We start from the raw sequence: 230686 nt of genomic DNA on the forward strand, positions 1-230686 counted from the left end.
TGCCAGTTCTGACCGCCGTGGGCAATCGGAATGATACCTGCTGCCTTGAGCTTGTCTGCAGCCTCGAAGAACTCATCTAGTGTCGTTGGCACCTTGGCGCCCGCTTTCTGGAAGGCCTCAGGGTTTATCCAGAGCCAGTTGATGCGATGAACACCGGCGGGAACGGCGACGTAATCACCATCATGCTGCATGGTTTCAGCGATGCGCTTGGGCATGATGCTGTCCCATTTTCCGGCCTTGGCGATGTCGTTCAGGTTGGTAAGAAAGCCCATGTCAGCCCACTCCTGAATGTCGGGGCCTTTGAGCTGTGCTGCAGAAGGAGGATTGCCAGAAACCGCACGGGTTTTCAGAACGGTCATCGCGGCCTCACCGGCACCGCCGGCAACCGCGAAATCCTTCCAGGTATCGCCCTGCTTTTGCATCATTTGCTTGAGGGTATCGACAGCCCGAGCTTCACCACCTGAAGTCCACCAATGCAGGACTTCCACTTCGCCCGCCTGGGCGGTTAGGGGTAATTGGCTCAAGCAGGACAAAGAAACCGCGAGGGCGAGACGATTGAGTGCTTTCATGATCAGTGACCTTGTTGTTTTTATAAATCTGATCGGAGTCTAGCCAGCCCTTGGCCAGCGTGGGTAACGAAGGGAATCATTAATGTCACAATGCCGTTACATTAGGCGGCTTTTGTAGATATCGATCACAATTTGACGCCACTCGTTTCAGGACGCCTCTAGCGCGGCAACGTCAGCGTGACCCGCAGGCCCCCTTCCCGACGATTGCGCAAGACCACCTCCCCCCCATGGGCATGGGCTAAATTACGCGCAATCCCGAGCCCCAATCCGTATCCCTGCTGTTGACCTGTCAAGCGGACATGCGGTTCGAAAACCTGCTCTAAATCCTTTTCTGGCACCCCTGGGCCTTCATCATCGACATGCAGCATAAATACCTTGCCATCATCCTCCACCGTCAAATGCGCCCGATTACCGTACTTCAGCGCGTTGTCGAGTACATTGCCGATACAGCGCTTCAAGGCCAGCGGCTTGCCGGAATATAGAGCCACCGCTTTACCTTGCAACGTCGCTCGAGGCTGCTCACCGACCTGGTAAGGCTCGACGATATTGCTCAGCAGGAGATTGAGGTTTACCGACTCGATATTTTCATGAATATCGGTGTCCTTGACGCATTGCAGTGCTCCCTTGACTAGCAGATCCAGTTCGTCGAGGTCTCGATTGAAGCGCGCCTGCAATGCCTCATCCTCCAGTAACTCGGCGCGGAGCCGCAGCCGGGTGATAGGGGTCCGCAGATCATGGGAAATCGCACTGAAAAGCTGGCCCCGCTCGGCCAGGTATCGACTGATACGATCACGCATGGTGTTGAAGGCGCGTGTGACTTCCTGAATTTCACTCGCCCCGACTTCAGGAAGGGGTTGAACCTGTGCCTCCAGCGAAAGCTCACGTGCCTCTTGCGACAAACGTTTAAGCGGCCGGCTCTGCCAGTGGATGAGCAGGCCGATGAACAAGAGTAGAAAAGCGCTGCTGAACAGGATGAACCAAGCCTGCTGCAGAGGCAGGAAGGGCTCATCCAGGGTGAGATAAGGGGCTGGCATCAGTGTCCCGATGTAGACCCACTCCTCCGGACCTATTCGTATCTGGGTGACCAGAATGGGCGGATCTAGTGGTTCAAAGCTGAGAACGTAGTGCGCCCAGGAGCGCGGCAACTCATCCAGGGAAAGATTGCCATTGAACAGGCGCAGGTGCTTGGGGCTGACAAACTCCACATACATCGGCATCCCATTGCCGAGACGCTCCCGCAAGACTGACTCCACAGCATGAAGTACCGCCTGCTTGCCAGGCGAATCGGGCAGCGGCTCCATGATCAAGGGCTTTTCATTAAGCGATACGAAAAACCGTGTACCGCCCATATTACGCAACTGCTCCAGCACTACCGGACGATACGCCGGTGGTAGCAGACTGAAATAACGCACGCTGGCCGCAATGGAGTAACCAAGGCTGCGCGAAGCGTTCAGCAGACCTTCCATTCGGCTGGCACGCAAGTGCGATATCCAGAAGAGGCTGGAAACGCCCTGGGCCAGCAGAACCGCCAGCAGCGTAAGCAACAGCATTCTTCCCAACAATGAGTGCGGTACCAGCCGCTGGAGTGCCTTAAAAAACATCAGCGGTCGGGCCATGCACCTGCGCCGCCAGAAGGTAGCCACTGCCGCGTACCGTGCGAATCAGTCGAGGCGATTTCCCGGTGTCACGCAGCCGTTGACGCAAGCGGCTGACGGCCATGTCCACGATGCGGTCAAGCGGCATGACTTCACGCCCCCGCGTCGCGTTGGCAATCGTGTCACGGTCAAGTATTTGCTGGGGATGATCTAGAAACAGTTTGAGCAGAGTGAAATCAGCGCCGGACAGAATGACCTCTTCTCCGTCCTGGTGGAACAGCCTGTGCGTGACAGTATCAAGACGCCATTCATCAAACACCAATGTGTGTCCCGACTTGGCGTCACCAAAACCTGCGCGCCGGAGAAGCGCTTTGATCCGCGCCTGTAATTCCCGCGGACTGAATGGTTTTCCAATGTAATCGTCAGCGCCCAATTCAAGGCCAATCACACGATCTGCCTCATCGGAGCTGGCGGTCAGCATGATGATAGGTACTTGAGAGATGGAACCACTCAGCGCCCTGACCCAACGGCAAAGACTGAAGCCGTCCTCACCCGGCAGCATGACATCCAGTATCAGAAGATCAGCCGGCTCGGCTTTAAGCGCAGTACGAAATCCGTAGCCGTCTGCCACAGCCCGAACGCTAAATCCGGCACGGCTCAGATAAGCCTCAAGAAGCTCACGAATGTCCTGATCGTCATCGACCAGCAGGATGGATTTACCCATCGGCGTCATAGCGTTGTCCCTTGTCTTTTTTATTATTGCCCTGGTGTCGAAGCATGCACGACACCAGGGGGAACGCCAAGAGGTGAAACGCGGTATTACTGACCGTTCAGGCTTTGCTGCAAGGCAACCCCTGCGCCAAACAGGCCAGGGTATTCGGCGGTGACCAGCCAGGCAGGAATATCCTGCAGGTAGGCACTGCTCGTCTTACCCTTGTCCGCAAACGCCTTGGCAAAGGCGCCGTTCTGGAAGCGCTCGACAAATCGCGGCAGAATTCCACCGGCGATATAAACGCCACCCAACGCACCTAAGGTCAGCGCAGCATTACCTGCCACACGGCCCAGCCATACGAAGAACTGCTCCAGCACCTCGTCGGCATAGGCGTCACCGGACAGCGCCATTTCACAGATCTCGGCAGCGGTCACGCATTTCTCTTCGCGGCCATCCAGCTCACAGCTGGCCTTGTAGAGATTCACCAGGCCATTGCCGGAAATAATACGCTCCGCCGACACGTGGTTACCAAACTGGCGCTTCAGGATCTTCCAGATTTCGAACTCACGTGGCGTGCCGATCGGCAAGTCAACGTGACCGCCTTCGCTGGAAAGTACCATCCAGCGGTCATCCCCGATCGGCAGCAGACCGGCCACACCCAGGCCAGTCCCCGGCCCAATGATCAGACGTGCCCGATTGGCATGCGCCGCTCCCTCACGGACCTGAACGCAATGCGCTTTGTCCAGCTTGGCTACAGCCCAGGCCATTGAACTGAAGTCATTGATCAGAAGCAGGTGAGTCAGACCAAGCTCAGCGCAGAAACGCTCGCGGCTGATAACCCAGTGATTATTGGTAAAACGGAAGTCACCCTCGCCTACCGGCCCCGCGCAGGCGAGACATACGGAGTGGATATCGTCAAGAGCGACACCGGTACGCTTGAGGTATTCACGCACAGCATCTTCGGGACGCTCGAAATCGGCACACGCCATCACCTCGATCGCATCAAGCTGCTGGTCACGCCACAATGCGAAACGGGCATTCGTGCCCCCGATATCCCCTACCAAAGCCAAATTCATTTCAGCGCCTCCAGGCTGGATGTAAATGCACTCGCACCCTTTTCGGCGGTGCTCATTGCTTGCCGCATGAACGCAAAGAGTTCACGTCCCGTTCCAATTCCCATGCCTTGCGGGGGCGCCACCTGCTCCCGAGCATTCCACTCGGCAGGATCAACCACCACGATCAACTCTCCGGTTTGTCCATTGACACGCACCAGATCACCGTCACGTACTTTCGACAACGGACCGCCATCGGTTGCCTCAGGGCATACATGGATAGCCGCTGGCACCTTGCCGGATGCTCCAGACATACGTCCATCAGTCACCAGAGCGACCTTAAAGCCTCGATCCTGCAACACGCCCAGGTAAGGCGTCAGCTTATGTAACTCCGGCATACCAAGGGCCTTGGGTCCTTGAAAGCGGACCACCGCTACAAAATCGCGGTCCAGCTCACCCGCCTTGAAGGCATTAGCAAGCTCGGCTTGATCAGCAAATACTCTAGCAGGCGCTTCTACGATCTGGTGATCAGGCGCTACGGCAGATACCTTCATGACCCCACGGCCAAGGTTGCCATCCATCACACGCAAACCACCTTCAGGGCGGAACGGGCGCTCGACCGGACGCAGGATTTCTTCATCCAAGCTCGCCACAGGTCCTTCACGCCATGTCAATGTGCCATTCTCCAAGAATGGCTCCTGCAAGTAACGACGTAATCCATGACCCATGACGGTGTTCACATCTTCATGCAGCAAACCGGCATCCAAAAGGGTGCGAATCAGGAAATTGGTGCCACCAGCCGCATGAAAATGGTTCACATCCGCCTTGCCGTTGGGGTAAACCTGCGCCAGCGTTGGAACGACAGCCGACAGATCCGCCATATCCTGCCAGGTTAGTTCGATACCAGCCGCCTGTGCGATGGCGGGAATATGCAGGGTATGGTTGGTAGAACCACCGGTTGCATGCAAGGCCACGACCGAGTTGATAATGGCTTTTTCGTCAACGATCTCACCCAGCGGGATGAAATTACCGCTTTGCTGCGTGATACGTGTCACCTGACGCGCCGCTTCACGGGTCAGCTCGTCACGCAGAGGCGTATACGGATTCACGAAGGACGAGCCCGGCAGGTGCAGTCCCATCACTTCCATAACGACCTGATTGGTATTGGCTGTACCGTAGAAGGTGCAGGTGCCGGGACTATGGTAGGACTTCATTTCGGACTCAAGCAGCTCCTCGCGGGTTGCCTTACCCTCCGCAAAAAGCTGACGCACTCGCGCCTTTTCCTTGTTGGAAATGCCCGAAGGCATTGGACCACCTGGCACAAAAACGAATGGCAGATGACCAAAACGTAGAGAGCCAATCATCAGGCCAGGAATGATCTTGTCGCAGATGCCCAAGCACAATGCGGCATCGAACATATTGTGGGACAGTGCCACAGCGGTGGACATTGCGATGACTTCACGGCTCAGCAAGCTGAGTTCCATACCCGCTTCGCCCTGGGTTACGCCGTCACACATGGCTGGCACTCCACCGGCGAACTGACCAACGGAGCCTATTTCGCGCAGGGCATCTTTGATGATCTGGGGGAAATGTTCGTAAGGCTGGTGCGCAGACAACATGTCGTTGTAAGACGAAACGATAGCGACGTTAACCTCATCCATAAGGCGCAGACGTTGCTTGTCCGCAGGACCGCACCCGGCTACGCCGTGGGCAAAGTTGGCGCATTGCAGCTTGGCACGCTGAGGGCCTTCGCTCGCAGCTGCCCGGATCATTTCAAGGTAGCGCGTACGCGTAGGGCGGCTACGCTCAATGAGACGCTGTGTAACTTCAAGGACGCGAGGATGCATGGTTCCGATTCTCCAGGCAGGCGAAAAATTTGTTGTTTTTAAAACAAATTTGATCTGAGTGGCTATTATTCCTCTCAAAATACGCGATAGTGTAATTGTTTTTACAACAAATCCTGCCAGAACGAGGTTTCAAATATGAGCATTCGTATTGCTATCAATGGTTTCGGGCGTATCGGCCGTAATGTTCTTCGTGCGCTTTACTCCGGAAATTATCGTCAGCATATGCAGGTTGTCGCCATCAATGACTTGGGTGACGCGTCCATTAATGCCCATCTCCTGGAATTCGACAGCGTGCATGATCGTTTCAATGCTGAGATTTCCGTTGATGAGAACAGCCTGACCGTGAATGGCGACCGTATTGCGGTATCCGCCATCCGAAATCCGGCAGAGCTTCCCTGGAAAGACCTGAATGTTGACGTGGTGTTCGAATGCACCGGTCTGTTCACCAGCCGCAGCAAGGCGGCGGCTCACCTGGACGCAGGTGCTTCCAAGGTCATTATCTCCGCACCTGGTAAGGAGGTTGACGCCACAATTGTTTATGGTGTGAATGACAATATCCTGCGTCAGTCCCACCAGATCATTTCCAATGCGTCCTGCACAACCAACTGTCTGGCCCCGGTCGCTCAGGTCCTGAACCGTGAGTTGGGTATCGAGCATGGTCTGATGACCACAATCCATGCCTATACCAATGACCAGAACCTGTCGGATGTCTATCATTCCGACCCCTTCCGTGCCCGCTCGGCTACTCAGTCGATGATTCCAACCAAGACCGGTGCGGCTGAAGCCGTGGGTCTGGTGCTGCCAGAGCTGGTCGGTAAGTTCAGCGGCATGGCTGTACGTGTGCCGACTATCAACGTGTCGCTGGTCGACCTGACAATTCAGGTTTCCAAGACAGCAGATGCCAAGACAATCAATGCCTTCATGAAAGCGGCCAGCGAAGCCTCGCCGGTATTGGGTTATAACGACCGTCCACTGGTGTCGATCGACTTCAACCATAACCCGCTGTCCTCAATCTTCGATGCCAACCACACCAAGGTCACCGGCAATTTGGTGAAGGTCATGGCTTGGTACGACAACGAGTGGGGATTCTCCAACCGTATGCTCGATACCTGTCAGGCACTGGTAAACGCTCCGGCGTAACACAGAACCTGACACAGACGAATCGGCCGGATCATCTCCGGCCGATTTTCATTATAGCGGCTATTGCCTCATTGCTCTTCCCGATCCTCTCCCATCGGATCGATGGCCTCTTCCAGACGCAGATCGTTAAAGTCGATCTTGAGTCCGGTCTCCATGACATCCAGCTCCGCCAGTAATGTCCGAAAACTGGTCTCCTCTGCCGGCTTGGCTGTTGTTTCGGCAGGCTCCGGTGACATGACTGACACATCTTCTGCTGCCAGCGCGTGATCGTCGAGAACAGGTTCTGGATCGAACTCCATCTCCCGAATAGCGGCCAGCGTTGGCAACTCATCCAGGCTTTTCAGGTTGAAATAATCCAGAAACGCTCTGGTAGTGGCAAACATGGCCGGGCGGCCCGGCACATCACGATAGCCAACCACGCGAATCCATTCGCGCTCAAGCAATGTCTTGACGATCTGGCTGTTGACTGCAACACCACGCACCTCTTCGATTTCACCACGGGTGATTGGCTGCCGGTAGGCAATCAGCGCCAAGGTTTCCAGAAGCGCTCGCGAATAACGTGGCGGACGCTCATCCCAAAGACGACCGACCCAGGTTGAATACCGCTCCTTGACCTGCAAGCGATAACCGCTGGCCACTTCCTTGAGCTCAAAACCACGCTTCTTGCACGAGCCGGCCAGCACAGCGAGTCCATCGCGTAACTGCTTGGGCTCGGGCCGCTCATAGTCATCGAAGAGTTCCGCGAGGCGTTCCAGCGTCAGCGGTTTACCCGCAGCCAGCAGTATTGCTTCGAGCAAAGGCGCAAGTTCTTTAGGGTCAGAAACATTCATGGAGCGCATCTTAAATAGGTTGTTGCCAGAGCAGAAGCCACCCTGAAGAATTTCCGATGATCTTATCCTGATGTCCATATTTGTGTGGCACTTGTCATTGCAGACAGACACAGCGCGCAGCACACTTGATTGATCAGTCCTGAGTATGAACCATGAGTGCCGTCCGCATTGTTGCCAGCCTTCTCTATCCAGACGTAATGAGCCTAGATGTAACCGGGCCATTGCAGGTTTTTGCGTCTGCCAATGTTGAACGGCAGCGACAAGGGCTGCCTCCGGCTTATCAGATAAGTCTTCTGGCTAATCAGCCCGGCCCAATCATGACCTCATCTGGCATTCAGATCGTGGCGGATCAATCCTGGCGTGACATGCCTGCGGAGCAGCTCGATACCCTACTGATTCCTGGCGGTATTGGCGTCGAGCAGCAATGTCGACATACCGAACTGCTGGACTGGCTGCAACAGAGCCAGCCTCGCCTGCGTCGCCTGGGGTCCGTTTGCTCCGGCGCCCTAATCCTGGCTGAGGCAGGACTGCTGAAGGGCCGACGCGCCACGACACACTGGGCTGACCTGGAAGCGTTGCAGCGTTACACCGCTATACAAGTCGAGGGAGACCGCTTACATACCTACGATCCTGGCGGGCAGGACGGTTATGCCGATGTCTTTACTTCCGCCGGTGTTACGGCAGGCATTGACCTTGCGCTGGCCCTGATTGAAGCGGACTTGGATCGACCTACAGCATTAAGCGTAGCGCGCAGACTCGTCATGTTTTTACGTCGTCCCGGTGGTCAGGCACAGTTCAGCGCCTGTCTTTCGCCGGAGCCCAGCCGAACTCCTCGTTTGGCCGCATTGTTGGACTGGATACCCGCGCACTTGGGGGAAGATCTTTCCATCGAGCGTCTGGCAGAGCAGGTCAACATGACGCCTCGCACCTTGTCGCGTGCATTTGGCAGGGAGTTGGGCATCACTCCGGGACGCTATGTAGAACAGGTTCGCCTGGAGACCGCCAGAGCACTTCTACATGATGCACAAGCCTCAATCAGCACCGTTGCTCGCCTCTGTGGCTTCGGCCACCCGGAAAGCCTTCGCCGGACGTTTCAGAAACATTTGTCAGTCAGCCCGCAGGCGTATAGCGCCCGATTCGGTGACCCCATACGAGGACTTGATCATGCTTGAGCTACGCCCTAACTGTGAATGCTGTGATCAAGACCTACCACCTGACACAAGCGACGCATTCATTTGCTCTTTCGAGTGCACATTCTGCAAGACATGCGCCTTGAGTCACCTGCATGGCTGCTGCCCCAACTGTGGAGGTGAGCTGGTCAGAAGACCGGTTAGACCGGCACAAAAACTAGAGCGCTTTCCTGCCAGCCTGAACAGAAAGATACAGCCCTGCCGATAACCATGCAGGCTTTCTGATGGACACGCTCTTAAGATCCATACCTAGTACATCAACGCTATCGCCGCCTCAAGCGGAGCGGATTTGAGCGGCAAGGTAGCGCAGAACGCAGCATTCAGGATTCGCCAGCGCTTGGTTGAATTTGCGGCTCGCACTATGGTGCCCGCGAAGAAAATGTTGCCTTCACTAACGGCTATGTAGCATATGGGAACAGCAGCCGGCCTTCGAAAAGTTGATCCGCAGGGGCTATATCGGTCAGATATCTCTCGAAATTCCTACAATAACGGATACCCCCCTGATTTCCGCATCAAGCCGGTGGAAGATCGAGCCCGAGGGCAACCGTATCTCACTCCTACGCCGTAGGCGAGCCGCCCTTCATACGAGGCATTGCTGTCTGGTACAAATTAAAGGACGCCGTTGCCAGCCTAGCGGATTACCGGATTCACCCAAATGTTGATGCCCTCCCCACTCGAGTATGTACTGTAGGACATGAAACTGACGAAACGCCTGGAGCAGGCCGAGGCCTGCACCACGGCAAACCCCGCCACTGAGCAGGTAAGTGCATGAAAGAAAAGACGGGCTGGTTAGCCGAGCTGGCCACTTTTGAATCCCAGGGCATTCCGTGCGTGTTGGTCACCGTTGTTGAAGAGAAAGGCTCAACGCCGCGTACTACAGGGACAAAAATGATAGTCACTGCCGATAGTTTACGTCTGACGATTGGCAGCGGTCACCTCAAGTACAAGGCCATCGAGATTGCGCGGCAGATGCTCAAGGAAGGAATACGCGAGCCGCGCATCGAACGGTTTACGCTGGGTGAAAGTCAGGAACCATGCGGCACGGAAGCCACAGAATTGCTGTTTGACCCCATGGGCCAGCACACGGTGCACGTCGCCGTGTTTGGTAATGGACATGTGGCGCGTGCCCTAGGGTTTGTCTGAAAAGTCGGCACGCATGCATCGTTCGATACAGGCCAGCGTTACCATGGCCTTGAAGCTGCTAGCCAGCTTGTCAAAGCGAGTACAGAGCCGACGCTTTTCCTTTAACCAACTGAACAGCCGCTCGATCACGTTACGCTGTTGATACTTAGGCCTATCAAACAGGCGAGGCAGACCTGGCAGGGACTTGCGGTGCATCGTGCGCTGGGCAATCACCGGCTGCATACCGAAGCGGTCGCAATAGCGGCGCACCCCTTCACTATCGTAGCCCTTGTCCGCGATCACTGTCCGGCAACGCTTGCGTGGTCTGCCCTGAGAGCCAGGAAGACGCACCTGATCCAGTAACGGAATAAAGTTGCGCGAATCGGCCTGCTGACCAGGCGAGAGGGTAAAGCTCAGCGGATAACCATTGGTATCGCAAAGCAGGTGAATCTTGGTACCTAACCCACCCCGGCTGCGTCCCAAGCAATGATCTACAGGTTCGTCCGGGCCCCTTTTTTTCCGCCTCCTGCCGCGGCACGGGTAGTTCGAATGGTCGTAGAGTCCACCATCCAGGTATCCAGATCGATAAAGCCATCTTGGCGAAGCTGCAGATGCAGACGAGTCAATACGTGCTCAAACGTTCCGTCGTCCCGCCATTGGCGAAAACGCTGATAGACCGTTTTCCAAGGGCCATAGCGTTCGGGTAGATCACGCCGTTTAGCGCCGGAGCAAAGGATCCAGAAGATACCATTGAGCATCTGTCGATCATCCCGGCGAGGACGGCCCATGGTCTGGGGAGGAGAAACGATGTCTTCAATCAATGCCCAGCGCTGACTCGAAAGCTCGTAGCGACCTGTCATGTCTGCCTCCGCTTGCCACAACGGCATTAGGCTAACAAACGCGACTTTTCAGACAAACCCTAGTACCACTACTAGCCAGCCTGCCATGCGAGATACGCTGGATCGACTCACGTGTTCGGGAGTTTCCAGACACTCTTCCTAGGGGAGTTACCAAAATCGTCACGGACGAACCTCTGGATGAAGTAGACGCCATGCCAGGCGGCACCTACTTTATCGTCATGACGCATAATCATCCGTTAGACCTTGAGCTGACCGAGCGCATCCTGACCCGTAACGATTTTGGCTATTACGGACTGATAGGCTCTAAAACCAAGTGGGTGAAGTTTCAGCATCACCTTGCAGCCAAGGGTTTTACAACCGAACAGATCGGTCGCGTACGTTGCCCTCTGGGAATCCCGCAGATTAAAGGTAAACTTCCTGCGGAAATTGCGATCTCTGTAGCGGGAGAAGTTATCGCGACCTATAGCGCACAGGCTACGCTACAAGAAGCCTCTCCACTGCGTCTCGTTCAGCCGACACATAACCATTCCTAATAATGTCGCGCGGGTTTGAATTGTCGACCTTGCAGTGGTTGATCGTGCGCGACAGGTTGCATGCTTGACCTGTCTACCGTTAACACACTGGATGATTAAGAAGGGATATGACTACTCAAGCCTACCGTGCCGCTCTGCTCCACTGCGTTGCCGATCCGAATGATGTCGGCATTGAGGCTGCCTGTGAGTTCGTTGAAGACGGATTGCTGGTCGTAACTGATGGTCGCATCGATGCAATGGGAAACGCAGCCACGCTGTTGCCCGTACTGCCCGAAGGAACCGAGGTCATTGAGCACCCGGATGCGCTGATTACACCAGGCTTTATCGACACGCACATCCATTACCCACAGACAGGAATCATCGCGTCCTATGGCGAGCAGTTGCTGGACTGGTTAAACAACTACACCTTCCCGGCCGAGGGAGCGTTTGCTGACTCAGCCAAAGCGGCGGAAGTCGCCGATATTTTCCTCAAGGAGCTGTTACGTAACGGCACCACAACTGCTCTGGTGTTTGGCACTGTACACAAGCAGTCTGTAGAGGCATTCTTCGAAGCGGCTGAAAAGCTCAATTTGCGCATGATCGCCGGCAAGGTCCTGATGGATCGAAATGCTCCCGACTTTCTGGTAGATACGCCAGAGTCCGGCTATGCAGACAGCAAGGAGCTGATCGAGCGCTGGCATGGCAAAGGCCGCCTGCACTATGCCGTGACACCGCGCTTTGCACCAACGAGCACGCCAGAGCAGCTAACGCTTGCAGGCCAGTTGCTTGGGGAATATCCGGATATCTACCTGCACACGCACCTTTCCGAAAACATCAAGGAGATCGAATGGGTAAAGTCGCTTTTCCCCGAGCGCAGCGGTTATCTTGATGTCTACGATCATTATCAGCTGCTAGGTAAACGATCGGTGTTTGCACACGGTGTACACCTTTGCGATGAAGAATGTGCCCGCTTGAGTGAGACTGGATCAGCCGTAGCCTTCTGCCCTACTTCGAATCTGTTCCTGGGTAGCGGCCTTTTCAAACTGCCACAACTTGAGCAGTATAAGGTGAACGTTGGCCTGGGCACGGACGTTGGTGCCGGCACAAGTTTCTCGATGCTGCAGACGGTCAACGAGGCGTACAAGGTTATGCAGTTGCAAGGCAAAAAACTGCACCCGTTCAAGGCCTTTTACCTTGCTACGCTAGGCGGAGCTCGTGCATTACGCCTGGAGGATAGGATTGGTAGCTTCGCTCAGGGTAACGACGCAGACTTCGTGGTGCTCGACTACCACGCAACACCTCTGCTGAGTTATCGCCTGAAGCAGGCCAAGTCGCTGGAAGAAAAACTGTTTGCCTTGATGATGCTGGGTGATGATCGAACCGTTAAGGAAACCTACGCCATGGGCGTGAAGGTTCATCAGCGCTAAGGCGCCAATGAAAAGGCCGGCTAGAAAGCAGGCCTTTTGTTAAGGGCAAATAGTTATTCACCTACGATCAGCAGCGGGTTGAATCCGCTTCGATCAAATTGCCCTTCTTCTGCAAGCTTCATATCCAGCATCAGGCTAGCCAGATCATCCGCCATTGGTTCCGCTCCCAAATTGAACTCTTTGGTTACAATCTTGAGATAGCTGTTGCAGTCGCTACATGTTTCCGCCTGCGCAGCCACCGGCACTTTGCCTTGCTCATCTTCGAGGCTCAGGTACTTCACCGTACGGCCTTCCCCGCACACGCTGCACTTGCTGCGCTCCAGATGCCATTCAGTCGAACACAGACCACAGTGCAAGTAGCGTACGCCACTGCGGTCTCGATCAGCATGAATGATACTGGCAACAGGAGCCGACCCGCAGCATGGACAAATCGTTCGTGCATTACCGGATGGCCTTCTGGGTGGCGAAGATAGACACTGCGTAAGACGAACCCAGGCGATCTGCAATGCTGCCGAGATAAAAGGAAGCAAGGCACGATGCTCTACAGGGCCTGGACGGCCATCCAGAATATCGTCCGCTAGTGCTTCCCTTGTCTCATGGTCCAGATGACGCAGTGCAGTCAAAAGCTCACGCTGCTTATCGGCCACGTGGAGCTCAAGCGTATCAAGCAATGCGTTCAGCTCAGCCTGCCAATCAATGTCACGACGCAGAGCATTGATTCCAAGCGGCGGCATACCATGCTCCAGCGCCAGCGTGAAAGCGCTTGGATCAGGTAGCCAACTGGCTTCATGCTCGTTCAAGACAATGTCCTGCGCCTTGACGAGCTGCGACATGAACAGCAAGAACCCGCTGAGCGGCTCGACTTTCTCAGAAAGCTCCTTGAGCCGTCGCGCCCGCATGGCAAATACCTGCTTTTTAGGCAGTACAACGGGAGCCGGATCCATGATCCCCGTCGGCGAGGTCCCATATTGGTGAGTGGCAGTGGCTGTCACGGCGTCCCCTTCGTTGGCATATGATGCTCATTGACCGCACCCGAACGCGAGCCGGTTCTTTCCTTTTCTTTGCGCTCCTGCTCCACAATATCATCGTACCAGAGGCGATGATGATGCTTGGCCCAGGCACGGCTAACCCGTCCCTGCGTCATCGCTCGGAAGGAGCCTTTCACCCAGATCGCCGAGTAGACGTGAATGATCAGCGTGATGATCGCAACAAAGGCGACATAGGCGTGTACCAGACTGGAGAGTCGCAACCATTCACGCGGAAAATATTCCGCGAAATAAGGCCGCCAGATAACGATACCCGAGATCAACAGCAACGGCACACTCATGACCATTAGCCAGTACACCAGCTTCTGACCGGGATTGTTGATGCCGATCGGTGGCGCCAGTTCGTCCCGGTTACTGAGTACATCACCAATGTGCTTCATCCACTCGATATCATGACGCTTGAACAAGTTGACCTTGAAAAAGCGTATGGCCATGACCACGAAACAGAGTGCCATGATCACCCCGATAAAGGGGTGAACCATGCGCGTCATTGTCGGACCGCCAAACAGGGCGGTCAGGTCAAAAAAGAAGGGGTGAAAGAACGCCAGACCGCTGAGCACCAGACATACGAATGTAATCGCGATGACCCAATGGTTCAGACGGCTAAACGTGCTGTACCGCAGAATGCCTTTCTCGCTGCTTGAAGGGGTCATTTGCGATCCTCCTCTAGGGCCTCGTGACGAATCTCCTCATCCGGCGTGTCTTCCGGCTCCTCCTTGGGGCCCTTCATCACGTAGTGCGCAAAGCCTGCCAGGGCAGTCAAACCAATCATCGCGGACATGATGGGCTTGGTAATGCCCTTCCACAGCCCTACCAGCGGACTGATCTGCGGATCGCTCGGCAGATTACTATAGAGCTCTGGTTTGTCGGCATGCTGCAACACATACATGACATGGGTACCGCCCACACCCGGTGGATCGTACAGACCAGCATTGGCGTAACCACGATCATTGAGCTGGCCTACCCGCATCAAGGCATGCTCGGTCATGTCCTCCTTGGTACCAAACATGATCGCGCCAGTTGGGCAGGTTTTAACGCAGGCAGGCTCTAGGCCGTGATAGACACGGTCCGAGCACAATGTGCATTTATAGGCCTTTTGATCCTTCTTGGAGATACGCGGAATATTGAATGGGCAGCCTGATACGCAGTAACCACAACCGATGCAATGCTCGGAGTTGAAGTCCACGATGCCGTTGGCGTATTGCACAATCGCCCCGGGTGCCGGACAGGCCTTCATGCAACCAGGCTCTGCACAGTGCATGCAGTTGTCCTTACGGATCAACCACTCCAGATTGCCCTGCTCGTTCACATACTCATTGAATCGCATGACCTGGAAGGTAGTAGGGCTAAGGTCTGCCGGATTATTGTAGCTACCATCGCAATGACCGATCTCATCACGCAGATCGTTCCACTCCGAACACGCTACCTGACAAGCCTTACACCCGATGCACCGGGAAACGTCGATCAGCTTGGCGACCTTCTCCACCCCACCGTCACGTGTGTGCGGCGAGGCTTCGGTGGTCGCGGACCGGGCGACGATGTTTTGAAAGTTGACTTGATCGCCTCTCATGATTATCGCGTCCTCATACCTTCTCGACGTTCACTAGGAACGACTTGAACTCAGGCGTCTGCGTGTTGGCATCGCCCACCACTGGAGTCAGGGTATTGGTCAGGAAACCTTTCCTGGCCACGCCTTTGAAGCCCCAGTGAATAGGAATACCGATCTGGTGCACCGTGCGTCCCTCCACTTGAAGCTTATGGATACGCTTGGTAACCACCGCAATGGCACGGATGAAGCCACGTTTTGACGTAACCTTTACCGTATCACCAGCCTTGATACCGAGTTCACCTGCCAGATCTTCGCCAATCTCCACAAACTTCTCCGGCTGCGCGATGGCATTGAGTCGTGCATGAGTCGTCCAGAAGTGGAAATGCTCAGTAATCCGGTAAGTTGTCGCGGCGTAAGGGAAGTCCTTGCTGGTGCCCAATTGCTCACGATCTTTTACAAAGATACGGGCAGCAGGGTTGTTCTTGGCTGCAGGGTTATCAGGATGCATCGGGTTGTAATCGAGCGGCGACTCGAAAGGCTCATAATGCTCAGGGAACGGCCCCTCCGCCATCATGCTGCCACCAAAGAAATGCGCAACGCCTTCCTGGTTGAGAATGAACGGACTGGCACCAGCCTCCGGCGGCGATGTCCACGGGAAGTCCGGAATATCCGGTCCTGCCCATCGCTCACCATTCCACCAGATCAATCGCTTTTCAGGTGCCCAAGAGGTCCCATCAGGACGCGCGCTTGCACGGTTATACAAAATGCGTCGATTGAGAGGCCACGACCAGGCCCATCCCAACGTAATACCGACATTGTAAGGATCAGCGTTATCGCGTCTATCCATCATATTGCCGGCACGAGTCCAGCAGCCAGAGTAAATCCAGCAGCCACAGGCTGTACGACCATCATCCGTCAGATAACCAAAGTCATCCAGCAGATCGCCCTTCTTATGGGTAATAGTCTTGCCATCAGCGCTCGGCAGATCAGCCAACGCGCGACCGTTGTACTCCTGAGCAATATCCTCTGGATTAGGCTCCTCGGGATTGCTATAGGGCCAGGTCAGATTAAGGATTGGATCAGGAAACGCTCCACCTTCGTCACGGTACATCTGCTGCAGGCGATGGAAAATACCTGCCATGATGGCCACATCCGGACGTGATTCACCAGGTGGTGGTGCCGCACGCCAGTGCCACTGCAACCAACGACAGCTGTTGACGATGGAGCCATTTTCTTCGGCGAAACAGGTCGTGGGTAGACGGAAGACTTCAGTCTGAATCTTTGACGAGTCTACATCATTGTACTCGCCATGGTTTTTCCAGAACTCGGTCGTCTCGATATCCAGAGGATCCATGACTACTAGGAACTTGAGCTTGGAGAGTGCTTCCACGTTCTTGTTCTTGTTCGGGAACGAAGCCAGGAAGTTGAAGCCTTGCGCCAGGTAGCCTGTTATCTCGCCATTGTGCATACGCTCAAGGGTATGCATAACGTCATACAACGGTTCTGTGAGCTTGGGCAGCCAGTCATAACACCAGTTGTTTTCTGCCGTGGCTGCATCGCCATACCATGACTTCATAAGGCTGACATGGAAGCGCTTGAAGTATTTCCAATAAGACACCTGCCCTGGACGTAACGGCTGCTTGGCACGCCGCTCGATATAACCGTCAAAATCCTGCTCTTCATGAGAAGGCAGACGGATATAGCCAGGAAGCTGGTTTGAGAGCAGACCCAAATCGGTCAGGCCCTGAATGTTGGAGTGCCCACGCAAGGCATTAACCCCACCACCCAGCATGCCGATGTTACCCAGGAGTAACTGCACCATACTGCCGGCACGAATCATCTGCGCGCCAACAGAATGCTGTGTCCAACCCAGCGCGTAGAGAATGGTCATGGTTTTGTCTTCGGCAGCCGTCTCGGCAATCATGTCCCAGACTTTCTGGACTTGATCACGTGGCATACCGCAGACGCTTTCAACCTTCTCGATGGTGTAGCGGCTGTAGTGCTTACGCATCAGCTGATAAACGCAGCGGGGATGCTGTAGGGTTGGGTCTTCCTTCACCATACCCTTTTCATCGAACTCGTAACTCCAGCTCGACTTGTCATAAGCACGGATATCGTCCTGCTTATAGCCGGAGAACAAGCCATCATGAAAGTCGAAATCCTCTTTTACGATGATTGCGACGTCTGTATAGGCCTTGACGTACTCATGGTTGATCTTGTCAGTGGTCAACAAATAGTTGATCAGACCACCCAACCACACGATGTCAGTGCCTGTCCGAATGGAGGCATGGTAATCCGCCACGGCGCCCGTACGGGTGAAGCGCGGATCGATTGAAATGAGTTTGGCGTTGTTCTTTTCCTTTGCCTCGATTACCCAGCGAAAGCCTACAGGATGCGCCTCAGCCGAGTTGCCGCCCATGGAAAGGATCAGATTGGCATTGCGGATATCAGTCCAAGAATTCGTCATCGCACCGCGACCGTAAGTTGGGGCAAGACCTGCCACCGTCGGTCCGTGTCAAACGCGTGCTTGGTTATCCATTACAACAACACCAAGACTCCGTGCGATTTTCTGCGTAAGGTAAGCCGTCTCATTCGAGGTAGCAGACGCTGCGAGAAAGCCTGTTGTAGTCCAGTGGTTGACCAGATGACCATGCTGATCACGGGTCACAAAATTCTTGTCCCGGTCATCCTTCAAATGACGCGCAATGCGGTCCAACGCCTCATTCCAGCTGATGCGTTTCCATTCGTTGGAACCCGGTTCGCGAACGGAGGGATGAGAAAGGCGAGATTCACTCTTGACGAAGTCGAGTGCGCCAGCACCACGAGGACACAGGGAGCCGCGACTGACCGGATGATCCGGATCGCCCTCAATGTGGTAAATATCCTCAACGGTATTGATGCTGTTATCGCCTCGGCTATAAATCAGCATGCCGCATCCTACGGAACAGTAGGTGCAGGTGTTTCGAGTTACCTTGGCTGCAGCAAGTTTGAAATAACGGATGGACGCCATAGCAGGTTCAGGCGCAAAGCCCAACATTGCCATACTCGACGTTGCCACCCCGGTCGCGCTTAATTTTAAGAAGTTTCTTCGCGATACACGGATCGACATGGGGGTTACTCCAGGCACAACTTTCACGGATCAACCCTTCGGCCCCAAGATATTCGCAATTGTTCCCCAAAAAGTTCCAATACCTTACGAAAGGTTACAAAGGATAAATATATAAATAGGCATGTCTTGGCTCTCTACTGTACGCGTTGCGCTGCTAAAAGGACTGTCTGCTGCCCGGTACACGTTGTGTTCCATTGCTGTTTACCTATGCCGACAATGCGCCAGATCGGTATCCACACAGTACAACGCCGGAGCGATATCGGCACTTGGAGAGCCGTGCGCAGTGTGCAGTACATGGGCTGTTAATCGCCCCATGACCAGCCTCTTGAAATGGCATTGAATCAGGCAATGCGTGATGAGCCAGAGCAAACTAGGAAGCCAGCCGTTTGTCCCGCTCAGACAAGCCTTTTCTGATCGTAGTCACGTCTGCGGGTGATACGCCTGGTCCTGACCCTATTAGGACCTTCCTTACCAACGAAGAGCAAGGCATCAGTTGTCACCAAGGAGTCTTGCATTACTCTATGCGAGCACTCTTGGATATCGAAGACTTTCCAATTGTTGACCAAAGCGGCACAGCCAATCGACAACCCGCGACTGGCCGTCATCAGGTCCACATACCGCTTGGTTATACTGATAGCTTTAGCCAGTGATCGCGACATGCAAAAACTCAGATGGATGCTGTTTGGCTCAGGGCTAACCCTGGTAGTGCTGGGCCTCTTCCTGTGGTTTGACAATGAGCAGATGTCTCCATTGATACAATCCACTAACACGCCCTCACCTATCAAAAATCCAGGCAGCCTTTACGCCACTGTACAATCGCAACAGAGGTTACCTACCGCTACAGGTGAGTTCGCTCAGGTAGAAGGCATCATTCACGAACGCTGTACGGTCTGTCATTCCAGTCAACCCACCAGCCCCTTGTTTAGTGAGGCATCGGCTGCGGTTCTATTGGATACGCCTGATCAGATCCGGCAAATGGCCCCGCGAATCAAGCAGCAAGCCATAGATTCCAATGCCATGCCTTTAGGCAATGTCACGCAGATGACCCAGTCCGAGCGAGACCTCATAGGACGCTGGATTTCAACGCTTAATGGCGGCCGCTGAAGCTATCAGACATTTTCCAGCCCTCGACGCAACTGCTTCTTAAGCAAACGGGCACTGTCCAGGCAAACAAGCAGTACGGCAATCCAGATCGGTCCGTATGTCCAGAGTTGGGAAGAGACAAATGCTTCGTCCAGCAGCAGGATCGCGACAAACACAAGCAGGGCCGGCTCGATGTAGCTTAGGATACCAAACAGTCCCATTGGCAACAGTCGGCTTGCAGCCATCATGGCGCCAAAGGCCACCGCGCTTAACAAGCCAAGCCCCGGTAGAAGGATCCACAAGCTCGGCGCCACCTGCAGAGCCGAGGCAGGACTAAAGAAATAGAGCAGCACGATAGCCAAAGGCGCCATGCACAGCATTTCTAGAATAAAGCCGGACAGCGCATCAATTTTCATCCAGCGCCGCAACATGAAATAAGGTGGATAACCCAGAGCCGACACCAGCGTAACCCAGGAAAACGCCCCGGTAGCCCACCACTCATGAATGACGCCGATCAAGGCGAAGACTACAGCGACCCGATATAACGGTCTCATCTCTTCGCCGTAAAACATGCGGCCGACTATGACCATCACCAGAGGCAACAGGAAATAGCCCAGTGTTATATCCAGGGTATGCCCTGTCATCGTTGCCCAGACAAATACCCCCCATTGCGACCCAACCAGTAAGGTGCTGCCTATTAGAGCCAAAATCAGCCGAGGCTCACGAAGCAATCGAGCAAGCGCCTGTCGCAGCATGGCGCCCTGTCGTGTCAGTACCAGAAGCAGCAATACCATGGGAATCGACCAGAGAATGCGTTGCGTCAGCACCTGAACACCGTCCAATGGCTCCAGATAATTGAAGTACACCGGCATCACAGCGAACAGTACAGAAGAAAGCACCGACAGCGCCATACCCCGGCCAGATAGAGTCATGCGAATGCCCTGCGTCCCAAACGATTAATCATCAAAGAGGCCACGATAACCCCACCACCCAATAGCAACCGAACAAGATCCACATCTCGATTCCAGATAAGGATATTCACGATTAGACCGGCAGGTACATGCAGTTCGTTCAAAATTGCCAGTGTTCCGCCGTTGACCCGGGTTGAGCCGATCGTCCACCAGTACATGCCCAGCGCCGTGGCAAACAGTCCCATCCAGATCAGTACGCCCCACTGTACGGCTGTTTGGGGCATACGCTCCAGGTTGCCAAACAATAGAAATGACGGCAGCGCAATCAGTAAGGCGCCTAGGAAAAAGTATCCAAAACGGTGATACAGCGGGATATCCGAGGGATGACGCTGTACCAGGTACTTACACAATACCTGTCCTGCCGCGAAGGTCAGATTGGCCAGCTGCAACAACAGAAATCCTGACAGATACTCACCTTCGAACCGCTCCAAGCGAATCACGACGGCCCCTAGAACCGCCACCACAGCGGCGACCAATGACCACGGATTGAAGCGGCGACACACCACATCATCCAAAAGCGTCACATAAATAGGCGTCAGTACGGTAAAAAGGAGTACTTCCGGTACCGTCAGAACTGCAAAGCTTCGGTATAGGCACAGGTATGTAATGCCGAATTGAAAGGCACCCGCCACCATCAAGCCTGCAATGAAGCGCGGCGCAACACCTCGCCACTGAGTAAACGGCAGAAACACAGCGGCGGCCAGCAATACTCTGATCAATACAGCAAAATCACTGTCGACCTTACCGGCCAGGTATTCCCCTATCAAGCTGAAGGAAAACGCCCAAAGTACAGTGACAGACAACAGATACGGCATAACGACCACTCAGCAAAAGGTGCGCGACAGTACCGCGCTTTTTAGCATCAGAAAAGTCTTCACCTCTTGATACCGAATCCACGAGACCCCAGGAATAACCAATGCCCAGACGAAAAAAAGCCTCCCGAAGGAGGCTCAATCCAAAGGTAAACGCCTGAACTTAGAGTGCTTCGGCCAATTGAGCCTTCGCCAGTTCCAGTCCCTTGGCCATTGCTTCTGGCCCCATCGCAACGCCCTCTACATGGATAAACGTCACATCAGTAATGCCAATGAAGCCCAGCACCTGCCGCAGGTAAGGCTCCTGATGATCAAAGGTATTTGCAGGACTTCCGGTGTAAACACCACCGCGCGCCGTCAGAATATATGCGCGCTTGCCTTCAAGAAGCCCTTGGGGCCCCTGCTCAGTGTACTTGAACGTCACACCTGCACGTAGTACATGATCCAGCCAGGCCTTCAGGGTACTAGGGATAGCAAAGTTGTACATGGGTGCGGCCAGTACGAGAACATCGGCTGCCAACAGCTCTTGGGTCAGCTCGTTCGAACGTGCAAGAGCTGCTTTTTGTGCCTCGGAATGTGTCTCGGCTGGGGTCATCCAACCTGCCAGAAGGTTTTCATCCAGGTGAGGAATAACATCAACGGCAACATCCCGTACCGAGATTTTGCCTTCTGGATGTTTATGCTGCCACGCTTCGATGAACTCAGCGGTAATCTGACGAGAAATCGAACCTTCTTTACGAGCACTGCTTTCAATCACGAGAACCTGAGACATTATGCTGGCGTCCTTTGTAATGGGAGAATGAGCACAGCTTAATAACAATTAAGTTGATATAAAAACGGAATTTATAGCTAATACCAATCAACTTTATTGATATAACAATGACTTATCATGGCGTTTACGCTGCCCGATTCGCTAAGGAATAGGTATGAAGGCTCCTCGAGTTACGCTAGACCAATGGCGCACCTTACAGTCAGTGGTTGACCACGGCGGTTTCGCACAAGCTGCCGAGGTGCTACATCGCTCTCAGTCATCCATCAGTTATACCGTTGCGCGCATGCAGGAGCAGCTGGGCGTTCCGCTGCTACGTATCGAGGGGCGCAAGGCGGTACTGACAGAAGCCGGAGACGTCTTGCTAAGGCGCTCACGCCAACTGGTTAAACAGGCCAGCCAGCTGGAAGAGCTTGCCCACCATATGGAGCAAGGCTGGGAAGCAGAGGTACGCCTGGTAGTCGATGCAGCCTACCCTACTTCCCGTTTGGTCAGCGCACTGACCGAATTCATGCCACAAAGCCGTGGATGCCGGGTTCGCCTGAGGGAAGAGGTACTGTCTGGTGTAGAAGAAGCCTTACTTGAAGGCATGGCCGATCTTGCTATCAGCGGTCTGAATATTGCGGCTCACCTAGGCGCAGGCTTGGGTACAGTCGAATTCGTCGCAGTCGCCCATCCAGATCATCATCTGCATCGACTGCAGCGTGAGCTGACGTTTCAGGACCTTGAGGCTCAGATGCAGATTGTCATACGAGATTCCGGTCGCACCCAACCACGAGACGCTGGCTGGCTGGGCGCGGAACAGCGCTGGACCGTTGGGAGCCTTGCTACAGCCGCCACCTTTGTCCGCAATGGGCTGGGGTTCGCCTGGCTACCTCGTCATTCTATCGAGCGCGAAATCAATGAAGGTACGCTAAAACCTCTTTCGCTGAGCCAAGGAGGTAACCGCTTCCATCCTTTTTATATGTATCAGAGTCGAGAGCGCCCGCTCGGTCCTGCCTCTCAGATACTGGTTGAATTGATCAAGAAACAAGGTACAGGGCATGGCCAGTCTTGATAAGTGCCATGCAAACCGCGCTACGCTCATACATAACCAACCCTAACCCCAAAAGGAGCGCTTATGCTCAAAGCTTTCTTTACTGCCGCCACGCTTGTGCTGGCTTCTTCTGCCTGGGCTGCCGAAAATCCTCATGTCGTGCTGACCACCAACCAGGGCGAAATTGAACTGGAACTGGATGCACAAAAAGCGCCTGTCAGCGTACAGAATTTTCTTTCTTACGTAGATTCAGGTTTTTACAAAGGCACCATCTTCCATCGCGTCATTCCAGGCTTCATGATCCAGGGCGGCGGATTTACCCAGGACATGCAGCAAAAAGACACACAAGCCCCTATTCACAATGAAGCGGACAATGGGCTTAAAAACACACGCGGTACCGTATCCATGGCACGCACCGCAGCGGTCAATTCGGCAACCAGCCAGTTTTTCATCAACGTCTCAGACAATGCCTTTCTTGATCATGGCCAGCGGGATTTTGGTTATGCCGTCTTCGCAAAAGTTACTCGCGGCATGGACGTAGTAGATAAGATCGCCGGTGTCTCGACTGTTAGCAAAGGCATGTTCCAGAACGTTCCACGCGAACCGATTTTGATCCTCGCGGCCAAAAAATCATAAGCCTGCTTCCGATTAAAGTGTGACTGCTTATTCTGCTGACAGGCAGTCACACGCCTCTGAGGATCAGGCTTAAGACAGCGCGGCTTCCTGCCGCATACACTGAACGGCAACGAGAGCGCATATGGTTTTTCGCCTGTTTGAAACTATTATTGATCCCTTCAAGCCTGCCTCCGACGAAACACCTCCCAGCAACGTGATGCGGTTCTACATCCACTACCTTAAACAGGCCTGGCCTGCTTTTCTCTTTCTATTGGTAGTGGGCCTGGTAGGTTCCCTTATCGAGGTCGCACTCTTCAGCTTCCTGGGTCGAATCGTCGACTTGGCACAGAGTTCTGCTAACAGCACGGTTTTCTTTCAGGAGCATGGCCATGAACTAGTCTGGATGGCAGTCGTTACACTCTTGTTGCGTCCACTTTTTATCAGCCTGCATGACCTGCTGGTCCATCAAACCATTACTCCTAGCCTGACTACACTGATTCGTTGGCAAAATCATCGCTATGTCTTGAAGCAGAGCCTCAGCTTCTTCCATAACGATTTTGCAGGTCGTATTGCCAACCGTATTATGCAAACCGGAGCATCGCTACGGGACTCCGCTGTCCAGGTAGTGGATGCCATCTGGCATGTACTTATCTATGCCGGCAGCGCCCTGGTTCTTTTTGCCCAGGCTGACGTCTGGCTTATGGTTCCCCTGATTATTTGGATCATCGCGTACATCCTTACCCTCTGGTACTTCGTACCCAAGACCAAGGAGCGATCCGTCATCTCGTCCGAAGCACGCTCAAAACTGTCCGGACGGATTGTTGATGGCTACACAAACATCATGACGCTCAAACTCTTTGCTCATACTCGGCAAGAGGAAGACTACGCTCATGAAGCCATGGCAGAACAAACAGAACAAGCTCGCTATGCGTCACGTCTGATTACCGCTATGGGTGTCACTATTTCCCTGTTGAACGGCTTCCTGATCGCCGGAACGACGGGACTTGCCCTGTGGCTTTGGCATAAAGGTCTTATCTCAATCGGAGCGATCGCTCTTTCTACAGGACTTGTCATCCGTATCAACAACATGTCCGGCTGGATCATGTGGGTAGTCAATGGCATCTTCGAAAACATTGGTATGGTTCAGGATGGCCTGGAAACTATTTCCCGCCCCCGCACCGTCATTGATCAAAGCAGTGCCAAACCACTTGAGATTGAGCGAGGCGGAATCCGCTTTCAAGAGATTGCCTTTCACTATGGCAAAACCCGTGGCGTTATCGAAAACCTTAATCTGGACGTAAAGCCCGGAGAGAAAATAGGCCTTGTCGGACCCTCTGGCGCAGGGAAATCCACGCTGGTTAACGTCCTGCTTCGCCTGTATGACTTGGAAAAAGGGCAAATCTTGATTGATGGCCAGGATATTGCTCACGTCACTCAGGAAAGCCTTCGCAGCAACATAGGTGTTGTAACTCAAGACACATCACTACTGCATCGCTCGATTCGCGAGAACCTGACGTATGGCCGACCCAATGCAACAGACGAAGAAATTCAAGCAGCCGTACATAAGGCTAGAGCAGATGAATTCATTCCATTACTGACTGATGCGCAAGGACGAACCGGGCTCGATGCGCAAGTAGGCGAGCGCGGGGTCAAGTTGTCCGGCGGGCAACGCCAGCGTATTGCGATTGCACGCACCCTACTCAAGGACGCGCCTATTCTTCTGCTGGATGAGGCAACATCAGCACTGGACTCAGAGGTCGAGGCTGCCATTCAGGAAAGTCTCGAAACGCTTATGAAAGGCAAGACTGTGATAGCCATCGCTCACCGTCTCTCTACCATCGCACGTATGGACCGACTTGTTGTGATGGATAAAGGCCAGATCGTTGAAATTGGCTCCCATGAAGAATTGATTGCTCAAGGAGGGTTATATGCCCGTCTATGGCATCACCAGACGGGCGGATTCGTAGGAGAAAGCTGAGGCTATTTCAAAAGAGCTGTTTGGCAATATTGGTCAAGCAGCTTTTTTTGGTTTTCAATATCCAAGCCAGGATAGAAACCCTGAATCTTCTGAAAACCACCAAACCACCATTGCTTTTCAGTCACACACTCATAAACAGGGCATTGCTCGCTACGGGCGGCACAGTCCTGGTAGTACGTAAGCATTTGGCTTTTGTCAGCGCTGCCTTGAAAACTTCCCTTGCGGTCCCTCAAGGAAAAGAAGTCAATAAAGGCTGGACCGCTGTAATGTCTGACCTGCACTTCAAGCGCGGATGGGTAAAAAATCACCAGCAATACGTTAAAAAGCAGCCACATGATCAGCGCTGTAACGGGTACAGGCAGTCGTGCGCGATAACGCCCTCCCGCCTTTATGAAAGCAGCAGTGACTGCAGTTGTAAGTGCCAAGGCGAACAATAACGATGTCAGGCCATTGACAACATACCCACGTGTACCCGCCTCCAGTCCATTGGGTAGCGACATTGAGTCATAACCAATATGTATCAGCTCCCATCCGAGCTGATTACCAAGTACAGCGAGCATTACCAGCACTGCAGCAATTCCAATAAGCACCCAAAAAGTGAGCTTGGTTGGCGACTCCGTTGATACGTTCTTTGCCACGGGATCCCTCATACATGATTAAAGCCGCGAGCCTGCCTTGCTTGCTATCACAGCGCAACGACTTTCAGCGAGCACCGAATGCCCATAATTGTTAATCAAAAAAAATGCTTGATTAGAAACCGCTTTTGCTTCAACCAAGAGCATCTTCACAGGTTGCTTCTCCCTCTATTCACGCCTCTACAGCCCGCTCGTATTCGTCTAACATGAACCATGTGATCTTCAGGTACACCTTACCGATAAGCGCAGTCAGTCGGCGAAGTGGGATATAAAACATGAGAAGTCGAAAAAATTATGACGAAACTGTTAAACTCCGCGCCTATCAGAACCGCATGTCGCGGTAGTTCGAGCTGATCACGTGGAAATTTTTAAAGAATTCACCTTCGAAGCAGCCCATTTCCTACCTAATGTTCCAGAAGGACATAAGTGTGGGCGCCTACATGGGCACTCCTTCAAAGTAGCCATCTATCTTGAAGGGCCGGTTGATCCCCACACAGGCTGGCTACGGGATTTTGCTGATATCAAAGCGATCTTCAAGCCCATCTATGAGAGACTCGATCACTACTATCTGAACGATATTCAGGGTTTAGAGAACCCGACCAGTGAAAATCTGGCAATCTGGATTTGGCGTGAACTGAAACCACAGTTACCCGAACTCTCTCGGGTCCGTGTTCACGAGACCTGCACAAGCGGCTGCGAATACCGCGGCGACTGAATATTACCCATTTATTACACAAAGGGTCAGTTGTCTGGCTGCTTTCTGACATAATTGCTGCCTTTCAACTGTCGATGAAACGATATGTTCGATCTTTTCAGCGGGCTAGATGTCTGGGTAGGCATTAGTCTGGTTCTTGCCTTGGCTTTCGTGCTGACATTTGAATTCATTAACGGTTTTCATGACACCGCAAATGCTGTCGCAACCGTCATTTACACCAAGGCAATGCCGCCTCATTTAGCGGTTATGTTCTCAGGTATATTCAATTTCTTAGGCGTTCTGTTTGGTGGTGTTGGTGTTGCCTATGCCATTGTTCACCTCTTGCCAGTCGATCTACTCATTAATGTGAATACAGGCCATGGCCTCGCCATGGTCTTTTCGCTTTTGGCTGCTGCCATTACCTGGAACCTAGGCACTTGGTATTTCGGTATACCAGCCTCTAGCTCTCACACTCTGATTGGCTCAATTTTGGGTGTTGGCCTTACTAACTCCCTTATCACAGGTATCCCCTTAAGCGAGGGCGTTAACTGGCAGAAAGTAATTGATATCGGCCTTTCGCTTATTGCCTCTCCAATAGCGGGTTTTGTACTGGCAGGCGCTATTCTTATAGGTCTAAAGCGCTGGCGCCCCCGTTCCAAAATGCATAAGACACCTGAGCAACGCCGCGAAATAGACTCAAAAAAGCATCCACCTTTCTGGAACCGTTTGATGCTAGTCATCTCGGCCATGGGTATGAGCTTCGTGCACGGCTCCAATGACGGCCAAAAAGGGATTGGCCTCATCATGCTGGTACTCATAGGCATCGTGCCAGGTAAGTTCGTCTTGGATCTGACTAGCACCACCTATCAGATTGAACGCACCCGTGATGCGGCTATTCACTTGGGTCAGTTCTACGAGCGTCAATCGAGTGTTCTGAAGGAGTACTTGGATTACACAACTGGCAATCGGGATCTTCCTGAAGAGTTCAGCTGTGAAACTAGGCTTACAATCCCTACACTTAATGCGTTGTTAAGCAATCTGAATGGTGTGACCGACTATCGCGCCATGACCGTGGATCAGCGGACCCAAGTACGCCGCTATTTGCTTTGCCTGGACGATTCCGCAAAGAAAATTAGCAAGCTTCCCGTTCTGGAAGGCCGCGATGTTGAAGACCTGAACAGGCTGCGTAAAGACCTTACCAGCACAACAGAATATGCTCCGTACTGGGTGATCATCGCAGTAGCATTGGCTCTAGGGATCGGAACCATGGTCGGTTGGAAGCGAGTGGTACTGACAGTAGGTGAAAAGATAGGCCGGCAAGGAATGACTTATGCACAAGGTGTCAGCGCGCAGTTTACTGCCGTAATCGCCATCGGCGCCGCGAACATTTATAGTCTGCCCGTATCCACTACACACGTTCTATCTTCTGGTGTAGCAGGCACAATGATCGCCAACCGCAGCGGTCTGCAGGGCGGTACGGTACGTAATATTCTATTAGCTTGGGTACTAACTCTACCCGCCTCGATGCTGCTTTCAGCTGCCCTTTTCTGGTTGTCCAACCAGTTTATTGGGTAAGATCTTAGCTTGGTAGCTAACTAGCTATGATTGCTAGTTAGCTACTCGCCTCAGGCGACTACTCGTCGAATTCTTGTAGAAGCTCTAAACATCTCTTGCTTTAGCGAGTCTGTATAGGTATAGCCCCTTTAAGGGATATCAATACGCTTGAGCAGTATGGTGACGCCATGAGCCCAGCAGCCTATATAGTATTATTGATTATCGGATGGCTCGCATTAGCCGGTACGATGTTATGGGCAATGCTTAGAATAAGCCGATCTCCACGGCATCATAGACATTCGCACTCTGAAACAGACAAGCCGGTTACAGTAAACCCCACTGGCTCGGAACCTCCGCAGCATCTTTTAAACCTATCTCATAAGGCTCGCTCCTTCCACGCCTGAGCGGCTAATAAAAACCGACCTATTAAGGTCGGTTTTATTTATCTCTTCGCTATATCGAGCTGATCAACAAGGGCACTACTTCCGTACTGCTTTCGAACTCTCGTTCAATCATCTTTTTCAAAGTCAATAACGAATCCTGAGAAGCTGGCTTTTCAAAAAGTTTTACGTGAGAAGTGATAAGGCCATTTAGCCAAGCGGCTAATTGCTCAGCAATTGTCTCCTTAGCATCACCTTTGACTTGAAAGGCAAAGCCAGGAACTTCCCCAATAACAAAACCAGAACCAATAGCAGCAAACATAAATCCACCTCACTCAATGCTTGTATCTAGTTGAGTGAGCAAGCGAGAGGGAGTTCGTGACTGTTTATCGGGAAAGAGCTTTTTCCTGAAAAGAAGAGGCCTAGCCTCAGTAAGCAGACAGGCGCAAGCAAATAAGCAGCTCTTGTAGGCCACGCAGGAAAAGCAGCCTATCTCTTTTATTTCTGCTGCAAAAGCAAAACCCCCGGGCGGTTAGGCCTGGGGGTTCTGGGTATAGGTGCTTGACGATGACCTACTCTCACATGGGGAAACCCCACACTACCATCGGCGATGCATCGTTTCACTTCTGAGTTCGGAAAGGGATCAGGTGGTTCCAACGCTCTATGGTCGTCAAGCAATTCGGGTGGGGAACCGGTGTCTAGTCGTTTCCCCGAATGGATATGTGATTGGTATTTTGCGGTTCAACCAAGCTTTCGGCTGGTCTTTACCAAACAACAGATTGTTTGGGTGTTATATGGTCAAGCCTCACGGGCAATTAGTATCGGTTAGCTCAACGCCTCACAGCGCTTACACACCCGACCTATCAACGTTGTAGTCTTCAACGGCCCTTCAGGAAGCTCAAGGCTCCAGTGAGATCTCATCTTGAGGCAAGTTTCCCGCTTAGATGCTTTCAGCGGTTATCTTTTCCGAACATAGCTACCCGGCAATGCCACTGGCGTGACAACCGGAACACCAGAGGTTCGTCCACTCCGGTCCTCTCGTACTAGGAGCAGCCCCTCTCAAATCTCAAACGTCCACGGCAGATAGGGACCGAACTGTCTCACGACGTTCTAAACCCAGCTCGCGTACCACTTTAAATGGCGAACAGCCATACCCTTGGGACCGGCTTCAGCCCCAGGATGTGATGAGCCGACATCGAGGTGCCAAACACCGCCGTCGATATGAACTCTTGGGCGGTATCAGCCTGTTATCCCCGGAGTACCTTTTATCCGTTGAGCGATGGCCCTTCCATACAGAACCACCGGATCACTAAGACCTACTTTCGTACCTGCTCGACGTGTCTGTCTCGCAGTCAAGCGCGCTTTTGCCTTTATACTCTGCGACCGATTTCCGACCGGTCTGAGCGCACCTTCGTACTCCTCCGTTACTCTTTAGGAGGAGACCGCCCCAGTCAAACTGCCCACCATACACTGTCCTCGATCCGGATAACGGACCAGAGTTAGAACCTCAAGCATGCCAGGGTGGTATTTCAAGGATGGCTCCACGAGAACTGGCGTCCTCGCTTCAAAGCCTCCCACCTATCCTACACAAGCAGGCTCAAAGTCCAGTGCAAAGCTACAGTAAAGGTTCACGGGGTCTTTCCGTCTAGCCGCGGATACACTGCATCTTCACAGCGATTTCAATTTCACTGAGTCTCGGGTGGAGACAGCGCCGCCATCGTTACGCCATTCGTGCAGGTCGGAACTTACCCGACAAGGAATTTCGCTACCTTAGGACCGTTATAGTTACGGCCGCCGTTTACCGGGGCTTCGATCAAGAGCTTCGCTTGCGCTAACCCCATCAATTAACCTTCCGGCACCGGGCAGGCGTCACACCCTATACGTCCACTTTCGTGTTTGCAGAGTGCTGTGTTTTTAATAAACAGTCGCAGCGGCCTGGTATCTTCGACCGGCATGGGCTTACGGAGCAAGTCCTTCACCCTCACCGGCGCACCTTCTCCCGAAGTTACGGTGCCATTTTGCCTAGTTCCTTCACCCGAGTTCTCTCAAGCGCCTTGGTATTCTCTACCCGACCACCTGTGTCGGTTTGGGGTACGATTTCTAATTACCTGAAGCTTAGAGGCTTTTCCTGGAAGCATGGCATCAACCACTTCCTCTTCATAAGAAGAGTCGTCATCAGCTCTCGGCCTTAACTGTCCGGATTTACCTAAACAGTCAGCCTACCGCCTTAAACTTGGACAACCAACGCCAAGCTGGCCTAGCCTTCTCCGTCCCCCCATCGCAGTAATTAGAAGTACAGGAATATTAACCTGTTTCCCATCGACTACGCCTTTCAGCCTCGCCTTAGGGGTCGACTCACCCTGCGTCGATTAACGTTGCGCAGGAACCCTTGGTCTTTCGGCGTGCGAGTTTTTCACTCGCATTGTCGTTACTCATGTCAGCATTCGCACTTCTGATACCTCCAGCAAGCTTCTCAACTCACCTTCACAGGCTTACAGAACGCTCCTCTACCGCTCATCTTGCGATGAACCCGTAGCTTCGGTGTGTAGTTTGAGCCCCGTTACATCTTCCGCGCAGGCCGACTCGACTAGTGAGCTATTACGCTTTCTTTAAAGGGTGGCTGCTTCTAAGCCAACCTCCTAGCTGTCTAAGCCTTCCCACATCGTTTACCACTTAACTACAACTTTGGGACCTTAGCTGACGGTCTGGGTTGTTTCCCTTTTCACGACGGACGTTAGCACCCGCCGTGTGTCTCCCATGCTTGCACTTCTGGGTATTCGGAGTTTGCATCGGTTTGGTAAGTCGGGATGACCCCCTAGCCGAAACAGTGCTCTACCCCCCAGAGTGATACATGAGGCGCTACCTAAATAGCTTTCGAGGAGAACCAGCTATCTCCGAGCTTGATTAGCCTTTCACTCCGATCCACAAGTCATCCCCTGCCTTTTCAACGGAAGTGGGTTCGGTCCTCCAGTCAGTGTTACCTAACCTTCAACCTGCTCATGGATAGATCGCCCGGTTTCGGGTCTATACCCAGCGACTAAAACGCCCTATTAAGACTCGCTTTCGCTACGCCTTCCCTATACGGTTAAGCTTGCCACTGAATATAAGTCGCTGACCCATTATACAAAAGGTACGCAGTCACCCAACAAAGTAGGCTCCCACTGCTTGTACGCATACGGTTTCAGGTTCTATTTCACTCCCCTCTCCGGGGTTCTTTTCGCCTTTCCCTCACGGTACTGGTTCACTATCGGTCAGTCAGTAGTATTTAGCCTTGGAGGATGGTCCCCCCATATTCAGACAACGTTTCACGTGCGCCGTCCTACTCGATTTCACTCAAAAGATCCTTTCACCTACGGGGCTATCACCCACTATGGCCGCACTTTCCAGAGCGTTCGGTTAAAATCAATTGAGCTTAAGGGCTAGTCCCCGTTCGCTCGCCACTACTTAGGGAATCTCGGTTGATTTCTTTTCCTCAGGGTACTTAGATGTTTCAGTTCCCCTGGTTCGCCTCTCACACCTATGGATTCAGTGTGAGATACCTGACTTATGTCAGGTGGGTTCCCCCATTCAGAGATCTCCGGATCACAGTCTATTTGCCGACTCCCCGAAGCTTATCGCAGGCTATCACGTCTTTCATCGCCTCTGACTGCCAAGGCATCCACCGTATGCGCTTATTCACTTGACCATATAACCCCAAAGAATCTGAAGTTATGTCTGGTTTGGAACACGACATTCGCCGAAAACTTGCGCTTGAACTCGCAAATTTACCTTGACCACATAGTCTGCAGTGAAACAGCCTATGTGTTCGTACTTCTATCACATACCCAAATTTTTAAAGAACAGTCTGAAAACAAAGTTCAGAAGTCAATGCTCCGACCCAACCCTTAGGGGGGGGGGTAAGCACTCAGTTCTGAGCTTTAACGCGGTGTTAGATGGTGGAGCCAAGGAGGATCGAACTCCTGACCTCCTGCGTGCAAAGCAGGCGCTCTCCCAGCTGAGCTATGGCCCCATCGATTGGTGGGTCTGGGCAGATTCGAACTGCCGACCTCACCCTTATCAGGGGTGCGCTCTAACCAACTGAGCTACAGACCCAATCGTCTAACGCTTGAGTCTTGACTCATCTCGCGTCTTTATTTCAGTGAATCAAGCAATTCGTGTGGGAGCTTATGCCAAAGCTGGGATCTATCGATTAAGGAGGTGATCCAGCCGCAGGTTCCCCTACGGCTACCTTGTTACGACTTCACCCCAGTCATGAATCACACCGTGGTAACCGTCCTCCCGAAGGTTAGACTAGCTACTTCTGGTGCAACCCACTCCCATGGTGTGACGGGCGGTGTGTACAAGGCCCGGGAACGTATTCACCGTGACGTTCTGATTCACGATTACTAGCGATTCCGACTTCACGCAGTCGAGTTGCAGACTGCGATCCGGACTACGATCGGTTTTATGGGATTAGCTCCACCTCGCGGTTTGGCAACCCTTTGTACCGACCATTGTAGCACGTGTGTAGCCCAGGCCGTAAGGGCCATGATGACTTGACGTCATCCCCACCTTCCTCCGGTTTGTCACCGGCAGTCTCCTTAGAGTGCCCACCATGATGTGCTGGTAACTAAGGACAAGGGTTGCGCTCGTTACGGGACTTAACCCAACATCTCACGACACGAGCTGACGACAGCCATGCAGCACCTGTGTCAGAGTTCCCGAAGGCACCAATCCATCTCTGGAAAGTTCTCTGCATGTCAAGGCCTGGTAAGGTTCTTCGCGTTGCTTCGAATTAAACCACATGCTCCACCGCTTGTGCGGGCCCCCGTCAATTCATTTGAGTTTTAACCTTGCGGCCGTACTCCCCAGGCGGTCAACTTATTGCGTTAGCTGCGCCACTAAAGTCTCAAGGACCCCAACGGCTAGTTGACATCGTTTACGGCGTGGACTACCAGGGTATCTAATCCTGTTTGCTCCCCACGCTTTCGCACCTCAGTGTCAGTATCAGTCCAGGTGGTCGCCTTCGCCACTGGTGTTCCTTCCTATATCTACGCATTTCACCGCTACACAGGAAATTCCACCACCCTCTACCGTACTCTAGCCAGGCAGTTTTGGATGCAGTTCCCAGGTTGAGCCCGGGGATTTCACATTCAACTTACCAAGCCACCTACGCGCGCTTTACGCCCAGTAATTCCGATTAACGCTTGCACCCTCTGTATTACCGCGGCTGCTGGCACAGAGTTAGCCGGTGCTTATTCTGCTGGTAACGTCAAAATTGCAACGTATTAGGTTACAACCCTTCCTCCCAGCTTAAAGTGCTTTACGACCCGAGGGCCTTCTTCACACACGCGGCATGGCTGGATCAGGCTTTCGCCCATTGTCCAATATTCCCCACTGCTGCCTCCCGTAGGAGTCTGGACCGTGTCTCAGTTCCAGTGTGACTGATCATCCTCTCAGACCAGTTACGGATCGTCGCCTTGGTGAGCCGTTACCCCACCAACTAGCTAATCCGACCTAGGCTCATCTGATAGCGTGAGGTCCGAAGATCCCCCACTTTCTCCCGTAGGACGTATGCGGTATTAGCGTTCCTTTCGAAACGTTGTCCCCCACTACCAGGCAGATTCCTAGGCATTACTCACCCGTCCGCCGCTGAATCAGAGAGCAAGCTCTCCTCATCCGCTCGACTTGCATGTGTTAGGCCTGCCGCCAGCGTTCAATCTGAGCCATGATCAAACTCTTCAGTTCAAACATATCCGGGTTTTGAGAAAACCCTAAACTTGGCTCAGCAATCGCAAATAAACTCTCGAATTCACGAGTGTTACTTGTCTTGCTGATAATCTTGTCGATCCATCAGTCTTACAGCACAAGCACCCACACGAATTGCTTGATTCAACTTGTTAAAGAGCGGTTGGTTAAGACCTTGTCTCAACCGAGGCGCGCATTCTACGCTAACCTCTTGTCCTGTCAAGCATTTTGTTCAACCGGTCTAACCTGCTGAACCGCTTGCCGGACCTGCCGGATCAGGAAACCTGTTCTGGCAGCGGGAGGCGTATTCTACACAAGCCCAGGGGCTTGTCAACTACCGCTTCCCTCTTCCCGCTTCTGCCAGACCGGAGGCCTGACCTTAACTAAACAGCTAAGCCATTGATATACAAGGCTTTTTGCTGTTCCGTTGCAGCGGAAGTGGGCGCATTATAGGCCCCTCCGCTCACAGGTCAAGCTTTATTTGAGAACGAACCCCGGATCAGCTATCTATTTATCAGCATTCTTTGAGGCCTAGCGCAGAAAGCCCCCCTAAAGCGCATCATTAAAGGCACTACATCTATGCATTTTACTAAATTGGAACAGCGCATTTGTATTACACGCCTGCAGCATAGGCGACCCATAGGTACTCGCCAAAGCAAGACCTTATATAGAAATTACTAAGCTACTAGTATCAGCAGCTCTTTGAATGAATACCAGACATTGATATAGCCTCAAAAACATCAACCTAATAGCTCTCAAGCCAAAGGAACCAACCCAATAACAGCTCATTTACTTTTAAACAACATTAATGCATCCGTTACCGTCACCCCGACATCGGCTCACACCGGACCGACTAAGAGTCACAGACTGCCAAAGCATGCCCTTAGGAGCGAACCTAGGCGTCATGGTGATAAGGAGCATTGAAACACTGTCAAGCTTATGGAGTACTGCCGAATCAGGATAGACAAAGCAAAACCAATAAAACCAGTGATCTTGCTAGGACCGCCTTGAGATGACGTCACAATTGGCTGAGCTAGTAACCGTCTATCGATCCGGCGGAGCATTTATTTAGATGCAAGGGGAAAAGATCACCGGATGGCAACTGACGAGAGACTCCGGAAGAAAGCCTTTAAGGATATTAGGGTTTGTCTGAAAAGTCGGCACGCATGCATCGTTCGATACAGGCCAGCGTTACCATGGCCTTGAAGCTGTTAGCCAGCTTATCAAAGCGAGTACAGAGCCGACGCCTCTCCTTTAACCAACCGAATAGCCGTTCGATCACGTTACGCTGTTGATACTTGGGTCTATCAAACAGGCGAGGCAGACCTGGCCGAGGTTTGCGGTGCGTCGTGCGCTGGGCAATCACCGGCTGCATACCGAAGCGGTCGCAATAGCGGCGCACCCCTTCACTATCGTAGCCCTTGTCCGCGATCACTGTCCGGCAACGCTTGCGTGGTCTGCCCTGAGAGCCAGGAAGACGCACCTGATCCAGTAACGGAATAAAGTTGCGCGAATCGGCCTGCTGACCAGGCGAGAGGGTAAAGCTCAGCGGATAACCATTGGCATCGCAAAGCAGGTGAATCCTGGTACCTAACCCACCCCGGCTGCGTCCCAGGCAATGATCTACAGGTTCGTCCGGGCCCCTTTTTTTCCGCCTCCTGCCGCGGCACGGGTAGCTCGAATGGTCGTAGAGTCCACTATCCAGGTATCCAGATCGATAAAGCCATCCTGGCGAAGCCGCAGATGCAGACGAGTCAATACGCGCTCAAACGTTCTGTCGTCCCGCCATTGGCGAAAACGCTGATAGACCGTTTTCCAAGGGCCGTAGCGTTCGGGTAGATCATGCCATTTGGCGCCGGAGCAAAGGATCCAGAAGATACCATTGAGCCTCTGTCGATCATCCCGGCGAGGACGGCCCATGGTCTGGGGAGGAGAAACGATGTCTTCAATCAATGCCCAGCGCTGACTCGAAAGCTCGTAGCGACCTGTCATGTCTGCCTCCGCTTGCCACAACGGCATTAGGCTAACAAACGCGAGTTTTCAGACAAACCCAAGAGACGCAGCAGGCTACTAATGAAATGGCATTGAAAGGAAATGCTTGGTTTTCATTGGTAAAGGCAACACTGCTGGCGACATATTACAAGCGCGTAAGAGTGGTGAGCTGCTCGGCCAGGAACGCCGTCGCCGCTGGAGCACCGACCAGAAGCTGGCCATTGTTCGCGAGAGCCTTGAGCCCGGACAAAGTGTTTCCGTGGTTACCCGGCGCAACGGCATCAATGCCAACCAGCTGTTCCTGTGGCGCAAGCTGTACCAGGACAGAAGCCTGTCGGCAGTCAGTGCCGGCGAAGCTGTGGTACCGGCATCCGAGCTGAGTGATGCGCTCAAGCAAATCTGCGAATTGCAGCGAATGCTGGGCAAGAAGACGATGGAAGCCAAAGTTCTCAAAGAGGTCGTGGAGATCGCTCGGTCGCGAAAATGGATTGCGCACTCACCCTTGTTGCCGGGAGACGACCAGTGAAACTGGTAAGCGAATGTCTCGGTGTGTCGCGCTCGCAATTAACGGTTCGCATCAAGCAATCAATATCGCCCAAAGTGCGGCGACGCCGGCTCGTGAATGACAAGGAACTGGTCGCTGAGATTAAGCGGCAAGTTAGCGAGCTGCCCAGCTATGGCTACCGTCGCGTCTGGGGTTTGTTGCGCCGCGAGCGTGAAACTCGCTCGCTAGCCCCGATCAATGTGAAGCGGGTTTATCGAGTGATGCGCGACCACAACCTGCTGTTGGGGAGACGAATCAAACAACAGGGCGTACTGCGCCGGCATAAAGGCCGCATTGCCGTCGCTACCAGCGATACACGGTGGTGTTCGGACGGCTTCGAGTTCCGCTGCAACGATGGTGCAAAGTTGAGCGTGACCTTTGCCCCGGACCGCTGTGATCGCGAAGCCATTGGTTGGGTCGCCAGCCCGACAGGCTACAGCGGCGATGACATCCGAGACTTGATGCTAGAAAGCGTGAAGAAGCGATTTGGCGATCAACTACCAAGCACGCCGGTGCAATGGTTGAGCGATAACGGCTCGGCCTATATCGCCGAGCAGACACGGCAGTTTGCCCGCCAGATCGGCTTGCAGCCGGTGAGCACGCCGGTGCGCAGCCCGCAGAGCAATGGCATGGCGGAGAGCTTCGTGAAGACGATCAAGCGTGATTACGTGGCGCACATGCCCAAACCTGACCGAGAAACGGCGCTGCGCAATCTGACGATTGCCTTCGAGCACTACAACGAGCAGCATCCGCACAGCGCTTTGAAACATCGGTCACCGAGAGAATTCAGGCGTTTGGCAGCAGCATCAGTTTAACGGGGAGTTGGTGTCTGATTTGGTAGGGGCAAGTCCATGCAGCGTCTTCATGACGCTCAAAAGCAAAACGGGTCGACAATCATAGATTGTTGACCCGTTTTTAGATATTTGGTCGGGACGGAGTGATTCGAACACTCGACCCCTTGCACCCCATGCAAGTGCGCTACCAGGCTGCGCTACGCCCCGACTGTATCCCTTGCGAGATGGCGAGCATCTTAAGCTAAGGTTTTGATAAATGGAAGGTTTTTTTAAATTATTTTTGAAGAACTCCCAAAACGTCCTCTAATTCGCTAATCATTTGCTTTATTAGCTGGCGATACTGGGTAGTATCATCCTTAGCATCATCACTCGACAACCTTAGACGAGCCCCGCCTATGGTAAAACCTTGGTCATAAAGCAGAGCCCTGATCTGACGGATCATAATGACATCTTGTCGCTGGTAATAACGACGATTACCTCGCCTTTTTACCGGGTTAAGCTGAGGAAACTCCTGCTCCCAATATCTAAGGACATGGGGCTTTACCAAACAGAGATCACTTACCTCACCAATAGTGAAGTATCGCTTACCCGGTATAGCAGGTAACTCATTATTATGGCTTGGTTCCAGCATACGCTTCTACCCTGGCCTTAAGTTTTTGCCCAGGACGGAAAGTCACCACACGGCGTGCCGTGATTGGTATCTCTTCACCTGTTTTAGGATTGCGTCCGGGGCGCTGACGCTTGTCTCGCAAATCAAAGTTACCAAAACCTGATAGCTTAACCTGCTCGTTCTGCTCTAAAGCATTTCGAATTTCTTCGAAAAACAACTCCACTAGCTCTTTGGCCTCACGCTTATTCAGACCAAGCTCCTCATAGAGACGTTCAGCTAACTCAGCTTTCGTCAGAGCCCCCATACGCTATTTCCTTAATGTGGCGTTGAACCTTTCTTCTAGGGAAACGAGGATTTTCTGTGTCGTTTCGTTGATTTCTTCATCAGTAAGAGTGCGTGATGGATGCTGCCAGGTCAAGCCAACTGCAAGACTTTTTCTAAGCGGATCAATGCCCTTGCCCTGATATACGTCAAACAGTCTTAAATCAACCAGATACTCACCAGCCTTGTCCCGTACAACCGACAAAACATCCGCCGAAGATACCTCTATATTCACTAGGACTGCCAAGTCTCTACGTACTTCTGGATAACGTGACAGCTCTTGGAAACGTGGTAGGTATCTCTGTTCCGCCTCACCTAGCAACACTTCAAATACATAAACAGGTTGATCTAAATCCAAAGCTTTTAATAACTCGGGATGTAACGCTCCCACATAACCCACCAGCCGGCCGTCACGCTCAATGCGTGCAGTCTGCCCAGGATGCAGCGCAGGATGCTCTGCGGCGACAAAGGTAAAATCACCTACATTTTCACCGCAACCTAACAGCGATTCAACATCGCCTTTGATATCGAAAAAATCTACACGCTCAGAACCAGCGTTCCAGCTTTCTGGAGAGCGTGGCCCCGAAATCAGACCAGCCAAGACACGCTCTTGCGCCAAATCATCTAGTGAACCGACAAAACGAAGCCCTGACTCAAACAAGCGCACCCGACTCTGCTGGCGATTAAGATTGTGCTGCAGCACCTTGACCAAGCCCGGCCAAAGCGAAGCGCGCATAGCAGCCATATCTTGAGAAATCGGATTAGCCAACAATACCGGATCAAGCGTTGGCGAGAATAGCTTGAATGTCTTTTCGTCTATGAAACTATAAGTAATAGCTTCCTGATAACCCCGAGCAACCAACTGGTGTCGAAATTGCGAAAGGCCAGTACGCGCCTCGGCATATCCTTTTGGAGCCAAGCGTGCTTGTGGAAAACGAGTCGGAAGGCGGTTATATCCGTAAAGGCGCGCCAATTCTTCTATCAAATCGACTTCGATTGCTATGTCGAAACGATGGCTAGGAACGCCAATTTTCCAGTGGTTTTCATCTGTAGACTCAACGGTCAATGCAAGACCTTTCAGCAGGCGCTCAACTTCATCACTCTCAAGACGCAGACCTAGCACTTGCTCGATGCGCTCACTACGCAAAGTAATAGGGGTCTTAACAGGCAAATGTTCAGCACTTGCTATCTCTATCACCGGACCTGGTTCGCCGCCGACAATATCTACCAGTAGGGCTGTAGCGCGCTCCATTGCACGACGAGGCAGATCAAAGTCTACTCCGCGCTCAAAGCGGTGCGAAGAGTCAGTGTGAAGACCATAGGAGCGTGCCTTACCAGCAACAGCAATAGGATCGAAGAAGGCGCTTTCCAGGAACAGATCCGCGGTAATGGCACTTACACCACTGTATTCCCCCCCCATGATCCCAGCTATAGCTAGCGCGCGCTCATGGTCGGCGATAACTAACGTATCCGGGCGAAGAGTAATCTCTTGGCCGTCTAACAGAACCAGCTTCTCGTCGGGCTGCGCTAAGCGAACACGAATGCCGCCCTTGATCTCGTTGAGATCAAAAGCATGCATAGGCTGCCCAAGCTCAAGCATAACGTAATTAGTTACATCGACTGCAGCATCAATGCTACGAATCCCGGATCGCCGCAGGCGCTCTACCATCCATTGTGGCGTAGGGCGAGAGAGGTCAACATTTTTTAGCACACGCCCTACATAACGAGGGCAAGCAGAAGGCTCAACAACCTCAATTGGGCGCACATCCTCTATACTTACTTGTGCAGGAGGAACATCAAGCGCATGCACCGGGACGCCATAGAGCGCACCAACTTCACGAGCGAGGCCGGCGATTGATAAACAATCGCCGCGATTAGGCGTTAGATCAACGTCTATAGAAACGTCGTCCAACCCCAAGTAATCACGGAAATCCTTGCCTACCGGTGCATCTGACGGCAGCTCCATCAGACCTGCATTATCTTCTGATACGCTCAACTCACTAGCAGAACACAGCATGCCTTGAGACTCAACGCCGCGCAGCTTGGCTTTCTTTATAGTGAAATCACCCGGCAGCTTGGCGCCAATCATAGCGAAGGGAATCTTTAGACCAGCACGCACATTTGGCGCACCGCATACGACCTGAAACTCTTCCTGGCCATTACTAACACGGCATACATTCAGCTTATCAGCGTCAGGATGCCGCTCAGTAGCGAGCACCTCTCCTACTACCACACCGCTGAACTGCCCGGCCACCGGCTCGACGTCGTCCACTTCAAGACCTGCCATGGATAACTGAGCGATTAAATCGTCCCGAGAAGCCGGTGGACTTACCCAAGATCTCAACCACTGTTCACTGAATTTCATTGTGCCCCCTATTAAAGCTAGCGGAATTGCGCCAGGAAGCGCAGGTCGTTATCGAAGAACAGCCGTAAGTCATTTACGCCGTAACGCAGCATGGCTAGGCGCTCAACGCCCATACCAAACGCGAAGCCCTGATATTTCTCAGGATCGATACCCGCCATTTGCAACACGTTAGGGTGCACCATTCCGCAACCTAAGACTTCAAGCCAGCTAGGGGTCAACTGGCCGTCTTTATTGACATGTCGACGGATGTCGACTTCTGCAGAAGGCTCAGTGAATGGGAAATAAGAGGGTCTGAAGCGGACCTCTAGGTCTTCTTCAAAAAACTCGCGCAGAAAACCCACTATCGTGCTCTTGAGGTCGGCAAAGCTGACCTTCTCATCAATCACAAGCCCTTCTACCTGATGAAACATCGGCGAGTGCGTCTGATCGGAATCGCAGCGATAAACTCGGCCTGGGCAGATGATACGAATCGGAGGCTGCTGCTGCTCCATGACACGAATCTGCACGGGTGAGGTATGCGTACGCAGTAGACGTGTAGCATTAAAATAAAACGTATCGTGCATAGCACGAGCCGGGTGGTGACCTGGAATATTAAGCGCCTCGAAGTTATGGTAGTCGTCTTCGATTTCAGGGCCTTCAGCCACGTTGTAACCAATACCTGTAAAAAGTCGCTCGATACGTTCCAAAGTACGGGTAATAGGGTGCAAACCACCCGTTTTTTGCCCTCTGCCAGGCAACGTTACGTCAACCCGCTCCGCTGCTAATTTTTCAGCCAAAGCGGATTCTTCTAAAAACTGTTTGCGGGCGTTAAGCGCATCTTGCACACGCTCTTTAGCCGCATTGATCAGCGCACCGACTTTCGGCCGCTCTTCTGCAGGCAGATTGCCCAGCGTCTTCATGACCTGGGTAAGCTCACCTTTTTTCCCTAGGTAGCCAACCCGTAGCTGTTCAAGAACAGTCGTGTCTTCAGTTTGCTGCACGGCCTCCAACGCTTGGCTGACCAGTGCCTCCAGGTTTTCCATTCACTGACTCCAGATACAAAATAGGGGAAGAGCTTTAGGCCCTTCCCCTACTGGTGACGTTACTGTCGGGCCAAGGCCCTGATTGACGCAGGGCTTAAGCCAAAGAAGCTTTAGCTTTCTCGACAATCGCAGCGAACGCTACTTTTTCATTTACCGCCAGATCGGCCAGAACCTTACGGTCGATCTCGATGGCCGCTTTCTTCAAGCCAGCGATGAAACGGCTGTAAGACAGACCGTTCATACGAGCACCAGCATTAATACGAGCGATCCATAGGGCGCGGAACTGACGCTTGCGCTGACGGCGGTCACGATAGGCGTATTGGCCTGCCTTGATCACAGCCTGCTTAGCAACACGGAACACGCGAGAGCGAGCACCGTAGTAACCTTTAGCCAGCTTCAGAATTTTTTTATGACGACGACGGGCAATTACGCCACGCTTAACACGAGCCATGAGTTATACCTTTACCTTGTGACCGATTAACGAACGCGCAGCATGCGCTCAACTTTTTGAACGTCAGACGGGTGCATCAGAGATGTACCACGCAGCTGGCGCTTACGCTTGGTGGTCATTTTGGTCAAGATGTGACTCTTGAACGCGTGCTTGTGCTTGTAGCCGGAAGCGGTCTTTTTAAAACGCTTCGCTGCACCACTTTTGGTTTTCATCTTTGGCATGTTCATATACTCCGCATTGGGTGATTACGCATAACCGCAAGGCCTGCCAGTGCCCTGGTGGTTACTTTTTCTTTTTAGGGGCGATGACCATAATTAGCTGGCGTCCTTCCATCTTAGGATGCTGTTCTACGGCACCGTATTCAGCAAGGTCAGCCTCGACCCGCTTTAACAGCTCCATACCCAGCTCCTGGTGAGCCATCTCACGACCACGGAATCGCAAGGATACCTTGGCCTTGTCCCCCTCATTAAGGAAACGTACCAGGTTGCGTAGTTTTACCTGGTAATCCCCTTCTTCCGTCCCTGGACGAAACTTGATTTCTTTTACCTGAACCTGTTTTTGGTTCTTTTTCGCTGCTGCGGTCTGCTTCTTCTTCTCGAAAAGATGCTTGCCATAATCCATGATGCGGCACACAGGAGGTACTGCATCGGCGGAAATTTCCACCAAGTCCAGCTTGGCTTCATCAGCAGCGCGTAGCGCTTCATCAATCGAGACGACGCCAATCTGTTGGCCGTCAGCACCAATCAACCGGACTTCACGAGCCGAGATATTCTCGTTGATCGGAGCCTTGGGTTGAGTTCGCTTATCCTGTCTCATTTCACGCTTAATAGTCATTACTCCAATTCTTGTCGACCGCGACGAGCAACTGCTTGAGCTAGAAGCTCCTTGAAGTCCGCAATAGGCATTGAGCCCAGATCAGCACCTTCACGCGTGCGTACAGCCACGGCTCTTGATTCAACTTCCCGATCACCTATAACAAGAAGATAGGGAACCTTGAGCAAAGTATGCTCCCGAATTTTAAAGCCGATTTTCTCGTTTCTCAAGTCAGCTTTAGCTCGGAAACCGCTTTGATCAAGAATTTGCACCACTTCGTTAGCGAAATCGGCCTGTTTGTCAGTGATATTCATGACCACTGCCTGAGTTGGAGCAAGCCACGCCGGGAAAGATCCCTCGTAATGCTCAATCAAAATACCGATGAATCGCTCAAAAGAACCAAGGATAGCACGATGCAGCATTACTGGGTGCTTACGGCTATTATCTTCACTGACGTATTCAGCACCAAGACGAGACGGCAAATTAAAATCAAGCTGTAGCGTACCGCATTGCCATACTCGACCCAGACAGTCCTTCAAAGAAAATTCAATTTTTGGACCGTAGAATGCACCTTCTCCCGGCTGCAAGTCATAGGCCAGCCCTGCATGATCAAGCGCCGCAGCTAATGCTGATTCTGCCTGATCCCACAAGTCATCTGATCCAACACGCTTTTCAGGACGGGTAGAAAGCTTCAGTTGTATATCAGTGAATCCGAAATCAGCGTAAACCGCCAAAGTAAGCTTAATGAAAGCAGCCGCCTCTTCCTGCATTTGGTCTTCTGTGCAGAAAATGTGAGCGTCATCTTGAGTGAACCCTCTGACACGCATAATGCCATGTAAAGAGCCTGATGGCTCATTACGGTGACAAGCGCCGAACTCTGCCAGACGAAGAGGCAGTTCCTTGTAACTCTTTAGCCCCTGATTAAACACCTGCACATGGCAAGGACAGTTCATTGGCTTGATAGCATAGTCACGACTTTCCGATTCAGTCGTAAACATATTGTCGGCATAGTTAGCCCAGTGGCCGGACTTTTCCCAAAGGGAACGATCCACAACTTGTGGCGTACGGATTTCGGAGTAGCCGTTTTCATGCTGAATACGGCGCATGTACTGCTCAAGCGCCTGATAAACAGTCCAGCCGCTTGGATGCCAGAACACCATTCCTGGCGCCTCTTCCTGAGTATGGAAGAGATCCAGCCGCTTGCCCAGCTTGCGGTGGTCACGTTTTTCAGCTTCTTCAATGCGCTGAATATAAGCTGCCAGCTGCTTTTTATCGGCCCAAGCCGTACCATAGACACGCTGCAGCTGTTCGTTTTTGGAGTCGCCACGCCAGTAGGCACCAGACAGCTTCGTTAGCTTAAATGCCTTCAAAAAGCGGGTATTGGGCACATGCGGACCACGACACATGTCCACATACTCCTCATGATGATACAACCCCATTGCCTTTTCATCAGGCATATCTTCAATCAAGCGGAGCTTGTAATCTTCCCCTCTCGCTTTAAACGTCTCGATAACCTGCTCTCGCGGAGTCATACGCTTGATGACGTCGTAGTCCTTATCGATCAACTCACGCATCCGCGTCTCGATAGCAGCCAGATCATCCAGCGTAAAAGGACGCTCATACGAGATGTCGTAATAGAATCCCTCATTAATAACAGGACCAATTACCATTTTCGCTGTCGGGAACAGCTGCTTTACAGCATGACCAACCAGATGAGCACAAGAGTGACGGATGATCTCCAAACCCTCTTCATCTTTAGGTGTAATAATTTGCAGGGACGCGTCATGATCAATAACGTCGCAAGCATCCACCAGACGTCCATCTACTTTGCCTGCCAGAGTAGCTTTCGCTAATCCAGCGCCTATAGACTGAGCGACCTCTGTGACTGTAACAGGATGATCGAATAAACGTTGGCTACCGTCGGGAAGAGTAATAGTGGGCATGGCGCCTCCTTTAACAGTGGTGACCCATACCAAGGGCCACATGGTTCGGATGAGCCAGTAAGCTACAGCATCGAATTATATATCCTACCGAACGATGGCAGGCCTATGCACTTTTCAATTAATCGATGAAGGATCACTGGAGCAACAAAGAATATATATGCTTTCAGAAAATGATTAGCTATACAACCAAGCATTAGGCCACACCTAAAAATATTAGCCCTCCACACCAAGCTAGTCAGACTAGCTACCTAGTGGTTTTCATGCAGCACAACTTGAAAGCAAGCCATCACCTGGGCACTTGATCAAAGATCACTTTTGGCATGCCGTAGCTGTAAAAACTATTGGATTGAAACTGAAGAATAGCCAACACAGGCCGATAACTCGCATAACCAAAGCGGGATCGACTTGCCGTGATCATTCCAGACATACCGATTGTAAGAATAAGCCTGAAAGACTACGCGTTGTTAGCAAGGGCGCTAGATTCAACGGTGTTTTCAATTACATTGAAAACAGACGAAGGAAAGCCCATTGCCTGGCGCTTTTCAAAGGGTTACTTCACGAATAAAAGAATGTTTGAGCAGATAGTAGGCCGATTGCCACTATAAAGCAGCCAGACCTTGCCTAAAAAAATAAGGGCCTGACCAATCAAGTCAAGCCCTTATTACAACTGGTGCCCGGAGCCGGAATCGAACCGGCACGGAGTTTCCTCCGAGGGATTTTAAGTCCCTTGCGTCTACCGATTTCGCCATCCGGGCGGTAGCGCTCTACACTGAGCATTTAGCTAGGGATAGATAGCAAACAACCCAACTTAGCCAGCACAGCGAACAACAAAGTAAAAATAAAAAGCCCTACAGACCGCTAGATCTGCAGGGCTACATAGTGGAGGCCGAGGTCGGAATCGAACCGGCGTACACGGATTTGCAATCCGCTGCATGACCACTCTGCCACCCGGCCTCATAAGCCAACCCCAATTAAAGCGGAGCTGACTGACAAACTGGAGCGGGAAACGAGACTCGAACTCGCGACCCCGACCTTGGCAAGGTCGTGCTCTACCAACTGAGCTATTCCCGCGTCTTGGTGACGGGCGCCATTCTATACAATCCAACGACGCTGTCAACTCATTGATTCAAAAAAGTTATTTTTTCTTCGTTATGCTCAGATGCGGCCAAGCCGCAAGCAGATAACTGCACATAGACCAAAGCGTAAGCGCAGCCGCAATGATCAGAAGAACATACCCTGTCAAAACCCAGAACGTCAGTTGAGGAGGATTAGCCAACAGCACAATCAAAGACACCATCTGCGCCGCTGTTTTCCATTTGCCAAGACTAGATACAGCTACTTGAGCTCGCGCCCCTAATTCTGCCATCCACTCACGAAGGGCTGACACTACAATTTCTCGACCAATAATAATGGTAGCAGGCAACGTTAACCAAATAGTGGCATGTTCCTGCACCAGAAGCACCAAGGCCACCGCAACCATGAGCTTGTCAGCAACCGGGTCCAGGAAAGCTCCGAATGGAGTACTCTGTTTCCATCGACGAGCCAAGTAGCCATCCAGCCAATCAGTAAAACTAGCCAAGGCAAACACTGAACTCGCCGCCCAATAGCTCCAAGAAACCGGCATGTAAAACAGAGCAATAAAGAAAGGAATGAGCAGAACGCGCAGAACAGTAAGCAGGTTAGGAATGTTCATTGGCACAGGAAATATATGAATGTCTGGACATTCTACTCACTGTGCAGTGCAGCATAAATCTGCTCAGCTAGTTTTTTGCTAATTCCTGGCGCCTTGGCTATCTCATCGACACTTGCACGATTAAGCTCTTGCAGGCCTCCGAAGTACTTAAGCAGCTCTCTACGCCGCTTCGGCCCTACTCCTGCAACATCTTCAAGTGTAGATGTCCTACGCGCCTTCCCTCTTCTTGCTCGATGCCCCGTAATAGCAAAGCGATGCGCCTCGTCACGAATCTGCTGTATCAGGTGCAATGCAGGAGAGTGACCCGGCAAGCTGAACTCATTAGAGGGATCATTCAGATAGAGTGTCTCCAAACCTGGCTTGCGAGTTACACCCTTGGCCACACCCAACAAGACGAGATCCGGAACCGCCAGCTCTTGAAGCACATCACGAGCCATTGCCAACTGTCCCTTACCGCCATCCACCAGTAAGATATCAGGCATTTTACCCTCCCCATCCTTGAGCTTACTGAAACGACGGGTCAACGCCTGATGCATGGCAGCATAATCATCACCTGCCGTGACACCCTCAATATTGTATCGGCGATAATCGGATTTAATAGGCCCCTCAGGACCAAACACCACGCAGGAAGCAACTGTAGCCTCCCCACTTGAGTGGCTAATATCAAAGCACTCCAACCTTTGTGGCGCCTCAGCCAACCCCAACACATCCGTAAGCGCCTCAAAACGAGCAGCCATATGCTGGCGATTAGCAAGCCGAGTATTAAGCGCCTGCTCAGCATTTGTCACAGCCAATTGCTGCCAGCGGGCACGAGTGCCTCGAACACGATGCGAGATCTCAAGACCTCGAGAATGCAATTCGTTAAAGGCACTTATGAGGGTTGGGAAGTCCTCATGAACGGTATTTACGATGACTTCATCGGGCAAATCCCGCTCTATATGAGCAAGATAATACTGTTCCAAAAATGCAAGAAGAACGTCATGGGGCTCCTCCTCAATCGCAACCTGCGGGAAAAAGTTTTTGCTACCAAGAACACGGCCGCCACGCACAGTGATTAGATGAACGCATGCACCACCCGGATTCACCATCGCAGCGATAACATCTACATCCCCGCTCCCACCCTCTATATGCTGCTGATCCTGCACTCGTCGCACTAAGGCAATTTGATCACGCAGCTCGGCGGCCCGTTCAAAATCCAAAGCCATGGCAGCCTTTTCCATAACTGCACTTAGCTCTTCAGCCAAGGCATTGCTGCGCCCCTCCAGGAACATAGCCGAATGACGAACATCTTCAGCATATTCCTCTCGGGAAACCATATTGGTGCACGGACCCTTGCAGCGCTTGATTTGATATTGAAGACAGGGGCGAGTACGGTTTTTGAAAAAACCGTCCTCACACTGGCGCACCATAAACGCCTTTTGCAGGAGATTCAGACTTTCACGGATAGCACCCGCGCTCGGATACGGACCGAAATAGCGGCCCCGTTCCTTTTTAGCGCCTCTGTGGATAGCAAGCCGAGGAAATTCATCCTCAGTTGACAGAAATACATAAGGATAGGATTTGTCATCCCGAAGGAGAATATTGTAAGGGGGGCGTAACTGCTTGATAAGGTTCTGCTCAAGCAGAAGCGCCTCTGTCTCATTCCCAGTAATAGTTATCTCAATCTGGGAAATTTTTGCTACTAACGCCGCTGTTTTGGGAGCCAAGCCAGTTTTGCGGAAGTAACTGGAAAGGCGCTTTTTGAGATTCTTTGCTTTTCCGACATAAAGCACCTTGGAGCTTTCGTCGAACATTCGATAAACACCTGGCCGAGAACTGCAGCCAGAAAGAAAAGCAGAAGGATCAAACGTTTCGGTCATTTCAACTCGTAGCGTCTACCATCCCGTGACGAACTGCCAATAAAGCCAGCTCCACATCACTGGTAATGGAGAGTTTCTCGTAAATACGATAACGATAGGTGTTAACGGTCTTGGGCGACAGGCAAAGCTTATCGGAGATCACCTGAACCTTATGGCAATTAGCAATCATCAATGCGATCTGGATTTCGCGCTCTGAAAGAAGATCAAACGGCGAGCCATTGCTTTGAGGTTGAAAAGACTTTAGCGCTAACTGCTGAGCAATCTGAGCACTTATGTACCGCTGACCGCCAAATGCATGACGTATAGCAGTAATCATCTCCTGGATATCCGCACCTTTTGTAAGATAACCAGAAGCCCCAGCCTGCAACAGACGAGTCGGAAAGGGATCTTCCTCACATGCCGTTACTGCAATGACCTTTACCTCGGGATGACTACGAAGAAGCTTTCGAGTAGCTTCCAAGCCGCCGATGCCTGGCATCTTGACGTCCATGAGGACCACATCAGGCTTTAACTCTCTGACAAGCTTTAATCCATTCTCGCCAGAATCTGCCTGACCAATGACCTGAATGCCATCGACATCCGCCAACATACGGATAATACCGGCCCTTACCAGATCATGGTCGTCGACCACCAGCACTTTAATCACCGTGCACCTCATAACGCTGATGCATAAGCCAATTACAAGCCTAAGACTCGTCTCAAGCTAATAAATGCGAAAGAATGTGTAACGACTATACACAAGTCAGAGATAAACGCACGATGACTTGGAGCAAGAAGATGGCGGAGGCGGTGAGATTCGAACTCACGGAAGAGTCTCCCCTTCGACGGTTTTCAAGACCGTTGCCTTAAACCACTCGGCCACACCTCCGCAGGTGCGGGCCGCAATATTACCCGAACGAAACACGCTGTCAAACACTTAAATCTATTTTTTTTCAAAGAGTTGTTATTATCTTATGGTATGAATAGGTTTCGACCACATTAGGAGTGTCGTTATGAACGAGCGTCAATATGCCTTCAACCCTGCGGTTGCCGAACGGCGCGACATTAGTCGCACGCTGCGCAACACCTATGCTCTGTTGGGAATGACGCTGGCCTTCAGTGGCTTGGTAGCTTACGTCTCGCAGCAGATGCGTGTTGCATATCCCAACATATTTGTAGTTCTGATCGGCTTTTATGGTCTGTTCTTTCTCACTGTGAAATTGCGTAACAGTGGCTGGGGGCTGGTCAGCACGTTTGCGCTTACCGGCTTCATGGGCTACACCCTAGGCCCGATACTGAATATGTATCTGGGCCTGCCTAATGGCGGAAGCATCATTTCTTCTGCCTTAGGCATGACTGCCCTGGTCTTCTTTGGCCTGTCGGCATATGCACTGATTACCCGCAAAGACATGAGCTTTTTGTCGGGCTTTCTAATGGCCGGATTCTGGATATTGCTAGGCGCAATAGCGCTGTCGTTCTTTGTGAATATCAGCGGCTTGCAGCTTGCGATTAGTGCGGGCTTTGTACTGTTTGCCTCGGCAGCAATTCTGTTCCAAACCAGCGCCATCATCCATGGCGGGGAAGATAATTACATCATGGCTACCATCAGCCTATACGTCTCGATATACAATCTGTTTGTCAGCCTGCTTCAATTGCTAGGCTTTGCCAGCAGCAATGATTAACGAGACGTGCACTGGAGAGGCCCGCTTCGGCGGGCCTTTTTTATTTATGAAATTTGCTATCGTTGTATTTTCCGCACCTCACTCGCCCTCCTCCCGAAGAGCCCTTCGGTTTGCTGAGGCCGTGTTGTCCGCGCACCATGAAATCACTCGTCTTTTTTTCTATCAGGATGGAGTACACAATGCCTCTTCATCCATCGTAACGCCTCAAGATGAGCAAGACTGGGCGGGCCAATGGGGCTTATTCATTCAGCAAAATAAGCTGGATTCAGTCGTCTGCATTTCTGCCGCTTTACGGCGCGGCATTCTGAGCTCGGAAGAGGCTCATCGCCATGGGCGCCAGAGTGCCAACCTTTACGAGCCCTGGCAGCTTTCTGGTCTAGGGCAGCTTCATGAGGCTGCACAGGAAGCCGATCGCCTCATTTGCTTTGGAGACATTTAATGGCAAAGTCGCTGCTCATTATTAGTCGGCAAGCGCCATGGTCGGGCATGGCAGCCCGAGAAGCCCTAGACATTGCCCTAGCAGGCGGCGCTTTCGATTTACCCATTGCCATGCTCTTTATGGATGACGGTGTTTTCCAATTACAACCCTCTCAGGCCGCTTCACATCTTGAGCAAAAAGATCTGACCGCTAATCTACAAGCTCTTCCCTTGTTCGGCGTAGACAAACTGTATGCATTGGAAAGCAGCTTACTGGAGCGCAACGTAATGCAATCAACGCTTGAACTGGAAGTTGAGATCCTATCTACCGAAGAGGCTCGGCTGCTTTTAAATCAGCACGACATGGTGATTACACTGTGAAGACGCTTCACCTTATCTTGGCTTCGCCTTTCCAGAGCAGGATGCTAGACAGCGCCCTACCGCTACTTGCGGAGCAGGATGCACTTTTATTAATGGGCGACGCTACATACCTGCTACAAGAAAGCTCGCGAACAGCGGCTCTGCTTGAAACGCTTCAAACCGGCGTCAAAGGCTTTGCTCTTCAAGAAGATGTCGAGGCCCGTGGACTCAGAGAAACATCTCGTTTTGAAATGATTGACTATGATCGTTTTGTGGCTCTTTGTGTAGCTTATGACAAGGTACATAGCTGGCCATGACTGCACTCAATGTTGACAAGGAAGGCTATTTACTGGATCTAGGAGACTGGTCCGTTGAAATAGCTGAGGAGCTGGCTCTTCGAGAGGGTCTCCCTCTTACGCCTGAACACTGGGAAATCCTTCATGCTCTTAGAGATTTCTATGCTGAGTTCCAGCTTTCCCCAGCTAATCGTCCGCTGATTAAATATATTGCGCAAACCTTAGGTCCCGAGAAGGGTAACAGCCTTCATTTGAATCTCCTTTTCAAAGGAAGCCCCGCCAAGCTAGCAGCCAAGCTGGCAGGACTTCCAAAACCGACTAATTGCTTATGATAACGACGCCTGAAGAACATCCCTTTGCTCAATTCATACGCATACTCGGCAAAGGTAAACGCGGTTCACGCAGCCTAACTCGCGAAGAAGCCCAGTGCGCCATGGGGATGATCCTTGAGGGAAATGTCGAGGATGTTCAACTCGGCGCTTTTCTTATGCTGCTTCGACACAAGGAAGAAAGCGCAGAAGAGCTTGCCGGCTTTACCGATGCTATTCGAGCACATCTCAACGCCCCGACCATTCCAGTAGATCTGGACTGGCCTAGCTATGCAGGTAAAAAACGCCACTTACCATGGTTTCTGCTTGCCACCAAATGCCTGTCATCCCATGGTGTGCGGATTCTGATTCACGGCGGCGGCGCTCATACAGCAGGACGACTATATACGGAGCAGGTTCTAGAAACGCTGGGTATTCATCTTTGTAACGATTGGCACCAGACACAGGAAGCTTTAAATAAAGACCACCTGGCGTTTATGCCACTGGAAAACTGGATGCCTGCCTTGCAGCATATGATCAACTTACGCAACACGTTGGGATTGCGTTCGCCTATTCATTCGCTGGTCAGACTGTTAAATCCGCTCAACGCAACTTGCATCCTGCAAAGTATCTTTCACCCAGGCTACCAACCCATTCACCGTGAAGCCAGCCGCCTATTAGGCGACAAGGCTATCGTGATTAAAGGCGAAGGCGGTGAAATTGAAGTCAACCCAGACAATGATTTTCATCTCTATGGCACAGAGTACGGCACTGAATGGAATGAAGCCTGGCCTGCACTTTCAGAAAGAAGACACGTCAAACCTGAGCGGCTGGATGCCAATCATCTATTGGATGTATGGACCGGCAAAGCAAACGATGCCTACGGCGAACTGGCCGTTCTTTCTACGATAGCCTTGGGTTTGAGAGCGCTTGGCCACAGCCGGGAAGCCGCTCTAGCCAAGGCAAAAGATTACTGGAGCCAACGTCATTAATAGACGGCTCCACAATATGGAGAGGAGCCGATGGGCCTATTGATAGAAGGCAAATGGCAGGACCGCTGGTACGACACCGGCGAAGATGGAAGCTTCAAGCGGGAAAGCGCCCAGTTCAGACACTGGGTAACGCCCACTGGTGAGCCTGGCCCTACAGGCGAGGCAGGCTTCGAGGCAGAGCCTAACCGCTACCGCTTGTATATTTCTCTAGCCTGCCCCTGGGCTCATCGCACCCTTATTTTCCGAAAGCTTAAAGGCCTTGAGAGTATTATCGACGTATCCGTTGTTAGTTGGCTTATGAAGGACAAAGGATGGACTTTTAATCAAACGCTCGGCTCAACGGGTGACACACTTGATGAAGCCAAGCGGTTTCTTTATGAGCGCTACCTAGAGGCTACACCTCATTACACAGGTCGCGTTACAGTACCAATGCTTTGGGATAACAAGCATAAGTGCATCGTTAACAATGAGTCTGCCGATATCATCCGCATGATGAATCATGCATTTGACGGACTGACAGACAACAGCATCGATTTTTATCCAGAACCATTACAGCAAGACATCGACTCACTTAACGAGCTTATCTATGCCAAGGTGAATAACGGTGTTTATAAGGCTGGATTTGCAACAGAGCAGTACGCTTACGAACTCGCCTTTGAAGAGCTGTTTACTACTCTTGATCAACTAGAAAATCGCCTGAGCAGGCATCGCTATCTGACAGGAAAATACCTGACAGAAGCAGATTGGCGACTTTTTACAACATTAATACGGTTCGACTCAGTCTATTACGGACACTTCAAATGCAATCTACGCCGCATTACAGACTACCCTAACCTTCAGGGATGGCTGAAGGAGCTCTATCAGTGGCCAGGCATTGCAGGGACTGTCAACTTTGAGCATATCAAGCATCACTATTATGGCAGTCACGAAACGATTAACCCTAACGGGATCATTCCCAAAGGGCCAGCACTCGACTTAACGTCGCCTCACGATCGAGAGCAGTTGCCCGCTGTAGGTTTATGGCAGCGTGACCGTTAAGGATGCGATTGGCCTTCGAACCAGGCCAGCTTTTCACGCAAGGTTACGACCTCACCTACGATTATTAGCGTAGGCGCATGAACCTCATGGCGCGCTACGAGAACAGGTAAATCTGCCAGCGTTCCCGTAAATACACGCTGACTTGAGGTGGTGCCTTGCTGAACCAAGGCGGCCGGCGTACAAGCGTCACGCCCGTGCTTAATAAGCTGCTCGCAAATGATTGGTAGCCCAACCAACCCCATATAAAAAACCAACGTTTGCCCCGGAGAGGTCAAATCACTCCATGGCAAATCACACGTGTCATTTTTTAAATGGCCTGTGATAAAGCGTACAGATTGGGCATAGTCTCTATGCGTCAGCGGTATGCCGGCATAGGCCGCACAGCCACTGGCAGCTGTAATACCCGGCACTACCTGGAATCCGATCCCATGGGCAGCCAGACGCTCAATTTCTTCGCCCCCGCGCCCAAAGATAAACGGATCGCCGCCTTTAAGTCTTAGGACACGCTTACCTTGACCGGCCAGATCAATTAAAAGCTGATTGATTTCTTCTTGCGGAACCGCGTGCTCAGCCCTTTTTTTACCTACATAGATTCTATCAGCGTCTCTACGACACATATCCAGGATAGCGGGAGCAACCAAGCGATCGTATAAGACTACATCGGCCTGCTGCATGAGGCGTAAAGCCCTGAATGTCAGCAAGTCAGGATCACCCGGTCCCGCGCCCACCAGATAGACTTCGCCCTTAACGCTTGAGGATGCGTTACAAAGTTTCTCTTCAAGCAAACGCTCAGCTACTTGAGGCTGGCCAGCGAGTACCTTTTCGCCAATTTCGCTTTGGAATACCTCTTCCCAGAAAACGCGCCTCGCCTGGACATCACCAAAACGGCGCTTAACCTTAGAACGAAATTTCTTAGCCAGGCCGGCTAGCTCACCATATGCAGCAGGTATCCAACTCTCTAGTTTGGCTCGTACAAGCCGAGCCAAGACGGGCGCATCTCCCCCGCTCGAAACCGCGACAATCAAAGGTGAGCGGTCAATAATTGCAGGAAAGATAACAGTGCACAGTGAAGGAGAGTCCACCACATTAACTGGCACACCTATCGCCTTGGCTTGGGCCGAAACCTGGATGTTAAGGTCTTCATTATCGGTTGCAGCAATAACCAGGACGGCCCCACCCATATCATCTGCCTGGTAGGGCCGCTCGATCAACGAATCGCCACCATTTCCAATCAATTCTCGCATGGCCGGATGAATGCGTGGCGCAACAACCTTGAGCATTGCCCCAGCATCCTTAAGTAAACGCGCCTTGCGTAAAGCGACCTCACCTCCACCAACAATCAGTACAGGGCGGCCGCTCAGATTGTGAAACAGTGGCAAGAACTCCATCAGCCAATAACCTCAACGCCACCCATGTACGGCTTGAGGACTTCCGGTACGCGAATGGTTCCATCGGCTTGTTGATAATTTTCCAGCACAGCCACTAACGTGCGGCCCACTGCTAAGCCCGAGCCGTTTAATGTATGTACGAGCTCTGGCTTGCCCGTTTCCGGGTTACGCCACCGAGCCTGCATACGGCGCGCCTGGAAATCACCGCAGTTAGAGCAGGAAGAAATCTCGCGATATTTATCCTGACTCGGAATCCATACTTCAAGGTCATACGTTTTGGTGGCACTGAAGCCCATATCGCCAGTGCAGAGAGCAAGCACACGATAGGGCAACTCTAGAAGTTGCAGAACACGCTCAGCATGACCTGTCAGAGCCTCTAACGCCTCGAAAGATTTTGCAGGCTCAACGATATGTACCATTTCAACCTTATCGAACTGGTGCTGACGGATCATGCCCCGCGTATCGCGTCCGGAAGCACCCGCCTCGCTACGGAAGCATGGGGTATGGGCTACCAACTGAATAGGCAGTGCCTTGGTGTCCAAAATCCTGCCTGCTGCGATATTGGTCAATGTGACCTCCGCAGTCGGGATCAGATAAAGCGGACTTTCACCGTCACGCGGAACCTTGAACAGATCTTCCTCAAACTTAGGAAGCTGCCCTGTGCCTTGTAAGGTTTCGGCCTGGACAAGATAAGGTGTGTAAGCCTCCTCGTAACCATGCTCGCCCGTATGCAGATTGATCATAAACTGCGCCAATGCACGGTGTAGACGGGCTATAGGGCCTCGCATCAAGGCAAAGCGAGCACCCGAGAAGCGAGAGGCCGTATCAAAATCCAACCAACCATGAGCTTCACCCAGGGTTACATGATCCTTAACCTCAAAGTCAAAACGCTTAGGAGTGCCCCAACGGCGAACCTCTACGTTCTCCTCCTCGCTGGTGCCTACTGGAACGGACTCATGTGGCAAGTTAGGCAGCCCTAGCAGCAGAGCATCCAATTCAGACTGAATCACGTCCAGCTCACGCTTGGCGGTCTCCAGTTCGCCTCCCATACGGTCCACATCAGCCAGAAGCGGCGCGATGTCTTCACCGCGCGCCTTGGCTTGACCAATGGCCTTTGATCGACTGTTACGTTCAGCCTGAAGCTCCTCGGTACGTGTTTGCACAGACTTGCGAGTTGATTCCAAGGATTCGATGCGCTGTACATCAAGCGTGAAACCACGCGCGGCAAGGCGTTCTGCCACTTCCTGAGGCTGTGTACGTACCAGTTTTGCATCAAGCATGTTTTTTCTCGTATCAGAGTTTTGTCAATGACAGGCCTGCCCACGTAGCAAGCAAACCACCTACGACGCTGGCCGTGGCATATCCAATGGCAAGCAAAGCCTGGCCACCTTCCAGCAAGCGTAATGTATCAAGGGAAAAGGAAGAAAAAGTTGTTAAGCCACCTAGAAAGCCAACGATAAGCCCTGCTCTTAGCTCCGCAGGCACATCAGGTCGAATAAGGAAAAGACCGTATAAAACACCGATAAGCAAGCAGCCCACATAGTTGACGATCAATGTGCCCATGTAGAAATGCTTAGGCCAGCTCGCCGTTATCCAGGATGTCGTGATAAATCGCAACAGAGTGCCTAGTACACCACCCGCTGCGATAGCCAGGATCATGGGTGTCATGGCGCTTTCCGCCGCTGGCGCAGACTGGCCCTATCCAAGTCAGCCAAATGACTGAGCTTGTCACGAATTTTGAGCTCTAAACCGCGTGGTACAGGCTCGTAGTAATGAACCGGCGCCTTATCCTCGGGAAAATAATCTTCACCTGCCGCATATGCATCAGGTTCATCATGTGCATAGCGATACTCCTCACCATACCCCAACGACTTCATTAGCTTGGTTGGCGCATTGCGAAGATGTACAGGAACTTCATGAGAGCCATTCTGCCTGACATCTGCCATTGCCATGTTGAAAGCTTTGTATACCGCATTGCTTTTAGGCGCACAGGCCAAGTAAACAAGGGCCTGCGCAATAGCAAGCTCACCCTCCGGGCTGCCCAACCGCTCTTGGACATCCCAGGCAGAAAGACAGATTGATAATGCACGCGGATCGGCATTACCGATATCTTCACTGGCCATCCGCACAACACGACGAGCAATGTAGAGCGGATCGCAGCCTCCATCGATCATACGGGCGTACCAATACAAGGTTGCGTCGGGATTAGAACCCCGAACAGACTTATGCAACGCAGAAATTTGATCGTAAAACGCTTCACCGCCTTTATCGAAACGGCGGCGCCCATCACCAAGCAAGCTTTGTAAAAGATCCGGGCTTATGTCTGAGCCGTCTTCAGCCAAATCGGCCGCATTTTCAAGTAGATTGAGTAATCTGCGGCCATCTCCATCGGCAGCGGCCAATAAAATCTTCCGACTTTCCTCTGGAAGGCTTAACCGGCGCTTACCAAGGCCCTTGTCTTCAAACAACGCTCGATTGGTAAGCTGAGTTAAGGCCTCTTCATCCAGGCTTTTGAGAACATAAACACGTGCTCTCGAAAGAAGCGCATTATTAAGTTCAAAAGAAGGGTTTTCAGTCGTCGCTCCAATAAACAAAAGGGTGCCGTCTTCCACATAGGGAAGAAACGCATCTTGCTGGGATTTATTGAAGCGGTGAACTTCATCAACGAACAATATGGTTCGACGCCCATACTGAGCAGCCTGCTGCCGGGCTATCTCAACAGCCTGACGGATCTCCTTTACACCGGAAAGAACCGCCGAGATCGTCTCGAAATGAGCATCGCTGACTTCAGCCAGCAAACGCGCCAATGTCGTCTTGCCGACGCCTGGTGGGCCCCAGAAAACCATTGAATGCAGCGCGCCCTGCTCCAGTGCTTCTCGCAGAGGTTTTCCTCGGGCAAGCAAATGCTGCTGGCCAACGTATTCGTCCAGGGTGGTGGCACGCATACGAGCAGCCAGCGGCTGAGCCACTGGCGTTGCGCGGAATAGATCCATGGGGCAGGATCACTCCTGAATGACGTCGGCACCTTTAGGAATTTCAAACACGAATTCCGAGGCGTTTACCGGCTCATTCATTTTTACGTTGAAGAACAGGATATTGGTGCGTTGACCGACGCTATCGATCAGCTGCATATCGTTGATTACGTTACCGCGAAATGAGAGGCGCAAGCTGTCAAACAGCGTATCGCTGGTTTTAGGCTTGAGCACAAAATCAGTCACGTTACCGCTTTGCTTGTAGGTAATTGTAAAACTGTCCTCAATCTTCGACACATCACCGGACAATAGCAACGCAGGCGTCTGGGTTAGGCGCTGATCCAGCTTCTGAATAGTCACCTGCTCAAGGTCTGGATCGTATAGCCATACCTTTTGCCCATCAGACACCAGCAACTGCTCCATGGGAGAATCTGTATGCCAACGAAAAAGACCTGGCCGCTTGAGACTCAAATTACCCGCAGTCTCCTGAAGACGGGTCCCGGAGCCATCTAGAGTCAGCTGGGAAAAGCGAGCCGTCATGGTCTGCGCTTTCTCCAGATACTGGGACAGACGGTCCGCTGCATCCGATGCAGCCTGAGCCGAGACGCTTAGAAAAGTTGTAATTGCCAGGGCAAACAAGCGAGTCAATCGCATGGAATTCCTCTTAAACATTGGTTAATCACGCACAGGAGAAGGTGCAATCACCTCTCTTGAACCGTTCGTATTCATAGGCGTGACAACTCCAGCCATCTCCATGGCCTCGATCATTCGCGCAGCACGGTTATAACCGATCTTGAGCTTGCGCTGAACCGCAGAAATCGAGGCCCTGCGGCTTTCGGTTACAAAGCGGACAGCCTCATCGTAAAGGGGATCGTCTTCATTTCCTTCACTGCCATCACCACCGCTACCACCCTCAAAGGAGCTACCGCCCTCATCTGCCCCCGCAAGGATGTCTTCAATGTAGTCAGGCGCGCCGCGTTGTTTCCAGGCTTCAACCAGGCGATGCACCTCGTCATCTGAGACGAAAGCGCCATGGACACGAATAGGAAGACCCGTGCCTGGTGGGAGATAGAGCATGTCACCATGCCCCAGCAGCTGTTCTGCACCACCTTGATCAAGAATGGTTCGAGAGTCGATCTTGCTCGATACTTGGAAAGCCATACGCGTCGGGATGTTGGCCTTGATCAGGCCGGTAATCACATCTACCGAAGGGCGCTGCGTGGCCAGGATCAGGTGAATACCTGCAGCACGCGCCTTTTGAGCAATACGCGCAATCAGTTCTTCCACTTTTTTGCCAACAATCATCATCATGTCGGCGAATTCATCGACAACTACAACGATCGTAGGCAGCGCTTTTAGAAGCGGCGCTTCGTCATCCATGCTTTCGCGTCGATAAAGAGGATCTGTCAGAGGTGTCCCTGCCTCCTCCGCGTCCTTGATCTTGCGGTTGAAGCCAGCAAGGTTTCTGACCCCCATAGCAGCCATGAGCTTATAGCGCCGCTCCATTTCGGCTACGCTCCAGCGCAGCGCATTGGCAGCCTCTTTCATGTCCGTCACGACAGGGCAAAGAAGGTGTGGAATGCCCTCGTAGATAGACAATTCCAACATCTTGGGGTCGATCATGATCAACCGCGCCTCTTCGGGCGTCGACTTGAACAGAATCGACAGAAGCATAGCGTTTACGCCAACGGACTTACCCGAACCTGTGGTACCTGCTACAAGCAAGTGCGGCATTTTGGCCAAATCCGCGATAACAGGCCTACCGCCAATGTCATGGCCTAGGGCGAGCGTCACGGGCGACTTAGAGGCCTCATATTCAGGAGACTCCAGTACTTCAGAAAAACGCACCATCTGTCGGTCTTCATTTGGAATCTCGATACCGACAGTAGTTTTGCCCGGAATGACCTCAACAACCCGAACACTGAAAACAGCCAGTGAGCGCGCCAGATCTTTCGCCAAGTTAGAAATACGGCTGACTTTCACTCCAGCAGCAGGTTGTATCTCGAAACGAGTAATGACTGGTCCCGGGTGAACCGACTCGACTGTGACCTCGACACCAAACTCCTTGAGTTTTATCTCAAGCAGACGTGACATCGTCTCAAGCGACTCTGGAGAAAAACTCTGCTGTTTTTTCTCTGCCGGATCCAGCAAGGATATCGGTGGTATCGTACCTTCAACGGCTGAATCAACAACGTGCGCGGCAGGCGGAGCGGATCGTTTTGCCTCGATCGGCTTAGGGATCGGAGCAGGCGCTGGCATATTGATCTGAGGTGCTGGCTTGGCAACTTGAGGCTTTTCCACTACAGGCCGCTCATTAACTGGCATAGCGGGAACGGACTTGCGCTCAGGCACCAGAGATTCATCATCAAGCTCAACGGTTTCAACGACACGCTCACGAGTCTTTTTAGCTTCTCGCTTGATAGGCGCCTGAGGTTCTTCCTCCTCAACCTCAAGCTCTTCATCGTCGTAATACTCTTCATCCTGCAGTTGTGAAGCAAGACGCTTCCGCTCACTGCGGCTACCCATCCAGCGGCTGGCGCCTCCCTGAACAAGCTCGAATAAATCAAGCGTAATCTTTCCTGTCAGGTCCATGACCTTAAACCAGGAGAGATCGGTAAAAACGGTGAGGCCCAACAGGAATACTGCTAAAAATAGCAATGTACTGCCCTGCACATTTAGAGCATTAAGGGCAAGTTGCCCCAGGCTTTCTCCAAGCGCACCGCCTGCCGAAGCCGGCAAATGGGCGTCAGCGTGAAAGTGAATGTAAGCCAGTGCAGAGCCTGCCAGAATAAGGAAAACCAGTCCGGTCAGACGCCATGAAAACAGCCACCCGCTCCATTCCCATGGCATATAGCGATGCCTGAACACCTGCCAGGTCTTGATGCCTAACAGCAACGGAAAAATGAAAGCGAAGTATCCCAACGCCATAAAGAGGACATCAGCCAGCCATGCGCCAGCACGCCCTGCAGCGTTGTGGATCTGATCTATACGACTGGTGTGCGTCCAGCCTGGATCAGAGGGGTCATAGGTCAATAAAGCCATCAGTGTATACAGACACAAGGCGGCTAATGCGATAAGCAACACCTCCTTCAAACGATAATGAAGGTGTTCGCGCCACTGTGTCACATGGCTGGCAGAAGTAGATTGTTTCAAACGCGACTTTTCCTGCACCGACAACGTGAAGATGAAAAGAAACAAGGCAGCATTCTACGACCCTACGCAGCTCGTTCCATACGAAAAACCGAGTCGCAACAACAATGACCTATTTTTACCACGACTTTAGCCGTGAACCATGCATTGGAACATTCTTTTGCTGTTGTGACAAAGAGTTATGCAGCATTCCTCAACAAAGTTTAAATCAAAAGGGAAAACTGGCGCTTGCCAGTAATCGGAGTTAGCCTGGAGACTACTTTGTTAACCCCCTCCCCTTCCATGCTGACTTGGTTGAAACGCGACTTTATACAATTTCCGCCGCTCAGTAGTGCGCTGAGCGAACCTAATGGGCTGCTTGCGATAGGCGGTGACCTTTCACCCGAACGCTTGATTGCCGCCTATCGTCACGGTTGCTTTCCATGGTTCCAGGCTGACCAACCCATTCTTTGGTGGTCGCCCGACCCCAGAACGGTATTGATACCTGAAGAGATCCATATCTCTCGCAGCCTTGCAAAGCTGATTCGTCAGCAACGCTTTACGGTGACCTTTGACAAAGATTTTGCGCAGGTCATCAAGGGGTGCTCTGAACCACGAGATTATACCCACGAAACATGGATCACCTCGGAAATGCAGCAGGCCTATGTAGAGCTTTACAAACGAGGCATTGCTCATTCAGTCGAAGTTTGGGAAGAGGACTCGCTCGTCGGCGGCCTGTATGGCTTGGCAATCGGTAAACTATTCTTTGGAGAGTCCATGTTTAGCCGCACCGCCAATGCGTCCAAGGTTGGTTTCGCTACATTGGCTCAGCAACTGGCGGAATGGGACTTCGCGCTGATTGATTGCCAGATGCCCACGCGACATCTTGAAAGCTTTGGCGCGACGAGCATTTCTCGTACGCAATTTTCGAACTATTTGGCACGATACCTGGACGAAACATCTAAAGCAGACTGGTCTTCGCAACCGGCATGACAGGATTGATTACCTTCCTCATGTTTTCCTAGAGGTAGATTATGAGCGAGCTGGCCCGATTGAAGTTTTACGCCACTCAGCCGCACACTTGCAGTTACCTGCCTGACCAGCAGGCAACCACGCTCTTTCTCGACCCCGCCCAACCCATGAGCGGCCAGCTGTATGCCGAACTCTCTGAATTAGGTTTCAGGCGCAGCGGAGATCATCTATATCGACCTCACTGCCAGCAATGCAAGGCGTGCGTTCCGGCACGTATTCGCGCTGCCGATTTTGTTCCCGATAGACGTCAGAAGCGTATTCTCAAGCGAAATGCAGATATCACCATTGAAAAGCGTAGGCCTCGCTTTACAGAAGAGCATTATCGACTGTATGCACGCTACATTACGGAACGGCATGCAGACGGAGACATGTACCCTCCAAGCCGAGAACAGTTTACGACCTTTCTTATCCGGGAGCTGCCTTACGCCTTTTTTTACGAAATGCGCTTGGGCGAACGCTTGGTTGGCGTTGCAGTAACCGATGTGTTACCCAACGGCCTGTCTGCCGTGTATACCTTCTATGATCCAGACGAGGAACGTAGAAGTCTTGGTACGTTTGGCATTCTCTGGCAGATCGCGGAAACGGCACGCCTGAATCTTGAAGCGGTTTATCTCGGTTATTGGATCAAAGGCTGTCGAAAGATGTCCTATAAGACTCAATATCGGCCAATCGAACTCTTTGTCAATCAACGCTGGGTTCGAGTGTCCTGACATCAGACATGGCATCGATTGAGTTTTTCGGGCACAATGCATGCCGATTTTCCGCCTGGATGGTCCAGGCATTTTTATGTTACCGAGGGGCTTCATAACCTATGTCGAAAGAAGACAGCTTCGAAATGGAAGGTACTGTCGTCGACACCCTGCCTAACACCATGTTCCGCGTGGAGTTGGAAAATGGGCACGTCGTTACGGCGCATATTTCTGGAAAGATGCGCAAGAACTACATTCGTATCCTAACCGGAGACAAGGTGCGCGTGGAACTGACGCCCTACGATCTGAGTAAAGGTCGAATCACGTATCGCGCTCGTTGATACCTCCACAAAAAAGCCCGGCATATGCCGGGCTTTTTTGTGGGCGCAACCTCTTTATGCAGGCTCCGCCGTAGTTTCGTACTCAAAGGCTAACTCATCACCCTTGAGATCGATGTGAACCACCCCCCCATGTTCAGCCAACTCACCAAACAAGATCTCTTCAGCCAGCGGCCGCTTGATCTTATCCTGAATGAGACGCCCCATGGGCCGAGCTCCCATCTGAGGATCATAACCATTGGTAGCCAGCCAGCCGCGGGCAGCATCCGAGACCTCAAGCTGAACGCGTTTATCTTCCAGCTGAGCTTGCAACTCAGTGAGGAATTTATCCACGATGCTCTTGATGGTTTCGTGGCTAAGGCGACCAAACTGGATAATGGTATCCAGGCGATTACGGAACTCAGGTGTAAAGCTCTTCTTGATAACTTCCATTGCGTCGGTTGAGTGATCCTGCAACGTGAAGCCGATCGAGGCACGAGAAGCGGTTTCAGCACCTGCGTTGGTCGTGAGAATCACAATAACGTTACGGAAATCAGCCTTACGGCCGTTGTTATCCGTCAACGTACCATGATCCATGACCTGCAGAAGCAGATTAAAGACCTCAGGATGCGCCTTTTCGATCTCATCAAGCAGAAGTACACAATGCGGCGTCTTGGTAATAGCTTCAGTCAGCAGACCACCTTGGTCAAAGCCAACGTAGCCAGGAGGCGCACCGATCAAACGCGAAACGGTATGACGCTCCATATACTCCGACATATCGAAGCGGATCAATTCGATCCCTAACGCTTTAGCTAGCTGTCTTGCCACCTCTGTCTTACCAACACCGGTAGGACCGGCAAACAGGAAGGAGCCGACCGGCTTGTCGGGCGATTTAAGACCAGCTCGCGAGAGCTTGATAGCAGTCGACAGCGAGTCGATTGCCATGTCCTGACCAAATACCGTCAATTTCAGATCGCGCTCCAGATTACGCAGAAGCTCCTTGTCCGACGTATTGACCGTCTTTGGAGGAATTCGAGCAATCTTGGCAACGATGTCCTCAACCTGTGCGACTTCGATACGCTGCACACGCTTCGATTCAGGCTGTAATCGCTGGAAAGCACCCGCCTCATCAATGACGTCGATAGCCTTGTCCGGCATATGTCGATCATTAATATAACGCGCAGCCAAATCGGCGGCGGCACGCAGTGCCTCATCACTGTACTCAATACCATGATGTTGCTCAAAGCGAGCTTTCAGGCCTCGCAAGATACCAAAGGTATCTTCAACGGAAGGCTCAACCACATCAACTTTCTGGAACCGGCGCGCCAAGGCACGATCTTTCTCGAAAATACCGCGGAATTCCTGGAAGGTTGTTGAGCCGATGCAGCGGATTTCACCCGATGACAACAATGGCTTGAGCAGGTTGGAAGCATCCATTACACCACCAGATGCGGCACCCGCACCGATGATTGTGTGGATCTCGTCAATAAACAACACAGCATGGGGGCGCTTACGCAACTCGTGTAGCAACCCCTTGAAGCGCTTCTCAAAATCGCCGCGGTACTTGGTACCAGCCAGCAGCGCACCCAAGTCAAGTGAATAAACGACACTATCAGCCAGCAGATCCGGCACCTGCCCATCAACGATGCGCTTAGCCAAACCTTCAGCAATCGCCGTTTTGCCTACCCCGGCCTCACCCACCAACAAAGGGTTGTTCTTGCGGCGGCGAGCCAGAATCTGGGCGACACGCTCTACTTCGTTCTCACGACCGACAAGAGGATCGATACGACCCTGACGAGCCAACTCGTTCAGATTACTTGCATAAGCCTCCAGAGGATGGTTGCTGGCGGTTGTTTCTCCGCCCTCCTCGTCAGGCTGATCCTGCTCTTGGTCTCTCTCATTGGTGCCAGGCACCTTGGAGATCCCATGAGCGATAAAATTGACAACATCAATACGCGCTACGCTCTGTTGCTTGAGCAAAAAGACCGCCTGGCTTTCCTGCTCTGAAAAAATCGCAACAAGGACGTTCGCTCCGGTTACCTCTCGCTTGCCGGAACTTTGCACATGGAAAACAGCACGCTGCAGGACACGCTGGAAACCAAGCGTAGGCTGGGTTTCACGATCTTCATCTTGCTGCGGGATGAGCGGAGTCGTCGAGTCGATAAACTCGTGCAGATCCCGCCGCAACTTATCCATGTTCGCACCACATGCACGAAGCACTGTTGCAGCCGCTTCGTTATCCAGCAACGCGAGGAGGAGGTGTTCGACAGTCATGAATTCATGACGCTTCGTTCTTGCCTCCTTGAAGGCAAGATTGAGGGTGACTTCGAGCTCACGATTCAACATAGCTTCACCTCATAGCCAGGCACAGATCAACTTTCTATTTCAATCTCACAAAGGAGCGGATGCTGGCTCTCCCTAGCATATTGATTCACTTGCATGGCCTTGGTTTCAGCAATGTCGCGAGTAAAGACTCCACACACGGCCTTACCTTGGGTGTGAACGACCAACATTATCTGTGTGGCCTTTTCACGATTCATGCTAAAGAACTTCTCAAGCACCTCAACAACAAACTCCATCGGGGTGTAGTCGTCGTTGAACATAAGTACCTTATACAACGACGGAGCCTTCAATGCAGGTTTTGCTTCCTGGACAGCCAGGCCTGCACCGTCATCCTCGTGATGTGAAGGGCCTTGTTCTGATGTTAGTCGAATATGGCTGATTGGATGCATGCTCAAGAAATTTTTTCTAGTGAATGGATTAGAAGGTCCGCAAAGACCTTGATCTACTTCTCAGGCGAATATCGCATCGCCTTGACTAACCCTAAAAGGGTGTTAAAACCTTTGGATACCCATAAGGGTACCAGGGGTTCCGTGTTTTAGTGCGTTCAAGACTATCTGAACGGGACTGTAGTGGGATAATACTCCACCTGTGGAGTCCTTTGCAGAGGGATGCCAGCATGCTCAGCGGCAAAGTCAAGTGGTTCAACAATGCCAAGGGATACGGCTTCATAGTAGCGGAAGGAAGCGACGAAGACCTATTCGCTCATTATTCAGCAATCCAGATGGACGGCTATCGAACACTGAAAGCTGGCCAGGCCGTGAATTTTGAAATCATTCAAGGCCCCAAGGGTTTGCATGCCGTTAACATCCGCGCTGCGGAAGTAGCTGCACCAGCAAGAACTGAACGAATCAGCGAGCCTGCCAATGCAAGGATGACCTCCGAGGTGTGACGCCAGGATTCGCAGTTATGCCTGAGCGGCTTTATTGCTCAGGCATAGAATCTTGCTTACCTTGCCGATCACTATGACCTAAATCCTTATTCGGATTAATAAGGTCGCGAACACGTTGTTTCAAGACCTTGGCCTCAGGAAAACCTCCATCTCGTTTTCTTTCCCATATGAGAGCCCCATCACAAGTAATCTGAAAAGTACCACCTGTCGACGGCTCAAGGCTGACCCGGCCCAGTTCAGTGGTAAAGGTACTTAACAGCTCCTGCGCCATCCAGGCCGCCCTCAGTAGCCACTGGCATTGTGTGCAATAGGTAATAACCACCTCTGGCTTTTGCTCAGTCATCCCATTCTCCTCTTTTGAGCTGCTTATAATAAGCTTCCCGTCTCTCGCCTGCCTGTGGCTTGCTCATGCGATACCTATTTCTTTGCTTACTACTGTTACTGCCAAGCCTTTCATGGAGTGACCAAGCTCACCCTAAAATAGGGCTGGTATTGTCTGGAGGCGCAGCGCGTGGTCTGGCTCATATTGGTGTATTGAAAGCTTTGGAAGAACAAGGCATTCATGTCGATGCTATCGCTGGAACCAGCATGGGCGCAGTCATTGGCGGTTTGTATGCAGCTGGCTATAAAGTTGATGAAATCGAGCGCACTGCCAAAGAAATGGACTGGCAGCAGGTACTTTCGGATCAACCTCCCCGTAAGGACGTTCCGTTTCGACGAAAGCAGGATGACAGAGACTTTCTCATCAAGCAGCAACTCAGCTTTCGAGACGATGGAACGCTGGGCCTTCCGATTGGTGTCATTCAAGGCCAGAACCTTTCCATGCTACTGGAAAGCCTGCTGGTCCACACGAGCGAAACGCGAAACTTCGATAAATTGGCTATTCCCTTTCGTGCCGTTGCCACTGATATCGTGACAGGCGAAAAAGTTGTGTTCAGCAAGGGACATTTGCCCCGGGCTATTCGAGCCAGCATGTCAATTCCAGCCGTATTTGCACCGGTTGATGTAGACGGACGCTTGCTAGTCGATGGTGGCATGGTTGATAACATCCCTATCGATGTCGCTCGCAGCATGGGCGTTGATAGGGTTATTGCTGTTGATATCGGCACTCCACTGCTGAAACGCAAGGAGCTCACTACCGTTGTAGACGTGCTCAACCAGTCCACTACCCTGATGACACGCAACAACTCCGAAGCTCAGCTGGCAACACTCACATCCAAAGATATTTTGGTTGAACCACCGCTGGCTGCGTACACCAGCGCTGACTTTGGTAGCGTCAATGAATTAATTGACGCTGGCTATCGCGCCACTCAGGCATTGTCTTCTCGCCTGGCCAGTCTGAGGCGCCCGCCGGTGGACGATACGGACATTGCATTGTCCATTGCACGCCAGCCGGGGCAGCGAAACCCGATCATTACAGAGGTACGGATCGAAAACGACTCCAAGGTAAGCGACAGTGTTATCCGGCATTACATACGTCAGTCATTAGGCGAACCGCTTGATCTAGAAAAGCTAAAAGACGATATGGGCACCATTTATGGGCTCGACTACTTTGATCAGGTGGAATACCGCATCGTCCGACAAAAGAAAAAAGGCGAAGACGATAATGCCCTTGTAATTCATGCACTCGGAAAACGCAGCGGCACTGATTTTCTGCGGCTAGGCTTGAGTCTTTCAGACGACATGGAGGGCGACAGCGCTTTCAATATAGGCGCCAGCTATCGGATAAACGGCATCAATAAATTAGGCGCCGAATGGCTGACCCGCCTTCAGGTTGGCGACAAACAAGAACTTTACACAGAGTTCTATCAGCCGCTGGATGTAGGCTCACGATATTTCTTTGCGCCCTATCTGAGTGCGGACGCACAAAACATCGAAGCCGTCCAGGATAATGATCCTATAGCTGAATATCGTCGTGAGCGGTATGGGTACGGGTTTAATGTGGGGAGACAGATCAACAACAATGGCGAGATCCGCTTTGGCATCGGTCAGCGCTGGGGTAAAACGAAGGTCCATATCGGCAATTCGAATCTCCCGACCGATACCTTTAGCGAAGGCTTCTATGAGCTGAAATACTCATTCGATACCATGGATAATGTGGACTTTCCCAATGAGGGAGAAGATATTTCTGTAACCCTTCGCCAATTTGATACCAGCCTTGGCTCGGATGAGCGTTACCAGCAGATGGAGTTCAAATTAGACAAGGCGTTGACGTTTGGCCAGTACACTGTAGTTCTAGGTGGTTATTACGGCCGAACGTTCAACGATATTGACACGGTAACCAGCAGCTATCTCTTGGGCGGCGCAAGGCAACTTTCCGGTTATCGACAGGATGCCCTGTCTGGCCAGAATTACACGTTGGGGCGGCTGATCTATTATCGTCGGATGACAGAGCGCTCACTCCTACCGCTCGACTTCCCTGTTTATCTCGGAGGAAGTCTTGAGCAAGGGCGTATCTGGAACAATGGAAATAACTATGACAGCGGCTCAATCACCGCAGGTAGTATTTTCCTGGGATTCGATACTCCACTGGGGCCGCTTAACTTTAGCTATGGATTAAATGATGACGGCCAACGAGCGGTTTACCTGAATCTCGGAAATAACTTCTAAGGCTCAAATTAGACGTTTACAGCGCGCATCAAGCAATGCGCGCCAGTAGTACCTCTGCCTCATGGCGCTGTGCATCGTTTCCTTCATTGAGGATCCGCTGAAGAATAGCGCTGGCTGCCCGCATATCGCCTTGGGCCATGCAGGATTTCGCCTGTTGCAACAGAGGGCTAGCTGGATAATCGCTCAGCTCATTGTCTGCCACCGAGGCGCTCGGCACATGGCTGGCGAAATGCTCGTCCAGCGTCATGTCCAGCTCATCCACTGATGGCAACTCTCCTAACGTATAAGGAAAATCATCGTCCAGCGCCTCAGCAGGCTTAGCTTTTTCATGTCCTTGCTCAGCGTCTAGCAGCTCTGTAAGGGCAATAGCGTCATCAAAACTGAGGTCCTGTAAATCCAGATCGAAATTTTCGATATCGGCTTGAGTGGGCTTCATTTCGTCAGCTTTCAAGTCAAGCTGAGGTTTCCACTGCTCTTCCAGATCGTCGGGCAGATCAAGAGAAACCTCCAGAGGTTCCTCTTCAGCTTTGACGCTCTGCTCCTCAGCCGATTCCTCGATCATGCCTGGAAGGAGTGCCTTTAGCTGATCGATTGCCTGCGTATCGCCACCCAATTCACGAACGGCCGCCTCTTGAACGGCAAACAGCTTTCTCTCACCTAAAGCAGCCAGCACCTGGAGCAGCATCATGCGCAGATCCAGGCGGCCAGGCTGCTCGGCGATGCCTTCCTCAAGCACCTCACGAGCCTGGTTATAACGTCCATAAGCCAGGTAAATTTCGGCACGTCCCAGAAATTCATCGTCAGCCTTGGGCGTGGCATGCTGGGGTGAAACAGGTATCTGAGGCTCAGCATCATGCGGTTCCACACGGCTAGCTATAACCGCTGGCTCGACAAGCGGCACAAGAGCATGACCGTCATGATCGGGCTCGTCCCCTTCAGGTACACCAGTCACTACAGCAACTGCCGATTCCTCCCGTGTACGTCGACGACGTAACGCAATGACGGCCGCTGCCAGCAAGGCGGCTACAGGAACCAGCCATAAATAATAGGATGACCAATCCCTTTCCTGCTCTGCGCCGGCTTGCACCGGTGACGGTGCGACAAGAGGGCTTAGGGTCTGCGAAGCGCTCTGTTCAGGCAGCGTAGTTGGAGCAGACGGAGCAATGGTGGGTGCCTGTGAAGGATCTTCAGACGGCGCCCGGGCTACCTCTATATTACTGTCGGAAAGAGTTGACGGGGGCGGCGCCAAAGACGGATCCGCTGGCGAGGGTATATCGCTTGTTTTTTCAGAGGTACGCAGCTGAGCAACCTCCTGCTGCAACGCTGCGATCTGGTTATCCTTATCCCTTACGGTTTCATCCAGACGAGCCTGGAGTTGCTCCAATTGAGTTTGCAGCTGAGCCATACGAAGCAGAAGCTGATCCTGCTGAGCAACCGCCGTAGGTACTGTCTGCTCCACTCCAGCCTGTACCGGGGCAATATTCGTGGGCGACTCTGACGGTAAGGACTGTTCACGAGGAGGATTTTGCACCGGAGCAGCAATCGATGCGCCGTTTTGTTCAGCCCCTGCTACAGGAGTAGAAAAGTCGGCAGGAAGACGTAACGTTTGCCCTACCCTGAGCCGGTGCATGTCGCCCGCGGCAAATGCATTGGTATTCAGCGAATACAAGTCCTCCATCACTTGCTGAACAGAACCTTTACCCGCCTGGCGAACCAGCTTCTGTGCAATCTGCCAGAGCGTATCGTTTGCGCGTGTCGTGTAGGTAGCAGCACCTGCCTGAAGGCCTGGTCTGGGTGTAGGCGCAGGAGGCGTAGACGGCCGCGAAGCACGGGGTGCAGCAGGACGTGATGCCTCTACCTGCGTATAGCTGTTGCTCCGGCTCACCGCAGGGCTTGCAGGCACCTGATAGCCGGGCGGATCTATCAGCACAGTGAACTCACGCAACTGACGCCCGCCGGGCAGCTCAAGACCAACCAGAAAACTCAAATAAGGCTCGCTAACCGGACGGGTCGATGTGACGCGAATATAACTCCTGCCGCCCGGCTCAATCACTGGCGTGAAGTGCATGTCGCTCATGAACTGAGTACGATCGAGGCCAGAACGTGCAAACTCGTCATTAGACGCAAGGCCGATGTGAAAATCGCTGGCCTCAAGCTCACCGACATCCACCAGCTCGATGCGCGCGCTAAGAGGCTGATAGAGGGAAGACTGAAGCGTGATGTTGCCCAGCCCGACCGCAAAGACAGAGTTGCTGCCAACGCCCAGCACCAGGCCGGATACTATTACGAGAGTTCGAAAACGATTAACGTTTTTCGTGGCCATTCAGCGCCCTAACTGCAAATAAAAAAATTACCGCCCTGACAACGGCAACGGCTGCGCTCGTAGAAAGTTTAGAAAATCGACTAGCGAGCGCTATTAAAAAAGTAGCACTGAAAGTATAGAGGAACAAACCGATACGACGCGGCCCTCAGCGGAGCCGCGAAGATTCCGATTACTGGCCTCGTTTTTCGAGGTTGGCCAGTACTTTCTGATGGACTTGCTGGCAAATATCAATCGCGGAGTCATCAATACCCGCCAGCAACTCTTCACGCAGCTCATCCGCAATGGCTTGAATCTTTTCAATAAGCGGGCCAGCGGCAGCTGTCAGCATGATGCGCTTGGCTCGACGATCTTCACTCACCGCTACCCGGCGCACCAGTTTCTGAGCTTCAAGTCCGTCCAAAAGACGAGCCAATGTTGGCCCCTCTACACTGACACTTTGGGCCAGCTCTCGTTGAGTAGGATGCTGATCCTTCATGCGTGCAAGGGTCAGCAAGACCTGCCAGCGCGCCTGGGATAAACCCAAATGGCTCAGACGGCGATCAAGCTCTGCTCGCCAGGCACGCGAAACATGGAAAAGCTGGCGACCAAAGAGATGGGGATCGTTTTGCGGCATGGACCAATGACCTTATCGTTTTGACGGTTATTATTGTTTAGCTATTAAACAGCCTACAATCTAGTTTTGGTAGTGAGTTTATCCCCGCAATCAGTACATTTGGCAGCTTATCTCTCTTCACTCTGCAAGCTCTGCAGCCAGTGCAGCCCTTATGCAATACAAAACGCCGACAGGCACTTGGTCAGCGAATCGATCCGCCAGCGCTGCTGCTGGAGGCAAGTCGCCCTCTTCCTCCAGAAACGCATCCTGGATTTCGCCTACAAGATCATCGGGCAGCTCAAGCGCCTGCTCCAGTGAAAGCTGCTGTCGTGCAATGGCCTCCGCCAGAATGCTGTAAACATTTTTCTCAGAGCAGGAAAGCTGCCGTGAGATTTGCGGAGGCGTCATACCCGCACGGACTAGGGTAATGACCTCATGACGAACATCGGCAACAGGCTCCAGTGCTGCTGGGGCGTCTGCCAGCACATCAAGAAAAGCCTGGCCATACCGTTCAAGCTTACGCGCGCCCACACCACTGATACGCCCCATATCGTGCAAGGTCCGTGGCTGTCCCCGCAACATTTCCAACAAGGTTGCATCCGGGAAAATGACATAAGGAGGCACTCCGTGCTCTTCTGCCAGTTTCCGACGCAGCGTACGCAGGGCCTCCCACTGCTGACGCTCTTCAGAGCGTACCAATTGGCTGGCTGCGCTGGGGCCGGAATTGTTACCGCGTGTACGCTGCGGCTTGGGATCGCGGCGTAACTCGAGCGTCGTTTCCCCACGCAGAAGCGGACGGCATGCCTCCGTCAGACGGAGACCACCAAAGCCGTCTACATCCACGTCAGCGAAACCACGCGCTACCAGCTGACGAAAGAGGGTTCGCCATTCATCTTCAGCCAGCGATTTACCAAGGCCGAAAACAGCCAGACGCTCATGCCCCAGACTTTTGATCTTGTCATTTTCCCGCCCCAGCAGGATATCGACCAGATGGCCTACGCCATACCGTTGACCGCTTCTATAGATGGCTGACAATGCCTGCCGAGCCGGCTGGGTGGCATCCCAGGTTTCGACACCGTCTACGCAGTTATCACAATGTCCACAGGGCTCAGGCAATGTTTCATCGAAATAGGCCAGCAGTACCTGCCGGCGGCAGCGTGTCTCTTCGCACAATGCCAGCATGGCTTCGAGTTTGTTGCGCTCTACGCGCTTATGACGCTCATCCCCTTCGGAGCTTTGCATCATCTGGCGAAGCAGCAGGATATCCTGCAATCCATAAGCCATCCAGGCATCAGAGGGCAAACCATCCCGCCCTGCTCGTCCAGTCTCTTGGTAATACGCCTCCAGACTCTTGGGCAGGTCCAGGTGCGCGACAAAGCGAACGTTCGGCTTGTCGATGCCCATGCCAAAGGCAATAGTCGCGACCATGATGAGCCCTTCCTCGTTGAGGAAACGTTTCTGGTTAAACGCACGCAGTTCGTTGGAAAGCCCTGCATGGTAAGGCAAGGCGGGAAAACCCTGCGCGGAAAGGTACTCGGCTACCTCCTCGACCTTTTTACGCGACATGCAGTAAACAATGCCCGCATCACCCCGATGCTGCGTCAGAAACGATAACAGCTGCTTGCGAGGCTGCTCCTTGGGAACAATACGGTAGAAAATGTTGGGTCGGTCGAAACTGGATAGAAACTGCTCGGCATTCTGCAGATGCAGTCGCTGAATCATTTCATCCCGGGTCCGCATGTCTGCCGTAGCGGTCAAGGCAATGCGTGGCACATCGGGAAACTGCTCTGCCAATTGGCCAAGCTGCAGATACTCTGGCCTAAAATCGTGCCCCCACTGAGAAACGCAGTGCGCCTCGTCGATGGCGAACAGTGCAATGTTGCCGAGTCGCTGCAGGAAATTCAGCATGCGCGGCTGCACCAGACGCTCCGGCGCCAGGTACAAGAGCTTGATCTCGCCGCGCTCAAGCCGTGCAGCAATATCGCGCTGTGCCTCGGGCGAAAGCGTCGAATTGAGCGCAACCGCCGGCACGCCTAGTTCATCCAGCGTCGCAACCTGATCATCCATCAAGGCGATCAGTGGCGAGACAACAACGGTCAGCCCCTCACGCAACAAGGCGGGTACCTGATAACACAGGGATTTGCCGCCACCTGTAGGCATGAGCACTAGCGCATCTCCGCCGTTGGCAACGCGCTCGATGATCCGGGCCTGATCGCCACGGAACGCGTCATAACCAAAGACGTCTTTAAGAATACGCAAAGCTTGATCGAACATGCTGCCTCCATTTGATGGCGCGCATTATACGGGCACTGACAAGAAACGCCCGGTTATCCGTCACTCAATGCCCAAGGCTGTAACAAAGCCCTGATAGAAGGGCCAGATTGGCTAGATTAATGACGTGCCTTTTGCCGCGGCGCACCGGCTCGTCTACAATCGGCTTCGTTGAGGCAGTTGCAGAACGTGACAACATGCACGTCGTCCGTGTGGCTTTCCCGAGTTCAGCCTATGAACAATATGGAACCCAATAGGCGATTTGCGGGAACATCATCGTAACGCGACTGCCTTTATCGTATATCCAGCCCGTTTTCCGAGGTAAGTAACCGATGTCCTTCGCTGAACAACTGTCCCGTCTCCGTGAGTTTCTTGATGCGGACGACCTGCATGAGGAAGCGCTCGACTACATCGCAGCGCACGGTTATCTAACCGCTCTGGCCATTTGCCCGGAAGACGTACCCGAGCGTGAATGGATCGATGCCCTTTTCGCCGAGCCGCCGCATTACACCAGCGATGCACAGCGCGAAGAAATCGAATCCACGCTTGTCCAGCTCAAGGCGCATATCCTGCGCATACTGGGCAGCGATGAAGAGCTTGAGCTTCCATGCGACCTGGAGCTAGGCGACGATCCAGATGACTCCGACCTGCGCGGCTGGTGTATCGGATTCATGGAAGGCGTCTTCCTGCGTGAAGCCGTCTGGTTCGAGCAGGCTGAGGAAGAAGTCAGCGAGCTGCTGTTGCCCATCATGGTTGGTTCAGGCCTTTTCGAAGAACAGGCTGAATTCAGCGATATCGCTGAAGACCCTGAACTGGTCGATAACATGGTTTCGCAGATTCCGGAAATCCTGACGCAGCTGTTCCTGCTGTGCCATGCCCCTGAAGAAAAGCCAGCGTTGCTAAAGCCTCGTCACTGAGGCTCTCAACATCGAATGCCTGAACGAGATGTACGCGTCAGCCGGCGGCCCTGGGTCCGTTATAGCCTGCTGACGCTGGGCTGGGTCAGTGTTACCTTGGGCGTGATTGGCATTTTTCTGCCTCTTCTACCAACCACCCCTTTTCTCCTCCTCGCAGCGGGCTGCTTTATGCGCAGCTCGGAGCGCTTCTATGGCTGGCTGGTCAACCATCCTCGGCTAGGCCCCTGGATCAAGGATTATCTGGAAGGTGAAGGGATTCCGCTCAAGGGAAAAATCTACGCCATTCTCACCATGTGGATCAGCATTGGAGTCTCCAGCTGGCTAGTACCCTATTTCTGGGCACGCGTGTTCATGGTGGTCAGCTCGGCCTGCGTGACAATCTACATCCTTCGTCAGAAGACTCGTCCCGTCCCTTAGCGGGACTCATTTATCATCCTTAAAGAAGCGTTTTCTACTTGACTTCTCTTGCTTACCTCTATCGCATCCGGTCATAAAAGCACCACTACATATAGTGTTAACGTTTGAACGAAATTTCATTTGGCTGCTCTGACGAAAAGATGCGGAAAACGCGACTGACGGCGAACCTCAGAAGCCATGCGACCTGCGTCGACATATCCCAAAATTACCCACTTTTTATCCACAGGCTGTGGCGTTTTATCAACTTGCAAAGCAGCCGCTAGCGCATTATCTTGTACCTCGCTTTAACGAATATCTCTATATATTGGGGTTCGCCGAGCAACCGGACACTAGACAATGTAAAACTTGTCAACCCGTCAAGCGTTCAGCCTCCGGTTGGTCGAAGCTCTTTTTCAATGACGATTGACGCAGCTTCGGAGACCAGCCAACCCGCTATTCCTCCCCGAAGCCCATACAGCCCCTACCACTACATGATGTGGTTAGCCGCCGGCTGGTATTGAATCGTTTTTTGAGCCTTTAACGCTTTATGGCTCATGTTTGAGTGATTAACGGGCCTGGCCATAAGCCGTGTCTGGTGTGAGCGTTTTGCAAAGCCAACCCGGCGCCGTTTTGCAAAACGCTTAAAGATAGGAGCCGTAGAGGCTCCATCGTACTTATAACGTTAGGAGACGAACCCGCATGCAGACTGATCTGTCCCGCGAGAAAGCAACGACCGACGGCTTCCCGGCCGACGACAACAACCTGGACGTCAAGGCCACTGCTCCCGGCCAACTGCGTGTCATCAAGCGTAACGGCACAGTCGTTCCCTACACTGACGACAAGATCACCGTTGCCATCACCAAGGCATTCCTGGCTGTTGAAGGTGGTACTGCTGCGGCTTCCTCACGTATCCATAACACGGTAAAGCGTCTGACCGAGCAGGTCACAGCGACCTTCAAGCGTCGCATGCCTTCCGGTGGTACGATTCACATCGAAGAAATTCAGGATCAGGTCGAATTGGCCCTGATGCGTGCCGGCGAACAAAAAGTAGCTCGTGATTACGTGATCTATCGCGAAGCACGCGCCCAAGAGCGCAAGCGCGCCGTTGCTGAAGTGGCAGAGCCGCATCCAAGCATCCGCGTAACCAAGGCTGACGGTACTCTGCTTCCGCTGGACATGGGTCGCCTGAACACCATCATCTCCGAAGCATGTGAAGGCCTGGCCGAAGTCAACGGCGAGCTGATCCAGCGCGAAACACTGAAGAACCTGTACGACGGCGTAGCCGAAAAAGACGTTAATACCGCACTGGTCATGACGGCACGTACGCTGGTTGAGCGTGAGCCGAACTACTCCTTCGTTACAGCCCGCCTGCTACTCGACAGCCTGCGTGCTGAAGGCCTGTCCTTCCTAAGCGTTGCAGAAAGCGCCACTCACCATGAGATGGCCGACCTGTACGCCAAAGCCCTGCCCGCCTACGTTGCCAAAGGCGTAGAGCTGGAGCTGCTGGACCCGAAACTGGCAAGCTTCGACCTGGAAAAGCTGGGCAAGGCGATCAACCACGAGCGTGACGGTCAATTCACCTACCTCGGCCTGCAGACGCTGTACGACCGCTACTTCCTGCACAGCAACGGTACCCGCTTCGAGCTGCCGCAGCTGTTTTTCATGCGCGTCGCCATGGGCTTGTCCCATATGGAAGCCGATAAGGAAGGGCGGGCAATCGAGTTCTACAACCTGCTGTCCAGCTTTGACTACATGGCGTCCACACCGACCCTGTTCAACGCCGGCACCCTGCGCCCACAGCTGTCCAGCTGCTACCTGACTACCGTCCCGGATGATCTGTCGGGCATCTACGGCGCGATTCACGATAACGCCATGTTGTCCAAATTCGCGGGCGGCCTGGGTAATGACTGGACTCCGGTACGTGCATTGGGCTCCTACATCAAGGGCACCAACGGCAAGTCCCAAGGCGTTGTTCCGTTCCTGAAAGTAGTGAACGACACCGCTGTAGCCGTCAACCAGGGTGGCAAGCGTAAGGGCGCCGTCTGTGCGTACCTGGAAACCTGGCACCTGGATATCGAAGAATTCCTCGAGCTGCGCAAGAACACCGGTGACGACCGCCGCCGTACTCACGACATGAACACCGCGAACTGGATTCCGGACCTGTTCATGAAGCGTGTATTCGATGACGGCAACTGGACTCTGTTCTCCCCTTCCGATGTACCGGATCTGCACGACCTGTACGGCAAGGCATTCGAAGAGCGTTATGAGTATTACGAAGCCCTGATCGAATACGGCAAGATCAAGCTGTACAAGACCATCAAGGCCAAGGATCTGTGGCGCAAGATGTTGTCCATGCTGTTCGAAACCGGCCATCCCTGGTTGACCTTCAAGGACCCATGCAACCTGCGCAGCCCGCAGCAGCACGTGGGCGTGGTTCACAGCTCCAACCTGTGCACCGAGATCACCTTGAATACCAACAAGGACGAGATCGCTGTATGTAACCTGGGCTCGATCAACCTGGTGAACCACATCGTCGAAGGCAAGCTGGACATCGAAAAGATTGGCCGTACCGTAAAGACGGCCGTGCGCATGCTCGATAACGTTATCGACATCAACTACTACTCGGTTCCTCAGGCTCGCAACTCCAACCTGAAGCACCGCCCGGTGGGCATGGGCATCATGGGCTTCCAGGACGCGCTGTACCTCCAGCACATCGCCTATGGTTCAGATGCCGCCGTCGAGTTCGCCGACAAGTCCATGGAAGCGATTAGCTACTTTGCGATCCAGGCGTCCTGTGACCTGGCCGACGAGCGTGGTAGCTACGAGACGTTCGAAGGCTCGCTGTGGTCCAAGGGCATTCTGCCGATCGACTCTGAAAAGATGCTGATCGAAGAGCGTGGCTCCAAGTACATTGAAGTCGACCTGTCCGAGACATTGGATTGGGCGCCGATTCGCGAACGCGTTAAGAAAGGTATCCGTAACTCGAACATCATGGCCATCGCGCCGACTGCAACCATCGCCAACATCACCGGCGTATCGCAGTCCATCGAGCCGACTTACCAGAACCTGTACGTGAAATCGAACCTGTCGGGCGAGTTCACCGTGATCAACCCCTACCTGGTGCGTGACTTGAAAGCACGCGGCCTGTGGGATCCAGTCATGGTCAACGACCTCAAGTACTACGACGGCTCCGTCCAGCAGATCGAGCGCATCCCGCAAGACCTGAAGGACCTGTACGCTACCGCGTTTGAAGTCGAAACCCGTTGGATCGTGGAAGCAGCGAGCCGCCGTCAGAAGTGGATCGATCAGGCACAGTCCCTGAACCTCTACATCGCTGGCGCCTCGGGCAAGAAGCTGGACGTAACCTATCGCATGGCGTGGTTCCGTGGTCTGAAGACCACCTATTACCTCCGCGCCCTGGCTGCTACCAGCACCGAGAAGTCCACCATCAACACCGGCAAGCTGAATGCCGTTAGTGCGGATCCGATCACCGGCGTACAAGCCAGTGCCTCACCGGCGCCAGCACAAAAAGCCGAGGCAGCACCCGCTCCGGCTCCGGCACCAGTGCCCAAGGCCTGCAGCATCGACGACCCCGACTGCGAAGCCTGTCAGTAAGCCATAAGCCCTCTCTTCGGAGAGGATTCGGGGAGGGGTTTACCACCCTCCCCGAACGTAAATCCAAACACAACAAGTACTGAAAGTCGGCCTCACGAGACCGATTGGCCTGTCCCTGCCTTGAGCATGATTACAGGAGCTCACCTTGGCAGAGCAGGCATGATTGGGGCGTAACCACATAGTGCGGTCATCCGCTGCTTAAACGTGTGACGTCCGATCAAACACCGTGCCCCATGTGCACTCTAAAAGACATCTAGATTTTACCGACTGGCCGAGTGCCGGTCCTCAAGCAGGAGAACACACCATGCTGAGCTGGGACGAATTCGACAAAGACGAAGAAGCAACCGCCACCCCTGCCACTGCACAGCAGGACGGCGACATGCCGCTGGAAAAACTGGATAGCGTAGGCGGTGCTGCTGCCAACGAAGCACGCGCCGTAGATGCCGCCGACTCTGACGCCGTAGCCCGCGCCAAGGCCGCACTGAACGATCTCGATATTCAAGAAGGCCTGGATGATCTGGAAGGCTCCGCTGCCCGTGTACAGGTAGGCGACAAGCAAATGATCAATGCCCGCGCCGACTTGAACCAGCTCGTACCCTTCAAGTACGACTGGGCCTGGCAGAAGTACCTGGACGGCTGCGCCAACCACTGGATGCCGCAGGAAGTCAACATGACTGGGGACATCGCTCTGTGGAAGAGCGCTGACGGTCTCTCCGAGGACGAGCGCCGTATCGTGAAGCGTAACCTGGGTTTCTTCTCCACTGCCGACTCCCTGGTTGCTAACAACCTGGTGCTGGCCGTGTACCGCCTCATCACCAACCCCGAGTGCCGCCAGTACATCCTGCGCCAGGCATTTGAAGAAGCGATCCACACTCATGCGTACCAGTACTGCATTGAATCCCTGGGCATGGACGAAGGCGAAATCTTCAACATGTACCACGAGATTCCGTCAGTCGCGAAAAAAGCGTCCTGGGGACTCAAGTACACCCGCTCCATCTCCGATCCGGAATTCAAGACCGGCACACCCGAGACGGATCGCCAGTTCTTGAAAAACCTGATCGCGTACTACTGCGTACTGGAAGGTATCTTCTTCTACTGCGGTTTCACCCAGATCCTTTCCATGGGCCGTCGCAACAAGATGACCGGTACTGCCGAGCAGTTCCAATACATCCTGCGTGACGAGTCCATGCACCTGAACTTTGGCATCGACATGATCAACCAGATCAAGATCGAGAACCCGCACCTGTGGGATGCCCAAATGAAGGACGAAGCCACCCAGATGATCCTCCAGGGCACTCAGCTCGAAATCGAATACGCGCGCGACACCATGCCCCGCGGCGTACTGGGCATGAACGCGGCCATGATGGAAGACTACCTGAAGTTCATCGCCAACCGCCGCCTGACTCAGATCGGCCTGAAGGAAGAGTACCCAGGTACCACTAACCCCTTCCCGTGGATGAGCGAAATCATGGACTTGAAGAAAGAGAAGAACTTCTTCGAGACGCGTGTGATTGAGTATCAGACTGGCGGGGCGTTGAGCTGGGATTGATAGCCTCTTGCCCCAGCAAAAATTGGTCTTACGCCGGTATAGGTGTTAGAAGCAAGCTAATAAAAGCCCCGCCTATTGCGGGGCTTTTTATAAAAACTAATCATTAAGCCTTCTTCTGTTGCTTTTAGTTTCCCTATACGGGACTAGCTTATTAGATCCGAGCGGCATGTCCCTCGGCAATCATCCTGCACCGCATCTAAAACTTACTTATTCAATTGCGTGAGGATGGTCCTGCTTAACGAGGATGGATATCGCTCCGCTCAACCCATCCTACGGTATTTGGCACACCTTCTCAGGAACCGTCCCGCTTGTGGTCAGTTCTTAGCAAGCAGCTACAACCGCTATGCTTTACACGGGCCTAATCCATGCTGACTGCGAGACTAGTCATGACAATTATTCCAAAGACTGCCGCCCTCTCCCTTCTTGCCTTGTTTATAGCAGGCTGCTCTACGCCACAGGCCGATACCCAAACGTCTAAACCCGAGCTAATCGGGCGCGCTCAGGATCTTTATGATTTACCGCCGGCTTACCAGCCCGGAACGTATCGGCATATGGATCAGCTCTTCTTCACGCGTGAGGTACACCGCGGTCCGGCAGTTTATTCGCTGCCACGCCAGCACGAGATCAACGTGCGCTACCAAACGGATGATGGCACGCTGGGTGTTGATGAGTTCATGCAACGCAATCACGTGGGTGGGTTGTTGATCATCAAGAATGGCAAAATCGCTCTTGAGCGGTACGGCCTGGGAAATACAAAAGAGACGCGCTGGACGTCATTCAGCGTAGTGAAATCCATCTCCTCTTCCCTTGTTGGAGCGGCGGTACAACAGGGGCGAATCAAGAGTGTGAAGGAGCCTATTGCACGTTATCTGCCACAACTATCGGGTGGCGCCTATGACAACGTGACGATAGAGCAGGTATTGCAGATGAGTTCAGGGGCTGCCTGGAACGAAACCTATCGTGATCCCACGTCGGATCGGCGTCGAATGTTTGAGCTTCAGCTCGCTAATAAGCCCGGCGAATTGTTAAAGCAATTGTCAGGACTCAAGCGTGCCTCGGCGCCCGGTACAGCCTTCAAGTACAGCACCGGTGAGTCGCACCTTCAGAGTGAGTTGGTTCATGCCGTAACGGGCATGACTACGAGTGACTATCTCTCCGAGCGTATCTGGGCGCGTATGGGTATGGAGCGCGACGCCTTTTGGCAGCTCGACGCAAGAGCAGGCCAGGAAATCGGCAGCAGCGGCTTCTCGGCTACCTTGAGGGATTATGGTCGTTTTGGGCAGTTCATTCTCAATGATGGTGTGATCAACGGTGAGCGTATCCTGCCGGCGGGCTGGATTGATCAGGCGACTCGTGTAGACCCAGCATCCTATCTGGCTCCCGGAAAGCTATACGAGGGCGAGTATCCCTTGGGTTATGGTTATCAATGGTGGACATTCCCTGTAGGCACCCACGCCCTGCCCGGCCATGAGGGCGGAGCGTTCGAGGCACAAGGGATCTTTGGGCAGTTCTTGTATATCAACCGTAAGGAAGGTGTCGTTGCCGTGGTGTGGAGCGCTTGGCCTAAACCCGAAATGGATAAGCAGGAAATGGAGACCTATGCATTCTTGGGCGCTGCAATTAAAGCGCTGCGCTGACATTTGAATACAGTTTTGAGGGCGTTTGCTTAAGGCTTTCTTTGAGCAAATGCCCTAGGTCCTACATCTCTGGGTTTTAATCAATTCGCTCGATCTTGACTGGCCCTGTGCCGTCTTCTACAAGATCGACCCGCTTAGCCGCCGCGCGAGACAAGTCGATAATGCGGCCACGGATAAAGGGCCCCCGGTCGGTAATCCGCACCACCACCTGTTTGTTGTTTTCCAGGTTGGTGACACGCACCTTGGAACCTAGAGGAAGCGTTTTATGGGCAGCAACCAGCGTATTGTTATTGAATGTCTCACCGCTAGCCGTCTCTCTGCCATGAAACTTCTGGGCGTAGTATGAAGCTTTGCCCTTCTGCTCGAATGGCTTGGGCGCTTGCTTCGCCTCCTTGATTGGAACGGCCTCCGCTTTTTTATCCTGGCAGGCCACGCAACCCACCAGCAGAGAGAAGAACAGCAGCAAACGTTTTGAATCGATAAGCATGCTTGAACCCTTCTTTATTATTGGTCTGCCTGTAAATGCTGCGCCTGGTTATCCAATCGCGGCGTGCATCTATTCAGGCAACCCTTAGTTTTTGGAAAGCAAAAGCACTGGCTGGATCAGGTCTTACTGCATACAAAGGTTTGAGCGCAGCGATAGCTGAACCGTTCTTGAAGATGGCACCCTAACATCACATTTGTGATGGGCTGCTCAGTTGCTTGCTCTCTTTCTCAGCCCTCCATCAGTCGCATGAAACGACCAAAGACCGCACAATCTTGTCCTAACGTCATAACTCACTGATTTTCGGGAAGTCCCTGCAATGCCTAAAGGTGACTATAGACAGCGTAAAGCGCTCCGCCTTGAACGTCTCAAGCGGTTTATTGAGTGGGCAACCGGGCGGTATCCCGATTTCATCCCCAAGAAGCATCATCAGGAAGAGTGGTACAAGCCCTATATTGGGTATGCCATTCCCAACCTGGGTCGTGCCGCTAAGGGTTTCTGGTTAGGGCTAGATGCCGGCACCATCGAGGCGACTATGGATGAGCCTGATCCAGAGCGGTTGCTAGGGCGTATCTTGTTACGCGACAGCAGCGACTATAGGTGCCTTATTGATATTTTTGGCGCTGAAAAGATCGTCTCGTTGGGTTCAGTACAGCTCTTGATCGAGCCAGAGTGGACGTTACGCCTGGAAGACAGTGATTCTCATGAGGCATTCGAGGATCAGGCTCGGCAAGCTATGGAGCATTATGTGCAGGAGCGGCTACGCATCCTGGAGCGCCCGTTCAGGGAGATGAGCGAAGACGATCGACTGGAAGTGCTTGAGCGGCTACGGCCGGAGCTTTCACGTATTGATGACTTTCTGGAACATGCGGTCGAGATCATCAATGAGGTTCGCCATGAGCTGCGCTTTGTAGTTGAGTTGCGCCACGGCGATCTGGCATTGGATATACAGCGCCGGATACCGGCAAACCAAGGCCATATTCTCAGCGAGGAAGAAGTCCTGACCCTGAAGGATGAAGACCGGCAGGAAGTTCTGGCCAAGTTCAATATGGTCCTTGAAGAAGCTGGCGACTTTGACCTGCTGCAACTGGGTCAGCATCGATTGACAGAGCTGTTCATGCAGGACACCGGTCGGCTGCGCAAGACGATTCGTAGTACGTTGCGCAACTACAAGGAGAAAATGGCCTTCGCTACGCTCCTGCAGAATGATCCGCGCTTTTTGCATTATCACAAGCTGTATCCGGCTCGCCAATTAACGCGTAAGTGGATTGCCCTGCTCGGCCCTACCAACAGTGGCAAGACGCACCAATCCATCGAAGCGATGACTTCGGTTACCCACGGTATTTACCTTTCGCCGCTGCGCCTGATGGCCTTGGAAAATCAGGAGCGCATCGAGTCCATGGGCATACCCTGCTCGCTTGTAACTGGTGAGGAAGAAATTATCCGGGAAGGCGCGACGCATTTTTGCTGCACGGTCGAGGAGTTTGCACGCTTTCGCCAGAAGCGCTGGGATGTGGTCGTGGTGGATGAAGTGCAGATGATGGCCGATTCGCAACGAGGCTGGGCCTGGGTAGACGCGCTCGTCAGCGCCTATACGCCTGAGTTGATCATGACTGGACCGCCGCTGATCGAGCCGTCACTGAAAACGCTATGCGACTTGTGCGAAGACCGCCTGATCATCAAGCGCACCAAGCGGCTCTCCCCTGTTGAGGTTTCGAGACACTCTACCAGCCTGAAGAATCTGGAGCCCGGATCGATGCTGGTGGCTTTCAGCCGTCGTACGGTGCTGGATCTCAAGGCAATGCTGGAGATGACAGGCAAAACGGTTTCGGTGGTTTACGGTGCCTTGTCTCCAGAAGTACGGCGCGAACAGGCACGCCGGTTTCGCGAAGGTGAAGCAGACATTATGGTAGCAACCGATGCGGTGGGCATGGGCCTTAACCTACCGGCCCATACCCTGTGCTTTTACACGGATGAAAAGTTTGACGGCATTCAGGTGCGGCAGCTCAACGTGCAAGAGGTCAAGCAGATTGGCGGGCGCGCCGGACGCTTTGGCCATCATGACGAAGGCGTCATCACTGCCTTGGAGCTACACGTACTCAAGTCCATCAAACGGTTGTTTAACAGTCCCGACAAGCCAGTAGACTTGTCTCAGTTTCAGGTGCGGCCTTCTATCGATCACCTGAAAGCCATTTCCGAGCTGATGAATGAACCCAGCCTGCTCAGAGCGTGGCTGACGTTCAACCGAAACATCAATTATGGCGATGCGTTTGTATCTGTATTGCCCGATGAGCTGGCCGATTGGATCAAGGCGATCGATGATCCACGTATTCCCCTCTGGCTACGCTGGATTTTCGCCTGTACCCCTATCCGGGGAGGCCTGGAAAGCCCTGCCAGCAGCTTTGCACAACACTGGCTGAAAAAGGTTGCCCAGGAAAAGGTCATTGAGCTGCCACGCCTGATTCTCGAATCAGATCTTGCAACGCTGGAAAGCTCGCTGCATATCGTGGAGACCTACCTGCACCTTGCACGGACACTGCCAGAGTATTTCCCAGACATTGAACGTGGCGAAGAGCACCGCACCTTGCTGAACGAAGCCATTACACGAGAGCTTTCCAGGCGCAAACGCCCTCGTCGTTCAAGCCTGGGACGAGGGAATCAGAGTGGACGTGAAAAGCAGGGAGAAGCAGAAGGAAGACGCACGTCTCGCTCGGCGCGTAGCCGTTAGTAATGTGTGCCGAGAGCCAGCAGGCACCTCGGCACATCACTTGATTTATAGCGGATTGGCGTTGAGCTGCTTGGAAAACCTGAGTGTCATGATGTAGCAGAACGCCAAACCGGCAAATGCCAGCAGACCGCCTACGACACCAATATGGATGAGCCCAAGCTGAGTCCCTACAACGCTACCCATAAGGGCCCCACCGCCAATTCCAATGTTATAAATACCCGAGAACAGGGCCATCGCCACGTCAGTGGCATCCTTGGCCAGCGCTAGCACCTTGGCTTGCAAGGCAAGACCGAAACACATGATCGCAACGCCCCAGACGACACTCAGCCCGCCTAATAGATAGGCGTGCTGGGCAAACGGCCGCAGCACCAACAGAGAGATGGTGATACCCGCAATGGCCGAGATCAAAAAGCCATTGGGATACATGATGCTGTACCGGCTGAACAGGACGGAGCCTATGACACCAGCGCCACCAAACAGGAGCAGCAGAACCGTTGTCATGTTTCCACTCAGATGGGCGATCTCCTGAGCGAAGGGCTCAATGTAGCTATAACCTGTGAAATGGGCCGTTACCACGAGCACTGTCAGGATATAGATACAGACCAAGGCAGGACGCTTGAAGAGCACGGGCAAGCTGCTCAGGGAACCGGAGTTATGGCTTGGCAGCAACGGTAATGCCCTGGCCAGCCAGATCACTATACCGGTGGCAAAGACCGCAATCGCCACAAAGGTCGCCCGCCATCCCAGGGTTTCTCCCAACACACGGCCTAGCGGAATACCCAAGACCATGGCAAGACACGTACCGGTCGCCAATAGGCTCAAGGCCTGCGTCTGCTTGCCTTCAGGAGCGATACGTACGGCCAGTGACGCCGTGATAGACCAGAAGATCGCATGTGCAATGGCGATGCCGATACGGCTCACAATCAATACAGTGAAGTTCCAGGCGAAGCCCGACAGGATATGACTTGCGACGAATACCGCAAAGACCAGAATCAGCAGCCGCCGCCGCTCGATATTACGCGTGAACAGCATCATGGGGAGCGAAATGAGCGCCACGACCCAGGCATAGATGGTCAGCATGATGCCCACCTGAGCTGGTGACATCTCGAAGGTTTTGCCGATGTCACTAAGCAGCGCCACCGGTACGAATTCAGTGGTATTGAAGATAAAGGCTGCCAGCGCCAGCGCAATTACGCCAAGCCAGGCACCGCCGCGTGAATCTACAGAGGTATTCATCAGCACTATCTAGTCTTCTGGTTTACAGGATGAGTCTTGGTCCGGCAGTTTAGGAACTGCCTGCCTGAAGCTTAGCCATCCAATGCCACTAGACCCGAAACGACAACACACCAACCCGCAGCATCACTGGCCGCGTATGGCATATATGTTATTCAGGAAGAACTGCAGAGCTTAGATGGGAAACTAAGTAACACAAATGATACGCTTAGTAACATCGACCGACAATATCATCAGGCGTTCCAAAAGACCTGATTCATCGGCTCAATGTAGTTCTCACGATAGCTTATTAGCGGACACGCTCTAATGCGGGGCTGTCTTGCTAAAGGAGCAGTGGCCTTCACGCAGAGTTTCGATAGAGTCCGCCATATACTGCGTTTCGCCAATGAACTGGCCTAGCTTTATTTGTGGTCTCTTCGAATCCATAAAGTCGACCGTAACGGTATAGTTGGATGTCTTATACCGATTTAAATCGGTCCTTATGCCTGGACAGTTGGAATAAAAGCCTGTTTCGTAACGGGTCTTTTTATCGCAACGCTCATCATCTTCATGCCTGTGATAGCCCTTGCTTCCGCTTGAATAGGATTTGCCGGATTTACATTCTAGTAGAGTGACCTCATGGGAGCAGATGCCTGAAGTAGTACAGCCTACCCGGTCTTCCTGTTCGAAAAGATGGGTGTTGTGGCGCGTCCAACTCACCTTCAAATTGTAAGGTAACGTGCTCTCTTCTCCAGACACGGTGAATGACTGACCGAGATAGGCATCACGGTACACCTTCGCGCTGAGCGAAAAGTCCCAGCCGTCAATCGTTATGGAGGTGTACCACCAGGGCGTTGGCCCGAACAGGATGGTAGCAGGGCCTGTTCTTAGCCGATTTTTATGCGCATTATCAAAGTCTGTCGGAAAAACCTCTTCATAGACCTGCGTCTTACCTTTTGCTTCAAAGGTATGGGTGCAACCTATCAAGCAGAACAAAGTGACCATTAAACAGGGCGCAACGTTTCTTGTTTTCATTGACTCACCGGACTGCATGCGCGGCGATACTCAGCCAGCAGGATGTTCTGCTGGCTGGTAGGTCATTCAATAGATTCAGGGAAATTGCGTTGACTGCTTGATGGCCAGCCACGCTACAGCCAGACCAGGAATCCGATCCGGCGGATAGGTTAAGCGTTACTTCTTGTCGTCTGTCTCGGAGCTGTTCATGTCCATGACAGTCCTGGCTGGGGTCTCAGGTTCATTCATGACCGGAGTCGGCGCTACGGGCTCGCTCTTTTTCTTACCCCGAAACCGGTTGAATATCCAACCAATCAGAAGCATGGGTAGCATCCACAGCTTCTTGAACAGTAATAGCGCTCCAGCCAGAATTCCCAACTTGGCCGCCGCCTTGCCTGCAATCAGTGCGCCTATGCCATAAGCTGCCACTTTGTCGATGTCAGGATTGAAATCGGCGTAACGGTTACCTTCATTGAAGTTGGTCATTGCCAGGACGGCAGGTGCGCTTTTCTGGATTTGAGGCAGCTGATCCATACCAGCGATGAAACTCAGCACCAGTACGCCTTTACGGCCCAGTACGCGGATATCGTAGTTGAGGCCATGCTCGGTATCATTGCCCAGCTTGAGCTCTTGAGCCCAATAGAGCTTTTTGCCTTCCTTGTCGTAACGCGGCGCAGCAGCCCAGCCTACCAGCTCAAGCGGCTCATACCCTTGTTCTTGACGCGCTTTGTTGCCATCGCGAACATCCTGCTGCATGTCCTTCAGCAGGTCGGCATAGTCGATGTCAGCCGCATCCTCATCAGACACGTAGCCGCTTTTTTCGTAATAAACTGTCATGCCCCATGATTCGCGCTCGAACGGCGAAATGCCAGCAGGCATCACCATCCCCATGGGCGGGTTCTGGCTGGGAGGATTGCCCCAAGCTTCCAGTACACGCTCGGCATCCTTACTGTTCAGAAAGACGAACTCTTTAGGCAGATCAAGCGTTGCAAGATTGTCATTGAGAACGATCTTGCCCGTCTTGAAGTTCAATGACTTTAGGAACCGGTCCACTGTCATCTCTTGAGCATTCGACGCGGCAGACGTGGCGCTAACAGGTTCGGGCTGTGGGTTGGCGGAATAAGCGGCGGGAATAACGGCCACAGCCAAAAGGCTGGCCAGGATCAGTTCCTTGATCGGCATAAAAGCTCCATGAAGATATGTTGTGCTATCCAGACGCAATCATATCATCAGCCCTACAAAGACGCTGCGGCGCAACGAAATTTTTTGATACATGTGGTCAAACACAACCTTGCCGATAGCTACAGGTTGACACAACCGCTTCAAGGCTCAGACGATTGGAAGAGCAGAGGTTGGGCCAGCATGATTAAAAGCCGGACTGGACGATGCATCATGAATTGACGAACTGGAGCCGCACCGCGCAGCCGAATTGGTCCTAAAATGTGCCTAGCTGAGAGGTGGCCGTCCCGCCTGGGGACAGGCACACCCTCGTGGTGTTGTGCTAGCGACACTCATGTTCAGCGCGAACAAAGCGACTGACAAAACGGTACAGTGCGGTTAAGCGGCGTAAGCCTCTGACTTGGCCAGGATTCGACTGATTTCATAACGATTCTCAGTAGTCAGATGATCGGTCAAACGATGCAACTGCCTGACAATCAGTTGCTGACTGTCATGATCATGTGCTGCCCGTAGCTCTTTCATCAGCGAGCGGATGATTTGTGCAGTGAGTTCAAGATCGCTCATGGGCTTTCCCTCATGAAGGCTATAAATGGGATGGTTCGTAAGCCGGCTTACTTACTCTGTCCATTACATCCCTCAAACAGTTCTCGTTTAGCCGATGAGCGAACCCTCTGCCGATAACTGGCAGGTTACCATCCGCTGTATTTTTTTGATTGATTTACTGGATGCTCCTCCTTTTTGCGGCTGCCTGAGTAGTACGCATCCTTCAAGATCTATTCGTTTGTGTAAGACGCTCAAGCAGCCAGGCTGCAGCAGGACCAAGCGGCTGTTTACGCGACCACACCACATCCACCGATACCTGCTTGGGCCAGCCATTCATGACCAACTCATGCACCCGCCCCTGTGCATGGGACTCGACCAACCCCTTGGGTAACGCGGCCCACCCAAAGCCCAACGCCGCCATTTCCAGCAACAACAGGTAGTCTGGAGTCGACCAGCATCGCGTACTGTGTGCAGGCAAGGTCGCGTCATCCAAATCGCTGCTGACAACACTGCTCAGACGCAGCATGCGGTAGTGAGCAAGGTCCTGAGGTTCAACTACCGCTTTCTGGGTAAGGGCATGACCTCGACTGACAAAAAGACCAAAGGAGGAATAGTAAGGCAGCCGGGAATGCGCAATATCCGGCCCGTATTCCGGTTGAGCGGCCAATAGCCCCAGGTTGGCGCGGCCTTGATTGATCAGATCCAGCACATCGGCCTGTTCGGCAAAAAAGCATTCGAACTCCAGATCAGGATAGCGCTGGTCCAATTCATGAAGACGCGCTTCATATTGGCTCTGCTGGTAGGTATCTGACAGTACCAGTGTCAGCTTGGCTTCCTGCCCGCGGCCCAAGGTAGCCGCGTGACGTTTCAATCGGTCTATCGCCGATAGCGTCTCCAGCGCATATCCCAACAAGCTACGCCCAGGCTCGGTCAATGTCAGCTGGCGAGCGCCACGAACAAAGAGTTCAACATCCAGTTCTATTTCAATGCGGGCAATGGTTTCACTGATGGTCGACTGGCTTTTACCAAGCGCCCTCGCTGCCGCGCTGAACGAGCCACTGGATGCGGCATGAACAAACGACTCGAGTGCTTCTATTGAAAGATTCATATCGGTCTAAGCGATACCAGCTAATTTTTGGTTATTGGTTAAACCGATGATAATAGATCATCAAATTTATCCCTAAGCGAGCTTTTCAATGTCTTCTACCTCATCACCTGATCGCAGTTTCTGGGAGCGGGCAGGTCATGCGCTGGCCTTCGAGCTGATTGCCCTGGGCCTCTGTGCGCCTGTGATTGCCTGGGCTATGGGCAAACCCATTGCACAGATCGGCGTGTTGACGCTTATGTTTTCGACCATAGCCATGTTGTGGAACATGATTTTCAACTTCTTGTTTGACCGTGCGCAGAACCGCTTGGGATTCAAACGCAGCTTTGCCGTCCGCCTGATTCACGGCTGTCTTTTTGAGGCTGGCCTAGTGGTCTTGCTGGTTCCGTTGGCAGCCTGGTGGCTTTCAATCAGCCTGCTCCAGGCGCTAGTGCTCGATATCGGACTGATCCTGTTTTTCCTGCCTTATTCGGTATGCTTCAACTGGATTTACGATACGCTTCGAGCCCGTTATGTACGTCGTCAAGGCATTCGCGCAGCGTACGAAAAGTGATGAACCGAGTAGTAGAAAGGCGTCACACCTCATGGTGAATGAGTCAGGCTGCCTTTCGCTCTTGGCAGAGCTTAAAGAGAGCCTGCTGACGACTCTACGTTGAAAAGCCCTCAATAGAGGCAAAACGTCGCCCTACCCTATTTTTTCCTTTTAATCGCCGATTTTCGACTACGCTTTTCATTCCACTCAGCGAAAGGCGGGATGGCTATGGCTGCTCGGGTCGAGAGACAAGGACGCTGCTTGTGCAGCGCGGTGCACGTAACTGTCGGTCTGGAAAAAACATCTGTCAGCGCTTGTCATTGCTCGATATGTCGGCGATGGGGCGGCGGCCCACTGATGGTCGTCGAAAGCACGCTCCCTCCACAATTGACAGGAGAGGAGCATGTTCACGTCTATGAGTCATCAGAGTGGGCTGAGCGAGGCTTTTGTCGCCGATGTGGTACTCACCTGTTTTACCGGTTAAAACACGGCGACTTCCATGCCGTCCCGGTTGGGTTGTTTGATGACCGGGATGACTGGACATTTGCGCTGCAGGTTTTCATAGAAGAAAAACCCGCTTTCTACTGCTTTGCCAACGATACCCGCACCCTGACTGGAGAAGAACTGATTGCGCAGTTCAGCTCCGAGTAAGGCATAGGCCATGCTCGTGCTTGAAAATCTTAATCGTACCCATGGATTACGTTGTTTGGTGACGGCCGGACAGGTCGGGTTATTTTCGTCCTATTGATTTGCCAGCAAGGGAGGAATGATATGAAGACGGTAGCGGATATCCTTAGAGCCAAGCAAAGCCAGGGTGTGTTTACGATCACCCCAAACGTTACGGTGCTTGATGCGCTTAAAGTCATGGCCGAGAAAAATGTGGGTGCCCTGCCCGTTACCGAGGACGGTAAGCTGGTCGGTATCATCAGCGAGCGCGACTATGCGCGCAAAGGCGTATTACAGGGCCGCTCCTCCATAGGAACCGCTGTTCGGGAAATCATGACCCGTGCTGTGATCACGGTGACGCCTCGGGAGAGCATTCGTGAGTGCATGTCGCTCATGACGGATCGCCATCTGCGCCACTTACCGGTGATCGACAATGATCAGCTGATCGGTCTGCTTTCCATTGGCGATATCGTGAAGGAAACGATTGCTGAGCAGGACGGGCTGATTCTGCAACTGGAGCAATACATCCGTGGTGAATATCCTACATCACTGGCCGGATGATCAGAGGGAGCAGCTAGGCCATGCGTTTGAGCATGGCCTGCGTTGACTAAAAGTCTGGTTGGGCTTTTTCGTAATCACGACTTCCTTGCCCGTCAGGCTGAACTGTTGCGGCGCCTTATGGACGAATCCATTGCCATCATTGATTAAACAGTGACTGGCACTTCTCAAGGATTCAATAAGGCGCCTATCTGCTGTGCCCGATAAATATCTGGAACCCCTGCCCAATTGGGAGCCGCACGAGCGGCCCTCGATGCCGGGCTCTCCGGCTACGCCACTGCATGCCCCACCGGTACGCCTTGCCTACGCGCTGGTGTCCGTGCTGCTGGGCCTGACAGGCGGCCTCGGTAATGCGCTGATCAGCGTGAACCTTCCCTACATCCAGGGTGATCTGGGTCTGACACCCACCCAGGGCGCCTGGCTGCCTGCAGCCTTTCTGATGGTAAACGTGTCAGCCAACCTGATTCTCGTGAAGTTTCGTCAGCAATACGGGCTTCGCCGTTTTGCCGAAATCGGGCTGGCGCTGTATGCCGTATTTACGATCGCCCATGTGTTTGCCAACAACTTTCCCATGGCGGTGCTGGTCCGGGCCGCCAGCGGCTTTGCTGGCGCGACGATCACAACCCTGGGTACGCTGTATATGCTCCAGGCGTTTCGGAAGGCTCAGGTAGGCAAAGGTTTGGTCATTGGCGTTGGCATCTCCCAGCTGGCAACGCCTCTGGCTTGGCTGCTCTCGCCCGCGCTCAGGGATCTGGGCGAGTGGCATCGCCTGTATATCTTCGAGGCTGGCATGGCGCTGTGCTCACTCGCCGCCATCACCCTGCTCAAGCTACCTCCAGGCATACGCATCAAGGCGTTCGAGCGACTGGACTTTCTGACATTTGCCCTGCTTGGCCCTGCCCTTGCCATGATTGCCGCCGTCCTGGCACAGGGGCGCATTCAATGGTGGCTGACGCAGCCCTGGATGGGGTTTTCATTGGCAGCCGCCCTCGTATTGATCATCATTGCGGTCGCCATTGAGCACCATCGACGCAATCCCCTGCTCCAGACTCGCTGGCTTGGCACCTCCGAGATGCTGCGCTTTGCCTTCGGGGCGATCATGCTGCGCTTTATCCTGTCCGAACAGAATTATGGCGCAGTGGGTCTGCTGCAAACCCTGGGGCTTACAGCCGATCAGTTACAACCGCTTTTTGCAGTGATTCTTGCCGGCATCGTGGCGGGCATTGCCGTCAGTGCTCTGGTGTTCAGCCCGAAAACGATGATTCCTCAGATTCTGGTTTCGATTGTATTGATCGGTATCGCCAGCTTCATGGATACCGACTCGACAAACCAGACACGCCCGCAGGACCTGTTTGTCAGCCAGGGTATTCTGGCCTTTGCCAGCGGCATGTTCCTGGGTCCGCTGATGATGATCGGCTTCTTGCGTGCCTTGCAGAACGGTCCGACCTATATCGTCAGCTTTACCGTGCTGTTTTCCTTTACGCAAAGCCTGGGTGGATTGGCTGGCCCGGCTCTGTTTGGAACATTCGAGACGGTGCGAGAGAAATACCATTCCAGTCACCTGATCGAGAACGTCAACCGTACCGACCCACTGGTGGTGCAGCGCCTGCAGCTTCAAAGTCAGGTTTATGCCCCGGTGCAGACCGACCCTACCCTGCAACAGGCGCTAGGCACCTCCCAACTCAGCCAGGCCGCCACACAAGAGGCACATGTGCTGGCCTTCAACGATGTCTTTCGGCTGATCGGCTTTGTATCGATCACTTTTCTGAGCTGGTCGCTGTTCCATACCCTGCGCCTGTCCTATCGGCGAAGAAAAGCGGAACGGGCACAAGCCAACTCCTCTAATAACGCTGCTACGTGAGACGCCATGAGCGACGAAAAACCATTACCTGATGACGAGCGCAAGGGCTCAAGCGAAGCTGAAAAAACGCCGCCTCAAACCGAACAGGCAGCCTCCGTACCGGATGCCGGAGCGACAAACCCTGGGCCGCCCAAGGTGATCAAGCCGTCACGGATGACGGTCATCATCATGGTGGTGGTAGCGCTGGCAGGCGTCCTGACGATTCTCTATGCGTGGCAGCTGTGGCCATTCACCAGTGGCATCGTGACAACCAACAATGCCTACGTCCGGGGACAGATTACCGTCATGGCCCCTCAGGTGAATGGTTATGTAGCCGAGGTACTCGTACAGGACTTCGAGCATGTAAAGCAGGGGCAACTGCTGGCTCGGATCGACGACCGAATCTATCGCCAGCGTGTTGAGCAAAACCAGGCACAGCTGGCAGCCCGGCAGGCGGATCTTGCGAACTCCATACAAACCCTGGCCTCCAACCAAGCCACGCTGGCGTCGCGCCGGGCGGAACTGCTGTCGGTGCAGGCCGAACTGGATCGCGCACGAGCCGATGAGCGTCGTGTCAACGAACTCGCCTCCCGAGGCTCGGTTTCCCTGCGCGAGCGTGATCAGACACGCGCCTCGGCCAGGGCCGCCGCCGCTCAGGTCAAGCAGGCACAAGCGGCCATCAATATTGCCGAGGAAAACGTAAAGGCGACTCGCGTGTCACGCGGAAGCCTGGAAGCTCAGGTACAGATGGCAGAAGCGGCGCTGCATCTGGCACAGATCGACCTCGACAATACTTTGATCAAGGCGCCACGGGAAGGACAGCTCAGCGAGGTATCCGTACGCCTCGGGCAGTACGTGACGGCAGGCTCACAACTCCTGTATCTAGTACCGGATCTGGTCTGGGTGGTAGCCAACTATAAGGAAACGCAGACACATAACATGGCGATCGGTCAGCCGGTCCGCTTCAACGTCGATGCCTTGGACGGCGCAGAGCTTACCGGCCGTGTCGAACGGCTGGCGCCTGCAACCGGCTCGGAATTCAGCATTCTTCGCCCAGACAACGCCACGGGTAATTTCACCAAGGTGGTACAGCGCATCCCTGTGCGGATCACCATTGATCCTAACCAACCCTTGGCGCAGCGGCTAAGGCCAGGCATGTCTGTTGTTACCCATATTGATACGGATGCGACCCCAGCGACCAGCCAGACAGAACGACCTGTAGCGCAACGGAGCGCTGCACCATGAGGGATGTTCGATTCCATCCTTTGCTATTGGCCCTGGCGGTAAGCCTGGCCGCTTGTGTGCCACCCAAGAAACCGCTACCGCCCGAAGCTGCCATACAGCCTCCTGGGCAGTGGCGTGTAGCGAGTGAGCCGGCAAGTGCCGTTCGAAGCGATTGGTGGCGCAACTTCAACGATCCCCGGCTGACTCGCCTGGTAGAAGCCGCGCTTGAGCACAACACTGACGTGTTAGCTGCTATTTCCCGCGTCGATGCGGCTCGCGAGCAGATTGCACTGGCACGCTCGGCCCTGTTTCCTTCGGTAAATGCCTCGGTTGCCACACAAACCAACCGCAATCTCGGCACACTGGGTATCACCCATACCCGTTCGGCCCAGCCACAGGTACAGATTGCGTATGAGCTGGATGTATGGGGGCGCCTGCGTACTCTCGAACAGGCCGCACGGCTCCAATATCAGGCCAGCCAGACCGATCGGGATGCTGTTCTTCTCACCGTGGCCAGCACGACCGCCCGGGCATACATCACCCTTCTCTCACTGGATGCTCAGCTGCAGGTTACCCGTGAGACAGCCGAGTCTCGCCTTGGGGCGCTCAAGGTCGCAGAGGATCGCGCCGGTGAGGGCTACACGTCAGAACTGGAGTTGACGCAGGCCCAGTCCGAATATGAGGCCGCCATGCAAATGATTCCGCAGCTTCAACAGGCTATTCGCCGACAGGAAAATGCCATTCAGGTGCTGACGGGCGCTCTGCCGGCCCCAGTGGACCGTGGGCTGCACTTTCAGGACGTACACCCGCCCCACGTTCCCGGTGTATTGCCATCGGAGTTGCTGCGCAGACGGCCGGATGTCGCACGTGCCGAACAGCAGCTGGCTGCCAGTGATCTCACCCTGGAGGCCCGACGTGATGAGTTTCTACCGCAGGTACAGCTGTCCGGCAGCGTCGGCCGGCTTTACATCAATTCGCTGAACTACGATCCGGTCAAGGTCTGGAGCCTGGGCGCCAGCATCCTTGCTCCGATTTTTACGGCGGGCAGACTGGAAGCCCAGGTCAATATCGCTACCGCTCAGCGTAATCAGGCCGCTTATGCGTATCGGGCCGCAGCGCTGAATGCGTTTGCCGACGTTGAAAACGCCTTGTCAGGCGTCACGCTGTATGCCGAACAAATTGATCGTATCCAGGCACGCCGGCGCACGCTGGCACGTTCGCTTGAAATCGCCCGGGATCGCTACCGCAGCGGTTACTCCTCCTACCTTGATGAGCTCGACGCCCAACGTAACCTCTTCAATCTGGATCTGGCGGCTGTACAGGTGCGCGAGAGCCAGCTGAACAATGTCATTTCGCTCTACCAGGCGCTGGGAGGGGGTTGGACACCTGCGCGGGATTAGCTGTGCATGGCACACAGCTGATCATTTAGCTCCGCTCAAACTCTCGGTATGGACTAGAATTTGCGCCTTTATTCCCTCTTGAAGAGACAACTATGGGCGCACAGTGGAAAGCCAAACATAAAGAAGCCGCAGCCAATGCCAAGGGCAAGATCTTTGGCAAACTGTCGAAAGAGATCATGATCGCTGCGCGCTCCGGCCCGGACCCAGACATGAATCCTCGCCTGCGTCTGGTCGTCGAGCAGGCCAAAAAGGCCTCCATGCCTCGCGAAACACTGGAGCGCGCCATCAAGAAAGGCGCAGGTCTTTTGGGCGAAGCGGTCAACTATGAGCGCACCACCTATGAAGGTTTTACGCCCCACCGTGTGCCGGTCATTGTGGAATGCCTGACCGATAACGTGAACCGTACTGTCGCCGAGATTCGCGTACTGTTTCGCAAGGGCCAGCTTGGCGCGTCCGGCTCGGTAGCGTGGGATTTCGATTATGCAGGCATGATCGAGGCAACGCCCGATACGCCAGAAACTGATCCGGAGCTGGCCGCGATCGAAGCAGGCGCTCAGGATTTCGAGGCGGGTGAGGATGACGCCACCCTCTTTATAAGCGACGCTACCGACATGGACGCCGTCTGCAAGGCGCTGCCAACTCTTGGTTTTACAGTACAGTCGGCCAATCTGGGTTATCGCCCCAAAAACCCGGTCACCGGCTTGAGCGATGCTGAAATGGAAGAAGTAGAAGCCTTTCTGGAAGCCCTGGATGCCCACGATGACGTGCAGAACGTTTATGTAGGTCTGGCAGGTTAAGCCATGCAGCCAGGGCGAAAAGCAATTCTTGCCTTTCGCCCTGTGAGATAAGCATCAGGCGGCCTTGGGCTGATCAAACAGCATTCGCCCATGGTCCAGGCATTGGTCAACTAGCCATTTGCCGTGAGCAATGGACGCTCTCTGGGCCTGATCCAGTTCGGCCAGGAAGGCATGACTGACCGGAAGCGGCATGCGCCGGGTTACATGCCCGTGCAGGTCGCTTATCCGGCAACCGCCTGCCCAGGGTAAAGGGCTGCCTGAATGTTCCATGATTTCAGCCGTAATGACATGATCGCGGTAGGTACATTGCATGGTACTCATGGTCTGATCCTCGCTTTCGAATGGCATCGTCAGGTTCGCACAGGTATGCCCGCTTCGTACAAGTCCTGTCTCAAAGGATAGATGAACGGCGACACAACCCTGTACCGTCATGCCCCACGCGCAGAAAAACGCAAAAGGCTTAGTTACTGTCCAACGAGGGCCCTATCAGGCCTGCTAGCTGCTCATATACTCCGGGCGCAGCGACCAGAAGCGGATTCCCTTCCAGCAGCCCTTCGCCACGGAAGAAGTCACTCGACCGACCACCGGCTTCCTTGACCATGACAAGGCCTGCCAGGCAATCCCAGCTGTTGATAAGCGTCTCGTAATAGCCAATCAACCGACCCGCGGCCACATAAGCCGTCATCAGCGCCCCGGAGCCGTTGCGGATAAACATCCCACCCTCGTCCAACAGACCGGTCAGGAAAGGAATGAAGTTTTCCTTACCACGGCGGTGCGTTGTACCTACCCCTACGACTCCTTCACGAACGTGTTGGGCAGCATGGGCCTTGAGCGGGATATCATTGACGAACGCGCCCTGGCCCAGGCAGGCATGAAAGAGTTCCTGATGGTTCGGATCGGCGATAGCGCCCAGATAGGGCTCACCGTCAATCATGAGTCCGATGGATACACACCAGCTGTGCAAGCCGTTTACGAAACAGCTGGTTCCGTCGATGGGGTCGATGACCCAGATGCAGCGCGCATCCAATGCTGCAGTACCGTTTTCCTCGCCGATAAAGCCATCCTCCGGAAAACGCTCCGAAAGCTGCGCCCGGATGAAGTCCTCCAGTGTCTTGTCGGCAACACTGACGACATCCTGCAGGTTACCGCCTTTGTGCATTACCGTCAGGCTCGAACGGCGCGCATAGAAGTCCATGCCCAGGCGTGCCGCTTCCTGTGCGATAGCCTTGGCGGCCTCATAGCGTGAATCGATATCGAGGCTATCCGGTGCGCTGGCGCCGGTAACAGTCGTGGTCATGACGGGTCCTTTTCAAAAACATGGTGCAATAATTGGGAGCGCCTAATCTAAGCGCTCCACTGTGACAAGTACTGCGCGGCTCGGCATAGGATAAAAAGATGCACTTTAAGCCTAGGCCATGAATGCTGGCAGCAAGACGGACCTTCCAGGCCTATCTACTTATAAGGCAAGCTCAACCCTGGCTATCACCTTTCAGGCCGCGGTTAATCAGCATGGGCTCGATATCCGGTTCATGGCCCCGCCAGTCCCGGTAGACCTGCTCCAGATCGGTGCTGTTGCCACGAGAAAGAACCATGTCGCGGAAGCGTTGGCCGTTTTCAGGAGTAAGGCCGCCGTGTTCTCTAAACCACTCGAAGCCATCATCGGCCAGCATCTGTGTCCACAGATAAGCGTAATACCCTGCCGCATAGCCATTGCCCCAGATATGCATGAAATAGCTGGATCGGTAGCGAGGCGGCACATAACTGAGGTTTATGCGGTCCTTCTCCAGCGCAGCCTTTTCAAATGCGTCAACGTCTTGCTGAGGCGCTTCAGCTGCAATCATGTGCCAGTGCATGTCGAGTAGCGCAGCGGCCAGGAGCTCGGTCATGTCATAGCCCTTGTTGAAGCGAGACGCGGTCTTGATCTTCTCGACCAGCTCGGCGGGCATGGGCTTGCCGGTTGCGTAGTGCTTGGCATAGTTGGCGAACACCTTGGGGTCTTCCGCCCAGTGCTCGTTGATTTGCGAAGGAAATTCGACGAAATCGCTCGGCGTATTGGCGCCCGAAATACTGCCGTACATCTGGTCGGCGAACATGCCGTGCAGGGCATGACCGAACTCATGAAACAAGGTTATGACATCGTCCCATGAAAGCAGCGCCGGCTGGCCTGGAGCAGGCTTGGTGAAATTGCAGACGTTATAAACAACCGGCTTGGTGCCCAGCAGCCGGGACTGATCGACGAAGTTACCCATCCAGGCACCGCCACTCTTGTTATCCCGAGCGAAGAAATCGGTGTAGAACAAGGCCATTGAAGAGCCATCCTTGTCGAACACCTCATAAACCTTCACATCCGACTGATACACCGGAATGTCCGTCCGCTCCTTGAACGTAATGCCGTAGAGCGCCTGCGCTGCGTAAAACACCCCATTCTGGAGCACATTATTAAGCTCGAAATACGGGCGAATCTGTGACTCGTCCAGATCGTAACGGGCCTTGCGAACCTGCTCCGCATAATAAGGCCAATCCCAGGCCTGCAACTTGAAGCCGCCCCCTTGCTTGTCGATAACGGCCTGAATATCCGCCGCCTCGCGCTTGGCTCGGGCTGTGGCCGCCGGCGCGATGTCCCGCATGAAACCTAGCGCAGCCTCTGGCTTCTTGGCCATCTGATCCTGTAGCTTCCAGGTCGCATAATCCGGGAACCCCAGCAGCCTGGCCTGCTCGGCTCTCACCTTGGCCAGACGCGCGATAAGCGAGCGGGTATCGTTGGCATCGCCCCTCTCGGCCCGATTCCACGAGGCATCGAACAAGGCCTTACGCGTATCGCGGTTGGCAAGAGACGCTAGCCAAGGCTGTTGCGTGGTGTTCTGAAGAGTGAGCAGCCATTGCTGGTCCAGATGACGGTCCTGGGCTGCCTGTTCGGCTGCCTTGAGCTCAGGCTCAGAAAGTCCCTCAAGCTGATCCTTGTTGCTGACAGCCAGGGCCCCGTTCTTGGCTGCAGCCAGCAGCCGATTCACAAACTGGGTAGTGAGCGTTGCCGCCTCCTGGTTGAGCGATTTGAGCTGGGCCTTATCAGTCTCAGACAGCCGGGCACCTGCCAATACGAAATGCTGATGGGTAATCTCGATAAGCCGCTTGTCCTCGGGTGTCAGATCAAGCGTTTCGCGCTGGTCGTAAACGGTCTGTAGACGGTCGAACAATGTGCTGTTGAGCGTGATCGCATCACCCAGTGCAGCCAGCTTGGGCGACTGCTCTTCATTGATCCGCTGAAGCGTGTCGGACGTATTGGCACCAGTGAGCGCGCTAAAAACTGTCATGACCCTGTCCAGCAGGGCTCCGGCTTTTTCCAGCGCAACGTAGGTATTCTCGAAAGTAGGCGGCTCGGGGTTGTTGGCAATTTGCTCGATTTCAGCCAACTTTTGCCGGATGCCTTCTGTAATGGCGGGCTCGAAGTCCGACTCCTTGATCAGGTCGAACCGAGGTGCCTGAAAGGGCAATGCACTCTCCTGAAAAAAGGGATTCGCCTGAAGGGCCGAGCCGTTCTTATCTGCCATGTTGACCTCCTGTACCGTCGTTCCGGCTTCAGTAACAGACTGGGTTTCGTTAGCAAGGGCATAGCTGCCAAGGGACGTACTGATAGCCAGAAACAGCAAAGATAGACGCATTAATGCTTACTCTCCCTATTTTTCTTATTCCATGCAGCCACGACGCGGTCATACAAAATAGCGCGTCACATTGGGCACAGCGTAGTTTCAAATTGGCAGGCGAGTCTTGGCGATTGAACTCGAACAAAACGGTGTGAACCGCAGACCGCAATTTGTTATAAGCAAAGAAACCCGTCTGGGCCGGGCCTTGAGATAGTATCGCCTGCCCAAGGGATGCACTAGTCTTAAGAACTGCCCCTATCGTTTCAGCCTAATGGAAAGCCGCCATGCCTGTACGAGCAGCCACGTCTGAAGATGCCTCCGCAATCGCCATGATCCATATCGAATCCTGGCGCGCCGCCTATCAAGGCATCATGCCTCAGGCAGTGCTGGATAACCTCCAATACGGGTCCAGATATGCCCATTGGAAATCAAGACTGGAAGCGGAAAATGCTCCGATATGGGTTGCTGAGCGCAGCGGGTCAGTAGCCGGCTGGATGGCGTGCGGCCCTGACCGTGATTGGCCGGAAGAGGCCTCCAGGCGAGAAATTCATGCGATCTACATAGCCCCACGGCACTACCGTACCGGCCTCGGAACAGCGCTGTTACGGCATTATTTCTCTTCGCTGGAGTTGCCCGCTGTTAGTTGTGTATCCCTCTGGGTATTACAGGACAACCTTGCAGCAATGGCTTTTTATCGACAGCACGGCTTCGACCATACAGAAGCCCGTAAAACCCTATCAAGAGGTGGGGTCGACCTGACCGAAGTGAAGCTGACCAAGCGGCTTATCTGACGTGACCCTTGAAATATCTGCTTTCATTTAAATCCTGCCGGTATTCCTGAGCCGCGGTAGCGTACGCGTTTCGCTGAACCTCACGCTTCAAGGAAACGGCTCATGTTCAAGACGCTTTTTACGGCGTTGGTCACGGCTGGCTGCGTGTTCAACGTTTTATCTGCCCAGGCTGCAAGCAACCTGGTCTACTGTTCGGAAGGCAGTCCAGCAGGATTTGACCCCGGCCTGTACACAGCGGGAACCGATCATGATGCTGCGGCCAGTACGTTGTTCAACCGACTGGCCGATTTCGAGCGAGGCGGCACCAAGGCCATTCCTTCCCTTGCAGAGCGTTGGGACATCAGCGAGGACGGCAAGACCTATACCTTCTTTCTACGGCAGGGCGTGAACTTCCATACGACGGACTATTTCAAACCGACCCGCCCCTTCAATGCTGATGACGTCCTGTTCACCTTTCAACGCATGCTGGATAAAGAGCATCCGTTCCGCAAGGCCTATCCCAGCGAGTTCCCCTACTTTACTGGCATGAGTCTGGACAAGAATATCGCCCGGGTTGAAAAGGTGGACGAGCATACAGTTCGCTTCATGCTGAATGAGCGCGACGCTGCTTTTGTGCAGAATTTGGCGATGCGGTTTGCCGGTATCCATTCAGCCGAATATGCCGACCAGCTGCTCAAACAGGGCAAGGCTGAACAGATCAACCAGAAGCCTATCGGTACCGGCCCCTTCGTCTTCAGTCGCTACCAGAAAGACGCCATGATCCGTTTCAAGGGCAACAAGGATTACTGGCAACCGGGACAGGTCAAGCTCGACAACCTTATCTTCTCGATTAATACCGATTCTGCCGTGCGGGCTCAAAAGCTGCGCACAGGCGAATGCCACGTCAGCGTTTACCCTAATCCGGCGGATATTGCCTCGCTGGAGAAAGACCCCAACCTGAAGGTCATGAGTAGCCCTGGCTATAACATTGGCTACCTAGGCTATAACGTTCAGCATCCGCCACTGGACAAGCTGGAAGTCCGCCAGGCGCTCGACATGGCGATCAACAAGCAGAACATCATTGAAGCCGTTTTCCAGGGCGCAGGGCAGCTTGCCGTTAACGGGATGCCGCCCAGCCAGTGGTCCTACAACGAAACGATAAAGGATCTGCCGCGCGACCCGGTCAAGGCCAAGGAGCTTCTCAAGCAAGCTGGCGTCAAAGAAGGCACAAAGATCACCTTATGGGCTATGCCGGTCCAGCGGCCGTATAACCCGAACGCGCGCCTGATGGCCCAGATGATCCAGAACGACTGGGCCAAGATTGGCATTAACGCCGAGATTGTGACGTACGAATGGGGCGAATACCTCAAGCGCGCCAAGAGCGGCCAGCAGGACACCATCCTGGTGGGCTGGACAGGCGACAATGGTGATCCGGACAACTGGCTGGGTACGCTGTATGGCTGCGATGCGATTGGCAGCAACAACTACTCCATGTGGTGCGACAAAACCTACGATGACCTCGTGAAGAACGGCAAGCGTGTCTCCGATCAGGCCGAGCGGACCGAGTTTTACCGTCAGGCTCAGGTGCGCATGAAGGAACAGATCCCCAATACCCCTATCGCCCACTCCACGGCGTTCATGCCCATGCGCAAGAATGTGCAAGGCTATGTAATGAGCCCGCTGGGCCATAACGCTTTCGTTGGGGTCAGCGTTGACTGATGTCGATACGGCGAGCCGTTAATCGCTCGCCGTGTCGCTCGCGGTAGGTAAATACGTCGGTTCGGTTTTATCATGACGGGTTGCTGCAAGAGATCATCATGAGCCGAGCCGATTTTCATCAAGCACATGCCACACAAGCCGTTGCCGAGGCACAGCGCCTGCTCTCCAGACGAGACGAAATGGGCGCACGCTGGCTACCCTGGGTCGCTACTGAGCTCTATAGCCTCAGCCCTACTGAGTACGCCTCGATGGTGAGGCGTGTCTTGGAGCAGCTGGCCGGTAATACGCCCAATACCTGAATGCTATTTGTCCTCAAAGAGCTATGAGCGAACTGCAGTACGGCCCCCTCTTACCTGAACTCCGCCCGCTTATCGACAAGTTTTATCGCGCCCATGGCAGCACCATGCGAACCGCCAGAGGCGATGGCGTGCGCTATTGGGTAGCCCGGCGACAAGGCATTCTCGGTGTCCTGAACCTTAGTCCCATCGAACAGGGCTTTTGGCTGACGGGCCTCTTCGTTTCACATGAGGAGCGCGGTCAGGGTATTGGTGGCAGATTGCTGGAGCATGCCGTAAACCATGCGGCATCGCCTGTCTGGCTGTTCTGCCACCCCGAACTCGTCCCTTTTTACCAATCCAATGGATTTCAGACACTAGCATCCTTGCCTGAGTCGCTTAGCGATAAACTCCGGCGCTATCAGCAAAGCAAACCCTTGATAGCCTTGGAATACAGCCCGTCGTGATTGCCTTCTGATTCATGTTTCGGTCACATGATGAAGCTATGTTGAAGAAGTATATTACGGCTGCGGCAGCCTCTTGCCCGCACAGTCGCCCTGCTATCCGTTTCGCGCAGATGGAAATTTCTTTGCCAGCCTTGAAGCAAAACGGTTGGCTTCGGGTCTTAAGACCATATAGTCCAGACGCGCGCCAGGAGGCCCCATGACTTCGCACCCCCAGCTCCACGGTACCGGTTTTCTCCTTTTGCTAAAGCGTCTGGTCTCCAAGCGCACCTTCGAGGATATTGATCGCCAGCTTGAGCAACTAGGTACCGAATTCCCCCTGTTCGACCATCCGCCACTGAACATCGACCAGGAAGGCGCAGAAAGCCTTGAAGGGCTTGGTATCCGGGCGTATCAGTTCCAGGTCATGAGTTGTCACCAAGGTAAAATGGGTTTGGGTGCCGCCTTGATGAAGCTGGGCTTTACTCCCGTTTCGAGCACTCCTGAACAGACGCTGTATCGCAACGAGGCGGGTGAAAAACTGATGCTGCGCATGCAGTCCGAATTTGGCGGTGTGCTGCTCAATCTGGTCACGGACTCACCCGCTCTACTGACCTCTATTCATGCACAAAAAATTGCACCGCCAGCTCCCTGGCAGGCATTTCCTACAGTCGATGTGGGTTGCATGGATACGCTACAAGGCGAGCTGGCGTTCTGGTGGAGTCAGCACTGGACGCCTTATTGGAGCCGCCTGGATGAAAACGAGCGTCTTCAGTACCTGCAACTCAACAACGTGCCCGCTGCCTGGAAAGATTTCCTTTCGCTACACGCCTAAGCCACCCTGCTTTGCTGCTTGACGAGAACCTTTTCGCTCAAGCAGCGCTTGCTCTGTTGGCAAAAACAACACGCCAATTGACGCCCTCTCGTGAAACGTCTACAACACATCATGTTGTACGACGACTTATGACCGCTGTGCCTCTTCCATACTCGAACGAGATCTACAGCCATCACGTACAACGATCCATTCCGCATCGCTTACAACAACAAGGAAATGCTCATGCGAAATATCAAGCTGATCGTTGGCTTTCTGTGCCTTTTCAGCGGCTATGCTATGGCCGCCACGTCTTCGGATGAAACGGCGGTAGCTGAGGCCGTGGTCAAGCTTACCCAGGCCATGTGGCACAAGGATATTGCCAGTCTGAATGCCCTGACGGCCGAAAATCTTACCTATGGCCATTCCAGCGGCAACATCCAAGATAAGAAAGCATTCATTGCGGATATCGAAACAGGCAAAAGCGCATTCAAAGAGCTGAAAATGCTCAACCAGAAAATCACAATGTCGGGTGATGTGGCCCTGGTTCGCAATCATTTCTCTGCACAAGCCATCAATAGCGGCAAGTTGACGCCTACTGAAATTGAAAACTTTCAGATCTGGCAAAAACAAAATGGAAAATGGCTGTTGATCGGCCGTCAGGCTTTCCGCTTCTAACCAGGCACCTGCCGCTTCCCCACTACGAAGCGGCAGGATCAATCACCTGATCCGTTAGTCAAACACAGATCAGACACGACTGGCTTAAAACTGATCTTGAATACACTTCCCTACATTGGATGTGCTGGCTGGAGCCTGCCGCGTTCACAGTGGCCCGACTTTCCGGCAGAGGGCACCCACTTGCAGCGCTACGCTGCCCGCTTCAATACCGTTGAAATCAACTCTTCGTTTTACCGCCCTCACCAACCGGCGACCTACGCCAAATGGGCTGACTCGACGCCAGAGGGTTTTCGCTTCGCAGTAAAGGTCCCCAAGCAGATCACTCACATTCAGCGCCTCGCTCACGGCGGAGCACTGTTGAACGGCTTTCTGTCGGAGTGCAGTCACTTGGGAGAGAAACTGGGCTGCCTGCTGATCCAGCTTCCTCCTTCACTGGCATTCAAGGCAGAACTTACCCGTGACTTTCTGGAGGATCTTAGGGCTCGCTACAACGGACACGCCGTTCTTGAGCCCCGCCATGCCAGCTGGCAACGTGATGATGCCCAGTCCATGCTGATGGCTTATCGAATCGGCCAAGTAGCTGCCGATCCCTCTCCATTGGCGAACGGCAACATGCCCGGTGCATCGCCGGAGGTGGTCTACTACCGCCTTCACGGCTCGCCCCGGATCTATCACTCCTCCTATACCCATGATGCCCTTGCGTCTCTGGCCCAGACCTTGGCACATCATCATGGACGGAGCGTTCCCACATGGTGCATTTTTGATAACACCGCCAGCGGCGCAGCCGTACCCAACGCACTGGACATGCAACGTCTGCTTGCAGGCTGATGGCGTATGCCGACCGCCGGACCTTTTGAAGGCGAACCCTTGGTTATCCACTTCCCTCTAAATCAGAGAGGTAGCGAGCCGCCCTGAGAATCGTAATGCCTTTGCAGGCCAGCCATGAAAATTCGATTTATTTCCAGCAACACGCGAAAGATTGAAGAAGTCTCTCACCTGCTCGCCAGAACGCGAATCGAGATTGTCCCCTACCAGATCAAAATCGATGAACTGCAAACCGAGGATGTGTGCCAATTGATCAGCGACAAGCTGCTCAAAGCCTTCCGCCTCGTTGGGAAGCCTGTATTCGTTGAACACACCGGGCTTTACATCAAGAGCCTGAATGATTTCCCTGCCGGCCTTACACAGCTCTTCTGGGACAAGCTACTGGCAGAACGCTTCTCCTCCGTCATAGGCGGCCTTGAAGATCCCTCAGCCGTGGCCAAGACGCTGATCGGCTACTGTGACGGTCGCAAGAAATACTTCTTTGAGGGTGCCGTTCCTGGGCGAATCACAGAGCAGCCGGCCGGTGATAGCAGCTTTGAATGGGATTGTGTGTTCATGCCTGATGGCCTTGATCAAACCTTTGCCCAATTGGGGCCACGCAAGCATGAGTACTCCATGCGACGGCAGGCGCTGGAAAAATTCGTCAGCTTTATCGAGGAGTCCTGAAAATGGAAAGCCTCAAGGACGCTTACCGTAGCAATCGGCTGATCCTGTTCGTAGGGGCTGGAGTATCGGCCAACCTTGGCTTGCCGCCCTGGAAACAACTGATCGAAGAAGTTGCCGTCCAGCTGGATTATGACCCGGACGTCTTCAATACCTACGGCAACTTTCTTGCGCTAGCCGAGTATTACCGTATCAAGAAGGGCAACATCGGTGCGCTCAGAAGCTGGATGGACCGGGAGTGGCATAAAGATATCGATATCACGGCATCAGAAATACATCGGCTGATCGTACAAGGCCGGTTCTCAGCGATCTACACCACCAACTACGACCGCTGGCTGGAATATGCCCACGATGCCTATCAGCGAGAGTACATCAAGATCGCCAATGCCAGCGATCTGGCCAAGGCGCAGGACAACATCAGGCAGATCATCAAATTTCATGGGGATTTCGACGATGACTCGTCGATTGTGCTGGCCGAAACAAGCTATTACGAACGGCTTCAATTCGAGACGCCGCTCGATATCAAGCTGAGAGCCGACACACTGAGCAAAGCCGTTCTGTTCATTGGTTACAGCCTTTCGGATACCAATATCCGGCTGCTCTTCCATAAGCTTTCAAAGATGTGGAGCAAGTATGAGCCCTCCGGCGTCAGGCCCATCTCCTATGTCTTTTCCCATATGCCCAATCCGGTACAGGAAGAGATCCTGAGCCAGTGGGGCATCCGCATGATTTCGTCAGACCATGACGATCCCGGCCATGCCCTGACGTGCTTTCTCAAGGAGCTGGTCGATTCCTGATGAAGCAGGCATCCATGCCCCTGCCCTTACAACGAGCGAGCGTACTGACCGCGGCCGAACATGCGGTCATAGTCATCCGGTGTGGCTTCTGAACGCGAGGCCACGCCTTCCGCCTGAATCTCCTTGGTCATCTCGACCAGTCGAATGGCAGCAGGTCGCTTTGAAATCTCGCCCAACCAGCGTGTCAGATGGGTATAACGCTCATGGGGTAAGCCAAGGAACTCGAGAATGGCCATCCAGGGATACGTCGCGATATCGGCAATCGAATAGGTATCGCCGCCCAGATAAGAGTGGGTAGCCAGACGCTGGTCGATAAGCTCAACCAGGCGCAGCGCCTCAGTGGTATAGCGCGAGCGCGCGTAGTTGGAGACTTCAGGCTCGAAGCGCGTAAAGTGGACATACTGACCGAACATGGGGCCGACTCCAGTCAACTGGATCATCAACCACTGCATGACGTCATAACGTGCCGTACCGCTTGCAGGCAGAAACTTCCCCGTCTTCTCAGCAAGGTACTGCAGGATTGCACCCGACTCGAACACACGATATGGCTCCCCGCTCGGTCCGTCAGGATCGATCAACACAGGAACCTTGCTGTTCGGATTGAGTGCCTTGAAGGTATCGGTGAACTGTTCCCCCTTCCAGACATGTACATGCTTGAACCGGTAAGCCAGTTGCAGCTCCTCCAGCATCAGCACCACTTTCAGGACATTGGGACTACCCATGCCATAGAGTTCAATCATTACGTTTGCTCCTTATCAGGTCCGTTCGCTACAGCCTTGGACAATGCTGTACATCAGTCAGAAAAAGGGGGTATCGGACAGTTCTGCTCGCTCATCAGGAGAGTTGAAAAATGCCTCCTGTCGCTCACTCAGAACGTTAGCCATTCGGCAAACCTCTGAATAGATAGCGGATGACTACCTACAGAACCCTTTGTCCTATTTGCCGGAGAAACCTACATGGTTGATGTCGATAAAATCCCTGTTCAAGCGGACGTACTAGGCTCCGATGGTCAACACGTCGGCAAGGTCTATGACATTGTGGATCGCAATAAACTCAAGCTTGAGCGAAATGATCCAGATGCTCAGGGGCAATATCACCTGATTCCTCTAGAATGGGTGGCCCGCGTAGACGGCGCTATCGTCCACCTGGTACGAACATGCGAAGAGGCACAGCGGGATTGGCAGACGGGATAAGCAGGAATCTGAAAAGCAAAACGGTGGGCCGAAGCCCATCGTTTTATCACCTCCCAGAATACCATTCAGGTAGCTTGAGACGGCTTATTCTCGTGCAGCAATACGTTGAGTTCATCAACGATCGGCTCCCACTCAGCATCGTTCATGATTTCCTCTTTCAGAAACGCCGCCTGGCCTGGTGTCCAGAAAGGTGCTTCGGAAATCTTGACGTCATCGGGAAGCGGATAGTGCTTGGCGACAAACGCGTCAATACTGGCCTTATCTGAGTCCAGACCCAATTGATCGAATAAGGTCGTGAGATCTTTTACAGGAAGTTCCATAGTCATCTCTCCAGGCTTTCAAATCAGTTCGTAGCAAACTGGGACGTAATGCAGTGTCGTCACTTAATCGCTTACGAAGCATTTACCAATAGAGAGGCAGCTGAGCGCATCGGTTCAATCAGGGGCCATCAGCAGATGCATTTGATCTGGAAGCAGCCGAGCGAGTGAGAAAGATCACAAAAACGTAGTCATACCGTCATAAGAGCTTAAAAAGGCGGCCTGCATATGCGCTATCAAAAACAAGCGGTTGCGCTCGTAGTGGCTTGGTTCATGGTAGGTGGTTTCGCCCACCTGTTCATGGCCGGCTTTTTCGTCAAACTTGTCCCCATCGACGTACCCTACCGGTTTGCCATCGTTTGCTTTGGCGGCATTCTGGAAATGGTGGTAGCGGTTGCGGTGCTCTTCAAAGAGCTTCGTCGTTACGCGGGCAGCGTTCTCTTTGTCTGTACGCTCCTTATGCTGCCTGTACACTTCTACACCTGGCAACATGCGGGCCTGTTTCCAGCGCTTCCTGAGTGGGTCCTGGCAGTACGTCTTGTACTGCATGCGCTTTTTCCAATCGTCATCTGGTATGGCTGTATTCATTACACCCCACCTGCCGAATTGGTAGACAGCAAAAAAGGGGCTGATGAAGGTGTCCACGGCCAGCTCCAGACTGGCGTTGGCCAGCCTGTTATGCGCACCGTAGGCGTAACGCCGGCTTCCAATGCTACTCAGTGGAGCGAACAGAAGCGTTCTCCGACTCCCTGAACATAGACGAAAGATTCTTCTCGATGTTCGCGCAGAGATCGGTCATCTGTATCTGGTGCTGGCTTTCGGAAAACGGGCTTTGTAAATCAGTTCCGATTTTTTCAAGCGCGAGCAACATAAAGCCCACTACCGTAGAGGCCAGAGGTGTAAACCAGCCTAACGACTCTACCAACCCTACCGGGACGATCAAACAGAACAGCGAGATGAACAGGCGTGGAAAGTACACATAAGGATACGGCAACGGAGTATTAGCGATGCGCTCCATACCTCCCTGCCAGTTGGAAATATCCACCATCGTCGATTCAAGACGTGCCAAGCGTATGCTGTCCAGACGCCCTGCCTTGTACTCCTGGGCAATCAAAGCTGCCGAGCCGCTTAGGATGTCGTTGGGAAAATTATTGGTATCACCGCTTCGAGCCACTTCCTCAGCAGGCAACAACTCTGCAAGTCGCTCTGGAATCGGCGCCTTCTTGAGATGCGCGGCTAAAGCATTGACATAGGCCACATGGCGGCGAAACAGCACCTCCTTGATAGGGTTTAAAGCATCGCCCGGATCATCAACCAGAATCAGAACCTGACGGGCAAAATTGCGCGAGCTGTTAACCATCCCTCCCCATAACGTACGAGCTTCCCACCAGCGGTTGTAAGCGCTGGTGTTCCGAATACTCACCAGCATGGCCAGGGCCGAGCCCAGCAGCGTCAATGGCATCGAAGGAAGGCTCATTCGATCATCGACGAACAGCATGAAGTCAACGGTGACAACAATGTCCCAGATAAGCAGCCAAAACAGCGACCAACCTGTATAGGAAAGGGTTTTATGCAGGAATCGGTACTTACGGCGAATAAGGGTTGGCAATGCAGCGCTACTCCAAAATAAAAACTTACTAGCGCTATGACCACTGTGTTTGAAACCTGGCTCACGAAAACCATCTCAGGAAGTTGATTCAAGATCCTTCCGGGTCAACCTAATCCGAGAGATGTCCTCTGATCGCAGCGGCAATGGAGACAGACCAACATGACTTATTGCGATCATTTTTTGACGATTCACGGCCGAATTTCAAATATACGTAATAATTCAAACCATCTCTCACTTTCGCCTTTGCACAAATCCACAAAACACCTTTGCCTAACTTGAATATGCGCAGAGGGTGACAGACGGTATAAGATTGCTGTTATAAGAATTCCAACATCCTTCACCGTGCAACTCCCGGATGGCCCTTGTGGTCCAGTCCGGTGAATCCTATTTTAAGAATTTGGTATTGCCTTCATGAACGAAACGACTGGACCGTTTGCAAAAACGCGTCTTTTTTCTACGTTAGTCGGCATCGTCCTTGTGTTGATTGGTCTCGCCATGCTTGTAGGTGGCGTCAAACTGATCACTGTAGGAGGATCCTTCTATTACGCCCTCGCGGGTGCCGGTATTTTCATCACTGGTATCCTTCTCGTGCTTGCCCATCGTGCAGCACTCCCATTGTTTGCGCTCGTTCTGTTTGCCTCAACGCTGTGGGCGCTGTACGAAGTCGGTCTGGACTGGTGGCAACTGGTTCCACGTCTGGCACTGTGGTTTGTAGTAGGCATCGTTCTGCTTTTGCCATGGATACGTCGCCCCATGGCACGTAAGGCGGGTGTCAGCTCAGTAGGCGCCATGCCACTGACCGGCGCGGTCGTTCTGGCCGGTGCTGCTGCAGTCGCCAGTCAATTCACCAATCCACATAACATTGAGGGCAGTCTGGATCGTGCCAGTGCAGGTACAGTGAACGCTGCCCCCACCATGCCCGATGGCGATTGGCAGTCGTATGGGCGTACGTCATTTGGCGACAAATATTCCCCGCTGAATCAGATCACCCCGGAAAACGTGAATCAGCTGGAAGTCGCCTGGACCTATCGTACCGGCGACATTCCCGGGCCGAACGATCCGCAGGAAACCACGGCTGAAAATACGCCCCTCAAGGTCAATGGAAAGCTGTACGTCTGTACGCCGCACAGCCAGGTCATTGCCCTGGACCCCGACTCCGGCAAGGAGCTATGGCGCTTTGATCCCAAGCTGAGCACTCAGAGTGCCGACAGCTTCAAGGGCTGGGCACACATGACCTGCCGTGGCGTGGCCTACCATGATGATGCCGCCTATGCACAGGCGGATGCTCAGGACAATGCGCAGGCAGCGTCTGCCCCAGCAGAGGCTACACCGGTCAGCAACTCCTGTCCTCGCCGTCTGTTCCTGCCCACCGCCGATACTCGCCTGATCGCCATAAATGCCGACACGGGCAAAATGTGCGAAGACTTTGGCGACAAAGGTTCCATCAACCTGGGCGCCAACATCGGCGGCTTCACTGCTGGTGGCTACTACTCCACCTCGCCGCCGTCAGTTACCCGTGACCTGGTCATCATTGGTGGCCATGTAACGGATAACGCCTCTACTGACGAGCCTTCCGGCGTTATTCGTGCCTATGACGTGCACGACGGCCACCTCGTCTGGAATTGGGACAGTGGCAACCCTGAAGCTACCGAGCCGATTCAGCCAGGCCAGACCTACACCCGCAACTCTGCGAACGTATGGTCCGTCATGTCAGTGGACGAAAAGCTGGGCCTGATCTACCTGCCAATGGGTAACCAAACGCCGGATCAGTACGGTGGCATGCGTACGCCAGAAGCCGAGAAATACAGCGCCGGCGTTGTCGCTCTGGATGTCAATACGGGTAAGGTACGCTGGAATTACCAATTCACTCACCACGACCTGTGGGACATGGACGTAGGTGGGCAGCCCACGCTGATGGATATCAAGACGGCTGATGGCATCAAGCCGGGCCTGATTGCATCCACCAAGCAAGGCAGCCTCTATGTGCTGGATCGCACCAATGGTCAGCCCATCGTTCCCATACACGAGACACCCGTTCCGCAGGGCGCAGTGGAAGGCGATCATACGTCCCCCACGCAGCCAATGTCCGAACTCAACATGATGCCGCAGACACTCAAGGAAGCGGACATGTGGGGTGTGACACCTCTGGATCAGATGCTGTGCCGTATCACGTTCAAATCGCATCGCTATGAAGGCATCTACACTCCGCCTTCCCTGCAGGGTTCGATCGTTTATCCGGGCAACTTCGGTGTATTCGACTGGGGTGGCGTCGCTGTGGATCCTATCCGTCAGGTGATGTTCCTTTCGCCTAGCTACATGGCCTTTACATCCAAGCTCGTCGCACGCGAGGACGTCGAGGGCGGTCCGGCTCGCAAGAGTGAGACAGAGGGCGTTCAGCCAAACAAAGGCGCACCGTACGGTGTGATCATGGGTGCACTGCTGTCCCCGATGGGCCTGCCTTGCCAGTCACCACCATGGGGTTATGTGGCTGCTGTCGACATGACCACCAATCAGGTCATCTGGAAGCACAAGAACGGCACTGTTCGTGACAGTGCGCCTGTTCCAATGCCGCTCCCCATGGGTGTTCCAGCATTGGGTGGGGCTTTCATGACATCCAGCGGCCTGGCCTTCCTGAGCGGTACGCTAGACCAGTACCTGCGTGCCTACGATGTTCGTAACGGTAAGCAGCTGTGGGAAGGTCGCCTGCCTGCAGGTGGCCAGACAACCCCCATGACCTACACCGGCAAGGATGGACGTCAGTACATCCTGGTTTATGCGGGTGGGCATGGCTCTCTAGGTACTCGTCAGGGCGACTATGTAATCGCCTTTGCACTGCCTCAGAAGTAAAAGCCTGATAGCAGGCGGGGCTTATCTGTAGCCCCGCCTGCCTTCACCCTTCAAGCTGACATCTCTTCAAACTGCCCCGCCTTACGCCCTTCTCTTCCAACTGTCGTTTCGCTGTACCAGACGTCACATTTTCAAAAAAAAATAGATCACTGTACTTTTCTTTGAATTTTTAGCCAGTTCAAGGAAATAAATACGTTTTTTAGTGGTCTATATCGCTGACCGGACAGCCTGCAATCATGGGTTTGATCATTAGATGAACTTTTGGTCTTTTCAAATGCTCATATATGATCGTAATATGATCCTGCTGTGCCCGTGCATTACTGTGAATCGCAACATGGTGTTTAGATACAGATCCAACATCGTTACGACTCCGTTACACTCAGTGCTCAGTCTCGGTCAAGACTTCCCTTTACCGAAACTTAATTTTTGAAAAGGTAAAAAACACCATGGCTAATCGCGAAACCGGTACTGTTAAGTGGTTCAACGATGAGAAAGGTTTTGGCTTCATCACCCCGTCCTCCGGCGGTGCTGATCTGTTCGTTCACTTCCGCCAGATCAAGGCTGCTGGCTTCAAGAGCCTGAAAGAAGGTCAGGCTGTATCTTTCGTGGCTGCCAAAGGCCAGAAAGGTATGGAAGCACAAGAGGTTGAAGTGGTTTAATCCACTTCCCTTGAAAAAGCCCCGTCCATGACGGGGCTTTTTTTATGCCTGAATCAAATGCAAAGGCTTAGTCAAAAAGGGGTTGGCTATCTGCGCTAATACCTGTCATTTTCTGCAGGATCTCATCCGCCGCACGCTCGGCCTCCATAAGGTCCGTAAAGGTACGGTCTGTCGCTACTCGGTGCAGAGCTTCCTCTTCCTTTCCATGCCCTTGTATGGCAATAAAGGCTTCGATGCCTGTTTCGCTTTCTACCGCACTTGCCCAGGCGCGATGATCGCCAAAGATTCGCAATCCCATTAATCTCTCCTCTCGTCTAATCCGTGTTCATAAGATAGACACAGGCCAAAGCCATCCTATCCACAACGAGAGTAGATTGATCGATTCAGAGTAGACTCAGGCAGACCAACCTGATCAGAGGCATCAGTGTTGGCCCGCCCTCGGATGTATCAGCCACAACGAGCCGTCTTGATCACAAGCGCCTCATCAGTGGTAACCGTCAGGCGCTCCGAGTTGAAATCCATCGTCATGGCATCATCCGGACGCACAAGACGTGTAATCCTTGCACCAGAGCGCTCTTGAAGCTGCTTGAAGAGTTCAGGAGTAGCCGTCTTACCTACCGCATATTGTGCAGCATCGGAATTACAACCACTTCCAAGTGCGGATGATGATGCAGTCGCATCACTGCTTCGGGTACGTTCGTTACTGCCAGACTCTGGAGAGCTGCTACAGGCACTTACAAGAACCAAGGAAGAAATTAACGCTGCCAGGGAACTCAACTTCCAAGTCATTACACTGCCTTATCGTTTACATAAAGCTCTACCATACGGACTCGAAGCACCCGGCAACAAGGGCTACTTTGTAAATATGGCTTACCGTCTTCAAGAGGGAGCGTGCGTGCTCCACCGTACCAGAAAGAAACCGACCAGTAGCAAGAAGCCAACAACCAAGGTATTAAGCTCGAAAAGACTTTGAATACCTAGACGGGAAGCAATGCGGCGAGCTATGAAATAGCGCCATGTCATTTGAGGGCCAAACATGGCCATCAGAAGACAGACAAAGAGAATCCCTTGAACTACCCATCGGCATGTATACATGCAGCATTAAACCCTCTCCTAAATTAGGGCGAGATTTTCAGTGCGCCTATCAATGCTCACAATTCACATCAGTCGAAAGTGTGACGTACTTACCTTAGCAAAATGCAAAACCCATGCGTTTACGCCTGGAAGCCATTCAGGCTGCCTTTGTAAGGAATGAATTCATTATTAGCCCGTCAAAAGAGATGGCTTCATCGAATTACACCACTAAGGGAGTACGATCATGAGCAATGCAGGCAACCTGGTTATTACCTATGAAGAGGCAGGAGAACCAAGAGAACTGGCAATAGCCGACGCGCCGGCTGATGTCGATGAAGGCACTGTCCTTTTATACGTACTGAAACAGCATGGAGGCGAAAGTCTGGAACTGGATTTCCCCCCCTATAGTGACGAACTCAACAAGCGTCGTCTGCGTGCACAAAAGCTCAACCTGCTTAACATCGACTGGGCTTATCGCTAGGCATCCGCCTGCCCTGCTAGATGGGCCTTGCTACGCTTGACAGCCTGTCCTGCTTTTTCGAATCATGCACGACTCATTTATAAATCAGTTCGTTATAAATGAGTCGGCAACGTCTGGTTATTTGTTCTCTGCCTCCTCATCAGACTCCAGAGGAACAGGAGCCTCTTTAGGGTTAGGCTGAATCTCAGGGTCGACGTCGATCTGGTCAGGATTTATATGATCAGTTTCAGGCATGTTGGCATCTCCAAGAAGTAAGCAGCAATATTTTGGGCATTCATACCGGGTATTGGTTCTTACCTTTCTCTGCCCTTAAGCGCGTTATAATGAGAATAGAGGCAAGCCAATACGCATCGAGTCATGTCTTTCGTATCGCCTACTGCCGATCAGCATTCATTCGCTTTACCTAGAGAGTCCATATGTTACGCACAGTATTGTTTTTGGCGTTGACTGCATTCATCGCCTGCGCCTTTGGGATGTTACTTCTGGGTAATGCCTACTGGTTTACAACAGGCGGCTGTCCTTCGCATGGCGGTGTTGCTGAAATATGTGATCAAACCAAAGCCAGAATTCAGTTGGGCTTCGGTATTGCAACGATGATTGTGGCCACTATCGCCATGATTGTCTGCATCGTTAGAGACACCAGAAAATAGAGATTCTTAACGGCTTTAACCTGCAAAATAGATATCTTTAACAATTAAAGGCTCAAACAGCGCTTCCTATCGAACTACTGTATAAACTTAATGTCAGTGTGCCATCCTAAATAGTCGTTCTAAGCATACTGACATGCAACCCTCTCGCTACGATGCCGCCCGCTCCAGAATACAAGCTGCCCTGGCACCCTTGGAATGCCATTTCACCAACCGTGATTCTCGCGGTACCTTTGCCTTTAAAGCGATAGATCCTCAGGGAGTTATCCACTTTGAATCCGGGCGTATCCGTACCGCGATCTACTGCAATCCTACTTCCCTACACCACCTTCTGGTCGCCGCCCGTAAAAAACTGCTGGCTCAAAACATTGAGCTGGAGTCCTGGGACGAGCGCCTTACTCTTGAGATGATTGGGCAGTGGGAAAAGGCAGCCAAGCGTACACGTCGCTAATCCTGTCGCTAGCGGGTTACATGACAGTAAGTCGCTAGCAATTACCCTCTCGCCAAATAGCTGTCTATCCATACAGTGAACCATTTCTCATTTTAGTCCTACTGCCTTCCTCAAACCCAACGCTGCCCGTTACCATCCGCGCCGATTTACTTATCGAGCACGGCCATGTTTCGTATTTTTTCTCTGATTTCTTTCTTCTTTTTTATCATTCCGGCTCATGCAGAAGCGCCTCGCACGTTTCGCGAAGCCAAAGTGATAGGCGCCAAAGTCTACAAGCAGCAACCTGTAGATTTTTATTGCGGCTGCCACTACTCCGGCAAGACGGTGGACCTGAAAAGTTGTGGCTATGTGCCCCGCAAAAATGCAACCAGAGCCTCTCGCATCGAGTGGGAGCACATCGTGCCTGCCTGGGTTATCGGCCATCAGCGCCAGTGCTGGCAAAAAGGAGGGAGAAAAAACTGCACTTCAAGCGATCCGGTTTACCAGAAAGCCGAAGCTGATTTGTTCAACCTGGTACCAGTCATTGGTGAAGTGAATGGCGACCGCAGCAATTTTTCGTTCGGCTGGCTGCCACAGAAACCGACCCAGTATGGAGCCTGCCAGATGGTGGTCGACTTCAAGGCCAAAAAAGCCATGCCCCGCCCAGAAATCCGCGGCATGATTGCGCGCACCTACCTATACATGAGCGAACGGTATGACTTGCGCTTATCCAAGCAGGACCAACAGTTGTATTCAGCCTGGAACAAGCAATACCCGGCCGAGCGGTGGGAGCGCCAACGAAACCAGCGCTTGGCGTGCATTATGGGTCACGGCAATAAATACGTTGGAAACGTCGATCTCAAGGCCTGTCGTACCTAAGATCACTGATCATCCTGTAGCGCTGACTGCTAACCAACGCTACAGGACAGGCGACTTGAAAGAGTTCAGGCAGGAGGGGAAGAGGAAAGAATCTGAATAGTCATTGCTACCAGAAGTGTTACGAGACCAAAGAGAAGCAGTACGACCCGCCCCCACCATGTATGGTTATTTTTGACACCCACGATCAGCGCTATTCCCAGAATAGCCAGCGTAGCCGGCAGGTAACGAACCGCCCAGAGCATTACCCAAAAAATCCTTTCCCACACGTGGATCAACACGTCCTGCATTCCTACTTCCCGCGAAGAGTTATTGTCAGGCTTTCATTTTACAGACCGGACACTCATGCACCCAGCCTGAACGCCTACCGATGCCGCGACCATTCATCTGCCATTGCGGCCGCCCTTACCTGCCCACTTCAAGTTTCGCCTGTTACGCCGATATGTCATGTAGCTCAGGCATATTTCCGGCCTTAATGCCCCACTCATCACATAGCGAATTCATGCAGGTAGTCACTCGCGATGATCAGTAAAAAGCCCTTCACGCCCACCGAAAAATTTCTCTACGTTTCCGTCCCGGTCGTTTGGGTCATTTTATTCGGCGCACTTTTCTCATACCTCTAGATGGCTGAGTGCGTGCTCTCGAAACAACCTAAAGGGCACGCTGCTTAACCCGTTAGTCAATGCAATACTTAACCGCCTCGCGAACATCGCTGGGTCGAAGAGGATTGTTAGCCATGCGTTCGTGCAGTGTGATGTGACTGCCACGAGAGCTATCGTCTACATGGATAACCGCAGCAGGAATAGAAGAAACCTTGGATGGCACAATAATTCTTTGCTCGCTAGCTGTTCCTGCCAGCGTTGCAGGCGCCCGACTTTTAGCCAGTCGATCAACCAGGCATTGGGTATAGGCCTGAACGTCCTTACCTGATCTGACATCCATTGAAGGCGGACTTTGCTCCAGATCTTTTACGCTTGCACACCCGGCGAGTAGAAGCACGGCTCCTACACAAAACCATTTCATTACCCACTCCTGGCACCGTGACTCGTCAGTCAGAAGACCTGACGTTATACGTCAATTTGAGAACATTATTGAGCTGTGTTTGAGACGAAATGTTTTAACGACCCAAACAAAAAAGCCGATCCTTTCGGATCGGCTTCTTGCCCCGCCAGCAGTGCGGGAATATTTGGTAGGCACGATTGGACTCGAACCAACGACCCCCACCATGTCAAGGTGGTGCTCTAACCAGCTGAGCTACGTGCCTGCTGTGGGTGCGCATTTTACGGAATCAGACTGGGTCGTCAAGCCTTTTTTCTTCTAAATTACTGAAAAGACGAAAATTTATTGGCATAGCCTGAAATCAGGTAATCCCCCAGTGAGAGAACTGAACCTTAAATGGCTTGGCAACCGGATAGGCTAGATCTTCTCCCTTGCATACCGATAACCTCCGCTCAAACAGCTCCTCAGCCAACTTGATGACTACAGTAACTTTCGCCTACGGAGAAACCTGTTGCCTCTGCCAGAGGCCGCGCAAGTCTGCCATTCCACCATACCCTGGGACGATGGCCTATCACCTCGCGCCCTGCCTTGCGCCCTTCTTCAGCGACTCGCTCAGTCGACCGCGGACTTGTATCTTTCAAAGCCACTACCGGCTCATCTCTACACTTGGCCAACGCATACAAAGTACCTATGCCGTATCGGTCAAGAAGATGCTCGGCAGTGATACAGATGTGGATCAGCGTCATTGTTATCACGAAGCGTACTGAAATCAGGCTCACCAAAGCAGGCGACTGCGGTCGATAGAGGCAGTTGCCCACACTGCAGGCTGAGCGACACAAAAAGGCCGGAATTTTCCGGCCTTTCAATTTAGACGAGACGTCGCGCTGGCCTACGCCGCGGCATGATAAGTACAGCCAATGCCAAGGCGATGGCCTCGATGATCCAGGACAGTAAAAAGGCACAGGCCAGCCCCCAACCGATACATTCAGGCGTCAGGACAACCTGATAACGGTAGCCTTGCCACGTCTCTTCAAGTATTGCTGGGTTAGCCTTGGTAAAGACATGCCAAGCGCGCTCATACCAGCGGCCCTGCAATGCCTGCCATTGCGAATCGAGCATTTGCTCACGGCGCATCAGCATGCCAAAGCTATCGGCATCGCTCTGGAAGACCGGATCATCACTGGCACGATAATGGGCTACCAGACGATCCATATCACCGCCAAAAAACTCGCCTGCCGTTTTGCGATACCCTTCCAACGCCTGATGGGCTTCAAGGCGATGGGCCTCGATACGCTGGCTGTAATCAGTGATAAACCCTGGTATCTGCACACCAACCAGAAGGCCTAGCGCAAACAGGATTAGCCGGATGTAACTACGCAGCATCATAACTCCTTGCGTATTGAATGGCAGGCTTCGCTACAACCGTTTAGACCCGCCCCTGGGTGACGATTTCGCCATCCCACCATAATTTCCACTCACCAGGCTGATGAAGCGCCCAGGTTTCGTTGGCCGTCAAAGGCTCTGTCGCAATCACTGTAACCACATCATCAGGCGTTGTTTCAGCCTTGAAATCTACCGTCAGGTCGGCGTCCTTCAAGTGCGCCGGACCAAACGGGGCCCGTCGCGTAATGTGGGCCAGCTTGGTCGAGCAAAACGTGAACAGCCAGTCACCATCACTCAGCAGGCAGTTGAACACACCAAAGCGGCGAAAGTGATCGCAAGTTCCGACCAGAACAGGCAGGAGCATTTCGACAGGCACCGGATCGGGAAAACGCCGCCTGACCTCATTGAGCAGATAACAGAATGCCGCCTCACTGTCCGTGTCCCCTACTGGCTGGAACAGACCGGGATCCGGTGCGAACTCGTTGAGTTGGCCATTATGGGCAAAACACCAGTAGCGCCCTCCCAGCTCCCGAACGAAAGGGTGTGTATTGGCAAGGTTTACCGAGCCGACGTTGGCATGGCGAATATGCGCGATAACCGTGCGACTCTTGAGCGGATAGCCCTGGATCATGCGAGCCACTTCGGAATCCGCTCCCGGCATGGAATCCTTGAACATGTGCAGTCCGCGTCCTTCGTACAGCGCCACGCCCCAGCCGTCCCGGTGGGGGCCGGTACGTCCTCCTCGCTGCATCAGCCCTGTCAGGCTGAAGGTGATATCGGTAGGAACATTGGCACTCATGCCCAACAATTCACACATATCCTGACCTCATTCGATACGGCACGAGAGATGCTCTAATAGCAGGCCCTCTGCCAGACAATGAGTATGTCCAAGAAACAGTTTCGAATCAGCTGTTTGACGACGATACGGCAATAAAACGGCTACCTGACGGTACTCCCGGCGGCTTCCTATCATTCACTTGTCTTATGAACATACATAGAGATGGACCCAGCCAGACGGAGAACATTCGCCCCAGCCTGCAAACAGACAAGGGCGGCGTGATAGCTACAGGCGCGGCTCGATGCGCGTACGACGCTCTGGGACCCGTGATGGTGGGGATGATGGCGAGGGGTTGTTCGCTGCCGTGGGAGCAGGCTGGTCGGCAGGCGGTGGTGTCTGGTTGGCAGCCTCATCATTGCGTCGGGAGCGTTGAAACAGCCAGCGGATCAGCGCGAAGATGAAATATGCCGCGAATGCGATACACCCATACAGCGCCATTTCCGCCACAGCCCGCCAGGCGCTGTTTCCTACATGGAAGCCGAGATCCATGACGACAATGGCGCTGGAGGGTGCGTAAAAGCTGTGCTCAGGGTCTGCTATCGTCGGAGAGAACAGTATCAGGGCAACAATCAAACGGATGGGTTCTCGCAGCCAACGCCACATCCAGCCGGTCGCTTTGAAACACACCCATAGACAGCCTAGTGCGGCAACACCATAGACAGCCCAGGCAATCAGGTAATCGTGCTCAGTCATTTCGATACATGGCGGGTCTATAAAAAGGATGCCTATGATAGCGACTTTTGCACGGTTGGGCGCCCCTACTCGCGCCCTGCCCATGCACAGACACCTCAAAACCGGTCCACCGACACCTAAGGAGTCACCCATGACACAACCTCCTCTCGCTCAACGTACGCACGGCGCAGATCCCTACGTTTGGCTGGAGAAACGCGATGATCCTGAAGTGCTGGCTTATCTGAAAGCTGAAAATGCTTATCTGGACGAGGTGTTGCAGCCGGAAGCCGCGCTGCGTGAGACACTTTTCCAGGAGATCAAGGGACGCATCCGGGAGACGGACCTGTCACTGCCGGTACCGTACAAAGATTATCTCTACTACCACCGAACCCGCGCCGGTGATGAATATGCGCGCCATTACCGCTGCCCTCGCCCCCGGGACGGCTCGCTGACCATCGATGAGCCCCAGGAGGAATTGCTACTCGACGCCAATGAACTGGCCGGTGGTGGATTTCTGTCAATTGGCCGTTTCACGCTCAGCCCTGATCAGACCAAGCTGGGTTACAGCCTGGACCAGACTGGTGACGAAACCTATCGTCTATTTATAAAAGACCTGGCATCAGGCGACTTGACCGAACTTCCTTTCAATGACTGCGATGGCAGCATGACCTGGGCTGGCGATAGCCAAACCCTGTTTTTCGGAGAGCGTGACGAGGCTCATCGTCCTCACAAGCTCTATCGCTATCGCCTGGGTGACCAAGAGGCGCAAATGGTCTTTCACGAGACGGATGGCCGCTTCTTTATTGGATGCTACCGCTCAAGCTCCGAGCGCAAGCTGATTCTCCTTTCCCACAGCAAGACCACCAGTGAAGCCTGGGTCATGGACGCGGACCGGCCAAGCGAGGCTTTCGTCTGTGTAGCCCCTCGTCAGGAAGGTCATGAGTACTTCCCTGATCATGGAGCTGATGGCTGGATGATTCGAAGCAACCAGGCAGGTATCAACTATGCCCTGTATCAAGCGCCAGATGACATGCCCAGCCGCGAGCACTGGGAGCTGCTGGTTCCACATGATCCCGAGCGCATGCTCGAAGAGGTAAACCTCAATGCCAACGGCTATATCCTGAATCTGCGCGAGTCAGGTCTGCCGGTGCTCGAGGTACGCCCCAAAAACGCACCTGCCTATCGGGTACAGTTACCCGACGAGATTTACAACCTTGGGATGATCGACGTGCTGGAGTTTGACAGCCCGGTCATGCGTTTGCGTTATGAGTCACTCAATCGCCCTGCACAGGTACGCCAACTAGACCTTGCCACCGGCGAACAACAGGTCTTGAAGGAAGTCCCGGTAGAGGGGCCGTTCGACGCCGACGACTATGTCAGTCGACGTTTGTGGGCTACGGCGCCAGATGGCACACAGATCCCGATCAGCCTGGTCATGCGCAAGGATCGGGTGGGCCAGCCTACCCCGTTGTACCTGTATGGTTATGGCGCCTATGGTCACAGCCTCGATCCCTGGTTCTCCCATGCGCGCTTGAGTCTGCTGGACCGTGGCTTCACCTTTGCCATCGCACATGTGCGAGGCGGTGGTGAATTAGGTGAGGCCTGGTATCAGGCGGGCAAGCTGGAAAACAAGCAGAACACGTTCGATGACTTTATTGCCTGCGCCGAACACCTGATCGAGCAGAGCCATACCACCGCCTCGCAGTTGTGCATCAGCGGCGGTAGTGCTGGCGGCCTGTTGATTGGCGCTGTGCTCAATCAGCGGCCTGATCTGTTTGCGGCAGCCATTGCAGAAGTCCCGTTCGTGGATGTGCTTAATACGATGCTCAAGCCCGACCTTCCCCTGACCGTCACCGAGTACGATGAATGGGGCAATCCAGGTGAGGCCGATGTATACGCCCGCATCGCTGCGTATGCGCCTTACGAAAATGTAAAGGCCCAGGCTTATCCAGCCTTGCTGGCCGTAGCAGGCTATCACGACACTCGCGTGCAGTACTGGGAAGCGGCCAAATGGGTAGCCAAGCTCAGAGCCACGCGCACGAATGATGCCTTGCTGCTACTCAAGACCGAGTTTGGCGCAGGTCACGGCGGCATGAGCGGCCGTTATCAGGCGCTACGTGACGTAGCACTTGAGTACGCTTTCCTGCTCAAGGTTCTTGGACTGAGTCACTGATACGCTTCCAGCAGGCAGAGCATCAGACCCTGCCTGCTGGAAACGCTCCGATCTGTTAACCAGCTATCGATCCCACCGGAACAGCTTTGTCTTGGCGCGGTCTTTTTGTAATTGCCTGTCATCAAGGAGCTTGCCATGTTGGGCCGCCGTGCTACCCGGAACAGCCATCTTTCAGACCGCGTGCAAAATGTGGGGGGACTTGAGCGTGTTGCCTCCCTGACAGGGGGTGGCCTGCTATTGATCAAGGGACTACGACAGGGCGGCCTGCTCGGGGTTGCCAGGATGGCGGTCGGGGCGTTGGCACTTTACCGAGGTTATTCAGGGCATTGTGCTGCCAAACAAGCGTTGAGCCATAGTGAGTTTGAACGCCAGCTGATGCGCGACTATCACTGGAAAAATGCCAAGACCGAGTCTTGCTGTGTGGTTATCAATCGACCCAAGGACGAGCTCTATCAGTTTTGGCGCAACTTCAAGAACCTGCCTGCATTCATGGAGCTGATCCAGCGCATCGACATCCTGGACGACAAACGCTCTCACTGGGTGATTCAAGGCCCAACCGGCCCGCTGGAGTGGGATTCAGTCATCACGGAGGACGAGCCTGGCAACTTGATTGGATGGCGCTCCATCGCCGGCGGTGATCTCAATACGATGGGCTGGGTAGCCTTCAATGAGCGTCCTGATGGCAGTACCGAAGTCGAAACCCTGATTGCCTATGATCCGCCAGGCGGCGTACTGGGGCACAGCCTCGCCAAGATCATGAAACGCGATCCGGCGTCACAGGCTTCCCGAGACCTGACTCATCTGAAACGCTTGATGGAAAGTGCGGCCAGCGCCACGCAGACGGTAACCGTTACCGGAAACGCATCGCTGACCGATCCGTCCCCGGTGGGCTGACTCAGCCCGCCCGAAAGATCATATAGTCTTCCCAGTCCTCTTCCGCTACCTGGGTTTCACTCAGCATGCGGCCCGACTGGGAGATTCCGGCATCATGTACGGCGCTTTCGTCTCCCGAGACCAAGGGATGCCAGAGCGGCAGGTCCTTGCCTTCTGACACCAGGCGATAGCCACAGGTGGGCGGCAGCCACTTGAATTCATCAGCCTGTCCTGGGGTGAGCTGAATACAATCAGCCACAAACTGCTTCCGTTCGGCGTAGCGGGTGCACTTGCAGGTTTTCAGGTCCAGTAATTTGCAGGCGATACGCGTGTAATACACGCTGCCATCGTCCTCATCCTCCAGCTTTTGCAGACAGCACAAGCCACAGCCGTCGCATAAGGACTCCCACTCCCCCTGGTCGAGCTGGTCTAGGGTCTTGCGTTTCCAGAAAGGTCGAGTGATATCAGCCATGAACGTAGTCGGTTGCGAAAAGCGCGCAGTCTAGTCCTCATGCACGAATCGGCCAAGCACCGCTCGTGCAGCTTGTCGCCGCAGCCTTCTGGAGGTTAACGTTACAGGGCTTCTCCAGATGCGCAGCTCATGGGCCTGCCTGAGCGTAAAATGTGACGAACCCATGCGCAGGCGAAACAGCATCCGCGGCCAGAATGGCTGAAGTCAGGATGATGGCTTCTGCATGGCGTGCCTCATATCATTTCCTTCAGGCCGAACCAGGGCGACGCGTAACACTTTACCTGCATAGGACGTCACATGACCGCTAGCACTCGTGTTCCGCAGTATGAAGTCGACCCGCAATTCGTCCAACGGTGGTCTCCCCGCGCCTTCAGTGATGCCGCTATAGAAGAAAACCAGTTGATGAGTATCTTCGAGGCCGCTCGCTGGGCGCCCTCGGCCTACAATGCTCAGCCCTGGCGCTTCCTCTATGCTCGCCGTGGCTCTGCGCACTGGGATACCTTTCTCAAGCTGATCAGTGAATATAACCGTAGCTGGGCACAACATGCTGCGGCGTTGGTCATCGTCTTGTCCAAGACCACCTTCGTACCGCCCGGCGGTAGCGATGAGGTTCCGCTGGGTAGCCATAGTTTTGATACCGGCGCAGCCTGGGGCTTCATGTCGCTACAGGCTGGCAAGCTGGGCTTTCATACCCACGGGATGGCAGGTATCGAGTACGACCTAATTCGTCAGGAGCTGAAAGTACCCACCGATCTCAAGATCGAAATGGCAATTGCCATTGGCAAGCTGGGCGACAAGTCGTCTTTGTCTGAGAAATTACAGGCCCGTGAGCTGCCTAGCCCACGTCGGCCAGTCGAAGAGTTGGCTGCCGAAGGCCCTTACACTCTCGGCTAATGCCGCCACAGAGCCGGCTTACGAATAGGCCGGCTCTGCACGCAATCAATACCCTTGCTTGAAATCCACCTGCCCTTTCAATGCCTCTCCATTGCGGTAGCGGCTCAGGTTTTCAAGAAAGAGTCGGGCAATATAAGGGGGCGAAGACACTGCCGCGGTATGGCTGGTAATGATCAGTCCAGGCGCCGACCAGAACGCATGAGTCTTAGGCAGCGGCTCCTCTCGAAAAACATCGAGCACGGCGCCGGCCAGGTATTTCTGCTCCAATGCTGTTACCAGATCGGCATCCACAACGGCAGTGCCACGTCCTGCATTTACGAACAGTGCCGAAGGCTTCAGTTGTTTGAACAGGTCAAGCGTATAGAGATCACGCGTATGCGAAGTGTCAGGTAAAAGGTTGATGAGGTAGTTAGCTTTCGAGGCCTCACGACTCAGGTCCTCAAGACCATGCACGTCAAGAAAGCCGGGCAGTGCGCGCGGGCTTCTGGCAATACCGTAGAGCTCAACTCCAAAAGGCGCTAGAAAGCGTGCTACATCCTGGCCAATGTCACCGGCCCCGACAATCAGAACACGTCGCCCTGCCAGCGAGCCGGGGGTGCAGGCTTCCCAAAGTCGATCCGCCTGTTTTCGAGCGCGCTCCAAGAGACATCGCTCATGGGCAAGCAGATAGCCGAGCACATACTCGCTCATCAGCTGCCCGAACACGCCCACTGCGCGCGTGAGCACATAGTCCTGTGTTAACCCGGAGGCCAGTAGCGGCCGGATGCCCGCCCAGGTGGACTGAACCCATGAGGGCTTGAGCCCCTGATCCAGAAGCTTTGCGACGAGATCTGGCTGCCCTAGCCAGATCTGGCACTCGGCAGCCACGCCTGCCACCTTTTCCGGATCATTACCTCCGACTATTTCCAGAGAGGCGTCCAACCCATGCAACGCGGTGAAATAGTCCTGATAACTGTCTTCCAACAACAAGAAACGCATGATCTGGTCTTTCCTTGACAAGCAATGGTGATGACTGTCGCGTTACATGGGGTCGTTCATACGCAGCAAATGCTCAGGCAGATGCTCAATGTACTCCTCCTGAGGTGGTGGCATCTGCAGGTGATAACCCTGCTTCTCCAAATTTTCCAAAACCTTTGCAGTGTCTTCGCGCTCCAGCTGTCGTTCCGGCGTAAGAACGAATTCAAACGTAAGCTGAGGGGTACCAAAGGCTGCAATCAACCCTTCTGGTACGCGAGCAAGCCCGTCACGCTTGTCGACGTAGAGGTACATTTCGCTTTTGCGCGGGCTTTTGTAAATGGAACAGATTCGTTTCATGGGTACTCCGGATAACATCAGGTTCGCAAGGCAGCTAGGCGATCCAGCAAGGCCTGCCCCATCAACTCGCGGCGCCATCCGCGCAGCGTGTCGGGTAAAACATATTGACCATCCGGCCAGCCACTCTTGATCAAGGCTTCCAGTACTTTCTTTCGCAGCATGAGTTCAGGCGCCATGGTCAGGCGCTCAGCTTCACTCTGGCCAATGAGACGAAGGTCCTTCAGAATCGGCGAGATTTCCGGAGGCAGCGGCTCGGATAACGGCTCAGGCCATTGATCCGGAGACGTCTTGGCGGCCTCGCTGATCAGCTCGATCAGGTGATCGCCGTATTGACGTACAGTACGAGGATGCATGTCATCGATACGGGCCAGCGCGACCTTGTCCTTGGGCTGAAGTCGCGCCAGAGGCCACAGGGAGCGCTCGCGCACAATACGATTGCGAGGCTGGTTACATAACCTTGCCTCCTGCTCGCGCCACGCACAGATGGCCCTTAGCACAGCCAGCTGCTGACGCGACAGGCGCCAGCCCAGCTTGACATCTTTATACGCCTGATAGGGGTCCGACTCCTGCTTAAGGTTGGCTACCAGCTCACGGCCATCTTCCAAGAGCCATCCCCGCTTCGTCTGATCCAGGCGCTCAGACAACGCCAGATACAATTCCGCCAGATGCTCCACGTCAGCCGCGGCATAGCGCTCTTGTAGCTCCGTCAGTGGGCGCTGAAGCCAGTCCGAGCGTGTCTCGTCCTTGGGCAAGGCGATACCTAACAGTTCGTGTACCAGACGCGAATATCCCATCGAATGACCCAACCCCAAATAGGCAGCCGCCAGCTGCGTATCGAATAGCGGCTCGGGGAGGCTTCCGGTCAGCTTGAGCAGAACCTCAAGGTCCTCACTGCAGGCATGAAGGACTTTTGTGACCTGCTTGTCTTCCAACAGCCCAGACAACGGCGCCCAGTCACTGATCGTCAATGGGTCGATCAGAAAAGCGCCCTGCCCGTCGCCGACCTGAAGGAGGCCCGCAATGGGATAGAAGGTATCGACCCGCATGAACTCGGTGTCGAGCACGATGAAGGGCAAGGTGCGCCAGAACGCGCATTGTCGAGCAAGGCTGGCATCGTCTTTGAGCCATTGGATAGCAAGAGCCACGTAAATCCTCCAGTACTGTTACCGGAAGTATATCCATCCTGAAGCATTCAGGCAGATCAAAGGCCCAGATTAAGCCGCTTAATGCTTATCAAGCGTCCCGATTTGCCACATTTGAGGCGCTTCGTTGTCTTAGAACATAGGGCAGGCTGCACGGCATGACCAGACAGGCACCAGCCTGCCGAGGCGACCGCCATCCGAACCTGGCGGCATGAGTCTAACGTGACCAAGCGGAATATGGGCAGGGATGAAAACTTCAAAATCGTCTAAGGGCTTAGGTTTACGTGCGAAACTTAAAGCTAAACTTGAAGTTCAAGGCCTAACGTCAAGAGAAGTCGGGGCTACACGAAAACAACATCAACCGACCAGGCATTCGACTCGAGCGGGTCATTGTCTTAGTGATGAGGTAGCCATGGGAATCGCTGCATGCGAATTGAGTCAGTATGTTATTCGTCCCACCCTGGTCTATCTAGACCGCTATTCCCTGGCAGCAGAGGCCATGCTGCTGGCCACCGCCGCCACGCAGTCTGCGCTAGGCGCCACGCTTGAAACACAGCAATACCACGGTATTTACCGAATTTCCGCCGAACGGCATGCCGCCCTCTGGGATTACTATCTGGCCCGCGACCCTGAGCTGGCCAGCCTTGTCCGAGGCCTCGCCAGTCAACATGCCTTTTTCGGGGCGCCTCATCTGGAGCTGACCGTCAACCTTCGTTATGCCACAGCAATCGCCTGGCTCATGATCGAAGAATCACGCCTGCCCTTACCGGAGCCTGACGACCATCAGGGGCAGGCCCGGTTATGGCGTAAGGTTTTCAATCCTAGAGGCCGTCTTCACGACTTTCACATGGCCTGGCAGCGCTGCAGCGAGACGTGGAACCAGGTAGCCTGAGTATGACCCGGTAGTCTTTTTTGAATAACGGCCAATAGACTGTTAAAACCTTTTTTGAGCGATACGCTCGTCGTGGCTGTTGGTAAAAGGTCACCGTTCTGATAGTTTCCGCCCGCGTCATCTTCTGGAGTTGCGCTAACAATGAAAACAACAGGGTTGAAAACAGCAATTGCGCTGGCTGTCGCCAGTTTTTCTAGCCTTAGCCTTGCCAACGGCATTGCCATCAACGAGCAAAGCGCCAGTGGCATGGGGACTTCCTTTGCCGGTCGTTCGTCCTCTGCATTGGATGCTTCGACCGTTTTTGGTAACCCGGCTGGCATGTCCAAGCTCAAGCGTACTGAAATCAGCGGCGGAGCGGCCGTAATTGATGCCAGTAGCGATTTTAGTAATGTGCGTTCGAATGCGCGTGGCACCAACGAAGGGGATATGGTGCCAACATCCGCCGTTCCGTTCGGCTACGTTGTAACACCACTTAATGATGATTGGCACTTTGGTCTGGGTATCTATGTACCCTACGCGCTGATCAGTGACTATGAAAATAGTTTCCAGGGTCGTTATCACGGATCGTACAGCAAGGTTGAGGTCATTACAGTCCAACCAACGCTGAGCTACAAGATCAATGACCGCGTATCCGTTGGCTTTGGCCCTACGATCAACCGAATAGCAGGCAAGCTGGAAAGCAACTTGTCCCTTGCGCCCTTGGGCGGCGGTGATGCGGAAGTTAAAATCAAGGGCGATGATGTTGCGCTGGGCTACAACATTGGCGTGCTGGCCGATGTAACGGATCAGTTAGCGGTCGGGGTCACCTACCACTCCAAAGTGAAATACAAGTTGGAAGGCCATACCAAGGCCAGTGGCGTGTCCAGTCTATCTCCCGTCGTCAATCGTCTGATCAGCCCGCTGAATGGCAAGTACGATGCCGAGCTGGATATCACTACCCCTGAATCGCTGGATACATCCTTTACTTACAAGCTTGACGATCGCTGGACACTATACGGTGGCGCAACCTGGACCCGCTGGAGCCGTCTGGACAAGCTGGAAGTACAAAACAGTGGAACACCTACAGTACCTACTCTGGGCAATGTCCTTGGCACAGTGGATGAAGAACTCAAATGGCACGACACTTGGTCCTATGCCATCGGCGCTTCCTATCAGCTGAACCCCCAATGGGTACTGCGCACTGGTTTCGCAATCGATCCGTCGCCAACCGACAACGAATACCGCAACGTGCGTATTCCGGTGGGTAATCGCAAGACCGTATCGATTGGTGCAGGCTGGTCTCCTTCGCCTGATCTGACCGTTGATGTTGCCTATGCCTACCTGTGGGAAGACAAGGCCTCAATCAATCGTGAAGCGACTGCTTTGCAGCCGGCCTACAGTGCCAAGGTTGAAAACAGCGCCCATGGCTTGGCCGCTCAGGTCAGCTATCGCTTCTGATAGACACGTATGAAAAACGCCGCCCTTGAGGCGGCGTTTTTATTCAGGTACTCGTCAGGGCTAACGCAACCAGAACACCGCACTCAAGCAACTCGACCAGCGCACCCGCCGTATCGCCAGTAGTCCCGCCCAGGCGTGTCATGAATGCTCGACGAAGCCACAGAAAGAGCAGCACTGCCATCAGCAAAGCGATCAGGCTTTCTCGTATCACGAGCAACATGACGATGACATGGGCGGCCAGTACAAGGCGCAGCAACCGCTTCGGCATGTGATCGACCAGCACCTGACCCAAGCCTCCCGGCCTTGCGTAAGGGGTCACGAGTAGCAGCCCAGGCAGCGCAACTCGCGCAAGCCAGGGAACTAGGAGGACGGCATCCAACTGGTGGTGCTCAAGCAGTACGAAAAGCGCCGCGAACTTGAGCAAGAGCACAATGATCACCGCAACGACCGCCATCGGGCCGGAGCGAGGGTCCTTCATGATTGTCAGGGTGCGTTCACGGTCACCAAAGCCACCGACCCAGGCATCTGCCGTGTCCGCCAGGCCATCCAGATGCAGCGCACCGGTCAGCGCGACCCATACAGCTAGAACAATAGCGGCCTGCAATACCGGAGCCGCTTGCCCGAGCAGGTTGCCAAGCAGCCATAAAATGGTACCCACCAGCACGCCTACCATGGGGTACCACAATAAAGACTCACCGGTTTTCTCGGGTGGAGGCATGCCGGGCAGGCGTACCGGCAGACGAGTCAAGAACTGCAGGGCAATCAGGAAGGGCAGCATGGTGGGTACGTGTCGCTCAAGGCAGACGCCTCAAAAGCATGAAGACTGGCATAAGGAACTTCTACTTGAAGCAGATCCTTACGAGGTAGCCCCTGCTGCCGAGCCAGCAACAACCGGATAACGCCGCCATGGGTTACCACTAGCGCGCTCGTATCCGCTGTACGCCTGACTATACGCTCCATGGCGCCTAGGACACGCTGTTCGAACGTGGCCACCGGCTCTCCATGGGGCGGCGTAAAACTGTAGGGATCAGCCCAGAACTGGCCTAGGGCATCAGCCTGACCCTCCATCAGTTCGGCAGCGGTACGCCCCTCCCAATCGCCAAAGTCCAACTCGCGCAGGTCAGGCTCAAGTTTGCACTCTACCCCCTGCCTACCTGCCAGCCACTCAGCAAAGGCTCGGCACCGCTCAAGGGGTGAGCTGATAATCAACTCCCATGACGGTAATGCCTGGACCGCGGCCTGCATACTGGACCAGCCCTGCTCCGAAAGCGGATGATCCAGACGCCCCCGAAAACCACCCGGCCCTTGTGTCTCACCATGTCTCAACAGAAACAGGCTCATGCCGGGCGATCCGATACGCTGGCCTCGGCAAAGGTCGCCATTTCGCCATGCAGGCGACACGCCAACTGAAGCAAGGGCACCGCCAATGCCGCACCGCTTCCCTCCCCCAGACGCAGCCCCAGCTCAATCAGCGGCTGAGCGTTGAGTGCTTCAAGCACAAGTGCATGGCCCGGCTCGGCTCCGCTGTGAGCAAACAGCAGCCACTCCCGCCCGGTGGGGCTCATTCGTACGGCGCACAAGGCGGCAACAGAGCTGATGAACCCATCGACCAATGCCGGAACCCCCTCCTGCATGCAGGCAAGGTAAGCGCCGGTCAACGCGGCAATCTCGAAGCCACCCAGACGGCGCAACACCTTTAGCGGGTTACTCAATGACTCCGCATGGCGTAGCAGACCACGCTGGATAACCGCGACCTTCAAGGCGATGCCATCTGCATCGAGTCCGGTTCCCGGCCCCGTCATCGCGAGGGGTGAAGCTTCCAGCAATGCACAAGCCATAGCGCTAGCCGCCGTAGTGTTGCCAATCCCCATCTCACCACCGATAAACAGCTGAGCGCCACTTGCCTTGGTTTTCTGGACGCTGTCTCGTCCTGCCTGCAGAGCTGCCTCGCATTGAGCAACAGTCATGGCCGGCTCGCGAGTAAAGTTGGCCGTACCTGGACCAAGAGGACGATCAATAACGCCTGGCAACGCCTCCATTGGCTCAGCGGTTCCCAGATTAATGACCTCCAGCGGAGCCTTGAGCGAACGCGCCAGAACGCTGATGGCAGCGCCACCGCCAACAAAGTTGCGCAGCATTTCGCCTGTCACCGCCTGAGGATAGGCCGACACCCCTTCCTCCACCACACCGTGATCCCCTGCGAAGACACTGATTGCCACGTGCTCGATAACAGGCCGTTCACATCCCTGCATCGCCGCCAGATCAATCGCAACCTGCTCCAGCAGCCCGAGTGCGCCACGCGGCTTGGTAAGCTGCGCCTGGCGGGCCGTCGCCAACTGGCGGGCCCGCTCATCCAATGGCTGACAGGGTGCCTGCCACCAGTACTGCGTCATAAAGAAGCTCCTTTGAGCGTCATTGGCAAACCTGCCACGGTCAACACAACACGATCACATTGCTCGGCCAGCGCCTGGTGCAGCCAGCCCGCCTCATCGACATAGCGCCGGGTTAGCTCACCCAGCGGCACTACTCCCATGCCAGTTTCGTTGCTGACCAGAATGATATGGCCTGGTAGTTCGGATAGGGCTTCCAGCAAGGCCGCTCGCTCCCGGGCAAGCATAGTGGCATCCTCTGCCATTAGAAGATTGGTCAGCCAGAGGGTCAGGCAATCCACCAGAAGACAGCGCTCAGCCGAAGCATGAGCTCGCAGCACCGCAGCTAGATAAAGAGGCTCTTCCACCAATCTCCACTCAACGGGGCGGCGGTCGGCATGCTGGGCAATTCGGGTACGCATTTCGCTGTCCCAGGCCTGGGCCGTCGCAATGTAGATGACATCCAGACCTGAGTCAGTGGCCAATTTTTCTGCAAGGCGACTCTTGCCCGAACGCGCGCCCCCCAGAATCAATTCCTTCATTGGTTTATTCCACATAAAGCACGCAATTTCGCGGTGTCCAGATGCTGGTCGACCAAGTCCGCCAGCCGTTCGAGATCGCGCTCGCGCAAAGCATGGTAGTCGACACGCTCAGGAGTAGTCAGCCCCGCCCAGCGCAACAAGGCGGTGCACGCATCAGGCGACTCGAACAACCCATGCAGGTAGGTTCCCATGATCAGCCCGTCTTCGCTCAGTGCGCCATCGCAGCGACCATCATCCAGGATAATGGCAGGTCGCTCCAAGGCGGTCCCTTCGGTGACTCCCGCATGAATCTCGTACCCTGTTACGGCAGACCGGGTAGCCGCCAGGCACCCCGCGACATTACGGAGTTGTTTTTCAGCGGCCAGCTCGGTGTTCATGTCGAGCACGCCCAAACCTGTGCTGTCACCTGGATCACCTTCCAACCCGAGCGGGTCACTTACGGTACGGCCCAGCATCTGATAGCCGCCACAAATACCCAGCACGCGTCCTCCATAACGGAGATGCCGTTGGATATCAGTATCCCACCCCTGTTTGCGCATGAAGGCCAGATCGCCTCGCACGCTTTTTGACCCAGGAAGAATGATCAGGTCGCAAGGCGGTAGCGCCTGACCTTGTCTTACAAAACTGATTTCGACTTGGGGATGCAGCCTTAACGGATCGAAGTCAGTGTGGTTGCTGATGCGTGGAAACACCGGCACCACCACTCGGATAACCTCGTCCCGCTTGGCGATCTGTCGCGTATCGACCGCATCTTCGGCTTCGAGATGCAGGTCGTGCAAGTAAGGCAGAACACCCAGCACCGGCTTGCCCGTCCGCGCTTCCAGCCAGTCCAGGCCCGGCTTGAGCAATGCAATATCGCCGCGGAAACGGTTGATGACGAAACCTGCGACACGCTGCTGCTCCGACTCGCTAAGAAGCTCTAGCGTGCCCACGAGATGGGCGAAGACACCGCCCCGGTCGATATCAGCGATCAGGATAACCGGGCAGTCCACGCGCTCGGCAAACCCCATGTTGGCAATATCGCCTTCACGCAGGTTGATCTCTGCGGGCGAGCCTGCTCCTTCCACCATGATCACCTCGTATCGGCCGGCCAGACGCGCATGGGATTCCAGCACCGCCTCGCGAGCGATACGCTTGTAGCCGTGATAGGTCTTGGCATCCATCGTAGCCACTGCACGACCATGAATAATGACCTGTGCGCCGATGTCCGTATTGGGTTTGAGCAACACGGGATTCATATCTGTATGCGGCGCGATTCCACAGGCTTGGGCCTGTACAGCCTGGGCGCGCCCTATCTCACCATGGTCTGCCGTGACGGCACTGTTGAGAGCCATGTTTTGTGGTTTGAACGGTACGACAGCCACTCCCTGGCGTTTGAGCCAGCGGCATAAACCGGCGACCAAGGTGCTCTTGCCGGCATCGGAGGTGGTGCCCTGCACCATCACGGTTGTCATAAGGAATCCTTGTATGCCTGCAAAGCCAGGGTGAGTCGCGTCCACCCGGCTTCATCACCGGGAAGACCAAAGCGGATGCCCGCTATTGAAGGGAAAAAACGCGTGAGGATGGCTCGTCTGGCCAGGAACTCATGAAGCGCCTCAGCATCGGGTCGAGACAACCATTGAAACAGACCGCACCCGCCATCAGGGACCAGCTCGTGAGCGGTCAATATATCAGCCAGGCGCTGCCCTGCCGTCGCAAGCCTCTTGCGCTGCCGGTCATGACCACGCTCATCGAGCAGAATTTCACGTGCCACGGCCCGAGCTGGACCACTGACTGTCCAAGGGCCCAAAACATCGTCCAGTCGCTCCAGCAAGTTCGCCTCAGCCAGCACAAAGCCCAGCCGGACGCCTGCAAGACCGAAGAATTTCCCGAAGGACCGCAGTACGATCAATCCTGGCCGATCCGTCCATGAAGCCAGACTGTATGCGGGAGAGAGATCCATGAACGCCTCATCCACGACTAGCCAACCACCCCGGTGAATCAGATTGGCATGCCAGCGGAGCAGCCGCTCAGGCTCGATAAGCTGTCCGGTAGGATTGTTCGGGTTGACCAGCACCAGGACGTCAAGCGTGCTCAGCGTTGCGTCTACATTGCCCAGTGACAGGGGTACAACACAATGCCCTGCTCGCTCCCAGGCCTGCTCGTGTTCAGCGTAGCAGGGTGCCAATACGCCTATTCGCCCCTCAGGACGAAGTGTGGGGAGAGCCTGGATGGCCGCCTGCGAGCCGGCAGCAGGCAGCACCCGTGGAGCCCTGTAGTAACAAGTAGCAGCCTCCTCCAGGCCGTCGTTTGTCTCGGGCAGACGCGCCCAGGCTGATAACGGTATGTGGGGTATTGGCCAGGGCATAGGCGCAAGCCCTGTCGACAGGTCCAGCCAATCCTCCAACGCGATACCATAACGCTGCGCAGCCTTGCGCAGACGTCCGCCATGCTCAAGCACTGATCACGCCTCCCAGCACGATAACTGCCACCCAGAGTATGACGCCCCGACGGACGAGCAGCATTGCCATATCGATACTGTGCGCTGTGGGTGCAGGCCCCAATCCCAGAATAGGCCGATCATGTAGCTCGCCGTGATAGCGCGCTGGACCACCCAGTGTCACGCCCAGCGCACCGGCGCCCGCCGCCATGACCGGACCGGCATTGGGACTGTCCCAACGAGGCGCCTGTGTTCGCCAGCAATGCAGAGCGGAGCCAAAGTTACCCAACAGTGCATACGTCAATGCCACCAGACGCGCCGGCACGTAATTGAGCCCATCATCTATGCGTGCAGCCGCCCAGCCAAAGCGTTCGAAGCGGGTATTGCGATAGCCCCACATGGCATCCAGCGTATTGGCCAAGCGGTATAGAACAACACCCGGGGCGCCTAACAGGACAAACCAGAAGAGAGCCGCAAAAACAGCGTCGCTTCCGTTTTCCAGTACGGATTCTGTACCTGCCCGCGCGACAGCCTCTTCATCCAGCTCACGGGTTTCCCGGCTGACCACATAGCCAACACGCCGCCGCGCCTCCTCCAGGTTATTACGCCGTAGCGCCAGCGCGATGGGCTTGGCATGCTCGCCCAAGCTTTTAAGGCCAAGCGTGAAGTACAGCGCCAGCGCCTCAACCAGCCAGCCTACGTAGGGAATCTGATCGAGTAGCGCTACCAAGACGACCCACGGTAGTACAGCCATGCACCAGGCCGTCAGCCCGTGACTGCGCCAGCCGCCACCGCCTGGATTGAAACGGCGCTCCAGCGCGTTTGCCCACCGACCAAATCCCACCAGAGGATGCCAACGTCGAGGCTCGCCCAGTATCGTATCCAGCAGCACACCTAAAAAGGTGGTCAGGGCCAGAATCATGTCTTTTCAGTCTCCTTGACAGAACCCCAGCGGTTTTCAAACACGAGCTCATCCAACGGGCGAGCCGTTCGCCAACCCTCCTCGACCAGCATGGGCTGATTGTAGAAGGCCTCGACAGGCCCAAGACACAGGATGGCCAGCGGCTTGCTGCCTTCAGGCATCCCCAGCAGTTCAGCCACCGCAGCCGGGTCGAACAGCGAAACCCACCCCATCCCAAGCCCCTCCGCCCGGGCGGACAACCATAGATTCTGGATCGCACAAGACAGCGATGCCACGTCCATTTCAGGCAGCGTACGGCGTCCGAAGATATGGGCTTCTCGCCCCTCCATGAGGGCAGCCACCAGCAGCTCGGCACACTCCTTTATGCCCTCCACCTTGAGCCGCATGAACTCATCGCTACGCTCACCCAGCGCCTCTGCCGTGCAGACACGCTCGGACTCGACCAGCCGGTAAAGCTCGGCACGCAGCTCCTGATCAGTAATGCGCATGAAGCGCCATGGCTGCATGAGGCCTACGCTTGGCGCTTGATGAGCAGCGCTCAACAGCCGCCGCAGCTGATCCTCCGGTACATGGCCGCCACTGAAATGACGCATGTCACGTCGTTCGGCGATAGCACGATAGACGCCGGCCTGCTCGGCGGAAGGAAAGGCGTGAGGATTCATGGTGCTAGCAGGGCAGCCGCCGTTTCGGGGGCGGATGGCATGTAGAAGTGAATGTAGCTGGCAGTCAGGCGGCCCTGTTGGAACACCGACTCCGCCGTGGCCTTGCCATTGGGGCAGATACCACGCAACGTTGGAGCCAGTGGCGATTCCAAGGATGAGTGATGATACGTATGGCCACGCAAGGTGCCGCTATCGAAGGCAACGCTTTGCAGCGCCAGTGCAGTAAGACGTGGCTGCAAGGTAGCTTCCCCTTCGAGAAGTCCAACCATCTCGCCCTGCTCGCCTGTCTTGTCAGCCAGGCGCTCCAGCAGATAGAGCATCCCCCCGCATTCGGCCAGAATGGGCTTGCCTGCGGCATGATGCGCCCGAATAGCAGACTGCATGGCGGTATTTCCAGACAGCTGTTGAATATGTAATTCAGGATAACCGCCCGGCAAGTAGAGACTGTCTACTTCCGGTAACTGCTGGTCCTGCAACACTGAAAAATGCCGAATCTCAGCGCCCATAGCGCGTAGAAGATCAAGGTTCGCCTGATACAGAAACGACAGTGCCGCGTCGCGTGCAACCCCGATGCGCACATCAGCCAGCAGCGGTTCGACGCTCTTCTTCATAGGGGCCTGAAACAGCACAGGCTCCGGTAGTGAGGTATCGGCACTGGCAGCAATGGCATCGGCCGCAGCGTCCAGACGTGCATCCAGATCCGACAACTCGTCAGCCTGGATCAGCCCAAGATGCCGGCTCGGCAACTCGATACCCGAGTTGCGCGGCAAGGCACCAAACCAGCGCATACCGCTTGGCAAACTGGCCTTGAGCAGCTCGGTCTGCCGGGCGCTGGAGCCACGATTGGCCAGTACGCCAGCAAAGGGCAGATCCGCCTGATAATGTGCAAGACCGTAGGCTAATGCCCCAAAGGTCTGCGCCATGCCGGTCGCCTCAATAATACCCAGTACCGGCACATTGAAGCGACGTGCCAGGTCCGCACTAGACGGCGTGCCGTCAAACAGCCCCATGACGCCTTCGATAAGGATCAGATCAGCTTCGCCTGCCGCTTCCCATAGCAGCCGGCGACTTTCTTCTTCCCCTACCATCCACAAGTCAAGCTGGTACACCGGCGCACCGCTCGCACGGGCCAGGATCATGGGATCGAGAAAGTCCGGGCCGCACTTGAATACACGGACCTTGCGGCCCTGTCTTGTATGCAGACGTGCCAGGGCTGCCGTTACACTGGTCTTGCCCTGGCCGGAGGCCGGCGCAGCAACCAGGAGCGCCGGACACCGACGATGATCATGCAGGTTCAAAATTCGATTCCTTTCTGGGCGCGAATGCCGCTCTGGAAGGCATGCTTGACCAAGCCCATTTCACTGACGGTATCAGCCGCATCGATCAGCGCCTGCGGTGCACCGCGCCCCGTTACGACAACGTGTTGGGAGACCGGACGCGCCTCGATATCCGCCAGCACGTCTTCAACTTTCAGGTAGCCATGCTTGAATGCGATATTCAGTTCATCAAGCACTACGAGTGCTATTTCAGGATCACTCAATAATGCTTTGGCCACAGCCCAGGCACTGGCAGCGTTTTCGATGTCCCGTTGACGATCCTGGGTCTCCCACGTGAATCCCTGGCCCATCACATGGTAACGGACCTCCTCGGGGAACCGCTGGAAGAACATCTGCTCACCGGTACTGACGCGTCCCTTGATGAACTGTACGACGCCCACTTTCAGTCCATGCCCCAAGGCTCGGGCCACCATGCCAAAGGCAGAGCTGCTCTTGCCCTTGCCGATACCGGTGTGTACCAGCAGCAAGCCTCGCTCATTCTGTGCATTGGCGATCCGCTCGTCCATGACAGCTTTCTTACGGACCATTCGCTCACGGTGGCGCTCATTTCGCGCATCATCGACAGGTAACGAGGTGGGGGTTTCCGGGGTATCACTCATGACGCTCTCCTTCAGGCAAGGGCTGAGGCGAACGGAAAGATCTGCTCCGCAAGGATACAGACGAGGCAACGACGCACAACGCCATTAGCCCTGTGCGACGATCAATGCCCTCCGCATTGCCGTGTAACGCCTGAGGCCGGTCTCCGGGCTCGTGAGCGGAAAAAACTCCTCCGCCGCGCCTTCCCAGACAGCTGTCCAGTGGCCTGTGCGACGTTCAACTCACCTACCGTTGCGGGGGCAGCGCCGGCTTGCTACCGGCTTCCCTGTTTCACCTCGTCGACCCATGTCACGAGGCACCTCAAGCAGACGCGCAGGTTACGGGCAAGCCCTGGGAGCGTCAACGAAAGTCATGGCAAATGGGGATAAATCTTTGCGCAGAAAATCCACCGGCGCGACAGATTCATTTCGCTTTATCGTCACCGCGCTATCATATTTGATAGCCATGCTGGCTGAAGCTGGTGATAATGCGCCGCTTTCCATCCAGTCAAACCCTTTGGCTGGCCATGAAGTTATCGAGCTACAGGTCTCCCTATGTCCGAATCTACTGCCAACGATCCCCGTCTTAGCCGCATGAAGCGCCGTATCCGCAAGAAGCTCTATCTGGGCGAGTTCCAGGAACTGGCATTCGAGCTCAAGGCTGATTTCAAGGAATCGCTTGAAGACGAAGCGCTAGAAGCGCTGCTGAGCGATTTCGTCGATTTCGTCGAGTCCCGTAACCTGGACTACATGGGTGGCTTCGGCGAAACCTGGATCGAAGGCACTATCATGGCAAACAAGCGCTACGGCTCGCCCACCGAGGAAGACCGTCAGGCCCTGACCGATTGGCTCAAGGCACGCAAGGAAGTGGCAAGCGCTTCTGCCAGCGAACTCTACGATGCCTGGCACTTTGAAGAGTAACAGGCCATCGTGAAAAGCCCCGGCCAGTGCCGGGGCTTTTTTATTTCTGCTGCGTTCAGGAGGCTGGCCAGTAGATTCGCGTCAAGGGAATCAGAGATTTCAGCTCCAGATCCAGAGACTCGTAATGCACCAGAAGCATGTCGACTAACTGATCCATGTCCATCAGAGCCACCAATTGACCGGCGCGCTCGGCCTCATAGATAGCCTCCTGGCTGAAGCCGCATGTACTGACAAAAATACCCTTGTCGTCAGCCTTCAGACAGTTCAGAAGCTCTCGCAAAGTCTCACCGCCTACGGCACCTTGACGATGCTGAACCTGGACCTTTACATGAGGGGGATGCAGACCCAGGCCATCCAGGGAAGCCTCGATAGCCAGGCTGCCGTTGGACGCAGGAGGCTGTTTGGTGATAAATCCCATGGCGCGTACCAGACCGGATACCAGCTGGATGATCTGCGCCTCGGAAAGACGATCGAGCCGATCAGCAATCAGTTCGCGAGCCTGTGCTTCCATATCCTGTCGAACACTCAGGATAGTGTCGGCCTCCTGCTCGCCCGGCTGAAAATCACCACGGCTGAGTGAGTCGAGCTGCTGCCAAATTTCCTGGCGCAACTGACAGCCCTGCACCGCACTCAATGCATTGCGCGCCTTGACGCTGAGCTGCGCACGGGGAATCTGTGCATACCACCTGACTTGTCTCAGGTTGGGCCACTCCTCGCATTCACGCGGATCATAGCTGTACCCACCTGTAACATGTCCCAGCCAGTACTGACGCGTCCTATGGTCATACACGACTAAGGCATCGCCTACCCTAATGTCGTGGGTTAGCGTCTTGAGCGCCGACGCCCACGTGTCCAACATTGACTCACTATGCTGGGTCGTATACTCGGAAAGCTTGATCTTGATTGCCTTTTCATCCGGATAAGCCCGTAGATCGCCCAGCTTGGGCCAACCCAGCGCAATTATCCCACGGCGCAACGCCTCGTTAAGCGCGCCCTTCTACCTCAATCTTCCACGCTTGATTCATAGCGATGCGCTTCCATTAACCTGCAGACGCCTCCTGTTTGAAGGTACCCGCACATTCTGGTGAGAAATCAGTAATCAGGTTTGTAACCAGACCAAAATCCGGGAAGCGATGACGTCTAAAACGCCCGTGATGTGTTAAATCGTGAGCCATGAAGTACTGCTAATCGTTGATAGGGACAAGCAGCGGCAGCAGATTACTGCTCAATGATGAGAAACTGTCTGCAAGTTTTTGGATAAAAACGTCACATATTTTTCCTTGCCCCATGCGAAGGGACATTGGTGTCGTTTTTCATCGATAATGCCGTTTGAACGTTTAAACGAATAACGGCTAACTCAAGACGCCCATGCAAGTGGAATTGCCTAACCACTTACAGCCTCTTAACCGTTAAATCAGGCCAGACAATCGAATTCTCGCCGCCCATTAGCGTCGTAACTTCACACTGACAGCATGCATTTCCCATGACAACGATTCTGCAAATCTCCGATACTCACTTCGGTACCGAACAACAACCCGTACTTGATGCGCTGGAAGATCACGTACGTGAACATGGCGCCGACTTGCTGATTCTTTCAGGAGATATCACACAGCGAGCCCGTGACAAGCAGTTCGAAGCCGGGCTGGCTTACGTGCAGCGTCTTGAGAAATATGGCATTCCAGCTACCCTGGTAATACCAGGCAACCACGACATTCCGCTTTATAACCTCTTTGCCCGCTTCATGACGCCCTATGCCAACTACCAGCGTCATTTTGGAAGCGACCTTGAGCCTACCTATGAAGATGAACATCTTCTGGTCATTGGGTTGAACACTACGCACCCCAAGCGGCGCAAGGACGGAGCGGTTACATCCGAGCAGATTCAACGCGTCGTCGACCGCTTGAACAAGACCTCAAAGGAAAAGCTGCGCATCGTTGTAGCACATCAACCCTTTGGCGCCATGGTTCTGAGTGACTTGAGCAATCTGCAGGGCGGCGCAGGAGATGCGCTTACCGCCTGGGCTGACGCCGGCCTAGACTTGGTAATGGGTGGCCATATCCACCTCCCTTATGTTCTTCCTCTAAGCGGCCAGTACCCTGAGCTTTCCCGAGAGATATGGATTGTGCAGGCAGGCACGACGCTCTCCTCTCGCGTACGTGGCAGTGCACCCAACTCCTTCAATCGACTGATCGTAGGCAACGGTGAAACCAAATGCGTTGAGGTAGAGCGCTGGGACTTCATCGACAAGCGCTTTACGGTTGCCGAGCGCTTCAACCTGACCTGGAAGGCAGAAGAGCAGGCACTGGAGACGGATCGCCATGAGGTCCTGGTGCCCGGCGGTCAGCAGTAAGAAGGCTTATGCGTGCATGGCATTGGTCAGGCGCGCTCTTGTCAGAGGTACCTGCCGCAGCCGTAACCCTGTCGCATCGAATACCGCGTTGGCAATAGCGGCAGGCACTGCAGCAGACGTTGCTTCACCTGCCCCAACAGAAGGCTGGTCCGGCTGATCGAGCAAGACGATGTCAATCTCTGGTACTTCATGAAAGGCCAGCACGGGATAGGCTCCCCACTCAAGACTGGTCACACCGGTAGGGTTGAACGTCACTTCCTGCTTGAGTGTACGGGCGATCGCCTGAATCACATTCCCCTCAATCTGATTCCTAACACCGTCCGGGTTGATGATGAGCCCGCAATCATGGGCAACCGTCACGCGTCTGACCCTTACTCCGGCTGAGCTGACATCCACATCGGCGACTACGGCCACATAGGCATTTTCATTCTCGTATTGAACGTAACTGATCCCGCAGCCCTGGACGGATTGGCCTTTCCATCGATCAGGACCCTGCTGTCGAGGCGTCCAGCGAGCCTGCCGGGTGGCCGCTTCAAGCACGGCACGGCCGCGAGGATCCTGCAGATAACGCAGTCGAAACGCCAAGGGATCAACCGACACGGCCCAAGCCAGCTCATCCATGAAGGATTCATTGGCAAAGGTGTTTGCTACCGCTCCCAAACCACGCAGTGCAGAGGGCCGTAGCGGCGAACTCAAGGGGTCGATCCAGTGCGTTTCAACCCGACAGTTCACGAGGGTATAACTGGTAGGCGCGTTACGGCCTCCCCCCGCGTTGGGCCCCTGGACGGCCAGTCCCCGGGAGAGCTGTCCGGCCAACAGAGAGGCAGCTCCCGCCTTGGCGCTGGGCCGGGTGACATGGGTAGGCGTCCAGTTCTGGAAGTGCCATGCCACAAGGTCACCGGATTCGTTCATCCCTCCCTGCAGCTGCATCAGCATAGCCGGACCCTTGGGGTTCCAACCGTGCTCGTCAGCCCTGGACCACTGCACACGTACCGGACGACCACAGTGCCTGGACAGCAGCGCAGCATCACCCGCGACATCGTCTGCCCCATTATGTCCATAGCATCCTGAAGCTTGGCTATAAATGACATGCACGGCGTGTTCGTCAATGCCTAGCAGATTGGCCAAAGCCGACCGTAACGGATAAATGCCTTGAGTACCCGACCAAATGGTTGCCGCGCCAGCTCGTACATCGGCAATAGCGCACGAAGGGCCAATCGAGTCGTGGTTTTGAAAAGGCCAGCGGTACTCAGCCGAAATAACCTGGGCGGCTTGTCCCATATGCTCGATGACATCTCCCTGCTCGACCAGCACCTCAGGCTCGCCGGCCACATGGCGTAAGCGGCCGTACAAATCGCCAGGGTTTGGCAACGTGGAGGTATAGCTCCACGTCACTTTGAGCGCACGGGCAGCCTGCATGGCCACCCATTCCTGTTCTGCAACCACACCCACGAAGTTGCCTTCATAGACCAGTTGCGCGCCTGCCGGTAGTTCACTGGCATCAAGGTGCTCGACTTTTAATCCATCCAGACGGCTGGCACCCGTTATCGGAGGACGAATCACCCGCCCATGCACCATACCCGGGACAGTTAGGTCATGAACGTAACGAAACTGACCGAAGACTTTGGCAGGAATATCTACCCGCGGTATGGATTGACCAACGACTCGATAGCTTTCGACTGCTCGAACACTAGCAGTCTTATCTACAGAACGTTCAAAGGCACCCTGCGTCAGCAGGTCGGAATAACGAACATAACGACCTGTTGGATCGCCTCGGTAGACCACACACCCATCCACCGTATCGAGCACCGACGTATCGAGCCCCAGGCGACGTGCACCCTCATTAAAAAGATAATGCCGGGCTGAAGCGGCAGCCTGACGCAATTGGGCACCACCCACCTGAATCGTCTTGCTCCCTGCTGTGATGCCCTGGTTGGGCGTCAACTGTGTATCACCCTGAATCAAACGAGTAGATTCGAACGAGACGCACAATTCATCCGCCACGATCTGGCGCAATGCGGTCTCAACCCCGGTTCCCAGCTCCACCTTGCCGCTATAGATAATGACGCGGCCATCCTGGCGAATAGCCAACCAGGCGTCGAGCTGCCTGGCGTCCAAGGTTTTCTGCATCTGCTCAGCCGAAAGGTCAGGCGTCAATAGCTCGGCAGCCCGAACACCGTTAAAGCTGAACCCTACCACCAGAGCGGATAAACCCTGGAGAAAACAACGGCGCGACACCAGAAAAGTCATAAGCGCTCCTCGCCCTGGCGCATGACGCCTGCGGCACGCTGGATTGCCTTGACGATGCGCGTATGTGTTCCACATCCACACAGATTACCGACAAGCGCCCGTTTGACCTGCTCGTCGGTTGGCGAGGTGTTTTGAGAGAGTAATGCCTGTGCACTCATCAACATGCCTGGAATGCAATACCCACATTGCGCGGCCTGCTCATCGATGAACGCCTGCTGCAGAGGGTGTGGTCGGTCTGGTGTGCCCAGGCCTTCAACGGTCACGATAGCCTGACTTGCCAGTGAGCCGACCGGCACGCAGCAGGAGCGTACAGGGCGACCGTCTGCCAGAACCGTGCAAGCCCCGCACTCACTAAGACCGCATCCGAATTTAGGGCTCATGATGCCCAGCTCGTTGCGCAGCACATACAACAATGGCACCTGCGGATCGACATCGACCTCGTAAGCCGCGCCGTTGACATTCAATTGATGGATTGTCATTGCCCGGCTCCTGCTTCTCGTTGACGGGCTACATCCTGAGCCGAAAACACATGGGTATGGCCACCGAACCGGTGGCCGATATAAGTGGCCAGACTCGCAATCTGATCATCATTCAAGAATGCGCGATAGCCGGGCATAAAAGCCTCATCCTGCATCCCCTTTCGCTCAATCCCTTCAAGCATGACACGAATGAGGTTCGTTCCATCCGGGTCGCGCACAGCCGAGTAATTTGGAAAAGAGCGCGGATAAGGCCCTCCCAGCCCTTGTCCATCGGGATGATGACAGCTCTCGCATAGCGACACGAATAACGCTTCGGCGTCTGTATTGCCCTGCGCTTCCGGCTTCACGCTTATTTCGGCATGCGTCGGTACGGTGCCCGGCTTTGCAGGCACGCTACGCAAATACGCCACCATGGCCCGCAGGTCTTCATCCGTCAAAAACCGCAGGCTACCGCTGACAACCTGTGCCATGGGTCCGCCCGCTACCGCCTCCCCACGCTGATGACCATTTCGCAAGTAATTCATCAGCTTTTCGTCACTCCAGCCACCGATACCACGAAGGTCAGACGTGATATTCCAGGCCGTCCATCCCTGCTGGCGCGCACCGGCATAGTGTAGAGAGCGATCCAGCCCCTGACTCCAGGTACGGGGCGTATGGCACTCCCCACAGTGCCCTAGCGCCTCGCTCAGATAAGCGCCACGGTTGATCTGTTCGTTCGAAGAAACCTCGTTGAAACGGCCTTCACGGAAATTGAGTAGCTTCCAGCCCTTGATGATCCAACGCTGATCGAAAGGAAAACGCAGCTCATTGGCAGGCGGCGTATAGACAACGCTTGGCCGGGACCTTAGATACGCAAGGATGGACAGAACGTCATTACGGGATAATTGGGTGTAAGCCGTATAGGGAAACGCCGGGTACAGATGTGCGCCATCAGGCCGTATGCCTTTATGCATGGCATTGAGAAACTGGTCGTCGTTCCAGGCACCGATACCAGTCGTGTTTTCAGGCGTGATGTTAGTAGAGTAAAGCGTACCGAAGGGCGTGATAAAGGCTACGCCACCGGCGAAGGGCAAGCCGTCCTTACGGGTATGGCAGCTCTGACAGTTTCCCAACTGTGTCAGGTATTCGCCCCGCTTCGCATCAATGCTTGCGCCCTCTCCCGCCCAGACAGGACCATTGAGCGTGGCGAGTAACAACAAAGGCAGGGCTTTACACAAAGCCCGCCCTAAAGGTGGGCCTAACCCCATCGGCTATCGTCCTATTCTTCTATTTTTCACCTGCCCCGATGCAATGGGACGACAGCTGCGATTCGACTCGCCAAGATAAAGGCCACAAGCGGTGTGTGCAAGCCAAATGGACCAAAACGGATTCAGCAAGCCTGGCGGTCATTATCAAAACCTCAGACTTGTCACCTGCCCAAAATTTACGTACTGCTTACACAAGCCAAACACTTCTTGCAGTTCAACTGGGTAGGATGCCTTTCCATGATTGCGCATACAACATGGGAGCACATATGCATCTTTTTTCTCTCAGCAAAACAGTTGTTGGCCTCGCAGCTATAGGCATAGCCAGTCTTGCTACGGCAGAGCCGCTTCACGGGCCTGGTCCCGGGTCAGACTGGCGTGCTCCACACAATGCCGGTCCGGCCTTCAACCCAGGCCCCCGACATGGGCACGGGCTACCAGACTTTGCGCGGGAGGTCTGGATAGGCAGTGCACTCTACTTTTTGGCTGCAGGTACTTACTATGCATGGAATGCCGATCAACAGCGCTATATCGTTGTAACACCACCTGTTCCTACAACAGTCAGTACACAAAGTTATGACGTCATCGCCTACCCGGCTCGCGGCCAGACGCCCGATCAGCAGGCTCGGGATCGATATGAATGCCATAGCTGGGCAGTCACTCAAAGTGGCTTTGATCCAGCCACCGCAACGGCAGCACCGCCAAGCGCAACTACGGATTATTATCGTCGCGCATTGACAGCCTGTCTGGCTGGACGTGGTTATAGCGTCAATTAAAAGAAGGGAAACAAACTATTCTAGCTAACCCGCCCAAGCGTTACCGTTTGGGTACAAAGCCGTCCGGCTTTCGTGACAGCCACTCCACGAATGTTCGTATCCGCTCATCCTCCATGAGGCGCTCACGGCTGTTGTAGGTGAGTGCTAACGCTTTCTCGTCAAACGTGGCATGAATGTGGTTATGGCACGGACGACATACCCACAGCGTTGCCGTAATACGCTCTATGCGATCAAAGCGCTTTTGCACGTAGGGCTTGTCATGCAGAGACTTGGGAATCAGATGATGCCGAGTGAGCGGAGCCTTTCGTCCGCAAAGTTCGCAGGCGTCAGGCTGAGGCGGCAGTCGAATCGCGTCTGGCATGAACGGGAAGGAAAATGTGTGTTTCCATCAGATTCAACCGATCCACCTGGAGTTCAAAGCGCCTCTGGTATCAGAGGCGCCCGCCAGCGGCACTGCTGGCCAGGTTAGGTGTAACCAGTACACGTTTGGCATCCAGATAGGACTTCTGCCAGTAACGGGTACTAAGGCTGTCTAGTCTTACCGTTCCGCCAGTACTGGGCGCGTGTACGAAGCGCCCTTCACCCACATAGATTCCCGCATGACTGACCTGCTTACCTCCAGCCGTTGCAAAGAAGACCAGGTCACCGGGCTGCAAGGCCGATTGAGAGATAGAAGGCGCGTTGAGAGTGATCATTTCCCGCGTGGAGCGCGGCAAGCGAATCCCCATGACGTCGCGGTATACGAAATTGATCAGGCCACTGCAATCAAAACCGCTGTCGGGCGTGTTTCCTCCGTAACGGTAAGGCGTCCCAACCAGCCCTATTGCGCGAAACAGAACGTCATCGGCAGCCTGTGAATGGGTATCAAGCTGAACCCTGGAAACAGGCGTTGGCGCAGGAGGCGGAGAAGGCGGCGGAGTGCCGGCACAGGCGGCCAGCAGAATGGTCAGAGTAGTCAGTGCGATACGAGCCAAAGCAGGCATAGGACAATCCATTCACTCTTGCATTCCACCTTGATCGCGCAGCGTTGAACGCGCTACGCGATCAACGCCTTGTTAGCGCAATATGCGCTTTCCTTCGAGGAAGCTGACCTTCCAATAATGGTCTTCAAGACTGTCTACACGAACACCGCCACTGCGATGGCTCGAGGAATGAATGAACTTCCCCTCGCCCATGTAAATGGCTGCATGACTGACACGACCGCGGCCGTTGTGATTGAACAGCAGAATGTCGCCTGGCTGCAGGTCGTTCTTGCTGACAACAGGTACATCAAGATTGATGATCTGGCGGGTTGAGCGTGGCAACTGGATACCGGCTTCCTCACGGAAGACATAATTGACGAAGCCACTGCAGTCAAAACCCTTGAGCGAGCTTCCGCCAGTGCGATAAGGCGTACCGACAAGCTCTTCGGCGCGGGTCAGGATGCTATCGGCCAGAGTCGGCATCGGCTGCGTGGAGCCAACCTCATGCTCCCAGCTCAAAGGCTGACGGGAGGCATGACCACCCCCACGGGTAGCTTTGCTGGAAAGCCAATGAATTGGCTGAGCCGATTGCTTGCTTTCAACAGCGGCCGATTGTTCCCGGGTCGGCTTTGAAAGCTGTGCCTGTTCAGGCTTTTGTTGTTGTGGAGCGTTGGCGCAAGCCGCCAACAAAGCAATAAAACTTAGGGGCACGAGGGGTGCTAAGCGAGTCCGTAGCATGGGCACGACCGTGTCGAAATTCAAAAGTTGCGACACTTTGCCGTTTACCCAACGAACAGGCAAGAATTTTTTAATCGGACATGTGACTTAAAATAATCGATAAAACGTCTACGGCCCTTTTTTGGAGCCTGACTGTCACCGATGCACTCAAATCAGTCATGGTTGGATTGATCTCGGCAACAAAACCCCCGTTGTTGAGGGTCTGCAAGGCTGGCTCGATGACATACGGGAAACTGGCGGTAGTGCCTATGAGGAGCACAACGTCATAACCGGTAGCATTCTGCTGCATCAGAGTAGATACCGCTCTGGCAGGTAAGGCCTCCTCAAACAGCACGACGGGCGGTCGTAAAACACCCCCGCAACGGTCACACCGTGGCGGCAGGGAATGACCAATTTTATCAGCAACAGGGATATTGCCTGCCTCGCAGGCCGAGCAAAACAGTGGCCCCATCTCACCATGGATCTCTATGACTCTGTCCATGGGCGACCCGGCTCGCCGGTGAAAACCATCGATATTCTGGGTCAGCACCCAACACTCAGACTTGCGCCGCTGTAACTCGGCTATGGCCTCGTGACCTGCATTGGGTTGAGCGCTAAGACAAGCCCTGCCCAACTCCGCCAGATACTTCCAGCAGACATCCGGACGGTGTCGAAACATCGTACCGGAGAGCGCAGCCTCGATAGGAATACCCTCTTCGGTTTTTCCGTTATACAGCCCATTGAGACCACGATAGGTAGGCAGACCAGAGTCTGCCGAAAGCCCAGCACCTGTTATCACAAGAATCCGCTGAGCGCTTTCAAGCGCCTGGGCCACCTGCCGTATCGTGTCCATCAATGATTTACCGTATGCGCGAGCATGACCGAAAGCTGACACAACGGCCGCTTGCTTTCCGCCTGCCATTGATTGAAGGCGGCCTGCATGGCAGCCCGATCACGCTGACTGGTCGGCTCCTTGTCGATAACGTTTTGAGCCTTGAGCGCAGCCACAACGTCCTGCGTGGCAACGAAAGTGTCCTTGCCCGCCATTCTCAAAAAACGCGGTGCCGAAAGCCCTCCCATCTGGCTACCTCGCCGAGATAAAAGCTGCCAGAGTCCCACAATATCCTCTGAGGGCCAATTCGCCAGAAATTGGCCAAAGTCACCCTGTTCCCGTTGGATATCCAGGATGAACTGCGCATTACGGGGAACGCTTTTCAGCTTCCCCAGATGCCGGATTAGACGCGTGTCCTGCATGAGCCGCTCCAGCCATTCGCCGCCCATCAGGACGACCTTTTCTGGATCAAAGCCAAAGAAAACCTCTTCGAACGCAGGCCACTTGGCGTCTACCAGGCTGTGCTTGAGACCCGCACGAAATATTCGCCGCGTCATCAAGGACAAATAGCGGTCAGCAGTCACTTGGGCGAGCGCTTCGGCTGATGCGGGCTGGGGTAATACCGCTTCAAGGGCTTTGGAAGAGCCGAAGCGGTTCAGGCAAAACTCATGGAGCCAGGCATAGTCACGCATTGGAGAACACAATACCTCAGAGATTCATAACATCCAGAAAACGCGGTGTAGCGTCCTCATCGATGCGCAGGTTCACAAAATCGAACAAATTACGGTCGGCCAGCTGCGAAGGAACTACATTTTGCAGAGCCCTGAACATAATTTCGGTGCGCCCTGGGGTCTTGCGATCCCACTCCTGAAGCATCTCCTTGACTACCTTGCGCTGCAGGTTTTCTTGGGAGCCGCACAGGTTGCATGGAATGATCGGGAACTGCTTGAGCTCTGCGTAGGCTTCGATGTCCTTTTCGCTGCAATACGCGAGCGGACGGATTACGACATTGCGTCCATCGTCTGCCAAAAGTTTAGGCGGCATTGCCTTGAGGGTTCCGCCATGGAACAAATTAAGGAAAAAGGTCTCTACTATGTCGTCCCTGTGATGGCCAAGCGCCATCTTGGTCGCTCCAATTTCGTCGGCATAGGTATAAAGCGTTCCGCGGCGCAGACGCGAGCAAAGCGAGCATGTCGTTTTGCCTTCGGGAATCTTTTCCTTGACGATCGAATAGGTGTCCTTTTCGATGATGTGGTAAGCCACACCGATGGATTCGAGATAGGCCGGCAGTACGTGCTCGGGAAAGCCTGGTTGCTTCTGGTCCATATTGACCGCAACGATCTCGAATTTGATAGGCGCGACCTTTTGCAGGTACAGCAACACATCAAGCATGGTATAGCTGTCTTTACCACCAGACAGGCAGACCATGACCTTGTCGCCATCTTCGATCATGTTGAAATCGGCGATGGCTTCGCCAGCCAGACGTCGCAAACGTTTCTGGAGCTTGTTCTGATTGACAGAAAGGGTGCTCATGGATGAATCCAAATCAGGAAATGCACGAAAAGGACTATTTTACGCGTAAAGCACGGTTTCCCCTACCCTGCTCTGTACAACCCGCTTATCGGTATGGGCTATGACTGCTTTTCAACCAGCCCCGAATGAAACGCTCATTCATCAATTGCATGCATTGCTCAAGGCGGCCCCTGCAGGGTTATCGGAATACGATGTGATCCAGCGCCTGAGAGCGGACCGGTCACCCTTTGTGCCTCAAGAGCCGCTGCTGGATAAACTGGTACTGTTCCGCACGCACTTCGTCTTGTTCAATGCCTTGTATACCCTGCGCGATCGATTATGGGCCAATGCCAGTGCGCACCTTGAGATCCATGCCCTGCGCATTCAGCTACAGGATTATCGCCGAGCAAAACCCGGCCTGATCGTAGCGGATCCTTTGCGCAGCTATTATCTGGATCTCGAACAGCTCGACACGACCACGCTGGAAGACGTAGAGGCGCTGCTAGAGAGCTTCTGGACTCGCCAGAATGATGAAGGTGGCATCAAGTCTGCCTTTGCGTTGCTGGATCTGGACGAGTCTGCTTCATACTCAGCCATTCGCCATCGGTACCGACAGCTGGTTAGCCGTAACCATCCGGATCGTGGAGGCTGTACCGCAACTCTGCAGTCACTCAATGGGGCAATGGAAGCGCTCAGGCGACATCATTTGCGTAATGAGAGCATCAATCAGTAATTAGCTGTCCGGGCTGCTTGCCGGTAAGCGGCTCGCTTAGGCAGTCGATGCGCTTTGACGCATAATAGGCTCGATACGGAGAAAGCGAATGCCTCAAGCCTTACTCGCTCGTGTCGAAGACTGCTATCAGCTGGCCGAGCAATTTTTCAAAAAACCGTTTATTCGCCCCGACGTGAGCCTTCGCCTACGAGGACAGAAAGCCGGGGTTGCCCATCTGCAGGAGAACCGCCTGCGCTTTAACGAGGTGCTCTACAGGCAGAATCAGGAGCATTTTTTAAAGCATACCGTTGCCCACGAAGTGGCCCATCTGGTAGCTCACCAACTATTTGGCAGTCGAATAAGTCCGCACGGCAAAGAGTGGCAACTCATCATGCAGGGGGTATACGGTCTGCCACCAAGCAGATGCCATACCTATGCAATCGAGCGTCCGGCACGGAAGGTCTACCTCTATCGGTGCGGCTGTTCGGAAAGCCCTTTTTCCTTTACCTCACGCCGACATGGACTGGTCAAGAAAGGGTATCGCTACTCCTGCCGTCGCTGTCAGAGTCCGCTGACTTACACAGGGCAAACACGGCTCGACAATGAATGACGAACAAGCAATAAAAAGCCCCGTCTAGACGGGGCTTTTTATTGGGAGAGATCAAGCCACCTTGTGGGCTTCTTCTTCCTCTATACGCGTCGGGCCATTGGCCAGCTCACGGTGCAGTTGGCCCTCATCCAGCTGGTTACACCATTTGGCAACCACAATGGAGGCGACACCATTACCTACCAGGTTGGTCAGTGCACGAGCTTCGGACATGAAGCGATCGATACCTAGAATCAGGGCCAAACCCGCAACAGGCAAGTGACCTACCGCGGACAAGGTTGCAGCCAGGACGATGAAACCACTACCCGTTACACCTGCCGCACCCTTGGAGGAGATCAGCAGCACGAGCAACAGCGTGATCTGATGCGTGATATCCATGTGGGTATTGGTTGCCTGAGCAATAAACACAGCCGCCATAGTCAGGTAGATGGATGTGCCATCCAGGTTGAACGAGTAACCGGTTGGAATTACCAGGCCAACCACTGACTTCTGAGCGCCCAGTTTCTCCATCTTGGTTAACATGCGTGGCAGTGCAGACTCGGAGGAAGACGTACCCAGCACGATCAGCAGTTCTTCACGGATGTACTTGATGAACTTGAGAATGCTGAAACCGTGGGCACGGCAAATGGCGCCTAGCACGATAAGCACGAACAACACGCAGGTTATGTAGAAGCACAGCATCAACTGGCCGAGCTGAACCAGCGAGCCCACACCGTATTTGCCAATCGTGAAGGCCATGGCACCAAAGGCACCGATTGGAGCCAGCTTCATGATGACATTGATGATATTGAAGAATACGTGAGAGATGCGATCGATGAAGTTGAAGATCAGCTCGCCTTTCTCTCCCAGACGATGCAGGGCATAGCCGAACAAGACAGCAAAGAACAGCACCTGAAGAATTTCACCCTGGGCGAACGCATTAACCACCGTCGACGGGATGATGTTCATCAGGAACTCAATGGTGCTCTGCTTTTCACCAGCAGCCGCGTAAGCAGCGATACCCTTGGTATCCAGAGTGGCAGGGTCAACGTTCATGCCAGCGCCCGGCTGGACAACGTTTACAACAATCAGACCAATGATCAGGGCAATGGTCGACACGATTTCAAAATACAGCAGCGCATAACCGCCGGTCTTGCCGACAGCCTTCATGCTCTGCATGCCGGCAATCCCTGTTACAACGGTACAAAAGATGATCGGCGCGATCACCATCTTGATCAGCTTGACGAAACCATCACCTAGCGGCTTCAGGGCAGCACCGGTATCCGGGTAAAAGTGACCAATCAAGATACCGATAGCAATAGCCACCAGAACCTGAACATACAAGGACTTATACAACGGGGGTTTTGCAGCAAGAGGCACTGCGGTTGCTTCAATTTTAGCTGTCATGGGAGTAATTCCATGGTGCTTACGCTCACATCCTTGCGATACGTCAAGCCAATCGCGTTCTGCCCCTCATCCAGGGAGCTTTTGTTGTGGATTAAGGCCATGCCTTGATCTTGCCATATACAATGCAAGCCATGTGCCACCCCAAAATAAAAGACAAAATTCCATATTTTTCATAGCGTTAGCTACTGAGAAGTATGAATAACGAGGTTCAAGAGGCGGATATTCGCCCAAGGTGGCGGTTTTCCCCCGGTGGTATTTGGGGGAAAACCGCCGCAGCAGAGGTTGGCATTGCCGATAAAAAACTGATCATGCAACACCTGTCTGATGCCAATGACTGACTGTAGCGTCGCTTGGCGGATGAGATGCAGCGCGGCAGAATGCTTTCATGACTACTCTCTATCCTGGCGATATTCTTCCAACCTTGTACTGGCCGTTTTCAGTTGAGCGACTGGGCGTGGCTCTATACTCCACGCGCTTTATCCCTACCCTGTTAACCGCCGCGGATTTCGACTGCCTTGACATGGCGCTGCCCCCGTCACTGCTAAAGGCCGTGCCGAAGCGGCAGACCGAATTTCTGGCTGGACGATTGTGCGCACGAGCATCGTTAGCTGAAACAACAGGAGCCGTGCAAACGCCACACGTAGGGAAAGATCATGCACCTATGTGGCCGAGAGGCTTCTGCGGCTCCATTACTCACAGTCACGGCTGGGCAGGAGCAGCAACTGCGGCAACCAGGCACTGGCAAAGTATCGGACTGGACGCCGAGACGCTGCTGGCTCCAGGACGTGCAGCGAGGCTGGCCAGTGAAGTGCTGACGCCCCGTGAACATGAAAGCCCTGATGCTGAAACCGCCTTTTATGTCACTGCAGTCTTTTCGCTCAAGGAGAGTCTCTTCAAGGCGCTTTATCCGCTGACTGGCGTTCGCTTTTATTTCCAGGATGCCGAGCTGGTCGAATGGGATCCATCCGGCTATGCCCGGTTACGTCTCGCCAAGACGCTTTCACCCTGCTGGCAAAAGGGGCGGGAGCTTGAGGCCGTGCATGTGCTTGAAGAGCAGCGCTTTCTGAGCATGATCAGAGTGCCTGCTGGAATCTAATAAAAAGCGGAGTCTAAGCTCCGCTTTTCGTCACGACTTGCCCTTCACATCATCATGCTGCGGGCATCGGCTACAGGTGCCGGTGGAATGGGATCGGGTACAGTGGGCTCGCCAGGCTCGATGGGTTGCGATGGCGGAGAAATAGGCTCAGTCGGAACACCAGGCTCAATAGGCTGGTCTCCACCCATCCATACTGGAATGAAGGCCAGAATGGTTTCGTCCTCTTCCACCTGTCGTACTACTTGGATACTCAAGGTCATAGCTTGCTCTCCTACTCGACCGGTTTTACCGGATTCATCCGGGCTGTAATGGATAGAACCTAATACGGCCAAGAAATTCATAATTTCCGGTAAGTGGTCGCTTTTGACTGTTTAAAGAGCCCGCACGCTTTGAACGCTTCAGAGCTTCCTTAAAGAGCATGCCTAAACGGTATGTCGGACTCATGACAGCCTAATGATGATGTCTTTTCAGCGCGTGGTTTTTTGCAAATACCTCTTCACCCATTGCCTCGATCTGGCGCTCGATTAACCTCTCGAAAGGCGCAAGCAGCGCATCGAAACGCTTGGGCATCTCTAATATGTTCAAGGCCGTGACAATCGCCTCGATGGTCGAGACAGCCCCAGCGGCAGGAGCTTTTCGAAGGCGATAACGCGAAGAAAGACCGGCAGGTAAGCTGACTCGTGGTAACGCTGCCACGCACGGATTAAGGTACAGCAGCTTGCGTGCCTTTCGCCATGTGCCGTCAGGTATGACAAGCATAGTCTTGCCAGAATGCTCAGCTTTGGCCTTTATATGCTCAAGGCTTTCAGCCTGCTCGTCAGGAAACAACAACCAGGGCGTATACCCTTCCCAACGGGCTTCGAGCCCTTCGAACTGCTCACCAACAAGCAACTCGCTGTTTACCAAACCTAGTGCGGCCAGGCGCGCCGTGTTCAGCGCATGCTGGGTTTCGTCAGGGTGCTGCAGGATCAACAGGCGAGTCGCACTGGAAAGCCTGGGAACAAGCGCGCACAAGCAATGGCTTTCAGGACGCTGGCATGCAGCACAACGTGGGCGTGACATATAACCTCTAGGTAGACCAATAGCAGGTAACAGCCATCAGTCTACCTCAAGCGTTGCCTAGCGATTAAAGCGCTCTGCCAGATCACGCAGATAGACTGCCATCTGCTCAAGCTCACCACTGAGCACAGCACCTTGCTGTGACTGTTGAGTGCTGTGATCGGACAACTCGGCAATGCGGGTGATCTGCTGATTGATGTCCTCTGCCACATGGCTCTGCTCTTCTACCGCCGTAGCCATCTGCTGGCTCATGGCGGTGATTCGCATGACCGCCTGGCTGATACCCTCCAGTGCCTCGCGTACAGCTGCCGTGTGTTCTTCACTCTGCCGTGAGGCCTCTTCGCCCTTGGCTGCTGTAGCAACGGCGCGCTGCGCGCCTGAACGCAGGTTCTCGATGATCTGGTGAATCTGCTGGGTAGAATCACGCGTACGTGAAGCCAGCGAGCGCACCTCGTCTGCGACCACGGCAAATCCGCGACCAGCCTCGCCTGCCCTTGCCGCTTCAATCGCAGCATTAAGCGCCAGTAGATTGGTCTGCTCGGCAATCGAAGTAATCACATCGGCAACACTGCCGATCGACTGGGTGGAATCGGCAAGCTCACCCACCGCCTGTCCAATTTCACTTACGGCGCCAGCCAGCTGCCTCATGGAGGCTAAACTCTCATCCGCCACGTCACGACCATGCAGGGCCAGCGACTCCGCCTCGCCAGCAGCCTGAGCCGTCTGGTTAACGTTTTGCGAAACCTCCTGAATGGTGGCAGACATTTCATTGATTGCGGTGGCTGACTGGTCGGTCTCATGGCGCTGACGATCAAGCAACTCGGCTTGAGCACGTGCAAGACGCGACGACTCTGCTGCCTTGCTCTGCACGTTGTTGCCGGTATCCACCAGGCGAGTCAGTGCCGTTTGCAAACGTGACTCCTGGCTTTGCAAGGCGAGGTCCATCTGGCCTGCCGCACCAAACTGGTTACTGTACGTAGGCGCAACGATGGCGCTGGTAAACATCTTCGGATTGGCCTCGAAGATCTTTTCAATAGCCCAGCGCTGACGCTTGAACTGCCAGAAGGTAATGCCTAGTGCACTGGCAATGATCACACCCGCCTGGGCAAGGTCGTTGAAATAGAAATGACCGCCAAAGATAACCGCACCGCTGAAAAGCGTAGGCCATGCAATTTTGACAGAATGCTTGATGGCTTCTGTTACCGGTACTGCACGCTTGCCTTCACGCAGCCGTGCATACATGACATCGGCCCGCCGGATCTGATCCGCGGTAGGCAACACACGTACGGACTCATAGCCCACCATCTGGCCATTTTCCCAGATAGGGGTGACGTATGCATTCACCCAATAATAGTCGCCGTTCTTGCAGCGGTTCTTGACGATACCCATCCAGGCCTTGCCTTGTTTAAGGGTATCCCACATATGGCCAAATACACCCTCAGGCATATCTGGATGACGAACCAGATTATGTGGACTGCCAATAAGCTCTTCTCGTGTAAAACCACTTATTGCGACAAAAGCGTCATTGCAATAAGTAATTTGTCCCTTGAGATTCGTCGTTGAGATAAGACGCTCACTTTCCCTGAATGTACGAGCCTGTTGTGTCACTGGCAGGTTTTTGCGCATGGCGGAGAAGCCTTCTTGATTTTCCAAATAAGCGGACGCCCACTCAAATGATGGCAAATAGCATTCATGTTAGTTGTCATCATTTTTTAACGTCGATTACTTATCGGCACGCCGCATATGAGCTTTAAGAATTCTTTGAAAAGTCTGTATTAGACTTTCGCGATTACGGCCTCGGCGAAATATGAGCGAAAATGGCGCTTGATAGCCAAACATTGCTGGCTGTAAAGCACGTAATCGCCCTTGATTAACCCACGCATGAACATAATGCTCAGGTAGATAACCTATATAAGCTCCTGAAAGAATTAATATTAACTGAGCCTCCATACTTTCAACTGTTGCCGCACTTTCCTTGAACCCATGCCGAGCCAGTTCGGCCTGACTCCAATAGCCTCTTCGGACCATTCTTTGTTGAGTAATAAGTTCTTCGGGAAGATGTCTTTCCTTGAATAAAGGATGGCGGTCGCTGCAATACAACCAATGTTGTTCACGATAAAGTGGCTGGTACGTTACCCCATTCATTCGCGCAGAAAACGCACCGATGGCTAAGTCCAAACGGTTTTCAAGAATGGCCAGTTGAAGGTCATAAGGACTCATGACCGTCAGATGAATGTGGACTGAGGGGTATTCACCTGTATAAGCACCGATAACATCCGCCAATGACAAGGCAGGCTCATTGGCTAACGAGTCCAGCATCCCCAGCTTGAGCGTACCGCTCAGCTCGCCCTTGAGCGCGGCTGCATATCGCTCAAAGCCTTCGATCTCTCCCAGGATTCTCAACGTCTCCTGATAAAACATCTCACCCTTGCTGGTCAGCCCAAACCCGCCGCGCCCACGATGACACAAGGTGATGCCCAATTGGCTTTCCAACTGGCTCATATAGGTACTGATGGCTGACGTTGACAGATTCAGTTCACGCTGTGCCGCTGCAAAGCCCTGGCTCTGGACAACAGTCGCGAAAATTCTGAGTAGACGAATATCGTGCAGCGCATTGGCCATGGACAGGATCCGTTGTCTTATTTTTTTCAGCCTATCCGATAGTTTAGAAATCTCTGAACTGATTTTTTGTACGTGCCGATTTTTCAAGCGCTGTTTCCTTCACACAATCGGGCCATCGTTTCGCAGGCAGGAGATCGATTGTGGAGAAAAAACTTCATCAACCGCTGGGTGGTAACGAGATGCCACGCTTTGGGGGCATCGCGACCATGCTGCGCTTGCCTCACCTCGAGTCGCCTGCCGGGCTGGACGCCGCCTTCGTTGGTGTGCCATTGGATATTGGAACATCACTGCGCTCCGGCACCCGCTTTGGTCCACGCGAAATTCGGGCCGAATCCGTCATGATCCGCCCCTACAACATGGCAACCGGCGCCGCACCATTCGATTCGCTCTCGGTGGCCGACATTGGCGATGTAGCCATCAATACCTTCAACCTTCTCGATGCCGTACGGATTATTGAAGAGGCCTATGACGGCATTCTTGAGCACAATGTCATTCCGCTCACCCTTGGAGGTGACCATACGATCACCCTGCCTATTCTCAGAGCCATGAAGAAGAAATATGGCAAGGTTGGGCTGGTTCATGTCGACGCCCATGCCGATGTGAACGACCACATGTTTGGCGAGAAGATTGCTCATGGCACTACTTTTCGCCGAGCAGTCGAAGAAGGCCTGCTGGACTGCAATCGCGTCGCGCAGATCGGACTACGTGCCCAGGGTTATACGGCAGACGATTTCAACTGGAGCCGTGAGCAGGGATTTCGCGTCGTGCAGGCGGAAGAATGCTGGCACACATCGCTCTCTCCTCTGATGTCGGAAGTCCGGGCAAAAGTGCAAGGCGGCCCTGTTTACCTATCGTTTGACATCGACGGTATTGACCCCGCCTGGGCTCCAGGAACCGGCACCCCTGAAATAGGTGGACTGACCACCATTCAGGCGCTGGAAATTATCCGCGGCTGCCACGGGCTTGATCTAGTGGGAGGCGATCTTGTGGAGGTATCTCCCCCATACGACACTACAGGCAACACCTCTTTACTGGGCGCCAATCTGCTTTATGAAATGCTGTGTGTACTGCCTGGGGTGGTACGCCGATAGCCGCTGTAACGATAAATAAATCCGAGGAGTCCGCAAAGACTCCCGTTTGAGGCAGGTCCAGAACTTGCCTCAGGCAATTAGCCTTCCGGCCTTGCCGTACTGCCGAACACCAACCCGCGGGCCCAGCGCCTACGGGGATAACAAAAGAAGCCATCGCTCAGTGCAGTGGCCTATAACCGTGTCGAGGCGACCATGGATAACCCTAACGGTATCACCCGTATCGAAACCTTTGGCGTCGAAAAAATCCCGGACGCCGAGCGCAATGCTACTCCTTTCGATTTGTTTCGCATGATTTTTGGTGGAGCGAATACCTTCGCTACTGCCGTGCTGGGCAGTTTTCCTATTCTTTTTGGCTTGTCTTTCGAGGCAGGCGTCTGGGCGATTCTTCTGGGCGTCATGACCGGCGCGGTTATCCTTGCGCCCATGGGCTTATTTGGCCCTATAAACGGCACGAACAATGCCGTCTCGTCCGGGGCTCATTTCGGTGTACATGGTCGCATTGTAGGCTCGTTCCTTTCCCTGCTGACCGCTATCGCGTTCTTTTCACTTTCCGTATGGAGTTCAGGCGATGCCCTGATCGGAGGTGCCAAGCGCCTGATCGGTCTTCCTGAAACAGACCTGACGCTCGGACTGGCCTACGGCGCATTTGCCATACTGGTTTTGACGGTCTGCCTGTATGGCTTCCGCTTCCTGCTCTGGGTGAACAAGGTCGCGGTCGTTAGCGCCAGCGTGCTGTTCATGCTAGGAATCGCAGCCTTTGCAGGGCCGTTCGACGCAAGCTATGCCGGCACGCTCAATCCCGGCACAGAAGGCTTTTGGGCAGCGTTCATAGGCTCGGCGCTGGTTGCCATGAGTAACCCGGTCTCCTTCGGCGCCTTCCTGGGTGACTGGGCACGCTATATTCCTCGCCAGACATCTAAACTGCACATCATGCTGGCCGTGGTGCTTTCCCAGGTCGCAACGCTGATACCCTTCTTGTTCGGTCTGGCCACGGCCAGCATCGTGGCTGTAAAAGCCCCTCAGTACATCGCTGAGAATAACTATGTAGGTGGCTTGTTAGCCATTTCCCCCAGCTGGTTCTTTTTGCCCGTCTGCCTGATTGCCACCATTGGTGGAATGTCTACCGGCACCACCTCGCTCTATGGAACAGGACTGGACATGTCCAGCGTCTTCCCTCGTGTACTGACGCGAGTACGTGCCACGCTCCTCATTGGTGTTGCGGCCATTGTATTCATCTTTATCGGCCGCTTCGCCGCCAATCTGGTTCAGAGCGTGTCGACATTTGCAGTGCTGATCATTACCTGCACCAGCCCCTGGATGATCATCATGATCATCGGACTGATCAATCGGCGTGGTTTTTACTGCCCTGAAGATCTACAGGTCTTTACTCGCGGCGAACGTGGAGGACGCTACTGGTTCCACCACGGCTGGAACTGGCGGGGCCTGGGCGCCTGGATTCCCAGCGCGGTGGTTGGGTTGCTATTCGTCAACCTGCCCGGTCAGTTCGTAGGCCCCTTAGGCGAGCTGGCAGGCGGAATCGATATCAGCCTGCCCATTACGCTAGGTATGGCCGCCCTGCTCTACAGCCTGCTGCTCCGGCTTTTTCCAGAACCGATCGAAGTCTATGGCCCTGCCCGGCTCAACGCATCTGCAACACGCGGTGGTCCTGCACTGATCCGTTCCAACGCCAGCCTATCCTGATTTCTGGAGTGACACCCATGAACATTGTCAGCCGAGATCAGTGGTTCGAGGTAAAGCGTGGCGCCGATGGGATCAGTCTGATCCACGAACCTTACATTCGGCCCTTTTATCGCTGCAACCTCTGGCACATTCAAGGACGAGAGCGTGATGTTTTGATCGATAGCGGCTCGGGTGTCGTCAGCCTGCGGGAGCAACTTCCCTGGCTGACCGAGCGTCCCTTGATGGCCGTGGCAAGCCATACGCATTTCGATCATATCGCTGGGCATCATGAGTTCGATGAGCGTCTGGCGCACCCTGCTGAAGCCGATATTCTCGCCCATCCCACCCGCGAGAATACCCTGGCGGCCGGCTACGTCACGGACGCCATGTTCGAGGCTCACCCTGACTGCCCGCTGTGCTATGCCGAATACCGCGTCAAAGCTGCTCCAGCGACTCGCCTGATCGAGGAAGGCGACATTCTTGACCTCGGCGATCGCCACCTGGAGATCCTGCATACACCCGGGCATTCGCCTGGCGGCATCAGCCTATGGGAAGCCGCCACCGCAACGCTATTCAGCGGCGACATTATTTACGACGGGCCGCTGGTCAAGGATGCCTACCACTCGAATCTGGAAGCCTATGCCTTAAGTCTAGAGCGGCTTCGACAGATGCCTATCCGCACAGTACACGGCGGGCATTTCCCCAGCTTTTCCGGTGAACGCCTGCGGCACTTGATCGACGGCTGGCTCAAGGCACATGCCTGAAGCCTCTCGTTGCCCGGCTCCTCATTCAACTGATTCTAAAGGAGGCCTTCATGGCCCTGGATATCCTTGTGGTCCTCGCCTATGTAGCTGCCATGCTTTTACTAGGCTGGATCGGCATGCGCCGCGCCAAATCCCATGATGAGTTTCTAGTGGCGGGTCGCAACCTGGGTCCCACATTTTACATGGGCACTATGGCGGCTACTGTATTGGGCGGCGCCAGCACGGTAGGTACTGTGCGCCTGGGCTATGTACACGGTATCTCCGGGTTCTGGCTGTGTGCGGCCCTGGGGCTTGGCATCATTATCCTGAATCTGTTTTTGGCCAAACCGCTCCTCAAACTTCGCATCTTTACCGTGACTCAGGTACTGGAACGGCGTTACAACACAACCGCACGCCAAGCCAGCGCCGTCATCATGGTGGCCTATGCACTTATGCTGGCAGCGACCTCGACCATTGCCATCGGTACAGTCATGCAGGTACTTTTTGGCATTCCCTTCTGGCTGGCCGTCGTGATCGGCGGCGGCGTGGTAGTGGTGTATTCCGCAATCGGAGGGATGTGGTCCCTGACACTGACGGATATCGTCCAGTTCGTCATAAAGACCGTAGGCCTGATGTTCATCCTCCTGCCGATCTGCCTGTACAGGATTGGCGGCTGGGATGAACTCGTTGCCAAGCTGCCTGCCTCCAGCTTCAGCTTTACCGCCATTGGCTGGAGCACGATCGTGACGTACTTCGTCATCTATTTCTTTGGCGTTCTGATCGGCCAGGATATCTGGCAGCGGGTATTTACTGCCCGAAATGAGCGCGTCGCCCGCTATGCAGGTACTACCGCAGGCGTCTATTGCGTGTTGTACGGACTAGGTGGAGCCCTGATTGGCATGACAGCCAAGGTGCTCTTACCGGATCTGGACAATGCCAACAATGCCTTTGCCGCAATCGTTCAGGCAGCCCTGCCGGATGGCATCCGGGGCCTGGTGATCGCTGCCGCTCTGGCTGCCATGATGTCTACCGCCAGCGCGGCCCTGCTAGCTGCTTCCACAGTTTTAACGGAAGACCTGATCCCGGTATTACGTCAGGGAAGGCCGCTGACCAATCTCTCGCTCAACCGTCTGTTTACCTTGCTCGTCGGGCTCATCGTATTAGGTATTGCCCTAGCAGTAGACGATGTACTCAACGCGCTGACGTGCGCCTATAACCTGCTGGTTGGCGGCATGTTGATTCCCCTGATCGGCGCCATCTATTGGAAGCGAGCAACCACACCTGCCGCGATCACCAGCATGTTGTTGGGCTGTCTGACGGCACTGATCTTCATGTTCAAGGATGGCCTGGAAGCCAACACGCCCATTTATTTCAGTCTGGCGGTCAGTCTGAGCAGCTTCGTATTGCTGAGCCTTCTGGCTCGCTCCGCTCAACATGCCCTGGCAACAACCGCGCCTGAGGAGATCTAGCATGGTTACCTGCGGCCAATTTCTGGTTCGACAACTTGAAGCCTGGGGCGTGGATACGGTATTTGGCATTCCCGGTGTTCATACCGTTGAGCTTTACCGAGGCTTACCAGACAGCAGCATTCGCCATATTACGCCTCGCCATGAGCAAGGTGCAGGCTTCATGGCGGACGGTTACGCTCGCGCCAGCGGCAAGCCCGGAGTCTGCTTTGTCATTACCGGCCCCGGCGTAACTAATATCCTGACTGCCATGGCTCAAGCCTATGCAGACTCCATCCCCATGCTGGTCATTTCAAGCGTAACTACGCGGGCTCGCCTGGGGCGGAACGGTGGCTATCTGCATGAGCTGACCGATCAGCGCGCCATGACCGCCGGGGTGACAGCCTTCAGTCATACGCTGCTGGATGTCGACCAGCTGCCTGCGGTCCTGACCCAAGCCTTTGCGGTATTCGAAAGCCAAAGGCCTCGACCTGTACACATTGAGCTTCCCCTCGACGTCATTACCGCGCCCGCCGATCACTTGTCCCTTGTATGCAAACCCTGCTTCAGCCGCCCGGCACCTGATCCGCAGCAGCTCGACCTGGCCGCCAAGCGACTCGGAAACGCCAAACGTCCATTGGTACTACTGGGAGGCGGCTGTATTGCCGCAGCCAGCGAAGCCAGGATTCTTGTCGATAGACTCGCAGCGCCTGCCGCTACCACTATTAATGCCAAAGGAGTACTGCCTGACCACCATCCACTGGGATTGGGGTGCAACCAGTCATTGCCCGCTGTCAGGCAACTGGCAAAAGAGGCGGATGTCATTCTGGCTATCGGGACAGAACTGGGCGAGACGGATTATGACGTGGTTTTCGATGGTGGATTCGAACTGAGTGGTGACCTGATCCGAATCGATATAGACCCTGATCAACTTACCCGTAACTACCAGCCCTGGCTGGGTATTGTCTCGGATGCAAGGACGGCTATCCAAGAGCTTCTGAACAGATTGCCTCCTGACATTTTTCAGGCAACCGGTAGCGGTCGCGAGCGTGTGACCAAGGCCCGGCGTGAGCTAGCCGACACACTGGCACCACTCAGCCACTTCCGTACACTGTTCGATACGCTTAGCCGCGCCTGTCCCGATGCCTGTTATGTAGGTGATTCAACACAGCCGGTTTATGCCGGTAACCATATCGTCGAGCTGCGCTCGCCACGTCGCTGGTTCAATGCGTCTACGGGCTACGGCACCTTGGGCTATGCCTTGCCAGCCGCCATTGGAGCCAAGCTGACCTGTCCAGATCGGCCGGTTATCTGCCTGATCGGTGACGGCGGTATCCAATTTACCCTGCCGGAGCTGGCCAGCGCCGTAGAGGCGCGTGTCGGAATCATCGTTCTCTTGTGGAATAACCAGGGATACGGTGAGATCAAGCGATACATGAAGCAGCGCGCCATTACACCGCTGGGTGTAGACATTTATACACCCGACTTTATAACGCTAGCTCAAGGCTTTGGCTGCGCAGCCGCAAAAGCCTCTGATCATCAACATCTGGAACAACTACTCCTCGATGCGCCACCCGATAGGCCCTTCCTGATAGAAATTACCGAGGCCCCTCCTTTCGCTCCAGACTAATAGAAGGCTTGCCCTGCAAGCCTCACCCACGTGCGAGGTAACGCATCCCCTCTTCCAAGCCTTCAAGGGTCAATGGGTACATATGCCCCTCAACCAATTCCTGGATGATCTGAATAGAGGATGTGTACTCCCAAACCCGCTGCGGATAGGGATTAAGCCAGATGATCTTTCGAAATTTTGCCTTGAATCGCTCCATCCAGACTGAGCCTGCTTCTTCATTCCAGTGCTCCACACTACCGCCGGGCTGAAGTACCTCGTAGGGCGCCATGGACGCATCGCCAACAAATACCACTTTGTAGTCCTCGCCATAGCGATGCAATAGATCAAGCGTAGACGTCAGCTCGCTCATCCGGCGCTGGTTGTCCTTCCAGACTGATTCATAGATGAAGTTATGGAAGTAGAAATATTCCAAATGCTTGAATTCAGTGCGGCAGGCTGAAAACAGTTCCTCACAGACCTGCACATGCATGTCCATCGACCCGCCGATATCCAGCAACAGCAAAAGCTTGACCGCATTGTGACGCTCGGGCCGCATCTGGATATTCAGCAGTCCAGCATCGCGGGCGGTATGATCGATAGTGCCTTCGATATCAAACTCTTCCGCTGCCCCCTCCCGGGCAAACTTACGTAGACGCCGAAGAGCAACATTGATATTCCGGCGCCCGAGCTCCGCCTGATCGTCCAGGTTACGGTACTCACGTTGCTCCCAGACCTTGACGGCCTTTCCCTGCCTTTCACCTGCCTCGCCGACACGAATGCCTTCAGGGTTATACCCCCCTGAGCCGAAGGGGCTGGTGCCGCCCGTACCAATCCACTTGTTGCCACCAGCATGCTTACTTTTTTGCTCAGCCAAACGCTGCTTGAAGGTCTCAATGAGCTTGTCCAGACCACCCAATGACTGAATCTGCGCACGCTCCTCGGGCGTTAATGAGCGCTCAAAGGCTTTACGCAACCACTCATCCGGGATCAATACTTTCAGCGCCTCGTCGAGTGATTGAAGCCCGTCAAAATACGCTGAAAATGCCCTGTCGAAGCGATCAAAATGACGTTCGTCTTTGACCAGGATAGTACGTGCCAGAAAGTAAAAGGCGTCCATGTCTGCAAACACGACACCTGTCAGTAGCGCTTCATGCAGATCCAGCAACTCCCGCAGGGAAACGGGAATTCGAGCAGAACGCAACTCATGAAAAAGACTCAGCAGCATCGGCTATTCCCGGCTGGAGAACGATCAGCCATGACGCACCGGCGCTTGATACCACGACGGCTGGGCCTCGGTAAAAATCTCATCGACAGGCAAGGCACCAAGCGCGGAATCCAATGATCCTAGCGCCAACCCCAGCGTATCCCGGCCATCCCGCAAGAACTGTAGATTCGACCCGCACCGCCGGCAGAACGTACGAACCACCTCTGGAGACGAACGGTAGGCTGCAACATCTGCTTCACCGGTCGTAAAACGAAAGCTTTTCTTAGACACAGTCGTATACGTAGCAAAGGCCGCACCATGGGCCTTGCGGCACATCGAGCAGTGGCAGTGGATGGCTTTTTCAAGCGAAGTATCGACCTCATAAGTCACCGCACCGCATAGACAGCTACCCTTGAGCATAGGACCTCCTTGATTATCGATAGCCGTTTCGCCGCGTCATGAAAGCCAGGCGCTCAAGCAGCTGAACATCCTGCTCGTTTTTGACCAAGGCCCCGGCAAGCGGCGGAATAGCCTTGCGAGGGTCTCGTTCACGCAGAACCGACTCACCGACATCATCGGCCATCAACAGCTTCAACCAATCGACCAGCTCTGACGTGGAAGGCTTTTTCTTGAGTCCAGGCACCTGACGGATATCAAAGAACACCTCCAGCGCCTCATTGACCAGCGTCTGGCTGATATTCGGAAAATGCACCTCCACAATACGCTTTAACGTATCGCGGTCAGGAAACGCAATGTAATGGAAGAAGCAGCGCCGCAGAAAGGCATCAGGTAGCTCCTTCTCGTTATTGGACGTAATGATAATGATGGGACGATGCCGGGCACGAACCGTTTCGCCTGTTTCATATACATAGAACTCCATGCGATCCAGCTCTTGCAGCAGATCGTTTGGAAACTCAATGTCCGCCTTGTCGATCTCGTCAATCAACAGAACGACCCGCTCCTGCGCATCAAATGCCTCCCAAAGCTTGCCTTTCTTGATGTAGTTGGCAACGTCATGAACCTTGTCGACACCCAACTGGGAATCGCGCAGCCGGCTGACGGCATCATATTCGTACAGCCCTTGATGCGCTTTCGTAGTGGACTTGATATGCCAGGTGATCAATTGTGTACCAAGAGCCTGCGCCAGCTGCTCAGCCAACAGCGTCTTGCCAGTACCAGGCTCCCCTTTTATCAGCAGCGGACGCTGCAAGGTGATGGCTGCGTTTACAGCCAATTGGAGATCAGCGGTTGCTACGTAATCCGCCGTACCTTCAAATTTCATGGGCAACCCTCGGGATTGATCAACAGGACGTGATAATAGGCATAAAGCACAGGCGATACACTAACCCCGATCCTCATACTGAGCGCTGAATGCCTGAATGAAAGCATTCCGCAGGATGGAAAAGAACGCCTGTAGAGGACTGATATCCTGCTGCTTGACGCTGCCCTGCAATTCAACTCGAGTCGCGAACTGATCCTTGCGCTGATTTTTCAAAAGGGTTTGACTTCCTCCTACCACGGCTTCCCACAGCCCGCGGAAAAATCCTTTGTCTTTATTCTCTACATCCTGACGCCAATCGAAGACGTCGACATTCTTGAACAAGGGTTTGATGTAGCCGCTGAGCTGTCCATTATCAGCCCTGGCATCAATGACCAGATCACCACTACCGGACTTGAAGTCAAACTTGCCATACGCCTTGGCAAAGTCATTTATTTTGGGCAGGTCTACCTGCGTTACCCTCAGCCGAAACAGGAAGTCACTAAAGTCGCTGAAGGGGTCGAATTCTGCCGAGGTTTCCAGCGGTGCATTATCCAGCACAGTGGCCTTGCCTTCGAAACGTGCCACCCGCTTGCCTTGCGCATCGGCGGCATTGGTCAGGTTGTAAAGGCTGGCGTTTACCTGGGTCGCCTGCAGATTGACGGGGGGTGACGAATTGAAATTACGGAAACTGAGCTTGCCATCCTCTACACGCACCTCATTTAAGGTGATCGAGATGATCTTCTCCAGCTGAGCACGCCAGTCCGTACCCTCACCTGTCTGGGAGGACTGCGGATCATCGCCGCCGTCGACAAAATTAAGTTCGGGGCGCTCGAAAATAATCCGCCCGACAATGGCGTGATCTTCCCATAACGCTCTTCCGCTCACGGCAATGTCGATGCTGGGCGCGTCCAGAAACGGTACGGGCACCTTGCCTGTCACCTTTTCGATCTTGAGTCCATCGATACGGTAGGCGCCCCGCCACCACGCCAGATCGACATCGGCAATATGTCCCCGATAATCGCCCATGTCCGCCAACTTGGTATTGAGGTAATGTCGTATGACATAAGGCATGGCGAGCTGCACGACAATCAACAGGGCAACTATGCTCAAGATGACAAGTGCAGGCGTTCTATAGCGCAGTTTCATGGCTCGGTTCCCTCTGGCATGTCTTTCATGGACCGACCATGCCAGTGTCAGTTTCCTTGGACTGGACGCCTTGACGCCATAGCCTTAGGCTGAACTCATATTTGTTGACCCATGCAGGGATCTTTAGATGAGCCGAATTTTCGCTGATAACGCACAATCCATTGGCAACACACCTCTGGTTTACATCAATCGCCTTGGGCCTAAAGGGGTAACCATTCTGGCCAAGATCGAAGGCCGTAACCCGGGCTACTCAGTGAAATGCCGAATCGGCGCCAACCTTATCTGGGATGCGGAGGCCAACGGCAAGCTCAAGCCCGGCATGACCCTGATCGAACCTACGTCCGGTAATACCGGCATTGGTCTCGCTTATGTTGCAGCAGCCCGTGGATACAAGCTCATCCTGACCATGCCCGCATCGATGAGCCTGGAGCGTCGCAAGGTTCTCAAGGCACTAGGTGCCGAGCTGGTACTGACAGAGCCCGCCAAAGGCATGAGGGGCGCGATTGAAAAAGCCAAAGAAATTGCGGAAAGCGATCCTTCTCGCTACTTCATGCCCCAGCAATTCGAAAATCCGGCCAATCCGGCCATTCATGAAAAAACCACTGGCCCGGAAATCTGGAACGATACCGATGGCGCTGTGGATGTCCTGGTGGCGGGTGTTGGTACCGGCGGCACACTGACCGGTATTTCCCGCTTTATTAAAAACACCAAGGGCAAGCCTATCCTGTCAGTAGCGGTAGAGCCCGAGAGTTCGCCTGTTATCACCCAGACCATGGCCGGCCAGGAAGTCAAACCCAGCCCTCACAAGATCCAGGGGATCGGCGCTGGCTTCGTACCGAAAAATCTGGATCTTTCCATGGTGGATCGAGTGGAACGCGTCAGTGACGATGAGTCCAAGACCATGGCCCAACGGCTTATGCGTGAGGAAGGTATCCTCTGTGGCATCTCGTGTGGAGCCGCCATGGCGGCGGCCGTACGCCTTGCCCGTGAACCCGCCATGCAGGGAAAGACAATCGTTGTCATCCTACCTGACTCCGGTGAACGCTATCTGTCTACCATGCTGTTTGACGGCTTGTTCAGCGAACAGGAAACCGTCCAGTAACCTCATTCGGCCCGCCACCGGCGGGCCTTTTCGTTTCTCCCTGCCCTACTTTCGGCTGCTAGAACGGCACTGGCAGCTGAGCTACTATCGCGTTAGAGCGTAAAAAATTTCACACAGGGAATGAATATGCCGAACACATCCTATCCGAACTCCTACTATGCGGCCTCTGCTCATCCTGCTCCCAAGCGCCCCATGCTTGAAGGTGAACGCATTGCTGACGTTTGTATTGTCGGCGCTGGCTATACCGGTCTTTCCACTGCCATTGCACTGCTTGAGCGAGGCTACAGCGTTGTAATTCTCGAGGCCGCCAGGGTAGGTTTTGGTGCATCCGGCCGCAACGGCGGCCAGATCGTCAACAGCTACAGCCGGGATATTGATGTTATCGAGCGAACCTTGCCTGCCCGTGAAGCGAAACTGATCGGTCAAATGGCCTTCGAAGGCGGACGTATCATCAGAGAGCGAGTCAACCGTTATGGTATTCAGTGCGACCTGAAGAACGGTGGCGTTTTCGCGGCTTTCAACGCCCGACAGATGCAACATCTGGAAGCTCAGCAAGCCCTTTGGGCTCGCCATGGGCACCATGAACTAGAAATGCTGGATAAAAGAGCCATTGAGCAAGTCGTAGGCACCCATCGATATGCCGGGGGTATGCTGGATCGTAGCGGCGGTCATATCCACCCCCTTAATCTCGCTCTAGGAGAAACAGACGCCGTCGAGTCATTGGGCGGGACTATTTACGAACAGACACCTGCCGTACGCATCGAGCGTGGCCCTAAGCCTGTTGTACATACTCCACAAGGTTGTGTAAGAGCGACGTATGTTGTGGTAGCCGGTAATGCTTATCTGGGTAATCTCATTCCAGAGCTGGCAGCCAAATCCATGCCTTGTGGAACGCAAGTGATTGCAACCGAACCCCTCTCTGAGGAAACGGCAAAACGATTACTTCCTCAAGACTATTGTGTCGAGGATTGCAACTACCTTCTAGATTATTATCGCCTCTCGGCTGATCGTCGACTCATATATGGCGGTGGCGTTATATACGGCGCACGTGATCCTGCCGATGTGGAAAAAATCATACGCCCTAAGATGGCAAAAACCTTTCCAGAACTGGCCAACGTCAGGATTGATTATGCCTGGACCGGTAATTTCCTATTGACTCTGTCCCGCCTCCCTCAAGTAGGCCGCCTGGGCGACAATATCTATTATTCGCAAGGTTGCAGCGGACATGGCGTTACGTTTACCCATCTGATCGGTACCGTGCTTGGTGAGGCACTGGCAGGGCACGCTGAGCGCTTTGATGCATTCGCCCGGCTACCCCACTACCCCTTCCCTGGCGGTCGTCTTTTCCGCGTTCCATTTACCGCCCTGGGCGCCTGGTACTACGATATTCGCGACAAATTTAATGTTTAAACAAGAAACCCCGCCGAAGCGGGGTTTCTTTTACTTACCTGTCAGAAATCAAAGATTCTTGATTTCTGCCTTGGACTCCAATGCACGGCGGTAAGCCGCAAAGTCCTCTTGGCCACTGCGTGAAGAGAGGAAACGGCGATACATAGCCTTTTCTTCGTCAGTAAAGGTGCCCTGCGGAACGCTGACACCCGTCAAGCGAATAACCATGTAGGTCCCATCAGCTAGATTGACTCCTGCATAAGTCGGCTTGGAATTGTCTCCAGGCTTATTCATGCGGAACACCTGTTGGAGTACTACCGGGTCAACGCCCTCCTGATTACGTGTAGCAGCCTCGACGACTTTCCAGTCCTTGATCGAATTGGCCTTGCCTGCCTTCAGGTCAGCAATCAACGTCTCGCCCTGCTGACGAGCAGTCTCAGCTATCTTCTGCTTGGTCAGCGTGCTGCGGATATTGTCTTTGACATCATCAAAGCTCTGCTGAGCAGGCTTGCGATGCTCCTTAACGCGCAGGATGACAGCCGTTTCATCGTCCAACTGGATAGCATTGCTATTGGCACCATCCTCCAGCACTTCGGGACTGAAAGCAGCCTGGACAACCTGACGATTGGCAATAACCCCTTCTTCGCCGCCCTCACGTCCGAATGGCTTGCTGGTTTGCACTTTCAAGCCTTGCTCTTGAGCAGGCTGACTAAGATCTGAAGCTTCAAACGCTGCGCTTTCAAGATTGCGGATAGCATCTACAAAAAGGCGATCAGCCTCGCGAGCCTTGAGCTCAGCCTCAAGACGCGGCTTCATGCTCTCCAACGAAGGTACTTTGGCTTCCTGAACGCCAAGCAGCTTGATCAGATGCCATCCAAATGTCGAATGTACGGGAGCAGAAACGTCTCCCTTGTTCAAACCATACAAGGCTTCTTCAAAGGCAGGGTCATACACCCCTCGCCCAGCATAACCGAGCTCACCGCCCTTGTTGGCCGAACCAGGATCCTGAGAGAACTTCTTGGCTAGCGCAGCAAAATCCTCGCCCTTGTCCAGACGAGCCTTGATTTCATCAATCTTGGCCTTGGCCTGCTCGTCATTCACCTTGTCGTTCACTTCAATCAGGATATGAGCGGCGTTACGCTGTTCGGAAAGGTTAGCGGTTTCCGACTGATAAAGGGCCTGAAGGTCTTCTTGCTTGACCTGCGCCTTATCGGCAAAAGCGCTTTTCTTTAGCTCGATATAATCAATGACCACCTGATCAGGCGTCATGAATTCGCTACGATGATCGTCATAGTAGCCTTGTAATTCATCATTGGTGACTGCAACTTTCGAAGCATCCGCTTTAACCACATGGGTTGCGAAGTCTCGAGTTTGCCGTTCCAAAGCTGCGAAGGCATTCAATTCGGCATCGGTTACAAAACCGGTACCTGCAATACCCGCTCTGAGTTGCCCCATGAGCATCTCCTGCTTCAGCATCTCGCGAAACTGAAGACGTGAGTAACCCATCTGGGCAATGGTCTGGTCAAAACGCTGGGCATTGAATTGCCCATCAACCTGGAACTCAGGTGTTTGAAGTATGAGCTGGTCCAAAGCCGCTTCAGAAAAAGCAAACTTGTTCGACTTGGCATCCTGAAGCAATAGCTCGCGCTCGATCAGGGCCTTTAGAGCCGCGTCGCGTAACCGTTTTTCATCCAGAAGAGCAGGATCGAAATTAGGGCCCAGACGCTGCGCCAGAGAGCGACGTTGCATCTCCACAGCCTGATTGAGATCGGTCTGGCGTATTTCCTCACCATTTACCAGTGCTACGGCACCTTGGTGGCTACCGGCGCGAATGATCGCCTCGAATCCGGTCAATGCCATCAGCAAGATAATGACGCCAATGATGACCTTGGCTATCCAGCCTTGTGAATGTTCCCTGATGTTCTGCAGCATGCGCCCCCCAAAACGGCTGCATCTGGCCAAAGGCTAGGCAGCATGGGTGAATTGCGAATAGAGAAAAGGCGCATCAGAGGATGCGCCTTCTGTTAAACGGGGCTTTGGCGAGTCTTCGTGCGGAATGAACCAAACGGTATCACGTGCTAGAACTCAACAGACAGACGTCTATTGAAACCAAAACCCTTAAGCACTCAGTTCACAGCATCCTTGAGCGCTTTGCCGGGCTTGAAACCAGGGATCTTGGCAGCTTCGATTTCGATCGGCTTGCCAGTCTGCGGATTGCGGCCAGTGCGTGCTGCACGCTCTTTGACAGCGAAAGTGCCGAAACCGACAAGCACAACCGGATCACCGCTCTTCAGGGCACCAGTGATAGATTCGATCACTGCGTCCAAAGCGCGCCCAGCTACAGCTTTCGGGATATCAGCAGATGCAGCAACGGCATCGATCAGTTCCGACTTGTTCACTCTAAGTCCCCTTGTTCATTTCTGATAAGAATATATTACGTGTGTAGGCAAAAATGGATGCTGTGAGGCATGCCTGACACTTGAAGAGCCGCTTTATATCAAGGGCTCAAAAAAAGTGTCAAGGAAGCTCTGGCTAGTGCGTGCTGATTCTATCTTTTGAATCCTGCTCGCGCTTTTCTTCATTCGTGACTATTTCAGGAGCCGCATCTGGCAAGGGCTCCGGCGCATATTGCAGCGCAACCTGAAGGACCTCGTCAATCCATTTGACAGGCTTAATCACCAAATCGGCCTTAATATTGTCCGGAATGTCGCGCAGATCGCGTACATTCTCCTCCGGAATGACCACCGTACGGATTCCCCCGCGATGTGCCGCCAGTAATTTCTCCTTTAAACCACCAATGGCCAGTACCTGGCCACGCAGCGTAATCTCACCTGTCATGGCTACATCAGCACGCACCGGGATCCGGGTAGCAGCCGACACCAGCGCGGTGCACATACCGATACCAGCACTTGGACCATCTTTGGGTGTAGCGCCTTCTGGTACGTGAATGTGGATATCGTGCTTCTCATGGAAGTCCTTGGGAATACCAAGGCTCTTGCCACGGCTACGCACAACCGTCAGTGCTGCAGTAATGGATTCCGCCATTACATCGCCCAGCGAACCGGTTTTGATCAACTGCCCTTTCCCCGGCACAACAGCCGCTTCAATGGTCAGAAGCTCGCCGCCAACCTGCGTCCAGGCTAGTCCTGTGACTTGTCCGATCTGGTCCTGCTGTTCAGCCAAACCATAACGGAACTTACGTACACCCAGGTAGTGCTCGAGGCTTTCACTGGTGACAGCAGCCTGTTGAGCCGCTTTTTCCTTGGCGTGCTCCTTGACAATCTTGCGGCAAACCTTGGCAACCTGACGTTCAAGGCTACGTACCCCCGCCTCGCGGGTGTAGTAACGCACCATGTCTCTTAGAGCAGTCTCATCAAAGGTCACTTCGGTCTTCTTCAAACCGTTTGCCTTGACCTGCTTGGGTATCAAGTACTTGGTAGCGATATTGACCTTTTCGTCTTCCGTATAGCCAGGCAGGCGAATCACTTCCATACGATCCAGCAACGGTGCCGGAATATTCATGGAGTTGGCCGTGCAAAGAAACATAACATCCGACAGATCGTAATCAACTTCCAGATAGTGATCATTGAAGTTGTGGTTCTGTTCTGGATCCAGCACCTCGAGCAGAGCGGAGGCCGGATCACCACGCATGTCGTTACCCATCTTGTCGATTTCATCAAGCAGGAACAATGGGTTACGCACGCCAACCTTGGTCATCTTTTGAATCAAACGACCAGGCATGGAGCCGATATACGTACGACGATGGCCACGAATCTCAGCCTCATCACGCACACCACCCAGGGCCATACGAACGAACTTGCGGCCAGTGGAGCGCGCGATGGACTCAGCTAGAGACGTCTTACCTACCCCAGGCGGACCAACTAGGCACAATACCGGGCCACGTACTTTCTTGACTCGTTTCTGGACAGCGAGATACTCCAGAATCCGATCTTTGACTTCCTCAAGACCGTAGTGATCTTCATCAAGAATGTCCTCGGCCTTGCTCAGATCCAAACGGACCTTGCTTTCCGCCTTCCATGGGACATTCACAAGCCAGTCAATGTAGGAACGTACTACTGTGGCCTCGGCAGACATGGGAGACATCTGCTTGAGCTTGTTCAGCTCTGCATTGGCCTTGGCCAATGCTTCCTTGGTCAGACCGGCATTGTCGATGCGCTTTTTCAGGTCATCGATTTCACTGTGGCCTTCGTCGATGTCGCCCAGCTCTTTCTGAATGGCCTTCATCTGCTCATTCAGATAATACTCGCGCTGGCTACGCTCCATCTGCTTCTTGACGCGACCACGGATCCGCTTCTCGACCTGCAACAGATCGATTTCTGCGTCCAGCAACGCCAGAACGTGCTCGACTCGCTCAGCAAGATCTACGATCTCAAGGATTTCCTGCTTCTGCCCAAGCTTAAGCGCCATATGGGCTGCCATCGTATCGACCAGGCGACCTGGATCGTCGATACCATTAAGTGAAGACAGCACCTCTGCTGGCACTTTCTTGCCCAGCTGGACATATTGCTCGAACTGGCTCATCAGGCTACGAACAAAGACTTCCGACTCGCGATCTGCCGCTTCGGTATCCTCGATCAGCTGAACCTCAGCGCGAGAATAACCCTTGGCCTCAACAAAACGCTCAATGTTGCCACGCTGCTCACCCTCTACCAGCACTTTAACAGTGCCGTCGGGAAGTTTGAGCAGTTGCAAGACAGTGGCGACGGTACCCATGCGGTACAGGCCATCGGAGTCTGGATCATCGTCGGTAGGATTCTTTTGCGCAAGCAGTAGGATCTGCTTGTCGCTGGCCATGGCAGCTTCCAGGGCCTCAACAGATTTTTCACGCCCAACAAAGAGCGGAATTACCATGTGCGGATACACCACTACATCACGCAGTGGCAAAAGAGGCAATTCAATCGTTTTATTCATGGTTTCAGCTCTTGGCATTCGACTGGCCGCATAGAAACGACCGTATGGCATGTTTTTCTAACATGCGGCCTAATCGATCAGAAAACAAGGCTAACTAATGCGAAGGGCCCCGCAGGGCCCCTTTTTATTTATGCATCCGGTGCCGCTTTGACCGGGTCGTTGTTTTCGTAAATCAACAACGGTTGGGAAGTACCCTCAATGACGCTTTCATCGATGACGACTTTGCTGACCTCCTTCTGAGAAGGAATCTCATACATCGTATCGAGCAGAACGCCCTCGAGTATGGACCGTAGACCACGTGCGCCTGTTTTACGTTCCAATGCCTTGCGGGCCACTGCCTTCAAAGCGTCTGGACGGAACTCGAGATCCACCTCTTCCATTTCGAAGAGTTTGCCATACTGCTTGGTCAGTGCATTCTTGGGCTCGGTCAGAATCTGCATGAGCGCCGCTTCGTCAAGTTCATCTAGCGTTGCGATTACAGGCAAACGACCAACGAACTCTGGGATAAGACCAAACTTGACCAGATCTTCAGGCTCGGCATCACGAAGTGACTCACCGATTTTCTTGCCCAATTCCTGGCTACGGACTTCGGCATTGAAACCAATTCCGCCCGCCTTGGTAGAACGGCTCTGGATGACCTTTTCCAATCCGGCAAATGCACCCCCACAGATGAACAGAATGTTACGCGTATCCACCTGCAGAAACTCCTGCTGAGGATGCTTGCGTCCGCCCTGCGGGGGTACTGAGGCTACCGTACCTTCAATCAGCTTGAGCAGAGCCTGCTGCACGCCCTCACCCGATACATCTCGAGTAATAGAGGGGTTATCAGACTTGCGCGAAATCTTGTCGATCTCATCGATATAGACGATGCCCATCTGGGCTTTTTCAACATCGTAATCGCACTTCTGCAAAAGCTTCTGAATAATATTTTCAACGTCCTCACCCACGTAACCTGCTTCGGTTAACGTAGTGGCGTCCGCAATGGTAAACGGTACGTTCAACAGACGTGCCAGCGTTTCAGCCAGCAAAGTCTTACCGGAACCTGTCGGTCCAATAAGCAGAATATTACTCTTGCCCAACTCAACGTCATCTTTCTTCTCACGTTGGTTGAGACGCTTGTAGTGGTTGTATACCGCTACAGCCAATACTTTCTTGGCACGTTCCTGACCAATCACGTACTGATCAAGAATCGTACTGATTTCTTTAGGTGCTGGAAGTTTATGTGCACTGTTTTCGGCCTGGGCTTCCTGTACTTCCTCACGGATGATGTCATTGCACAGGTCGACACATTCATCGCAAATAAAGACTGAGGGACCGGCAATCAACTTACGCACTTCATGCTGGCTCTTGCCGCAGAAAGAGCAATACAACAGCTTGCCGTTGTCGTCACCGTTGCGAGTATCTGTCATTCGATCAATCCAATCGGGTTACTTACAGGAACAAGATGAAGGCAAATCTATGCATTTTCAAGCCTGCCACTCAGTAATCATGACTTAGTGGCAGGCTTGCCGGCTCAAGCGGGAATATTGCGCTTTTCCAACACCTTGTCGATCAAGCCGTATTTCACAGCCTCATCACCGCTCATGAAGTTATCGCGATCGGTATCACGGGCGATAACATCCATGGGTTGACCCGTATGATGGGCCAACACTTTGTTTAGACGCTCACGGATCGTCAAAATTTCACGCGCGTGAATTTCGATGTCCGATGCCTGACCCTGGAAGCCACCCAAGGGCTGGTGGATCATCATACGAGAGTGAGGCAGACAGTAGCGTTTGCCGGCAGTACCACCTGCCAGTAGCAAGGCACCCATACTGCACGCCTGGCCTACGCAGATTGTCGAGACATCGGGCTTAATGAACTGCATGGTGTCATAGATAGACATACCAGCTGTCACCGAACCACCAGGTGAGTTGATGTAGAGGTGAATATCCTTGTCAGGGTTCTCCGCTTCCAGAAACAGAAGCTGAGCGACCACCAGGTTGGCCATATAGTCTTCGACCTGGCCTACCAGGAAAATCACCCGCTCCTTGAGCAGACGCGAGTAGATATCATACGCGCGCTCGCCACGAGCAGATTGTTCGACCACCATGGGCACCAGGCCGCCAGCGGCTTGAACTTCGGGCATTGTTTGCATGAACGAATTGCGGGACATGTCCTGCGATCACTCCCTATCAGGATGGTCTTGCCTTAAGACGCATAAGCCAGCACGAGGCTGGCTTATGTGATTCGAGGCGGGTAAAGATCAGGCTGCTTGCGGGGCCTCGGCCGGTTTGACCGCGTCCTCGTAGGAAACCTGCTTATCGGTCACTTTAGCCTTTTCAAGAACAGTATCTACGACTTGTTCTTCGAGTACAACCGAACGCACTTCGTTCAATTGCTGCTCGTTCTGGTAGTACCAGGCAACGACCTGCTCAGGCTCCTGGTAGGCAGAGGCCATTTCCTCGATCAGTGCACGTACACGCTCGTCGTCAGGCTTGAGCTCGAACTGCTTGACCATTTCCGCAATGATCAGACCCAGAACAACACGGCGCTTAGCCTGCTCGGTAAACAGCTCAGCCGGCAGTTGATCGGGCTTGATGTTGCCACCGAACTGCTGAACAGCCTGAACACGCAGACGATCAACTTCGCTGTTGATCAGAGCGGCTGGAACTTCGATCGGGTTAGCAGCAATAAGGCCATCCATAACTTGGTTCTTGACCTTGTTCTTGATCGCCTGACGCAGCTCACGGTCCATGTTCTTGCGAACTTCAGCACGGAAGCCTTCCAGAGTAGACTCCTGAACGCCGAACTGAGCAAAGAACTCCTCGTTCATTTCAGGTAGCTGCGGGGCAGAAACCTTGGTTACCTTCACAGTGAACTCGGCAGTCTTGCCAGCCAGATCCAGGTTCTGATAATCCTCCGGGAAGGTCAGATTAAGCACACGCTCTTCGCCCGCCTTTGCACCCACCAGGCCTTCCTCGAAGCCCGGAATCATGCGGCCGGAGCCCAGCACCAGCTGAGTACCGTTTGCAGAGCCGCCCTGGAAGGCTTCACCGTCGATCTTGCCTACGAAATCGATAGTGACCTGATCATCGTTGGCCGCTTCGCGGTCGACTTCCTCATAACGAGTGTTCTGCTTACGCAAAATCTCAAGCATGTTATCCAGATCGCTATCAGCGACTTCGGACTGCAGACGCTCAACCTGAATGTCTTCCAGGCCTTTCACTTCAAACTCAGGGAATACTTCGAATGTAGCGACGTATTCAAGGTCTTTGCCTTTTTCGTAAGCCTTGGGCTCAACAGAAGGCGCACCTGCCGGGTTCAGTTTTTCCTGAACGATGGCTTCGTAGAATGTTTCTTGAATCAGATCACCAAAGGCTTCCTGACGAGCGCTGGCTTCGTAGCGCTGACGAATGACACTCATCGGCACCTTACCAGGACGGAAACCAGGCACTTTAACGCGGCGAGCAGTTTGCTGCAGACGCTTGGCGACTTCGGTCTCGATACGCTCGGCCGGCACGCCTACGGTCATTCGGCGCTCAAGAGCGGAGGTGCTTTCAACAGAAACTTGCATGGATAATCCTCATGGCACAGACATAGGCCGGCCGTTCCGGCCCCCAGAAACAGGGCAAGCATTCTAGAGGTAGAGGATACGGAAGTCATCCTGCATAAAGCAGGTATTGGTCACCAAGCATGAAAAAAGCCTGCAACCCCTCTCGCTCATACCCGAAACATGCCAGCCATTTTCAAGGCAAAAAAAAACCGACATCGCTGTCGGCTTTTTCACTATGGTGCGGACGGAGAGACTCGAACTCTCACACCTTGCGGCGCTGGAACCTAAATCCAGTGTGTCTACCAATTCCACCACATCCGCGTAACACTTAAAACGAACATCAGGCATTAATAATGCCTGATGTTCTCAATATGGGGTGGACGATGGGAATCGAACCCACGACACCAGGAGCCACAATCCTGTGCTCTACCAACTGAGCTACGCCCACCATATTGCATTGCTTGCGCCGAACCGCCAATGGCGCGCCCGGCAGGACTCGAACCTGCGACCATCCGCTTAGAAGGCGGATGCTCTATCCAGCTGAGCTACGGGCGCTTTATTGCGCAGCAACCGTTGCTTACGAAACAGCCTCATAAGAAACTGAGCCGGTTCGCATCGCCTTCTCATTTCGTCTCAGGCTGTGCTCGGCAAGCGGGGCGTATATTACGAATGACTCGACCACTCGTCAACAATTTTTTTAAAAAAATTAAGAAGATAGGTTAACTACCCTTTCACCAAGGCTTCTTCCTTTAGTGCGTACATGCGAAAATAAGCATCCTTCTTCCATTAGCAAGACCTATCTGCATATGACTGCTCAACTGATCGACGGTAAAGCGATCGCCGCTTCTCTCCGCCAAGAAATTGCCCAACGCGTTGCCCAGCGGCGTCAACACGGGTTACGCGCCCCTGGCCTGGCAGTCATTCTGGTAGGTGACGACCCAGCTTCCACGGTATACGTTACTCACAAAAGAAAGGACTGCGAGGAAGTAGGCTTTGTATCCAGGGCGTACGACCTTCCCAGCACCACCACACAGCAGGAGTTGGAAGCGCTGATTGACTCACTGAACGCAGATGCTGCAGTTGACGGCATCCTGCTTCAGCTTCCCCTACCCGCTCACCTTGATGCTTCCAATCTGCTTGAGCGCATCAGTCCCGACAAGGATGTTGATGGTTTCCATCCGTTCAATATAGGTCGACTCGCTCAACGCATCCCCCTGCTCCGCCCCTGTACGCCCAAGGGCATCATGCGTCTGCTGGAAAGTACAGGGGCAAACCTGTACGGCATGAATGCAGTGGTGGTAGGCGCCTCCAACATTGTCGGTCGCCCCATGGCGCTGGAGCTACTCTTGGGCGGCTGTACAGTAACAGTTACTCATCGTTTCACCCGTGATCTGGCCGCCCATGTCAGCCAGGCCGACCTGGTGGTGGTGGCGGCAGGCAAACCAGGCCTGGTGAAGGGCGAGTGGATCAAGAAAGGCGCTATCGTCATTGACGTAGGCATCAACCGCCAGGCAGATGGAAAACTGGTTGGCGATGTCGAATATGAAACAGCTTTGGAACGCGCCAGCTGGATCACGCCTGTTCCTGGCGGTGTTGGCCCCATGACGCGTGCCTGCCTGCTGGAGAACACGCTCTATGCAGCTGAACAGCTGCATGCCGAATAAAAATATCTCCCCATAAAAAAGGCCGCTAATGCGGCCTTTTTTATATCAGGTGAACTCAGTTGGCCAAACGCCACGTCGTTCCACCTTTACCATCCTCAAGCACGACACCCATGGCTGTCAGCTCATCGCGAATACGATCCGACTCCGCCCAGTTCTTTGCTGCTCGCGCATCCAGACGCGCCTGAATCAGGCGATCTACGGCCGCTTCGTCAACCTTGCCCTCCGCACCTGCGCGTAGATACTCATCCGGCTCCAGCTGTAGAACACCCAGCACTTCAGCCATCTGCTTGAGTCGAGAGGCAAGGCCAGCGGCAGCTTGAATATCCTGGTCTCGCAGACGATTGACCTCACGGACCATTTCAAACAGGACCGCGCAGGCCTCTGGCGTGTTGAAGTCGTCATCCATTGCGGCCGCGAAACGCTCCACATAGGGCTCACCGCCAGCAGGCGATGCCTGCGGTAGACCTTTCAAGGCATGATAGAAGCGATCCAACGCGCCGCGTGCTTCACGGAGGCTCTCTTCAGAATAATTGATCGGGCTGCGGTAATGACTGGAAACCAGCAGATAACGAACGACTTCCGGGTGGTATTTCTCCAGCACTTCGCGAATAGTGAAGAAGTTGCCCAGGGATTTGGACATCTTTTCGCCATCTACCCGCACAGCCCCAGCATGCATCCAGGATGCCGCATATGTTTTTCCCGTAGCAGCCTCACTCTGAGCAATTTCGTTCTCGTGGTGGGGGAAAACCAGGTCAGGGCCACCACCGTGAATATCAAACGTATCACCCAGGCAGCACGTAGACATGACCGAGCATTCAATATGCCAACCGGGACGACCCGCCCCCCATGGTGACTCCCAGCTGGGCTCACCCGGCTTGGCAGCCTTCCACAAGACAAAGTCCAGAGGATCTTCCTTGGACTCATCTACCTCAATACGGGCCCCAATCCGGAGATCTTCAATCTTTTTGCGTGACAGTTTGCCGTATCCCGCAAAACGTCCTACACGGTAATACACATCTCCGTTTCCAGGCGCATAGGCATAACCTTTGTCTATCAAGGTCTGGATCATAGTGAACATGCCAGGAATATGATCAGTCGCACAGGGCTCAACGTCTGGACGCTGAACACCCAGCCGGGTTTCATCCTGATGCATCGCTTCGATCATACGTCCAGTCAGGTCTTTGAACGTTTCGCCATTTTCCTGCGCACGGCGAATGATCTTGTCGTCAATGTCTGTAATGTTGCGTACGTAGGTCAGTTTGTAACCTGACTTGCGCAGCCATCGAGCCACGACGTCAAATGCCACCATCACACGTGCATGACCAATATGACAGAAGTCATAGACTGTCATACCGCACACGTACATACGGACATTATTGCCCTCGAGCGGCTTGAACGTTTCCTTGGTCTTGGTGAGCGTGTTGTAGATCGCAAGTGGCATTATTGCCCCCAGGAGTCGCGTAAGGTGACGGTACGATTGAAGACCGGAGCACCCGGCTTTGAGTCTTTCAGATCGACACAGAAGTAGCCTTCACGCTCGAACTGAAAACGGTCCTCTGGCTGGGCCTGCGCAAGCGATGGCTCAGCACGGCACCCAGTCAGCACCTGCAGCGATTCCGGATTGATATTATCCAGGAAGGTCTGCCCCTCTTCCGCTTTCTCAGGCTGCGGCGAACGGAACAGACGATCGTACAGGCGAACCTCACACTCAACACTGCCTTCGGCAGGTACCCAGTGAATGACACCCTTTACCTTGCGGCCTTCAGGGTTCTTCCCGAGGGTTTCAGGATCATACGAGCAACGCAGTTCGACGATATTGCCCGCCTCATCCTTGATAACCTCATCGGCGCGAACAACATAACTTCCCCGTAGACGAACTTCGCCATTTGGCTCAAGGCGCTTGTATCCCTTGGGCGGATCGATCATGAAGTCATCGCGGTCGATGTAGAGCTCACGTGTAAACGGTAGCGTACGCATCCCCATGTCTTCCTTCGGGTGACGTGGCAGCTCCAACTGCTCCACTTTGCCCTCAGGATAGTTGGTGATGACAACCTTGAGCGGCCGCAGTACGCACATGGCCCGAGGCGCATTTCGGTCCAGATCTTCCCGGATGCTGAACTCAAGCATGGCGATATCGACTACACCATTGGAGCGAGCAACGCCTACCATTTCGCAGAAATTACGAATGGAGGCCGGTGTATAACCGCGACGGCGATAACCAGACAGCGTAGACATGCGCGGATCATCCCAGCCGTTTACATGCCGCTCATCAACCAGCTGCTTCAGCTTACGCTTACTGGTTACGGTGTAGTTCAAGTTCAGGCGGGCGAACTCGTACTGACGCGGTTGCGCCGGCACAGGCAGATTTGCCAGGAACCACTCGTACAGCGGACGATGATCCTCGAATTCGAGTGTGCAAATAGAGTGAGTGATTCCCTCGATTGCATCCGACTGGCCATGTGTGAAGTCATAGCTCGGGTAGATGCACCACTTGTCACCCGTCTGGTGATGATGGGCGTGGCGGATACGATACAAAATCGGATCGCGCAAATTCATGTTTGGCGAGGCCATGTCGATTTTGGCACGTAGCGCCTTTTCACCATCCTTGAACTCGCCCGCCTTCATGCGTGCAAAGAGATCCAGGTTTTCTTCAACGGAGCGGTCACGGAAAGGACTGTTCTTGCCCGGCTCGGTCAATGTGCCACGATACTCACGCGCCTGCTCGGGCGTGAGATCATCAACATAGGCTTTACCCGTCTTGATCAGGTGTATCGCCCAGTCATAGAGCTGATCGAAATAATTGGAGGCATAGCGCTCCTCACCTGCCCACTTGAAGCCCAGCCACTCGACATCACTTTTGATGGCATCGATGTACTCCTGATCTTCCTTGGCTGGGTTCGTATCGTCAAAGCGCAGATTGCACTCGCCGCCAAACTCTTGAGCCAGCCCGAAGTTCAGGCAAATCGACTTGGCGTGGCCAATGTGGAGATAACCGTTAGGCTCTGGCGGAAAGCGTGTCACAATCTTTGTGTGCTTGCCGGCATCCAGATCAGCCTGGACGATCTGACGAAGAAAATTCGCTGGAGTAGCGGGAGTTTCTGGCTTGCTCATGGGGTCCTTAATACTGTGTTGTTCGGCTTAAGGGTAGGCCGACTAAATCAAAGTCCGTATCATAGCCGAACCCGTCAAGACCCTGACAAACTTCCTATCTGACCACGGACATAAATTCCATGATCAAATTGCATACAAACCACGGCGTCATCACTCTTGAACTGTTTGAAGATAAGGCTCCTGAAACAGCAGCCAACTTCAAAGAGTATGTAAAGAGCGGTCACTATGACGGCACTATCTTTCATCGCGTGATCAATGGCTTCATGGTCCAAGGCGGCGGTTTTGAGCCTGGCATGAAGCAAAAGTCCACCCGTGCACCGATCAAGAACGAAGCGAACAACGGTGTCTCCAACCGCAATGGCACGGTCGCCATGGCACGTACCATGGACCCGCACTCAGCGTCCGCACAGTTCTTCATCAACGTGTCGGATAATACCTTCCTGGACCACACCGCCCCGACTACACAAGGCTGGGGTTATGCTGTATTCGGCCAGGTTGTTGAAGGCATGGATGTCGTCAATGCCATCAAGGGTGTTGCTACTACATCTCGCGCCGGCCATCAGGATGTACCGGCTGAGGATGTCATTATCGAGCGTGCCGAGATCGTTGAGTGATACTGCTGATCTCTGATCTGCATCTCGAACCTGAACGCCCGGATATTTCCCGGGCGTTTTTGCGTTTTCTTGAGACAGAAGCTGTTCACGCCGATGCCTTGTATATTCTAGGCGACTTTTTTGAGGTATGGATCGGCGATGACGCCATGGATGAGTTTCAAAAAGGCATCGCACGAGCCCTAAAGACCTTATCTCAAGGCGGCACACGTATTTTTCTGATGCATGGCAATCGCGATTTCTTGATCGGAAAGGAGTTTTGCCGACTGGCAGGATGTACCCTACTGGCCGACCCGACCGTTATCGAAGCCGAAGGCAAGCGCCTTCTGCTGATGCATGGCGACAGTCTGTGCACACGGGACGAAGCCTACATGCGATTACGCCGCTGGCTTCGCAATCCGGTTTCATTGTGGATCCTGCGCCATCTTCCTCTAAAGAAGCGTCGCGAGCTGGCCAGGAAATTACGCAACGAGAGCAAGGTGCAGACCCGGCAAAAAGCCATGGATATTGTAGACGTCACACCTGAAGAGGTTGAGGGCATCATGCGGCGCACCCGCACTCAGACCCTGATTCACGGGCACACACATCGTCCTGCCACACATGAATTCATGCTTGATGACAGCGCTGCAACGCGAATTGTGTTGGGTGACTGGGACCGTTACGGCTGGGTCCTGAAGATTTCCCGTGACCGACTGGAGCAGGAACGCTTCGAGCTGGCGTGATACGGCTCGAAGCGTAATGGCTATTACGCTGCGCGCGGCACACCGCTATGAAAGCGCATCTCCGTATCCGCTGAGGCAATAAGCTCGGCTTCTAGCGCTCTGATCTCCTGAATCTTGGCGGTCACATCCTGCTCGTCACCATATAGATAGGCCAGCTTCAGGTAATCCTGATAATGACGCGCTTCCGACTTGAGCAAACCGCTGTAAAACTTGCTTAATTCTTCATCCAGATGCGGAGCAATTGCAGAGAAGCGCTCGCATGAACGGCACTCGATAAAGGCTCCTACGACAAGCGAGTCCGTTAGTCGGTACGGCTCATGATTACGGCACAGCTTACGCATGGCACCGGCATAGCGGGCCGACGTTACGTTTTCATGCGCAATGCCACGCTTCTTCATGATTTGGAGCACCTGCTCGAAGTGCCGTAGCTCCTCACGAGCGATCCGTGACATCTTGTTTACCAGATCCAGCTTATTGCTGTAAGTAAACAGGTAATGAAACGCAGCGCCCGCTGCTTTCTTTTCATTATTGGCATGATCGATTAAAAGGGTAGGAAGATCCTGCAAAGCAGCTTCCACCCAAGCTTCCGGCGTTTTACAGGCCAGGAATTCGTCCATTTCGGGCAACAACATAACGCAAATCCTTTAATCAACAGGCGGCTAACCATCTGTTCCAGAATCAAGGGAAGCACATCCGCCTGAAGCGATTGCACTGGAATATGAGGTGATTATACGGTGCGCGGTGTCAGACTCGAACGTCCATTCCTTCAAGCAGGAAACGTGGCGCAATGTAACGTTCATAGTGAGCTTCGGAGAGGATGAAAAACTCCTGGTCGATGGCATCACGCAGTTCCATCAGCGGGCGCTCCCTGAATTCAGGAAAAACATGTATGCCATAAGCATCGACCTGTTGAATATGGCGCGCGCCGCGTGAAATCAGCTGATAGGCCCAGCAATATTCGGACTGCTCAGGAATGAAGCGAATCTTCCGTTGCTGTAGCTGTTCCTTCAGGCGTAGCGGATCAAACACTTCGAGCTTTGCAGAAACCACCTGGGTCAGAAGCACTTCGAGACGGGCCCAGACAGCTCGCTTTTCCTCATCGTTATACGCATTCCAGTTCACGATCTCGTGATGAAATCGCTTGCAGCCCCGGCAAACCTGGTCACCGAATACCGTTGAGCAAAGTCCGACGCAGGGCGTCTTTATGCGCTGGTTGGACATAGTCGTTCCGATCAAGCAAAAGCCTATTTTAGCCTTTCGTCTAACCAAGGTCAGCGTCGTTTAGTCGCATGTTCAGCTTAACTTTAGCGAAACCTTGGAGTAGAATCCGTACGCCCTAAGGGGCGCCATGTCCGATACGAAGCTGTTTTCAAAGCGTCACGAACACAATTATCCGGCAGGTTCCCGGTCAGGGTGCAGCGTACTCATCACACGTCTGCATTCTGGCCCACGTGTAATACCGCTGGCGTAAAACTTTGAAAACAGCTTCGCACCGGAGCCTGAATGACGTCGCATTGGCTCCTGCCTCTTGCTAGCGATTGCTATTTCGTTATTCGGGCTCATGGGGTCGCCAGATCCCGGACGTCATTACTGGACCACTGATGAGGGTCATATTGTGCTTGAAGCCTATCGTAAACACGTAGAAGAGCGTGCCGCGCAGGGTATCGTTGCCCAGCCGCTTAACGCCGAACAGACTGCAGGTTTGGTCGAACTTCTGAAAAACCCGCCGGCCGGCGAAGAAGAATTTCTCGTTGACCTGATCACCAATCGTGTACCGCCGGGCGTTGACGAAGCCGCCTATGTCAAGGCTGGCTTCCTTTCTGCTGTCGCCAAAGGCGAAACCAGCTCCCCGCTGATCTCCAAGCAGCGCGCGGTCGAGCTTCTGGGAACCATGCAGGGTGGCTATAACATCGCCACGCTGGTCGAACTGCTGGATGACGCCGAGCTTGGCACCATAGCCGCCGGACAACTCAAGCATACGCTTCTGATGTTCGATGCCTTCCATGATGTCGCCGAAAAAGCCAAGGCAGGCAATGCCAACGCTCAGTCCGTTCTGCAATCCTGGGCAGACGGTGAATGGTTCAAGGCTCGCCCGGCTGTTCCGGAAAAGGTCACCCTGACCGTTTTCAAGGTACCCGGTGAAACCAACACCGATGATCTCTCCCCTGCGCCTGACGCCTGGTCGCGTCCTGACATCCCGCTGCACGCCCTGGCCATGCTGAAGATGGCCCGTGACGGTATCGTACCGGAGCAGCAAGGCAGCATCGGCCCGCTGAAGCAGATCGAAGAAGTTCGCGCCAAAGGCTTTCCGGTTGCCTATGTGGGTGACGTGGTAGGTACGGGTTCTTCCCGCAAATCTGCTACCAACTCGGTACTGTGGTTCTTCGGTGACGACATCCCCTACGTTCCAAACAAGCGCGCTGGCGGCTTCTGCTTTGGTAGCAAGATTGCTCCGATCTTCTATAACACCATGGAAGATGCAGGCGCTCTGCCAATCGAGTTCGACGTTTCCGCGCTGGAAATGGGCGACGTGATCGACGTCTATCCCTATGCAGGCAAAGTGACCCGTCACGGTAGCGACGATGTGGTTGCGACATTTGAGCTGAAAACCCCGGTTCTGCTGGACGAAGTTCGTGCGGGTGGCCGTATTCCGCTGATCGTGGGCCGTGGCTTGACTGAAAAAGCTCGCGCCGAACTCGGCCTGGAACACTCCGACCTGTTCAAGAAGCCCGAGCAGCCTGTTGATACCGGCAAGGGTTATACCCTGGCTCAGAAGATGGTTGGCAAGGCCTGTGGCGTGGCCGGCGTTCGTCCGGGCACCTACTGCGAGCCGAAGATGACTACTGTCGGCTCCCAGGACACGACCGGCCCGATGACTCGCGACGAGCTGAAAGACTTGGCATGCCTGGGCTTTTCCGCTGACCTCGTGATGCAGTCCTTCTGCCACACAGCCGCCTATCCCAAGCCAATCGATGTCAAGACTCACCACACCCTGCCGGATTTCATCCGTACCCGTGGCGGTGTTTCTCTACGTCCGGGCGATGGCATCATCCACAGCTGGCTGAACCGCATGCTGCTGCCGGATACCGTTGGCACTGGCGGCGACTCCCACACCCGCTTCCCGATTGGCATCTCCTTCCCAGCAGGTTCCGGCCTGGTAGCGTTCGCCGCTGCAACAGGCGTTATGCCGCTGGATATGCCCGAGTCGGTACTGGTTCGCTTCAAAGGCAAGATGCAGCCGGGAATCACGCTACGTGATCTCGTGCATGCCATCCCCTACTATGCGATCCAGAAAGGTCTGCTGACCGTCGAGAAGAAAGGCAAGAAGAACATCTTCTCTGGCCGCATCCTCGAGATCGAAGGCCTGCCGGATCTGACCGTCGAGCAAGCCTTCGAGCTGTCCGATGCCTCGGCCGAGCGTTCCGCTGCTGGCTGCACCATCAAGCTGTCGAAGGAATCCATTGCTGAGTATCTGCAGTCCAACATCACGCTGCTGCGCTGGATGATCAGCGAAGGCTACGGTGATGCCCGTACGCTGGAGCGCCGTGCTCAGGCGATGGAAGCCTGGCTGGCCAATCCAGAGCTGATGGAAGCTGATGCCGATGCCGAGTACACCGAAGTCATCGAAATCGATCTGGCTGAAGTGACCGAGCCGATCCTGTGCGCGCCAAACGACCCGGACGATGCTCGCCTGTTGTCTCAAGTGGCTGGCGACAAGATCGATGAAGTCTTCATCGGCTCCTGCATGACCAACATCGGCCACTTCCGCGCGGCTGGCAAGCTGCTCGACAAGGTCAAGGGCGCCATTCCGACCCGCCTGTGGCTGTCCCCGCCAACCAAGATGGACCAGCATCAGCTGACCGAGGAAGGCTATTACGGCATCTATGGCAAGGCTGGCGCTCGCATGGAGATGCCAGGCTGCTCACTGTGCATGGGTAACCAGGCACGTGTGGCCTCCAACTCGACTGTAGTCTCGACGTCGACTCGTAACTTCCCGAACCGTCTGGGCGATGGTGCCAATGTGTACCTGGCCTCTGCGGAGCTGGCGGCCGTTGCCTCCATCCTGGGCAAGCTCCCGTCGACAGAAGAGTACATGCAGTACGCCAAGGACATCGACAGCATGGCGTCGGATGTCTACCGCTACCTGAGCTTCGATCAGATTGCCGAGTTCCGCGAAAGCGCAGCCAAGGCTAAGATCGATGCGGTTGAGATCGCTTGATCTGATTGGTAGATAAAAAGCGCCCCGGCTAACCCGGGGCGTTTTTATTTGGGTTAACGGCTCTCCGCCGCCTTACGAAGACCTTGCAAGGTATTGAACGGCGCATCAACGACAAAGCTGTTAGCCAACCAAGACGGTATGCTTCCGCCCGGTTCGCTTTGGGCTTCGTACGTCACCTCCACAGATCCTGTCGCCTTTGGCAGCACCTGCCATTTACCGTCGAAACTGCTGACTCGCACGTAGCCGTCTGCAGGAGGTGTGTAAGTGGGCTCCCCTTTTAAATGACGAACGAAACCTCCATTGCCGGCTTGCTCCGTTGTGATATGTAGCACCACATCACGCGCCGTGACCGGCCAGGGCATTTCAATGCGCATATAGGTCCAGGTGTCCTGCCCCTGCTGCTTGAGCACCTTGAGCTGCTGGCAACGATAGAGCCACTTGCAGGAGCTGGCGGTATCCTCCTGAAGTTGCTCGATACGCTCAGGAGTAGCCTTAATCGTAACAACACCACGGTAGGCCTTGTATTTAGACCCCTCCACGCTACGGGTGTAGACCTTTACCCCATCTTCATCCTTTGCAAGTTTCCATTCCTCGGCGTAGGCGCCAGAACACAACGTCGCGAACAGAGCCGTTAAAACAGTTGTTTTAAAAAAAGTACGCATTGAACCTTCCTTTTCTTGTTATGAGCATAAAGCGTGTATGGTGGGGTTGAATCAGGCGGCAGTCACATCTTCCAGATACGCTATCAGCATAAGTGCCTCGTCACGGCTGTCACCACAGACAAAAGGCTCTGCCGAAAAGGCGCTGCACACCGGCGGTCGTTCCGGCTTTCCGAACAACTCACATAAATCGGTTTCGCTTAGATGTGCACATCGCACACCTGCAGGCTTGCCCTGTGGCATCGCAGGCAATGGCGTGGAAATAGAAGGCGCAATGCAACATGCACCACAGCCGGCACGGCATTCCATAACGTATAGACCTGAGTAGTAGATACAAAAAGCATAAGGGAGATTGGCCCCAACGCCAAGCGTCACTCAAACGTTTGTCCAAGCGGCTAATACCTGGCGTCCAACTTAATAGTCGGCACCGGCATGGATTCAGTCACACCCTTCGTCAGAAGAGCCTCAAAATGTACGTAGCTCTGTGTTTAAGCCTGAAACTTGCCTATCTTGATACAGGTCTCTGCCTGTGGGCGCCGGTCCGTTACCAGGATGCCTTGTCCTCTTACTTACAAGAAGCTCTTTGGAGGCACGATGAAGCGTTGGCTGGTCATCGATCTGGAAGCGACCACTGATGAAGGCGGATGGCCTGTCGAGGAGATGGAGATCATCGAGATCGGCGCCGTGTTGATCGATAGTACCGGACAAGAGCTTGATCACTTTCAGAGCTATGTAAGGCCCCTGCATCGACCTCTGCTGACCGCGTTCTGCAAATCGCTTACGCACATTACCCAAGACGATGTAGATAGCGCAGCGCCCTTGTATACGGTCTGGCAACACTTTGAGCAATGGCTGAGTAGCCATGAAGCGCATTTGGCGGGCTGGTGCAGCTGGGGTGACTATGATCGCCGTCAGCTACAGCGTGATTGGCGTGAGCACAGAATCAGCACACTCCTGGCACGCACTCCCCACATGAATCTCAAGCAGCGCTTTGCGAAGTCCAGGCAACTACCCCGCCCTGTCAGCCTGGGCTCGGCCCTGAGCCTTGCCGGGTACTGCTTTCATGGTCAGCCGCACAGGGCCTTGGAGGACGCGCGTAACACGGCAAGGCTACTGCCTATAACCGTGCACTAATAGCTTAGTGGCGGCAGCGTAAAGGTTTCGGCATACTGGCTTGACGTTTAAAACAATCCTAAGGAAAGCCATGTTCAAGGTTAACGAATATTTTGACGGCACCGTTAAATCCATCGCCTTCAATCTGAGCAGTAAGCCAGCCACCATTGGCGTCATGGCGCCAGGTGAATACGAATTCGGAACGAGCCAATTGGAAATCATGAACGTGGTAGCAGGTGCCCTGACGGTCAAACTACCTGGCAGTGATGCTTGGGAAACTTTTGAGGCAGGCCAGAAATTCACCGTTCCGGCCAACAGCAAATTCCAGCTCAAAGTCAGCGTGGAAACGGCTTATCTTTGCGAATACCACTGACAGGCCAGGTGCATAGCGAACGCTATGCACCCTTGCGGCACTTTTGGACGCTCTAGGTTGTCATATCTTCTTAACCTGTCTTGGCTAGGTTGGACTCATATGGCAAAGGAGACTGAAATGACCGTTCAGAACACTTCTCAGCACACAACCTCCGATCATGCTCAACGCCTGGGTGGCGCCCTCATCGATGAAAAGGGTCGCGAGATCCCGATTACCGAGGCCATGATTCAAAAGGCATGTCGTGAGCCAGACGACTCTCTCAAGACGCCTACATGCCCTGAGTAATCACAGACGTGTAGCGCCTAATGCCTCTACGATTCGGGAAGTTGCCGGGCTTGCATCGGTATAAACGCGAAGTCCGGTAATTTCCCGACGCTGGGGATAATGCTTTCTAAGTAGATCAAACCCGTTACGCCGCGCTTGAGTACCACCTTTGAGTGATAATCGAAAGGCGGCGTCATCATTGCGCGGATCATAAACGGCCCGACACAAAAGTCTCAGTGCCTGTTCAGGCGTAGCACTGGCCGAAAGCTCGATCTTTGATAGCCACTGTTCAGGTAGAAAGTCCTCCAAGGCTTTTTCTGGCCTCTGTTCCTGCCAGGCGCAAAAGGCAGCGTAAATCATTGCAGTACCGCGCCACTTGCCTTCAAGGCTATGGCCAGCAATATGAGGTGTCGCCAGGCGGCATCGCTTGGCCAGCTCTACATCGACCTCAGGCTCACTCTCCCAAACATCCAGAACAACCTCCAGATCGGCACCTTCAACCAAGCATTCACGAAGTGCCTTGTTGTCGATAACTTCTCCGCGGCATGCATTGATCAGCCATGTTCCAGCCTTCAACCCAGCCAGGCGCTCAGCATCAAAAAGGTGATACGTCGCGTCAGGCCCGGAACGTACCAGCGGTGCGTGCAGGGAAATGACATCACATTTCTCCATCACGGTTTCAAGCGAGACAAAATCATCTGGCGCGGAGAGCGCACGTGGTGGATCACACACCAGAACATTCAGGTTCAACCCTTTCAGCACCTCCACCAGACGGCCACCAACCTGTCCGGCGCCTACAACCCCATAGGTGCGCTCACTCAGCGAGACTCCGCGGGCGTCGCTCAAGGCAAGAAGCGCACCCAGAACGTAATCGACAACGCCGCGTGCATTGCACCCCGGCGCACTGCTCCAGGCAATGCCAGCCGATTCCAGATAATCAATGTCCAGATGGTCCGTACCGATGGTGCACGTTCCCACAAAGCGGACCGGTGAGCCCTCCAGCAATGCCCGAGTGACCGGTGTTATGGACCGTACGATGAGAATATCAGCTTCGCCCACGGCAGCCCTGTCCATGGCACGGCCCGGCATTCGCCTGATCGATCCAAAGGCACCAAAGAATTCATCCAGAAGGGGAATATTTTCGTCTGCAAGGATGCGCATCTTGAACTCCAATCAGCGAGACATGCATTTTATCAGGCTCAAGAGGTGTGATGGATTTCTCGGCATCCGAAAAGCGTCGTACACTGTCCAACTTTTCCTTACCTGATAATCTCGTGGACACAAGACCTACCCGGCGGCAGCGGATCCGTCATGAGCTAACGGCCCTGCTCGCACTGGCAGCGCCTATTATCATTGCTCAGTTATCGCACTCTGCCATGGGGTTCGTCGATGCCGTCATGGCCGGGCGTGTCGGTCCGTTGGACCTGGCAGCCGTTGCGCTAGGCAATTCCGTCTGGGTGCCGGTCTTTCTTCTGATGACCGGAACGCTGCTGGCCACTACGCCAAACGTGGCGCAGCATCATGGCGCCAGGCAACCGGAGAAGATTGGTCCGCTTGTTCGACAGGCGCTCTGGTTGGCCGTGGTCATCGGCTTGATAGCCAGCGCTCTTTTATGCTCAGCGAAGCCTTTACTGATTGCCATGCATGTCAGTCCGGAGCTGATTCAGCCAACCATGACCTATCTGCATGGCATCGCCATGGGTATCCCCGCGGTTGCACTGTATTACGTGCTGCGCTGCTTCAGCGACGGGCTTGGACGCACCCGGCCCAGCATGATCATTGGTCTGGTTGGTCTGACACTCAACGTTCCGCTAAATGATCTGTTCATCCATGGTCGCCTTGGCTTGCCAGCGATGGGCGGTCCAGGTTGCGGATTTGCCAGTGGCGTGGCGATGTGGTTGATGTTCCTGGGCATGTTCGCATGGGTGCGACGCGCCAAGATCTACCAGGCATGCGGTATCTTCAGCCGCTTCGACGCTCCCCAATGGCCAGTGATTCGTCGCCTGCTCTCTGTGGGTGCGCCTATTGGAATCGCGGTATTTGCGGAGTCCAGCATCTTCTCGGTCATTGCCCTGTTGATCGGTGAGCTAGGCGCAACGGTGGTAGCAGGCCATCAGATTGCTCTCAACTTTGCCTCACTCACCTTCATGATCCCCTTGTCGATCGGCATGGCCATCACTGTACGGGTTGGACAGTCCCTAGGACGCGGCGAGCCTCGGCAAGCGCGGTTTTCGGCAGGCACGGGAGTGGCCGTTGGCCTATCCTGGGCCTGTATTTCTGCCAGTATCATGCTGCTTTTCCGCGCACCGATCGCAACGCTTTATACACAGGACCCGGCTGTGGTGAGCCTGGCGGCATCGCTGATTGTATTTGCCGCTCTCTTCCAGTTTTCAGATGCGGTACAGGTGACAGCGGCCGGGGGACTCAGGGGGTATCAGGATACACGGGCCACAATGGTGATCACACTGCTCGCCTATTGGGGTATCGGTCTGCCAGTAGGTTATGTACTAGGCCTGACCGATTGGATTGGGCAGGCCCGCGGACCGGCGGGCCTTTGGCAAGGTCTGGTGGTGGGGCTTACCTGTGCAGCGGTATTGCTTGCCATACGCCTTGCACGTAGCGCACGCCGCAGGATAAGAAATGCAGCCCACTAGGTTATTCGACTTTCTTGCGTATCCAATAAAGGTACTTGCCGCCCTCTTCCTCCTTCTGCACCAGCTCATGTCCTAGAAACATGCAGAATTTGGGGATGTCCCGCTGCGTAGAGGGATCAGTTGCAATGACCTTGAGCAGGCTACCACCTGCCATGTCTCGCACCTTGTTATGCAGCATCATGACAGGCTCAGGGCAATTCAGCCCGCTGGCGTCAAGTGTCGCGTCAACGGTAAGAGTCATGCTTTTCTCCATTCGGTAGCAGCCGTGCCTTTGACATAGGTACTGGCTGCATCAGTACGTTTCGAACCGTAAATGTTCTACTTTGGTTATTTCAAGCGACGGAGGTGACAGGTGACCTCTTCGCGATCGTGGTAGAGCTGTTTGCAAGCGATCGCAACCGACATTCCTTTGCTATCGAAATAGCTTCTCAATCGATCCAGAATGCGCCTGACTTCAGCATAGCGCTGCTTCATTGGCAGCTTCAGATTTACGACTGCCTCCTTGCACCAGCGCTCGCCGATCCAACTTTCCATGAGCGCGGCCGTACGAGCCGGCTTCTCAACGATATCGCATACCATCCAGTCGACTTCCTTACGTGGACGAAAGGCATAGCCATCGACCTGCAGGTGCTCGATAAGGCCTGACTCCATCAGGGACTCTGCCATCGGACCGTTATCCACGGCGATCACGAGCATATCCCGGTTGACCAGTTGCCATGTCCAGCCTCCAGGTGCTGCCCCCAGGTCTACGGCGTGCATACCCGAGGCAAGGCGCTCATCCCACTGCGCACGAGGAATAAACTGATGCCAGGCCTCTTCCAGTTTAAGCGTAGAGCGGCTGGGCGCTTCACGGGGAAACTTGAGTCGGGGTATACCCATCGGCCAAAACGCAGCGTTACGTGGCTCGGCCACGCCAATGAACACATCCGTTCCTGTTCGAAAGGTCAATTGCAGCCGTGGCAAGGCAGGGTCTTCCTTGAGACGGCCCGCCTTGGTCAGTGCAGCCCTCAGGGGCTTTTCGAATTTCTTGCAGAATGTCGACAGCGCTTTGCCGTCGTTAGTATCCAATACCTCGAACCACAGGCTCCCGCAGACCGGATAGCTCTGTAGCTCCTGCAGGATGGCTCCTACACGGTCCTGCTCAGGTAACGTGACAAAGCCTGTGCCTCGCGCCCATTGGCGCGGAAAGATCAGGTCGGCAAAGCGCAGGCGCTTCATGAGGCGATCCGCACCCTCTGCCTCACTGCAAATGAATTCGGCAAAGGCGCTGGCTGGCTTGCCCCGCGCGTAGCCTGAAATTTCCAGCTGTGCAGCCAGATCGCTAAGCTCGGCACACACCTCGCCTTCAAAACCAGGTCGGCAATGTAACAACAACGTATTCATCAAAACTCCAGCCCTGTAATGCGCCTTGCAATAAGCCGCGCACTATACCCGAGCCAGGCGGATTGAGCGGAACAGGGAACGTAAAAGCCGTCAATCGGTCCAGTATTGGAGAACAAGCGCAAGACGACGCTTGGTCGACAGGCTGGCGCCGGATGTCCGCCGCTGTTGATACCGATCAGGCCCCATTGATGCTCGGCTCAAAATCTTCGTACCGAGAGGCAGTGTTGGCAGGCTTTTCGGTATTTCCTCGGAGTGGGCCTGAGCCGGGATTAGCGAAGGTCACGTCGTCTTGCACAAGGCCGAACCGTCGTGCCGTCCCAAGCCGAGAGGAGATTCATCGTCATGCCTGCACTGGATAGTCTGAAATGTCGTCGTACCCTAGAGGTCGATGGCCGTACGTATCACTACTATAGCCTTCCCGAAGCCGCCAAGAGCCTGGGTGATATTTCGCGCTTGCCTGTATCGCTAAAGGTCCTGCTCGAAAATCTGCTGCGCTGGGAAGACAATAAAACCGTTTACCGTGAAGACCTGCAGGCACTGGTTGACTGGCTCAAGGAACGCACCTCCGACCGCGAGATTCAATACCGTCCGGCGCGCGTTCTGATGCAGGACTTTACCGGGGTACCCGCAGTCGTGGACTTGGCAGCCATGCGTGATGCCATGGCCAAGGCAGGAGGCGATCCTGAAAAAATCAATCCCCTCTCTCCTGTCGATCTAGTGATTGACCACTCGGTAATGGTCGACCGTTACGCCTCCGAACACGCCTATGAGGAAAACGTAGCCATTGAAATGCAGCGCAACGGTGAACGTTACGAATTCTTGCGCTGGGGTCAACAAGCTTTCGACAACTTCAGCGTAGTGCCACCGGGCACCGGCATCTGTCACCAGGTAAACCTTGAATACCTGGGCCGTACAGTTTGGACTCGCGAAGAAAACGGCGAGACTTACGCTTTCCCGGATACCCTGGTAGGCACCGACTCGCATACGACGATGATCAACGGCCTGGGTGTACTAGGCTGGGGCGTAGGCGGCATTGAAGCTGAGGCCGCCATGCTGGGCCAGCCGGTATCCATGCTCATACCTGAGGTCATCGGCTTCAAGCTGACAGGCAAGCTGCGCGAAGGCATTACCGCTACTGACTTGGTGTTGACCGTAACCCAGATGCTACGCAAGAAAGGCGTAGTGGGTAAGTTCGTTGAGTTCTATGGAGACGGCTTGGCTGATCTGCCACTGGCGGACCGCGCTACCATCGGCAATATGGCTCCGGAATACGGCGCCACTTGCGGCTTCTTTCCGGTTGACCAGGTCACTGTGGACTTTCTGCGCTTCTCGGGCCGCCCCGAAGAAACAGTCAAGCTGGTTGAGGCCTACGCCAAAGCTCAGGGTATGTGGCGTGAGGCCGGTGACGAACCAAGCTTCACCGACACCCTGCATCTGGACTTGGGCGATGTCGAATCCAGCCTGGCAGGCCCCAAGCGTCCGCAGGATCGCGTTTCGCTATCCAAGGTCAGCGAAGCATTCGATCAATTCATGAATCTGCAACTCAAGCCTACTGCGCCTAAGGGTAATGGACATCCCGTTACACCCGGTGGGCTGGACGACTCGGTTAAAGGCGAACCCAAGGCGGACGGCATTGAGTATGAACTTGATGGCCAGAAATACCGCTTACAAAACGGCGCAGTTGTAATTGCCGCCATTACCTCCTGTACCAACACCTCCAACCCCAGCGTCATGATGGCTGCCGGTCTACTGGCGAAAAAAGCCGTTGAAAAAGGGCTGGAGCGCAAACCCTGGGTCAAGAGTTCATTGGCGCCTGGCTCCAAGGTCGTAACCGAATACTATAAGGCTGCTGGCCTTATGACTTCGCTAGACAAGTTGGGCTTTAACCTTGTGGGATACGGTTGCACCACCTGCATCGGCAATTCCGGGCCGCTGCTCGAACCAATTGAAAAAGCAATTCAGGAAGGCGATCTGACCGTGGCATCAGTGCTCTCGGGCAACCGCAACTTCGAAGGCCGCGTACATCCCTTTGTCAAAACGAACTGGCTGGCTTCACCACCACTGGTAGTCGCTTATGCCTTGGCAGGCAGCGTCAAGGTTGATCTGTCTAAAGATCCTTTGGGTACAGACAAGAACGGCCAACCGGTCTATCTGAAGGATATCTGGCCCACCCAACAGGAAGTGGCTGACGCCATCGAGAAAGTCAACTCGGCGATGTTCCGCAAGGAATACGCAGCGGTCTTCGAGGGCGATGAGAACTGGAAGGCCATTCAGGTTCCAGCTTCCAAAACCTATACTTGGAGAAACGATTCGACCTATATCCAGAATCCCTCCTTCTTCGAGAACATTGGCGGCAACCCACCTCGTGTATCAGATATTCATGATGCGCGAATTCTCGCCTTACTGGGCGACTCAGTCACAACAGACCATATCTCCCCGGCTGGTAACATCAAAAAGGATAGCCCGGCGGGTCGCTACCTTACCGAACATGGTGTTGCCTATGAGGACTTCAACTCGTACGGCTCCCGCCGTGGCAACCATGAAGTCATGATGCGCGGCACTTTTGCTAACATTCGTATCCGTAACGAAATGCTGGGTGGCGAGGAAGGTGGCAATACGCTGCATGTTCCAACCGGCGAGAAAATGGCCATCTATGACGCTGCCATGCGGTATCAGATAGATAGCACTCCACTGGTCATTATTGCAGGCAAGGAATATGGCACAGGCTCATCCCGTGACTGGGCAGCCAAGGGAACCAACCTGCTCGGTGTCAAGGCAGTGATTACCGAAAGCTTCGAGCGTATCCACCGCTCCAACCTGGTAGGCATGGGCGTCCTTCCGCTTCAGTTCCAGAACGGAGTGGATCGCAAGTCGCTAGGTCTAACCGGTAAGGAGAAAATCAGCATTTTCGGACTGGATGGCGTCGAACTGCGGCCACGTATGCCTCTGACCATGGAAATCACTCGTGAAGATGGCAGCATGGAAACGGTAGAGCTTCTCTGCCGAATCGATACCCTCAACGAAGTGGAATACTTCAAGGCGGGTGGCATTCTGCACTATGTATTGCGCAGCCTGATGTAAGCGCTCCCACAAAAAAGCCCGCCGCAGTGCGGGCTTTTTTATGCCCGATGGGCGGTCAAAAAGCGCACTATCGATAACGCACTCTTCTCAATGCTTTGTGAATGACTCAAGCCTGAGCGTTTGAGTGGCTTAAGGTCATGGTTGGCTGTCGGTACCCACTCGATTCGGACCTGGTCAGACAGTGTGTAATGCTCAACCGTCTCCCGATCTCCCAGAGCATCACGCTCGCCCTGGATGATCAACGTAGGCGTTTGCAGATCAACGAGATGGTCGACCCGCGGCTTTTCCGGGCGGCCTGCCGCATAGAATGGATACCCCAGGCATACCAATGCGCTGACCCGCGCCTCATCAACGACCAGGCTGGCCATTCGGCCTCCCATTGATTTGCCGCCAATGGCAAGCGGTCCTGGGGTTGTTTGCCTGACCAGATCAATGACCTGCTTCCAGGTAGCAAGCAACTGCGCCTTAGGAGAAGGAGGCCTTTTCTTTCCTGAGATTCGTCGCTCAGCCATATAAGGAAATTCAAATCGTACTACTTCGATACGCTGGGCTACCAGCGCCTCGGTCATTTGATCCATGAACGGACTGTCCATGGGAGCCCCTGCTCCATGCGCCAGAACAAGCGTGGCAATTTTTTGATCACACCTGCTCCAAAGAAGCGAAACTTCCTTCTGATTGACGTGGTTGTCTTGCACGAATCCTCCTAACGAATCTAATGACACTATTTATGGGCTGGTATTACATACAAAATTAGCTCAACAGAATCCATCGTACCTTTTATCGCCTCTCTAGCCTTCACGTTATTGCTATTGATGTAGGTCAAGATGCCACTACCTACTTGCTTCTAGACTTTGCTTTATAGTTTTACGGGAGTATGGTCATGCTCGACGCCATCGATTGGAAACCAGAATTAATCCAGCGCTACGACATGGCAGGGCCTCGCTATACCTCTTATCCAACTGCAGTGCAGTTTCATGATCAGATAGGCGCGTTCGATCTGATGCATGCACTAAGGGATAGCCGCACTGCCAAGCGGCCGCTGTCGCTGTATGTCCATGTACCCTTCTGCGCACATATTTGCTACTACTGCGCCTGTAATAAAGTCATTACCAAGGACCGCAGCCGGAGCGTGCCTTATCTGGCCAGCCTGACAAGGGAAATTCAGCTGATCAGTCGTCATGTAGGCGCAGACCAGAGGGTAGAGCAATTGCATTTTGGCGGCGGCACGCCGACCTTTCTCAACCCTGAACAGCTACGGCAGCTGATGTCCGAGCTGCGTCAGCGCTTCAGCCTGCTGGATGATGACTCTGGAGATTATTCGATCGAGATCGATCCACGCGAAGCGGACTGGGCCACGATGGGCCTGTTGCGTGAGCTGGGTTTCAACCGGGTCAGCCTCGGTGTCCAAGACATCGATACGAATGTGCAGTTGGCTGTGAATCGCCTGCAAAGCCTCAACGAGACGCGGGCCATCATCGATGCGGCCCGTACGCTCAGTTATCGCTCAATCAATATCGACCTGATTTATGGACTCCCCCGCCAAACGCCGGAAAGCTTCGCCAAAACCGTCGAGGCAGTAATTGATCTGCAACCGCATCGCTTGTCTGTATTCAATTACGCACACCTCCCCACCCGTTTTCCACCACAGCGGCGGATTGAGGCCGCTGAGCTGCCAAGCCCCGCACAAAAGCTGGAGATGCTCCAAAGGACAACTGAGCAGCTAATGGCTGCCGGTTATCGTTACATCGGGATGGACCACTTCGCCCTGCCCGACGACGAATTGGCAATTGCTCAGGAAGATGGTTCATTGCAGCGTAACTTTCAGGGCTATACGACCCATGGCCATTGTGACTTGATTGGGCTGGGGGTATCGGCCATTAGCCAGATAAATGAGCTTTACTCTCAAAACGCAGTGGATATTTCCGAATACCAGACTAGTCTGGATAACGGTCAACTTGCTGTACGCCGGGGTTTGCACTGTGAACGGGACGACTTGATTCGTCGCGCGGTAATCCAGCAGCTAATTTGTCACTTCCAGCTCGACTTTGCTGAAACAGGCCGAGCACTGGGAATTGATTTCAAGGATTACTTTGCCGATGTCATGCCTGACCTTGAGCGTATGGCAACTGATGAGCTTATTCGCCTGGATGAAAAAGGCATTGATATCTTGCCGGCCGGGAGGTTACTCGTGCGATCAGTTTGTATGTTGTTTGATCGTTATTTGCCCCAACAGAACACACAACGGTTTTCACGGGTCATCTAATAAATTCACTAACAGCTTTCATCATTATGCGTGCAGTAATACCCTTGGCTTACTAATGGAATAAATCGAAAGCCATGTCCGAGACTTTGAAAATGCGTGTCACCTCGCCGCAAGCCCACTGTAAAGATTGCAGCCTGGCACCCTTATGCTTGCCATTGTCGTTGAACCTTGAGGATCTGGATGAGCTTGATCGGATCGTCAAGCGCGGCCGTCCACTCAAGAAAGGCGACTATCTGTTCCGACAGGGTGACAGTTTTGGCTCCGTCTTTGCCGTCCGTTCAGGTGCGCTTAAAACCTTTAGCGTGACCGATAACGGTGAAGAGCAAATTACCGGCTTTCACCTACCCAGCGAGCTGGTTGGCTTGTCCGGTATGGATACGGAGCTGCATCCGGTTTCTGCACAGGCGCTGGAAACCACATCGGTATGCGAGATCCCCTTCGAGCATCTTGATGAGCTGGCCGATCAGCTTCCCCAGCTGCGTCGCCAGCTGATGCGTGTGATGAGCCGCGAGATTCGGGATGATCAGCAGATGATGCTGCTCTTGTCCAAAAAAAGCGCAGACGAGCGTATCGCGACGTTTCTTGTGAATCTGTCTGCACGTTTCCGCGCTCGTGGCTTCTCCGCCCAGCAGTTCCGCCTGTCCATGTCCCGTAATGAGATCGGTAACTATCTGGGCCTTGCAGTGGAGACAGTTTCTCGTGTATTCACGCGCTTCCAGCAGAGCGGCATCATCGAGGCCGAAGGCAAGGAAGTGCATATCCTCGACTCGATTCAGCTCTGCGCCCTGGCGGGCGGCCAGCTGGAAGGTTGAAACAAAACGGGCGGCCCTGAAGCCGCCCGTTTTGCTTGAAAAGCTTTATCGCTTTTGATCGTTAGAATTTGTAACTGACCGTGGCGGTGACGTTACGCTCTTCGCCGTAATAGCAATACAACAGGCTATTACATGCAGCGACGTATTTTTTATCGGTTAGGTTATTGGCGTTGACACGTACATCTACACCTTTGAGTCCCACATTACTCAAGTCATAACCCACTGACGCATCAAACAGGGTGTATCCAGGAACGCGTTCGGTATTAGCTGGATCTGCCCAACTCTTACTAACTGCCCGTACCCCCGCTCCCAGGCTCAAGCCCTGGAGCGATCCCTCCTTGAATGAGTAGTCTCCCCAGACAGATGCCATATGACGAGGGGCCACGTTAGGCGTATTGCCTTCTGTACCGTCATCCGACTTAATGTATTCGACATCAGCAAACGTATAGCTCCCTAGTACACGGAAGCTATCAGTCACCTGCATGTGAGCTTCCAACTCTACGCCTTGGGAGCGTACCTTTCCTACCGGGCGATAATATTGTTCATTCGCCAGTTTAGTTGCCAGGTTTTCTTGGGTAATGTGGAAGACTGATGCCGTAAAGATATTGTCCGTACCCGGCGGCTGATACTTGATGCCAGCCTCCCACTGCTTGCCCTCAGTAGCCTTGAGCGGATCGCCGTTCTGGTCAGTAAAAGAGTTGGGATTGAAAGACTCTGAATAGCTAATGTAGGGCGCGATACCATTGTCGAAAAGATACAGTCCACCCACCCGCGGAGTAACCTTATTCTCCTTGTAAGTGTTTTTGCCTGCACCGTATAGCTCATCCTCGGAAGAGGTCTCTACCCAATCCTTGCGCAGACCGAGTGAAAACCGCCATTTATCCAGGTCAATCAAGTCCTGCATGTACAGGCCAGTCTGCTCCATCCGACGCAGATCGCTGGTTTGCCATGTTTCCGTGACGCCCGGATTACCATAGACAGGGTCGAACGCATCAATGTTAGAAGCGGACCCGCCTGCGTAGTCGACCTTGGCCTTACGACGCTGATAATCCAACCCCATCAAAAGCGTATGTTTGGCTGACCCGGTATTAAATTCAGCCTGTGCCATGTTATCTACAATCCAGGCATGCAGACGCTCCTTGCCTTCAGTGGTTGCGCGCGCCAACTCGTTGGATCCTATGCTGGCCCAACCCGCAGCATAAGCCTGCCGCATATCCACCTTGCCATCCAGATAGCGGAAGTTCTGTCGTGCCGACCAGACATCATTGAAACGATGCTCAAACTGATAACCCACCATCTGCTGGGTACGTTCGAACTTGTCGAAATCGGAGTCGCCCTCAAAGAAATGCTTTGAGATGTATTGTCCATTGTGGCGATAGAGTGTGCCGTCTGCCGGGAGACCGCCGTGGTAACCGCCTTCGGGGTCATGTTGCATATACGCCTGCAGGGTTAGCGTTGTATTTTCATCAAAGTCGATGGCTACCGTGGGCGCAATCGCGTAGCGCTTCTCCTCGTTGTGATCAAACTGCGTATCGGACTTGTCCGCCAGACCTACCAGCCGATAGGCAATCGTCTGGTCTTCGTTGACCGGCCCACTAAAATCGAACCCCATACCCCGCTGGCCCTGGGTACCCACCGTGGCCTGGATTTCATGATAGGGCTCATATAGTGGCTTCTTGCTGGTAAGCGCTACTAGGCCGCCAGGATTACTCCGTCCGTAGAGCACCGAAGACGGGCCTTTCAGGATATCAATGCGCTCAAGGAAATACGGATCTACCTGCATGCTGCTATAGGTACCGCTATCTCCCATGGTCTTGAGACCATCAAGATAGATGTTATCTACCGAGCCGTCATTGAAACCACGCATGGCAACATAGTCATACCGGTGAGTTGCACCATATGGGTTGGTCATGACACCTGGGGTATAACGCAACGCCTGAGAAACTGTTTGCGAGCCCTGATCATCGATCTGGTCGCGCGTTACCACGGATACCGATTGAGAGGTCTCCAGGATCGACTTACTTGTCTTGGTTGCAATCTGGCTATGGGTGGCGTTATAGCCTTCCATGGTTCCAAGCGCATTGCCCAGTGCGAAATCAGTAACGGTAGTCGCAGAAAGCTCGGAAACATCACTGCCAACGCTTGCTGTTCCAGCCGCCAGCGAATAGCTGCCGTTACCGGTGCTGACGATCTGCAAGCCGCTTCCTTTTAGCAGCGCTGCAAAACCTTCTTCAACACTGTACTGCCCCTTGAGACCTGGGCTCTGCTTGCCCTCCGTCAGTGCGCCATCGGCAGATAGCATGACATTCGCTTCGCCAGCAAAACGACTCAATGCCGTCGACAGCGGGCCAGCCGGTATATCGTAACTGCGTACTGCCTGGGCCGCGGCAGCCGCTTCGGCGGCATTACCTGCAAGCGGCACAAGGGCGAGGCTCATCGGTATAGCAAGTGCAGCAGCATGTACAGCCTGACGCAGAGGGCTCCGCTTGAAAAAAGCCTGATACGAACGACGCGAATCCATTACTCATCCCTTTTTGTGTTCAACAGTGATGGCTTTCAGCCTGTTTGAGACTAAAGCCAGTCGAAACCAAGAAAAGGGAACCGCTAATGATAATATTTTTTATTAAGATTCAGGCAGAACGCGCTGAAATAGACGTCCACCAAGGCAGCGGGCGATTGATGCGAATGGGCAGGCTTTGCTCCAAGGCTGTCAGCACCCGCTCCGTATCCTTCAGCGGGTATGCACCGACCAGACGCAGATTCGCTACATCCGGATCACAGGCCAGATACCCGGAGCGATAACGCGATAACTCATCAACAAAGTCGCTCAATCGCATATCATCAGCCAGAATCATCCCTTTGATCCAAGCCTGACGGCGTTGCTCACTCACCCGAGCAGTAGAAACCTCGTCAGTGCTAAAGCGCACCTGTTGTCCTGCCTTTACTGTGACGGACGCCGACGCCACAGGAGCAACCTGCACACTGCCGTTGAAAACTGCCAACTCGCCAAAGCCTCCTCGATCAAAAACACTAAACTGGGCTTCTTTGGCCAGTAACGCACCGAATGTCGTATCAAGCGTCAGCGGGTAGTGAGCATCCTTGCCTCGAGACAGCATGGCCTCACCCTTGTAGAGTGCCAAATGCAAGCGGTCCGGTTCGTTCGAGACGTCCATTGCCGTATCGGTGTTCAGCCAGAGATGCGAGCCATCAGCAAGCTGAAAATCCTTGATCTCTCCCACACGTGTTCGGTAGCTGGCATACCATTGTCTCCAGGACAACTGTGAAGAGGTAGTCCAGGCCAGAACACCGGTACTGCAAAGTACGGTCATCAGTTTTAATGTCTGACGCCGCGTTTGCCCTTTTTTCTGTAGCGCTTGTGTAGCGCCATGGCGTTGCTCGCAGGGTATGCGCTGAAAATGACGACTGATCAGCTCGACACGCTGCCACGCCTGGACATGTTGCGGATTTTCTGCCAGCCAGAGCTGCCACTGCACACGCTCCTGATCGCTGACATCATCAGCACTGAGCACGGCAAACCATTCGGCCGCCTGCTCAAGCACCGCAAAGTCGCACTCTGTCTCGGACATCTGCTGGGCGGCCTGCATGGTCTATTCCACCTCAAGGGTCAGGCAGTGCAGCATGGCTTGGGCCATGTACTTTTTGACCATTCGCTCGGACACCCCTAGCACCTCACCAATGGCTGCATACGTCTGCCCTTCCAGTTGAGACATCAGGAAGGCTGAGCGCACCTTTTCAGGTAGACGGTCCAGCATGGCGTCGATTTGAACGAGACTTTCAATAATGATTTCACGCGCTTCTGGAGATGGCGCGTAATACTCGGAACGATTAGCCAGCGCCTCGAGATAGGTCCGTTCGATATCCTGACGCCGCCAGTGATTGACGAGTAATGAATGGGCGATGGTCGATAAGTAAGCGCGCGGCTCTCGAACGGACGGAAGATCGCGTCCTTTGGCTAACAGGCGAAGGAATGTATCCTGGGCCAGATCGGCTGCATTGAACGAGCATCCCAACCGTTTGCTCAGCCAGCCGTACAGCCAGCCATGATGTTCGCTATACCAGTCATGCAAGGCGTTGGGTGATGACACTTCAGCCGCGCACATGTCAGAACCTATCGAGATGGCATTGAGATATCGCTAATGATAATGCTTCTCAAGAATAGATCTATGCTTTTTTACGTCAATTTGCGTACCGCCGATCAAAGCGTGATCGGCTTACGGCCTGCAAAGGCATGCGTAAGGGTGCCGTTGTCTACCAGATCAAGCTCACCACCCAAGGGGACACCATGGGCAATCCGGGAAATAGTTAAACCGCGCGGTTTCAATAGCTGCGCAATGTAATGGGACGTCGCCTCGCCTTCCACTGTCGGGTTGGTTGCAATAATGACTTCCTGGAAGGCACCTTGCTCGATACGCTCCATCAGCTCTGGAATGCCGATCGCCTCCGGGCCGAGACCATCCAGAGGAGACAGGTGCCCTTTCAGCACGAAATAACGCCCACGAAAGCCCGTCTGGTCAACGGCAAAGACGTCCATCGGTGACTCAACCACGCAAAGCAGTTGATCATCCCGATCCGGATCAGCGCACTGAGGGCACAGTTCGTTTTCCGTCAGGGTACGACAATGCTTGCAATGCCCTACTCCCTCCATGGCTGCCTGCAAGGCACTCGACAAGCGCAGGCCCCCGCTCCGGTCACGCTCAAGCATCTGCATGGCCATACGCTGGGCTGATTTCTGGCCCACCCCAGGCAAAATGCGTAGCGCGTCGATCAACTGTCGAATGAGAGGACTAAAACTCATGAAGAAATCTCGAATGGAGATAGATAAAAGTATAGACAGGCTATCGTCTGTTAACGTGCCTGGATCGCCGCCAGCCAGAACGGCCAACGGCGTGACCATAAGCCTCTAGATGCTTAGAAAGGCATCTTGAATCCAGGCGGCAGCTGCATGCCTGCAGTCATACCAGACATCTTTTCCTGGCTGTTCTGCTCGATCTTGCGAACGGCATCGTTCACCGCAGCCGCGATGAGGTCTTCCAGAATCTCCTTGTCTTCCTGCATCAGGCTGTCATCCAGCGATACACGCTTGACATCGTGGCGACCTGTCATGACGACGCTGACCAGCCCGGCGCCGGACTGACCGGTCACTTCGGCATTTGCCAGCTCTTCCTGCATCTTCTGCATTTTTTCCTGCATTTGCTGAGCCTGCTTCATCAGGCCGGCCATGCCACCTTTTAACATGTCTGTTTACCTCGTCTGGTTTGAGAACCCGGTCAGTCCTTGGAATTGACCGGCTCGATAGTGTCCGCGCGGACTACAGCCGCGAACTGTTCCATCATTTGCTGGATCAGCGGATCATTCTGTATGGACGCCTCAGCTTCCCGCTGACGCTCCGCACGTTTGCGAGCGGCAGCCTGTGCTGGCGTCTCCTGCTCGGGCGTCTGGAGTGTGATATCCAGCTTGATCGTACGCCCTTGGTATTGATTCAAGGCATCATTCAAACGGCGATGCTGGTTCGTGTTGAATAATGCGCTCTGATTTGGATCCAGATGAAGGTGCCATGCATCATTTTCAACCGACACCAGCGTACAGTTTGCCGCAATGCTTGCAGTCATGCCTCCTAAGCCTAGCTTAGGTAGCAATTCGATCCACTCGGCGGCAAGTCCGGTTGCAGGTTTGGCTGCCGGTACGGGCTCTGGGGCCGTCGCCGGCGCCTCGGCCAGTACGCCTTCGGTCAGCTCGTCCAAATAGCCGTAATCGGACTCGGCATTGTAATAATCATCGGCAGGCGGTGGCTCGTCGTCTGCCAAGCCTTCATTGTCCTGCTCGTCAACGACCCGCTCAATTACAGTGGCCTCCGACGTTTCGGTTGCCATCGGAACCACATGGGTTGGCTCTACCGGCGTTTTGATGGCCGTTGTAGGTTCATCCCAGGGTAGATCGACAGGCTCGCTTGTCTGAGAGGCCTCTGGCTCTTTCGCAACAGGGGATGCAGAAGCCGTTACCGGTTCCGGCCGAGGCTCGGACTTAACCGGAGCGGGACTGGGTTTCGCCACGGGCGCTGGGCGAGTGACTGGCGCAACAGGCAACTGAGCCGGCGTGGATGGTGCAGACGGAGCGGCCACCGGTTCTGGCTTGGAGTCAGTCGTGGCCTGACTGGCTCCCAACGTCTTTAACGCAGCCTTGGGTGTACTGCCGCCGCCCTCAGCCGGTCGGAAGGCCAGCATCCTCAGCAATACCATTTCAAAGCCTCCACGAGGATCAGGCGCCAACGGCAGATCTCGACGCCCAATCAACCCCATCTGGTAATAATATTGCACATCTTCGGCGGGTAGCGCCTGAGCCAAGGCCAAAACCTGCTCACGATCACCCTGACCGTTATCCACAGCCTCAGGCAACGCCTGGGCAATCGCCACACGGTGCAAAACATTCAGCATCTCGCCCAGCACACCTGCCCAATCAGGACCTTGCTCGGCAAGATGACGTACGGCCTCGAGCAGTGCGCGGGCATCGCCTTCCAGCAGGGCTTGCAATACACCATATACCTGTCCTTGATCCAACGTACCCAGCATGGCGCGTACATCGGCAGCCAGAACATGCCCTTCGCCAAAGGCAATCGCCTGATCGGTCAGGCTCATCGCATCGCGCATCGAGCCATCGGCAGCACGCCCCAGCAACCATAGGGCATCCTGTTCGAAAGGAATCTGCTCAGCGGTCAACACGTGGGTCAGGTGCTCAACCACACGCTCAGGCGGCATGTTCTTCAGCGAAAACTGCAGGCAGCGCGACAGAATGGTAACGGGGAGCTTTTGCGGATCGGTCGTTGCCAGCAGGAATTTAACGTGAGGCGGCGGCTCTTCCAATGTTTTCAACAGTGCGTTGAAACTATGGGTCGAGAGCATGTGGACTTCGTCGATGAGGTAAACCTTGTAACGACCACGCGTAGGGGCGTACTGCACGTTATCCAGTAGCTCCCGGGTATCCTCTACCTTAGTGCGGCTGGCAGCATCCACTTCGATCAGATCGACGAAACGACCTTCATCGATTTCCCGGCAGACCGAACACTCCCCGCAGGGGGTCGAGCTGATGCCGGTCTCGCAATTCAGGCACTTCGCCAGAATACGCGCAATGGTGGTTTTACCCACCCCACGCGTGCCGGTAAAGAGATAAGCGTGATGAAGGCGCTGGTTATCCAGGGCATTGATCAGGGCTTTAAGCACATGGGTCTGTCCGACCATTTCACGGAAAGAGCGCGGACGCCATTTGCGAGCGAGAACCTGATAACTCATCGATACCTGACACGGCGAAGAAAAAGAAGTCGGCTAATGCTAGCGAAGCAAGGGGTAAATTGCATCCAAAAGCCTATGACTCGCCTCATATTCCTATATCGAGTCATGTACGGGACACCCTTTAGCCAGACTCAAGAGATGGGGTCTAGGCCAGAGAAATCAAGGCATTCAGAAGATAACCCAGCCTGAAATGGCCGGGCTACCTTAAAGAAGATCAGTGCGAGTGCCTCGGCACCTCGGAGCCACGGCAGCCGACGAGGAAGTCAAAATCACAGCCCTCATCGGCCTGCAGCACGTGGTCCACGTACAGCTTGCGGTAACCACCACCGAGCAGGTTGGCGTTCGGGTCCTGCCAGTCCGCCAAGCGGGCCTGCAGCTCTTCATCGCTGATATCCAGATGCAGGCGGCCGTTCTCGCAGTCCAGCTCGATCATGTCACCGTCACGCACCACCGCCAGCGGACCACCTGCCGAAGCCTCCGGCGCTACGTGCAGCACCACCGTCCCGTAGGCCGTCCCACTCATGCGCGCATCGGAAATACGCACCATGTCGGTAATGCCCTTGGCCAGCAGCTTGGGTGGCAGACCCATGTTGCCCACCTCAGCCATGCCCGGATACCCTTTTGGTCCGCAGTTCTTGAGCACCATGACGCAGGTCTCGTCGATATCCAGGTCCGGGTCGAGCACACGCTCCTTGTAATGCTCCAGGTTCTCGAACACCACCGCACGGCCCCGGTGCTGCATCAGCTCCGGTGTGGCAGCAGAGGGTTTGAGCACTGCTCCCTTGGGTGCCAGGTTGCCCCGTAACACGCAGATGCCGCCGTCCTTGCGGATGGGGTTGTCCAGCGTACGGATGACTTCATCCTGCCCGTAGATCGGCGCCTCGGCACAGTTCTGCCAGATCGACTGGCCATTGGCGGTCAGGGCATCAGGGTGCGGCAGCAGGTTTGCCTCACCCATCCGGCGAATCACTGCCGGCAGGCCACCGGAGTAGTAGAACTCTTCCATCAGGAAGCGACCGGACGGCTGCAGGTCGACGATGGTAGGCGTACCGCGACCGACCCGCGTCCAGTCGTCCAGCTCAAGGTCTACGCCCATACGCCCGGCGATGGCCTTGAGGTGAATCACGGCATTGGTCGAACCGCCGATGGCAGCATTGACGCGGATGGCATTCTCGAAGGCTTCCTTGGTCAGGATCTTCGACAGGCGAAGGTCCTCATGCACCATGTCCACGATACGCATGCCAGAGAGGTGCGCTAGAACATAGCGACGCGAATCCACGGCTGGGATCGCAGCGTTATGCGGGAGCGAGGTGCCCAGGGCTTCAGCCATGCAGGCCATGGTGGAGGCAGTACCCATGGTGTTACAGGTACCGGCCGAGCGGGACATGCCAGCTTCAGCAGAAAGGAACTCGTTCAGGTCGATCAGCCCACCCTTATAGGCCTCGTGCATCTGCCAGACGATGGTACCGGCACCGATGTCGCGACCGTGGTGCTTGCCGTTAAGCATCGGCCCGCCGGTTACCACGATGGCGGGTACGTCGCAGCTGGCAGCGCCCATCAATAGCGCAGGGGTGGTCTTGTCGCAGCCGGTCAGCAGCACCACAGCATCGACCGGGTTGCCGCGGATGGCTTCCTCCACGTCCATGCTGGCCAGGTTGCGGGTCAGCATGGCGGTGGGGCGCAGGTTGGACTCGCCATTGGAGAAGACGGGAAACTCGACGGGAAAACCGCCGGCTTCGTAGACGCCGCGCTTGACGTGCTCGGCAATCTTGCGGAAGTGGGCGTTGCAAGGGGTAAGTTCGGACCAGGTGTTGCAGATCCCGATGATGGGTTTGCCCTGGAACTCATGGTCCGGGATGCCCTGGTTCTTCATCCAGCTGCGATACATGAAGCCGTTCTTGTCGGCATTGCCAAACCACTGGGCCGAGCGCAGGGTGGTCTTTTTTGTGGACATGGTGGATGTCTCTTATCTATGGGATAGGCCGGGTCACAGGCAAAAGCGGCCTCATCGGCACGTGTCAGCACGCGTGCCGTGAGGTCTCCATTAGGTATCAGCGCTGCTTGAAGCGGTCGATTACAACGGCCAGCAGCAGAATCGTTCCACGGATGACGTATTGGTAGAACGTGTCGATATTTTTGAGGTTCATGGCGTTCTCGATCACTGCCAGGATCAGCACGCCAGCAATGACGTGACGAATCATGCCGATACCACCGGCCAGCGACACCCCTCCCAACACACATGCCGAGATCACGGTCAGCTCGAACCCCTGCCCTATCATCGGCTGGCCGGAGGTCATACGCGAAGCCAGAACCACGCCCGCTAACGCACCGATCACACCCTGCATAGCAAAGATGATGATCTTGGTACGATCAACGTGTACACCCGCCAGTAAGGCGGCTTCTTCGTTACCACCGATAGCCAGCGTGTTGCGTCCAAACGTGGTGTAGTTGAGCAGCCAGCCAAAGAACAGGATGCATACCAGTGTGATCAAAATCGGCACCGGAACACCAAACATCTGACCATTACCAAAGATAAAGAACTTTTCTTCCATTACGCCTACGGCCTTGCCGTTGGAAAAGATGTAACCCAGACCGCGTACAATCTGCATGGTCGCCAAGGTTGTGATCAAGGCATTGATCTTGAGTTTGGCAATGACCAGCCCATTGATGAGTCCTACGCACAACCCCATTGCCAGTGCAGCGGTTACCCCTAGCGCCACGCTATTGAATTCGCGCATTACTACCGCTGCGACGACGCCCGCACAGGCAATGACCGAGCCTACAGACAGGTCAAAATGCCCAGATGCCAGACAGAACAACATGGTGCAGGCGACGATCCCCGTTGTGGAGATTGCCAGCCCTAGCCCTCGCATGTTGAGCGGCGAAAGAAAGTTATCGATAAACAAGGTACAGAGAACAAAGATCGCCAGGGCCGCCAGCATCATCGCCCAGTCATCAATAAAACGGCGAGTATCAAAGCTACGGCGCGGTGCCGCCAAGGCGTTGTTTTGCGTGGACATGGAACACCTCAATTGTTTTTGTATTTCGAAGCCTTCAAGGCAACGCAGGCTTGTTACATATCAGGCGCGCGTACGGGGCAATGCGAGCTCCAGCAAACGCTCTTCGGTCGCCTCGGCACGTGCCAGCTCACCCGTTACAGCACCTTCACTCATGACCATGATGCGGTCCGCAACCCCCATGACTTCCATGAGATCGCTCGACACCACAATCACTGCAATGCCTTTGGCCGCCAGCGAGTGAATGATCTGGTAGATTTCGGATTTCGCACCGATATCGATGCCGCGTGTAGGTTCGTCCAGCAGCAACACCTTCATGGGCATGGACAGCCAGCGCCCCAGGATGGCCTTCTGCTGGTTACCGCCCGAAAGGTTTTTGATCTTCTGATAAGGCGTAGGTGTTTTTACATTCAATGCGCGGATCTGCTTTTCAGCGTTTTCCTTTTCCCAGCGGCTTTGAAGCAGGCAGCTCCAGGTTGCATGCCGCGGACGTGCGCTGATATTGATGTTTTCGGCCACGCTGCCCAGCGGAACGATGCCTTCTTTCTTGCGATCCTCGGGACAGAGCAGAATGCCAGCAGCGATGGCATCACGTGGGTTGCGAAGCGTCAGCGCCTCGCCCTTGAGCTTGAGCACGCCCGCACTGTGCCGTTCAAGACCTGATAGCAGGCGGAGCAACTCGGTACGCCCTGCTCCAACCAGCCCGAAGAGCCCAAGGATTTCACCCTGGCAAACCTCAAAGCTGACTGGCTGCTGCAGACCACGCCCCATCAAGCCGGATACGTTCAAACAACCTTCGCCCTTTTCACGGGGACGATAGTCATAGATATCGTCCAGACTACGTCCTACCATGCAGGTGATCAGCTGATCCGGCGTGGTTTCACTCATGCGCTCGAATGTGCGCACATGACGTCCATCCTTGAAGATCGTGACGGCATCGCAGATATGGAAGACTTCTTCCATTCGGTGCGAAACATAAAGAATGACTTTTCCCTCATCGCGCAAACGCGCAATGATTGCCATCAGCCGCTCGGTTTCACGGGCAGACAGGCTGCTGGTGGGCTCATCGAATGCAATTACATGGGCGCCACGAGACAAGGACTTGGCAATTTCCACCAACTGCCGTTGCCCCAGGGACAGACGCCCGACGCGCGTATTCGGATCGATTTCCTCCGCTAGGCCTTTCAGCAATTGCAGAGCCTGTTGACGAAGACGCCCACGGTTAACAATGCCGTAGCGGGCCGGCAAGTGACCCAGAAACAGGTTCTCAGCCACAGTCATTTCCGGAACGAGTTGAAGTTCCTGGTGAATCACGGCTACGCCATTACGGATACTGTCCGCCGTGTTCTTGAAGACCATATCACGATCACCAATGCGCAGATGACCGCTACTGGGCTGGTAATAGCCACCCAGAATCTTGAGCAATGTTGACTTGCCTGCACCGTTTTCTCCCATCAGGGCATGTACGGAGCCGGGGCGAGCCGTGAAGTTGATGTCGGACAGCGCCTTGACGCCAGGAAACGTCTTACCAATGCCCTGGAACGCAAGGCTTTCGCCCTGCACCGACTGCTGTAATGCTTCCATATCACCTCCTAAAGCGACGCCATAGAGGCGTCGCAAGGTTGCAAGGAGTCCGTCAGGCGGACCGGATAATGCAGGAGACGGTTATTTCCAGAGCCCGATCTTTTCGAGTTCCTGTTGGAAGTTTTCGCGTGTGATCAGCGTAACCTTGTCCATGGCGGTGTACTTGGGCGGCTCTTTGCCGGTAGTCACCCATTCGTACATCATGGTGGCGGTCTGGTAGCCCTCTTCGTGTGGGCTGGGAAGCATCGAGCCGAAGAAGCCGCTGTTGGGCTTTTTCAACTCACCGATAGCATCTGTACCGTTGATGCCGATTCCGATCACGTTTTCAGCACTGAAACCGGCACTTTCAGTCGCTCTCACACCACCCAGCACTGTGTTGTCATTCATACCACCTACGATCAGGTGCTTGGCGCTACCTGGTAGCTTGACGAGTGCGGAGCTGGTGGCATCCATGCTGCCGGGGACATCCAGCGTCTTTTGCGGAGCATAAATGATGTGGTCCTCTGGCAGACCGGCGTCACGCAACGCCTTTACAGAGCCGTCGGTACGCTGCTTTCCGGTATCTAGCTCATTGAAGGTGTTGATGACCGCGTAAGTTTCATCCCACTTCCAGTTGCGCTTCTTGGCTTCAGCGGCCATTGCCTCGCCCTGTTGACGCCCTACATCAAAAGCGGCCATGCCCAGGTAAGGCACGTCTTCCATGAACTTTCCATCGGAGCCGACAAAGCGATCATCCACGGCCATGACTTTCAAGCCATTGATCTTGGACTTGGCCACGATGGCTGGGCCGAGGGAAACATCAGGCGGACAAATGACAAAGCCTTTAGCACCGTTAGCCGCCAGGCTATCGATAGCGGAAAGCGTTTTTTCACCATCAGGTACAGCAATCTTGAGGAGGGTAAAGCCTTTGTCTTTCGCAGCTTTTTCTGCAAAAGCCCATTCGGTTTGGAACCAAGGCTCTTCAGGTTGCTTGACGAGAAAACCGATCTTTACTTCTTCGGCATGGGCGACCGAAGCCGCAGATAACGAAAGGCCCAGCGCACCAGCTGCCAAGGCAGATTTCACCAGGGAAGAAATCCCACGGCCACGAAACATAGCTACCTCCTTATTTTTATTGAATAGCTAGCGTGTACTGCATCAAATTGTGCTGACACCTGACTGATGTAATAAGACAGGCCAGGCGAAACAGTCATATCATAATATGATTGGACTCGATCGACTGCAACTCTTCCTTGAGCAATCGAAAAAAGAGAAGCGCTGGATCACAAATCGAGTCGCTTAACGTCAACCCATGAAGCGATGGCACGGCATCCCGGCCACATCCACACGCGCATAAAGCACAGAACCATCCAGAGGCTGATCACCTGCCGCACTCGTGACATAGAGCGTCTTGAGGTCGTGTCCGCCAAACACACAACTGGTGGGCCGGGACACCGGTAGCTCTATAATCGTGTCGACACAACCGTCTGGAGCAAATCGAATCAGACAGTGGCCATCCCAGCGCGCATTCCAGACATATCCCTGCGAATCCATGGCAGACCCATCCGGATGACCACGCTCATGGGCCTGCGCCCAAACTGTTCTTTCGCCAAGCCCCTTGGCACTAATAGTATGACGGTAGATCACGCTTTCCAGCGTATCGGCGGTGTAAACGCAATCCCCCTCTGTACTCCAGAGTAGCGTGTTGGCAATGCCGATATCGCTGGCCAGACGAGTGACCCTCGCATCAGGACCGATATGAAACAATCCACCTGAACGACGGGTGATCGGCAGGTCTTCGCCCTGCTCACCTATATTGTTCTGCATGCTGCCTAACCACAGATTCCCTGCCGCGTCGCAGCGCGCCTCATTGGCACGGTTCCCCTCAATAGGATCCGGTACGCAGAACAGTGAAAGTGAAGGTGCATGCGGTGGTGACTCCAGATCCAGGCGGTGAACACCACTGACCATGGTCAGCAACGCATCTCCGCGTATCGTGGGAATAAAGGCCGAAACAGGCTCGGTCACCTGCCATTCAGAGTAATGCCCCCCCTCCAGTCGACAGGCTTTCTTACTTACGATATCCACCCAGTACAACGCCTGGGTGGGCTCATCCCAAAAAGGACCTTCCGCTAATTTAAAGCGATGGGATATAACCGGTTGCCACTCCATAAAGCATCCTTATTTGTAGTTATGAATGCACAGCTCACGCTAACTACTAGCCTGAGCATATTTAGAAATCGTGACAGCAGCCTTGTCGATCAACGTCATGCATGCCCAAACGCCCCGAGAGGAATCTCGCGCAGCAATGGCATCCGCCAGCTCCTTGTGCAAGGGCAGTGTTCGTTGCAACTCTGAAGGATCGACAGACGAAATCTGAAAGGAAACGGCAAGCAAGGCGCCTAGCGCGGGCACCATTTGCTCGATGAACTGGTTGTGACTGGCCGCCAGGACGCACTCATGGAAGTGCTGGTCGGCACTGTTGTAATCTCCACCTGAAAGCGAAGCTTCCAACGCTGTATAGGCTGCCTGGACGCGCCTGATCTGCTCAGGTGTTGCACGCTCGCAAGCCCAGCGCACAGCCACTGGCTCAATAGCACGCCGTAAATCAAGCAGATCCTTGACGAAATTCTCGGGCAAGCCGCCACGACTCAACCATGCCACCACCTGGGGATCGAAGAGATTCCACCGATTTAGAGGTAATACACGGCTTCCCACCTTGGGGCCCACCTCGATCATGCCCTTGGCGACCAGTGTCTTGATGGCCTCCCGCACGACCGTTCGACTGACACCCAACTCCTCACCAAGATCCGCCTCGACTTTCAGCGCATCCCCAGGCTTGAATTGCCCGGAAGCGATCAAGCTACCCAGTTTATCTACGGCTGATGCGTGAAAATTATTCGACATTCAGACCTCGCCCTCGCCTGCTCTGACCTACAAGCATCTTAACGACTGTTGAAGGCCGTTGCTCGATCAGCGCAAAGACGTATTGTTATTGATAGAAAGCGCTCTAATCATCATATGATTAGACAAGGCAACTGAAAAGAAAAATAAGGAGGGCGGTTATTGCGCACAGCTGTGCAGCTGCCAATCAGCCGCACAGATGCTAGAGAAAACTATCAGACGTTAAGACGGAACCACACCCCGCCCCATTGCTCTGCTTCGCATTTAGCTTCCTGCTCGTTGTTGAACTCCGAAATGATTCCTCCATGTGCATAAACCACAGCCCATGCCTCCTGCACAGTTTTCTGAATGATAGATACGAATGAAACAGGCTCTTCTGGGGATACTGATGTCTGGATGCTTTCCATTTTTTGCTCATCCTTTGAATTTTATTATTGCAGCCCTTTCCTCATCCTTTTGTAGAAAGGACTACTGGATGCACGCTGAACAATATTCTTTGACAAGCAGGTCAGAACAACACATACAGACAAGCGCTGCAGTACAACTAGGACCTACGTCACGCTGTAGAAATGAAATACGTTAATTAATTCAATCTTAAGCGTGAAAAATTGTGACAGACAGACGAGCGGTAGCAAAGTGCCTTCATGGCAAAAGACTATTGCTAAACGCGAGAATATCTGCCCGTAAAAGCAGCAAATTCGAGAAGTTGATTAGAGAGTCAAGCTGAACGCTTTAAGAATGGAGGTGGCCCCACCAGCCACACCCCGGCACACGATGTCACCGCTACGGCTGCTTCCTTCCGGACCTGACCGGGTTCACGGCTGATCGTTGCGGGGGGACCGGCAGGACCACCATAACGAACGTCACCAACAGGTGAGGCGCATCATTCTACTCACTTGAGCAGAAGTTACAAGCTTTTCAGTCATTTAGCGGATAATTAATAAGATGGCGCCTTCTGGATGGAGGGCGCCGTCTTATTTTCAGCTCACCTCGAAGCTGGCCAGACGATCAAGCAGAGCCTGCTCATCCAGTACCGTAACACCTAGCTCGGTTGCCTTGGTCAGCTTTGATCCAGCGCCCGGACCTGCTACGACACATGTGGTTTTGGCAGATACCGATCCGGAAACCTTAGCGCCAAGCGCCTCGAGCTTTTCCTTGGCTACATCTCGACTCATCGCCTCTAGCGTTCCTGTCAGCACCCACGTCTGACCTGCTAGCGGCAACCCTTCCACTTGTGTCCTTTCGCTTTCCCAATGCATGCCAAATTCGCGCAGCTGTACCTCAATCATTCGCGCGCGCTCTGCATGTTCAGCCTGACTGAAGAAATCGCGCACGGCATTCTTGGCTCTTTCGTTCAAGCCCTTCATGGCGCTCAGATCCAGCCAGTCGGCAGTAATCAACGCTTCCAGCGTCTTGAAGTGACCGGCGAGATTTTTAGCGCCGGTTGCCGCTACATAAGGAATACCCAGCTTCTCGATGAAATCGGCAAACGTGGCGTAGCCAGCGAACTCAGGATGAAGCTCACCCTCCTCCTGAACCTGCACGCCATTACGCAACAAATCACCAATGACATTCTGGTTGTGCTCTTCCTCGAAGAAGTTATGGATCTCGTACGCGACCTCATAACCAATATCGGGTAAGTAGATCAGCACTTCCGGCAAGGCCCGCTGAATACGCTCCAGACTCCCGAACGTACGTGCCAGCAGCTTGGCAGTTTCCTCGCCGACATCGGGGATGCCTAAGGCAAAAATGAAACGTGCCAGCACAGGCGTTCGGCTGTTCGCGATAGCGCTGAGCAGGTTTCTGGTCGAGATCTCCGCAAACCCCTCCAGCTGGATGACCTGCTCAAAGGTCAACGCATACAGATCAGCTGGTGACTTGACCATACCCCGGTCTACCAGCTGCTCGATAATCTTGTCGCCCAGCCCATCGATTTCCATCGCACGGCGTGACGCAAAATGAATGATGGACTGCTTGAGCTGCGCCTGACAGACCAGGCGACCTACGCAGCGATAGACAGCGCCCACGCTGACCGACTCTCGTCCCTTGCCTCGCTTGACCAGCTGTGTCCGCTCCACTTCCGAGCCGCAGACGGGACAATGGGCCGGCACCGCCACAGGCCGAGCATCTGCCGGCCGACGCTCAAGCACCACCTGCATGACCTGAGGAATAACATCGCCTGCACGGCGGATGATGACGGTATCGCCAATCATCACGCCCAACCTTTCGACCTCATCCATATTGTGCAGGGTTGCATTGGTGACCGTAACGCCGCCCACTTGAACCGGCTTGAGACGAGCAACAGGCGTGATGGCGCCCGTACGGCCCACCTGAAACTCGACGTTGGTAAGCTCCGTCAGCTCCTCACGGGCTGGAAACTTGTGGGCAATCGCCCAGCGCGGCTCTCTGGCCCGGAAGCCCAGCTCCTTCTGCCAGTCGATACGGTTAACCTTGAAGACGACGCCATCGATTTCATAAGCGAGCCCATCACGTCGCTCGCCAATATCATGGTAGTAATCACGGCACGCCTGAGCACCTTTGGCCAGCTTCAGCTCCTTGCTGATTGGAATGCCCCACTTGCGAACCGACTGCAAGATCTCGTATTGAGTATTTGGCAGCGTTCCGCCCTCTACCCGCCCGTAGCCGTAACAGCAGAATTCAAGCGGGCGCTTGGCAGTAATACTGGAGTCGAGCTGGCGCAAACTGCCTGCGGCGGCATTACGTGGGTTCGCAAAGGTTTTTCCACCGGCTTCCATGGCGCGCTCATTCAAGGCTTCGAAACCGGCCTTGGACATAAAGACTTCGCCCCGCACCTCGAGCACCTCCGGCCAACCACTGCCTTGAAGCTTGAGCGGGACGTTGCGGATAGTACGCACGTTGGCGGTGATGTCCTCGCCTGTCGTGCCGTCACCACGGGTCGCCCCGCGAACAAGCACGCCCCGCTCATACAGCAGGCTTACCGCCAGACCGTCGAGCTTGGGCTCACAGGTGTATTCAATTTCTGCCGTCTGGCTGAAAAGATTGTTACCGTTATGACTGCCAAGCTCATCAGCCAGCCCGTCCCGTACGCGGCGATCAAATTCGAGCAAATCCTTTTCTTCAAAGGCATTCCCCAAACTTAGCATGGGGACTTCATGGCGAATCGTCCCGAAAGCCGACAGGGCGGAGCCACTCACCCGCTGCGTGGGAGAGTCAGGCGTAATCAGCTCAGGGTGCTCGGCCTCAAGCGCCTTGAGCTCACGAAACAGCCGATCGTATTCGGCATCCGGAACACTGGGTTCATCCAGAACATAGTAACGGTAATTATGCGCATCGATTTCGCTGCGCAAAGAAGCGATCCGCTCGGCGGCATCTTGGGCTTGGGTCATGCTGTTCTCTCTCTAGCACCAAGGCTGGACGTCATGTCCAGCAACAGGCAGAAACAAAAAGAGCAGCATAAGCTGCTCTTTAATCGACTCTGAAATCGGCTCAGCGTTTCTGAGTCAGGCTCTTGCGTTCGAAGTCGATGATACGCTGGCGGTAGTGTTCGATGGTCTGTGCCGTCATGACGCTACGCTGCTCGTCCTTCAACTCACCGTTGAGCTCGGAGGCCAGCTTGCGAGCGGCAGCCACCATCACTTCAAACGCCTGCTTGGGATGCCGCGGGCCTGGAAGGCCTAAAAAGAAGCTTACGGCCGGCGTGCGGAAGCTATCGATGTTGTCCAGATCAAACGTACCTGGCCGTACGGCATTGGCCATGGAGAAAAGCACTTCGCCGTTGCCGGACATACTCTCGTGACGATGGAAGATATCCATATCACCGAAGCGCAGGCCGCTTTCCAGAATGTTCTGCAGCAGAGCCGGACCGCGAAAGCCGTTCTCATCACGCGAAATCACGTTGATGACCAATACCTCTTCGACGGGTGGCAGCTCTTTGCGCTCTTTGCGCGGCTCCTCCATCGCAGACTGGTCCGGCTCGGCGTCGACGATGTCCTTGCGGGCCTTGCCCTTGCCACGAGCCGGCGCCTCATCGTCATCCGCCAGGGCGCTGAACTGGGGTTCGGCGCCGCCTAGCTCCAACTCTTCCGCAACAGGTTCTTCGCGGCGCTTGCGAGCGGCACGACTTGGGCGAGGCGCTTCTTCCTCGCTATCAAAAGACGGCTCCTTATGTTCGACCACACGAGACGGCCCTAGTAGTTCTGAACTACCGCCCTCATCGGACTGGCCGGAGAGATTGTTGTCCAGGCGAAACTTGAGTTTCCCTTTCCCGCTCATCCGTCGCCAGCCATCGAAAAGTATGCCGGCGATTACGATAATGCCGATGATGATCAGCCATTCGCGCAGACCGATATCCATGTAAGACGCATACCTCTGTCAAAAATCAACTTCGCGCTCGCCATTTGCCCATGCATAGCAAAATGCCAAACGCCCAAAAACGGGCATAAACTAGCACGCCCGCCACCAACTTTACACCGTCTGTCGTATCAAGCTTCAGCCAAAGCAACAGCTTCTTCGACATCAACGGCCACCAAACGCGAACAGCCCGGTTCGTGCATCGTCACGCCCATCAGCTGATCGGCCATTTCCATGGCGATCTTGTTGTGTGTGATATAGATGAACTGCACTTTTTCAGACATTTCCTTCACCAGCCGCGCGTAGCGGCCAACGTTGGCATCGTCCAGAGGCGCATCCACTTCGTCAAGCATGCAGAATGGCGCTGGATTGAGCTGAAAAATCGCAAAAACCAACGCGATTGCCGTCAATGCCTTCTCCCCGCCCGACAAAAGATGAATCGTGCTGTTCTTCTTGCCCGGCGGACGCGCCATGATCGCAACCCCGGTATCGAGTAAATCTTCTCCCGTAAGTTCCAGATAGGCGTGTCCGCCGCCAAAAACTTTTGGAAACAAGGCCTGAAGGCCATTATTGATCTGATCGAATGTTTCCTTGAAACGATTGCGCGTTTCACGGTCGATCTTACGAATCACGTTTTCGAGCGTTTCCAAGGCCTCAACAAGATCATCGTTTTGCGCATCCAGATAGCGCTTGCGCTCGGATTGCTGCTGATACTCCTCGATGGCTGCCAAGTTAATAGCACCCAGGCGTTGAATACGCGCATTCAGCGCCTCCAGCTGAGACTCCCATGCCGACTCGGTGGCATCCTCAGGCAAGGTAGCCACTACGGTCTGCAGGTCATACCCCTCTTCATGCAGCTGCTCCTGAAGGGTTTTACGGCGCACGGACAGCCCCTGCCACTCAAGCCGCTGCTGCTCCACCTGACTGCGCACCACCTGCGCCTGCTGCTCGGCCTGGGTACGGCGGCGCTCGGACTCACGCAGCTCACGATCCGCCTCCTCCAGAGCCATGCGCGCGCCTCGCAGCTCCTCATCGACACTCATGCGGCGCTCAAGCAGCTCTTCGAGTTTCAACCTGAGCTCCTCAATTGGCGCGGAGCCTTCCTCAAGGTTGAGGCTGAGCTGTTCACGCCGCTCGTCGAGCCGAGCCGCCTGGAGCAGCAGACGCTCCAGTGCCTGCTGTGTAGAGTCATGCTGGGCTTTGAGCGACCCCAGCCTTACAGCCAGCTGATGAGCCTGCTCCTTATGCTGCCTCGCCTCCTGACGAACCCGATCCAGCCGCTCGCGTAGCGTCTCGCGCTGAGCGATCAACAGGTCGCGACGCTCGGTATCGGCAGCCATGGCATCCAATGCATTCTGAAGGCTCAGTCGTGCCTCACCAATCTGCTCGGTCTCGATAGCGCGTTGCTCTGCCATTTCAACCCGCTCTTCTTCAAGCCGCTTTCGGCGCAGTCCAAGCTGCTCGGCCTTGGCCTGCCGTGCCGACAGCTGAGCCCTGACTTCACCCTGGCGGCGGCTCTCCTCCTGAGATCGACGGCGGACCGTTTCGCGGTTGCGCTCTAGCTCTGCCAACTGCTCCTGCGCCTGCTCAAACGCCTTCTGCCCCTCACTCAACCGGTGTTCCAGCTGAGTACGCTCAGCGTGTAAACACTCAAGCTCCTGGCCGCGCGCCAGCACACCGCTTTCCGCCTCGCTGGAGCGCTGTATTCGCAAAAAGTGACGGGATACCCAATACCCGTCTCGACTAACAAGGCTCTGCCCGTCAGCAAGCCTCTGCCGCTGCGCCAGTGCGTCCTCAAGGGTCTCCACTGGAAATACATTGCCCAGCCAGGGCGACAGATCATGAGGGGCTTCGACTTTATCCAACAAGCTCCCTGGCGTTGCAGGCGCTACATGCCCAAGTGTTACCAGGCGCAGCTCGCCCTGCTCGAATGCAGCCAGGTCGAGACCGGAGAGATCATCCAGGCAAACCGCCTGCAAATCAGCGCCCAACACCGTTTCAACGGCTCTCTCCCAGCCTGACTCAACCCGAACACCCTCGGCCAGGCGGCTACGCTCATGCAGATCATGCAGGCGCATCCAGTCATCCGCCCCTTTTCCAGGATCGAGCGCAGCCTGCTGCAAGGCCTCCAGGGAGACAATACGTCCCTCCAGACGCTGTAATTCACCTTGCGTTGCGGCCTGCTGGGCGGTCACGACCTGTAGCTGCTCTCGACCGATAGCCAGCTGCTCGGTGACCTCTATTTCTTCTTGGGCAAGGTCCTCGAGAATCAACTCGATTCCAGCTAGCTCTTCGCTGAGCTCGAGCAACGCTGCGTCTTCAGGATCCGCCGCCAGTTGCGTCAGCTCATCACGCAGTCGTCGCTCGCGCTCCATGAGCCGTTCCAGGCTTTGTTCCAAATGACGAATACGGGACTGCTGAACATCAGCCTCACGCTGAGGCGCTGCACTGTGCTGGTTGAAGCTGTCCCATTGCTGCTGCCACGCTTGCATGGCCTGCTCGGATGCCTCCAGCGCCAGGGCAGATTCTTCAGCAGAAGCTGCGCTCATTTCCTGCTCGGGTTCCAGCATGGCCAGCTCTTCGGCCAAGGTAGCAAGAAGCGCCTGGTCATTACCCAGATGTGCGGCGGTTTCTTCCCGAGAGCGCTCGGCTTCACGCAGATCATCCTGCAGCTGACGCAAGCGCTGCTGGCCGTGCTGAATGCTCTGCTCGATCCGCGCAATGTCTCCACCAACCGAATAGAAGCGCCCCTGCACCTGATTGAACCGCTCGGACAAATCATGATGGCTGTCTCGCAGCCGCTCAATGCTGGCATCAGCGCTGCGCTGCTCAGCAACCAACGCTTCGAGCACTACCTCCTGGTTGCCAATGACGCGCTCACGCTGCTGCACCAGCTCATCCAGATCGCGCCAACGAAGTGCTCCCAGCTGGGCACGAAGCTGGCGCTCTTCCGCCTTGTACTCCTGATATTTTTCGGCAGCCTGCGCCTGTCGGTGCAACCGTTCGAGTTGCCGTTCAAGCTCTTCACGCAGGTCCGTCAGGCGTGCCAGGTTTTCCTGGGTACGGCGAATACGGCTTTCCGTTTCACGACGACGCTCCTTGTACTTGGATATCCCCGCCGCTTCTTCGATGTAGTTGCGCAAATCCTCAGGACGAGCCTCGATCAGCTTGGAAATCATCCCCTGCTCGATGATCGAATAACTACGCGGGCCAAGCCCTGTGCCCAAAAAGATATCGGTGATGTCGCGACGACGGCATTTGGTACCGTTGAGAAAATAGGTATTCTGCCCGTCCCGAGTTACCCGTCGGCGAATGGAAATTTCCGCATAGCTGGCATACTCACCGACTAGCGAGTTGTCCGAATTATCGAAAATCAGCTCGATTGAAGCCTGAGTAACCGGTTTGCGGCTGTTCGAGCCGTTGAAGATGACATCGGTCATCGACTCGCCGCGCAAGTTCTTTGCCGAGCTTTCGCCCATGACCCAGCGCACGGCGTCGATGATATTCGATTTGCCGCATCCGTTCGGCCCTACGACTGCCGACATATTGCTGGGGAAATTAACGGTTGTCGGGTCTACAAATGATTTGAAGCCCGCCAACTTGATGGATTTTAGCCGCATGCGCCCTTCCTTCGCGTGCCTTCATTACCGGCATGGCGAGAAGACACAAGGGTGCGATTTTAACATTAGAAGGAGTCTATGCCATGGCCGACGCTCAGCGCCTGCGCCGACGTCTGGAGATCATCATCTTCCACTCCAACACCGCTCCGGGACGTTGGTTCGACGAAGCCCTCCTGTTTACCATCCTAGCCAGCCTGGTGGTGGTCATGCTTGATAGCGTGGCGGAGATCCATGCTAAATATGACGAAATATTGTCCCTGTGTGAATGGGCGTTTACCGTCCTGTTCACCATCGAATACCTGCTAAGGCTATACAGCGCACGAAAACCTGCGAAGTATGCCTTCAGCTTTTTCGGCATCGTGGACTTGCTGGCGATACTGCCCAGCTTTATTGCGCTCTTTGTGCCTAGCGCTCAATACCTGCTGGTGATCCGTATCCTGCGCCTGCTCAGGATATTCAGGATTCTAAAGCTGCGTCAGTACCTGAATCAGGCCAACTTTCTGGTGACGGCATTAAGAGGTAGTCGGCAAAAGATCATTGTCTTCCTGCTCAGTGTTCTGACGATGGTGACGCTATTCGGCTCACTGATGTACGTAGTGGAGGGACCGGAAAATGGCTACACCAGCATTCCCAAAAGTATCTATTGGGCAATCGTGACGCTGACAACGGTAGGATTTGGCGACATGGTCCCGCAAACTGCTCTAGGTCAAGCCATCGCCAGCATCGTCATGATCAGTGGCTACTCGATCATTGCAGTACCCACCGGTATCTTTACAGCTGAGCTATCCAATGCCATTCGAGGCGAGAACAGTATCCACAAGCCGTGCGGGGCGTGTGGCAAGGAACTCCACGAAGCACAGGCCTCGTTTTGTAGCCGCTGTGGAAACTCGCTTTATAAACGAACGGTAATACCGGAATAATGTGGCCTTTCCAGAGCGGGACGCTCTGATAACAACCGATAAGAGACATCACCATGATAAAAAAGCTCTTCGCTCCGCTACTGGCGGCCGGCCTGCTCCTGGGAGGTGCTGCGAATGCAGCGCCCCTGCTGAACGTTTCCTATGACGTGATGCGAGACTTCTATAAGGAATACAACCCGGCTTTCCAAAAGCACTGGAAAGAGACCCATGACCAGAATATAACCATTCAGATGTCTCATGGTGGCTCTAGCAAACAGGCCCGCGCCGTCATTGATGGCCTACCGGCGGATGTCATCACCATGAACCAGGCCACCGACATTAACGCCCTGGCCGACAATGGCGGGCTGATCCCCAAGAACTGGGCCGAGCGCCTACCGAATAACAGCGCTCCATTCACCTCCGCTACCGTCTTTATCGTTCGCAAAGGCAACCCAAAGGGCATCAAGGACTGGCCTGACCTGGTCAAGGAGGGTACGGAAGTCATCATTCCAAACCCCAAAGTCACAGGTAACGGACGTTACTCCTACCTGTCCGCCTGGGGATACGTTTTGAAAACCGGAGGCGACGAGGCCAAGGCCAAAGCCTTTGTGGGCGAGCTGTTCAAGCATGTTCCGGTTCTGGATACAGGCGGTCGCGCTGCTACCACGACCTTCATGCAAAATCAGATTGGCGATGTGCTGCTGACCTTTGAAAACGAGGCCGAAATGATTGCGCGCGAATTTGGTCGCGGTAACTTCGAGGTGATCTATCCCAGCGTATCGGCTGAAGCCGAGCCACCCGTCACGGTGGTCGACAAGGTCGTTGACAAGAAAGGCTCACGCGAAGTGGCTGAGGGATATCTCAAGTATCTCTGGTCGGAAGAAGGTCAGCGTATCGCAGCCGACAACTATCTGCGTCCACGCAATGTAGAGATTCTGGCGCAATATCAGGACCGCTTCCCGAAAGTGGACTTCTTCTCAGTCGAGCAATTGTTTGGTGACTGGCGGACCGTACAGAAAACGCACTTTGCCGATGGCGGCGTCTTCGACCAGATCTATACCCCGCACTAACTAACAGGCGGCATAAAAAAGGCGGCTAGTAGCCGCCTTATTTTTCGCAAAACCCTATCAGTAATAGGCGTTTTCGCGATTGCTATGATCGGTTACGTCACGAACGCCTTTCAGGTCAGGGATACGCTCGATCAAGGTACGCTCGACGCCATCCTTGAGCGTCAGGTCAACCTGACCGCAGCCCTGGCAGCCGCCTCCAAAACGCAACACCGCAACCCCGTCTTCTACCACCTCAACCAGACTCACCATACCGCCGTGGCTGGCCAGACCGGGATTGATTTCAGTCTGCAGGTAATAATTGATGCGCTCGCTGATCGGGCTGTCTTCGCTGATCATCGGCACCTTGGCGTTGGGCGCCTTGATGGTCAGCTGACCACCCATGCGATCCTGGGCATAGTCGACGATGGCATCTTCCAGAAAGGGCTCGCTGATCGCATCGATCCAGGCGGTAAAGTCCTTCAGACCAAACGACGTATCTTCCGGCTTCTGCTCGCCCGGCTTGCAGTAGGCAATACAGGTCTCGGCGTACTGGGTTCCCGGCTGCGTAATGAAAATGCGAATGCCGATACCGGGAGTGTTTTGCTTTTCAAGCAGGCCAGCCAGGTAATCCTGGGCGGCTTCAGTAATGGTGATAGCGCTCATTTCTACTCCTCGCTTACCTGGGCGCAGTGTACGCCAGAGCGGCCTACGGTTAAAGACTTACTAGTTTAGTAGGATAAATGGCACCTGTGCTTGATTCTTTCAAGCCCGACCCGCCGATAAATCTTGGACAAAACTTTTACCAGACGTGGGAATCACATCTGGACAGGCCCCGACAGAGGGCCATCCCAGATGGACCGTGAAGCCTAAGAGGAATGCCCCATGCTGACCAACCAACCCTTTCTGACCGATATCGAAACCATTCGCCAACGAGCCCGCCAACACATTGAAGACGGCCCCATCACCGAGGGCTATAGCGCCGATCGCGAAACTGTTATCAAGCTCCTTAACGACTCACTTGCGACCGAGATCGTATGCACGCTGCGCTACAAGCGTCACTACTTCATGGCTACCGGTATCAAGGCTAGCGTTGCGGCTGCCGAATTTCAGGAGCATGCCGACCAGGAACAGGAGCACGCCGATCGCCTGGCCGAGCGTATCGTGCAGCTGGGCGGCGAGCCTGATTTCAACCCTGAAGGTCTGCTCACCCGCTCCCATGCCCAATATGCCGAAGGTCACGACCTGCGTGACATGATCAAGGAAGACCTGATTGCCGAGCGCATAGCCATCGATACCTATCGCGAGATCGTGCAGTACATCGGCGATAAAGATCCAACCACACGGCGCATCTTTGAAGACATCCTAGCCCAGGAAGAAGAACACGCCGATGACATGGCTGGCCTGCTGCAAGGCCTGGATTGATCAGCACCGCACGTCAAAAGCCCGCTTGAAACAGCGGGCTTTTTTATCGCCTACTCATGCGCCCGAATAGA

General features: G+C 54.1%; 212 protein-coding genes, 11 tRNA genes, 3 rRNA genes, 1 other RNA gene, 4 pseudogenes and 1 riboswitch (2 of these 232 running past the window's edge). Of the genes and pseudogenes, 89 read left to right on the forward strand and 142 right to left on the reverse strand.

Annotation, left to right across the window (positions count from 1 at the left end):
- The 5 genes from JQR90_RS10600 to edd form a co-directional block, all read right to left on the reverse strand.
- Nucleotides 1-569: the beginning of an ABC transporter substrate-binding protein gene (locus tag JQR90_RS10600; protein WP_010798447.1), read on the reverse strand. The gene continues 691 nt to the left of window position 1, outside the view; only the first 569 of its 1260 coding nucleotides appear in the window; its start codon is at nt 567-569; its stop codon lies beyond the left edge, outside the window.
- A 158-nt stretch (nt 570-727) separates the two neighbouring features.
- On the reverse strand, nt 728-2185 hold the full coding sequence (locus tag JQR90_RS10605) for an ATP-binding protein (RefSeq protein WP_010798448.1): 1458 nt from the start codon (nt 2183-2185) through the stop codon (nt 728-730).
- Nucleotides 2160-2897, reverse strand: a complete 738-nt coding sequence (locus JQR90_RS10610; RefSeq protein WP_010798449.1) for a response regulator — start codon at nt 2895-2897, stop codon at nt 2160-2162. The genes JQR90_RS10605 and JQR90_RS10610 overlap by 26 nt, the downstream gene beginning before the upstream one ends.
- Nucleotides 2898-2983: 86 nt before the next feature.
- A complete protein-coding gene (locus JQR90_RS10615) occupies nt 2984-3952 on the reverse strand; it encodes a glucokinase (RefSeq protein ID WP_010798450.1) in 969 nt (322 codons plus the stop codon).
- Nucleotides 3949-5775, reverse strand: a complete 1827-nt coding sequence (gene edd, locus JQR90_RS10620; RefSeq protein WP_010798451.1) for a phosphogluconate dehydratase — start codon at nt 5773-5775, stop codon at nt 3949-3951. Before edd ends, JQR90_RS10615 begins: the two co-directional genes overlap by 4 nt.
- 135 nt (nt 5776-5910) lie before the next feature.
- Here edd and gap point away from each other — a divergent pair, with 135 nt between their 5' ends.
- A complete protein-coding gene (gap, locus tag JQR90_RS10625) occupies nt 5911-6915 on the forward strand; it encodes a type I glyceraldehyde-3-phosphate dehydrogenase (protein WP_010798452.1) in 1005 nt (334 codons plus the stop codon).
- Nucleotides 6916-6983: 68 nt separating this feature from the next.
- Here gap and scpB read toward each other — a convergent pair whose 3' ends face one another.
- Complete coding sequence (gene scpB, locus JQR90_RS10630) at nt 6984-7745, reverse strand: SMC-Scp complex subunit ScpB (RefSeq protein ID WP_037030289.1); 762 nt, start codon at nt 7743-7745, stop codon at nt 6984-6986.
- A gap of 152 nt (nt 7746-7897) precedes the next feature.
- Between scpB and JQR90_RS10635 the strand changes: the two genes are divergently transcribed.
- From JQR90_RS10635 to JQR90_RS10645, 3 genes are all read left to right on the forward strand, one after another.
- Complete coding sequence (locus JQR90_RS10635) at nt 7898-8917, forward strand: GlxA family transcriptional regulator (RefSeq protein ID WP_010798454.1); 1020 nt, start codon at nt 7898-7900, stop codon at nt 8915-8917.
- Complete coding sequence (locus JQR90_RS10640) at nt 8910-9143, forward strand: DUF1272 domain-containing protein (RefSeq protein WP_073450718.1); 234 nt, start codon at nt 8910-8912, stop codon at nt 9141-9143. The genes JQR90_RS10635 and JQR90_RS10640 overlap by 8 nt, the downstream gene beginning before the upstream one ends.
- Before the next feature lie 560 nt (nt 9144-9703).
- On the forward strand, nt 9704-10078 hold the full coding sequence (locus JQR90_RS10645) for an XdhC family protein (RefSeq protein WP_010798455.1): 375 nt from the start codon (nt 9704-9706) through the stop codon (nt 10076-10078).
- On the opposite strand, the gene JQR90_RS10650 is transcribed toward JQR90_RS10645, so the two are convergent.
- A protein-coding gene (locus JQR90_RS10650) for an IS5 family transposase (RefSeq protein WP_125913069.1) occupies nt 10064-10917 on the reverse strand; the annotation gives its coding sequence in 2 pieces (ribosomal slippage) (nt 10064-10569 and nt 10569-10917; 855 coding nt in all). The genes JQR90_RS10645 and JQR90_RS10650 overlap by 15 nt on opposite strands.
- A gap of 53 nt (nt 10918-10970) precedes the next feature.
- On the opposite strand from JQR90_RS10650, the pseudogene xdhC reads away from it, so the two are divergent.
- Together xdhC and guaD are read left to right on the forward strand one after the other, a co-directional pair.
- Nucleotides 10971-11450, forward strand: a pseudogene (xdhC, locus tag JQR90_RS10655) (xanthine dehydrogenase accessory protein XdhC); the annotation flags it as partial.
- A gap of 107 nt (nt 11451-11557) precedes the next feature.
- Nucleotides 11558-12856, forward strand: coding sequence for a guanine deaminase (guaD, locus tag JQR90_RS10660; protein ID WP_010798459.1), 1299 nt, complete (start codon nt 11558-11560; stop codon nt 12854-12856).
- Between the two features lie 53 nt (nt 12857-12909).
- Here guaD and fdhE read toward each other — a convergent pair whose 3' ends face one another.
- Genes fdhE through fdnG form a run of 4 tightly spaced genes read right to left on the reverse strand, consistent with a single transcriptional unit; the run spans nt 12910 to nt 18554 of the window.
- On the reverse strand, nt 12910-13800 hold the full coding sequence (gene fdhE / locus JQR90_RS10665) for a formate dehydrogenase accessory protein FdhE (RefSeq protein WP_037030969.1): 891 nt from the start codon (nt 13798-13800) through the stop codon (nt 12910-12912).
- Nucleotides 13801-13844: 44 nt separating this feature from the next.
- Nucleotides 13845-14555 carry a formate dehydrogenase subunit gamma gene (locus JQR90_RS10670; RefSeq protein WP_010798461.1) on the reverse strand — a complete coding sequence of 237 codons (711 nt, stop codon included), beginning with the start codon at nt 14553-14555 and terminating at the stop codon, nt 13845-13847.
- The gene (fdxH, locus tag JQR90_RS10675; RefSeq protein ID WP_010798462.1) at nt 14552-15472 is read right to left on the reverse strand and encodes a formate dehydrogenase subunit beta; all 921 of its coding nucleotides are present in this window, start codon (nt 15470-15472) and stop codon (nt 14552-14554) included. Before fdxH ends, JQR90_RS10670 begins: the two co-directional genes overlap by 4 nt.
- A gap of 13 nt (nt 15473-15485) precedes the next feature.
- Nucleotides 15486-18554, reverse strand: a complete 3069-nt coding sequence (gene fdnG / locus JQR90_RS10680; RefSeq protein WP_139272289.1) for a formate dehydrogenase-N subunit alpha — start codon at nt 18552-18554, stop codon at nt 15486-15488.
- Nucleotides 18555-18946: 392 nt separating this feature from the next.
- On the opposite strand from fdnG, the gene JQR90_RS10685 reads away from it, so the two are divergent.
- Both JQR90_RS10685 and JQR90_RS10690 read left to right on the forward strand, forming a co-directional pair.
- On the forward strand, nt 18947-19210 hold the full coding sequence (locus JQR90_RS10685; RefSeq protein ID WP_073450716.1) for an ureidoglycolate lyase: 264 nt from the start codon (nt 18947-18949) through the stop codon (nt 19208-19210).
- A 214-nt stretch (nt 19211-19424) separates the two neighbouring features.
- Nucleotides 19425-19664, forward strand: a pseudogene (locus tag JQR90_RS10690) (urate hydroxylase PuuD); the annotation flags it as partial.
- A 5-nt stretch (nt 19665-19669) separates the two neighbouring features.
- Here the strand turns inward: JQR90_RS10690 and rarD are convergent.
- From rarD to JQR90_RS10705, 3 genes are all read right to left on the reverse strand, one after another.
- Nucleotides 19670-20575, reverse strand: a complete 906-nt coding sequence (gene rarD, locus JQR90_RS10695) for an EamA family transporter RarD (protein ID WP_010798466.1) — start codon at nt 20573-20575, stop codon at nt 19670-19672.
- Complete coding sequence (locus JQR90_RS10700; protein ID WP_010798467.1) at nt 20572-21429, reverse strand: carboxylate/amino acid/amine transporter; 858 nt, start codon at nt 21427-21429, stop codon at nt 20572-20574. The genes rarD and JQR90_RS10700 overlap by 4 nt, the downstream gene beginning before the upstream one ends.
- 160 nt (nt 21430-21589) lie before the next feature.
- The gene (locus JQR90_RS10705; protein ID WP_010798468.1) at nt 21590-22198 is read right to left on the reverse strand and encodes an FMN-dependent NADH-azoreductase; all 609 of its coding nucleotides are present in this window, start codon (nt 22196-22198) and stop codon (nt 21590-21592) included.
- Nucleotides 22199-22352: 154 nt separating this feature from the next.
- Between JQR90_RS10705 and JQR90_RS10710 the strand changes: the two genes are divergently transcribed.
- The 3 genes from JQR90_RS10710 (at nt 22353) to JQR90_RS10720 (ending at nt 25824) form a co-directional block, all read left to right on the forward strand.
- Nucleotides 22353-23252 (forward strand): LysR family transcriptional regulator, encoded by a 900-nt coding sequence (locus JQR90_RS10710; RefSeq protein ID WP_010798469.1) that lies wholly within the window; start codon nt 22353-22355, stop codon nt 23250-23252.
- 63 nt (nt 23253-23315) lie between these two features.
- Nucleotides 23316-23867, forward strand: a complete 552-nt coding sequence (locus JQR90_RS10715) for a peptidylprolyl isomerase (RefSeq protein WP_010798470.1) — start codon at nt 23316-23318, stop codon at nt 23865-23867.
- Between the two features lie 121 nt (nt 23868-23988).
- A complete protein-coding gene (locus JQR90_RS10720; RefSeq protein ID WP_434140003.1) occupies nt 23989-25824 on the forward strand; it encodes an ABC transporter ATP-binding protein in 1836 nt (611 codons plus the stop codon).
- Between the two features lie 2 nt (nt 25825-25826).
- Here JQR90_RS10720 and JQR90_RS10725 read toward each other — a convergent pair whose 3' ends face one another.
- The gene (locus JQR90_RS10725; protein ID WP_010798472.1) at nt 25827-26462 is read right to left on the reverse strand and encodes a hypothetical protein; all 636 of its coding nucleotides are present in this window, start codon (nt 26460-26462) and stop codon (nt 25827-25829) included.
- Between the two features lie 355 nt (nt 26463-26817).
- Between JQR90_RS10725 and queD the strand changes: the two genes are divergently transcribed.
- Complete coding sequence (queD, locus tag JQR90_RS10730) at nt 26818-27174, forward strand: 6-carboxytetrahydropterin synthase QueD (RefSeq protein ID WP_010798473.1); 357 nt, start codon at nt 26818-26820, stop codon at nt 27172-27174.
- A gap of 84 nt (nt 27175-27258) precedes the next feature.
- On the forward strand, nt 27259-28728 hold the full coding sequence (locus JQR90_RS10735; protein WP_010798474.1) for an inorganic phosphate transporter: 1470 nt from the start codon (nt 27259-27261) through the stop codon (nt 28726-28728).
- A 432-nt stretch (nt 28729-29160) separates the two neighbouring features.
- On the opposite strand, the gene JQR90_RS10740 is transcribed toward JQR90_RS10735, so the two are convergent.
- The 7 genes from JQR90_RS10740 to JQR90_RS10770 all read right to left on the reverse strand — a co-directional run bounded on the left by JQR90_RS10740 (nt 29161) and on the right by JQR90_RS10770 (nt 36806).
- On the reverse strand, nt 29161-29409 hold the full coding sequence (locus tag JQR90_RS10740; RefSeq protein ID WP_073450714.1) for a hypothetical protein: 249 nt from the start codon (nt 29407-29409) through the stop codon (nt 29161-29163).
- A gap of 237 nt (nt 29410-29646) precedes the next feature.
- Nucleotides 29647-29762, reverse strand: a 5S ribosomal RNA gene (rrf, locus tag JQR90_RS10745).
- A 119-nt stretch (nt 29763-29881) separates the two neighbouring features.
- Nucleotides 29882-32772 (reverse strand): 23S ribosomal RNA (locus JQR90_RS10750).
- A 248-nt stretch (nt 32773-33020) separates the two neighbouring features.
- Nucleotides 33021-33096, reverse strand: a tRNA-Ala gene (locus JQR90_RS10755).
- A 6-nt stretch (nt 33097-33102) separates the two neighbouring features.
- Nucleotides 33103-33179: transfer RNA gene (locus JQR90_RS10760), tRNA-Ile, on the reverse strand.
- A 98-nt stretch (nt 33180-33277) separates the two neighbouring features.
- A 16S ribosomal RNA gene (locus JQR90_RS10765) occupies nt 33278-34814 on the reverse strand.
- Together the 16S, 23S and 5S rRNA genes with 2 tRNA genes alongside form the textbook arrangement of a ribosomal RNA operon.
- A gap of 1138 nt (nt 34815-35952) precedes the next feature.
- Nucleotides 35953-36806 (reverse strand): IS5 family transposase gene (locus tag JQR90_RS10770; RefSeq protein ID WP_434140004.1). Its coding sequence is split into 2 segments (ribosomal slippage): nt 35953-36458 and nt 36458-36806, totalling 855 coding nucleotides; the frame shifts between segments, so codons are not numbered across the junction.
- A gap of 142 nt (nt 36807-36948) precedes the next feature.
- Between JQR90_RS10770 and JQR90_RS10775 the strand changes: the two genes are divergently transcribed.
- Nucleotides 36949-38165 (forward strand): IS3 family transposase gene (locus JQR90_RS10775; RefSeq protein ID WP_244294402.1). Its coding sequence is split into 2 segments (ribosomal slippage): nt 36949-37285 and nt 37285-38165, totalling 1218 coding nucleotides; the frame shifts between segments, so codons are not numbered across the junction.
- A 109-nt stretch (nt 38166-38274) separates the two neighbouring features.
- On the opposite strand, the gene JQR90_RS10780 is transcribed toward JQR90_RS10775, so the two are convergent.
- The 16 genes from JQR90_RS10780 to JQR90_RS10855 form a co-directional block, all read right to left on the reverse strand.
- Nucleotides 38275-38351: transfer RNA gene (locus tag JQR90_RS10780), tRNA-Pro, on the reverse strand.
- 67 nt (nt 38352-38418) lie between these two features.
- Nucleotides 38419-38775 (reverse strand): MerR family transcriptional regulator, encoded by a 357-nt coding sequence (locus JQR90_RS10785; RefSeq protein ID WP_010794557.1) that lies wholly within the window; start codon nt 38773-38775, stop codon nt 38419-38421.
- Nucleotides 38756-39058, reverse strand: coding sequence for an integration host factor subunit alpha (ihfA, locus tag JQR90_RS10790; protein ID WP_010794558.1), 303 nt, complete (start codon nt 39056-39058; stop codon nt 38756-38758). Before ihfA ends, JQR90_RS10785 begins: the two co-directional genes overlap by 20 nt.
- 3 nt (nt 39059-39061) lie before the next feature.
- Nucleotides 39062-41440: a phenylalanine--tRNA ligase subunit beta gene (gene pheT / locus JQR90_RS10795; RefSeq protein ID WP_073450309.1), complete on the reverse strand. Its 2379-nt coding sequence runs from the start codon at nt 41438-41440 to the stop codon at nt 39062-39064.
- 17 nt (nt 41441-41457) lie between these two features.
- Entirely contained in the window at nt 41458-42462 is a 1005-nt protein-coding gene (pheS, locus tag JQR90_RS10800) for a phenylalanine--tRNA ligase subunit alpha (protein ID WP_010794560.1), read from the reverse strand.
- A 94-nt stretch (nt 42463-42556) separates the two neighbouring features.
- Nucleotides 42557-42913 carry a 50S ribosomal protein L20 gene (rplT, locus tag JQR90_RS10805; RefSeq protein ID WP_010794561.1) on the reverse strand — a complete coding sequence of 119 codons (357 nt, stop codon included), beginning with the start codon at nt 42911-42913 and terminating at the stop codon, nt 42557-42559.
- Nucleotides 42914-42939: 26 nt separating this feature from the next.
- A complete protein-coding gene (gene rpmI / locus JQR90_RS10810; protein WP_010794562.1) occupies nt 42940-43134 on the reverse strand; it encodes a 50S ribosomal protein L35 in 195 nt (64 codons plus the stop codon).
- Nucleotides 43135-43195: 61 nt separating this feature from the next.
- On the reverse strand, nt 43196-43747 hold the full coding sequence (infC, locus tag JQR90_RS10815) for a translation initiation factor IF-3 (RefSeq protein ID WP_010794563.1): 552 nt from the start codon (nt 43745-43747) through the stop codon (nt 43196-43198).
- On the reverse strand, nt 43747-45669 hold the full coding sequence (thrS, locus tag JQR90_RS10820) for a threonine--tRNA ligase (protein ID WP_010794564.1): 1923 nt from the start codon (nt 45667-45669) through the stop codon (nt 43747-43749). Before thrS ends, infC begins: the two co-directional genes overlap by 1 nt.
- Nucleotides 45670-46337: 668 nt before the next feature.
- Nucleotides 46338-46424: transfer RNA gene (locus JQR90_RS10825), tRNA-Leu, on the reverse strand.
- Between the two features lie 125 nt (nt 46425-46549).
- A tRNA-Cys gene (locus tag JQR90_RS10830) sits at nt 46550-46623 on the reverse strand.
- A gap of 41 nt (nt 46624-46664) precedes the next feature.
- A tRNA-Gly gene (locus JQR90_RS10835) sits at nt 46665-46740 on the reverse strand.
- A 64-nt stretch (nt 46741-46804) separates the two neighbouring features.
- Complete coding sequence (pgsA, locus tag JQR90_RS10840; protein WP_010794641.1) at nt 46805-47362, reverse strand: CDP-diacylglycerol--glycerol-3-phosphate 3-phosphatidyltransferase; 558 nt, start codon at nt 47360-47362, stop codon at nt 46805-46807.
- 32 nt (nt 47363-47394) lie between these two features.
- Nucleotides 47395-49221: an excinuclease ABC subunit UvrC gene (uvrC, locus tag JQR90_RS10845; RefSeq protein ID WP_037029541.1), complete on the reverse strand. Its 1827-nt coding sequence runs from the start codon at nt 49219-49221 to the stop codon at nt 47395-47397.
- A 1-nt stretch (nt 49222) separates the two neighbouring features.
- Nucleotides 49223-49867, reverse strand: coding sequence for a response regulator transcription factor GacA (gene gacA, locus JQR90_RS10850; protein WP_010794643.1), 645 nt, complete (start codon nt 49865-49867; stop codon nt 49223-49225).
- A gap of 132 nt (nt 49868-49999) precedes the next feature.
- A tRNA-Ser gene (locus tag JQR90_RS10855) sits at nt 50000-50089 on the reverse strand.
- Between the two features lie 124 nt (nt 50090-50213).
- Between JQR90_RS10855 and JQR90_RS10860 the strand changes: the two genes are divergently transcribed.
- From JQR90_RS10860 to JQR90_RS10890, 7 genes are read left to right on the forward strand one after another with little or no spacing between them, the layout of a single operon-like run.
- Nucleotides 50214-50882, forward strand: coding sequence for a Bax inhibitor-1/YccA family protein (locus tag JQR90_RS10860; RefSeq protein WP_010794644.1), 669 nt, complete (start codon nt 50214-50216; stop codon nt 50880-50882).
- A 46-nt stretch (nt 50883-50928) separates the two neighbouring features.
- Nucleotides 50929-51321, forward strand: coding sequence for a sulfurtransferase complex subunit TusD (gene tusD / locus JQR90_RS10865; protein WP_037029544.1), 393 nt, complete (start codon nt 50929-50931; stop codon nt 51319-51321).
- Nucleotides 51321-51680 carry a sulfurtransferase complex subunit TusC gene (tusC, locus tag JQR90_RS10870; RefSeq protein WP_010794646.1) on the forward strand — a complete coding sequence of 120 codons (360 nt, stop codon included), beginning with the start codon at nt 51321-51323 and terminating at the stop codon, nt 51678-51680. The genes tusD and tusC overlap by 1 nt, the downstream gene beginning before the upstream one ends.
- Nucleotides 51677-51976, forward strand: coding sequence for a sulfurtransferase complex subunit TusB (gene tusB, locus JQR90_RS10875; RefSeq protein ID WP_037029547.1), 300 nt, complete (start codon nt 51677-51679; stop codon nt 51974-51976). Before tusC ends, tusB begins: the two co-directional genes overlap by 4 nt.
- Nucleotides 51973-52287, forward strand: a complete 315-nt coding sequence (locus JQR90_RS10880) for a TusE/DsrC/DsvC family sulfur relay protein (RefSeq protein WP_010794648.1) — start codon at nt 51973-51975, stop codon at nt 52285-52287. The genes tusB and JQR90_RS10880 overlap by 4 nt, the downstream gene beginning before the upstream one ends.
- Nucleotides 52284-53255, forward strand: coding sequence for a glycosyl transferase family protein (locus JQR90_RS10885; RefSeq protein WP_010794649.1), 972 nt, complete (start codon nt 52284-52286; stop codon nt 53253-53255). The genes JQR90_RS10880 and JQR90_RS10885 overlap by 4 nt, the downstream gene beginning before the upstream one ends.
- Nucleotides 53256-53285: 30 nt before the next feature.
- Nucleotides 53286-54293: a glutathione S-transferase family protein gene (locus tag JQR90_RS10890; RefSeq protein WP_010794650.1), complete on the forward strand. Its 1008-nt coding sequence runs from the start codon at nt 53286-53288 to the stop codon at nt 54291-54293.
- Here the strand turns inward: JQR90_RS10890 and cysG are convergent.
- The 6 genes from cysG to JQR90_RS10920 are packed head-to-tail and all read right to left on the reverse strand — an operon-like array spanning nt 54290 to nt 61830.
- Nucleotides 54290-55681, reverse strand: coding sequence for a siroheme synthase CysG (gene cysG, locus JQR90_RS10895; protein ID WP_010794651.1), 1392 nt, complete (start codon nt 55679-55681; stop codon nt 54290-54292). The genes JQR90_RS10890 and cysG overlap by 4 nt on opposite strands.
- Nucleotides 55681-56961, reverse strand: a complete 1281-nt coding sequence (gene serS, locus JQR90_RS10900; protein WP_010794652.1) for a serine--tRNA ligase — start codon at nt 56959-56961, stop codon at nt 55681-55683. Before serS ends, cysG begins: the two co-directional genes overlap by 1 nt.
- A 13-nt stretch (nt 56962-56974) precedes the next feature.
- Nucleotides 56975-57349, reverse strand: coding sequence for a fluoride efflux transporter CrcB (gene crcB / locus JQR90_RS10905; protein ID WP_010794653.1), 375 nt, complete (start codon nt 57347-57349; stop codon nt 56975-56977).
- Entirely contained in the window at nt 57346-58674 is a 1329-nt protein-coding gene (locus tag JQR90_RS10910; RefSeq protein WP_073450179.1) for a replication-associated recombination protein A, read from the reverse strand. The genes crcB and JQR90_RS10910 overlap by 4 nt, the downstream gene beginning before the upstream one ends.
- 9 nt (nt 58675-58683) lie before the next feature.
- Nucleotides 58684-59307 (reverse strand): outer membrane lipoprotein chaperone LolA, encoded by a 624-nt coding sequence (gene lolA, locus JQR90_RS10915; RefSeq protein WP_010794655.1) that lies wholly within the window; start codon nt 59305-59307, stop codon nt 58684-58686.
- Between the two features lie 21 nt (nt 59308-59328).
- Nucleotides 59329-61830, reverse strand: coding sequence for a DNA translocase FtsK (locus tag JQR90_RS10920; RefSeq protein ID WP_230382253.1), 2502 nt, complete (start codon nt 61828-61830; stop codon nt 59329-59331).
- 255 nt (nt 61831-62085) lie between these two features.
- On the opposite strand from JQR90_RS10920, the gene aat reads away from it, so the two are divergent.
- The 3 genes from aat to infA all read left to right on the forward strand — a co-directional run bounded on the left by aat (nt 62086) and on the right by infA (nt 63844).
- Nucleotides 62086-62775, forward strand: a complete 690-nt coding sequence (gene aat / locus JQR90_RS10925) for a leucyl/phenylalanyl-tRNA--protein transferase (protein ID WP_010794657.1) — start codon at nt 62086-62088, stop codon at nt 62773-62775.
- A 41-nt stretch (nt 62776-62816) separates the two neighbouring features.
- Nucleotides 62817-63524 (forward strand): arginyltransferase, encoded by a 708-nt coding sequence (locus JQR90_RS10930; RefSeq protein ID WP_010794658.1) that lies wholly within the window; start codon nt 62817-62819, stop codon nt 63522-63524.
- Nucleotides 63525-63625: 101 nt separating this feature from the next.
- Entirely contained in the window at nt 63626-63844 is a 219-nt protein-coding gene (gene infA, locus JQR90_RS10935; protein ID WP_002553999.1) for a translation initiation factor IF-1, read from the forward strand.
- A 54-nt stretch (nt 63845-63898) separates the two neighbouring features.
- On the opposite strand, the gene clpA is transcribed toward infA, so the two are convergent.
- The gene (gene clpA, locus JQR90_RS10940; protein ID WP_010794659.1) at nt 63899-66166 is read right to left on the reverse strand and encodes an ATP-dependent Clp protease ATP-binding subunit ClpA; all 2268 of its coding nucleotides are present in this window, start codon (nt 66164-66166) and stop codon (nt 63899-63901) included.
- Nucleotides 66167-66192: 26 nt separating this feature from the next.
- Nucleotides 66193-66552 carry an ATP-dependent Clp protease adapter ClpS gene (gene clpS, locus JQR90_RS10945; RefSeq protein WP_026004116.1) on the reverse strand — a complete coding sequence of 120 codons (360 nt, stop codon included), beginning with the start codon at nt 66550-66552 and terminating at the stop codon, nt 66193-66195.
- 227 nt (nt 66553-66779) lie between these two features.
- Between clpS and cspD the strand changes: the two genes are divergently transcribed.
- The gene (gene cspD, locus JQR90_RS10950; RefSeq protein WP_010794662.1) at nt 66780-67052 is read left to right on the forward strand and encodes a cold shock domain-containing protein CspD; all 273 of its coding nucleotides are present in this window, start codon (nt 66780-66782) and stop codon (nt 67050-67052) included.
- 31 nt (nt 67053-67083) lie between these two features.
- Here the strand turns inward: cspD and JQR90_RS10955 are convergent, their stop codons facing one another.
- Nucleotides 67084-67395, reverse strand: a complete 312-nt coding sequence (locus JQR90_RS10955; protein ID WP_010794663.1) for a SelT/SelW/SelH family protein — start codon at nt 67393-67395, stop codon at nt 67084-67086.
- A gap of 65 nt (nt 67396-67460) precedes the next feature.
- On the opposite strand from JQR90_RS10955, the gene JQR90_RS10960 reads away from it, so the two are divergent.
- A complete protein-coding gene (locus JQR90_RS10960; protein ID WP_073450176.1) occupies nt 67461-69662 on the forward strand; it encodes a patatin-like phospholipase family protein in 2202 nt (733 codons plus the stop codon).
- Nucleotides 69663-69690: 28 nt separating this feature from the next.
- On the opposite strand, the gene JQR90_RS10965 is transcribed toward JQR90_RS10960, so the two are convergent.
- The 3 genes from JQR90_RS10965 to recQ form a co-directional block, all read right to left on the reverse strand.
- Entirely contained in the window at nt 69691-71985 is a 2295-nt protein-coding gene (locus JQR90_RS10965) for a type IV pilus assembly protein FimV (RefSeq protein ID WP_010794665.1), read from the reverse strand.
- Between the two features lie 169 nt (nt 71986-72154).
- Nucleotides 72155-72598: a MarR family transcriptional regulator gene (locus JQR90_RS10970; protein ID WP_010794666.1), complete on the reverse strand. Its 444-nt coding sequence runs from the start codon at nt 72596-72598 to the stop codon at nt 72155-72157.
- Between the two features lie 117 nt (nt 72599-72715).
- Entirely contained in the window at nt 72716-74851 is a 2136-nt protein-coding gene (gene recQ / locus JQR90_RS10975; protein WP_010794667.1) for a DNA helicase RecQ, read from the reverse strand.
- 329 nt (nt 74852-75180) lie between these two features.
- Between recQ and JQR90_RS10980 the strand changes: the two genes are divergently transcribed.
- From JQR90_RS10980 to JQR90_RS11000, 5 genes are all read left to right on the forward strand, one after another.
- Nucleotides 75181-75765: a YecA family protein gene (locus JQR90_RS10980; RefSeq protein WP_010794668.1), complete on the forward strand. Its 585-nt coding sequence runs from the start codon at nt 75181-75183 to the stop codon at nt 75763-75765.
- 15 nt (nt 75766-75780) lie between these two features.
- Nucleotides 75781-76182, forward strand: a complete 402-nt coding sequence (locus tag JQR90_RS10985; protein ID WP_010794669.1) for a YbaN family protein — start codon at nt 75781-75783, stop codon at nt 76180-76182.
- Between the two features lie 678 nt (nt 76183-76860).
- Complete coding sequence (locus JQR90_RS10990) at nt 76861-79776, forward strand: ribonucleoside-diphosphate reductase subunit alpha (RefSeq protein ID WP_010794670.1); 2916 nt, start codon at nt 76861-76863, stop codon at nt 79774-79776.
- A 304-nt stretch (nt 79777-80080) separates the two neighbouring features.
- Entirely contained in the window at nt 80081-81325 is a 1245-nt protein-coding gene (locus JQR90_RS10995) for a ribonucleotide-diphosphate reductase subunit beta (protein ID WP_019367027.1), read from the forward strand.
- Nucleotides 81326-81711: 386 nt separating this feature from the next.
- Nucleotides 81712-82962: a serine hydrolase domain-containing protein gene (locus JQR90_RS11000; protein WP_010794672.1), complete on the forward strand. Its 1251-nt coding sequence runs from the start codon at nt 81712-81714 to the stop codon at nt 82960-82962.
- A 76-nt stretch (nt 82963-83038) separates the two neighbouring features.
- Here the strand turns inward: JQR90_RS11000 and JQR90_RS11005 are convergent, their stop codons facing one another.
- The gene (locus JQR90_RS11005) at nt 83039-83449 is read right to left on the reverse strand and encodes a septal ring lytic transglycosylase RlpA family protein (RefSeq protein ID WP_010794673.1); all 411 of its coding nucleotides are present in this window, start codon (nt 83447-83449) and stop codon (nt 83039-83041) included.
- Between the two features lie 316 nt (nt 83450-83765).
- Between JQR90_RS11005 and JQR90_RS11010 the strand changes: the two genes are divergently transcribed.
- Nucleotides 83766-86174, forward strand: a complete 2409-nt coding sequence (locus tag JQR90_RS11010; RefSeq protein WP_010794674.1) for a helicase-related protein — start codon at nt 83766-83768, stop codon at nt 86172-86174.
- 45 nt (nt 86175-86219) lie between these two features.
- On the opposite strand, the gene JQR90_RS11015 is transcribed toward JQR90_RS11010, so the two are convergent.
- The 5 genes from JQR90_RS11015 to JQR90_RS11035 form a co-directional block, all read right to left on the reverse strand.
- Nucleotides 86220-87410 (reverse strand): sugar transporter, encoded by a 1191-nt coding sequence (locus JQR90_RS11015; protein WP_010794675.1) that lies wholly within the window; start codon nt 87408-87410, stop codon nt 86220-86222.
- Between the two features lie 300 nt (nt 87411-87710).
- Nucleotides 87711-88421: a hypothetical protein gene (locus JQR90_RS11020; RefSeq protein ID WP_125912904.1), complete on the reverse strand. Its 711-nt coding sequence runs from the start codon at nt 88419-88421 to the stop codon at nt 87711-87713.
- Nucleotides 88422-88577: 156 nt separating this feature from the next.
- A complete protein-coding gene (locus JQR90_RS11025) occupies nt 88578-89582 on the reverse strand; it encodes a DUF2167 domain-containing protein (RefSeq protein WP_010794677.1) in 1005 nt (334 codons plus the stop codon).
- Between the two features lie 375 nt (nt 89583-89957).
- The gene (locus JQR90_RS11030; RefSeq protein ID WP_010794678.1) at nt 89958-90143 is read right to left on the reverse strand and encodes a hypothetical protein; all 186 of its coding nucleotides are present in this window, start codon (nt 90141-90143) and stop codon (nt 89958-89960) included.
- 202 nt (nt 90144-90345) lie between these two features.
- A complete protein-coding gene (locus JQR90_RS11035; protein WP_010794679.1) occupies nt 90346-91230 on the reverse strand; it encodes a LysR family transcriptional regulator in 885 nt (294 codons plus the stop codon).
- A gap of 88 nt (nt 91231-91318) precedes the next feature.
- On the opposite strand from JQR90_RS11035, the gene JQR90_RS11040 reads away from it, so the two are divergent.
- From JQR90_RS11040 to JQR90_RS11070, 7 genes are all read left to right on the forward strand, one after another.
- Nucleotides 91319-91780, forward strand: a complete 462-nt coding sequence (locus JQR90_RS11040; protein ID WP_010794680.1) for a multidrug/biocide efflux PACE transporter — start codon at nt 91319-91321, stop codon at nt 91778-91780.
- A 207-nt stretch (nt 91781-91987) separates the two neighbouring features.
- A complete protein-coding gene (locus tag JQR90_RS11045) occupies nt 91988-92410 on the forward strand; it encodes a GFA family protein (protein WP_010794682.1) in 423 nt (140 codons plus the stop codon).
- Nucleotides 92411-92530: 120 nt separating this feature from the next.
- On the forward strand, nt 92531-92986 hold the full coding sequence (locus JQR90_RS11050; RefSeq protein WP_010794683.1) for a CBS domain-containing protein: 456 nt from the start codon (nt 92531-92533) through the stop codon (nt 92984-92986).
- Between the two features lie 250 nt (nt 92987-93236).
- Complete coding sequence (locus tag JQR90_RS11055) at nt 93237-94844, forward strand: MFS transporter (protein ID WP_037029560.1); 1608 nt, start codon at nt 93237-93239, stop codon at nt 94842-94844.
- Nucleotides 94845-94850: 6 nt separating this feature from the next.
- On the forward strand, nt 94851-96068 hold the full coding sequence (locus JQR90_RS11060; protein ID WP_010794685.1) for an HlyD family secretion protein: 1218 nt from the start codon (nt 94851-94853) through the stop codon (nt 96066-96068).
- The gene (locus JQR90_RS11065) at nt 96065-97447 is read left to right on the forward strand and encodes an efflux transporter outer membrane subunit (RefSeq protein WP_010794686.1); all 1383 of its coding nucleotides are present in this window, start codon (nt 96065-96067) and stop codon (nt 97445-97447) included. Before JQR90_RS11060 ends, JQR90_RS11065 begins: the two co-directional genes overlap by 4 nt.
- 92 nt (nt 97448-97539) lie before the next feature.
- Nucleotides 97540-98244, forward strand: a complete 705-nt coding sequence (locus tag JQR90_RS11070; RefSeq protein WP_010794687.1) for a YebC/PmpR family DNA-binding transcriptional regulator — start codon at nt 97540-97542, stop codon at nt 98242-98244.
- Between the two features lie 54 nt (nt 98245-98298).
- Here JQR90_RS11070 and JQR90_RS11075 read toward each other — a convergent pair whose 3' ends face one another.
- The 3 genes from JQR90_RS11075 to dcp form a co-directional block, all read right to left on the reverse strand.
- Entirely contained in the window at nt 98299-98565 is a 267-nt protein-coding gene (locus JQR90_RS11075) for a hypothetical protein (RefSeq protein WP_010794688.1), read from the reverse strand.
- A 139-nt stretch (nt 98566-98704) separates the two neighbouring features.
- Nucleotides 98705-99541 (reverse strand): inositol monophosphatase family protein, encoded by an 837-nt coding sequence (locus tag JQR90_RS11080; protein WP_010794689.1) that lies wholly within the window; start codon nt 99539-99541, stop codon nt 98705-98707.
- A gap of 172 nt (nt 99542-99713) precedes the next feature.
- Nucleotides 99714-101903: a peptidyl-dipeptidase Dcp gene (dcp, locus tag JQR90_RS11085; protein WP_010794690.1), complete on the reverse strand. Its 2190-nt coding sequence runs from the start codon at nt 101901-101903 to the stop codon at nt 99714-99716.
- A 266-nt stretch (nt 101904-102169) separates the two neighbouring features.
- Here dcp and JQR90_RS11090 point away from each other — a divergent pair, with 266 nt between their 5' ends.
- From JQR90_RS11090 to JQR90_RS11130, 9 genes are all read left to right on the forward strand, one after another.
- Nucleotides 102170-102676, forward strand: coding sequence for a GNAT family N-acetyltransferase (locus JQR90_RS11090; RefSeq protein WP_010794691.1), 507 nt, complete (start codon nt 102170-102172; stop codon nt 102674-102676).
- Between the two features lie 102 nt (nt 102677-102778).
- Nucleotides 102779-104374, forward strand: coding sequence for an ABC transporter substrate-binding protein (locus JQR90_RS11095; protein ID WP_010794692.1), 1596 nt, complete (start codon nt 102779-102781; stop codon nt 104372-104374).
- 98 nt (nt 104375-104472) lie between these two features.
- The gene (locus JQR90_RS11100) at nt 104473-104673 is read left to right on the forward strand and encodes a hypothetical protein (protein WP_010794693.1); all 201 of its coding nucleotides are present in this window, start codon (nt 104473-104475) and stop codon (nt 104671-104673) included.
- 23 nt (nt 104674-104696) lie between these two features.
- A complete protein-coding gene (locus JQR90_RS11105; RefSeq protein WP_010794694.1) occupies nt 104697-105116 on the forward strand; it encodes a GNAT family N-acetyltransferase in 420 nt (139 codons plus the stop codon).
- A gap of 196 nt (nt 105117-105312) precedes the next feature.
- Nucleotides 105313-105927: a hypothetical protein gene (locus JQR90_RS11110; protein ID WP_239382760.1), complete on the forward strand. Its 615-nt coding sequence runs from the start codon at nt 105313-105315 to the stop codon at nt 105925-105927.
- 222 nt (nt 105928-106149) lie between these two features.
- Nucleotides 106150-106581 carry a nuclear transport factor 2 family protein gene (locus JQR90_RS11115; RefSeq protein ID WP_434140005.1) on the forward strand — a complete coding sequence of 144 codons (432 nt, stop codon included), beginning with the start codon at nt 106150-106152 and terminating at the stop codon, nt 106579-106581.
- 90 nt (nt 106582-106671) lie between these two features.
- Nucleotides 106672-107409, forward strand: a complete 738-nt coding sequence (locus tag JQR90_RS11120; protein WP_037029563.1) for a DUF72 domain-containing protein — start codon at nt 106672-106674, stop codon at nt 107407-107409.
- A gap of 114 nt (nt 107410-107523) precedes the next feature.
- Nucleotides 107524-108072: a non-canonical purine NTP pyrophosphatase gene (locus JQR90_RS11125; protein ID WP_010794698.1), complete on the forward strand. Its 549-nt coding sequence runs from the start codon at nt 107524-107526 to the stop codon at nt 108070-108072.
- 2 nt (nt 108073-108074) lie between these two features.
- A complete protein-coding gene (locus JQR90_RS11130) occupies nt 108075-108866 on the forward strand; it encodes an SIR2 family protein (protein ID WP_010794699.1) in 792 nt (263 codons plus the stop codon).
- A gap of 26 nt (nt 108867-108892) precedes the next feature.
- On the opposite strand, the gene JQR90_RS11135 is transcribed toward JQR90_RS11130, so the two are convergent.
- Nucleotides 108893-109606 (reverse strand): glutathione S-transferase N-terminal domain-containing protein, encoded by a 714-nt coding sequence (locus JQR90_RS11135; RefSeq protein WP_010794700.1) that lies wholly within the window; start codon nt 109604-109606, stop codon nt 108893-108895.
- A 216-nt stretch (nt 109607-109822) separates the two neighbouring features.
- Here JQR90_RS11135 and JQR90_RS11140 point away from each other — a divergent pair, with 216 nt between their 5' ends.
- Nucleotides 109823-110059, forward strand: a complete 237-nt coding sequence (locus JQR90_RS11140; protein ID WP_010794701.1) for a DUF2171 domain-containing protein — start codon at nt 109823-109825, stop codon at nt 110057-110059.
- Between the two features lie 65 nt (nt 110060-110124).
- On the opposite strand, the gene JQR90_RS11145 is transcribed toward JQR90_RS11140, so the two are convergent.
- A complete protein-coding gene (locus JQR90_RS11145; protein WP_010794702.1) occupies nt 110125-110379 on the reverse strand; it encodes a DUF2789 domain-containing protein in 255 nt (84 codons plus the stop codon).
- A gap of 225 nt (nt 110380-110604) precedes the next feature.
- Here JQR90_RS11145 and JQR90_RS11150 point away from each other — a divergent pair, with 225 nt between their 5' ends.
- Nucleotides 110605-111129 (forward strand): hypothetical protein, encoded by a 525-nt coding sequence (locus JQR90_RS11150; RefSeq protein WP_010794703.1) that lies wholly within the window; start codon nt 110605-110607, stop codon nt 111127-111129.
- On the opposite strand, the gene JQR90_RS11155 is transcribed toward JQR90_RS11150, so the two are convergent.
- Entirely contained in the window at nt 111089-111985 is an 897-nt protein-coding gene (locus JQR90_RS11155) for a bestrophin family protein (protein WP_010794704.1), read from the reverse strand. The genes JQR90_RS11150 and JQR90_RS11155 overlap by 41 nt on opposite strands.
- Before the next feature lie 411 nt (nt 111986-112396).
- Between JQR90_RS11155 and JQR90_RS11160 the strand changes: the two genes are divergently transcribed.
- Together JQR90_RS11160 and JQR90_RS11165 are read left to right on the forward strand one after the other, a co-directional pair.
- On the forward strand, nt 112397-114832 hold the full coding sequence (locus tag JQR90_RS11160; protein WP_010794705.1) for a membrane-bound PQQ-dependent dehydrogenase, glucose/quinate/shikimate family: 2436 nt from the start codon (nt 112397-112399) through the stop codon (nt 114830-114832).
- 446 nt (nt 114833-115278) lie between these two features.
- On the forward strand, nt 115279-115491 hold the full coding sequence (locus tag JQR90_RS11165) for a cold-shock protein (RefSeq protein ID WP_010794706.1): 213 nt from the start codon (nt 115279-115281) through the stop codon (nt 115489-115491).
- A gap of 67 nt (nt 115492-115558) precedes the next feature.
- On the opposite strand, the gene JQR90_RS11170 is transcribed toward JQR90_RS11165, so the two are convergent.
- Nucleotides 115559-115789, reverse strand: a complete 231-nt coding sequence (locus JQR90_RS11170) for a hypothetical protein (protein ID WP_010794707.1) — start codon at nt 115787-115789, stop codon at nt 115559-115561.
- Nucleotides 115790-115938: 149 nt separating this feature from the next.
- The gene (locus JQR90_RS11175) at nt 115939-116280 is read right to left on the reverse strand and encodes an I78 family peptidase inhibitor (RefSeq protein WP_010794708.1); all 342 of its coding nucleotides are present in this window, start codon (nt 116278-116280) and stop codon (nt 115939-115941) included.
- A gap of 529 nt (nt 116281-116809) precedes the next feature.
- On the opposite strand from JQR90_RS11175, the gene JQR90_RS11180 reads away from it, so the two are divergent.
- The 4 genes from JQR90_RS11180 to JQR90_RS11195 all read left to right on the forward strand — a co-directional run bounded on the left by JQR90_RS11180 (nt 116810) and on the right by JQR90_RS11195 (nt 119002).
- A complete protein-coding gene (locus JQR90_RS11180) occupies nt 116810-117046 on the forward strand; it encodes a hypothetical protein (protein WP_010794710.1) in 237 nt (78 codons plus the stop codon).
- Between the two features lie 416 nt (nt 117047-117462).
- Entirely contained in the window at nt 117463-117696 is a 234-nt protein-coding gene (locus JQR90_RS11185; RefSeq protein ID WP_010794712.1) for a hypothetical protein, read from the forward strand.
- Nucleotides 117697-117829: 133 nt separating this feature from the next.
- Nucleotides 117830-118144 (forward strand): hypothetical protein, encoded by a 315-nt coding sequence (locus JQR90_RS11190; RefSeq protein WP_010794713.1) that lies wholly within the window; start codon nt 117830-117832, stop codon nt 118142-118144.
- 165 nt (nt 118145-118309) lie between these two features.
- On the forward strand, nt 118310-119002 hold the full coding sequence (locus JQR90_RS11195) for an endonuclease (RefSeq protein WP_010794714.1): 693 nt from the start codon (nt 118310-118312) through the stop codon (nt 119000-119002).
- A gap of 65 nt (nt 119003-119067) precedes the next feature.
- On the opposite strand, the gene JQR90_RS11200 is transcribed toward JQR90_RS11195, so the two are convergent.
- The 6 genes from JQR90_RS11200 to JQR90_RS11225 all read right to left on the reverse strand — a co-directional run bounded on the left by JQR90_RS11200 (nt 119068) and on the right by JQR90_RS11225 (nt 122912).
- Entirely contained in the window at nt 119068-119289 is a 222-nt protein-coding gene (locus JQR90_RS11200) for a hypothetical protein (RefSeq protein WP_073450168.1), read from the reverse strand.
- A gap of 385 nt (nt 119290-119674) precedes the next feature.
- Complete coding sequence (locus tag JQR90_RS11205; protein ID WP_010794716.1) at nt 119675-120022, reverse strand: hypothetical protein; 348 nt, start codon at nt 120020-120022, stop codon at nt 119675-119677.
- A gap of 164 nt (nt 120023-120186) precedes the next feature.
- Nucleotides 120187-120263 (reverse strand) — tRNA-Val (locus JQR90_RS11210).
- Between the two features lie 602 nt (nt 120264-120865).
- Nucleotides 120866-121381 carry a DUF2937 family protein gene (locus JQR90_RS11215; RefSeq protein ID WP_010794717.1) on the reverse strand — a complete coding sequence of 172 codons (516 nt, stop codon included), beginning with the start codon at nt 121379-121381 and terminating at the stop codon, nt 120866-120868.
- A 43-nt stretch (nt 121382-121424) separates the two neighbouring features.
- A complete protein-coding gene (locus JQR90_RS11220) occupies nt 121425-122198 on the reverse strand; it encodes a class II glutamine amidotransferase (RefSeq protein ID WP_010794718.1) in 774 nt (257 codons plus the stop codon).
- A gap of 246 nt (nt 122199-122444) precedes the next feature.
- A complete protein-coding gene (locus tag JQR90_RS11225; RefSeq protein WP_026004109.1) occupies nt 122445-122912 on the reverse strand; it encodes a hypothetical protein in 468 nt (155 codons plus the stop codon).
- 130 nt (nt 122913-123042) lie between these two features.
- On the opposite strand from JQR90_RS11225, the gene JQR90_RS11230 reads away from it, so the two are divergent.
- Together JQR90_RS11230 and JQR90_RS11235 are read left to right on the forward strand one after the other, a co-directional pair.
- Nucleotides 123043-125064, forward strand: a complete 2022-nt coding sequence (locus JQR90_RS11230) for a S9 family peptidase (protein WP_010794720.1) — start codon at nt 123043-123045, stop codon at nt 125062-125064.
- A 135-nt stretch (nt 125065-125199) separates the two neighbouring features.
- On the forward strand, nt 125200-125958 hold the full coding sequence (locus JQR90_RS11235) for an SRPBCC family protein (protein WP_010794721.1): 759 nt from the start codon (nt 125200-125202) through the stop codon (nt 125956-125958).
- Nucleotide 125959: 1 nt separating this feature from the next.
- Here JQR90_RS11235 and JQR90_RS11240 read toward each other — a convergent pair whose 3' ends face one another.
- Nucleotides 125960-126409, reverse strand: coding sequence for a YcgN family cysteine cluster protein (locus JQR90_RS11240; protein ID WP_010794722.1), 450 nt, complete (start codon nt 126407-126409; stop codon nt 125960-125962).
- Nucleotides 126410-126706: 297 nt separating this feature from the next.
- On the opposite strand from JQR90_RS11240, the gene JQR90_RS11245 reads away from it, so the two are divergent.
- Nucleotides 126707-127303 carry a nitroreductase family protein gene (locus JQR90_RS11245; RefSeq protein WP_010794723.1) on the forward strand — a complete coding sequence of 199 codons (597 nt, stop codon included), beginning with the start codon at nt 126707-126709 and terminating at the stop codon, nt 127301-127303.
- 45 nt (nt 127304-127348) lie between these two features.
- On the opposite strand, the gene JQR90_RS11250 is transcribed toward JQR90_RS11245, so the two are convergent.
- The 3 genes from JQR90_RS11250 to rnd are packed head-to-tail and all read right to left on the reverse strand — an operon-like array spanning nt 127349 to nt 129762.
- The gene (locus JQR90_RS11250; protein ID WP_010794724.1) at nt 127349-128281 is read right to left on the reverse strand and encodes a D-2-hydroxyacid dehydrogenase; all 933 of its coding nucleotides are present in this window, start codon (nt 128279-128281) and stop codon (nt 127349-127351) included.
- Between the two features lie 42 nt (nt 128282-128323).
- The gene (locus JQR90_RS11255; protein ID WP_010794725.1) at nt 128324-128617 is read right to left on the reverse strand and encodes a YcgL domain-containing protein; all 294 of its coding nucleotides are present in this window, start codon (nt 128615-128617) and stop codon (nt 128324-128326) included.
- 17 nt (nt 128618-128634) lie between these two features.
- A complete protein-coding gene (rnd, locus tag JQR90_RS11260; RefSeq protein ID WP_010794726.1) occupies nt 128635-129762 on the reverse strand; it encodes a ribonuclease D in 1128 nt (375 codons plus the stop codon).
- Nucleotides 129763-130171: 409 nt separating this feature from the next.
- Here rnd and JQR90_RS11265 point away from each other — a divergent pair, with 409 nt between their 5' ends.
- Nucleotides 130172-130651: a hypothetical protein gene (locus JQR90_RS11265; RefSeq protein ID WP_010794727.1), complete on the forward strand. Its 480-nt coding sequence runs from the start codon at nt 130172-130174 to the stop codon at nt 130649-130651.
- A 141-nt stretch (nt 130652-130792) separates the two neighbouring features.
- Nucleotides 130793-132088, forward strand: a complete 1296-nt coding sequence (locus JQR90_RS11270; RefSeq protein ID WP_010794728.1) for an outer membrane protein transport protein — start codon at nt 130793-130795, stop codon at nt 132086-132088.
- Between the two features lie 43 nt (nt 132089-132131).
- On the opposite strand, the gene JQR90_RS11275 is transcribed toward JQR90_RS11270, so the two are convergent.
- Genes JQR90_RS11275 through cobO form a run of 10 tightly spaced genes read right to left on the reverse strand, consistent with a single transcriptional unit; the run spans nt 132132 to nt 140938 of the window.
- Complete coding sequence (locus tag JQR90_RS11275; protein ID WP_010794729.1) at nt 132132-132866, reverse strand: adenosylcobinamide-GDP ribazoletransferase; 735 nt, start codon at nt 132864-132866, stop codon at nt 132132-132134.
- Entirely contained in the window at nt 132851-133429 is a 579-nt protein-coding gene (cobC, locus tag JQR90_RS11280; protein WP_434140006.1) for an alpha-ribazole phosphatase, read from the reverse strand. Before cobC ends, JQR90_RS11275 begins: the two co-directional genes overlap by 16 nt.
- On the reverse strand, nt 133426-134481 hold the full coding sequence (gene cobT, locus JQR90_RS11285; RefSeq protein WP_434140007.1) for a nicotinate-nucleotide--dimethylbenzimidazole phosphoribosyltransferase: 1056 nt from the start codon (nt 134479-134481) through the stop codon (nt 133426-133428). The genes cobC and cobT overlap by 4 nt, the downstream gene beginning before the upstream one ends.
- Nucleotides 134478-134999: a bifunctional adenosylcobinamide kinase/adenosylcobinamide-phosphate guanylyltransferase gene (gene cobU / locus JQR90_RS11290; RefSeq protein WP_434140008.1), complete on the reverse strand. Its 522-nt coding sequence runs from the start codon at nt 134997-134999 to the stop codon at nt 134478-134480. Before cobU ends, cobT begins: the two co-directional genes overlap by 4 nt.
- Nucleotides 134996-136453 carry a cobyric acid synthase gene (locus tag JQR90_RS11295; protein WP_434140009.1) on the reverse strand — a complete coding sequence of 486 codons (1458 nt, stop codon included), beginning with the start codon at nt 136451-136453 and terminating at the stop codon, nt 134996-134998. The genes cobU and JQR90_RS11295 overlap by 4 nt, the downstream gene beginning before the upstream one ends.
- A complete protein-coding gene (gene cobD / locus JQR90_RS11300; RefSeq protein WP_434140010.1) occupies nt 136450-137439 on the reverse strand; it encodes a threonine-phosphate decarboxylase CobD in 990 nt (329 codons plus the stop codon). The genes JQR90_RS11295 and cobD overlap by 4 nt, the downstream gene beginning before the upstream one ends.
- Entirely contained in the window at nt 137432-138340 is a 909-nt protein-coding gene (gene cbiB, locus JQR90_RS11305; protein ID WP_434140011.1) for an adenosylcobinamide-phosphate synthase CbiB, read from the reverse strand. Before cbiB ends, cobD begins: the two co-directional genes overlap by 8 nt.
- Entirely contained in the window at nt 138337-139002 is a 666-nt protein-coding gene (gene bluB / locus JQR90_RS11310; RefSeq protein ID WP_313548816.1) for a 5,6-dimethylbenzimidazole synthase, read from the reverse strand. Before bluB ends, cbiB begins: the two co-directional genes overlap by 4 nt.
- Nucleotides 138999-140300: a cobyrinate a,c-diamide synthase gene (locus JQR90_RS11315; RefSeq protein ID WP_181123686.1), complete on the reverse strand. Its 1302-nt coding sequence runs from the start codon at nt 140298-140300 to the stop codon at nt 138999-139001. The genes bluB and JQR90_RS11315 overlap by 4 nt, the downstream gene beginning before the upstream one ends.
- On the reverse strand, nt 140297-140938 hold the full coding sequence (gene cobO, locus JQR90_RS11320; protein ID WP_010794738.1) for a cob(I)yrinic acid a,c-diamide adenosyltransferase: 642 nt from the start codon (nt 140936-140938) through the stop codon (nt 140297-140299). Before cobO ends, JQR90_RS11315 begins: the two co-directional genes overlap by 4 nt.
- A gap of 117 nt (nt 140939-141055) precedes the next feature.
- A riboswitch (cobalamin riboswitch) is annotated at nt 141056-141254 on the reverse strand.
- A 215-nt stretch (nt 141255-141469) separates the two neighbouring features.
- Here cobO and JQR90_RS11325 point away from each other — a divergent pair.
- Nucleotides 141470-141835 (forward strand): YggL family protein, encoded by a 366-nt coding sequence (locus tag JQR90_RS11325; RefSeq protein ID WP_010794739.1) that lies wholly within the window; start codon nt 141470-141472, stop codon nt 141833-141835.
- A gap of 55 nt (nt 141836-141890) precedes the next feature.
- On the opposite strand, the gene JQR90_RS11330 is transcribed toward JQR90_RS11325, so the two are convergent.
- Nucleotides 141891-142811: a restriction endonuclease gene (locus JQR90_RS11330; protein ID WP_434140012.1), complete on the reverse strand. Its 921-nt coding sequence runs from the start codon at nt 142809-142811 to the stop codon at nt 141891-141893.
- A 507-nt stretch (nt 142812-143318) separates the two neighbouring features.
- Between JQR90_RS11330 and JQR90_RS11335 the strand changes: the two genes are divergently transcribed.
- Nucleotides 143319-144185 (forward strand): metallophosphoesterase family protein, encoded by an 867-nt coding sequence (locus tag JQR90_RS11335; protein WP_010794741.1) that lies wholly within the window; start codon nt 143319-143321, stop codon nt 144183-144185.
- Nucleotides 144186-144191: 6 nt separating this feature from the next.
- Here JQR90_RS11335 and JQR90_RS11340 read toward each other — a convergent pair whose 3' ends face one another.
- Genes JQR90_RS11340 through JQR90_RS11350 form a run of 3 tightly spaced genes read right to left on the reverse strand, consistent with a single transcriptional unit; the run spans nt 144192 to nt 148113 of the window.
- The gene (locus JQR90_RS11340; RefSeq protein WP_434140013.1) at nt 144192-146435 is read right to left on the reverse strand and encodes a molybdopterin cofactor-binding domain-containing protein; all 2244 of its coding nucleotides are present in this window, start codon (nt 146433-146435) and stop codon (nt 144192-144194) included.
- Complete coding sequence (locus tag JQR90_RS11345; RefSeq protein WP_010794743.1) at nt 146432-146914, reverse strand: (2Fe-2S)-binding protein; 483 nt, start codon at nt 146912-146914, stop codon at nt 146432-146434. Before JQR90_RS11345 ends, JQR90_RS11340 begins: the two co-directional genes overlap by 4 nt.
- A complete protein-coding gene (locus JQR90_RS11350; protein WP_230382247.1) occupies nt 146911-148113 on the reverse strand; it encodes a c-type cytochrome in 1203 nt (400 codons plus the stop codon). The genes JQR90_RS11345 and JQR90_RS11350 overlap by 4 nt, the downstream gene beginning before the upstream one ends.
- Before the next feature lie 314 nt (nt 148114-148427).
- Between JQR90_RS11350 and JQR90_RS11355 the strand changes: the two genes are divergently transcribed.
- On the forward strand, nt 148428-148934 hold the full coding sequence (locus JQR90_RS11355; protein ID WP_112297836.1) for a hypothetical protein: 507 nt from the start codon (nt 148428-148430) through the stop codon (nt 148932-148934).
- 40 nt (nt 148935-148974) lie between these two features.
- On the opposite strand, the gene JQR90_RS11360 is transcribed toward JQR90_RS11355, so the two are convergent.
- The 6 genes from JQR90_RS11360 to ttcA all read right to left on the reverse strand — a co-directional run bounded on the left by JQR90_RS11360 (nt 148975) and on the right by ttcA (nt 152978).
- On the reverse strand, nt 148975-149295 hold the full coding sequence (locus JQR90_RS11360; RefSeq protein WP_010794746.1) for a hypothetical protein: 321 nt from the start codon (nt 149293-149295) through the stop codon (nt 148975-148977).
- 70 nt (nt 149296-149365) lie between these two features.
- Nucleotides 149366-149917: a C40 family peptidase gene (locus JQR90_RS11365; RefSeq protein ID WP_434140014.1), complete on the reverse strand. Its 552-nt coding sequence runs from the start codon at nt 149915-149917 to the stop codon at nt 149366-149368.
- Nucleotides 149918-149989: 72 nt separating this feature from the next.
- Nucleotides 149990-150607, reverse strand: coding sequence for a C40 family peptidase (locus JQR90_RS11370; RefSeq protein ID WP_371106361.1), 618 nt, complete (start codon nt 150605-150607; stop codon nt 149990-149992).
- 97 nt (nt 150608-150704) lie between these two features.
- Entirely contained in the window at nt 150705-151466 is a 762-nt protein-coding gene (locus JQR90_RS11375; protein WP_010794749.1) for an NAD-dependent protein deacylase, read from the reverse strand.
- Complete coding sequence (locus tag JQR90_RS11380; RefSeq protein ID WP_010794750.1) at nt 151466-152137, reverse strand: DNA-3-methyladenine glycosylase I; 672 nt, start codon at nt 152135-152137, stop codon at nt 151466-151468. The genes JQR90_RS11375 and JQR90_RS11380 overlap by 1 nt, the downstream gene beginning before the upstream one ends.
- A gap of 16 nt (nt 152138-152153) precedes the next feature.
- Complete coding sequence (ttcA, locus tag JQR90_RS11385) at nt 152154-152978, reverse strand: tRNA 2-thiocytidine(32) synthetase TtcA (RefSeq protein WP_010794751.1); 825 nt, start codon at nt 152976-152978, stop codon at nt 152154-152156.
- A 100-nt stretch (nt 152979-153078) separates the two neighbouring features.
- On the opposite strand from ttcA, the gene JQR90_RS11390 reads away from it, so the two are divergent.
- A complete protein-coding gene (locus tag JQR90_RS11390; RefSeq protein WP_010794752.1) occupies nt 153079-153690 on the forward strand; it encodes a DNA-J related domain-containing protein in 612 nt (203 codons plus the stop codon).
- An 88-nt stretch (nt 153691-153778) separates the two neighbouring features.
- A complete protein-coding gene (locus JQR90_RS11395; RefSeq protein ID WP_010794753.1) occupies nt 153779-154279 on the forward strand; it encodes a SprT family zinc-dependent metalloprotease in 501 nt (166 codons plus the stop codon).
- A gap of 51 nt (nt 154280-154330) precedes the next feature.
- Here JQR90_RS11395 and JQR90_RS11400 read toward each other — a convergent pair whose 3' ends face one another.
- Nucleotides 154331-155662 carry a dicarboxylate/amino acid:cation symporter gene (locus tag JQR90_RS11400; protein ID WP_010794754.1) on the reverse strand — a complete coding sequence of 444 codons (1332 nt, stop codon included), beginning with the start codon at nt 155660-155662 and terminating at the stop codon, nt 154331-154333.
- Nucleotides 155663-155856: 194 nt separating this feature from the next.
- On the opposite strand from JQR90_RS11400, the gene JQR90_RS11405 reads away from it, so the two are divergent.
- Together JQR90_RS11405 and JQR90_RS11410 are read left to right on the forward strand one after the other, a co-directional pair.
- Complete coding sequence (locus tag JQR90_RS11405; RefSeq protein WP_156913088.1) at nt 155857-156000, forward strand: hypothetical protein; 144 nt, start codon at nt 155857-155859, stop codon at nt 155998-156000.
- A gap of 47 nt (nt 156001-156047) precedes the next feature.
- Nucleotides 156048-156758 (forward strand): 4'-phosphopantetheinyl transferase family protein, encoded by a 711-nt coding sequence (locus JQR90_RS11410; protein WP_010794755.1) that lies wholly within the window; start codon nt 156048-156050, stop codon nt 156756-156758.
- Between the two features lie 44 nt (nt 156759-156802).
- Here the strand turns inward: JQR90_RS11410 and JQR90_RS11415 are convergent, their stop codons facing one another.
- The 5 genes and pseudogenes from JQR90_RS11415 to JQR90_RS11435 form a co-directional block, all read right to left on the reverse strand.
- Entirely contained in the window at nt 156803-157018 is a 216-nt protein-coding gene (locus tag JQR90_RS11415) for a hypothetical protein (protein WP_010794756.1), read from the reverse strand.
- A 190-nt stretch (nt 157019-157208) separates the two neighbouring features.
- Complete coding sequence (locus tag JQR90_RS11420) at nt 157209-157820, reverse strand: tRNA-uridine aminocarboxypropyltransferase (RefSeq protein WP_434140015.1); 612 nt, start codon at nt 157818-157820, stop codon at nt 157209-157211.
- A 57-nt stretch (nt 157821-157877) separates the two neighbouring features.
- Nucleotides 157878-158828: pseudogene (locus tag JQR90_RS11425) on the reverse strand (methyl-accepting chemotaxis protein); the annotation flags it as partial.
- 333 nt (nt 158829-159161) lie between these two features.
- Nucleotides 159162-159443: pseudogene (locus tag JQR90_RS11430) on the reverse strand (PAS domain-containing protein); the annotation flags it as partial.
- 96 nt (nt 159444-159539) lie between these two features.
- On the reverse strand, nt 159540-160439 hold the full coding sequence (locus tag JQR90_RS11435) for a LysR family transcriptional regulator (protein ID WP_010794759.1): 900 nt from the start codon (nt 160437-160439) through the stop codon (nt 159540-159542).
- A gap of 140 nt (nt 160440-160579) precedes the next feature.
- Here JQR90_RS11435 and speB point away from each other — a divergent pair, with 140 nt between their 5' ends.
- From speB to JQR90_RS11460, 5 genes are all read left to right on the forward strand, one after another.
- Entirely contained in the window at nt 160580-161530 is a 951-nt protein-coding gene (speB, locus tag JQR90_RS11440) for an agmatinase (protein WP_010794760.1), read from the forward strand.
- Nucleotides 161531-161722: 192 nt separating this feature from the next.
- Nucleotides 161723-163231: a purine-cytosine permease family protein gene (locus tag JQR90_RS11445; RefSeq protein WP_434140017.1), complete on the forward strand. Its 1509-nt coding sequence runs from the start codon at nt 161723-161725 to the stop codon at nt 163229-163231.
- A gap of 17 nt (nt 163232-163248) precedes the next feature.
- The gene (locus JQR90_RS11450; RefSeq protein ID WP_434140018.1) at nt 163249-163974 is read left to right on the forward strand and encodes an MBL fold metallo-hydrolase; all 726 of its coding nucleotides are present in this window, start codon (nt 163249-163251) and stop codon (nt 163972-163974) included.
- A gap of 50 nt (nt 163975-164024) precedes the next feature.
- Nucleotides 164025-165422 (forward strand): sodium:solute symporter, encoded by a 1398-nt coding sequence (locus JQR90_RS11455; RefSeq protein ID WP_122042289.1) that lies wholly within the window; start codon nt 164025-164027, stop codon nt 165420-165422.
- Between the two features lies 1 nt (nt 165423).
- Entirely contained in the window at nt 165424-167028 is a 1605-nt protein-coding gene (locus tag JQR90_RS11460) for a 5-guanidino-2-oxopentanoate decarboxylase (RefSeq protein ID WP_010794764.1), read from the forward strand.
- A 22-nt stretch (nt 167029-167050) separates the two neighbouring features.
- On the opposite strand, the gene JQR90_RS11465 is transcribed toward JQR90_RS11460, so the two are convergent.
- Genes JQR90_RS11465 through JQR90_RS11480 form a run of 4 tightly spaced genes read right to left on the reverse strand, consistent with a single transcriptional unit; the run spans nt 167051 to nt 170618 of the window.
- Entirely contained in the window at nt 167051-168232 is a 1182-nt protein-coding gene (locus tag JQR90_RS11465; RefSeq protein WP_073450157.1) for a vWA domain-containing protein, read from the reverse strand.
- 24 nt (nt 168233-168256) lie between these two features.
- Nucleotides 168257-168631, reverse strand: a complete 375-nt coding sequence (locus tag JQR90_RS11470) for a GFA family protein (RefSeq protein ID WP_010794766.1) — start codon at nt 168629-168631, stop codon at nt 168257-168259.
- A 13-nt stretch (nt 168632-168644) separates the two neighbouring features.
- On the reverse strand, nt 168645-169493 hold the full coding sequence (locus JQR90_RS11475) for an AAA family ATPase (protein WP_010794767.1): 849 nt from the start codon (nt 169491-169493) through the stop codon (nt 168645-168647).
- A gap of 60 nt (nt 169494-169553) precedes the next feature.
- Complete coding sequence (locus tag JQR90_RS11480; protein WP_010794768.1) at nt 169554-170618, reverse strand: DUF748 domain-containing protein; 1065 nt, start codon at nt 170616-170618, stop codon at nt 169554-169556.
- A gap of 127 nt (nt 170619-170745) precedes the next feature.
- Between JQR90_RS11480 and cysK the strand changes: the two genes are divergently transcribed.
- Entirely contained in the window at nt 170746-171720 is a 975-nt protein-coding gene (gene cysK, locus JQR90_RS11485) for a cysteine synthase A (RefSeq protein WP_010794769.1), read from the forward strand.
- 126 nt (nt 171721-171846) lie between these two features.
- Nucleotides 171847-173130, forward strand: a complete 1284-nt coding sequence (locus JQR90_RS11490; protein WP_434140019.1) for an NAD(P)/FAD-dependent oxidoreductase — start codon at nt 171847-171849, stop codon at nt 173128-173130.
- Nucleotides 173131-173178: 48 nt separating this feature from the next.
- Here JQR90_RS11490 and JQR90_RS11495 read toward each other — a convergent pair whose 3' ends face one another.
- The 9 genes from JQR90_RS11495 to JQR90_RS11535 all read right to left on the reverse strand — a co-directional run bounded on the left by JQR90_RS11495 (nt 173179) and on the right by JQR90_RS11535 (nt 182131).
- Complete coding sequence (locus JQR90_RS11495) at nt 173179-175041, reverse strand: SurA N-terminal domain-containing protein (protein WP_010794771.1); 1863 nt, start codon at nt 175039-175041, stop codon at nt 173179-173181.
- Nucleotides 175042-175235: 194 nt separating this feature from the next.
- Nucleotides 175236-175508: an HU family DNA-binding protein gene (locus JQR90_RS11500; RefSeq protein ID WP_010794772.1), complete on the reverse strand. Its 273-nt coding sequence runs from the start codon at nt 175506-175508 to the stop codon at nt 175236-175238.
- 133 nt (nt 175509-175641) lie between these two features.
- On the reverse strand, nt 175642-178041 hold the full coding sequence (gene lon / locus JQR90_RS11505) for an endopeptidase La (RefSeq protein WP_010794773.1): 2400 nt from the start codon (nt 178039-178041) through the stop codon (nt 175642-175644).
- Nucleotides 178042-178169: 128 nt separating this feature from the next.
- Nucleotides 178170-179450 (reverse strand): ATP-dependent Clp protease ATP-binding subunit ClpX, encoded by a 1281-nt coding sequence (gene clpX / locus JQR90_RS11510; RefSeq protein WP_010794774.1) that lies wholly within the window; start codon nt 179448-179450, stop codon nt 178170-178172.
- A 104-nt stretch (nt 179451-179554) separates the two neighbouring features.
- On the reverse strand, nt 179555-180196 hold the full coding sequence (gene clpP / locus JQR90_RS11515; RefSeq protein ID WP_010794775.1) for an ATP-dependent Clp endopeptidase proteolytic subunit ClpP: 642 nt from the start codon (nt 180194-180196) through the stop codon (nt 179555-179557).
- Nucleotides 180197-180286: 90 nt separating this feature from the next.
- A complete protein-coding gene (tig, locus tag JQR90_RS11520) occupies nt 180287-181597 on the reverse strand; it encodes a trigger factor (RefSeq protein ID WP_010794776.1) in 1311 nt (436 codons plus the stop codon).
- A gap of 215 nt (nt 181598-181812) precedes the next feature.
- Nucleotides 181813-181897: transfer RNA gene (locus tag JQR90_RS11525), tRNA-Leu, on the reverse strand.
- A gap of 51 nt (nt 181898-181948) precedes the next feature.
- Nucleotides 181949-182024 (reverse strand) — tRNA-His (locus JQR90_RS11530).
- A gap of 30 nt (nt 182025-182054) precedes the next feature.
- Nucleotides 182055-182131: transfer RNA gene (locus JQR90_RS11535), tRNA-Arg, on the reverse strand.
- Between the two features lie 251 nt (nt 182132-182382).
- Here JQR90_RS11535 and folD point away from each other — a divergent pair.
- The gene (gene folD, locus JQR90_RS11540; RefSeq protein ID WP_037030348.1) at nt 182383-183240 is read left to right on the forward strand and encodes a bifunctional methylenetetrahydrofolate dehydrogenase/methenyltetrahydrofolate cyclohydrolase FolD; all 858 of its coding nucleotides are present in this window, start codon (nt 182383-182385) and stop codon (nt 183238-183240) included.
- A 55-nt stretch (nt 183241-183295) separates the two neighbouring features.
- Here the strand turns inward: folD and cysS are convergent, their stop codons facing one another.
- Together cysS and JQR90_RS11550 are read right to left on the reverse strand one after the other, a co-directional pair.
- Nucleotides 183296-184681: a cysteine--tRNA ligase gene (gene cysS, locus JQR90_RS11545; protein ID WP_010794778.1), complete on the reverse strand. Its 1386-nt coding sequence runs from the start codon at nt 184679-184681 to the stop codon at nt 183296-183298.
- The gene (locus JQR90_RS11550; RefSeq protein WP_010794779.1) at nt 184681-186351 is read right to left on the reverse strand and encodes a glutamine--tRNA ligase/YqeY domain fusion protein; all 1671 of its coding nucleotides are present in this window, start codon (nt 186349-186351) and stop codon (nt 184681-184683) included. The genes cysS and JQR90_RS11550 overlap by 1 nt, the downstream gene beginning before the upstream one ends.
- Before the next feature lie 119 nt (nt 186352-186470).
- On the opposite strand from JQR90_RS11550, the gene JQR90_RS11555 reads away from it, so the two are divergent.
- Both JQR90_RS11555 and JQR90_RS11560 read left to right on the forward strand, forming a co-directional pair.
- On the forward strand, nt 186471-186965 hold the full coding sequence (locus JQR90_RS11555) for a peptidylprolyl isomerase (RefSeq protein WP_010794780.1): 495 nt from the start codon (nt 186471-186473) through the stop codon (nt 186963-186965).
- Complete coding sequence (locus JQR90_RS11560; protein WP_010794781.1) at nt 186962-187684, forward strand: UDP-2,3-diacylglucosamine diphosphatase; 723 nt, start codon at nt 186962-186964, stop codon at nt 187682-187684. Before JQR90_RS11555 ends, JQR90_RS11560 begins: the two co-directional genes overlap by 4 nt.
- 23 nt (nt 187685-187707) lie before the next feature.
- Here the strand turns inward: JQR90_RS11560 and JQR90_RS11565 are convergent, their stop codons facing one another.
- Nucleotides 187708-188316: a tRNA-(ms[2]io[6]A)-hydroxylase gene (locus JQR90_RS11565; protein WP_010794782.1), complete on the reverse strand. Its 609-nt coding sequence runs from the start codon at nt 188314-188316 to the stop codon at nt 187708-187710.
- 112 nt (nt 188317-188428) lie between these two features.
- Nucleotides 188429-188905 carry a DUF1289 domain-containing protein gene (locus JQR90_RS11570; protein WP_010794783.1) on the reverse strand — a complete coding sequence of 159 codons (477 nt, stop codon included), beginning with the start codon at nt 188903-188905 and terminating at the stop codon, nt 188429-188431.
- Nucleotides 188906-189299: 394 nt separating this feature from the next.
- Here JQR90_RS11570 and acnB point away from each other — a divergent pair, with 394 nt between their 5' ends.
- Nucleotides 189300-191903, forward strand: a complete 2604-nt coding sequence (gene acnB, locus JQR90_RS11575; protein ID WP_010794784.1) for a bifunctional aconitate hydratase 2/2-methylisocitrate dehydratase — start codon at nt 189300-189302, stop codon at nt 191901-191903.
- A gap of 53 nt (nt 191904-191956) precedes the next feature.
- Here acnB and JQR90_RS11580 read toward each other — a convergent pair whose 3' ends face one another.
- Both JQR90_RS11580 and JQR90_RS11585 read right to left on the reverse strand, forming a co-directional pair.
- On the reverse strand, nt 191957-192565 hold the full coding sequence (locus JQR90_RS11580) for an START domain-containing protein (protein ID WP_010794785.1): 609 nt from the start codon (nt 192563-192565) through the stop codon (nt 191957-191959).
- A 51-nt stretch (nt 192566-192616) separates the two neighbouring features.
- Entirely contained in the window at nt 192617-192871 is a 255-nt protein-coding gene (locus tag JQR90_RS11585; protein WP_010794786.1) for a YkgJ family cysteine cluster protein, read from the reverse strand.
- A gap of 285 nt (nt 192872-193156) precedes the next feature.
- Here JQR90_RS11585 and JQR90_RS11590 point away from each other — a divergent pair, with 285 nt between their 5' ends.
- The 3 genes from JQR90_RS11590 to JQR90_RS11600 all read left to right on the forward strand — a co-directional run bounded on the left by JQR90_RS11590 (nt 193157) and on the right by JQR90_RS11600 (nt 194333).
- Nucleotides 193157-193696 carry an exonuclease domain-containing protein gene (locus tag JQR90_RS11590; RefSeq protein ID WP_010794787.1) on the forward strand — a complete coding sequence of 180 codons (540 nt, stop codon included), beginning with the start codon at nt 193157-193159 and terminating at the stop codon, nt 193694-193696.
- A 70-nt stretch (nt 193697-193766) separates the two neighbouring features.
- Nucleotides 193767-194048: a pyrimidine/purine nucleoside phosphorylase gene (locus tag JQR90_RS11595; protein ID WP_010794788.1), complete on the forward strand. Its 282-nt coding sequence runs from the start codon at nt 193767-193769 to the stop codon at nt 194046-194048.
- Between the two features lie 117 nt (nt 194049-194165).
- The gene (locus JQR90_RS11600; protein WP_162842011.1) at nt 194166-194333 is read left to right on the forward strand and encodes a PA1571 family protein; all 168 of its coding nucleotides are present in this window, start codon (nt 194166-194168) and stop codon (nt 194331-194333) included.
- On the opposite strand, the gene pdxB is transcribed toward JQR90_RS11600, so the two are convergent.
- A complete protein-coding gene (pdxB, locus tag JQR90_RS11605; RefSeq protein ID WP_010794790.1) occupies nt 194334-195473 on the reverse strand; it encodes a 4-phosphoerythronate dehydrogenase PdxB in 1140 nt (379 codons plus the stop codon).
- 50 nt (nt 195474-195523) lie between these two features.
- On the opposite strand from pdxB, the gene JQR90_RS11610 reads away from it, so the two are divergent.
- A complete protein-coding gene (locus JQR90_RS11610) occupies nt 195524-196966 on the forward strand; it encodes an MATE family efflux transporter (protein WP_010794791.1) in 1443 nt (480 codons plus the stop codon).
- Nucleotide 196967: 1 nt separating this feature from the next.
- On the opposite strand, the gene tusA is transcribed toward JQR90_RS11610, so the two are convergent.
- Together tusA and rlmM are read right to left on the reverse strand one after the other, a co-directional pair.
- Entirely contained in the window at nt 196968-197207 is a 240-nt protein-coding gene (tusA, locus tag JQR90_RS11615) for a sulfurtransferase TusA (RefSeq protein WP_010794792.1), read from the reverse strand.
- 86 nt (nt 197208-197293) lie between these two features.
- Nucleotides 197294-198349: a 23S rRNA (cytidine(2498)-2'-O)-methyltransferase RlmM gene (gene rlmM / locus JQR90_RS11620; protein ID WP_010794793.1), complete on the reverse strand. Its 1056-nt coding sequence runs from the start codon at nt 198347-198349 to the stop codon at nt 197294-197296.
- 342 nt (nt 198350-198691) lie between these two features.
- On the opposite strand from rlmM, the gene acnA reads away from it, so the two are divergent.
- On the forward strand, nt 198692-201430 hold the full coding sequence (gene acnA, locus JQR90_RS11625) for an aconitate hydratase AcnA (RefSeq protein ID WP_073450153.1): 2739 nt from the start codon (nt 198692-198694) through the stop codon (nt 201428-201430).
- Between the two features lie 38 nt (nt 201431-201468).
- Here the strand turns inward: acnA and JQR90_RS11630 are convergent, their stop codons facing one another.
- Nucleotides 201469-202125 carry an alpha/beta fold hydrolase gene (locus tag JQR90_RS11630; protein WP_010794795.1) on the reverse strand — a complete coding sequence of 219 codons (657 nt, stop codon included), beginning with the start codon at nt 202123-202125 and terminating at the stop codon, nt 201469-201471.
- Between the two features lie 185 nt (nt 202126-202310).
- Here JQR90_RS11630 and hemN point away from each other — a divergent pair, with 185 nt between their 5' ends.
- Together hemN and fnr are read left to right on the forward strand one after the other, a co-directional pair.
- The gene (hemN, locus tag JQR90_RS11635) at nt 202311-203693 is read left to right on the forward strand and encodes an oxygen-independent coproporphyrinogen III oxidase (RefSeq protein ID WP_010794796.1); all 1383 of its coding nucleotides are present in this window, start codon (nt 202311-202313) and stop codon (nt 203691-203693) included.
- Nucleotides 203694-203767: 74 nt separating this feature from the next.
- Nucleotides 203768-204505 (forward strand): fumarate/nitrate reduction transcriptional regulator Fnr, encoded by a 738-nt coding sequence (gene fnr, locus JQR90_RS11640; protein WP_026003866.1) that lies wholly within the window; start codon nt 203768-203770, stop codon nt 204503-204505.
- A 61-nt stretch (nt 204506-204566) separates the two neighbouring features.
- Here the strand turns inward: fnr and JQR90_RS11645 are convergent, their stop codons facing one another.
- The 17 genes from JQR90_RS11645 to smc all read right to left on the reverse strand — a co-directional run bounded on the left by JQR90_RS11645 (nt 204567) and on the right by smc (nt 227245).
- Nucleotides 204567-207026: a TonB-dependent siderophore receptor gene (locus JQR90_RS11645; protein WP_010794798.1), complete on the reverse strand. Its 2460-nt coding sequence runs from the start codon at nt 207024-207026 to the stop codon at nt 204567-204569.
- 109 nt (nt 207027-207135) lie between these two features.
- A complete protein-coding gene (locus JQR90_RS11650) occupies nt 207136-208110 on the reverse strand; it encodes a FecR domain-containing protein (RefSeq protein WP_010794799.1) in 975 nt (324 codons plus the stop codon).
- A 3-nt stretch (nt 208111-208113) separates the two neighbouring features.
- Nucleotides 208114-208626 (reverse strand): sigma-70 family RNA polymerase sigma factor, encoded by a 513-nt coding sequence (locus tag JQR90_RS11655; protein ID WP_073450151.1) that lies wholly within the window; start codon nt 208624-208626, stop codon nt 208114-208116.
- 95 nt (nt 208627-208721) lie between these two features.
- Nucleotides 208722-209321 (reverse strand): recombination mediator RecR, encoded by a 600-nt coding sequence (gene recR, locus JQR90_RS11660; RefSeq protein ID WP_026003868.1) that lies wholly within the window; start codon nt 209319-209321, stop codon nt 208722-208724.
- A gap of 113 nt (nt 209322-209434) precedes the next feature.
- The gene (locus JQR90_RS11665) at nt 209435-209761 is read right to left on the reverse strand and encodes a YbaB/EbfC family nucleoid-associated protein (protein ID WP_010794802.1); all 327 of its coding nucleotides are present in this window, start codon (nt 209759-209761) and stop codon (nt 209435-209437) included.
- A gap of 32 nt (nt 209762-209793) precedes the next feature.
- Complete coding sequence (gene dnaX, locus JQR90_RS11670) at nt 209794-211809, reverse strand: DNA polymerase III subunit gamma/tau (RefSeq protein ID WP_010794803.1); 2016 nt, start codon at nt 211807-211809, stop codon at nt 209794-209796.
- A gap of 214 nt (nt 211810-212023) precedes the next feature.
- Nucleotides 212024-213763: an IlvD/Edd family dehydratase gene (locus tag JQR90_RS11675; RefSeq protein ID WP_010794804.1), complete on the reverse strand. Its 1740-nt coding sequence runs from the start codon at nt 213761-213763 to the stop codon at nt 212024-212026.
- Between the two features lie 97 nt (nt 213764-213860).
- Nucleotides 213861-214829 (reverse strand): L-arabinose ABC transporter permease AraH, encoded by a 969-nt coding sequence (araH, locus tag JQR90_RS11680; protein ID WP_010794805.1) that lies wholly within the window; start codon nt 214827-214829, stop codon nt 213861-213863.
- Between the two features lie 60 nt (nt 214830-214889).
- Entirely contained in the window at nt 214890-216410 is a 1521-nt protein-coding gene (gene araG, locus JQR90_RS11685; RefSeq protein WP_073450838.1) for an L-arabinose ABC transporter ATP-binding protein AraG, read from the reverse strand.
- Between the two features lie 81 nt (nt 216411-216491).
- Nucleotides 216492-217505 (reverse strand): substrate-binding domain-containing protein, encoded by a 1014-nt coding sequence (locus tag JQR90_RS11690; protein WP_010794807.1) that lies wholly within the window; start codon nt 217503-217505, stop codon nt 216492-216494.
- Nucleotides 217506-217694: 189 nt separating this feature from the next.
- A complete protein-coding gene (locus JQR90_RS11695; protein ID WP_434140021.1) occupies nt 217695-218561 on the reverse strand; it encodes an SMP-30/gluconolactonase/LRE family protein in 867 nt (288 codons plus the stop codon).
- 39 nt (nt 218562-218600) lie between these two features.
- Nucleotides 218601-219296: a FadR/GntR family transcriptional regulator gene (locus JQR90_RS11700; RefSeq protein ID WP_010794810.1), complete on the reverse strand. Its 696-nt coding sequence runs from the start codon at nt 219294-219296 to the stop codon at nt 218601-218603.
- Between the two features lie 212 nt (nt 219297-219508).
- On the reverse strand, nt 219509-219700 hold the full coding sequence (locus tag JQR90_RS11705; protein WP_010794811.1) for a hypothetical protein: 192 nt from the start codon (nt 219698-219700) through the stop codon (nt 219509-219511).
- Between the two features lie 341 nt (nt 219701-220041).
- Nucleotides 220042-220138, reverse strand: an RNA gene (ffs, locus tag JQR90_RS11710) — signal recognition particle sRNA small type.
- A gap of 135 nt (nt 220139-220273) precedes the next feature.
- Nucleotides 220274-222661, reverse strand: coding sequence for an NAD-dependent DNA ligase LigA (gene ligA, locus JQR90_RS11715; protein ID WP_434140022.1), 2388 nt, complete (start codon nt 222659-222661; stop codon nt 220274-220276).
- Nucleotides 222662-222761: 100 nt separating this feature from the next.
- The gene (zipA, locus tag JQR90_RS11720; protein ID WP_434140023.1) at nt 222762-223628 is read right to left on the reverse strand and encodes a cell division protein ZipA; all 867 of its coding nucleotides are present in this window, start codon (nt 223626-223628) and stop codon (nt 222762-222764) included.
- Nucleotides 223629-223756: 128 nt separating this feature from the next.
- Entirely contained in the window at nt 223757-227245 is a 3489-nt protein-coding gene (gene smc, locus JQR90_RS11725) for a chromosome segregation protein SMC (RefSeq protein WP_434140024.1), read from the reverse strand.
- Nucleotides 227246-227328: 83 nt separating this feature from the next.
- Here smc and JQR90_RS11730 point away from each other — a divergent pair, with 83 nt between their 5' ends.
- Both JQR90_RS11730 and JQR90_RS11735 read left to right on the forward strand, forming a co-directional pair.
- Nucleotides 227329-228165, forward strand: coding sequence for an ion transporter (locus JQR90_RS11730; protein WP_010794815.1), 837 nt, complete (start codon nt 227329-227331; stop codon nt 228163-228165).
- A gap of 56 nt (nt 228166-228221) precedes the next feature.
- Nucleotides 228222-229214 carry a sulfate ABC transporter substrate-binding protein gene (locus JQR90_RS11735; RefSeq protein WP_037030361.1) on the forward strand — a complete coding sequence of 331 codons (993 nt, stop codon included), beginning with the start codon at nt 228222-228224 and terminating at the stop codon, nt 229212-229214.
- 57 nt (nt 229215-229271) lie between these two features.
- On the opposite strand, the gene nfuA is transcribed toward JQR90_RS11735, so the two are convergent.
- Nucleotides 229272-229856: a Fe-S biogenesis protein NfuA gene (gene nfuA / locus JQR90_RS11740; protein WP_010794817.1), complete on the reverse strand. Its 585-nt coding sequence runs from the start codon at nt 229854-229856 to the stop codon at nt 229272-229274.
- A gap of 219 nt (nt 229857-230075) precedes the next feature.
- On the opposite strand from nfuA, the gene JQR90_RS11745 reads away from it, so the two are divergent.
- On the forward strand, nt 230076-230615 hold the full coding sequence (locus tag JQR90_RS11745) for a ferritin-like domain-containing protein (protein ID WP_019363835.1): 540 nt from the start codon (nt 230076-230078) through the stop codon (nt 230613-230615).
- A gap of 54 nt (nt 230616-230669) precedes the next feature.
- Here JQR90_RS11745 and JQR90_RS11750 read toward each other — a convergent pair whose 3' ends face one another.
- Nucleotides 230670-230686 carry the 3' end of a GGDEF domain-containing protein gene (locus tag JQR90_RS11750; RefSeq protein ID WP_219654076.1) on the reverse strand. 937 nt of this gene lie beyond the right edge of the window, so only the last 17 of its 954 coding nucleotides appear in the window; its start codon lies off the right edge, out of view; its stop codon occupies nt 230670-230672.

The organism is Pseudomonas sp. JZ114, from assembly GCF_051027705.1.
GTDB lineage: Bacteria > Pseudomonadota > Gammaproteobacteria > Pseudomonadales > Pseudomonadaceae > Chryseomonas > Chryseomonas luteola.

Excerpts from the sequence above, each read along its gene's own strand:
- JQR90_RS10605 (WP_010798448.1), bottom strand. The coding sequence starts at position 2,185 with ATGGCCCGACCGCTGATGTTTTTTAAGGCACTCCAGCGGCTGGTACCG.
- JQR90_RS10610 (WP_010798449.1), bottom strand. The coding sequence starts at position 2,897 with ATGACGCCGATGGGTAAATCCATCCTGCTGGTCGATGACGATCAGGAC.
- JQR90_RS10615 (WP_010798450.1), bottom strand. The coding sequence starts at position 3,952 with ATGAATTTGGCTTTGGTAGGGGATATCGGGGGCACGAATGCCCGTTTC.
- edd (WP_010798451.1), bottom strand. The coding sequence starts at position 5,775 with ATGCATCCTCGCGTCCTTGAAGTTACACAGCGTCTCATTGAGCGTAGC.
- gap (WP_010798452.1), top strand. The coding sequence starts at position 5,911 with ATGAGCATTCGTATTGCTATCAATGGTTTCGGGCGTATCGGCCGTAAT.
- scpB (WP_037030289.1), bottom strand. The coding sequence starts at position 7,745 with ATGAATGTTTCTGACCCTAAAGAACTTGCGCCTTTGCTCGAAGCAATA.
- JQR90_RS10635 (WP_010798454.1), top strand. The coding sequence starts at position 7,898 with ATGAGTGCCGTCCGCATTGTTGCCAGCCTTCTCTATCCAGACGTAATG.
- JQR90_RS10640 (WP_073450718.1), top strand. The coding sequence starts at position 8,910 with ATGCTTGAGCTACGCCCTAACTGTGAATGCTGTGATCAAGACCTACCA.
- JQR90_RS10645 (WP_010798455.1), top strand. The coding sequence starts at position 9,704 with ATGAAAGAAAAGACGGGCTGGTTAGCCGAGCTGGCCACTTTTGAATCC.
- guaD (WP_010798459.1), top strand. The coding sequence starts at position 11,558 with ATGACTACTCAAGCCTACCGTGCCGCTCTGCTCCACTGCGTTGCCGAT.
- fdhE (WP_037030969.1), bottom strand. The coding sequence starts at position 13,800 with ATGGATCCGGCTCCCGTTGTACTGCCTAAAAAGCAGGTATTTGCCATG.
- JQR90_RS10670 (WP_010798461.1), bottom strand. The coding sequence starts at position 14,555 with ATGACCCCTTCAAGCAGCGAGAAAGGCATTCTGCGGTACAGCACGTTT.
- fdxH (WP_010798462.1), bottom strand. The coding sequence starts at position 15,472 with ATGAGAGGCGATCAAGTCAACTTTCAAAACATCGTCGCCCGGTCCGCG.
- rarD (WP_010798466.1), bottom strand. The coding sequence starts at position 20,575 with ATGACTCTATCTGGCCGGGGTATGGCGCTGTCGGTGCTTTCTTCTGTA.
- JQR90_RS10700 (WP_010798467.1), bottom strand. The coding sequence starts at position 21,429 with ATGCCGTATCTGTTGTCTGTCACTGTACTTTGGGCGTTTTCCTTCAGC.
- JQR90_RS10705 (WP_010798468.1), bottom strand. The coding sequence starts at position 22,198 with ATGTCTCAGGTTCTCGTGATTGAAAGCAGTGCTCGTAAAGAAGGTTCG.
- JQR90_RS10710 (WP_010798469.1), top strand. The coding sequence starts at position 22,353 with ATGAAGGCTCCTCGAGTTACGCTAGACCAATGGCGCACCTTACAGTCA.
- JQR90_RS10715 (WP_010798470.1), top strand. The coding sequence starts at position 23,316 with ATGCTCAAAGCTTTCTTTACTGCCGCCACGCTTGTGCTGGCTTCTTCT.
- JQR90_RS10720 (WP_434140003.1), top strand. The coding sequence starts at position 23,989 with ATGGTTTTTCGCCTGTTTGAAACTATTATTGATCCCTTCAAGCCTGCC.
- JQR90_RS10735 (WP_010798474.1), top strand. The coding sequence starts at position 27,259 with ATGTTCGATCTTTTCAGCGGGCTAGATGTCTGGGTAGGCATTAGTCTG.
- JQR90_RS10740 (WP_073450714.1), bottom strand. The coding sequence starts at position 29,409 with ATGTTTGCTGCTATTGGTTCTGGTTTTGTTATTGGGGAAGTTCCTGGC.
- JQR90_RS10785 (WP_010794557.1), bottom strand. The coding sequence starts at position 38,775 with ATGCTGGAACCAAGCCATAATAATGAGTTACCTGCTATACCGGGTAAG.
- ihfA (WP_010794558.1), bottom strand. The coding sequence starts at position 39,058 with ATGGGGGCTCTGACGAAAGCTGAGTTAGCTGAACGTCTCTATGAGGAG.
- pheT (WP_073450309.1), bottom strand. The coding sequence starts at position 41,440 with ATGAAATTCAGTGAACAGTGGTTGAGATCTTGGGTAAGTCCACCGGCT.
- pheS (WP_010794560.1), bottom strand. The coding sequence starts at position 42,462 with ATGGAAAACCTGGAGGCACTGGTCAGCCAAGCGTTGGAGGCCGTGCAG.
- rplT (WP_010794561.1), bottom strand. The coding sequence starts at position 42,913 with ATGGCTCGTGTTAAGCGTGGCGTAATTGCCCGTCGTCGTCATAAAAAA.
- rpmI (WP_010794562.1), bottom strand. The coding sequence starts at position 43,134 with ATGCCAAAGATGAAAACCAAAAGTGGTGCAGCGAAGCGTTTTAAAAAG.
- infC (WP_010794563.1), bottom strand. The coding sequence starts at position 43,747 with ATGACTATTAAGCGTGAAATGAGACAGGATAAGCGAACTCAACCCAAG.
- thrS (WP_010794564.1), bottom strand. The coding sequence starts at position 45,669 with ATGCCCACTATTACTCTTCCCGACGGTAGCCAACGTTTATTCGATCAT.
- pgsA (WP_010794641.1), bottom strand. The coding sequence starts at position 47,362 with ATGAACATTCCTAACCTGCTTACTGTTCTGCGCGTTCTGCTCATTCCT.
- uvrC (WP_037029541.1), bottom strand. The coding sequence starts at position 49,221 with ATGACCGAAACGTTTGATCCTTCTGCTTTTCTTTCTGGCTGCAGTTCT.
- JQR90_RS10860 (WP_010794644.1), top strand. The coding sequence starts at position 50,214 with ATGAACGAGCGTCAATATGCCTTCAACCCTGCGGTTGCCGAACGGCGC.
- tusD (WP_037029544.1), top strand. The coding sequence starts at position 50,929 with ATGAAATTTGCTATCGTTGTATTTTCCGCACCTCACTCGCCCTCCTCC.
- tusC (WP_010794646.1), top strand. The coding sequence starts at position 51,321 with ATGGCAAAGTCGCTGCTCATTATTAGTCGGCAAGCGCCATGGTCGGGC.
- JQR90_RS10880 (WP_010794648.1), top strand. The coding sequence starts at position 51,973 with ATGACTGCACTCAATGTTGACAAGGAAGGCTATTTACTGGATCTAGGA.
- JQR90_RS10885 (WP_010794649.1), top strand. The coding sequence starts at position 52,284 with ATGATAACGACGCCTGAAGAACATCCCTTTGCTCAATTCATACGCATA.
- JQR90_RS10890 (WP_010794650.1), top strand. The coding sequence starts at position 53,286 with ATGGGCCTATTGATAGAAGGCAAATGGCAGGACCGCTGGTACGACACC.
- cysG (WP_010794651.1), bottom strand. The coding sequence starts at position 55,681 with ATGGAGTTCTTGCCACTGTTTCACAATCTGAGCGGCCGCCCTGTACTG.
- serS (WP_010794652.1), bottom strand. The coding sequence starts at position 56,961 with ATGCTTGATGCAAAACTGGTACGTACACAGCCTCAGGAAGTGGCAGAA.
- crcB (WP_010794653.1), bottom strand. The coding sequence starts at position 57,349 with ATGACACCCATGATCCTGGCTATCGCAGCGGGTGGTGTACTAGGCACT.
- JQR90_RS10910 (WP_073450179.1), bottom strand. The coding sequence starts at position 58,674 with ATGGATCTATTCCGCGCAACGCCAGTGGCTCAGCCGCTGGCTGCTCGT.
- lolA (WP_010794655.1), bottom strand. The coding sequence starts at position 59,307 with ATGCGATTGACTCGCTTGTTTGCCCTGGCAATTACAACTTTTCTAAGC.
- aat (WP_010794657.1), top strand. The coding sequence starts at position 62,086 with ATGCTGACTTGGTTGAAACGCGACTTTATACAATTTCCGCCGCTCAGT.
- JQR90_RS10930 (WP_010794658.1), top strand. The coding sequence starts at position 62,817 with ATGAGCGAGCTGGCCCGATTGAAGTTTTACGCCACTCAGCCGCACACT.
- infA (WP_002553999.1), top strand. The coding sequence starts at position 63,626 with ATGTCGAAAGAAGACAGCTTCGAAATGGAAGGTACTGTCGTCGACACC.
- clpA (WP_010794659.1), bottom strand. The coding sequence starts at position 66,166 with ATGTTGAATCGTGAGCTCGAAGTCACCCTCAATCTTGCCTTCAAGGAG.
- clpS (WP_026004116.1), bottom strand. The coding sequence starts at position 66,552 with ATGCATCCAATCAGCCATATTCGACTAACATCAGAACAAGGCCCTTCA.
- cspD (WP_010794662.1), top strand. The coding sequence starts at position 66,780 with ATGCTCAGCGGCAAAGTCAAGTGGTTCAACAATGCCAAGGGATACGGC.
- JQR90_RS10955 (WP_010794663.1), bottom strand. The coding sequence starts at position 67,395 with ATGACTGAGCAAAAGCCAGAGGTGGTTATTACCTATTGCACACAATGC.
- JQR90_RS10960 (WP_073450176.1), top strand. The coding sequence starts at position 67,461 with ATGCGATACCTATTTCTTTGCTTACTACTGTTACTGCCAAGCCTTTCA.
- JQR90_RS10965 (WP_010794665.1), bottom strand. The coding sequence starts at position 71,985 with ATGGCCACGAAAAACGTTAATCGTTTTCGAACTCTCGTAATAGTATCC.
- JQR90_RS10970 (WP_010794666.1), bottom strand. The coding sequence starts at position 72,598 with ATGCCGCAAAACGATCCCCATCTCTTTGGTCGCCAGCTTTTCCATGTT.
- recQ (WP_010794667.1), bottom strand. The coding sequence starts at position 74,851 with ATGTTCGATCAAGCTTTGCGTATTCTTAAAGACGTCTTTGGTTATGAC.
- JQR90_RS10980 (WP_010794668.1), top strand. The coding sequence starts at position 75,181 with ATGTCCTTCGCTGAACAACTGTCCCGTCTCCGTGAGTTTCTTGATGCG.
- JQR90_RS10985 (WP_010794669.1), top strand. The coding sequence starts at position 75,781 with ATGCCTGAACGAGATGTACGCGTCAGCCGGCGGCCCTGGGTCCGTTAT.
- JQR90_RS10990 (WP_010794670.1), top strand. The coding sequence starts at position 76,861 with ATGCAGACTGATCTGTCCCGCGAGAAAGCAACGACCGACGGCTTCCCG.
- JQR90_RS10995 (WP_019367027.1), top strand. The coding sequence starts at position 80,081 with ATGCTGAGCTGGGACGAATTCGACAAAGACGAAGAAGCAACCGCCACC.
- JQR90_RS11000 (WP_010794672.1), top strand. The coding sequence starts at position 81,712 with ATGACAATTATTCCAAAGACTGCCGCCCTCTCCCTTCTTGCCTTGTTT.
- JQR90_RS11005 (WP_010794673.1), bottom strand. The coding sequence starts at position 83,449 with ATGCTTATCGATTCAAAACGTTTGCTGCTGTTCTTCTCTCTGCTGGTG.
- JQR90_RS11010 (WP_010794674.1), top strand. The coding sequence starts at position 83,766 with ATGCCTAAAGGTGACTATAGACAGCGTAAAGCGCTCCGCCTTGAACGT.
- JQR90_RS11015 (WP_010794675.1), bottom strand. The coding sequence starts at position 87,410 with ATGAATACCTCTGTAGATTCACGCGGCGGTGCCTGGCTTGGCGTAATT.
- JQR90_RS11020 (WP_125912904.1), bottom strand. The coding sequence starts at position 88,421 with ATGAAAACAAGAAACGTTGCGCCCTGTTTAATGGTCACTTTGTTCTGC.
- JQR90_RS11025 (WP_010794677.1), bottom strand. The coding sequence starts at position 89,582 with ATGCCGATCAAGGAACTGATCCTGGCCAGCCTTTTGGCTGTGGCCGTT.
- JQR90_RS11030 (WP_010794678.1), bottom strand. The coding sequence starts at position 90,143 with ATGAGCGATCTTGAACTCACTGCACAAATCATCCGCTCGCTGATGAAA.
- JQR90_RS11035 (WP_010794679.1), bottom strand. The coding sequence starts at position 91,230 with ATGAATCTTTCAATAGAAGCACTCGAGTCGTTTGTTCATGCCGCATCC.
- JQR90_RS11040 (WP_010794680.1), top strand. The coding sequence starts at position 91,319 with ATGTCTTCTACCTCATCACCTGATCGCAGTTTCTGGGAGCGGGCAGGT.
- JQR90_RS11045 (WP_010794682.1), top strand. The coding sequence starts at position 91,988 with ATGGCTGCTCGGGTCGAGAGACAAGGACGCTGCTTGTGCAGCGCGGTG.
- JQR90_RS11050 (WP_010794683.1), top strand. The coding sequence starts at position 92,531 with ATGAAGACGGTAGCGGATATCCTTAGAGCCAAGCAAAGCCAGGGTGTG.
- JQR90_RS11055 (WP_037029560.1), top strand. The coding sequence starts at position 93,237 with ATGCCGGGCTCTCCGGCTACGCCACTGCATGCCCCACCGGTACGCCTT.
- JQR90_RS11060 (WP_010794685.1), top strand. The coding sequence starts at position 94,851 with ATGAGCGACGAAAAACCATTACCTGATGACGAGCGCAAGGGCTCAAGC.
- JQR90_RS11065 (WP_010794686.1), top strand. The coding sequence starts at position 96,065 with ATGAGGGATGTTCGATTCCATCCTTTGCTATTGGCCCTGGCGGTAAGC.
- JQR90_RS11070 (WP_010794687.1), top strand. The coding sequence starts at position 97,540 with ATGGGCGCACAGTGGAAAGCCAAACATAAAGAAGCCGCAGCCAATGCC.
- JQR90_RS11075 (WP_010794688.1), bottom strand. The coding sequence starts at position 98,565 with ATGAGTACCATGCAATGTACCTACCGCGATCATGTCATTACGGCTGAA.
- JQR90_RS11080 (WP_010794689.1), bottom strand. The coding sequence starts at position 99,541 with ATGACCACGACTGTTACCGGCGCCAGCGCACCGGATAGCCTCGATATC.
- dcp (WP_010794690.1), bottom strand. The coding sequence starts at position 101,903 with ATGCGTCTATCTTTGCTGTTTCTGGCTATCAGTACGTCCCTTGGCAGC.
- JQR90_RS11090 (WP_010794691.1), top strand. The coding sequence starts at position 102,170 with ATGCCTGTACGAGCAGCCACGTCTGAAGATGCCTCCGCAATCGCCATG.
- JQR90_RS11095 (WP_010794692.1), top strand. The coding sequence starts at position 102,779 with ATGTTCAAGACGCTTTTTACGGCGTTGGTCACGGCTGGCTGCGTGTTC.
- JQR90_RS11100 (WP_010794693.1), top strand. The coding sequence starts at position 104,473 with ATGAGCCGAGCCGATTTTCATCAAGCACATGCCACACAAGCCGTTGCC.
- JQR90_RS11105 (WP_010794694.1), top strand. The coding sequence starts at position 104,697 with ATGAGCGAACTGCAGTACGGCCCCCTCTTACCTGAACTCCGCCCGCTT.
- JQR90_RS11110 (WP_239382760.1), top strand. The coding sequence starts at position 105,313 with ATGACTTCGCACCCCCAGCTCCACGGTACCGGTTTTCTCCTTTTGCTA.
- JQR90_RS11115 (WP_434140005.1), top strand. The coding sequence starts at position 106,150 with ATGCGAAATATCAAGCTGATCGTTGGCTTTCTGTGCCTTTTCAGCGGC.
- JQR90_RS11125 (WP_010794698.1), top strand. The coding sequence starts at position 107,524 with ATGAAAATTCGATTTATTTCCAGCAACACGCGAAAGATTGAAGAAGTC.
- JQR90_RS11130 (WP_010794699.1), top strand. The coding sequence starts at position 108,075 with ATGGAAAGCCTCAAGGACGCTTACCGTAGCAATCGGCTGATCCTGTTC.
- JQR90_RS11135 (WP_010794700.1), bottom strand. The coding sequence starts at position 109,606 with ATGATTGAACTCTATGGCATGGGTAGTCCCAATGTCCTGAAAGTGGTG.
- JQR90_RS11140 (WP_010794701.1), top strand. The coding sequence starts at position 109,823 with ATGGTTGATGTCGATAAAATCCCTGTTCAAGCGGACGTACTAGGCTCC.
- JQR90_RS11145 (WP_010794702.1), bottom strand. The coding sequence starts at position 110,379 with ATGGAACTTCCTGTAAAAGATCTCACGACCTTATTCGATCAATTGGGT.
- JQR90_RS11150 (WP_010794703.1), top strand. The coding sequence starts at position 110,605 with ATGCGCTATCAAAAACAAGCGGTTGCGCTCGTAGTGGCTTGGTTCATG.
- JQR90_RS11160 (WP_010794705.1), top strand. The coding sequence starts at position 112,397 with ATGAACGAAACGACTGGACCGTTTGCAAAAACGCGTCTTTTTTCTACG.
- JQR90_RS11165 (WP_010794706.1), top strand. The coding sequence starts at position 115,279 with ATGGCTAATCGCGAAACCGGTACTGTTAAGTGGTTCAACGATGAGAAA.
- JQR90_RS11170 (WP_010794707.1), bottom strand. The coding sequence starts at position 115,789 with ATGGGATTGCGAATCTTTGGCGATCATCGCGCCTGGGCAAGTGCGGTA.
- JQR90_RS11175 (WP_010794708.1), bottom strand. The coding sequence starts at position 116,280 with ATGACTTGGAAGTTGAGTTCCCTGGCAGCGTTAATTTCTTCCTTGGTT.
- JQR90_RS11180 (WP_010794710.1), top strand. The coding sequence starts at position 116,810 with ATGAGCAATGCAGGCAACCTGGTTATTACCTATGAAGAGGCAGGAGAA.
- JQR90_RS11185 (WP_010794712.1), top strand. The coding sequence starts at position 117,463 with ATGTTACGCACAGTATTGTTTTTGGCGTTGACTGCATTCATCGCCTGC.
- JQR90_RS11190 (WP_010794713.1), top strand. The coding sequence starts at position 117,830 with ATGCAACCCTCTCGCTACGATGCCGCCCGCTCCAGAATACAAGCTGCC.
- JQR90_RS11195 (WP_010794714.1), top strand. The coding sequence starts at position 118,310 with ATGTTTCGTATTTTTTCTCTGATTTCTTTCTTCTTTTTTATCATTCCG.
- JQR90_RS11200 (WP_073450168.1), bottom strand. The coding sequence starts at position 119,289 with ATGCAGGACGTGTTGATCCACGTGTGGGAAAGGATTTTTTGGGTAATG.
- JQR90_RS11205 (WP_010794716.1), bottom strand. The coding sequence starts at position 120,022 with ATGAAATGGTTTTGTGTAGGAGCCGTGCTTCTACTCGCCGGGTGTGCA.
- JQR90_RS11215 (WP_010794717.1), bottom strand. The coding sequence starts at position 121,381 with ATGCTGCGTAGTTACATCCGGCTAATCCTGTTTGCGCTAGGCCTTCTG.
- JQR90_RS11220 (WP_010794718.1), bottom strand. The coding sequence starts at position 122,198 with ATGTGTGAATTGTTGGGCATGAGTGCCAATGTTCCTACCGATATCACC.
- JQR90_RS11225 (WP_026004109.1), bottom strand. The coding sequence starts at position 122,912 with ATGACTGAGCACGATTACCTGATTGCCTGGGCTGTCTATGGTGTTGCC.
- JQR90_RS11230 (WP_010794720.1), top strand. The coding sequence starts at position 123,043 with ATGACACAACCTCCTCTCGCTCAACGTACGCACGGCGCAGATCCCTAC.
- JQR90_RS11235 (WP_010794721.1), top strand. The coding sequence starts at position 125,200 with ATGTTGGGCCGCCGTGCTACCCGGAACAGCCATCTTTCAGACCGCGTG.
- JQR90_RS11240 (WP_010794722.1), bottom strand. The coding sequence starts at position 126,409 with ATGGCTGATATCACTCGACCTTTCTGGAAACGCAAGACCCTAGACCAG.
- JQR90_RS11245 (WP_010794723.1), top strand. The coding sequence starts at position 126,707 with ATGACCGCTAGCACTCGTGTTCCGCAGTATGAAGTCGACCCGCAATTC.
- JQR90_RS11250 (WP_010794724.1), bottom strand. The coding sequence starts at position 128,281 with ATGCGTTTCTTGTTGTTGGAAGACAGTTATCAGGACTATTTCACCGCG.
- JQR90_RS11255 (WP_010794725.1), bottom strand. The coding sequence starts at position 128,617 with ATGAAACGAATCTGTTCCATTTACAAAAGCCCGCGCAAAAGCGAAATG.
- JQR90_RS11265 (WP_010794727.1), top strand. The coding sequence starts at position 130,172 with ATGGGAATCGCTGCATGCGAATTGAGTCAGTATGTTATTCGTCCCACC.
- JQR90_RS11270 (WP_010794728.1), top strand. The coding sequence starts at position 130,793 with ATGAAAACAACAGGGTTGAAAACAGCAATTGCGCTGGCTGTCGCCAGT.
- JQR90_RS11275 (WP_010794729.1), bottom strand. The coding sequence starts at position 132,866 with ATGCTGCCCTTCCTGATTGCCCTGCAGTTCTTGACTCGTCTGCCGGTA.
- cobC (WP_434140006.1), bottom strand. The coding sequence starts at position 133,429 with ATGAGCCTGTTTCTGTTGAGACATGGTGAGACACAAGGGCCGGGTGGT.
- cobT (WP_434140007.1), bottom strand. The coding sequence starts at position 134,481 with ATGACGCAGTACTGGTGGCAGGCACCCTGTCAGCCATTGGATGAGCGG.
- cobU (WP_434140008.1), bottom strand. The coding sequence starts at position 134,999 with ATGAAGGAATTGATTCTGGGGGGCGCGCGTTCGGGCAAGAGTCGCCTT.
- JQR90_RS11295 (WP_434140009.1), bottom strand. The coding sequence starts at position 136,453 with ATGACAACCGTGATGGTGCAGGGCACCACCTCCGATGCCGGCAAGAGC.
- cbiB (WP_434140011.1), bottom strand. The coding sequence starts at position 138,340 with ATGATTCTGGCCCTGACCACCTTTTTAGGTGTGCTGCTGGATACGATA.
- bluB (WP_313548816.1), bottom strand. The coding sequence starts at position 139,002 with ATGAATCCTCACGCCTTTCCTTCCGCCGAGCAGGCCGGCGTCTATCGT.
- cobO (WP_010794738.1), bottom strand. The coding sequence starts at position 140,938 with ATGAGTGATACCCCGGAAACCCCCACCTCGTTACCTGTCGATGATGCG.
- JQR90_RS11325 (WP_010794739.1), top strand. The coding sequence starts at position 141,470 with ATGTCCGAATCTACTGCCAACGATCCCCGTCTTAGCCGCATGAAGCGC.
- JQR90_RS11335 (WP_010794741.1), top strand. The coding sequence starts at position 143,319 with ATGACAACGATTCTGCAAATCTCCGATACTCACTTCGGTACCGAACAA.
- JQR90_RS11340 (WP_434140013.1), bottom strand. The coding sequence starts at position 146,435 with ATGACTTTTCTGGTGTCGCGCCGTTGTTTTCTCCAGGGTTTATCCGCT.
- JQR90_RS11345 (WP_010794743.1), bottom strand. The coding sequence starts at position 146,914 with ATGACAATCCATCAATTGAATGTCAACGGCGCGGCTTACGAGGTCGAT.
- JQR90_RS11355 (WP_112297836.1), top strand. The coding sequence starts at position 148,428 with ATGCATCTTTTTTCTCTCAGCAAAACAGTTGTTGGCCTCGCAGCTATA.
- JQR90_RS11360 (WP_010794746.1), bottom strand. The coding sequence starts at position 149,295 with ATGCCAGACGCGATTCGACTGCCGCCTCAGCCTGACGCCTGCGAACTT.
- JQR90_RS11365 (WP_434140014.1), bottom strand. The coding sequence starts at position 149,917 with ATGCCTGCTTTGGCTCGTATCGCACTGACTACTCTGACCATTCTGCTG.
- JQR90_RS11375 (WP_010794749.1), bottom strand. The coding sequence starts at position 151,466 with ATGGACACGATACGGCAGGTGGCCCAGGCGCTTGAAAGCGCTCAGCGG.
- JQR90_RS11380 (WP_010794750.1), bottom strand. The coding sequence starts at position 152,137 with ATGCGTGACTATGCCTGGCTCCATGAGTTTTGCCTGAACCGCTTCGGC.
- ttcA (WP_010794751.1), bottom strand. The coding sequence starts at position 152,978 with ATGAGCACCCTTTCTGTCAATCAGAACAAGCTCCAGAAACGTTTGCGA.
- JQR90_RS11390 (WP_010794752.1), top strand. The coding sequence starts at position 153,079 with ATGACTGCTTTTCAACCAGCCCCGAATGAAACGCTCATTCATCAATTG.
- JQR90_RS11395 (WP_010794753.1), top strand. The coding sequence starts at position 153,779 with ATGCCTCAAGCCTTACTCGCTCGTGTCGAAGACTGCTATCAGCTGGCC.
- JQR90_RS11400 (WP_010794754.1), bottom strand. The coding sequence starts at position 155,662 with ATGACAGCTAAAATTGAAGCAACCGCAGTGCCTCTTGCTGCAAAACCC.
- JQR90_RS11405 (WP_156913088.1), top strand. The coding sequence starts at position 155,857 with ATGAATAACGAGGTTCAAGAGGCGGATATTCGCCCAAGGTGGCGGTTT.
- JQR90_RS11410 (WP_010794755.1), top strand. The coding sequence starts at position 156,048 with ATGACTACTCTCTATCCTGGCGATATTCTTCCAACCTTGTACTGGCCG.
- JQR90_RS11415 (WP_010794756.1), bottom strand. The coding sequence starts at position 157,018 with ATGACCTTGAGTATCCAAGTAGTACGACAGGTGGAAGAGGACGAAACC.
- JQR90_RS11420 (WP_434140015.1), bottom strand. The coding sequence starts at position 157,820 with ATGTCACGCCCACGTTGTGCTGCATGCCAGCGTCCTGAAAGCCATTGC.
- JQR90_RS11435 (WP_010794759.1), bottom strand. The coding sequence starts at position 160,439 with ATGGCCAATGCGCTGCACGATATTCGTCTACTCAGAATTTTCGCGACT.
- JQR90_RS11445 (WP_434140017.1), top strand. The coding sequence starts at position 161,723 with ATGGATAACCCTAACGGTATCACCCGTATCGAAACCTTTGGCGTCGAA.
- JQR90_RS11450 (WP_434140018.1), top strand. The coding sequence starts at position 163,249 with ATGAACATTGTCAGCCGAGATCAGTGGTTCGAGGTAAAGCGTGGCGCC.
- JQR90_RS11455 (WP_122042289.1), top strand. The coding sequence starts at position 164,025 with ATGGCCCTGGATATCCTTGTGGTCCTCGCCTATGTAGCTGCCATGCTT.
- JQR90_RS11460 (WP_010794764.1), top strand. The coding sequence starts at position 165,424 with ATGGTTACCTGCGGCCAATTTCTGGTTCGACAACTTGAAGCCTGGGGC.
- JQR90_RS11465 (WP_073450157.1), bottom strand. The coding sequence starts at position 168,232 with ATGCTGCTGAGTCTTTTTCATGAGTTGCGTTCTGCTCGAATTCCCGTT.
- JQR90_RS11470 (WP_010794766.1), bottom strand. The coding sequence starts at position 168,631 with ATGCTCAAGGGTAGCTGTCTATGCGGTGCGGTGACTTATGAGGTCGAT.
- JQR90_RS11475 (WP_010794767.1), bottom strand. The coding sequence starts at position 169,493 with ATGAAATTTGAAGGTACGGCGGATTACGTAGCAACCGCTGATCTCCAA.
- JQR90_RS11480 (WP_010794768.1), bottom strand. The coding sequence starts at position 170,618 with ATGAAACTGCGCTATAGAACGCCTGCACTTGTCATCTTGAGCATAGTT.
- cysK (WP_010794769.1), top strand. The coding sequence starts at position 170,746 with ATGAGCCGAATTTTCGCTGATAACGCACAATCCATTGGCAACACACCT.
- JQR90_RS11490 (WP_434140019.1), top strand. The coding sequence starts at position 171,847 with ATGCCGAACACATCCTATCCGAACTCCTACTATGCGGCCTCTGCTCAT.
- JQR90_RS11495 (WP_010794771.1), bottom strand. The coding sequence starts at position 175,041 with ATGCTGCAGAACATCAGGGAACATTCACAAGGCTGGATAGCCAAGGTC.
- lon (WP_010794773.1), bottom strand. The coding sequence starts at position 178,041 with ATGAATAAAACGATTGAATTGCCTCTTTTGCCACTGCGTGATGTAGTG.
- clpX (WP_010794774.1), bottom strand. The coding sequence starts at position 179,450 with ATGACAGATACTCGCAACGGTGACGACAACGGCAAGCTGTTGTATTGC.
- clpP (WP_010794775.1), bottom strand. The coding sequence starts at position 180,196 with ATGTCCCGCAATTCGTTCATGCAAACAATGCCCGAAGTTCAAGCCGCT.
- tig (WP_010794776.1), bottom strand. The coding sequence starts at position 181,597 with ATGCAAGTTTCTGTTGAAAGCACCTCCGCTCTTGAGCGCCGAATGACC.
- folD (WP_037030348.1), top strand. The coding sequence starts at position 182,383 with ATGACTGCTCAACTGATCGACGGTAAAGCGATCGCCGCTTCTCTCCGC.
- cysS (WP_010794778.1), bottom strand. The coding sequence starts at position 184,681 with ATGCCACTTGCGATCTACAACACGCTCACCAAGACCAAGGAAACGTTC.
- JQR90_RS11550 (WP_010794779.1), bottom strand. The coding sequence starts at position 186,351 with ATGAGCAAGCCAGAAACTCCCGCTACTCCAGCGAATTTTCTTCGTCAG.
- JQR90_RS11555 (WP_010794780.1), top strand. The coding sequence starts at position 186,471 with ATGATCAAATTGCATACAAACCACGGCGTCATCACTCTTGAACTGTTT.
- JQR90_RS11565 (WP_010794782.1), bottom strand. The coding sequence starts at position 188,316 with ATGTTGTTGCCCGAAATGGACGAATTCCTGGCCTGTAAAACGCCGGAA.
- JQR90_RS11570 (WP_010794783.1), bottom strand. The coding sequence starts at position 188,905 with ATGTCCAACCAGCGCATAAAGACGCCCTGCGTCGGACTTTGCTCAACG.
- JQR90_RS11580 (WP_010794785.1), bottom strand. The coding sequence starts at position 192,565 with ATGCGTACTTTTTTTAAAACAACTGTTTTAACGGCTCTGTTCGCGACG.
- JQR90_RS11585 (WP_010794786.1), bottom strand. The coding sequence starts at position 192,871 with ATGGAATGCCGTGCCGGCTGTGGTGCATGTTGCATTGCGCCTTCTATT.
- JQR90_RS11590 (WP_010794787.1), top strand. The coding sequence starts at position 193,157 with ATGAAGCGTTGGCTGGTCATCGATCTGGAAGCGACCACTGATGAAGGC.
- JQR90_RS11595 (WP_010794788.1), top strand. The coding sequence starts at position 193,767 with ATGTTCAAGGTTAACGAATATTTTGACGGCACCGTTAAATCCATCGCC.
- JQR90_RS11600 (WP_162842011.1), top strand. The coding sequence starts at position 194,166 with ATGACCGTTCAGAACACTTCTCAGCACACAACCTCCGATCATGCTCAA.
- pdxB (WP_010794790.1), bottom strand. The coding sequence starts at position 195,473 with ATGCGCATCCTTGCAGACGAAAATATTCCCCTTCTGGATGAATTCTTT.
- JQR90_RS11610 (WP_010794791.1), top strand. The coding sequence starts at position 195,524 with ATGGATTTCTCGGCATCCGAAAAGCGTCGTACACTGTCCAACTTTTCC.
- tusA (WP_010794792.1), bottom strand. The coding sequence starts at position 197,207 with ATGACTCTTACCGTTGACGCGACACTTGACGCCAGCGGGCTGAATTGC.
- rlmM (WP_010794793.1), bottom strand. The coding sequence starts at position 198,349 with ATGAATACGTTGTTGTTACATTGCCGACCTGGTTTTGAAGGCGAGGTG.
- acnA (WP_073450153.1), top strand. The coding sequence starts at position 198,692 with ATGCCTGCACTGGATAGTCTGAAATGTCGTCGTACCCTAGAGGTCGAT.
- hemN (WP_010794796.1), top strand. The coding sequence starts at position 202,311 with ATGCTCGACGCCATCGATTGGAAACCAGAATTAATCCAGCGCTACGAC.
- fnr (WP_026003866.1), top strand. The coding sequence starts at position 203,768 with ATGTCCGAGACTTTGAAAATGCGTGTCACCTCGCCGCAAGCCCACTGT.
- JQR90_RS11645 (WP_010794798.1), bottom strand. The coding sequence starts at position 207,026 with ATGGATTCGCGTCGTTCGTATCAGGCTTTTTTCAAGCGGAGCCCTCTG.
- JQR90_RS11650 (WP_010794799.1), bottom strand. The coding sequence starts at position 208,110 with ATGCAGGCCGCCCAGCAGATGTCCGAGACAGAGTGCGACTTTGCGGTG.
- JQR90_RS11655 (WP_073450151.1), bottom strand. The coding sequence starts at position 208,626 with ATGTGCGCGGCTGAAGTGTCATCACCCAACGCCTTGCATGACTGGTAT.
- recR (WP_026003868.1), bottom strand. The coding sequence starts at position 209,321 with ATGAGTTTTAGTCCTCTCATTCGACAGTTGATCGACGCGCTACGCATT.
- JQR90_RS11665 (WP_010794802.1), bottom strand. The coding sequence starts at position 209,761 with ATGTTAAAAGGTGGCATGGCCGGCCTGATGAAGCAGGCTCAGCAAATG.
- dnaX (WP_010794803.1), bottom strand. The coding sequence starts at position 211,809 with ATGAGTTATCAGGTTCTCGCTCGCAAATGGCGTCCGCGCTCTTTCCGT.
- JQR90_RS11675 (WP_010794804.1), bottom strand. The coding sequence starts at position 213,763 with ATGTCCACAAAAAAGACCACCCTGCGCTCGGCCCAGTGGTTTGGCAAT.
- araH (WP_010794805.1), bottom strand. The coding sequence starts at position 214,829 with ATGTCCACGCAAAACAACGCCTTGGCGGCACCGCGCCGTAGCTTTGAT.
- araG (WP_073450838.1), bottom strand. The coding sequence starts at position 216,410 with ATGGAAGCATTACAGCAGTCGGTGCAGGGCGAAAGCCTTGCGTTCCAG.
- JQR90_RS11690 (WP_010794807.1), bottom strand. The coding sequence starts at position 217,505 with ATGTTTCGTGGCCGTGGGATTTCTTCCCTGGTGAAATCTGCCTTGGCA.
- JQR90_RS11695 (WP_434140021.1), bottom strand. The coding sequence starts at position 218,561 with ATGGAGTGGCAACCGGTTATATCCCATCGCTTTAAATTAGCGGAAGGT.
- JQR90_RS11700 (WP_010794810.1), bottom strand. The coding sequence starts at position 219,296 with ATGTCGAATAATTTTCACGCATCAGCCGTAGATAAACTGGGTAGCTTG.
- JQR90_RS11705 (WP_010794811.1), bottom strand. The coding sequence starts at position 219,700 with ATGGAAAGCATCCAGACATCAGTATCCCCAGAAGAGCCTGTTTCATTC.
- ligA (WP_434140022.1), bottom strand. The coding sequence starts at position 222,661 with ATGACCCAAGCCCAAGATGCCGCCGAGCGGATCGCTTCTTTGCGCAGC.
- zipA (WP_434140023.1), bottom strand. The coding sequence starts at position 223,628 with ATGGATATCGGTCTGCGCGAATGGCTGATCATCATCGGCATTATCGTA.
- smc (WP_434140024.1), bottom strand. The coding sequence starts at position 227,245 with ATGCGGCTAAAATCCATCAAGTTGGCGGGCTTCAAATCATTTGTAGAC.
- JQR90_RS11730 (WP_010794815.1), top strand. The coding sequence starts at position 227,329 with ATGGCCGACGCTCAGCGCCTGCGCCGACGTCTGGAGATCATCATCTTC.
- nfuA (WP_010794817.1), bottom strand. The coding sequence starts at position 229,856 with ATGAGCGCTATCACCATTACTGAAGCCGCCCAGGATTACCTGGCTGGC.
- JQR90_RS11745 (WP_019363835.1), top strand. The coding sequence starts at position 230,076 with ATGCTGACCAACCAACCCTTTCTGACCGATATCGAAACCATTCGCCAA.